The following is a 230,686-nucleotide window of genomic DNA, read 5'->3' on the forward strand; positions in this document are numbered from 1 at the left end:
GGTCATGACCCGCCCCTACGCAACACCCACTGACCTGCGCATTCTCCAGGGGCGAGGCATGCCTCGCCCGCGTCCCGTAATGCAACCCCCACTGACCTGCGCATTCTCCAGGGGTGAGGCATGCCTCGCCCGCGTCCCGTAATGCAACACCCACTGACCTGCGCATTCTCCAGGGGTGAGGCATGCCTCGCCCGCGTCCCGTAATGCAACACCCACTGACCTGCGCATTCTGTAGGGGTGAGGCATGCCTCGCCCGCGTCCCGTAATGCAACACCCACTGAACTGCACATTCTGTAGGGGCGAGGCATGCCTCGCCCAATGTCCCGCGTCAGCAACATTGACGTTCCGGAAAATTCCTGACTTAATTCCCCCTCCAGGGGGAGCCAGGCAACTGGCTGAGAAATCGTAAAAGATTCAGCGCGATGACCCTTAACACCTGATCCGGATAATGCCGGCGAAGGGATGGGGCCTCTTACCTCTCTTTTGCCGGTAGTCTGCTTATAAGGACTACCTGATGACCACTCGTTTTACTGACACACTCCGTACCCTGAGCCAGCCCATCTGGACACAGGCCGTCACGCATCGCTTTGTTCGCGAGCTCTATGATGGCAGCGTGGATCGCCAGGTGATGAGCACTTACCTCACCCAGGATCACCGTTTTCTCGACAGCTTCCTCACCTTAGTCGGATCGGCCATTGCCAGTGCCGACAGCCCCGCAGCCCGCCTGCGCTTTGGTCGCTGCGCCGGGGTTGTCTCCGGTGAAGAGAACACCTATTTTCTGCGCGCATTTGAGGCGCTGGACGTCAGCGCGGCGCAGCGCGACGCCGAACCGGACACTTCTCCCACTGCGGGATTCAAGGCGATCATGCTGGAGGCCGCTGCCACGCGCTCCTATGCGGTGATCCTGACCGTGCTCAATGTCGCCGAGTGGCTGTACCTCGACTGGGCGTCACAGGCCCCACTGCCATTGCCTGCCAGTTTTGTTCACGCCGAGTGGATTATGTTGCACGATAACCCCGATTTCCGCGAATTTGTCGCCTTTTTACGTCAGGAGCTCGACCGTGTTGGCCCGGCACAGCAGGCGCAGTGTGAGGATTTCTTCCTGCGCGCCGTGACGCTGGAAAAGGCTTTCTTTGATGCGGCTTATCAATAAACAGATCTGATTATTCGCAGTGGCCGACCTTTTCGGGTCGGCCTTTTTGCCGGAGTGATAATGCCGTTGTGCAGGTTGATGAGACGACGCTTAATCGCTCTTTAACGCGGCGGTGACGTGGCCGATGGCGCGTAGCACATCGTCGGAACTGTCGCGTATATCAGCGATGACGCCGCCGGCTTCCTGCGCCAGCTCCACGCCGCGATCGGCACGTTGCAGGTTTGAGGTAATGCCTTTCTGCGCTTTGCTCGCCAGCAGGTGATTTTGCTGCACCATCTGTTCGATTTCGGTGGTGGCGCGGTTGATGTTTTGCGCCAGCGTGCGCACTTCGTTGGCCACCACCGCGAAGCTGCGACCCTGCGTGCCTGCGCGGGCGGCTTCCACCGCCGCATTGAGGGCCAGCAGGTTGGTCTGATCGGCAATGCGACGAATACTGGTCACGATCTGGCCGATATTGTCTGAGGAATCCCCGAGCCCGGTGATATCGCCAGAGATCCCGTGCAGTTCACCTGCCAGTTCATTCATGGTCTGCACGCTGTTGGCAATCACACTGGCACCGCGTTTTGTGCTTTCGCTGGTTTGCAGCGCCGTTTGATAAGCCTGTTGGGCTGCATCACGCTCTAGCTGGTTTTTCTCAACCTGGGCGGTGACATCGGTGGCAAACTTCACCACTTTATACAGCTCACCACTGTCGTCGAACACCGGGTTATAGGTCGCGCGCAGCCAGAGGGTAGACCCTTGCTTGTTGACGCGCTGAAACTGGCCGGAAATAAACTCACCACGGTTGAGCTTCTGCCAGAACAGTGTGTATTCCGGGCTGCTGCGCAATGTTGCGGAACAGAACTGGCTGTGATGCGCACCGATAATTTCACTGGCGCGATATCCCATGGTTTTAAGAAAGTTATCGTTAGCTTTCAGCACTTCGCCTTTAAGGTTAAAGGCAATCACCGCCATTGAGCGCTCGATAGCATTGGTCATTGCCCGTTGCTCCTGGGCATCCATAATGCGCGACGTGATGTCGGTAGCGAGCTTAATAATTTTGAACACGCGCCCGTTACGATCCCGCACCGGTACATAGTTGGCTTCGAGCCACACCGGACGGCCGTTTTGCGCCACGCGCAGAAATTTGTCGCTGAAACTTTCCCCGCGATTCAGCCGCATCCAGAAGTCCTGATACTGGCGCGATGCCAACAGGTCCGGCGTGCAGAACAGACTGTGATGTTGACCGACTACCTCATTCAGTTGGTAGCCCATTTTCTCAAGAAACAGGCTATTAGCCGTGATGATGGTGCCATCGGTCATGAATTCGATCATGGCGATAGAGTCTTTCAACGAGTCAAGCGTGGCAGAAGAATGGGTGCGTTTCTGCCACGCAAGGCGTGACGTGATACCTGATGCAATAGTGGAAAACATGGTGGACCTTATTATTAGAGTTAGCTGTCCACAGGGTTATCGGCGGGAGGGGATAAACATTCAATCTTTGTTAATTTGCTCAGTGCCCTTTTCGGTCTGTCATGCTTCCATCACCCCTCTGTCATTAAACTTTCATCGCACAGGTGGTTAATAGGGCGCACAGCGGATAACGCGCAACCTGATAATGGACAACACATGGCACAGGCATTGTTAAAAATTGCCCCCCAGCAGCAGGCGATCCCCCACGCGGAGCATCGTGCAAAAGTGCTGGCAGTGAATGGACTCGGAAAATCATACGGCACACAGACGCGCGTCTTGCAGGACATTAACTTTGACCTGCATGCCGGTGAGCTGGTGGCGGTGATTGGTCGCAGCGGCGCAGGAAAATCAACGCTGCTGCATGTGCTGAATGGCACCCTCCCGGCCAGCGAAGGCGCCATCCTTCACTTCAATGATCATGGCAAGCAACAGAACATTGTTGAGCTGAATACCCGGCAGATGCGCCAGTGGCGCAGCGAGTGCGGCATGATCTTCCAGGATTTCTGCCTGGTGCCACGGCTGGATGTGCTGACCAATGTCCTGCTGGGCCGTCTGAGCCAGACCTCGACGCTGAAATCCTTCTTTAAAATCTTCCCCGATGCCGATCGTGCCCGCGCCATCGGCCTGCTGGAGTGGCTGAACATGCTGCCTCAGGCCTTGCAGCGGGCGGAAAATCTCTCCGGTGGACAGATGCAGCGTGTGGCGATCTGCCGTGCGCTGATGCAGAACCCGAAAATTTTGCTGGCCGATGAGCCGGTTGCTTCGCTCGACCCGAAAAACACCCGTCGCATTATGGATGTGCTGCGTCAGGTGAGTGAAAACGGCATCAGCGTGATGGTGAACCTGCACTCGGTGGAGCTGGTGAAAGAATATTGTACGCGTGCCATTGGCGTTGCTAAGGGCCGCATTGTGTTTGACGGCCATCCGTCAGAACTGACCGATGATCTTTTGCATGTGTTGTATGGCGACGAAAACTCTGAACTTAACGATGCCCATCACGGCTGACGGTCACACCGCAGGCATGACGGGTAATAACACTTTTATGGGACACGGAACTCAGCAATGAAAAAAATGATTCTCGCAGCAGTAATCGGTAGTGTGATGGCAGCTAACGTCTCTGCCGCTGACGCACCGAAAGAACTGAATTTAGGTATCCTCGGCGGCCAGAATGCCACGCAGCAGATTGGTGATAACCAGTGCGTGAAAGATTTCTTCGATAAAGAGCTGAACGTTGATACCAAACTGCGTAATTCGTCTGACTATTCTGGTGTGATCCAGGGCCTGATCGGCGGCAAAGTGGATATGGTGCTGAGCATGTCACCGTCATCGTATGCCTCGGTCTACATCAATGACCCGAAAGCTGTCGATGTGGTTGGCATTGTGGTGGATGACGCCGATAAATCACGCGGCTATCACTCTGTTGTCGTTGTGAAAGCGGACAGTCCGTACAAAACACTGGCCGACCTGAAAGGCAAATCATTTGGTATGGCCGACCCGGATTCCACTTCCGGCTTCCTGATCCCGAACGAAAGCTTCAAGAAAGAGTTTGGCGGTTCGGTGGATGACAAATACAAAGGCCACTTCTCCAGCGTGACCTTCTCCGGTGGCCACGAGCAGGATGTACTGGGCGTGCTGAACGGTCAGTTCGAAGGCGCAGTGACCTGGGCCTCGATGATCGGCGATTACAACACCGGTTACACCAGCGGTGCATTCACCCGAATGATCCGTGCCGGTAACCCGGACCTGATGAAGAAAATTCGTATCATCTGGCAGTCACCGCTGATCCCGAACGGTCCGGTGCTGGTGAGCAACAAGCTGCCTGCTGATTTCAAAGCGAAGCTGGTCACGGCTATCAAAAAGCTGGATACCGAACATCACAGCTGCTTCGTCAAAGCCGTGGGTGGCGCCCAGCATATCGGCCCGGCTACCGTGGCTGATTATCAGGCGATCATCGATATGAAACGTGCGCTGACCAAAGCCCGTTAATCACCCGTTCTCTTCTCCGCTGATAAGGGTCGACTGCCGTCGACCCTTCACTCAGGTATCCGCATGACACATCCCGATTTTGAACGCTATTACCAGCAGATCCGCGGTAAGCAGAAGCGCGACACGCTGCTGTGGTCCCTGACGCTGCTGGTGCTGTACCTCGCCTCCGGCCAGATGGCGGAATTTAATCTGCACACCATATGGGTGTCGTTGCCGCACTTTTTCGATTACCTCGCGGAAACCGTGCCCACGATGAGCGCCTCACGCTTGTTTGCCGACAGCCATACGGAAGGCTCACTGGCTTACTGGGGCTATCGTCTGCCTATTCAGCTGCCGCTGATTTGGGAAACACTGCAACTGGCGCTGGCCGCGACCCTGGCATCGGTGATGGTGGCGGGCGTATTGGCCTTTTTCGCTGCCAGCAACACCCAAACACCGCGCAGCGTGAGTTTCGCCATTCGTACCTGTGTGGCTTTCCTACGTACCATGCCGGAACTGGCGTGGGCAGTGATGTTTGTGATGGCGTTTGGTATTGGCGTGATCCCGGGCTTTCTGGCACTGGCGCTGCACACCATTGGCAGCCTGACCAAACTGTTCTATGAAGCGATTGAAAGTGCGTCAGATAAACCGGTGCGCGGCCTGGCATCCTGCGGGGCATCGTCGTTGCAGCGTATGCGTTTCGCGCTCTGGCCGCAGGTCAAACCGGTGTTTCTCTCGTATGGTTTTATGCGTTTTGAGGTCAATTTCCGTCAGTCCACGATCCTCGGACTGGTGGGGGCGGGGGGCATCGGCCAGGAGCTGATGACCAACATCAAACTGGACCGTTATGACCAGGTCAGTATGACGCTGATACTGATTATCGTGGTGGTCTCACTGCTGGATATGGTGTCCGGACGGGTGCGTCAGCGTGTTGTGGAAGGAAACCGCTCATGATGGGATTAATCGGCAGTGACAAGCTGGAAGGCATGAAGCAGCAGCATCAGGCGCTGTTTGCCATTCAGCGCAGCTACCTGAGGCGCATCGGGCTGATTGCGGCAGCCATCCTGCTTTACTACGTGTTTTTCTTCACCCAGTTTGGCATCAGCTGGCAGCAGCTCACCATCGGCCTGGGCCAGCTGGCGCACTATTTTATGCGTATGTTTGTCTGGCATGATGTTGCGAACTGGCCATTTGCCTACTATTTCAGCCAGATTTTTATCACGCTGGCGATTGTCTTCGCCGGTACGATCACCGCCACACTGCTGGCCTTACCGCTGTCATTTCTTGCAGCACGCAACGTGATGGCCACGCCTGTGCTGCGTCCGGTGGCGCTGGTGGTTCGTCGCCTGCTGGATATCCTGCGCGGAATTGATATGGCAATCTGGGGGCTGATTTTCGTGCGTGCTGTCGGCATGGGGCCGCTGGCAGGGGTGCTGGCGATTATCATGCAGGACGTCGGGCTGCTGGGGAAACTCTATGCCGAAGGGCATGAAGCCGTGGAACGTTCACCAGGACGCGGGTTAAATGCGGTGGGGGCCAACAGCCTGCAAAAACACCGTTACGGTATTTTCACCCAGTCATTCCCGGCGTTTCTGGCGCTGAGTCTGTATCAGATTGAGTCGAATACCCGTTCGGCGGCCGTGCTGGGCTTTGTCGGCGCTGGCGGTATCGGCCTGGTGTATGCCGAAAATATGCGCCTGTGGAACTGGGATGTGGTGATGTTTATTACCCTGATCATGGTCGTGATCGTAATGATCATGGACCATCTCTCGGCGAAACTACGCAAACGCTATATCAGCGGGCAACCCGTGCCGCTGTTTACGCCAGAAAAATAGCAGCAGGGGGCTCTCGATTTGTCGGGGCGGGGGCGTGCCCCGCCCCGGGTCAGACATGTCTGACCCCTACGATACAGCGTTCCACCACAGCTTATTCAGCGTGTAATAGCGGGCATCAGGATCGGGTTGCTTCTCCCATGCATATGCGGCTGCACTTCGGCATGCCAGCGTTTAATGCGGGTAATCACCGCGTCAGCACGTGCCAGCGTGGCATTCTGTGCTCAGTTGCACACCAGGGGATGCTGGGGGGAAAGATGTGGCTGACGGCGGGGATAGCCGGTCGCCGCCGCCCTGGGGACCCGGGCTTTGCGGCAGGCGCTGCGTCCGCTGCGTGGATACCTTCGCAAGCATCGTTCACCGACGGAGCAGTCGTGACGGCACATCCCTGTGCCGGCTCTCCCTCTCACCGCCGTCCTGGCGGTTCGTCCTGGTTCACTGCGCTTACTCAGCGCTGCTGAATGCCGCCTAAACGTTAAAATCCAGATCCAAAATCCTGATTCAAATCAATCCGCAGAGGCTGTCACAAGGTGGGGGGGGGTAATACCCACAGCGAGCAGACGTTCTGCGGGGATGGGGCCAGTTTGAGGTAAGCCGGACGTCACGCGGCAGGGACGCCGCGTGCCGAGGCCCGCATGGATGCGTCTTTTGCCGATCCGGCGTGCTCAAACTGGCCTCAGACCTGAAACCGAATGATCAGCCATTCATTTTTGTGGGAATACCTCAGGGCATAGCGGGGTAATTGTGAGTTGTACCGATTTAAATGGGCTGTAGAGATTAGCGCTCAGGGCGCAGATAACGCAGCGTGGCATCCACCACTAACCGGCGGTTACGCGCCAGGCTCTGCTGTTCGGTTTCATTGCCGCCAAACAGCGTATGGAAGGTGTAATGGTTGCCGACGTTGTGGAAGCTGATGCTGCTGATCAGGCGGTGAACGTCCACGGTGGTGACATGCGGATCAAACTCACCGCTCTGTTTTCCGCGTATCAGTACCGCATCCAGTACATCCAGCGCGCTTTGGTTCAGCGTTTTGATCGTCTCTGACTGGCGAATATAGCGGCCACGCATCAGGTTCTCACTGCAGATCAGGCGCATAAAATCGGGATGCGAAATGTGATAATCGAAGCTGGCTTCCGCCAGGCGGGCAATGGCCATGCCTGGTGACATCTCGGCCAGATTCAGGCCGGTCTCATGCTGGCGGATCTCGCGATACACCAGGTGCAGAACCTCGATATACAGCTGCTCTTTATTGGTGAAGTGATACACCACCATTCGCTTGGTGGTCTGCGCATCCTCGGCAATCTGCTCCATACGTGCACCCTGTAAGCCGAATTCAGCAAAGGTGGTGAGGGCGCTGGCGAGGATGCGTTTCTTTAACCCTTCCGGATCGTTTTTACGTTTGACGGGGGCTGGCATAGTGAATCTATATCCATCATTTTCAGTGGAAACCGCCGCCAGAGTAGCGCCTGAGGCGCTGATTTACAAATAGTGCCTCGCAAAATCGCCGTCAGCAAATAGCCAGATAAACCGGTCTGCGATAAAATAATTGTTCACATATTGTGACCATGAAGGGATGTCTGTATACTTTGCAACCATGATAACGAAGAGGGATCTATGCGTGTTATCTCAAGACGACCGTTTATCGAGGCTGCCCGCTGCTATCCGAACGCAGCACTCTCGCTTGATGATATCTGGAGGGTACTGAACTCAAGGGATTACATTACACCTGAGCAGTTGAAAGCCCAGTTTGCCTCACTGGACAGATTCAAGTATCGGCGTAAATGGTGGGTCATCAATGCCGCGGGGAACCACCTGCGCATCATTACCTATATCAAGTTTGAGACACAAAATGTATTTATTAAGCATATTGTTACGCACGATGAATACGACAGGTTAACGGACTACTATCGGAGGCACCCGGAATGAGGGTTGCAGAAAAAAAATTTCATACCGCACTCAGTGCCAGTGCTGCACTGATTCATGCGATTCCTTTCCTTGGTCGTCAAGCAACCACACATGACTATGAAGAGGCACTGGTGCTGGTGGAGTACCTGATCGATCACGATGATGAAAATCCACTGATCGATATTCTGGCGAAGAAAATTTCCGCCTGGGAAAATGTTGCACCGGCATTCGCGGATTTTAATGCGCGTATTGATGCAACACCGCGCGAACTGGCAGTACTGCGGGTTTTAATGGATCAGCATGGCCTGAACCAGAGCAGCTTCCAACAGGAGATTGGCAGCCGCTCGCTGGTGAGTATGATCATGAGTGGCCAGCGGGCCTTAACGCTGGAACATATGAGAGCGCTGGCGAAACGGTTCAGCATTCCGCTTGCCACTTTTATCGAATAATAGCGGGCTGACTACACTGTTGAAAACCACGGATGCATGCGCTCGGTGACGCTGGTGTGATGCTCTTTAATGCGGGTTTTCAGCTGTGCCTCCGTGGGAAGCGGGCGGCCGCGTAATACCGCCTCAGCAGTGGCACCAAAGGTGATAATCCCCCGGGTGGCGATGTCGGCGGCGGCAACATATCCCGCCAGTGCATCCTGCTCGCCGCTGCTTTCTTCCGCCTTCTGGCGGCAACTCACCAGTAATCCTTCCAGCGCCCGGTACAGTTCACGCGCTTCACCCAGCACCGGGATCTTACCGCTGGAATCATTCAATACCTGCTCAAGCCGGGTAAACACCGCGGCATTATCGCCCGCGCAGAACAGGGTCTCCAGCGTTTGCTGCCAGTGGTGCCAGGTGCGGACAAACAGCGCATTCTGCACCAGCGGCAGGCTGGCATGCTGCCAGCGAAAGTGCTCACTCAGATGGCTGACACGCTGCTGCAGCTCACAAAACTGGGCTTCATTCACCAGCGCGGCAGGAACCACTGGGTTAAGCGCAGCAATAAAAGCGGCCACTTCATCTTCGGTTTCTGGGGTGATCAGCGGCAAAATTTTTCGCTGTTGCAGGAGCTTAAGCTGGCTGAGGTCATAAAACGCTGCACTGACCCGTTCTCCGGCCAGTAATGCACGATTAATGGTATGAATTACCTCTGCTGACTGCACCCGGGAACGTTGTTCCAGCAGGGCGCTGTGCAGTTGGCCGTAGGCAGGGGATGGGCTGAGTTCAGTATTCATCGGGCGCCTCACGGTGATGAGAATCCGGCCCGTAGCCGGGCAGTGCCACAGAGTATGGCAGAATCTCAGCCACCCATCAGGCCGGGCGGGCTTTCTCGCGCCGCCACTGCGTAGGGGAGCAGTGAAAATGTTGCTGAAATACCTTGGCAAACTGCATCTGACTGGTGTAACCCAATGAATAGGCTATTACTTTTATTGGCAGGCTGGGGTCAGAGAGCAGCGAAGTGGCCACCTCCATCCGCAGCAACAACAGATACTGTTTCGGACCATAGCCGAACTGCTGCTGAAACAGGCGGCTGAGATAGCTGCGGTCAATATTGCAGTGGTCTGCCACCTCGCCAATCGCGAGATTACGGTGATAGTGGCGTTCAATAAACTGAATGGCACTGTCCAGGTGTTTATTTCCGCAACGGGTTTCCTCACCGTCCTCGTGGTGCGCGTTGGCGATTAATGCATCAAGAAACAGGCAGGTTAACCCGGCGATACGCAGCGAATGTACCGGGTCCTGCGCCACCAGTTGTTGCAAATAGGGGTAGGCAGGGCAGGGAGAAAGCGTCTCTTTTGGCCGATACAATGGCATGTCACGGCGTAACCCGCATTTTTCCAGGCTTCTCAACGCAATCAATCCATCCAGTTCCACCCACATATATTCCCATGGCCGCTGTTTATCGGCGGTGTAGGTGGTGATCTCATGCGGATGGATAAGAAACGCCTCCCCCTGACGCACGGGCCAGCGCCGATCGCCGCTAAACAGCGTCCCGCCGCCGCGTATCACATAATGTAAAAGATAGTGCTGGCGCACTGCGGGGCCATAGCTGTGCTGGCTGGCGCAGACTTCATGCCCGTACTGATAAATGTTTAGACCGAACTGGGCAATGTCATCGGGGTGAATATCTTTCTGCATGGCATCTTCCTTTTATTTTTCAGCTTATTACAGCAGTTAATCGTCAGCTGGTTGCGTGAAATAAACCCGGATTGTGACATTGCACCGTTATTTTGCTCGTCGGGGACGGTAATTAGCGAGCCAGATCACAGTTCGATTTGGCGGTCGTTTTTCACCATATCAATGTCAAAAAATTACATAGGCAGCCGTGCGCCTGCTGCCTAAAGTGAGTGCAACTTCACCTCATGGATTCAAAAGGGCACAACAATGAAAATTACGTTTCTCGGGGCAGGCAGTACGGTATTTGCGAAGAATGTACTGGGGGATATTCTGGCAACGCCCGCGTTGCAGCAGGTGGATATCGCCCTGTATGACATTGACGCTGAACGGCTTAATGACTCCTGGCTGATGCTGAATAATCTCAATGCCAATCTGTGCCAGGGCAAAGCTCGCATTGAGAAATACGCCGGCGTGGAGCAGCGCCGCCCTGCGTTGCAGGGGGCCAGCTATGTGATTAACGCCATCCAGGTCGGCGGCTACGATCCCTGCACCATTACTGATTTTGAGATCGCAAAAAAGTACGGACTGCGCCAGACCATTGCCGATACTCTCGGTATTGGCGGGATTTTCCGTGCATTACGCACCATTCCGGTGATGCTGGATTTCGCCCGTGATATGGAAGCGGTGTGCCCGGATGCCTGGCTACTGAACTACACCAACCCGATGGCGTCGCTGACCGGTGCCATGCTGCAACACACGGGGATTAAAACCGTTGGCCTGTGCCACAGCGTGCAGGTTTGTGCTGAGACACTGCTGAAGTCCGTTGATATGTCGATGGACGGTGTGAAATGGCAGATTGCCGGTATCAACCATATGGCGTGGTTGCTCAATATTACCCGTGATGGCGAAGACATTTACCCGGAGATCAAACGCCGCGCGTTGGCCCTGACGGATAAACATGACGATATGGTGCGTCACGAAATCATGCGCGTCTTTGGCTATTACGTCACCGAGTCCTCCGAACATAATGCGGAATATATGCCGTACTGGATCAAGCGCAACTATCCCGAGCTGATTGAGCGTTTTAATATTCCGCTGGATGAATATCCGCGTCGCTGTATTGAGCAGATCGACCGCTGGCATCAGCAGCGCGATAAGCTGACGCAAAACGAGAACCTCAGCCATACGCGCAGCCACGAGTACGCGTCGTGGATGATTGAAGCGATGGAAACCGATGTGCCGTATAAGATTGGCGGCAACGTTCTGAATCACGGGCTGATCACCAACCTGCCGTCCCAGGCCTGCGTAGAGGTGCCGTGTCTGGTGGATGGTCAGGGTGTGACGCCATGTTATGTCGGCGACCTGCCGCCACAGCTGGCGGCGCTTAACCGCACCAATATTAATACCCAGCTGCTGACCATTGAGGCCGCGATCAGCCATAAAAAAGAGCATATCTACCATGCTGCGCTGCTTGACCCGCACACTTCTGCTGAACTGTCGATTGATGACACGGTGAAGCTGTGCGACGAACTGATCGCCGCTCACGGTGACTGGTTACCCACTTACCGTTAATCCCTGAAACGGGTACAGCGCTTTGGCTCGTGGCGGCCACTTATGGCCGCCATTTACGATGACACTGGCAGGGATTAATCACGATGACAGTTTCGGTAAAAACAAAAATCAGCTACGGGCTGGGGGCATTCGGTAAGGATTTTGCCATCGGCATTATCTATATGTATCTGATGTACTACTACACCGATGTGGTTGGGGTATCGGTCAGTATGGTGGCCTCACTGTTCCTGGTGGCACGCATTCTTGATGCCTTCTTTGACCCGGTGATGGGCTGGATTGTTGAGCGCACCCGCACCCGCTGGGGCAAGTTTAAACCCTGGATATTGATTGGTACGCTGAGCAATTCGGTGGTGCTGGTCTCCGTTTTCTGTGCGCATAACTTCGAGGGCGGTGCGCTGATTGCGTGGATTTGGGCGACCTACCTGCTGTGGGGTTTTACCTATACCCTGATGGACGTGCCGTTCTGGTCGCTGGTGCCCTGCATTACCCTCGACAAACGGGAACGTGAAGCGCTGATCCCGTGGCCGCGTTTCTTCGCCAGTCTGGCGGGTTACACCACCGGGGTGATCGGTCTGCCGCTGGTGAACTACCTGGGTGACGGCAACAAAGGGCAGGGGTTTATGCTGTTCTCGCTGATCCTGGTGGTGTTCTTTATCCTCTCTGCGATCATCACGCTGCGTAATATCGAAGAGAAATACTCTTCCTCTGCTGTGCCGAATGCGCCAGAGCAGACCACCATTAAAGCCGTACTCAGTATGATTTTCCGCAACCGCCCCTTGTTTGCGCTGCTGCTGATGGCGCTGGCCTGGAATCTGGCACATAACGTGATCACTGCGTTTGCCATCTACTACTTCACCTATGTGGTGGGCCGGGCAGAGCTGTTCCCGTGGTACATGATGTATGCCGGGATCGCCAACCTGATCGCCATCCTCTGCTTCCCGAAACTGGTGGCGCGCTTCTCACGGCGGGCGATCTGGATTAGCGCCTCGGTGCTGCCGGTGATGAGCTGCCTGCTGCTGCTGGTGGTGGGCATGTATGCGCCACAGAGCGCGACGCTGATTTCACTGTCCGGGATTCTGGTCAACATTGGCGGGGCGTTCTTCTGGGTGATGCTGGTGATTATGGTCGCGGATACCGTGGACTACGGCGACTACGCGCTGGGCGTTCGCATTGAAAGTATCGCCTTCTCGGTGCAGACCATGGTGGTGAAAGCCGGTGCCGCGTTTGCCGGGCTGCTGATTGGTGTGATGCTGGGTGTGGTGGGGTATGTGCCAGGCGCGCAGCAGTCAGCCAGCACCATCATGGGGATGCAGGGGATTATGATTGGTCTGCCGCTGGTGTTCTTTGTTCTCACGCTGTGGATCTACCTGCGTCACTACAAGCTGGATGGCGAAATCCTGCATGAAATGCAGCGGGCCTTACAGCATAAATATGGCGAAGGGCAGGGGGTGATGACGGCGCAGGTCAGGCCGCTGGAGAGTGACGCTGAGGGCAGATATGCATCTGAGACGTTGAATCCGGGTCACCTCAAACCGTAGTGGACGTGCACGATGGTCCAGGTCAACGTCAAGGGCGTTTCGCTTTCCCGCTGCGCGGGCTGAGCGACCAAAGGGCGGCAGTCGCCCCGCCCTTTGGAATCCGGGCTTGCGGCAGGCGCATCGCCCGCTTTCAGCGGGTGCCTTCGCAAGCGTCGTTCACCGACGGAGCGGTCGTGACGGCACATCCCTGTGCCGGCTCTCCCTCTTACCGCCGTCCTGGCGGTTCGTCCTGGTTCACTGTGCTTCCTCAGCGCTGCTGAATGCCGCCTCAACGTCAAAACCCAGGTCAACACCCAAACCAATACCCAAACCAATACCCAAACCAATACACAAAGAGCGTCATGCTGTTGCGATTTTAAAATCCACAGCGAGCAACGGTTCTGCGGGGATGGGGCCAGTTTGAGGTAAGCCGGACGTCACGCGACAGGACGTCGCGTGCCGAGGCCCGCAGGGAGGCGGATTTTGCCGATCCGGCGTGCTCAAACTGGCCTCAGACCTGAAGCCAGACTGTCAGCCACGAAAATGACTAATGAGGGGAATTGTAACTACAGATTGCCAATTGTAATGTTATAAAGTAACAGTTATCATCCGCAGCGCGGGCGTCAGCCTGCGTTGTTCCCTTTCTCTGGATAAAGGATTGATAACGGATGCACAAATTTTTACGCTCGCCGCTGCTGGCCCTGATGCTGGTGGCCGTTGCCGCCCCGGCCAGCGCAGCCCCTGAGCGGGTCGCCGCGCTGGTCGCCCCCTTCGAAATCAAAGGCACTGACCCGACGCTGTCTGGCGATATTTTCCTGAAAATGTCGATTGTCGAAACCCTCGTCAACGCGGATAGCGCCGGGCAGCCGCTGCCTGGCCTGGCGACCAGCTGGACGGTGTCTGACGATGGTCTGCAGTGGCGCTTTACCCTGCGTCCTGGCGTGAAATTCCATGATGGCAGTCCGCTGACTGCTGAGAGTGTGGTGAATGCGCTGGAAGTCTCACGCAGTAAACCCGGCCTGCTGGATAAAGCTCCGGTCACCGCCATCCGCGCCGAAGCAGGGCAGGTAGTGATTGCGCTCAGCCAGCCGTTTACGCCGCTGCTCAGTATGCTGGCGGAAAACCGTGCTCAGATCCTGGCGCCTGCTTCTTACGATGCCGCGCACAAAGTCGTGCAGATTATCGGTAGCGGCCCGTACCGGATGACCTCCTTGCAGGCACCGCAGAAGCTGACCGTGACCCGTTTCCACGACTACTGGGGCAAAGCCCCTGCCATTGAGCAGGCCAGCTACATGGCCGTGGGTCGCGCGGAAACCCGTGCCCTGCTGGCTGAAAGTGGCAATGCCGATATGGTGCTGAATCTCGATCCTGCCAGCCGCAGCCGTCTGAAAAACAACCGCAACGTGCAGTTGCTGTCAGTCTCGATCCCGCGCAGCGTCCTGCTGAAAGTGAATGCCGGGCATCCGCTGCTGAATGATGTGCGTGTGCGCCAGGCGCTGAGCATGGCGCTCGATCGTCAGGGCATTGCACGCGCCATTCTGCGTTATCCGGCGGCAGCCGATCAGCTGTTTCCTCCTTCCGTGGCGCAGTGGCATAACGCCAGCCTGACGCCTCTGGCGAATCAGCCGCAACAGGCCCAGGCGCTGCTGGCGGAGCTTGGCTGGAAACCGGGAGCAGACGGCGTGCTGCAACGTAACGGCAAGCCGTTCTCCCTGACGCTGACCACCTATCCTGACCGCCCGGAGCTGCCACTGATCGCGGCGGCCATCCAGCAGCAGCTGCGTGAAGTCGGCGTGCAGGTGGCGATCAACTCGACCAACTCCGGGGAAATTGCCGCGAAGCATCATGACGGCACGCTGGAGCTGGCGCTGGTGGCACGTAACTTTGCGCTGACGCCAGATCCACTGGGTACGCTGTTGCAGGATTATCCACCTCAGGGCGGAGAGTGGGGGGCAATGAACTGGAGCAACGCCACGTTCAATCAGACCCTGGCCGACCTGGTGCAGGGCCGCGACCCGGCGAAAAGCCAGGCAGAACGTCAGCAGTTAACGCGCATTCTGCAAACCGATCTGCCCACCATTCCGGTGGCCTGGTATCAGCAGACCGCTGCCGTGTCTAAACGTTTGAGTGGTGCCACCCTTGACCCGTTTGAGCGCACCTTCGGACTGGAAAAAATGAGGTGGGCTGAATGATACGCATGCTGGGCTACCGCTTGTTGCAGGCCGGGCTGGTGGCGCTGCTGGTCGGCGGCCTGACCTTTGTGCTGATGCGCTCGCTGCCGGGGGATATTGCCTACCGTATTGCGGCGGGGCGTTACGGTTATGACCGCGTTGATGCGGCGGCGGCCAGCGCGGTTCAGCAAGAACTGGGGCTGGATCGCCCGGCCTGGCAGGCGCTGGCTGACTGGTTTGTGCAACTGCTGCACTTCAATCCCGGCAACTCGCTGGTGTCCGGTGCGCCGGTGATGGAAGAGATAGGTCATCAGCTGGGGCAGACCCTGCTGCTGGCGGCCGTGGCGCTGCTACTGTCACTGCTGCTCGGCCCGCCGCTCGGCATTCTGGCCGGGTTGTCCCCCGGAGGGAAGCTGGATCGCGCGCTGCTGGCGATCTCCACCACGCTGCGTGCGCTGCCGCACTTTGTGCTCGGGCTGATTCTGGTGGTGATCTTTGCGCTCAACCTGGGCCTGCTACCTGCGGCCGGCTATGGCGATGTGCAGCATGTGCTGCTGCCTGCCCTGACGCTGGCCCTCGGGTTGGCTGCGGTGTCCAGCCGGGTGGCGCGCAACGCCATGCGCCAGGTGACTGACTCGGCCTGGTATCAGTTTGGCCGCACCAAAGGGCTGAAAGAGGGCACGCTGTTCTGGCGGCACGGTCTGCGCAACGTCAGCGTGCCGCTGGTGACGTACCTCAGCGTTCAGTTTATCTACCTGATTGAAGGCGTGATCGTGGTGGAGACGCTGTTCGCCTGGCCGGGCATTGGTCATGCACTGGTGCATGCGATTTTTGCCCGCGATGTGCCGATGATTCAGGGTACGGCACTGGTTATGGGGCTGATGTTTGTGCTGCTCAACGCACTCAGTGACGGGCTGTGTTACTGGCTCGATCCGCGAAGGAAAAATGCATGATGATGACGATAGTGCGCCGCAGTTCGCTGGCGCAACGGACCGGGGCAGCACTGTTACTGCTGTTGGTGGTGTTTGCTTTTGTGCTGCCGCTGCTGTGGCCGCAGGACCCGGTGCGGCAGAAGTTGATGCTGGCACTGCAATGGCCTGACCTCAGTGCCCCCTTCGGTTATGACCATCTGGGGCGCTCCCTGTTTGCCCGTCTGACAGCGGCGATCCGTCTGTCGCTGGGGCTGGCCTTTGTCAGCGTGCTGAGTGCGATGATCCCCGGCATTCTACTGGGCGTGCTGGCAGCCTGGCGCGGGGGTGTGGTGGATCGTGGCGTCTCACTGCTGGCCGATGCGTTTCTGGCGTTGCCCGGCCTGCTGCTGGTGCTGCTGCTCACCGCGTTGGTGCCTGACTCGGCCGTGATGCTGTATGTCGGGATTTCCCTGCTGCTGTGGGTGGAGTATTTCCGTATCAGTCGTGCCATTGCACGCCCGCTGCTGAGCTCACCCGCCGTGCAGGCATCGCGTCTGCTGGGTCTGAGTCCGTGGCTGATTTTCCGCCGTCATTTGTGGCCGGAGATGGCACCCGTGGTGCTGACCGTAGCGGCCTTTGGGGCAGCCAGCGCGATTATGGCGATTGCTGCATTAGGCTTTGTCAGCGTTGGCGTTCGCCCACCGACCCCGGAGCTGGGGCTGATGATGACCGAGCTGCTGCCGTATTATGAAGAAGCGCCGTATGCGCTGTTGCAGCCCGTGGTGGTGGTGTTTTTACTGGTGTTAAGCCTGCTGTTGCTGGCAGGCAGGGAGAAAGCATGATCCTGATGGATATTGAACAGGCGGCCGTTAGCGGCGGCGATTTACCGGTGCAGCCGCTGTCGTTTACGCTGCGTGCCGGGCAGCCATTTACGCTGTTAGGGGAAACCGGATCGGGTAAAAGCCTGCTGGCGCAGGCGGTGATCGGCACGCTGCCCGCCGGACTGAAGGCCAGCGGCACGCTGCATGTTGATGGTCAGGTGCTGCCGCTGGCTTCTCGTCCGGCGCGTGCCTTCTGGGGGCATCGGCTGGGCATTCTGCCGCAGGAGCCGTGGCTGGCGCTGGACCCGACCATGCGTGCAGGCGAGCAGGTGGCCGAGAGCTACCGCTTTCTGCGTGGCATGAAAGCGCAACCGGCCCGCGAGGCCGCCCTGCGCGATCTGGATGCGCTGGGCGTGGCCGCCGCAGCTGACCGCCTGCCGCAGGCACTGTCCGGCGGGATGGCCCAGCGCGTGGCCTTTGCCGCGGCGCGGGCCGGTGGGGCGAACATTATTGTCGCCGATGAACCGACCAAAGGACTGGATGTGGCGCGGCGCGATGAAGTGATCGCCTTGCTGTTGCAGGAAGTGCGCGCAGGCGGCGGGTTGCTGACCATCACCCATGATATCGAACTGGCCCGCCAGATCGGCGGTGAAGTGGCGGTGATGCTGCGCGGTGAAATCATCGAGCGCGGCAGTGCAGAGCAGGTACTGACGCAGCCGCAGCATCCTTATACCCAGGCGTTGCTGGCTGCCGATCCGGCTCGCTGGGCCGCACGTTTACCTGCTGCACACGCGCGTGACGTGGTGCTGGAAGCCCATAACCTCAGTATCACGCGCGGAGGCCGTCAGTTGTTCAGCGACCAGTCGCTGCGCGTCCATGCCGGGGAGGTGATTGGCATTACTGGCCCCAGCGGCTGCGGTAAGAGCAGCTTCGGCGATATCCTGCTCGGGCTGCTGGCCGCTGACAGTGGAGACGTGGTGCGTGACCGCCAGTTAGCCGCGGTGAAATACCAGAAGATTTTCCAGGATCCGCCGTCTGCTTTTGCGCCGCGTGTCACGCTGCGTCAGGCATTGAGTGATGTGGTGAAACGTCATCGCCTGGACGGCGCACGCATTGCGCCTCTGATGGAACGACTGAAGCTGCGTCCGCTGCTGCTGGACCGTTATCCCGGTGAGATTTCCGGCGGTGAGCTGCAGCGTTTTGCCCTGCTGCGCGTGCTGTTGCTCGACCCGGTGTTTCTGTTTGCCGATGAACCCACCTCGCGGCTGGATCTGCTGACCCAGCAACAGACCATTGAGCTGTTAGTCGAGGTCGCCGCAGAGCAGAACTGCGCGCTGCTGGTGGTCAGCCACGATGAAGCGCTGATTGATCATATCAGCCATCGGCGCATTCGTTTTGGGGAGGAGGGGATCCGTAGTGGAGGGTAACACCGCCACGGCATGGGTCACCTGTAATATTGAACGGCCCCATCGTAAACATTCATGTCAGGTCTTGATTGTGAGGGGCTGATGCTGGCTAATGTAGACTCAAAAATCTGTTTAAAAAGGATTTAGTGATGAGCATGATTGAACAATTAACCGTTAAGTACCCGGGCGCGATCGCATGGGCATTTGGGGACACGCCAGAAATGGCAGATGAACTGGCTGAACTGGTAATTAAAGGGAAAAAAACGGCATCGTGTGGATCGCTTTCGTCGTTTAAAAACGAAGAGGGATCACCCACCATTGGTGGTTACAGCATCATCCTTAACGGCAGAGACGAACCGGTATGCGTCATCAGGACTATTTCGCTGCGTATCGTTCGCTTCTGCGATGTCGCTGAAGATCTTGCAAAGAAGGAGGGCGAAGGGGATCTCAGCCTGAAATACTGGAGGACAGAGCATAAAGCATTTTTCTCAAGAGAGGGCACATACCAGGAGGATATGGAGCTGGTTGCAGAAGAATTCGAGCAGGTTGAGGTCCTGTAGCAGGCGATTGTTGTGCCCGTCGCGTGCGCAACGTCTGTTATTACCGTCTTATTATTTTCCGGTAAACCGCAGGCGTGACGCCAGTCAGCCGGCTGAAAACACGCCGCATCACGTCCGGCCCGGAAAAGCCGCATTCTGCGGCCAGTTTTTTCGCGGGCAGCATTTCTCTCTCGATCAGAAGCCGCGCTTTTGATACCCGTTCATTTTTCTGTGGACGAGTGGTTATTGCGCTTTGACACGATAGATATCAGGCCGGGTTATCGCCCATGCATAATTCGGTTTATTGACAGGCTCATAACCGAACTTTTCATACAGCCAGGGCGCGGTGGTGGTGAATAGCGTGATCCTGCGGAGCCGGACAAAAACCGGGTGACTGTGGATGGATTGCATCAGCCATTTTGCCAGCCCCTGGCCCTGATGTTCTTCCAGCACGTAGACGTCGCACAGGTAGGCAAAGGTGGCGTAATCCGTAATAAGGCGGGCAAACCCCACCTGCACCCCATGGTGATAAAGGCCAAAGTTAAGGCTGTGACGGATCGCGTTCGTCACGGTATCTTTATTGATTCCGGCAGCCCACGTTGATCGGGTCAGATACTGGTGTATTGCCACCGTGTCTAACTTTTCGCTGTCGGTGCTGATCAGGTAAGCGTTGCTGTGCCACTCATGTATCGCGTTTTCACCCATTTTTTGCCTGTTTATCCTGTGACAGTTTGCGTGATTTCAACCTTATCATGGGGCGGAAGGGCCAGGGGGAAAATTCAGGAGGTGAGGGCGGGGGAGTAAAGGGAAGCTGGCTGATCCTGATAATTAGTGTTTGAGTTACTACTGGCAAGATCTGCAATCGGTTAAGGCATTTGCCGGAGAAAGTTATCACGTCGCGGTGACTTACCCAGATGACGAAGAATTTGAACTACTTTCCGATCCCTACGTTTTCCAGCATGTCGTGGAAAACATTGTGCCGCTTTAGCTTCTTTTCCCGGGCAACCTGTCGGTTACCCGGATTTTGTATAATATCCATACTTATTCCACGCGCTAAGGTCTGCTCCTGGCACTGAGCGAGCTGACGCAAGTAGAGGAAGGTCAGCTGTGAGCGAAATATAGTCATTCGCACCCTGAGAATTACACTATTAAGTGATTCAGGGTATGCGCTTGCTGGTTACGAATATTGAGCGAGAATCACGTGATGATCGCCGCTTTTCTTTCGAGCCAGTAGGTGCTCCACGTTCGCTAACGAATACTCAGGGCATGCAGATAAACTGCTGGCTATATTTCTTTCGAAGAGCGTGGAATGCATACCAATCCCCGATAAAAAGGAGTTGGTGATGACTGTGACTAATCAATTTGCTGCGCACGTTGGTCTGGACTGGGCGGATAAAAAACACGATGTCTGTGTTCAGTTTAAAAACGGTGAACGCGTATTCCATGTGATTGAACATACAGCAGAAGCGCTTGATGCCTGGCTTACTGAGTTACACCAGAAAGTAAAAGGCAGAATCGCCATAGCTCTCGAGCTGAAGAAGGGCCCCGTGGTATATGCTCTTCAAAAATATCCCTTTATCACCGTTTTCCCCGTCCACGCTTTGTCCCTGGCTCGTTACCGGCAAGCCTTCTCGCCCAGCGGCGCTAAAGATGACCCGCAGGATGCAGAGCTGGCATTAGAGTTAATGCTGCGTTATCCCCAAAAGATAAAAGCTATTGAACCCGACAATGCGGATATTCGCTTACTTCAGCAACTGGTTGAGCAACGTCGTCAACTGGTTGAAGACAAACGCCGCTTTGTGAATCGGCTCATCAACACGCTTAAACAGTATTATCCTCAGCCACTGGAGTGGTTCTCACATCGGGGTAGCTTACTGTTGTGTGAGTTGATTATCCGGTGGCCCAGTCTGCAACAACTGAAACGAGCCAGGCGCTACACGACCCGAAATTTTCTGAATGCCAGAGGTGGCCGCGCAATGGCCCTTACCGAGCAACGTGTTGCGAGTATTGATAATGCGATCCCATTGACGACAGACCCGAGTGTTATAGAGGCTAATGCTTTGATGGCAACAGCACTGGCGACACAAATTAAAGTCGTGAGTGAAATCATCAAAACCTATGACGAACGAATCGAAACGCTGTTTGACACATTGCCAGATGCGGGGCTGTTCAAATCACTTCCGGGCATGGGGCCGTGTATGGGCCCACGGATGCTTGCTGCACTTGGTGATAACCGTGACCGGTTTAACAGCGCTGAAGAAATTCAAAACTATGCAGGTATTGCACCGGTGACCGAACGAAGTGGCCAGAAATCATGGGTTCACTGGCGATGGCAATGTGCCAGGTTCGTCAGGCAGACCTTTGTCGAATGGGCTGCGAAGACGATTAACTCATCATACTGGGCCAGACTTTATTATCAGGGACTGCGAGAAAAAGGAAAATCTCACCAGTCTGCAATCCGGGCTCTTGCCTTCAAATGGATAAGGATCATTTACCGCTGCTGGAAGACCAGAACCCAGTACGATGAAGCGAAGTATTTGCTGGCTCTCGAAGCGCGACACTCGCCCTTACTGAAGCCATAAAAAGCTTGTCGAATGTCTCAGGGCGTGAAGCGGTCTTTGAATATTTAAAAGTAAAAGCCTGTAATGTCTAACCCTTAGAATCCTCATTGCAGCAAACCTGTAGAGGAAAGTATTTCAGATAGGGTTAATGCAGCTCTAGCCGGTTTGAAGCCGTCATTAAGGTGATTGCTTAGCCAGAGGTTAAAAAAAGGTCGTGTTTTACGAGCAATGACAAGACACAGGTACAACTTTAAAGTGCTCCACGACCAACAAGTTACATTAATTTAAAAATCTATTGTCATTCTTAACGGATATAGCAGTTAATCTAAATGGCTGTTTTATTTGCCTGATACAATGCTAATAAGGTCGAAAAGGGTTCTTTTCTCATTTTGACATGCAACTCATGGCAAAAATTATGGTGTCGACTTCCACCATTTTTTGAAAGTCTGATCTTGATCGCTCAGGTCTACAGCTTCGCCTATTTCTGGAGTCAACAATTTCCAGGTCCGCTGCCTGCTGGTTTGCTGAATCCGGTTGAAAGGCTCATCCCAGTCGTGAGCAGCAATGCTAAAGCGCCCCACATGTGCTGGCATCAGCGCGCGCGCACCTAATTCATCGGCCGCCTGAGCCGCCTCTTCAGGAAACATATGGATGTTAGCCCATCGGTGGTCGTACTGGCCCATATCAAGAGCAACCAAGTCGAATCCATTAAACTTCTTCCCGATTTCACGGAAATGAGGGCCGTAGCCGCTGTCTCCGCTGAAATAAAGACGCCGTTCAGGACTTTCCAAGGCGAATGATACCCATAGCGTCTGGTTCCTCTTAAGCCATCTGCCCGAAAAATGCCGTGCTGGAAGAACAAAAATTTTAAGCCCATCAGCTATGCTTACTTCATCGTTCCAGTCAGCTTCATGTATGCGGCTTTCCTTATATCCCCAACGGACAAGATGCGCACCAACGCCAAGTCCGGTAACCACCTCGCTCACCTTAGTTCTGAGCGAGCGGATAGAGGCGTAGTCGAGATGGTCCCAGTGGTCGTGGGTTATCAGTAATACATCGATATCCGGCATATCCTGAGCGGTGTAAAGCATGCTCCCCTTGAACGCAGAATTGGTGTGCGGCACGGGACTGGCGTTTGTGCTGAAAACAGGATCAATCAGTATTCGCTTTCCATTTAACTGAATGTAAAACGACGAGTGGCCGAGCCAGATAACCAAATCCTGCTGTAGCGACAGCGATTTCAAATCAGTTTGCACAGAGGGTAGTGGTGTGGCGGGCTTTAGCCGGGGATTACGATCGAGAACGAAGGACAGCAAATTAGAGAAGAAACTGCTGTTGCCTGTATCAACCTGTGTTTCAACAAGATTCTGGAATTCACCGTGCTGATAATGAGGGGAGCGTTCAACCTCAAGCAAACGTAAGCCCATCGGTGCCGCTCCAAATTCAGCTCTGGCCAGCCAGGCATAAGCACTGGCGGCCATAATTACAGTGCTCAGAATGGCGATCAGCATGGCTATTTTCTTTTTTTTCATGTGATCTTAATTCCGGTTACTTAGAACCGGAGTTTCCCTGTGCTGGCCGTAAGGAAACCGGCGTCAGTTCTGCGCTTGCGATACTGTTGGAGTTCAGCATATAACCAACGAGCGCACCGCCTGAGTCGCTGCTCACAGGTAGTGAAGCGACTTTCAGCGCCCATACTTTGAAATGGTAGTGATGTACTCCATCTCCTGTCGGTGGGCAAGGGCCACCATAGCCCGGACCGCCAAAATCTGTGCGCCCCTGTATTGCACCATCAGGAAGGTTTTTACCATCGGCATTTCCGGCTCCACGTGAGAGCGCCTGAATATTTTTCGGGATATTTACTAACGTCCAGTGCCACCATCCGCTTCCTGTGGGCGCATCTGAATCAAACATAGTGATGGCAAAACTTTTGGTGCCCGCCGGCGCACCCGACCATGAGAGCTGAGGAGATATGTTTTTCCCCGTGCATCCTGAGCCATTCAGAACGTTAATATCGTTTACTTGTTCTCCCTGCTTTACGTCAGTACTGTGGAGCTGAAATGACTGCGCATGTAGTGAAGGTATGCATGACAGCAGTGACAAACCCAGAATGTATTTTTTCATATTTATTGTCCTGTAAAATAAGTATCACTCAGTTGTAACGTCCAAAGCGGTAAACCCATCTCGGATCGCTGTCTTCGTCATAGGCCAGCGCCGTTGCCAGCATGGCGAAGGGCTCAATGTAACGAGCCATACGCAGAACGCCGGCATCAACGGGCTCAAAACCAGCAAGAGAGAGCAGACCCCGCACTGTGCTTTTACTTTCCAGGTTATCTCCGCAATACAGCATGTCCGGGCGATTTTGTTTATTCCTGCCGTTAAACACGTCCATTAGCACTTCGCTTGGCGTCGCCTGGAAGGCGGCTACAATCTGTGCATCAGGCAGTTTCCGCGCAATGGTTTCCGCACCTGAATCGGTATGGGCAATGACAAGCTCACTGTCTGAAGCATTTAGCGGATTGGTGCAGCTGATAACAGTTTTTCCGCTTAAACTGCCTGCCTGAGTCAGCACATCATCAAGACGCGACCAGTGAACTGCCAGAACGATAATATCTGCGTCCTTTGCCGCCTCATGAGGAGATCCACACGCCCCCCCGGCTGACTCTGCCAGGCTCTCCAATCTTTGAGGGCTGCGGGAATAGCTGAAGGTGACCTGGTGACCCAGTTTCGCAAAAATCGTTCCGATAGTTGCTCCCATACGTCCAGCACCGAGGATGCCTATTTTCATAACATGCCCTTTTATGAAACCGGCGCAACTGCTGAGCCAAAGCCCACGTAGCACTGATGTTCTGAATTTTTTGCTGGTATCTATTGACGTTTTTTAAGCCTGAGTCTGCTCCAGCGTGGACATATCTATAACGAAGCGGTAGCGAACGTCAGAGCGTTCCAGTCGATCATAAGCCTCATTAATTTGGTCCATACGGATCATCTCAACTTCAGGTAAAACATTCTTGCGCGCACAGAAATCAAGCATTTCCTGGGTCTGAGCTATGCCTGCAATCGCAGAACCGGCAACACGACGGCGTCCTAGCAGTAACGGAATGCTGCTCATTTCAGCCAGTGGTCCAATTTGTCCCACTACACAAAGTGTGCCGTCCACATCAAGCAGAGGCAGGTAAGGATCCAGCTCATGTTTTGCTGGAACGGTGTCAATGATCAGGTCAAAAGATGAAGCTGCCTTTTCCATTGCTTTGGCGTCGCTGGAGATAAGAAAAGCATCTGCACCGAGAGATTTTGCATCGGACTCTTTGGCCGCTGAACGGCTCAGCACGGTGACGCGTGCGCCCATTGCTTCAGCAAGTTTTATTGCCATGTGGCCCAGTCCGCCCATACCAATCACCCCAACGCGGCTGCCCGGGCCAACGTTCCAGGTTCGCAGTGGCGAATATGTAGTTGCGCCGGCACACAATAGCGGGCCGGTTTTGGCCAGATCGAGGCCTGCGGGAACGCTTAAAACGAATTCCTCACGCACAACGATATGTTTTGCGTAGCCGCCCATAGTGGGTTCACCAGTGATACGGTCTACACTGGCAAACGTCTGCGTATTTCCTTCACGGCAAAGTTGCTCTTCACCTTTATGGCATTGATCGCATTGCTGACAGCTGTCGACCATCGTACCCACAGCAACGTGGTCGCCCACTTTATGTCGTGTCACGTTACTACCGGTGCTGATAACGCGGCCCACGATTTCATGGCCTACCACGATAGGAAAGCGGGTCCATCCCCAGTCATTGCGTGCGGTATGAAGGTCAGAATGGCAAACTCCGCAGTAGAGAATTTCAATAACAACATCATCGGGACGAGGCTCGCGGCGCTCGAGAGAAAAAGGGACCAGCGGCTTGTCAGCGGACAGCGCGGCAAAAGCAGACGTTTTCATAAAGAGATCTCCGTTGTGTATGCATTGACCCTGACCACGTGATGGCCAGGGTCGGGTCGACTATTTAAGGTTAGTTTTAAAGAATTGGGTCAGCTTAGCGAACGGAATGAGGTCGGTGCGGTCGTAGAGATCCACGTGACCGGCCCCCGGAATGACCAGCAATTCTTTGGGCTGGCCAGCTCGTTTGTAAGCATCTTCGCTGAACTCCCTGGAGTGGGCTTCTGAACCTGTGATGAACAGCATCGGACGCGGTGAAATAGTTTCAATATCTTCAAACGGATAGAAGTTGTTAAATTTAACTTCACTCGAAATCGGACGGTTTTGAGACTGCTCTACGGTCATGCCTTTTGCTACCACCTGACCGCGTGGGGTACGGTAAAAGTAATAAAATTCACGACGAGTCTTATCGGCGTCAGCAGGAAGTTTTACCGGCAGATAATCGACCCATTTGGTTTTTCCGCCAGTGAATTCTACGTAACGCTGTTCAGCCGCTGCGGCAATCATTGATTTGCGCTGGTCGAGAGACAGCCCGTTTTGCAAACCGTGACGGGTAACTGCCCCCATGTCATACATGCTGACGGTGGCAATAGCCTTCATACGAGGATCGATTTTTGCGGCGCTGATTGCAAAGCTGCCACTGCCGCAAATACCGATGACACCAATACGGTTACGATCCACAAATGGTCGGGTACCCAGATAGTCGACCGCTGCATTGAATGACTCGGTAAACATTTCAGGAGCAACGGCATTGCGGGGCTGTCCGTCACTTTCACCGAAGAAGGACAGGTCAATTGCGAGGGTAACAAAACCCTGCTCTGCCATTTTCTGAGCGTAGAGAGTGCCCGTCTGTTCCTTCACCGCTCCCATAGGATGGCCCACAATGATGGCCGGACTTTTTGCTTTCGAATCTACTTCTTTGGGTCTGTAGAGAATACCCGTGATATTCATTTTATACTGGTTTTGAAAGGTGACCTTCTGTGCAGTGACCTTGTCGCTCTTGAAAAAATTATCCGCGCCTTTAGACATATCAGCAGCGAAGGATGCAAAAGAGGACACGAGTAGCCCGCAGGCCAGCAATATGTTTTTCATTGGCTTTACCTTTAATCATTTTAGTTAATTCTGCTGGTTGCAAGTCGTTGCCAGCTCAGCAGACCCGGAGGGAGGTACTTCATTTTTATGTTTATGCAAACCCTGAGGTGCGCTTATGGGAGCTCTATTAACTGAATAAAGATCCCATCAGGATCGGTTATGACGATACAACGTATGCCACCACCGAATGCTTCAGCCTCTTTCGTCAGGAAAACCATTCCTTTTTCCTGCAGAGAAAGTACGGTTGCATCTAGGTCAGAAACCCTCAGTGCAAAGCGGTTAATTCCGATGTGGTTTGCTACGGGATAGGCAGCGCCGGGAGAAGGCGGTTCAACCCATTCGACCAGATCGATAAAGATGCCTGACTTTCCGCCTGGCGGGGCCAGATACACAACCTTAAGATGACTGGAAGGCAGGCAGAATGCCGTAGCAATCCCCTTTTCCATTACGTCACCAACACGCCGGGTAACCTCAAGGCCTAGCGTCTCGTAGAACTTAATGCTGCGCTCAAGATCACGGGTGGTAATACTCAGATGAAAAAAATCCTGAATCATGGGAAGCTCCTGTTAATGCGTCCTGCGCCGTTTCTGGCGGGCGATACATTTGATAATGATTCCGGATTAGTTCGCCGTAAAACCGCCATCGACCGGAAGCCCTACTCCCACAACAAAACTTGCACCGGGGCTGCAGAGCCACAGAACGGCAGCGGCTATCTCTTCCGGTTCCCCCAGGCGATTGATAACCTGTCGGATCATAATGTCGTCCATGGCCTCTTTCTGGGTTTCCATCATTGCCGAAACCATAGGCGTATTGATCGTGCCCGGACATACCGCATTAATGCGAATGCCCCGTGCGGCATACTCCAGTGCCGCACCTTTGGTCATCCCGATTACAGCGTGTTTTGTACCGTTATAAGGGGCCAGATTGGGCTGACCAACTAAGCCGCCAACTGATGCGCAGTTGACGATGGCTCCACGGCCCTGAGCGCGCATTTTCCTGAGCTCATGCTTCATACATGCCCACATGCCCCGCTGATTTACTGAAACAAGCCGATCAAATTCTTCGGACGGCAGATCTGCAAAATCACTGGAAGGCGCCTGTATGCCTGCGTTGTTATAGGCAAAATCGAGAGCACCATAAATTTCCACCGTTTTATCCACGGTTGCAGCAATCTGGGCCTCATCTGCAACGTCACAGCTGAGCCCCGTTGCGATGTATCCTTCTTTCGTAAGCTGATCTGCAACACCGGTTACGGCCGTGAAATCAAGATCTGCGAGTACCACTTTTGCTCCAGACTGGGCAAAAGCACGCGCCGTTGCGGCACCGATTCCGGTACTCGCGCCAACAACGAGCGCAACGCGGCCGCTAAAATCGTAAACAGGGTTCATAGTTTCATCTCTATTAAATGCATGAATGAGGTTCAGGCCTAATGACCCGGAACCTTTTCGTGACTGAATGTCTCCGGGTTAATGAAACTGATCGGTGGTTACTTTTTCTTCAGTGTTCATTCTCCATAGATCTTTCCGGAGGAGGTACAATGATTCGCTGTATTTTTTGCCTATTCCTATGGGGCGGGTGGCATTCTGTGGTTTTAATGCTGGTAAGGGGAGTAAAGTAGCACCACGATAATTTTACGAATGGCCGCAATGACACAGTCTATTAAGAATGAAAATGAAGCTCTGCTTGCCGGTCTCGTGCAGAGGATCGCTGCACGGACGAATGGAACAGGTGATTTTGATACGATGGTTGAAGGACTGACTTTCTTTCGGCGAGAAGCTCCCACTAAACCTACCATGTGCATGATCGAGCCGAGTATCGTGCTGGTAGCCCGTGGCATTAAGCAGATGTGGATTGGAGGAATGAATTATCGTTATGACACGTCAAACTTTCTGTTGACGTCTCTGGATCTGCCTGCTGATTCAGAAGTGTTGGCGGCAAGCAGCGAAGAGCCCTGCCTGGGGTTGACGATGAAGCTGAATATGCGGACGGTGGCCGAGCTTATTTCGCAGGGCGAACTCCCCCCGCATCGTGCTAGGGGCATCAGTTCCGGCGTCGGTATTGGAACGGCATCAGGGTCTGTACTTCGGTCTTTTGAACGATTGCTGGAACTGCTGGATGAGCCGGAAGCTATTCCGGTTCTGGCACCGCTCGTACAACGGGAAATCCATTTTCGGCTGCTGTTGAGTGATCAGGCTACACGGCTGAGACAAATTGCATCGGTTGACAGTCAGGGGCACCGTGTTGCCCGAGCAATTGACTGGCTCAAGAAGAATTATTCTGCGCCTCTGCGCGTTGAAGAACTGGCTGCGCGGGTGCAGATGAGCGCTCCCACCTTTCACCAGCATTTCCGGCAGCTGACTTCAATGAGCCCCCTGCAGTACCAGAAATGGCTGCGACTGAATGAAGCCCGCCGCCTTATGCTTAATGAACATCTCGACGTTTCAAGCGCGTCTTATCAGGTTGGCTATGAGAGCCCATCGCAGTTCAGCAGAGAATACAGCCGCGTGTTCGGCATGCCGCCCAAAAAAGACATTAAAAAGCTTCGAGAGGCGAATATGTCCATAACTTCAGGCTTTCAAATTTAAATCAGGCAGCCGGTTTAAATAAACGCCGGAGCTCTGGTTGGCTGTTTAACTATTAAAAATTTTAGCCTGAAGTTGCGATGCGACCACGTCCTGCAGGTCTGGCGGGTACGGTTTCACCGTGCTCAAGCCACCATGCAGTCAGTGCTTCCATTGTTGGGCCAAGTCCCCTTGCTTTCAGAGTGATTTCATACTCCACCCGGGGTGGCACTTCTGCAAAAACCGTTCTGGATATAAGTCCGTCACTTTCAAGCTCCCGCAGTTGGGCTGTCAGCATATGCTGCGTTATGCCGGGTATTGCTTTTCTCAGTTCGCCAAATCTGTATATACGCTGGTTCAGAAGCCACATAATTTCCAGCTTCCATTTTCCGGATAGCAGGCTGAATGCCCGCCGCATTTCATCATGCATATTAACTTCAGAGTCTCTATTGGTATGCTTTTCCATACTTACCCTCCTTAATTCATCCTACTTGTTTTAAATCATATTAGGCGACATTCTTGCCCCGGTCGATAACTGATACACGTCAGAAGGGGTGATATGACTGGTTTTTACGTTTACTGGATTTGTACGGGCCTGCTTTGCCTGCTTTACATTACTTCTGCCACCCTGTACGTGGTTAAGTGGGAATGGGTTCGCCAAACACTGGTTAACCTGGGCTATCCGGCCTATCTGCAGCCTCTACTCATTGCTGTAAAGATTCTGGCTGTACTGGCCATCCTGTCACGGGAGAGCGTGTTTCTGAGCGATCTGGCGTATGCGGGTATGTTTTATCACCTTCTGCTATCTGGCCTGGCTCATGTTGGCAAACACAAACCAACCGGGGCTGTGCCTGCAGTTGCTGGGCTAATCCTGATGATTATTTCTTTCAGCATGCAGAACGTTGCCAGAGATATACCATCACCTTACGCCCTCACTACCGAGTATCTCACACATGCACAGCTCTATTAGAGGAGAGACTATGAACATACTAAGTGAAAAGGTTGCGATCGTTACCGGGGCAAGTCGGGGAATTGGCCGCGCAACGGCGATGCTTCTTGCCAAAGAAGGTGCAAAGGTTGCGGTCGTTGCGCGTACGCCAGGCGCCATTGATGAAGTTGTGCATCAGATTCAGGCACAGGGCGGGATTGCCATAGGTATCAAATGTGATTTAAGTAATTCGGAACAAATCACTTCGATGGTCAATACAGTCATCAGCGCCTATGGACAAATCGACATTCTCGTTAACAACGCGTTTGATCCGGGTGCGCCTCTGTCATCCATTTTGGATCTCTCGGTGGAACAGCTTCAGCGCAATTTTGACATGGGGCCCGTGGCCTATCTGCGAACCATGCAAGCCTGCTATCCGTGGCTCAAAAAGAGCAGCGGCGGGCGCATCATCAATTTCGGCTCAATGGCGGGTATTGTAGGGCTCGCTGGATATGGGCCATACAACATGGCCAAAGAAGCGGTGCGTGCACTTACCCGCACCGCTGCGCGTGAGTGGGGGGGCGATAAAATTACGGTTAACAACGTTCTTCCTGTTGCCAAAACCTGGGGCGATGACGTGAGTGTCCCTCCGCCAGGAAATGCGCTTGGCCGCTTCGGATCACCGGAGGAAGACATTGCGCCTGTAGTTCTATTTCTTGCGAGTAAAGACGCACAGTTTTTGACGGGCTACAGCCTCACGCCCGACGGCGGAGCAATTATTGACAGCTCGCGTTAACGTCCAGGAAGGGCAGTCTTCCACTCAATTATGAGAGATCTAGAGAAATGATTGACCACATTTTGTTTTATTCATCCGATTATGAAAAAGCCATTTCATTCTATGATGCCGTTCTGCCAGCGCTTGGTCATACCCGCCTGTTTCAGATGTCTGATGCTGATAGTCGGAAGTCAGGTTACGGTAAATCCAGCCCACAGGTCTGGATCGCTGAAGGTGAGACCGGGAGTGCAACGCTGCATATCGCCTTCCGAGCCGACAGTGAGGATGCCGTAAAAAAATTCTATGAAAACGCTCTCGCAGCAGGAGGCTCGGACAACGGTAAACCTGGCTACAGGCCTGAATACTATGCCGGCTACTTTGCAGCATTTGTAACGGACACAGATGGAAATAATATTGAAGCTGTATTTCATGCTCCTTTGTTCCCGCATTGATAATGGAAGCATTATCAAGGGTAAATGAGAGCAACTTTTAATTTTTTATTCAGCATGAATGTACTTTGACTCATAAAATGAACCAGCCATTTCACTCTTGATTAAAAAATTCAATTTACTTCATGTCCGCTTTTGGCACGGAGCGGACAGAAATTAAGGTCACAAGGTCTGCTGCGAGCGAAGAGCGGACATCATACGCGTTGTAATCAGCCTTTATTATTTGTGGTTTCACAATCTATCACGAAGGTATTTCAGCCCAAAAAAATGGCCTTTCTTCTTCTCAAGAATCCCTAGGTTTAAATCGTAAAAAAACCATATTAGCTCCGGCTTTTTTGGCCGTTCAAGAGATGGAGATTGTAATGCACCATCTGCATATAATTGAGATATAAAATCGGCATCATTTAATTTCGGGTCCAAAAAATTGATTGTATCCTCGCAATGTATCGCATAGGCAAATATTTCCAATGTATGACCTGTAGACATTACAGGATTGAGCATATAGGGTTGGCCTGCCGGGATATCTCGTTCAAGATATCGGCGACGGATGTCAAAGAATCGATGTGCATCCTCACTGTCATGCTCGAAAACCCTGTGAGGGGCGATAGCGACTATAGTGAATGTGTCTTTTGACACATCAGCAAAGATAAGATAGTTGCTTCTTCCTTTGGGGTTTTTGTTATCTTTAGGGGCAAAATGAAAGTGGTATAATCCTTCCCTAAGCACAAGAGTGTCTATATCTTTCCCTTTGTTTTTTAAGGATGCGCCTGGTAAAATGACACCATGCGTCCTAACTCGCTCAGATAAGTACGGATTTAGATCATTACCTTTAATGACTTTATCGAGAAACACCTTTATGTCAGGATACATTTTTAATAAAATCTTTAAATCTATACCCATGGGGTAAAAAGCTATAGTTCTTTTCCTTATGGGAATAGTTCTGATCTTCCAAGTGATATACTTTGAAATAATCATTCTGGTCGGCATTCTTTCGAGTTCTTCGATGGCAACAGGAGTATTAGGAACCTTCGGCAGTTCCTTAATCATTGTTTGCCTGAAACGCTTTATACTCAGCGAATATTCTTCACCCATGTTTAATATTCTCTATGTTTTTAATTACTCATGGCTAAATATAACAACTTAAATCTATGTGCGGAAAATTTCAACTCATAAACATCTCACTGGTTACAAGCTGGTTAGTCCATTATTTAGGTGCGTCCTCTTTTGGCACTGGGCTGTTGTTGCAGCCCTGACCACCTTAGACTTCAATCGATTCAGAGATCTCTAGCGTATCATCGACTTCAATGCCCAGATAACGGACTGTGCTTTCCAGTTTCTTATGGCCCAACAGAAGTTGAATCACCCGGAGATTCTTGGTTTTCTTGTAGATCAGGTAAGGTTTTGTTCTTCTCATGGAATGTGTGCTGTAAAGCGCATCTTCGAGACCAAGTTTTTCTACCCACCCATGAAAAATTCGGTTGTATTGCCTGGTTTTTCGTTATCCCACCGATGGACGTTTTCTCCCCTGGCAATTTATCGTCGATGGGCAACCTGTTAACGCGAAACTTAATCCCGAATTTTTCAGCGATGATATTGATGTCATTGCAAAAATAGCAGAAAGCGGCGGAGGGGTTGCCCGTCTGGCAAGCTTTATTGCCCAGCCGTTAATCGACAAGGGGCGACTCACTCCTTTATTCTGCTCAGGCCTCAACGGTGAGAGCGACATCGCGTCTTCACCGACGAATATTTATGCCTGCGTCAACGAACGTTCGGCGCTGAATTCAAAGGTAAGAGCATTTATTGCGTTTTTAGAAGAGGCGATTTAAGACGCTGGACGATCTAAAGTGCGCAGCGTGTTTGACGTGAAGTGAAAAATGTCAGCCCGGCTGCGCTAATCAGTAACAGGCCACTCAGTGCAAAAGCGCTCTGCCAGCCGAGGTGGTCAAACACCATCCCCCCAGTCATTGAACCCAGGGCTATAGAGAGCTGAACGACGGCAACCATGAGCCCGCCTCCCGCTTCTTCATTCCCTGGCAGCGTCCGTGCGATCCATATCCACCACCCCGTTGGCGCTGCAGTGGCAAGCATCCCCCAGCAGCCTAACAGTAGCGTAGCGGCCCAGACGCCGTGTCCGGTCAATATTAACCCCACGGCAATGGAGGCCATAAGGCAAGGGATGGCAATCAACGTCGGATAAAACCGCTTGTTCAGGAATGGGGTGATGACCAGCGTGCCAACCACCCCCATGAAACCGGTGGTGAGCAGAATCAGTGACAAACTGGACGTATTGACCCGGGTTACTGTTTCCAGAAAGGGGCGCACATAGGTAAATAACGCAAACTGCCCCATAAAGAATAATCCGCAGGCCAGTAAACCCGTTGTCACGATAGGGTGCCTGAAAAGACGAAACACCGATCCGCGCGATGCGTCACTTTTATTGTTGTCCATGTTGGGCAGGCTAACCCACTGCCAGATGAAGGTCACAACCGCGATTGGGACCAGGCACAGGAAAGCGCCGCGCCATCCAATGCTTGACCCAAGATAGCTGCCAAGCGGCGCCGCCACGACAGTCGCCAGCGCGTTACCGCCATTAAAAATGGCTAACGCACGGGCGACCTGATGCTTTGGCACAAGGCGAATAGCCGTTGCCGCAGACATTGACCAGAACCCACCAATCGCGATACCAATCAGGGCTCGTCCTGCCATATAAACCAGGTAGCTGGAGGCCAGGCCGATAATGGCTCCCGATATTGCCATCAGAACCGTCATCCCCAGCATCAGATGCTTACGATTAGCGTTTCCGGCAAGGCCAGACAGTGTCAGGCTGGTCAGGACCGCGAACGCACCGGAAATAGCAATTCCCAGCCCCGCCAGCCCCTCCGTTACGCCCAGGTCTGTGGCTAAAGGCGTCAGTAAACTGACCGGCATAAATTCTGATGCAATCAGTACAAATACGCACAAGGTCATGGCAAAAACGCCGTTCCAGTGTGCAGGTTCTTCATGTTGTGGTGTTTTAAGACTCAGTGTGGACATTATCAGCATCTCTGAAGATCGCTCCGGCTCTGTTAAGGCAAACCGGGACGGACGCTATTCACAGAATAACGATCAAAAAAAGTATGGGGAAAGAAGTGTGATGTAAGCATGCAGGGGGAACGTCAGGCCGGGTACAGGGCAGAATCAAGACCACCCGCTCAATGCGGGGGTCTTTTACCTGTTGCGACGCTGGTTTTATTTCAAGCTGGTTTTGAAGAACTGTTCAAAACGGACAAACGGTATCTTACCGGCGACATTGTCGTATAAATCCACATGGTTGGCCCCGGAGACAATCACCAGTTCTTTCTTGTTACTGCCAACGGCTTTATAGGCATCCTCTGCAAAATAGCGCGAGTGTGCATTTTCACCCGTCACGATCAACGTTGGGATCGTGATTTCCTTTGCATAGCTCAGCAGCGGCATATTCATAAAGGATAAGGGTGTTGTCGCCGTCCATGCGCCAGTGGAGTTCACGGAACGCTCATGGAAACCGCGCGGCATCCGGTAATAATCGAAAAATTCTTTGAGTATCGGGTTTGGATTTGCGGGTAACGCTTCCGGCAGAATACGCGCTGAAGTGCTTACGCTACCGTTCTTATCCACATAAATATCATGACCGGCGTGTGCGATAGTTCCGTTTTCCGCATCCTTCCAGCGCTGCTCATTAAGATACTGCAAAACGGCGCGGCGATCGGCAGTTGAATAACGGTCTTTGCCCTCGCCAACGCCATGCCCCATCGCCCGACTCATATCGTACATCACGCTGGTGGCAACCGCTTTAACGCGTGTATCCATGGCTGCCGCGTTCAACGCCATTCCCCCCCAGCCACAGATGCCGAGTAAACCGATGCGGTTGCGATCCACCTCTTTTTGTAACCCAAGGAAATCAACTGCGGCACTAAAGTCCTCGGTGTTGATATCCGGAGAGGCGACATTACGCGGGTAGCCACCGCTTTCGCCGGTATAAGAGGGGTCGAATGCCAGTGTCACAAATCCCTGTTCTGCCAGCGTCTGCGCATACAGGCCGCTGGATTGTTCCTTCACCGCGCCAAAGGGACCACTCACGGCAATCGCAGCCAGTTTGCGTTCCCCTCGATTTTTGGGCAGGTAAAGATCCGCGACTAACGTGAGCCCATACCGGTTCTGGAATGACACTTTGCGATGATCAACTTCACTGCTGAGAGCGAAAGTTTTATCCCATTTTTCTTCCATTGAAACGGGGGCATTCGGATGGGCTGTGTCAGCATAACTCATCGTTGTTGTTCCTGATATTGATGCGCATAGCAGTAGGGCTGGCATTGCGGCGGTCAGTTTACGGGTGAAAACGCGCATTAAAAACTCCCCTGAAAACATGAGACAGGTACAGGTTTCATACGGACAACGCTGCGGTGTTTGGTATCAATGTGCTGATTATAATGGGCATAAATAGTGCTGATTAGCCGGGCGAAAATGCTAAGATTAATATCATTTTGTTATGAATTCAGAGGCGGTCGTGGCGGCACCTTTGGCCAGATACGCTGAGGACACACTGATGGCGAAACGGGAAAACTATAATGATCTCTACTTGTTTATGCTGGTCGTGCGAGAGGGGAGTTTTACCGCCGCAGCGCGTCGGCTTGGGCTGGCACAATCAGGGATCAGTCGCGCTGTGCGCGAACTTGAAGAGAGGTTAGGGATACAGCTTCTGGTTCGAACCACGCGCAAATTATCATTGACGCAGGCAGGGGAACGGCTCTATCAGACCGTAGAATCCGGGTTTGATGCTTTAGATACGGGCCTTGCAACACTGGCATATTATCGGAGTATCCCCTCGGGTACGGTACGCATCAATGCCAGCCAGCATGCTATTGATAAAGTGCTGTTACCGAAGCTGGCCGTCTTTAAACAACGCTATCCGGATATCGAACTTGAGCTGATCAGTGAAAGCCGGTTTGTCGATATTATTGCTGAGAGATTCGATGCCGGTGTCCGTCTCGGGCCGGAGGTGGGCAGTGGCATGGTGGCGGTACGTATTACCCCGGATATGGAGATGATCGTGGTGGGCACGCCCGAGCATTTTCGTCGCTATGGTTTTCCACAAACCCCGGCTGATTTAGTGATGCATCCCTGCATTGCCTACCAGTTTGCCGACGGCAGTCTGTACCAGTGGGAGCTTAATCAGGACGATAAAAAGATCACGCACCGGCCACAGGGACAATGGGCCTTTTCTGACAGCTATATGGAAGCAAAGGCAGCCAGGCTGGGGCTGGGACTGGCGTATGTCCCTGAGGAACTGGTGGCTGAGGATTTGGAGCAAGGGACGCTTATCAGAACCTTACGGCCTTACAGCCAGCGGATGGAAGGTTCGTTCCTTTATTATCCTCATCGCAATGTGTCACCTGCGCTCAGAGTGGTCATTGATACATTGAAAATCTGATGTGTCGCTAACCCGTCCCCTGTATGAGGACGGTAGCGCTGAGTCACCCGGAGATGCGTCGTGTCCGGGCCTTAATCTGGCAGGAGGAGATGGGCACAGGGAAGGGCTCAGTGACCGTGAACCGTTAATCCGACCAGCCGGATAACAATTGGACGCACAACGAGTATGCAGACAAAGGCCGCAGGCATGGCAACCTTGTACGCATTCATCACACTTTCCATGTAATGTGGCCCCATGCCAAATTCCGCGAGAGTGATGACCAGGCTCATCATAAATGCCATGATGGTCGCCATATAAAGCGCAAAGATGTAGGGTGAAGTGTGCTTTGGAAGGCGCACGCGTGGGGTATTCCTGGCGACAGCATTCGTCATTACGTTATCCTGTTTTATCAAGTGGGGTGAAACGGCCACTAACCTAACAAGCTAACCAGGACGGCGGTAGAGCCGTTATGCTTTAATCATTATTAAGTAAAAGTGACGAATGAGGCATTGGGAACACTATGGATCTGTTGGGGCTGATGAGTAATTTTATCCGCGTGGTGGAGAACGGCAGTATCGCCGCGGCGGCGCGTGCCAAAGGAATGAGCCCGGCGGCGGTGAGCCAGAGCCTTTCCCGGCTTGAGGCTCATCTGGGCGTGCGTCTGCTATCACGCACCACCCGCAGCATGACCTTAACCGAAAGTGGTCAACGTTATTTCGAGAAAGTACGTCACATTCCTCATGATATTGACCTCGCCTCGCAGGCTGCGGCCATTGAAACCAAACCGCAGGGCCCACTTTGTATCGCGACGACGGCTGCATTTGGTCGGTACGTCATCGCTCCACTGATGCCTGCGTTCAAAGCGTCTTACCCTGATATTGATATCGAACTGATCAGTACCGATCGTAACGTCGATCATCGTCTGGAAGGCGTCGACGTCAGTATTCGTATTGAGGCGCAGCTCAACGATCAGCTGATTGCCAGAAAAATCGCCTCATTACCCTTTATATTCTGCGCCGCCCCCGCTTATCTGGCGCGTGCGGGCACTCCCCGGACTCCCGAAGAACTTAGCCAGCACGCCTGCCTGGTTTTTCGTTATCCCACCGACGGACGTTTTCTCCCCTGGCAATTTATCGTCGATGGACAACCTGTTAACGCGAAACTTAATCCCGAATTTGTCAGTGATGATATTGATATCATTGCAAAAATAGCAGAAAGCGGCGGAGGGGTTGCCCGTCTGGCAAGCTTTATTGCCCAGCCGTTAATCGACAAGGGGCGACTCACCCCTTTATTCTGCTCAGGCCTCAGCGGTGAGAGCGACATCGCGTCTTCACCGATGAATATTTATGCCTGCGTCAACGAACGTTCGGCGCTGAATTCAAAGGTAAGAGCATTTATTGCGTTTTTAGAAGAGGCGATTTAAGACGAAACGTCGGAGGATCGCACAGCAGAATCGGTCAGTGTGGCCCTCACATGAGGAAGGCTTTGCGGATAATTCTGCTGAATAAACTCAATCATCTTTTCCCGCACGTGGCAGCGTAAATCAAAGGCCGTGGGGGAATTCTGTGCCGTCATTAATAATCGGATCGTCATGGTTTTGTCAGTCGTATCGGTGACCTGGAGCACCTGAGTCTGTTGATCCCAGAGCTTTGTTTCACTGAGGACTTTTTCAAAATATTTACGCAGAGGATCTAATGGCATGGAATAATCAAGGTAAAGAAAAACAGAACCTAATATTTGTGCGTTATTACGCGTCCAGTTCTGGAAGGCGTTTTCGGTAAAGTAGGTAATGGGCAGAACCAGTCGGCGCAGGTCCCAGATACGCACAACAACATAAGTCAGGTTGATCTCCTCAATCCATCCCCATTCATTTTCAACCACCACGGCATCATCAATTTTTATCGGTTGCGTGAAGGCGATCTGAATGCCGGCAAACAGGTTAACCAGCGACTTCTGCAGGGCAAAACCAATGATGATCCCCGCCACCCCAGCACCGGCCAGGATTGTGGTGCCGAATTTTCGAACCCCAGGAATACTCAGTAACACCAGGGAAAGACAGAATAGCACCAGTAATACGATAGCGACCTTTTTGACATACATTATCTGCGTGCGAATTTTACGGGCGCGAAGATTATTTGAAAGGTTAATGTCATAGCGAATAAAAAGCATATCCTGCGCGACATTAGTCAAGCGGATTAAAATAGAGCAAAATGATAATATAATAAATATATTAATGACTGTACTTATAAAAGAAAGTGAGTTCGGATTAACATTAATATAATTAACCCCTACATTGATTAACAGTAAGGGTATTAAAATAAAAATTGATCCACTAAGATGATTTTCATGTTATTTCAAGAGCTTTCTGCCACGACTCTGCCAGTATCGGATGAATCTTAAAAGTATAAATCGGGCCAGGAAACCCACTGCAAATGAGAGCGTGACGAGCAATACAGCAGGCACCCATGATGGAGCACCAGATAACTCACCGAATATCATTGGCATTCTTTTTCCCTTATCTTCCGCCAACAACCCATTGGTTGTCAGGTCAGTAATAAAACTCAGTAACCGCTCTCTTCTCAGTGATCTGCGGATGAAATGGTGAATACATGAGTGTATGAAAAATTGAGTGTCCTGACTGTCTTAACACAAAAAAACGTTGAAAAGAAAACGATTTTTGTGGGGCATCAGCGTGATCCAGCTCACCCCCGCATTCAGCAGTATGTCCGCCCAGGATGGCCTGCTTAACTTGCCTGACCCGCCGCTTTGGCAAACAGACGCACATCTGCTGCGCGGGTGATCGCCGTGAGTGTTTTGATGGTCGGGTTCCCTTTTTCGGAAAGCGTGCGGTAAAGTTGCTCACGGGACAGACCGGACTTAGCCGCAATTTCACCGATGCCGCCACGGGCATTGACCACGTGGCGCAGGGCGGTCAGAAAAGCACCGACGCCACCGTCTTCATAAATATCTTCCAGTGCTGTTTGCAGGTAAACCTGCGCGAATCCGGGATCCTCACGGAGCATGTCGATAACGGCGGTATCATGTTCAATTGCTTTACTGTGCATATCTTTACCTCGTCAATGGTGATATTTCATCCTTGATAATTTTAACTGTAGTTTAAATACAACAGACAGGCAAGTGACTACCTCGCAAGAAAAGCTGTACACGAATAAGTACAAATAATTGTTTTTTTTGAAATAAAAAAATCGCGCTGAATTTCAGCGCGATTGACGAGTTCAATGCAGGCAGTTTACTGCGGATGATATTCGATATTGATCGGCTCATCCGGCAGCTTAGTAAAGGTGCGGATAATGTAGTGATAGTCAGCGGTCGGATTCGTCTGGCTGAACTGCTGCGGGTAGAAGTCCTTCGCCAGCATCTCAATGCCGATAATGTTGTACGGATGGTTATAGAAGTGGTGATACACCGCCGCCACTTTGCCTGCTTTTACCGCCGGAATATCTTTCACCCCGGTACGATTGCGCAGGTTGTCAAAGCTGGCCTTAATCTCGCTCACCTCGGTGTTGTAACCCAGCGGGATCACCGGGCTGGTTTTACCCCCGCGCTTCGAGCCACTCATCACGTAGTAATCCGGGTTCAGGTTGATGACCTTTTCCACCGCGATGGTGCCGCTGGTGCCGGGCAACAGATCGGAACCGATATTTTTCGCGCCGGTAGCTTCTATCAGCGCGCCCCAGCCGTTATGGCCGTGGGTGAAGCAGCACTCACCGCCGCCGCCTATCCCGGCAATCGGCTCAACGAATACGCTCGGTTTAGGTGATACGTTTTTGACTGCGGCCTGAATGGCGTTGAGTTTCTGGGTATAAAAATCGGTGTAGGCGCGGGCATTGTCTTCCTTATTCAATACCTTGCCCAGCAGGGTAATGCTGGCCGCGGTATTCTGTACCGGGTGCAGCTCATCATCAACAAACAGCACCGGGATATTCAGCGCACTCAGTTGAGTCAGTACCCCGGTCTGTTTCAGCGCCGGTTTGGCGCGCAGCTGGGCAATCATCAGGTCTGGTTTTTTGGCGATCACCGTTTCAAGGTTGACCTCACCCTGGTCAGAAAAGCCCATATCGAGGATTTTTTCCGCGTCCGGCCAGCGTTTTTTTAGCAGGTTCCAGCTACCGGTATCCTGCTTTTTCATCAGGTTATTCCAGGAGACGACACGCTGGAAAGGGTTGTCACGGTCAAGTAAGGCGAGGCTGAGGATTTCACGTCCGTCCTGGAGGATCACCCGCTGCGGTTCATGGTTGATGACCACTTTTTGCCCGTCCATATCGGTGACGGTCAGCGGGTAAGTGGTGGCGAATGCCAGTGAAGGCAGCGTCGCCAACAGCAGAGCGGGTAAGGTTTTCAGCGTTGTCATGGTACAAATTTCCCGGCCAGTTAATAAACGATAATTGTTATCATTATTATTGGCCGTAGAGTAAACATAAGTTAAACAGAATGTAAACGGCGCACCCGAAAATCGTGACGGGATTTGTCAGGATGGCGTTTTAAAGCGGCGCGGCTTCTCACGACGAAAACCCAGCCCGATGATCCAGCCGAAAACATAAGGCAGGAAAGGAAAGCGCTTTATGATACGCGGCAGCGGGCTGGATTCGCCCTCTTTGCGTTTTTTTCCGCTCATTTTTATCTGGATAAATTGCGTGGCGCAGGTTGGGAAATGGCGGCGTTTTTGCACTTTTTTCAGCAGGCGCAGGCTGACTTTCCCCTGGCGTAACGCGGGCGTCAAAATGTTGGCGCAGGCAACGGCATCCTGGATCGCGAGGTTGACGCCAACGCCGCCGATAGGCGACATCGCATGGGCGGCATCCCCGATGCACAGCACGCCGGGCTTCATCCACGCATCCAGTCTGTCGATGCGGATATCGAGTAGCCTGACCTGCTGCCAGTCGGTCATCTCTGCCAGCCTGGCGGCCGGAAAGGGCGCCACGGCGGCAACCTGCTGTTTAAACGCCTCGATTCCTGCGGCCTTCATTGGCCCGAACTCACCTTTGGTAATGGAGTAGCCGCACTGCCAGAAACTGCCGCGATCGAGCATGATAAAGTTTTGTTTGGGTCCCTTGTGGCCCATATTCCATTCCGGGTCCTCATCGCGTTTATCCAGAGGGAACCACAGCACATCGCGCGGCGATCCAAACGAGCGCCCGGTCAGCCCGGCCTGCTGCCGGACCAGCGAATGCCGTCCGTCACAGCCGATCACCAGCTGTGCGTGGATGTCGCAGGTGCCGCTGCTGTTGCTGGCGCGCACGCCGCATACGCTGCCATTGTCATACAGTAATTCGCTGAATGCGGTGGACTGGCACAGGGTAAACGCGGGCAGGGCAGACGCTTTCGCCGCCAGAAAATTGAGGAAGTCCCACTGTGGCATAAACGCAATAAAGCGGCATTTCACCGGCAGGCGGGAAAAATCGGCCAGCGTGACCTCTTCACCCCCTACTTCAGCCTGTAAACGCGGGGCACGCTGATGAGGCAGGCTGAGTAACTCCTCCAGCAGGCCCAGGTGATGCATGATTTGCAGCGTGGAGGGGTGGATAGTGTCACCCCGGAAGTCGCGCAGAAAATCGCCGTGTTTTTCGATCACGGTCACCTGCACACCTGCGCGCGCCAGCAGATAACCCAGCATCAGTCCGGCCGGGCCGCCGCCTACGATACAGCAGTCAGTGGTGATGCGTTCAGGGGACGTTGCGTTCATGTTGGCTCCGGGTAGGTAATCGCTGGTTTATGGTAATGGTTATCATTATCTTTGGCGAGCGGTGATTTGCGTAGACTGGCTGGAACTGGCGACCCGGAACTGAAGGTCCATCATGACAGATTAATGCCTGCGAAGGGTTCGACCTTTTTACCGGTCGAACCCTGTTGAGGGGGGGCGTCAGGGGTTTTAGTCGATTAGCGCAACTCAACCGCATACTGCGCAACGGGCGTGATCTTCTTAATCAGCTTGTTCTTCAACAAAAACTGTTCGTAAGCGTCATACCGTTTCACGTCCAGTGCCGCCGGGTCTTTGGCAAACAGCGGCAGGGTTTTCTGCCACGCCACATGGTTCAGCTCGGTATTCAGCTCCGGGTGTGCTTTGGCGAACACCTGCCAGCTCTCTTCCGGGTGGGCCTGTAAATAGTCGTTGCCTTTCTTCAGCGCGGCGAGGAATTTCCTCACCTTCGGTTCATTGACGCTATCGCGATTCGCCACAATCACCAGCTCGTCATAGGCCGGAACGCCGTAATCCTCAACGTTGAACACCACCGGATCTTTGCCCTGTAGCTTCAGCTCCTGCGCTTCAATATTGCGGTAACCCCCAATCACCGCATCCACCTGCCCGGCCAGCAGGGCGCTGGTCAGCTGGAAGTTAACGTTGACCAGCTTAATCTCCTTCAGGCTGGCGCGCTCCTGTTTCAGCATGGTGGTCAGCGTTGCCTGTTCAATACCGCTCACGGAATAACCCACCGTTTTCCCTTTCAGTTTTGCCGGTGAGGTGATGCTTTTATCGAGCGTCATCACCGTGTTCAGCGGGGTATTGATCAGCGTGCCCACGCGCACCAGCGGCAGGCCTTCATCGGCGAAAAAGTGCAGCTGCGGCTGATAAGTAATGGCGAGATCCGCCTGTTTCGCTGCGACCAGGCGCGGTGGCAGGGAAGGATCGGACGGGGGGACAATCTTCACGTCCAGCCCTTCTGCCTTAAAGGCCCCGATCTGATCGGCAACCATAATCGGTGCGTGGTCCGGGTTGATATACCAGTCGAGCACCAGCGTCAGTTTCTCGTTGGCCATGACGCCTGTGGAGCAGGCACCGCTTAACAGCAGGGCAGCGCAGGTTTTCATCATCATTCTGTGTTCCTTTCAGATTTAAGGGGAATCAACATTATTCGGGTGCCCAGTTGATCAGGCGATGGAGCAGGGCATCGACCGCCATCCAGAGTAAGACGGTCATCAGCACCAGGATAAACAACGCGGCAAAGCACTGATCGGTTTGCATGCGCGCATTGGCATTCAGCATTACGTAACCCAGCCCTTCGGCCGAACCCACCCATTCGCCGATAATTGCGCCAATCGGTGCCACGGCAGCCGCCATGCGCAGGCCGGAGCCAAAAGCAGGCAGCGCCGCCATCAGCCGGACATGGCGCAGCTGCGCCCAGCGTGAGGCACCCAGGGTGCGGGCAAGGTCCAGATAGTCCTGATTAACCCGCCTCAGCCCGTCAAAGAAGGCAGAGGTCACCGGGAAGAAAATCACCAGTATCGCCATCGCCACTTTGGCGCTGATGCCAAAGCCAAACCACAACACCAGCAGCGGCGCGAGGGCAAACACCGGAATGGCCTGGCTGGTCAGCACCACGGGCATCAGCCAGCGTTGCAGGCGGGGGGAGAAGATCATGCCGATCGCCAGCAGTGATCCCAGCAGTACGCCCAGCACCAGCCCGATCAGGACTTCTGAGGCCGTAACCAGGCTGTGATACGCGAGGAAAGCGCGGCCATCCCACAGCGCGCGGGCAACAGCGGCGGGCGACGGCAGCAAAAAGGCGGGAATATCGCTCAGTGTGGCCAGCCACCACAGCAGCAGCAGCCCGGTAAAAATCATGACGCCACGTGCGCTGGTGGCGATTTTTCCGCTCATTCTGCGGCCCTCAGCAACTGCTGCAACAGTTCGGCCTGGCTTTTCAGCACGTCGGCATCATCCGGCGCACGGGGCGGCTGGCCACCAATGGTGTGAGTGTCGTCGATCCCGGCAGGATATCCGGACAACACCAGCAGGTGGTGACTCAGACGGCAGGCTTCCATCGGGTCATGGGTAATCAGCAATACGGTGTGGTCGGCCAGCAGTTCAGCGGCCAGCGTCTGAATTTTCGCCCGCGTCAGCGTATCCAGCGCGGAGAACGGCTCATCCATCAGGACAACGGGGCGTCTTTCATACAGCGTACGGGCAATCGCCGCCCGCTGGCGCATGCCGCCGGAGAGCGCCGCAGGACGGTCGTTGCCGTGTCCGTGCAGTCCGACGCGTTCCAGCAGATGGGCAGCCCAGGCGGCATCCACGTTTTCGCCGCGCAGACGCGCACCCAGTGTGATGTTGTCGCTGATCGACAGCCAGGGATAAAGCAGATCTTTCTGCCCCATATAAGCAATACGCCCGGGCAACGGCAGGCCATCGCTACCGCAGACGGTGCCGGAGGTGGGCTTCGCCAGCCCGGCGATAATCTTCAGCAGGCTGGTCTTGCCGCTGCCGCTGGCCCCCAGCAGGGCAACAAATCGCCCCGGCGGGAGGGTAAAACTGAGACGGTCGAAAATCTGACGCGGGCCGAAGCACAGCGTCAGATCGCGCACCTCAATGCCGGGTGGGTTCATGTCCGGTGCACCGCATTCAGTCCCATCTGCCAGAATGCCGACTCGAGGCGCGTGGCGGTGGTGAAAATCTCAGACAGAGCGGCGAAGCGGCTTTCGGCCCCGCGCTGCTCGCCGACCGTTTCCAGTAAACCGAGGGCGGCACGAACGCCGTTCAGATAGTCTGCATCACCATAGTTGCGGATCCAGGAGGCATAAGGGCTGCCTTGTAAAACCGTCTCCGGGGCGTTCAGCAGGCGCAGGCCAATCTCGGCGTAGCCCGCCACACAGGGCAGCAGCGCCACCAGCAGATCCAGCGCATCACCCGAGTGACCGATATCCAGCACGTAGCGGGTGTAGTTCATGGTTTCCGCCGCTTCCGGTTCGCGCATCATCTGCGCTTCGCTCAGTCCCCAACTTTCGCAGTAGCCAACGTGCAGCGGCAGCTCAGCCACAATGGCGTTCAGCGAAGCCGTCGCCGCGCGCATTTCCGGCAGCGTGCGCAGTTTGCTGACCAGCAGCGCCCAGGCACGGGCAAAGTGAATCAGAAAAAGATAGTCCTGCGTCAGATAACGACGAAAGGCGCTCTCGGGCAGCGTGCCGCGTGAGAGTTGGTGAATAAACGGGTGCGCCACATAGTCCTGCCAGTCGTTACCGGCCTGCTGGCGTAAACGTCCGTACAGACCCTGGCTGAAATCAACAGGCTGAATAGTTTTAGACACTGAATCCCCTCATTTAAGTGGAGATCCGGGCACGCGGAGGTGTGAACAGGGCAGAGGTGACTGCCAACCCGTCCCTTCGCTGGCATGACCCAGATCAGGTTCAAAGGGTTCGGCTTATTACGCCATCTCAGCCCATACAGGACACCCCTCGGAGGGCTCTTTTATACGGGATTTCATTTTTCATTACAATCCACCCGTCAGACTTCGAGCCGCAGATGCGTTGGCTGCACCTCGAATTATTTTGGGTATATACTGCTAATCAATCGTCATTTGTTTCACCCCACAGGATACCCCCATGAAAAGTATTGGATTTCTGTCGTTCGGCCACTGGACCCCTTCGCCGCAGTCCGGCACCCGTTCGGCGGCCGATGCGCTGTTGCAGTCGATTGATCTCGCGGTCGCCGCTGAAGAACTCGGTGCGGACGGTGCTTATTTTCGCGTGCATCACTTTGCCCGCCAGTTAAGCTCGCCGTTCCCGCTGCTGGCCGCCATCGGCGCGAAAACACGCCGTATTGAGATCGGCACCGGGGTGATCGATATGCGTTACGAGAATCCGATGTATATGGCAGAAGATGCCGGCTCTGCCGACCTGATCTCCGGTGGGCGTTTGCAGCTGGGCATCAGCCGGGGTTCTCCTGAGCAGGTGATCGACGGTTGGCGCTATTTTGGCTATCAGCCTGCGGAAGGGGAAAACGAGTCGGATATGGCGCGTCATCACACCGAAGTGCTGCTGGATGTGCTGCGTGGCGAAGGCTTTGCCAAACCAAACCCGCAGCCGATGTTCCCGAACCCGCCAGGGATGCTGCGCGTGGAGCCGTTCTCGGAAGGGCTGCGTGACCGTATCTGGTGGGGGGCCGGTTCCAATGCTACCGCCGTCTGGGCGGCGAAACTGGGGATGAACCTGCAAAGCTCAACGCTGAAATATGATGAAACCGGTGAGCCTTTCCATATCCAGCAGGCGCAACAGATCCGCGCCTACCGGGAAGCGTGGAAAGCCGCCGGACATACGCGCACCCCGCGTGTTTCGGTGAGCCGCAGTATCTTTGCGCTGGTGAATGATATGGACCGTGCGTACTTTGGCAACAGCGGCAAAGAAGGGGACAAAGTGGGTTACCTCGATGAGAAAACCCGCGCCATCTTTGGCCGCAGCTACGCCGCAGAACCGGACCAGTTGATTAAACAACTGGCGCAGGATGAAGCCATCGCCGAAGCCGATACCCTGCTGTTAACCGTGCCGAACCAGTTGGGTGTGGACTACTGCGCGCACACTATTGAAGCAATCCTCAAGCATGTGGCGCCCGGCCTTGGCTGGCGCGAGTAGCACGTGCCGTCAGGCTCTCCCGGTATCCGGGGGAACCTGACAACGATGATCTTATTCACACTCGCCGGGGCGTAGTCGGTTTAAAACGAGGTCCACTCTTCCTCAAGGGCTTTAGACGTTTGTGCGCGGAGGGGAAGGGGGTTATGGCTTGAGGATCCGACAACAAACTCGCCTTCATGCACCCGGCTGGTGTTGATCTTAAAGATAGCGACCATCTCACTCAGTTTCTTTGCCTGCTGCTCCAGCGAAATAGCGGCGGCAGACGATTCCTGAACCAGGGTCGCATTTTGCTGCGTGGTCGAGTCCATCTCGGTCACGGCTTTCCCTATCTGTTCAATGCCCTGACGCTGTTCGTGAGAGGCACTAGAGATTTCATCGATAATCTGGCTGACATGGCTCACGGAGTTGACGATATCTCCCATGCTGTCACCGGCTTTATTCACCAGTTCAGTCCCTGTCCCAATACGTGCTACCGACTCGTTGATCAGCGACTCTATCTCTTTCGCCGCATCGGCGCTGCGTTGCGCCAGCGTTCTGACTTCACCGGCAACAACGGCAAAACCGCGCCCCTGTTCACCGGCCCTGGCGGCTTCGACAGCGGCATTCAATGCCAGAATATTGGTCTGGAAAGCAATACCGTTGATCACGCTAATGATTTCAGTGATTTTCTTTGAGCTACCTGCGATGCCATTCATGGTGCTGACCACCTCACTGACGATCTGACCCCCTTTACGGGCATCGGCGCTGGCGCTGGCAGCAAGCTTGCTGGCTTGCAAGGCATTATCGGCGTTAAGGCGTACCGTCGAGGTGAGCTCCTCCATACTGGAGGCGGTTTCCACCACGGCGGCGGACTGTTGCTCCGTTCTGGACGCTAAATCCGTATTCCCTGCGGCAATCTGTGATGAGGCACTGGCTAAGTGACTGACGCTTTCACGTATGCCCGAGATCATGTCGCATAAACGGGTATTCATCGCGCCCATTGTTTGGGTTAGCTCACCCAATTCATCTTTGGAGGAGGCGGTGATCTGAGCCGTCAGATCGCCACTGGAAATGCGCTGTGCCAGGGCAAGATTTTCACTCACAGGTCGTGTGATTTTACGCGTGATCGCCCAAGCGGTGACCAGCCCGGTAAACACCGCCAGTAATGAAAGGAGGGTGATAATGGTGATCGTGCGAGAAATTACCTGGGTGTTATATTCCGTCTGCATTTCAATTAATGTGGCTGCAGTGGTGTTCAGTTCGTTAGCACCCTGGGCCATGTTGTCGGCAGATAGTTGTGTTTTCGCGATGGCAGATAAATACGTTTCTGCACTCGCTTTCAAAGCCTCGTAGCGCATCCATACCGGGGTCAATACGTTTTTTGTCGCCTCTGGCCATTGTGCCAGGCTGTCATTATACAGCGATTCAGTGCGGCGATATAATGCGTCAAAGTCCGATATGGTTTCAGGAGTATGCTTTGCGATCAGTGTGTTGCCAGCCTCACTGAGCAGGGAAAACGCGAAGAGTAAATCAAAAATTTTATCGAGAGAGTCACTATCAGATGCGGTATTTTTTAAGTCATCTTGCAGGTTGGGGAGAAAGCGATTATCACTTTGTTGCAGCAGGTTTTTAGCGAGTTGATTACTGTGGCGGCTTTTATCGTAATAGTCAGTTCGTAACTCACTGTAGCGTTCAATATTGGCGCTGAGCTGTTCAAACTGCTTTTGAGCTTCTCCGCGCCAGGTGAACTGACTGGCATCCTTAATCAGCGTTTGCATCGATTTAATGGCATCGCCGTTCGCTTTCATTTTCTCATCATCACCCGTATGCATGTAAATCAAACGGTTTTGCCGGGCGGCATCCAGCTGGTTGCCAATATCATTGGTCAGCGTTGTTTTTATTGAGTTATGTTCTATCGTTTTTAACGCGTAAATACCGTAACCTGATATACCGATAATAATGCAGATTAAAAGAATAAATCCTGAAAAAAGTTTCTTACCTATTGAAAAGTCGTTAAATTTTAAAATAATCATATTAAGTCCTTTATTAAACATAATTAGTGTTATTGAAATAATTCTGCTTCCGGAGGTAAAACACGTGCCTGCAGGATTTTATCGGCAGTGAGAGCGGTTTCATTAAAAATGACTTTTATTGGGCAGTGATGGGATTTAGTGTGTTGATTTTAAAGTTTTTTTAATGTTAATAAGGGGGGCTGATTATAAGATTGATGCGCGTTATTTCTGATGAAATAACGCGTTTTCTGATGTTTTGCTGGCAGACAGGGTACTTTTGTCAGTGGAATTAACTTTATGTAAATGGAGTTTTACATTTTTTTACATTTATATTGCAAGGTATCAGCGTTCTTTCTCGCAAACAGGCTGTTTATTTCTTAGCGTTTGCGGCTATCAGGAATAATCAAATCCCCGCGTAGCACGCATGCACCCAGCATGTCGCGGGTTTTCTCTGTCAGCCAGCTGACGATACGTGCTGCCATCGCATCCATGGAGTATTCAATCGAAGGAATGGACGGAATGCCCGGCAGATCCAGCGAACCGGCAAGGCTGAAGATCATAATGTCACCCGGTACGGTTTTATTAAACGCCTGCAGCTGGCCGATCACCCGCTGTGCTTCCTGCTCGTCAGCCACCAGCAGGGCGTTGAAATTAACGGTAGTGGCGTTATTCAGCAGCACCTGTACCGCAACGGACGAGGTGGTGGAATCCATAAACACCAGATTGCGGTTAAACGGCAAAAAGTTGTTTTCCAGCGCCAGCTTATAGCCCAGCAGCACCTGATCGGTATGACCGCTGGCCTCCGGATGGATCAGGGCAATCTGACGGCGGCCCTGGCTGATCAGATAATTACAGGCGGTCTCTGCGGCAAACGCATGGTCAAACTGGATGCTGTTTGGCGTGTCGGCAGCGACACAGTCAATCAGGATGACGTTGTCATCCGTAATATTCAGCGGGAAACGTGCGCCGATAATCAATACATCATCACAGAGGCCGCAGGAGAGTTCATCCAGCGCATTCATCACGCCCGTTTTGCTGTTGGCGAAACGCAGCAGCAGATGCTTTTGATGCTGGCTGAGGTGTTTTTCCAGTGCATAGAGATAACCGGTGGTCTGGTTAATATTCTCCTGTGCGCAGATCACGCCAATGCAGCCCGTCGACTGCGACAGTAGTGACTGCGCGATAACATTTGGCCGGTAGCTGAGTTCTTCGGCTGCTTTCAGCACCGCAAGGCGACTGGCTTCTTTCACTCCGCGCGATCCGCTCAACACCCGTGATACTGTGGCTTTAGACACCCCAGCTAAACGCGATACATCGTTGATTGTTGACATTTTTCTCCCCTGACACCCGGTAACAGCCTGCAAAAAATACCGCAAGAATGGCGCAAAATATCGCCACCGCCAGTATAGCGGCTTTGCATTTTCATGGAAACCGATTTTCCATATCACCTCAAAACTGTCCATATCGACCGCATTTATGTGATGGCAATCCAGGAAAAAACCCTTTAACACCTGCGTTTATGATGAGTATCACATTTTTGTTTTCCTTAAATGGAAAACGGTTTCCGTATGGTGTCCAATCGTTTCCACATTTACGTTCTATTACATTTCGAGGATAACGGATTATGGTCAGGATTATGCTGTGCTGCTCTGCCGGGATGTCCACCAGTATGCTGGTGAGAAAAATGGTGGAGGCCGCCAATGAAAGAGGGCTGGAGGTGGACATTGAGGCGTATGGCGTCGCAGAGTTCGATACCCAGTTTCCCCGTTATCAGGTGGTGCTGCTGGGGCCACAGGTTAAATATATGCTGAAAACACTGTCAGAAAAGGCTGCCACGCAGGGTATTCCGGTTCAGCCCATCGATCCGATGGACTACGGCATGCAGCGCGGTGACAAGGTGCTGGACTACGCGCTGTCGTTGATTAACGCAGCAAACTAAAGGGTGTTCATATGAGTTCGCTATATCAGTCAATGATTGCCGTTATCGAGCAATCCATCACCCCGCTGGCGGGGCGTCTGGGTCAGCAAAAATACGTTATCGCCATCCGCGATGGCTTCACTGCCGCGCTGCCGTTTATGATCATCGGCTCGTTTATGCTGGTGTTTATCTTCCCGCCCTTTTCGGCGGATACCACCAACAGCTTTGCGCGTGGCTGGCTGGATTTTTCACTGACCTACCGTGAACAGCTGATGCTGCCGTTTAACCTGAGCATGGGGGTGATGACCTTCTTCATCTCTGTCGGGATTGGTGCCAGCCTTGGGCGGCAGTTTAATCTTGACCCGGTGATGTCCGGTCTGCTGGCGTTTATGGCATTTCTGCTGGTGGCGGCCCCTTATGCGGATGGTCATATCTCCACGCAGTATCTCTCCGGGCAGGGTATTTTCACCGCGTTGATCACCGCGATCTACTCGACGCGCGTCTATGCCTGGCTGAAGCAGAACAACATTACCATTCGCCTGCCAAAAGAAGTACCCACCGGGGTGGCGCGCTCCTTTGAAATCCTGATCCCGGTGGTGGTGGTGATGGGCACGCTGCATCCGCTGAATCTGTTTATTGAAGCGCAAACCGGCATGATTATGCCGCAGGCGATTATGCACCTGCTGGAGCCGCTGGTGTCGGCATCGGATTCACTGCCTGCGATCCTGCTGTCGGTGCTGCTGTGCCAGATTTTCTGGTTCGCCGGTATCCACGGTGCCCTGATTGTGACCGGGATTATGAACCCGTTCTGGATGGCGAACCTGTCGGCCAACCAGGCTGCGCTGGCCGCCGGAGCGGCGTTACCGCATATCTATTTACAGGGCTTCTGGGATCACTACCTGCTGATCGGCGGTGTGGGTTCAACACTGCCTCTGGCTTTCCTGCTGTTGCGCAGCCGCGTGACTCATCTGCGTACCATCGGCAAAATGGGCGTGGTGCCCAGCTTCTTCAATATCAATGAACCCATCCTGTTTGGTGCACCGATCATCATGAACCCGATGCTGTTCATCCCGTTTATCTGCGTGCCGATGATCAACGCCTGCCTGGCGTATGGCGCGACCAAACTGGGCTGGCTGGCACAGGTGGTGTCGCTGACGCCGTGGACCACTCCCGCGCCAATCGGGGCTTCCTGGGCAGCTAACTGGGCGTTCAGTCCGGTAGTGATGTGTCTGATTTGTATGGTGATGTCGGCCCTGATGTACCTGCCATTCCTGCGCGCCTATGAGCGCTCGTTAATGAAAACCGAAGAGCAGAAAGCCCAGGCCAGCGCACCGTTAAGCGGCACCGTCAGCAGCAACTGAACATCATGGAGAACACAACGATGAAATATCAATTTCCCAAAGACTTCTGGTGGGGCAGCGCCAGCTCTGCGCTGCAAACCGAAGGGGAAAGCCAGCCCGCTCGTGGGGAAACCACCTGGGATGCCTGGTACCGCCAACAGCCAACGCGTTTTCACCAGCAGGTGGGGCCGCAGGATACCTCGACCTTTTACCAGCACTGGCGTGACGATATTGCCCTGCTGAAGCAGCTTAACCACAACAGTTTCCGTACCTCATTGAGCTGGTCTCGTCTGATACCGGACGGCACGGGAGAGGTTAACCTGGAGGCGGTGGCGTTCTATAACAACGTGATTGATGAACTGCTGGCGCAGGGGATCCAGCCATTTATCACCCTGTTCCATTTTGATATGCCGATGGCGATGCAGCAGCAGGGTGGCTGGGAAAGCCGGGACGTGGTGGCGGCTTTCAGTCGCTATGCGAACCTCTGCTTTGAGTTGTTCGGTGACCGCGTGCTGCACTGGTTCACCTTCAACGAGCCGATTGTCCCGGTGGAAGGGGGATATCTTTACGACTTCCATTACCCGAACGTAGTGGACTTTAAGCGGGCAGCGACCGCTGCATACCACACGGTGCTGGCCCATGCGCAGGCAGTGCGTGCATTTCGTGCCGGGCAGTACCCGGGGGAAATTGGCATTGTGCTGAATCTGACGCCGTCCTATCCGCGTTCGCAGAACCCGGCGGATGTGAAAGCGGCCCACCATGCCGACCTGCTGTTTAACCGCAGCTTCCTTGACCCGGTGTTGCGCGGCGAGTATCCGGCCGATCTGATGGTCCTGCTGCAAAGCTACGATCAGCTTCCGGCTTGCCAGCCGGGGGACCGGGCGTTAATCGCTGACGGTAAGATCGACCTGCTGGGGATTAACTATTACCAGCCGCGCCGCGTCAAGTGCCGGGACAGCGCCGTGAATCTGCAATCGCCATTTATGCCAGAGTGGTTATTTGATAATTACGAGATGCCCGGTCGTAAAATGAATCCGTATCGCGGCTGGGAAATCTATGAGCCGGGTATTTACGATATTCTGACTAATTTACGTGTGAATTATGGTAACCCGCGCTGCTTTATTTCCGAGAACGGCATGGGCGTGGAAAATGAACAACGATTTGTTGATGACGGCCAGATTAATGACCACTACCGCATTGAATTTGTATCTGAGCATCTGAAGTGGCTGCATAAAGGCATCAGTGAAGGGAGTCATTGCCTCGGTTACCACATGTGGACCTTTATTGATAACTGGTCATGGTGCAACGGTTATAAAAATCGCTACGGCTTCGTACAGCTCGATTTAGCCACGCAGCAGCGCACGGTGAAAAAAAGCGGAGAGTGGTTTGCCCGCACCGCCGCCCGTCATGGATTTAATGAAGAAGGGGATAATGATGATTGATTTAGAAGAGGCAGTGATGGAGATCATCGTCAACGCCGGACAGTCGCGCAGCCTGTGCTTTGAAGCCCTGCATGCCGCGCGTGGTGGGGATATTACCCGGGCGAAAGCCCTGTTGCAGGAAGCGGATGGTTTTTCGCGGCAGGCCCATCAGATGCAAACCAAACTGATCGAGCAGGATGCCGGAGAAGCCCGGCAGCCGATGACCTTGATTATGGTGCATGCGCAGGATCATCTGATGACCTCATTACTGGCCCGTGAATTATCCGAAGAAATTATCCATCTCTATCAGCGATAGAATCAAACATTCAGTGAGGAAATTAATTACCAGAATATATTAATCCGTCTTTACCTCTGTGTATTATCAATAAACTGCTGGTTATGGTAGTGGGGTTGGTATTATTTAAACCATAACAAGACAGTTATTATCCAAAATAACATCGCTCACGCACACGTCTTTGCGCGGCATTGTAACGCGCAAAGACCACGGCTGGGTAATATTGAGATAATTATGAAAATATTTAAAAAATTGCCCTTGACGCTGGCGGTCATGGCAGCCCTTTGTTCTGGATCCGTCGTTGCACAAGAATTTACTCAGGCACAAATCGACGCCATCGTGGCGCGAGCCGTGGATAAAGCGTTAGCCGAACGTCAGGTCAAAATAGATACTGCCGTCGATAAAGCCCTGGCAGAACGTCAGGCCAAAGCCGACAGTGCCATGGCTAAAAAAGCGGATGTGATCACTGAGCCACAAACCACGGCACAGTCGCCTGACAAGGCAATTCCGTTTGGCGTGCAGTTCACGGGCTACGCTCGCTACGGTGCACAGTTCCAGGGGGGTGACCAGAAGTTTGTCGGCGTCGACGGTTCCTATAATGGTTCTTCTGCGATAGGCCGTCTGGGCAATGAAGGCAATGGCGGTGAGTTCCAGCTTTCCAAAGCCTTTAAAGGCGATAACGGCGCAATCTGGGACGTTAACGTGATGATCGATCACTGGGGCGATGAGGTTAACCTCAAAAAAGCCTACGCGGGCGTCACGAATCTGTTCGAGTCGAACCCCAATGCGTATCTGTGGGCCGGACGTGATTTCCACCAGCGTCCACAGCAGGGGATTAACGACTACTTCTGGATGAACCATGATGGGCAGGGTGCGGGGGTGAAAAACTTCGAACTCGGCGGCGTGAAGTTTGATGTGGCGACAGTGGCCGCTGTAGAGTCCTGTAATCCTGAAGTGATGGACGAAGATGGCAACCCGTCACGCATCAGCTGTACCGGCGGCTCGGGCACTGGCGACAAAGGTAACTATGCGGTCACCTCCAAAATCCACGGCATGAAGGTCGGCCCGCTGGATCTGGAGTTGTACGCCAACTACGGCTTTGATTCCAAGGCGGTGGAAAGTGAAGAGCGTCTGAAAGCCTGGCAGGGCGGTGTGGTTCTGAGCCACACAGGCGAAAACGGCGTGAACAAAGTGATCACCCGTTACTCCAACAACGCCGATAACAGCGTGTTTAATAAAACCGACGAGCTGACGGCGATCTATGCCAGCTTTGAAGGGAACTACAAGTTCACGCAGCAGGCGCAGGTGGAGTATCTGCTGGCCTTCCACGACTACGCGAATAAAGCGGATAACACGGATGATCGCCGTAACTACGGGGCAATCGTGCGCCCGATGTACTGGTGGAACGATGTGCACTCCACCTGGCTGGAAGCGGGTTATCAGCGTGTTGATTACGATCAGGGCGGCGATAACCACGGCTGGAAGCTGACGCTGTCGCAGAACGTCTCCATTGATATGGGGCCGGAGTTCCGTCCGATGCTGCGCTTCTACGTCACGGGGGGCGAAGTGGATAACAAGCGTACCGCACGTATCAACGGCAACGATGATAATACGCAGCTCGACTCCTTTAACGTCGGTGCGATGTGGGAAGCCTGGTTCTGATTGTCAGCGGATGAAACGGGAACAGAGGGGCGACCAGTGACGCTGGTCTGCACGATGGTCCAGGTTCAGGTTCAGGTTCAGGTCCAGGTCAACGTCAAGGGCGTTTCGCTTTCCCGCTGCGCGGGCGAAGCGACCAAAGGGCGGCAGTCGCCCCGCCCTTTGGAATCCGGGCTTGCGGCAGGCGCATCGCCCGCTTTCAGCGGGTGCCATCGTCAGCTTCGTTCACCGACGGAGCGGTCGTGACGGCACATCCCTGTGCCGGCTCTCCCTCTCACCGCCGTCCTGGCGGTTCGTCCTGGTTCACTGTGCTTCCTCAGCGCTGCTGAATGCCGCCTCAACGTCAAAAGCCAGGTCAAAACCCAGATCCAAAACCCTGATTCAAATCAATCCGCAGAGACTGTCACGTGGTGGGGGTTGTAATACCCGCAGCGAGCAGACGTTCTGCGGGGATGGGGCCAGTTTGAGGTAAGCCGGACGTCACGCGGCAGGGACGCCGCGTGCCGAGGCCCGCATGGATGCGTCTTTTGCCGATCCGGCGTGCTCAAACTGGCCTCAGACCTGAAGCCGAATGATCAGCCATTCATTTTTGTGGGGATCTCTTAGGGGGCGGCCACTTGTATCTTAATAACGTAACGGGTTAGCTACCGTTACGCGAAGCGGGGTGACCCTCTTTTCCGGTCATCCCGTAATGGCTGCCTGGTCCTGCGGTAAGGGGATATCGGCGCTGATGCGCAGCCCGTCGCCATCAAACACCATGCACTGGTGCGGATAGAACGCGGGGCGCAGCATCTGATAAGGGCGGAAATGCACATCACCCGGCAGCAGCATCTTAAAGCCGTCGTAGCCGTAAATCTGCCCGAACAGATAGGTATTGTTACCCAGCCGTTCGACCACCTCACAGTGAAAATCCAGCTGTAACGGCGCATCGCTGTTGATGCGCAGATGCTCAGGACGGATACCCAGCGTCAGTTCCTCACCCGGCTGCAACAGGCGTGCAGGTGCAGGCAACGTCAGCGTGTTCGCCCCCTCATTCACCGTAACGATCAGCCCCTGAACGCTGCAGTGCTGCACGCGTGCAGGCAGGAAATTCATCTTGGGTGAACCAATAAAACCGGCGACAAAGCGGTTCACCGGGTTGTAATACAGCTCCATGGGGGACCCCACCTGCTCCAGCTTGCCGTAATTCATCACCACGATTTTATCCGCCAGCGTCATCGCCTCAATCTGGTCGTGGGTCACATACACCATGGTGGTTTTCAGCTCCTGGTGCAGTTTGGCGATATGCAGACGCATATCGACGCGCAGCTCGGCGTCCAGGTTTGACAACGGCTCATCAAACATAAAGACCTGCGGATTACGCACGATGGCCCGTCCAATCGCCACGCGCTGGCGCTGGCCGCCGGAAAGCTCTTTGGGTTTGCGTTCAAGCAGGTGGGAGAGTTGCAGGGTTTTCGACACCATCTCCACCTGATGGCGGATCTTCTCTTTCGCCACCCCGTTCACTTTCAGTCCGTAACCCATATTTTCGGCCACCGTCATATGCGGATAAAGCGCATAGGACTGAAACACCATCGCCACGCCGCGATGGGCGGGAGCCACATCGTTCATCAGCTCATCGCCAATCAGGATCTCGCCATCACTGACCTCTTCCAGCCCGGCAATCAACCGCAGAAGGGTGGACTTACCACAGCCAGAGGGACCGACGAAGACGGTGAACTCACCGTCTTCAATATCCAGATGAATATTATTGAGCGTTTCTGTTTTACCAAAACGCTTGGACACGTTTCTCAGTCTGATGCTGGACATGCGGAACCTCATCGAAAGGGGGATTTAAATAATAAATGTATTACGTATTACAATTTATGTTGTGACACGCTAACCCTTGTGGTGTCTGGCCTGACTATAAACCCCTGATGCAGAGCACCCTAGAGTCGATTTTGATTTCTGTAATATTGATCACATATTAGCGAGAACAGGGTGGAGGAGTGACGCTGTTCCGCGTAGCGTATGACATCACGCGCTGTGACACTCTCCCTTCTGCAAGTGACGCTATATGGGGCTTGCGATGTGTAGGTCAGAAATTCAGCGGATTGAAAAACAGTTAAATGTTATACCTTCACATGAGGTCAGCAATGAAAGTCAAAACCGGCATCACTCTGCTTCTGTCTGCTCTGGCTCTGGGGCAGGCTGCACACGCAGCGCAGCAACTTACCGTCTGGGAAGATATTAAAAAATCCGAAGGTATCAAAACGGCGATTGCTGATTTTCAGAAGCAATACAACGTTGAAGTCAAAGTGCAGGAAATGCCCTTTGCCCAGCAGATAGAGAAGCTGCGTCTTGATGGCCCGGCGGGGATTGGCCCGGACGTGCTGGTGATCCCTAATGACCAGTTGGGCAGCGCGGTGGTGCAGGGATTGCTGTCACCGCTGGCTGTCGATGCGGCACAGCAGGCGGCCTATACCCCATCAGCGATGGCCGCGTTTATTCAGAATAAAGTGGTATATGGCGTACCAAAAGCCGTCGAAACTCTGGTGCTGATTTATAACAAAGATCTGCTGCCGCAGCCGTTTAAAACGCTGGATGAGTACCGTGCCTTCTCGCAGAAGCAGCGCGAGGCGAAGCAGTATGGCCTGCTGGCAAAATTTGACCAGATTTATTACAGCTGGGGGGCTATCGCCCCGATGGGCGGTTATATCTTTGGCCAGGACGGCAAGGGCGGGCTCAACACCCTGGACATCGGGCTGAACACACCGGGCAGCGTAGACGCGGTCAGCTATCTCAAGAGTTTCTTCACCCAGGGGCTGCTGCCCAGCGGCATCCTCGGTGACAACGGTCTGAACGCCATCGACTCCCTGTTTACCGAGAAAAAAGCGGCGGCGGTGATCAATGGTCCCTGGGCATTCCAGCCTTACCAGGCGGCAGGCATCAACTATGGCGTGGCGCCGTTGCCTGAGCTGCCTAACGGCAAACCCATGAGCTCCTTCCTCGGTGTGAAAGGCTATGTGGTGTCCACCTGGAGTAAAGATAAAACGCTGGCGCAGCAGTTTATCCAGTTTATTAACCAGCCGCAGTATGTGAAAGAGCGCTTCCAGAAAACGCAGGAAATTCCGCCGGTCGTCGCCCTGATGAATGACCCGCTGATTAAAAACGATGAAAAAGCCAATGCGGTGGCGGTGCAGGCGGCGCGTGCCGTTGCGATGCCGGGTGTGCCGGAGATGCAGGAAGTGTGGGGCCCGGCCAATGCGGCACTGGAGCTGAGCGTGACAGGCAAGCAGGAGCCAAAGGTCGCACTGGATAATGCGGTGAAGCAGATTGCCATGCAGATTGAAGCGATGCAGGCCAGCAACCAGTAAGCCCCTGCCGCTCGCGGTTTGAATAAATAAGGAAAAGGCTGTGATGATTTCCCCCAGTGAAAAACTGACGCTGCACAAGCGCTCACGCCAGCATGCTCTGGCAGGCGTGCTGCTGGCGCTGTTACCCGGTTTTGGCCAGTTTTACCACCGCCAGTGGGCAAAAGGGCTCTGCTATCTGATCCTGCTGACCAGCTTTTACGGTGTGTTTCATAACTTCCTCCAGCACGGGCTGTGGGGGCTGGCAACGCTGGGGGAAGAAGTCCCCCGCGATAACTCCATCTTTTTGCTGGCAGAAGGCATTATCAGCGTCCTGATTATCGCCTTTGGCCTGACGATATGGGGACTGTCGCTGCGCGATGCCTGGCTGAACGGCTGCCGCCGTGACGAAGGCAAACCGCTGCACGGGGTGCGTAAGCAGTATCAGCTGCTGCTGCGAGAGGGGTTCCCGTACCTGATGATCACGCCGGGGTTTTTCCTGCTGGTGTTTGTGGTGGTGTTCCCGATCCTGTTTGGGTTCGCCATCGCCTTTACCAACTATAACCTCTACCACACGCCGCCCGCGAAGCTGGTGGATTGGGTGGGGCTGAAAAACTTCGTCAATATCTTCACCCTGTCGATCTGGCGTTCGACCTTCTTCGACGTGCTGCAATGGACCGTGGTCTGGACGCTGCTGGCCACCACGCTGCAATGTTCAGTGGGTGTGATGCTGGCGATTCTGGTGAACCAGAAAGACCTGCGTTTTAAACCGCTGATCCGCACCATTTTTATCCTGCCGTGGGCGGTGCCGGGCTTCGTCACTATCCTGGTGTTTGCCGGCATGTTTAACGACAGTTTTGGCGTGATTAACAATGCGATCCTCGATTTCTTCGGCATTGCGCCGAAAGCATGGATGACCGATCCGTTCTGGACCAAAACCGCACTGATTATGATGCAGACCTGGCTGGGCTTCCCGTTTGTGTTCGCCATGACGACCGGCGTATTGCAGGCGATCCCTGACGATCTGTATGAAGCGGCGATGATGGACGGTGCCGGGCCCTGGACGCGTCTGAAAACCATCACTCTGCCGCTGGTGATGTACGCCATTGCGCCCATCATCATCACGCAGTACACCTTCAACTTTAACAACTTCAACATTATCTACCTGTTTAACAACGGCGGTCCGGCGGTGGCAGGGTCAAACGCAGGCGGCACCGATATTCTGGTGTCGTGGATCTACAAGCTGACCATGTCGTCATCGCAGTATGCGATTGCCGCAACCATTACGATTTTGCTGTCGATCTTTGTGGTCGGTCTGGCGCTGTGGCAGTTCCGCGCCACCAAATCGTTTAAACAAGATGAGATGGCGTAAGGGAACCGTTATGGCGAAGTCAGTCAGTATTAAACGTGAAAAATGGCTGCGTCTGTCGCTCACCTGGCTGGTGGTTCTGGTGGTCTCGACCATCATTATCTACCCGCTGGTGTGGACGGTCGGGGCGTCGCTGAATGCGGGCAACAGCCTGCTGAGTAGTTCGATTATTCCGGAGAACGCATCGTTACAGCACTACCGCGACCTGTTTAACGGCACGGTGCCGTACCTGACGTGGTACTGGAACTCGATGAAAATCAGTTTCTTTACCATGGTGCTGACCTTAATCAGCGTGAGCTGCACCGCGTATGCATTCTCGCGCTTTCGCTTTAAGGGACGGCAGAACGGTCTGATGCTGTTTCTGCTGTTGCAGATGATCCCGCAGTTCTCGGCACTGATTGCCATCTTTGTGCTGTCGCAGCTGCTGGGATTGATCAACAGCCATCTGGCGCTGGTGCTGATCTACGTTGGTGGCATGATCCCGATGAACACCTATCTGATGAAGGGTTACCTGGACGCGATTCCAAAGGACCTGGATGAGTCAGCGCGCATGGACGGGGCAGGGAACTTCCGTATCTTTATCGAGATCATCATGCCGCTTTCGAAGCCGATTCTGGCGGTGGTGGCGCTGTTCTCCTTCACCGGCCCGCTGGGGGACTTCATTCTTTCCAGCACCATTCTGCGCAGCCCGGATCAGTTCACGCTGCCCATCGGGCTGTACAACCTGGTCTCGCAGAAAATGGGGGCCAGCTACACCACTTACGCCGCCGGGGCGGTGCTGATTGCCGTACCGGTCGCCGTGCTCTATCTGGCGCTGCAAAAATACTTCGTTTCCGGCCTGACCTCAGGAAGTACAAAGGGATAAACCATGACACCTAAAACGCTGTTACTCGCCCTGGCAATGGCCTGGGCGACGCCTCTCTTCGCCGCAAATCCGGACGTTATTCGTTCCATCGGCCCGGTGCCGGCCGATTTTGTCAAAGGGGCTGATATCTCCACGCTGCCGGAACTGGAAAAGCAGGGGGTGAAATTTTACAACGCCCATCACCAGCTACAGGACCCGATTGCCATCCTGAAAGCCAACGGCATCAATACTATTCGCCTGCGCCTGTGGGTTGACCCCTATGACAGCAACGGCAAAGCCTACGGGGGTGGCACCAACGACCTGCCCACTACCCTGGCGCTGGCGAAACGTGCCAAAGCCGCCGGGATGCAGATCCTGCTGGACCTCCACTACAGTGATTTCTGGACCGACCCGGGTAAGCAGTTCAAACCGAAAGCCTGGGAAAAACTGACTTTCCCGCAGTTGGAAACGCGCGTGCATGACTACACCCGCGACACCCTTGCCCGCTTCAAAGCCGAGGGTGTGCTGCCGGATATCGTCCAAATCGGCAATGAGCTGAACGGCGGCATGCTGTGGCCGGAAGGGAAGAGTTGGGGGCAGAACGGCGGGGAGTTTGACCGTCTGGCGGGCCTGCTGAAAGCGGGCATCACGGGCGTGCGGGAAAACCTCAGCGATCCGGGCCAGGTCAAAATCATGCTGCACCTGGCTGAAGGCACCAAAAATGACATGTTCCGCTGGTGGTTCGATGAGATCACCCGCCGTCAGGTGCCGTTCGATGTGATTGGTCTGTCGATGTACACCTACTGGAACGGCCCGATTAGCGCCCTGAAAGCCAATATGGACGATATCAGCCAGCGCTATCAGAAAGACGTGATGGTGGTGGAAGCGGCCTATGCATACACGCTGAAAAACTGCGACAGCGCCGAAAACAGTTTCCAGGCGAAGGAAGAGAAAGATGGCGGCTACCCGGCCACCGTTGAGGGGCAGGCGGCCTATCTGCACGACCTGATGCAGGCGGTGCTGGCGGTGCCGAATCACCGCGGTAAGGGCGTGGTCTACTGGGAACCGACGTGGATTGCCGTGCCGGGTAACACCTGGGCGACGCCGGAAGGCATGAAGTATATCCACGACGAGTGGAAGCAGGGCAACGCCCGTGAAAACCAGGCGCTGTTTGACTGCCAGGGCAACGTGCTGCCGTCAATTCAGGTATTTCATTAATTTACAGGCCTGAGGGCCGGTGTCACTGACACCTCAGAGGAACCGCAATGACTAGATTTCCACCGCTCTTTGCCGGGGTCAACACGCTGCTGCACGGCGCGGATTACAACCCGGAACAGTGGCAACATACCCCGGGCATCATTGATGATGACGTCGCGATGATGCAGCAGGCGAACTGCAATGTGATGTCGGTTGGCATCTTCAGCTGGGCGAAACTGGAGCCGGAAGAGGGGCGCTATGACTTCGGCTGGCTGGATGACGTGATTGAAAAACTGCATCAGCGGTCGATTCGGGTGTTTCTGGCCACGCCCAGCGGCGCGCGCCCGGCGTGGATGTCGCAAAAGTACCCGGAAGTGTTGCGCACCGGGCGCGATCGCGTGCCTGCGCTGCACGGCGGGCGGCATAATCACTGCATGACTTCGCCGCTGTACCGGCAAAAAGTTCGGGCGATCAACAGCCAACTGGCGGCGCGCTATGCGCACCATCCGGCGGTGATCGGCTGGCATATTTCCAACGAATACGGCGGCGAGTGCCACTGCGGGCAGTGCCAGCAGGCCTTTCGCGGCTGGTTGCAGCGCCGCTACGGCACTCTGGAGCAGCTTAACCACGCCTGGTGGAGTGATTTCTGGAGCCATACGTACAGCGACTGGTCGCAGGTGGTTTCCCCTGCACCGCAGGGGGAAATGTCGATTCACGGGCTGAATCTCGACTGGCGGCGCTTTATGACAGATCAGGTCACCGACTTCTGTACCGAAGAGATCAAACCGCTGAAAGCGGCCAACCCGGACCTGCCTGCCACCACCAACTTTATGGAGTATTTCTACGACTACGATTACTGGAAGCTGTCGCAGCCGCTCGATTTTATCTCCTGGGACAGTTATCCCACCTGGCATAACGAGCAGGATGAAACCACGCTGGCCTGTTATACCGCCATGTATCACGACCTGATGCGCACCCTGAAACAGGGGCAACCGTTTGTGCTGATGGAGTCGACGCCGGGGGCGACCAACTGGCAGCCCACCAGCAAGCTGAAAAAACCGGGGATGCACATTCTCTCTTCATTGCAGGCCGTGGCCCACGGGGCGGATGCGGTGCAGTATTTCCAGTGGCGAAAAAGCCGCGGCTCGGTGGAGAAATTCCACGGCGCGGTGATTGACCACGTCGGGCATCTGGACACGCGTATTGGCCGCGAAGTCAGCGAACTGGGTCGGATGCTGGCAGCAATGGCCCCGGTGCAGGGTAGCCGCGTTGACGCGAAAGTGGCGATCGTTTTCGACTGGGAAAGCCGCTGGGCGATGGACAATGCCCAGGGGCCGCGCAATACCGGCCTGCACTATGAGCGCACGGTGGCCGAACACTACCGCACGTTCTGGGAGCAGGGCGTGGCAGTAGACGTGATCAATGCCGATGTTGACCTCAGCGGGTATGCGCTGGTGATCGCCCCGATGCTGTATATGGTGCGCGACGGCTTTGCCGCCCGCGTGGAGCAACATCTGCGCCAGGGCGGGCAGTTTGTCGCCAGCTACTGGACGGGCGTGGTCAATGAAAGCGACCTCTGCCATCTGGGCGGTTTCCCGGGGCCGCTGCGGCCGCTGCTGGGGATCTGGGCAGAAGAGATCGACAGCCTGACGGACGACGAAACCAACGGCGTATGTGCTGTCGAAGGCAACATGCTGGGCCTGCGCGGCAGCTATCAGGCCCGTGAGCTGTGCGAACATATTCATCTGGAAGGGGCAACCGCGCTGGCCGTTTACCAAAGCGATTTTTATGCCGGCCAACCCGCGGTCACCGTTAACGCCGTGGGCGCCGGGCAGGCCTGGTATATCGCCTCACGTAATGACCAGGCTTTCCATCGGGATTTCTACGGTGCACTGATTGCCAGGCTGGCGCTGCCACGTGCGCTGGCGGTGGACCTGCCTCCGGGGGTGACCGCGCATCGCCGCACCGACGGCGAGTCCAGCTTTATCTTCCTGCAAAACTTCACGGCGCAGGCGCAGACGGTCACGCTGCCTGCGGGTATCAGCGATCTGATTGACGGTGTGCCGCTCTCCGGCGAGCAGATCATGCCGCCGTGGGGCTGCCGCGTGCTGCGCGCGCCGCTGTAAACAGCTGTTCACCAGCGGGCGCAAGCCCGCTTTTTTTATGTCTGAAAGGAGAGGTATATGGTCAGTCTGAAATCGTTTAAGCATTACTTCAGCCGGCAGGAAACCCCGGAGGAAGCCGACGCAGCGGAGTGTGCGCTGCTGGATCAGTTAATGGGCTGCTTTGGCGGGCGCGAGAATATCGTGCAGGTGGATGCCTGCCTCACGCGACTGCGCGTCACGGTGAAATCGGTGGCGGCAGTGAATGCCAGCGGGTTACAGCAGGCAGGGGCAACGGGAGTGGTGATTCTGGGCCATGAAGTGCATGCTATTTTTGGCACGCGCTCTGACCGTCTGCGTCAGCTGATGGAAGCACACTATTTCCGTCAGCCATAAAAAAATGGATAACCGGTGACGGTTATCCAAATTAACGATCCAGTGCTTATCCAATGATGATGAAGGCGTTGATCAGGGCATTACCACCAGGCTTCAACCTGCACACCAAAGTTCCAGGTGTTGCTGGCCGTGCCGTCCTGGAAGCTGTTCCCCTGCTCGGAGTCATTCAGGTAAGAAGTGAAGATGCGCAGTTCCGGGCGTGACATAAATTCCGGACCCGCGGCCAGGCCCAGCGCGAGGGTATATTTCTGCCCGGCCTGTTTGTAGTCGCTGCCGTCTTTGTTGTGATCTTTCTGCATAAACGTCCCGGCTTCACCGATACCGCGCACATAGTCTGTAAACTGGTACTGGGCGCGCCCGACCAGGGAGAGCAGGGTACTTTTATCGGTGAACGCGGTGACGTTATCGGCGGAACCCCAGGTCACGACCTGATTCAGCGACAGGCGGTCAGTGATCGGCAGCAGGCCGGTGTTGATCACGCGATAGCCTTTGGCATCACGGGTATCGTTCCACATGTCATACCAGCCGCCGCCCTGCGAGATCATATTCTGCGCCAGCCCTTTGTTGGCGTATTGCAGCACCAGTTTCTGATAGCCGCCCCACATATCCTGGCTGATTTCCCCGGTGACCATCACGCCGTTATCCGCGTCATACAGTTCGCCGTACTCTTTCTGTTTGTTGGTCGGGTTCGGCATGGCGTAGTCCACACCGAACTCTGTCCATGCGCCGTTCCACGGCTTCCAGCCAGCGTAACGGACATCGAGGTAGTTGATATTCACGTCGTTATCGCCGTCGGCACGGTAGTCAACATCGTTGGCATCACCGCGTATCCAGGCGACGGAGACGGCGCCTGGGCCAAAGGTGTAGTTTTCAATACCGGCACCGGAGCCGGAGATATTCCAGTATTTGGTATCAATGATATGCAGGTCATGGCGCTGGTAGTAGCGTTTACCGCCCCAGATGACGGCGTTTTTATCCCCGGGGATCAGGCCTTTGATTTGCAGGTTGAGCTGACGCAGCCCGAACTGGGCGTCGTCGCCGAAGGTGGTTTCATTATCGTTGGAGCCGTCGGAAAACATGCTGACCATTGAGTCGACATAGAAACTGACGTCATCCTTTTTGTACACTTCGCTGCCCAGTTCGATTTCACCGTAGGTATCGGCTTCGTTACCCAGACGACCAATCTTATTTTTTTGCCACTCCTCCATGCCTCCATCGCGCGAAACGCCCACACCGCCGCGCAGATAGCCGTGGAAATCAATGTTGTCGATGGCTGCGAATGCAGGAGAAGTCAGTGCTGCGGCAAGTGCCACAGCGGTCGCTGTCAGTCTTGTGTTCATGTCACCCTCTGTTTATATTTGTCATACGCTCACACGATGGCGACAGTAAACGCCTCACGATGAGCGTGAAGCAATTGGAGTAACGAAATTGTGTGATTTAGTGCAAGTATTTACCCGTTATTTGTAACGATTGGTGAAGTTGATCACCGAATTATGTATGTGAACGTCTGACTTTACTGTGGGTTTTTGACAGTGTGACCGACTTAACCTGAACGTCATTTGCACTGTGATACAATCCGGCCATCTGTAAACAGGGAAGCGAACCATGAAATCAAAGAGTGCCACCTTGGAAGATGTCGCCCGTCGCGCTGGGGTGTCTTATCAAACGGTTTCCAGGGTGCTGAATAAGTCTGCGAACGTTTCGGAAGGTACGCGCAGCAAGGTAACAAAGGCGATAGAGGAGCTGCGCTATGTGCCTAACCGCCTTGCGCAACAGCTGGTGGGAAAACAGAGCACCACGCTCGGTCTGGTGACCACGTCTCTGGCTCTCCATGCCCCTTCTCAGGTGGCGGCGGCGATTAAGCGCTACGCCAATGCGGCGGAGTATCAGGTGCTGATCGCCATGATCGGTGAGAACGTCAATCAAAGTTTGCAGGAGTCGATCAACGAGCTGAAATCGCAGCTGGTCGACAAAGTGATTATTAACGTTCCGCTGGATACCGCCTGTGCCGAGCAAATCGTCGAAGAGAACCAGGACATTATTTGCCTGTTCCTGGACGTCGACCCTTATTGTTCGGTGTTTAACGTTTCGTTTAACCCGGCGGATGGCACCCGTGCCAGCGTGAAATACCTCTACGAACAGGGGCACCGTGAGTTTGCGCTGCTGGCGGGGCCAGAGCACTCCGTTTCGGCGCGGCTGCGGCTCAGGAGCTGGCTCGAGACACTGGAGAGCTACCGGTTGGCCCCGGTGAGCGTTATTCACGGTAACTGGGATGCGCAGAGCGGCTACAGCGGCATCTTGCAGCTGCTGCGTGAAACCCCGCACTTCAGTGCGCTGCTGGTGGGGAACGATCAGATGGCCTTAGGCGTGCTGAGTGCATTGCATCAGCAGGGCGTAACCGTGCCGGGGCAGGTGTCCGTGGTGGGGTATGATGACACGTATGAGAGCGCGTTTTTCCATCCCTCGCTGACCACCGTGTCGCTGGACCTGGACTTACAGGGAAAAGAGGCAGTGCAGCGTATTTTACAGGCCAGCGAGGATGACCATAGCCGCTCATCCTCCATTCTGCCTGCACGTCTGGTGGTGCGCAGCTCAACGTCAGCAGCAGGTCAGCAGCAGCAGGATTTAAAACAGATTGCCGAACAGCTGCGCCTGATTGCCAGCCGTCTGGGATGACGGCTGAACGGTGATAGCTTCCGGTGGATCGACGACCGCCGGAAGCTCACGCGTTATTTCGCCCCAAAGCAGGCGTTCAGCCCGGCCTGGGTATCCTTGCTTGCCAGGCCGGGCATCGGTTTATCCGCGATAAGCGTGACGCCGGTATCCACATACCCGGACACTTTCTTACCGTGCCGGGCGTAAGCCACTGCTGCATCAACGCCCATCGCTGCCATGGTTAAGGGATATTGCTGCGCTGTGGCAGCAATCTTCCCTGAACGCACGTTGTTCACTCCGGCACAGCCCCCATCGACCGAGACGATCATCGCCTGTTTACCGGCTTCCTGTAAGGCCTTGTACGCGCCGGCAGCGGCCGGTTCGTTGATGGTATACACCAGGTTGATATCAGGATGGCTTTTCAGGCAGCTGGCCATCACCTCATAGCCTTCCTTCTCGGCGCCTTGAGAAAAACCGGCACAGACGGTTTCAGCGGTGACTGACAGCTCACTGGAGTCGGCACCTGCTGCCGCTAATCCCAGCCCGCTCATAAAACCATTATGACGTCTTGCCCCGACCAAATGTCCGGGCGATAAATCCAGCATGGCAATCTTCAGTGGCTGTCCGGCAAATTTTAACGGCATGGCGGCTTTGGCATATTCGCCAATCAGCTGCCCGGCTTTATAGTTGTCAGTACCAAACAGCGCATCCACCGCCGTCATCGGATCGGTCGGGGAGTCCAGTGCGATGACCTGTACCCCTTTGGCACGCACTTCATCCAGTGCGGGCACAATGGCTTTGGCATCGCTCGGGGTGATCAGCAGAGTGGTTGCTCCTGCCGCCACCATCTCCTGGATGGCCTGAATTTGCGCCGGATAATCGCCATCTTCTTTGCCTGCCGCCGTCAGGAGTTTTACCCCATGGACGGTGGCGCCCAGCATGGCACCTTCTTTCATTTTCAGGAAAAAGGGGTTGGTATCTGTTTTGGTAATCAGGCCAATGGTGATGTTGTCGTTGCTGGCATACGCCGCTGAACTGACCATCACGGCGAGAGCAAAAGCACAGGTTATTTTCATCTCAGATCCTTAGCGAATCGCTGCTGTTGTATCGTTGAGACGACCGGCACGTGAAATATCAAACGCAGAGATCCCTTCCAGCAATAAATAAGCCTGCTGCTTAAGGCTGGCGGCAGCGGCGGCACTCTCTTCCACCAGGGCGGCATTTTGCTGCGTAGCTTCGTCCATATGGACCACGGCTTTATTCACCTGATCGATACCCGTGTGCTGTTCGCTTGAGGCGAGGGTGATTTCGGCCATCAGGCTGTTAACCCCCTTAACCGCATTGACCACTTCCTGCATGGTACTGCCCGCCTCATCGACAAGCTTAGAACCGGTATTGATCCGCTCGACAGACTCATCGATCAGGTTTTTGATTTCCCTCGCGGCGGTGGCACTGCGCTGGGCGAGGATGCGTACCTCACCGGCCACAACGGCAAATCCACGGCCCTGCTCACCGGCGCGGGCGGCTTCCACGGCCGCGTTAAGCGCCAGGATGTTGGTCTGGAAAGCAATCCCTTCAATGACGGTAATAATCTGGGTGACCTTGCCGGAACTGCTGGCAATGTCGTGCATGGTGCTGACCACGCGTTCGACCACATTGCCGCCACGCTGTGCCACCTGAGAGGCACTGGTCGCCATCAGATTTCCCTGGTGTGCATTATCGGCGTTGTGCTTCACGGTGGCGGTTAACTGCTCCATGCTGGCAGAGGTCTGCTCCAGTGAAGAGGCCTGCGCTTCGGTGCGGCGGCTTAAGTCTTCATTGCCCAGGGTAATTTCACCTGACGCGGAAACTATGCTCTCAGCCGAGTTTGCCACCTGGCTGATCAGGTTATGCAATTTCTCCTGCATCTCACCCAGGGCAGCCAGCACGCTACCGGCCGGGGCAGTGACCGCGCCGTTAACCTGGCTCAGGTCGCCCTGAGCAATGCGCTGAACGACCTGACCTAAAATGGCCGGTTCTTCGCCTAAGGCACGGAACAGGGAGCGGATGATCATTGCACCGAGAATCACTGCCAGACTCAGCGCCAGCAGGCTGATCGCGATGAAAATAATCCGCGTTTGCTGATAGGCGCTCTCTGCGGTACTCAGACTCTCCGCCGCGCGCTCGGTGCTGTATTTAAGGTACTGATTCGCCGTGGTCAATAAGGTGGTGAGCTGAGGGCGTAATTCACGGTTCATACGGTCAATCGCTTCCGCCTTTTTCTCCGCCAGGGCTAACTCAACAATGTGGTGAGCAATGGGGCGATACCCCTCTTCCGCCTGTGCGATGGCGGAAACAAACTGTCGATCCTGGTCGGTTACGTCAGTGTGCTGCTTGATGGCTGCCTGTAACTGAGTCAGCGCTGCGGCGGTTTTCTCTTCTGCTGCGGCCACCTGTTTTTTACCGGCTTCAATGTCGGCGGCCTCACTGACCAGCACCAGACCGTACAGACTCAGTGAACTGTCCTTCACACCGCTGAGAATAAGATTGACGGAGGACTCACGTGCCGCCACCTGCTGCACATGGGTTTTGAATCGGTCATTCGCATTGCTGAGGGCGTTCATCGCGAGAAGAACGACGGCAAGCACAATCACCACTAACACGCCGAACCCGAGGAGGAGCTGAGTTCGTACGGTGGTATTTTTGAATTGCATAAATGGACACCCCTAAAATGGCAACTTGAAGGTCAGCCAGCGGCCGTGAAAACCGGCATGGCGCAGAATATATATTGTAATTGAATCGATTCAGCTACCCGGTTTGATGACACAGCAAAAAAGTTAGAGTGAAATGTCATTCAGACTGCGGATAGAATTTTGAAAATGCTGATCGGATTAACGGCGTGCAGGGGGGAAACTTGACGGTTCGACGCAGGCAAGACGCGGCTTTTTTGAAAAGTGTGATGAGAATCGCCTTATTGGTCAGTCGGCGATGGCCGGGTTTACTCGCGATACAATTCAGAGGATCGTGCCGGGAAAGCTGTTTCCTTCCGGGAAACAATTGTTATACTGTTTCCCGGAAGGAAACAAGGAGTGTTAGCCGTGATCAAAAGCTGGAAGCATAAGGGATTGCAAAAACTGTTCGAAACAGGAAATCCCAGTGGTGTGCAGGCCAAAGATGCCGAACGGATCAGAACGCGTCTGCTGGTTCTTGACGAAGCCCTGTCGGTAGAAGAATTCAGAAACTACCCTGGCTTCAGGTTCCATCCGCTGAAAGGCGACAGGCAGTATCTTTACGCCATTACTGTTCGTGCCAACTGGCGTATCACTTTCGAGTTCAGAGACGGTGATGCTTACATACTTAATCTGGAGGACTACCACTAATGGCTATGATGACCCCCCCGCATCCGGGCAGCCTGATTACCGAGTATCTTGAGGACTATAACGTCAGCCTGCGGACGCTGGCCGGAAACCTCGGGGTATCCCCCTCGGCGTTGAGCAAAGCGGCGGCAGGAAAAACCGCTATTACCCCTGAAATGGCGGTACGACTGGAAGCCGGGCTGGGCATTGCGGCCCGTCTCTGGCTGGCGATGCAGGCAACGTACGATATTAGCCGGGTCCGCGAAACGATTGATATCACGCAGGTCGTGCCCGCCTGCTATGACGAAACCGATGGTCAGCCAGTGAAGACCTGTGGATGATGACCTGGACCTGGCCTCATTACGCTCTTCACCGGCATCAGCACTCCTCATGCTAGTCGCATGATGCCCGGTTACGGATTGGTCACCGGGTCCTGCTCATCAGTCGGGCCTGCCTCCTCCGGCGGTGACATTGTCGCCCGGCGCAAGGTGCCGACCAGGCTTGCCAGCACCAGCGCTACGCCTGCGGCCACCGCGCCAAACGACAGCACGCTGACCACAGGCGTAAACAGCTTGCCTAACACGCCTAATCCCAGAGCACCGACAGAATCCCCGGTTACATCCTGCGCGGTGCCCAGACTGTTCACGCGGCCGAGCAAAGCGTCAGGCGTATGGTGTTGAATCAGCATATATTGCAGCAGCGAAGCGATCGCGTTGCAGTAGCCATACACCACCAGTGCCAGCAGGGCCGGGATAAAGTGGCTGTAAAGCCCCAGTGAGGCAATGGCCAGAAACGCGCAGGTGGCGCTGATCAGGACCAGCACACCTGGACGGGCATAACCCGGTACCCAGCCGCTGGTAAAGGCGCCAATCATGGCCCCCAGCGGCACGGCGGAATACATCAGACCAATCGCCGAAGCGTCAGCGTGATAGCTGATAGCCAGCGCCGGGAACAGAATACGCACCGCGCCGACGATGCTCACCAGCATGCCCAGCAGCACCACGGAACCCACTACCTTCTGCTGGCAGACAAACTGAACGCCGCTGGCCAGGGCGCGCAGCGGATGCTCCGGCTCCTGCGCTTCCGGCTTCATCGACGGCAGACGCACCAGCGGGATTAACGTTGCCAGCGTACCGACAGCCGCCACGGCAAAGGCCCAGCCCACGCCGCCCGCCACAATAATCACCCCGCCAATGGCCGGGGAGAGGATAGCCCCGAGACGTACGGTCACCATACTCAGCGCACCGGCCGCGCCGAGGTTCTCACGCCCGACCAGCAGCGGGATCACCGCCATTAATGCCGTCATCCCCAACGCCCCGAAGAAACCGTCCCAGGCGGCCAGCAAATACAGTGCCCACAAAGAGGGTTCCGGCAGAAACGCATTCAGACTGAGGGCCGCGAAGCCGATGCCGCAGGTACCACGGGCAAACAGAATCAGCTTACGACGATCGAGGCGGTCTGCGAGGATGCCACCCAGCATCAATCCGATAAACATACCGATGCCATCCAGCATCACGGCCACACCCACCTGAAGCGTGGAGCCTGTCATGGCCTGGATCTGAATCGGTACGCCGACTGCCAGCATACCGAGTGAGAACACGGACAGCATGCGGGCACAAAAGATGGCGCGGAAATGGGCGTTATTTTTCAGCAGGCTGAAATCAAGCAGAATGGAGGGCTTTGCCATGAGTATCCATGTAGTTAATAGGGCTCAATGCCTGGCGGCCGGAATGCTGTCCGGTGCGGCGCGTAAGGATGCCGATGTTTTTCTGGCGGGGCGCATGGTAACATATTTGGTTAGTAACGTTAATGATAATAATACTCATATTCATTTGCATATGAAGAGGATCTCTCAGGGATGTCATTGCAGCAAGCTTCCCCCCAATCTGCTCCGTTGTCGCAAGGCCTTTCGCGCAGCGCGGGTGTCATCATCTGTCTGATATTACTGACGGCGGTCAGCCTGGCGAGCCTGATGCTTGGGGCCAAACCCATCGCGCCTGCCCTGGTGTGGCAGAGTCTTTCCGGCCAGATCACTAACGCCGATAGCATCATTATTCTCAATGCCCGTCTGCCGCGTACGCTGGCCGGGATCCTCGTGGGTCTGGCGCTGGGCGGTGCAGGGGCGGTGATCCAGGCACTGACGCGTAATCCGCTGGCAGACCCCGGCATTCTCGGCGTCAATGCCGGGGCCAGCTTCGCGATGGCAATTGGCATTACCCTGTTTGGCGTCAGCGGCATGGCAGGCTGGCTTGGCTTTGCCTGGGGCGGTGCGCTGATTGCCAGCATGGCGGTCTGGGCGATTGGTACACTCAGCGGCGGCCGGGTCAATCCGGTGCGGCTGACGCTGGCCGGGGTGGCACTGAGTGCGGTATTGGGGGGGCTGACTTCGTCGCTGTCGCTGCTCAATCCGCAGACCTTTGACCAGCTGCGCTTCTGGCAGGCGGGAACGCTGGATATCCGTTCCTCAGCGAACCTGATGCTGGTGGCCCCGGCGATAGTCGTTGGCGCGGTGCTGGCACTCGCGGCATCGCGTTCACTGAACAGTCTCAGTATGGGTGAAGACATTGCCGCCGCGCTCGGCACCCGGGTGCTGCTGGTGCGCCTGCTGGCGCTGCTGTCGGTGATGCTGCTGTGTGGATCGGCCACGGCGCTGGTGGGGCCCATTGGTTTTGTTGGCCTGATGGTGCCCCATGTTGCGCGCTGGTGGGTGGGGGCCGACCAGCGCTGGATCCTGATTTATTCGTTTCTCATGGCCCCGGTGCTGTTGCTGACCGCCGATATTGCCGGGCGTTTTATGGCACAGGGTGAGCTGCGGGTGTCGATTGTCACCGCATTAATCGGTGCGCCAGTCTTAATCTGGTTAGTCCGTAGCCGCAAACATTAAGGATGACAGGATGCACAGTAAAACCTTACTGATCGGCCGTGCTGACGGCTGGCTCAATCTGCGCCTGGCGTCCCGGGTGCTGTGGGCGAACCTGACGCTGATCGTTCTCGCTGCACTGCTGGCGCTGTTTGCGCTGTGCTACGGCACGCTGAGCATCAGCCCGGGGCAGGTGTGGCAGGCGTTGCAAGGGGAAGGGCCTCGCGGATTTATGACCGTTATCGCACAGTGGCGTGCACCGCGTGCGGTGATGGCGCTGGTGCTGGGGGCGGGCCTTGGCGTCAGCGGGGCGATCTTCCAGTCGGCGATACGCAACCCGCTCGGCAGCCCGGATGTGGTGGGTTTTAATACCGGGGCGTTTACCGGGGCGCTGGTGATGATTATCGGCTTTGGCGGCAGCTACTATCAGATTGCCGCCGGAGCGCTAGTGGGCGGTATTGGTTCGGCTGCGCTGGTTTATCTGCTGGCGTGGCGCCAGGGGATTGTGGGTTTCCGCCTGATTATTGTCGGGATTGGCGTGGGCGCGGTGTTGTCGGCGCTCAATACCTGGCTGATTGTCAGCGCCTCGCTGGAGAGTGCCATGAGTGCTGCGCTGTGGGGGGCGGGATCGCTTAACGGCATCACCTGGGCGAAAGGGCAGCCTGCGCTGCTGCTGGTGCCACTGACCATTATGGTGTCGCTGGCGCTCAGCCGCCGTTTGCAGCTGATGGAAATGGGCGACGACAGTGCGCGGGCGCTGGGGGTGAATGCTGAGTCCAGCCGTCTGTGGCTGATGCTGTGCGGCATTATTCTCACGGCAATTGCCACCGCCAGTGCCGGGCCGATTGCCTTTATTGCGCTGGCCGCGCCGCAGATTGCCCGCCGCCTGACCGGTGCCAGCGCGGTGCCGCTTTTTTCCGCCGCCACCACCGGGGCGCTGTTGTTGCTGACGGCCGATGTGATCGCTCAGCATGCGTTTAACGGGGTACAACTGCCGGTGGGGGCTGTTACCGTCAGCATCGGTGGTGTTTATCTCATCTGGTTACTTATCAGGGAGTCACGACGTTGATCATGGATACTTCTTTATCCCCCCGTCTTCAGGCCGCTGGCGTGACGCTGGCCTACGATCAAAAAGTGATCGCCAGTGAGCTTAGCGTGCAGATCCCCGACCGCCAGTTTACGGTGATTATTGGCCCTAACGCCTGCGGTAAGTCAACGCTGTTGCGCGCCCTGTGCCGCCTGCTGAAACCGCGTAGCGGGCAGGTGCTGCTTGATGGTCATGATATTCATCAGATGGGCACCAAAGCGCTTGCCCGCCAGCTGGGTCTGTTGCCACAGCATGCGATTGTCCCGGAGGGGATCAGCGTGGCCGATCTGGTGGCACGTGGACGCTATCCACATCAGAGCTTACTGAAGCAGTGGAGCGAAGCCGATCGTGAGGCGGTGGCGGCGGCAATGCAGGCCACCAACATCAGTGAACTGGCCGCGCGCAGCGTGGATGAACTGTCCGGCGGCCAGCGCCAGCGCGTGTGGGTGGCGTTGGTGCTGGCGCAGCAGACGCCGCTGCTGTTGCTGGATGAACCGACCACCTGGCTGGATATCGCCCACCAGATTGAGCTGCTGGATCTGTTCCGTCAGTTAAATCAGGAGCACGGGCATACGCTGGTGGCGGTGCTGCATGATCTGAATCAGGCCTGTCGTTACGCCGACCACTTAATCGTGATGAAGGAAGGGCAGATTATCGCCCAGGGTAAACCCGCTGAGATTGTGGATGCACAGCTGGTGCGGCAGGTGTTTGGCATGAGTAGCGTGGTGATTGACGATCCGGTGTCACATACGCCGATGATCGTGCCGTGCGGGCGTTATCATCAGCCTTTACAGGGATCGTTGTAGGGGCCAGGCACGCCTCGTCCGGTGCGGAATAACAAGGGTCGGGCATGCCCGACCCCTACGGGTATTGTTCCAGGGGTGAGGCACGCCTCGTCCGGTGCGGAATAACAAGGGTCGGGCATGCCCGACCCCTACGGGTATCGCTGCAGGGGTGAGGCACGCCTCGTCCGGTGCGGAATAACAAGGATCGGGCATGCCCGACCCCTACGGGTATTGTTCCAGGGGTGAGGCACGCCTCGTCCGGTGCGGAATAACAAGGGTCGCGCATGCCCGACCCCTACGAGTATTGTTGTTGGGGCGAGGCACGCCTCGTCCGGTGCGGAATAACAAGGATCGGGCATGCCCGACCCCTACGGGTATCGCTGTAGGGGCGAGGCACGCCTCGCCCGCTGCGGGCCGGTCCCCCTTCTTTACGCCAGGTCCTGGCACGCCTCCATCAGCCCAGCCAGCAATGGCCCCAGCGTCACCAGCGTTTCCGGTGACAGGATATCCATATGCTCGCAGGCCAGTTCGTGGATCTGCAGTTGCTGAAGATAAGGCGCCCAGCTGTCTTTCACCTCCATTCCCTCAGGCAGGGTATTTTTCGCCACAAACAGCGTGGCCTGCCCTTCAAAGCGTGGTGTCCTGGCGGTACTCAGGCGCTCAACCGCATCGGCATAGTTTGCGACGATAGTGCTGAACATTTCCGCCTTCTCTGCCAGTAACAGCGCATCGTCATCAGTAGAGGCCATAAACTCGGCCTCCTCGCGCGCCACTTCGGCACGCGCATCCTCTTCCGACGGGCTGGTCCAGTCCTGGCCTTCCGGCGGATAGGTATCCAGCAGCCCGAGGAAGTTCACCTGTTCTCCCTGCTGTTGCAAACGTGCCGCAATACCGTGGGCGAGGGTGCCGCCCAGCGAGTAGCCCAGTAAGTGATACGGACCGTGCGGCTGAATGCTGCGCAGCGTCGCCAGATGGCGTTCGCACATTTCATCCACACTTGCGCAGCGGGCAATCACGCCGTTCGGGCGTGGCGATTGCAGGCCAACAATCGGGAAATTGCCCCCGAGATGACGCATCATGCCGGAGTACTGCCAGGCAAAGCCGGAAGCCGGGTGAATACAGAACAGCACCGGTCCTGTACCGCTGCGGAACGGCAGGCTTTCGCCGTTGGCACGGTTGTCCGCGTTCACGCCACGCGCGCTGTCATCCAGCAGGCGTGCCATGTTTTCGACGCTACGTGCGGCCATGATCTGCCCGATAGAGAGCGGTTGTGGCAGGCGACGGCGCAGCTCGGCGGCCAGGCGCATCGCCAGCAGCGAGTGCCCCCCCAGCGCGAAGAAGTCATCATCGGCATAGACCGTGTCACGCGCCAGCAGGCTGGAGAACAAGGTCACCAGCAGTTGCTCATGCAGGCCCTGTGCGGGACGACCTTCAGACTGCGGCGTCTGCGGCAACGGCAGGGACTTACGGTCCAGCTTGCCGTTAGCGCTGAGCGGGAAGTGGTCCGTCAGCACATAGCTGACGGGCAGCATATGCGCCGGTAAGCGCTGTGCCACTTGCTGATGCACAACGGCGGTATCCAGTGTGACACCGGGCTGTGCGATCAGCCACGCCACCAGCTGACGCGCATCGGCACCCACGGATGCCACACTGCCCAGTTCACGGGCGGCCACAACGGTCTGTGCCACGCCATCAACGGTTAACAATGCCTGTTCAATTTCGCCCAGCTCAATACGCTGCCCACGAATTTTCAGCTGATCGTCACTGCGTCCCAGATACTCAACGGCCCCGTTCTCCAGCCAGCGGGCAATGTCCCCGGTACGGTACATCCGTTCACCGTCGGCAAACGGGTCGGCGACGAAGCGTTGCGACGTCAGGTCGGCGCGATACAGATAGCCGTCTGCCAGCTGCACGCCGCACAGGTAGAGATCGCCCGCCACGCCGAGCGGCACCGGGCGCAGCAGCCCGTCGAGGATGCGCAGTTCCGTGTTCCACACCGGGTAACCAATTGGCACGCCTGCGCCGCTGCATTGTCGCAAGCTTTCGCCGCTGGCCGGATGGTATGTGACATCAACGGCGGCTTCGGTTGGGCCATAGAGGTTGTGCAGCGGTGCCGCGATCAGCGCCTCATAGCTGGCGGCCAGATCGCAGGAGAGGGCTTCACCGCTACAGAACACGCGTTGCAGGCTGTGGCACCCTTTGTCGCTGCCGTCACGGCTTTCCAGCGCGGTGACCCACGCGGCGAGCATCGAAGGCACAAAGTGCATTGTCGTCACGGAATAACCTTCAATCAGCTGTACCAGCGCATCCGGATCGCGATGGGCTTCCGGCGGTGCCATCAGTAACTGAGCACCGACCATCAGCGGCCAGAAGAACTCCCACACGGAGACGTCGAAGCTGCACGGTGTTTTCTGCAACACCACGTCATTCGCCTCCATCGGGTATTCATCCTGCATCCACCACAGGCGGTTAACAATCGCCTGCTGACCGACCACCACGCCTTTCGGGCGCCCGGTCGATCCGGAGGTATACAGCACATACGCCGGACGCTGCGGATCGGCGGCAGGCAACGGATGCGTCGGCTGACGCTGTTCGTCTTCCAGCCGATCAAAGGCCAGAATCGGCCCCATCACTGCAAAGCGTGCGGCTAAGGTGCTTTCACTGATAATCAGGCGTGGACGGGAGTCCTCCACCATCAGCGCAAGACGGTCGTCCGGATAACCGGTATCCAGCGGCAGCCAGGCGGCACCGGCCTGTAGAATGGCGGTCAGTGCCAGGCTCAGGCGTACCGAACGCGGCAGGGCAACGGCAACGATATCACCCGGTTGTACCCCGGCCTCAATCAGACGGTCGGCCAGCAGACGTGCCTGCTGCTGCATCTGGCGATAGGTCAGACGATGCTCGCTGTCCAGCAGGGCCAGCGCGTCTGGCGTGCGGTTAACCTGCTGTTCAATGGCCCCTTGCAGCGTGCCTGCGGCCACCGGGTAAGCGGTGTTATTGATGCTGGCAATCAGCGCCTGTTCGTCAGGGGTTTGCAGCTGCCAGCGTGCCAGCGGCAGGTCGGGCTGCGCCACCAACTGGGCAATCAGCATCAGCAGGCGCTCAGCAAAGCGTTGCGGATGTGGCACCGCATCGCGGTACTCCATCAGCAGATGCAGACGCTCACCCGGCAGCACCAGCAGGGTAAGCGGATAGTGGGTGTAACCCCTGTTGCTGATATGGTCGCAGCGCAGGCCATTGTGGCCCTGCAACAGGTCGGCGTTGTCCGGGTAGTTTTCCACCACCAGCAGGGTGTCAAACAGCGTACCGCTGCCGGCCAGCTGTTGGATCTCACCCAGGCCGAGATCGTCATGTTCGATCAGCTGGATCTGCTGAGCCTGGTGATCGGCCAGCTGATCGAGTAGCGGACGCTGGCTGTCGAAACGCACGCGCACAGGCAGGGTGTTACTGAACAGGCCAACGTGCTGCTCCTGGCCGTCAATCTGGCCGAAGCGACCGGAAACCGGTGAACCAAACACCACGTCCTGGTGGCCGCTTTCAATCGCCAGCTGCATTCCCCAGATGCCCTGCATCACGCTGTTCAGCGTCAGGCCACGGCTGCGGCACAGTGCCAGCAGGCCGCGTTCCAGATCGGGTTCCAGTACCAGATCCAGGTCGTGCACCGGACCGTTATGGGTATCGTCACCAAACAGCAGCGTGGGACGCACATCCTGCAACACCTGCTGCCACAGCTGGCGGGAGGCGTTGGCATCACGCGAGGTTAGCTGACGCACGATATCCGCGTAGCTGAAGCGATGAGGCGTCAGTGCCTGCGGGCCGTGGTACAGCGCGGTAAACAGATCGCCTAAGATCACCGGCGTTGACCAGCCATCCACCACCAGGTGATGGGCATTCAGCATCAGTGTAAAGCGCTCGCTGTCAGCATGCTGCACCAGCAGTGCATGCAGCATGACCGGCTGGCTGAACAGATCCCGTGCCAGCTCGCGTTTCTCCAGCGCCAGTAGCGCCTCGGTTTCTTCAGCCACTGACAGGGCAGGGAGCACGTGGCGATCCAGCGTCCAGAGCGACTGTTCCTGCGGGAGAACCGGGATCAGTTGTAACGGCTGTAGCGCCTGTTCACTGTCAAAGCGGGCCGCCAGCTGCGGATGGTGACGGACCACCGCATCCAGTGCGGCACGCAGGCGATTCTCATCCAGCGCACCGCTAAAGCTCAGGCGCGTCAGTGAGTTATAGCTGCCGCTGCTGTCGGCGGTGGCGGCATGGAACAGCAACCCCTTTTGCAGCGGCAGCAGCGGCAGAACAGCGGCCAGCGGGCCATGACGCTCACCCAGCTGAACGACATCCTGCTGGCTGACGCCGTCAATGGCGACCTCGGCGGCCACTAAGGTATCTGCCGCTTCCTGCGGATGACGACGGGCGAAATCACTCAGCGCATCGCAGGCACCGGCCAGCGCCAGATGCAGGGCATCAATGTCCTGCTCGCTGAATACCCCGTTCAGCCAGCCCCAGTTAACCGCCAGCTGCGGCAGGGCGCCGGTTTCATCCACGAAGATATTGATTTCCAGGCTGTGCAGCTGCGGCATGTCAGGTGACTGATGTACCGCAAAGGCATCGCGGAAATGTTTACGCGTCCGCTGTGGCGTCCACAGGCCATCCCCGGCACTGAAACGCCCGAGGTAGTTAAACAGCACTTCCGGCGCATGCTGCTGTGCCAGTGGCTGTAACTGGGTGGAACGCACCGCATCAAGATAGCGCAGCTGGCCGTAGCCAACGCCACGATCCGGCACGGCACGCAGCACGCTTTTGACCGCGCGCAGGGCATCGCGCAGGCTGCCGGTATCGCCTTCATCCAGCGTGACCAGCAACGGATACTCGGCGGTCAGCCAGCCGACGGTGCGGGCCAAATCATGGTCACCCGCCAGTTCGGCGCGACCATGCGATTCCAGGGTATAGCGCAACTGGCTGACCTTAAAGCGGTCGATCAGCGCCAGTGACAGTGCGCACAGCAGCGTCTCTTCGACGCTGGCACGATACTGCTGCGGCAGCGTGGTCAGCAGCGCCTGGGTTTGCGCACCGTCAAGCAGCGTACGCTTCTCTTTCAGTTCGCTGTGGGTATCCTGCGGATGCAGCGCCCGCTGGCCGAGCAGCGGCACCGGATGCTGCAACATGCTCTGCCAGAAAGGCAGCTCAGCGGCACGACGGGAGACGTTGCTTAACAGCGCAGCGGACCAGTCATGCAGTGATGTCTCTTCCGGCGGCAGGGTCAGCGGGGTGCCGCTGATGGCGGCCTCCGCTGCCTGACGCAGTTCATCCAGCAGTACACGCCAGGACACACCGTCCACCACCAGGTGATGGATCACCAGCACCAGACCAAAGGTCCGCTCGTTCTGCTGGAGCAGCGCGGCCTGCATCATCACGCCGTTCTCCGGATCGAGGCGGGTGACGGCGGCGTCGAAGGCATCTTCTGCGCAGGCTTCCGGGGCATCATGCAGCGGCTGGGCGGTGACCCAGCGGGTAAATCCGGCAGGGCGAGGTTCACCCACCACCAGCTGCCCGTCACGGGTAAAGGCGGCCAGCGCCGGGTGCGCGTGGCTCAGCGTGGTCAGTGCCTGCTCAAGGTGAGCACGCTGCAATGCCTCAGGGACCTGCAGGAACACGCCGTGCGCAAAGCGCTGATTAATGCCGCCATGTTCGTTAAACCAGTGCAGGATGGGTAAGCCGCTGATGGCACCGTGCTGCGCCACGTTATTGACGGCGGTGCGGGTGGTCAGCAGGGGCATATTTTGTGCCATACGTGCCGGGGTACGCTGGGCGAAAATATCGCGCGGACGCAGCAGATAACCCGCACGGCGGGCGGCCGTGCCCAGCCCCATCGCGGAAATACTGTCTCCGCCCAGCGCGAAGAAATCATCGTCAGCGCCAACGCGTTCCATCCCCAGCAGGTCAGCAACGGCCTGGCAGATCAGCGTTTCCTGTTCGCCCTGTGGCTCGCGGCCGGGTTTAAACGCCACCTGCTGCGGCTCAGGCAGGGCCTGGCGGTCAATTTTGCCGTTCACGTTCAGCGGCAGTTCATCCATCACCACCAGGATTGCGGGCACCATGTAGTCGGGCAGGGTAACTGCCAGTTTCGCCAGCAGTTTTGCGGATAACTGATCGTCGGCACGCAGGGCATCGTCATACACCGAGCAGTAGCCGATCAGGCGGTTGGTGGCACCGATAGGCTGAGCAATCACCACGGCGGTGCTGACCTCATCCAGCGCCACCAGCGCATTTTCCACTTCGCCCAGCTCAATACGGAAACCACGCACCTTGATCTGGTGGTCAACGCGGCCGATAAAGGCCAGCTGACCATCGCTGCGCCAGCGCATCAGATCGCCGCTGCGGTACATCACTTCCCCCTCCAGGAACGGGTTAGCGACAAAACGGGCAGCGGTCAGGTCCGGGCGACGCAGGTAGCCACGGGCAATCCCGGTACCGGAAATGTACAGCTCGCCCACGCAGCCCACCGGAACCGGACGCAGTTTGCTGTCCAGCAGCCACACCTGGGTGTTACCGACCGGGCGGCCGATCACCGGCTGGTCAGAGACCATCACGCTGGCACCCAGGGTATCGATGGTGTACTCAGACGGACCGTAATAGTTATGGATCTCCAGCTCCGGGTGCTGCTGCATCAGCTTCCACAGCGTTGGCGTCGCCGCCTCACCGCCGATCATCACAAACGCCGGGCGGTGGCTTTCCGGCTCAAACAGCCCGGCATCAATCATCTGTGAGAAGAAAGAAGGGGTGATATCCAGCAGGTCAACCGGCACCTGTTTCATCTTCTGCAACAGCGCCCAGGCATCGCGGCGCAGCTCTTCGTCGAAGATATTCAGCTCGCAGCCCATCATCATGCAGAACAGCGGTTCCCATGAGGAGTCGAAGGAGAAAGAGGCGGTGTGGCCGGTACGCATACGGCGCGGCTGGCTGCGATGGAAGCGCTCAATCGCCGGGCCGAACAGGTTAGCCTGATGGGAAAGAAACAGGTTGAGCAGTCCGGCGTGAGTACTCATCACGCCTTTCGGGCGCCCGGTGGAACCGGAGGTGTAGATCATATACGCCAGGTGTTCGCCACGCTGGGCAACACGGCGCTCGCTGTCGCTCACCGGGGTGGCAGCATGCGCATCACAGACGGCACGCACGGCAGCATCATCAATGCAGAGATACTCACCGTCCGGCATCTGGGCCACGGTGCTGCTGTGCGTCAGCAGCAGCTGCGGTTGTGCGTCATCGCACATCAGCGCCAGACGCTCACGCGGGTAGTCGAGATCCAGCGGCATATAGGCGGCACCGCTGGCCAGCACACCGAAGATCGCCACCAGCGAATCAACGGAGCGCGGGATACCAATAGCCACCACGTCTTCGGCACCCAGGCCGCGCGCAATCAGCTCGCGAGCCAGCTGCATGGCACGGGCAGAAAGCTGGCCGTAGGTCAGGCTGATATCGCCGCAGGCCACGGCGACCGCATCCGGCTGCGCGTCCACCTGGCGCTGTAACATTGCCAGAATCGACACCACACCTTCCGGCGGCGTGACGCTGATCCCCTGAGACCAGCGGGCAATTTGCTGCTGTTCATCGTCGGCAATCAGCGCCAGGCGGGAGAGCGCTTGCTGTGGCTGCTGCGCCAGCTGGTTTGCCAGGAACGCAATGCGTTCACCGTGCCAGGCCAGCGTTTGCGCATCATATTTCTCGGCGTTGGCGACCAGCGTGACCTGCAACTGGCCGCGCTGGAAGCCGATTTCAAACTCCAGATCGTCGACCGGGCCCATCGCCAGGGTGTGGCTGATGGCATCAATGCCGTCAAAGGTCAGGCTGTCGTGATAGACCTTCAGGTTGATCACCGGGCCATACAGCGACTGGCTGCTGCCGACCAGACCGAGGTCACGGCGCAGTTGTTCTGCCTCGTAACGTTGATGGCGGCGAACCTGTTTAATCTCGCTCTGTAAGGCGCGGCTGATATCGGCCAGCGTCATGCTGTCTTCAATATCCAGCAGCAGCGGCAGAACGTTGACCACCGGGCCGGTGGCGGCCAGCGCGGCGGAACCCATGCGGCGCATAAACGGGAAACCAATGCTCAGACGGGATTCACCGCTGATGCGCGCCAGATAGGCGACCAGCAGGGCGCTGGCAATTTCTGCCGGGGCGTTCTCCTGCAAACCGGGCTGATGAGTCAGCGCCGCCAGCAGCGCCGGGGGCAGGGTCACCTGTTGTTTTAACGGTGCGCCGTGGGCGCTGGCGGGGAAGGTTTCGCTGGAGAGCGAAATCGCCGTCGGGAAGTGCTCTGCGTGCTGTTGCCAGAACAGGGCGGCACGTTCACAGGCGGGTGAATGCTGCCAGGCCTGATACTCAGTGACCACTTCGCCAAAGGAGATAAACGGCGATGCCGCCGGTGTTTCACCCGCACGCAACGCCTGATAGATCGCTGCCACGCGGCGTGTCAGGGCCTCAAAGCTGAAGCCGTCGAGCATCAGATGGTGGTAGCGCTGATACCAGAACCAGCGATCGTCACTCACGCGGATCATCAGCTGGCGGTACAGCGGGCGGGCACCGTCTGCGGGCAGATCGGCGGCCAGATCGGCCTGCATCAGGTCGTGCGCGGCCTGCACGGCATCGCTGCGTGGGCTGAAATCAACCCATTCAACAGGCTGCACCTGTTCTGGGGTACGCGTACGCGGGAGGCGCTGCACGGCGCTGCCGTCATCAGAGAGACCAAAGGTGGCCTGCACGGTATCGGCTTCGGACATCGCCTGGCGGATCGCCTTATCCAGCATCGGGCGGTCAATATCGCCATGCAGTTCACTGTAGTGCGCAACGGCAAAGGTGTTTCTTGCGCTGGCGATCTGATCGGCGATCCAGATCCCCGGCTGCGCCGCAACCAGCGGATATTCGGTAAATTCGGCCTGTATTTCAGGCATGATCTGAGCTTCTGACACGGTGGCAATTCCTGTCGTAAGAGGTAAAAACTGATCCCGTAGGGGCGACCTTTTTTCCGGTCGACCCGGGCTGGCTAACCTGCCGTTTTCAGCACGGCGGGGCGCATGTCGTGCCAGTTTTATTCGATGTAACGAATGCATTCGGCGCGAGTATCCGGGCCGCTCACGGCCTTCCAGCCAGCAGGAACGTCGGAAAACGCTGGCCACAGGCTGTATTGCTGGCGTGCATTGAGCAGCACCAGGAAGTCGAGGGTTTCATCGTCGAAGGGATTTTGTTGTTCGGTCATGTTAATTACCTGTCTTTCCAGAATAGGGAGGTGTAATAAAGTCGGCGAGTAGCCAGCGTAAGCCGTCCAGCAGCCCGCCGCGCCAGCACAGGGCATCATGCCCGCCGGAGAAAATTCGGAAATTAATGTCATGCCCGCCCGGGAGCAGCGCCTGACGCATCTGTTGGTTAACCCAGGCCATATCGGCTTCGCGATCGCCCGCTTCCTGGAAGATCTTTAAGCGGCTGGCCGGCAGTACACCCTTGATCGCCTGCCCGGTCAGCCAGCCCATCTCCTGCTCACCGGCTTCGGAAAAGTGGGTGACCAGGCGGACGTTTGGCCACCAGAAGGAGCCAGACTGGCTGAGGATGCGGCCAAAGCGCCCGGGCCAGTGCAGCCCGGCATACATCGCCGCCAGGCCGCCGTAACTTTGCCCGGCGACCACGGTACGGTCGGCCTCTTCACTGAATTCCACACGGCGGCGCGCCTGCGGCAGTAATTCCTGCTGCACCGCCTGCCAGAATTCAGCATTGCAGGGCAGCTCTTTTTCGCGCCAGTCTCCGTTAATCACATCAATCAACAGCCAGCAGGCGGCGGGCAGATGGCCGCTGTCGGTTTCGGCATGCAGCGCGGAATAGAGCGGTTGTCCGTCTGCCCAGTTCTGTCCATCCAGCAGAATCACCAGCGGGCGCTGCTCTGGGATCGCTGTACTGCCCGTGGTATAGAGCCAGATACGGCGCTGATTCCCCAGCAGGGCGCTGTCCCAGGTAAATTGTTGCAGCTGGTGGTTATCGGGGTGTATCGGCTGTCCGCTGTCCAGCGCGTGCCACGCAGACTGGTCCGGCGCCGCGGGCATATGCGCGGCCGACAGCGCGTGCCCGCGGCTGTTGAGGTGGGCACAGCTGCGATTTAACGGGTCGGCAATCGCCAGCGGGAACAGAGATATCCACCATTCGCGCTGTTGTTTGCGGCGTGTGTCGTCATCGGTGCTAAAAGCGGGGGGGAGTTGCTCAGCGTTTACCGGGATCAGGCTGTAACTGCCACGCCAGTGCTCATCAATCTCCGTTGACCAGTGCCAGACATCGGTTCCCGCCAGGCGTTGCAAACTTTGCGGCTGCGGGCTGTGGTGGTCGGTCACGCAGTTAATATCCACATAAACCTGATGTATTGCAGAGCGGGTTTCGTCACCTGCCGGGTCACGCCAGAAATAGTTCATCCGGACTGTTCCTTCAGCAAAGGCTTCAACCAGTGGCGTGCCATGTTGCGCAATGTGCTGCCACCAGCTCTCTTCACCCACGTTATCGGCGGCCAGCAGCTGTGCTGCATGACCTGCGGGCTGACGCATCGGCCATAATGTGTGCCGTGTTGTCACGATAATTTTCCTTAATTTACATTTAATTACTTAAAAGGAGGGACTTTAATCTCTCTTACAGTAAATGACGCTAATACAAATAGTATTGAGAATAGTTTGCATTTGCAATAAGATGCGTCGCAACTTTCTTAAGGGCCTGTAAGTTGTACGTAAATATCGGTTTTCTTAAGAAGGGCAGAAGAATCGACGAAAGTAGTGGCAAACGTGATTCTCACATTTCACCGCGGCCAATCAGTTCTCCTTATCAATTGGCGGGTTTTAACGGTTTTTTTTTATCAGCAAATCTGTTCAGACGGGATACCAGAACATGTTTAATAAGATTAAAAAACAGGCAACACCAGGCATTGCAGTTCGTTCAGACAAACACACCCTGCGTTTATTACTGGCTTCAGCCCTGCTGATGGCGCCCGCCGTGCAGGCAGCCACCGAAGCCGAAAATACGCTGACGGTCACCGCAGACACCCAGGAAAGCGTCACCGCCCCGACCAAAGGGATCGTAGCGAAAGAGAGCGCTTCAGGCACCAAGACCGCCACACCGCTGCGTAAAACCCCGCAATCCATTTCTGTGGTGACGCGCGATCAGATGGACGATCAGGATGCTCGCTCAGTGGCTGATGCACTGAGTTACTCCAGTGGCGTGGTAGCAACCTACCGTGGAAACTCGAACCGTAATGATGAAGTGATCAGCCGTGGTTTCCGTTATGCACCGAAATTGCTGGATGGATTACATTTCGGTCTTTCTTCTGAGAATGGCGGGGCTGGGCAACTCGACCCATGGTTGCTTGAGCGTGTTGAAATCGTACATGGCCCGGCATCGGTACTTTATGGCCAGGTGAGCCCTGGTGGGCTGGTTCTGATGACCAGTAAGCGCCCGACAGCAGAAAGTATTCATGAAGTGCAACTCAGCACCGGTAATCGCCACTATGGTGAGGCAGCGGTGGACTTCGGCGGCAAGCTGAACGATGACAACACCTTGTTCTACCGCCTGAACGGCATTGCCAGCACCCAGAATGAGTTTGTGAAAAACAGCAAACAACAGCGTATGGCGATTGCGCCAGCGATCACCTGGCTGCCAAATGAAGACACCAGCTTTACGCTGTTAACCAGCTACCAGAATGACCCGAAAGCGGGTTCGCGTAACTTCTTGCCACGCGCAGGGACGCTCTATTCTACCGCTGCTGGCTATGTTCCTTATGACCTGAACGTCAGCGACTCTGACTTTACTAAGTCAAAGCGTGAACAGACCTCTATCGGTTACAGCCTGGAGCACAGCTTTAATGAAGCGGTATCGTTTACCCAGAACCTGCGTTACAGCCACCGCAATGAAGACTACAAATATCTGGTCTACAACGTGGATGACGGCAACCGTACACTGACGCGTCTGGCGCAGCATGAAACGGCGATGACTAACGAATTCAACGTCGACAATCAGTTGAAAGGGCTATTCGATACCGGTGAAGTGAAGCATACCGTCCTGGGCGGTTTCGATTACCGCTACTCGCATATTGATAGCAAACTGTATCGTGACTACGGCAGCAGTTACCCGATGGACTGGAGCAACCCGAGCCGTGTAGAGGTTGATGAAAGTTTGTTGGAGCTGGCCACCCATACCAAGAAATCCCTGAACCAGTACGGTGTTTATGTCCAGGATCAGCTGGAGTGGAATAACTGGAACCTGCTGCTGTCAGGTCGTAATGACTGGTCGCAGGTGAGCAACAAGGACCTCACAGCCGGGGGTTCAGATATCACTTATAATGACAGCGCGTTCACAGGGCGTGCCGGACTGCTGTATGCATTCGATAACGGTATTTCACCGTATGTCAGCTACAGCACCTCGTTTGAACCGGTGCTGGAGCAGGCGGCGGCAGGTGCCGATCCGCTGAAACCGACCACCGGTGAACAGACGGAAATCGGGGTGAAATTCCAGCCAGTGGGCGTGAATGCGATGATGACAGTCTCCTGGTTTGATATTAACCAGAAGAACGTCACCTCTTATAACCGTCTGACCAGTGCTTACGAGCAGATTGGTAAGGTCAACTCTCAGGGTATTGAGACAGAACTTCATGTGCAGCCAACGCCGGAAATTAAGCTGACTACCGCTTATACCTATACCGATGTGGTGACCAAGAGCTCAACAGATCCGGATAAAGTCGGTCACAGCCCAAATGCTATCCCGCGTCATGCTGCTTCAGCCTGGGGTAGTTACAGCTTCCTTGATGGTGTGCTGAATGGTTTGACTGTGGGTACCGGCGTTCGTTATGTGGGTAAAGCTCCGGGTGATGATATCGGCGAATACTATGTGCCGCATTACACCCTGTACGATGCGATGGTGAAATATGAACTGGGCCAGGCTGTCCCGACTCTGAAAGGGACCACCTTACAGTTCAATGCGCAGAACCTGACGGATGAGCACTATGTGTCATCTTGTGCGGGTCAGTGGGCATGTTTCTACGGTGCAGGCCGTACGTTTGTTGCTTCTGTTAATTACCGCTGGTAATGGGTAGAGCAGGGCGTTCGTCGCCACTTTGAACTAAAGCGGGGTTCCACAGAGAACCGCGTTCCTGACAAGCTTCATTATCATCCTTTTAGCCACCCCAGACGGGGTGGCTATTTTTTTTCCTGATCGTTCTCGCCACTGCACATCCTGCTTTTTTCTGACGCCAGTCTGTTTAGCCGAACCGTCGTAAATCACACTGATTTTTTCTTTAGTTTACATGTTGTTACTTTTCATTGTCCGTACCAGTTGTTTGTGTAATAAGAAATGCTAATGCAAATGTTATTGAGAGTGATTCACATTTGCATTAGTATGCGTCGGGACTTCATGCGGATGAAGCGTAACTCTGCATTTAGTAAGGTTTTTTTTCATTAATAGAGGGTGCGTTCGGACGTTAATGATCCGTGCCATTCCTGAAGTTAGCTACGGCCAATCAGTAAATCTAATGGGTTGGCGGGCTTTACTGGTTTCTTTCGTAGACAAGGCTGTTTCAGACGAGATAACACAACTATGTTGAAGAAGATAAAAACCCAGGCGCGCCCTGGTGTGGCAGTACACTCTGGAAATACCACCCTGCGCCTGTTGCTGGCGTCTTCACTGCTGGCGGCGCCGCTGGCGCAGTCCGCCACTGACAACACGCTGACGGTGACGGCGGAGTCCCAGGAGAGCGTGACGGGGCGAAACAGTGGTATTGTGGCGAAAGAGAGCGCTTCAGGCACCAAAACCCCCACCCCGCTGCGCAAAACCCCGCAATCGATTTCGGTGGTGACACGCGAGCAGATGGATGACCAGGCGGCAGCATCGGTTTCCGATGCCCTCAGTTATACCAGCGGTGTGGTGACCAACTATCGCGGTAACTCCAACCGTAACGACGAAATTATCAGCCGTGGCTTCCGCTACGCGCCAAAACTGCTGGATGGTCTGCACTTTGGTCTTTCCAGCTCCAGCGGGGGAGCCGGGCAGGTTGACCCGTGGTTGCTGGAGCGCGTGGAGATGGTCCATGGCCCTGCAGGGGTGTTATACGGCCAGGTCAGCCCGGGTGGCCTGGTGATCATGACCAGCAAGCGCCCGACGGCTGAAGCCGTTCGCGAAGTGCAGCTCAGCACCGGCAATCATCATCTGGGCGAAGCGGCCTTTGATTTTGGCGGTAAGCTGAACGATGACAACACGCTGTTTTATCGTCTGAACGGTATTGCCAGCACCAGACATGAAGAAGTGAAAAACAATAAACAGGAACGCGTGGCCATCGCGCCCGCCATCACCTGGCTGCCGAATGCCGATACCAGCTTTACCCTGTTAACCAGCTACCAGAACGACCCGAAAGCCGGATCGCGTAACTTCCTGCCGATGGTCGGGACGTTGAAAGAAGCCAGCACCGGGTATATCCCGTATGACCTGAATATCAACGACCCGAACTACTATGGTAACAAGCGCGAACAGGCTTCCATTGGCTACGAATTTGACCACAGCTTCAATGAAACGCTGTCGTTTACTCAGAACCTGCGCTATACCCATCGCGATGAAGACTATAAATATATGGTCTACACCACCAGCTCCGACCTCAACGACCACACCATTGAACGTCGCCCGCAACATGAAACGGTGATGACGAACGAATTCGGTGTCGATAACCACCTCAAAGGGCTGTTTGATACCGGTGATATCGGCCATACCGTGCTCGGTGGGCTGGATTATCGCTGGAGCCGCGTTGCCAGCACCCTGTCACGCCATACCTCCACCCAGTACCAGCTCGACTGGGCAAATCCTGGTCGTGTTGATGTGAATGAGGATGATTTTACCCCCAGCATTAACACCGTGAAGCAGCTGCATCAGGTTGGGGTCTACCTGCAGGATCAGATGGAGTGGAATAACTGGAACCTGGTCCTGTCCGGCCGCAACGACTGGTCGCAAATCCGTACGATTAACCGCCTGAACGGCACCGACGTGAAGAATAATGACAGCGCCTTTACCGGCCGTGCCGGGCTGTTGTACGCCTTCGATAACGGTCTGTCGCCGTACATCAGTTACAGCACCTCGTTTGAACCGAACCTGAGCAATGGCGCACCGGGAACCGATCCGTTTAAGCCGACAACAGGGGAGCAGACCGAAGTGGGGGTGAAATACCAGCCGCCGGGTTCCAATACCGTGATGACCGTGTCGGTGTTTGATATCACTCAGAAAAACATCACCTCGGCGAATACGGTGACCGGTTACAACGAGCAGATCGGTAAGGTTGACTCTAACGGCGTGGAAATGGAAGTGCATGCCCAGCCGTTGCCGGAAGTCAAACTGATGGCGGCTTATACCTATACCGATGCGGTGACAAAAGAGACTTACACAACCGCTCAACTTGGACGTACCCCGGCCAGCATTCCGCGTCATGCGGCATCGGCCTGGGGCAGCTACAGCTTCCTGAATGGGGCTCTGAGTGGGCTGACCGTAGGTACGGGTGTGCGTTACACCGGTGATGCCCCGGCGGACAGCACCGGAACCAACGAAGTGCCGCACTTCACGCTGTACGATGCGATGGCAAAATATGAACTGGGTGAGGCGGTTTCCAGCCTGAAAGGCACCATGGTTCAACTGAATGTGCAGAACCTGACCGACAAGCACTACGTGGCATCCTGTAGCAACAGCGAAGCCTGTTTCTATGGTTCAGGCCGCAATGTGGTGGCATCGGTGAACTATCGCTGGTAAGCCGCGAATCGTCTGACGACGAGGTGACGCGTACACGCCTCGTCCAGCGATTTATCATCTTTTACCACCCCAGCTGGGGTGGTTTTTTTTTGGCGCTCTGTCAGACTGAATGCTGCCAGTAACAGGAGAGAAAAATGTCGCAGTTATCGGGCCGCAGCCGTGCAGGCGCGTGCTGTTTCGCCGCCGGGGGATTGCTGTATCTGCTGGCCGAACGTACCAGCGCGCTGGCCTGGCATCATCCGGCCTATCGCTACAGCCACAACTATATTAGTGATCTCGGCATTCCTGAATGCGGGCCGCAGATTTGCTCACCGCTGCATAACGTGATGAATGCCGGATTTGCGGTGGAAGGCGTGCTGTTTCTGCTGGCTTGCTTACTGTTGCGGCCGCAGTTGTCGGGGGGAATGGGGTGGGCGGCGTTGCTGGCAGGCGGCCTGCATGGCATTGGTGGCGTTATGATCGCGCTATTCCACAGCGGTGGGGAAGCCGATGGGGTGACATTGCATCAGGCAGGTGCGGTGATGGCGATTGGCGGGGGTAATCTGTGCCTGATCGTCACCGGCCTGGCTTTGCGCCGTTGCGCACCCGTGTATGCCGCGTTTAGCCTGCTGCTGGGAATGTTCGGCTTGCTCTGTATGGTGCTCATCCCGTACGTGGCGTTGCCGATCGGCATCATTGAGCGTGCGGCGGTCTATCCCATCACCCTCTGGCAGGTGGTGAGCGGATTTTCATTGCTGTTACTGTCTTACCGGTTCAAAAGGAGCGTGTTGTGAATCAGAGTCAGCGTGAACATATTGCCACCGTGCTTGCCTGCACCCGCGAAGATACCCGGAATCTGGCGCAGCTTCGGCATGACCAGTCCATCCATGACTCCTGGCAACGCTGCGTTATCAACCATGGTCTTGATCCCAGCCGTATGCAGGCGGCGCGCATTCTCCCCTGGCAGGAGCTGCGTGAGCATCGCGAGCATCTTGAAGAGTTTCGCCATATTGCCCGGCACGGTTTGAGCCGGTTATACCAGCAGATTGCCCCGGCGGGCTATGTGGTGTTGCTGACGGATGCCCACGGAGTGACGGTGGACTATCTGGGGGATGACAGCGCTGAAATCAGCCTGCGCCGCGCTGGCCTGTTCCTGGGGGCGCAATGGTCGGAAGCCTGGGCGGGCACCTGTGCGGTTGGCACGGCGCTGGCGACCGGGAAAGCGCTGACCGTACATCACAACGACCACTTCGATGCCACGCATATTGCACTCTCCTGTTCGGCCGTGCCGCTGTTCGATCCGCAGGGGCAGCTTAACGCGATCCTGGATATCTCCGCACTGACTTCGCCGCAGCCGAAATCCGGCCAGCAGCTGGCATTACAGATAGCACGGATGCATGCCCACCAGATTGAAAATGCCTGGTTCGAGCATCGTCACCGTGCCGACTGGGTGCTGAAACTCAGCCCGTCCTCGCCGTTTGTCGAGGTCAGCCCGGATTACCTTATTGCCTTTGATGCCGATGGCCGGGTGATCGGGCATAACCACCGTGCGCAGCGGATGCTGGAGAAAGAGCTGGGCATTGATGCGCCGCTGCCGCACTGCCGCAGCACGCTGCTCGGGATGCCGATTGAACAGCTGTTTAATACTTCGATAGACAGTTTGCCGGACTGGCTGGCCAGCGCCAGCGGTCGTCAGGGCACGCTGGATCGGCTGCACAGCGGTGAGCGGCTGTATGTGACGGCGGTGCAGCCCGCACGCCGCCCGGAGCGCCCGGCGATCACCACACCCGCCGCACTGCCTGCGCCGCTGGCAGCGCTGACGGGCGGCGATCCGGTATTGCAGCAGCAGTTACAGCGTGCAGCACGCCTGCTGAGTGCGCCGCTGCATCTGGTGGTGCAGGGGGAAACGGGCAGCGGCAAAGAGTATTTTGCCCGCGCTTTCCATCAGTCCAGCCAGCGCAGTGGGCAGCCGTTTATTGCGGTGAACTGTGCCGCGATCCCCGCGACCTTGATTGAAAGTGTGCTGTTTGGTCATCTGCCGGGCAGTTTCTCCGGGGCGGGCAGCAAAGCGCGGCGCGGCCTGGTCCAGGAAGCCGACGGCGGCACGCTGTTCCTTGATGAGATCGGTGATATGCCGCTGGAGATGCAGACGCGGTTGCTGCGCGTGCTGGCCGAGCAGGAGGTGCTGCCGGTCGGGGCTTCACGCCCGGTTGCGGTGGATATCCGTGTGATTTCGGCCTCACATCATGTGCTTGAGGAACTGGTGGAGCAGGGGCGTTTCCGCGCCGATCTGTTCTGGCGTTTACAGGGGGCGCGTATCACCCTGCCTGCGCTACGCAATCGTCAGGATCTCGACTGGTTAATCGACAACATGCTGGCGGGCAAAGCCCGACTGTCCGCGGCGGCGCGTCAGTGCCTGCATCAACATGGCTGGCCGGGTAACCTGCGTGAACTGAGCAATGCGCTGGATTACGCCGTGGCGATGGCCGATGGCGACACGATTGACGCTGGCGAACTGCCTGACGGCATCGGCATTAGCGCACCGCTGACGTTAATTCAGGCGCGTTCGGCAGAGGGACAGGCACTGCCGGATGAAGGGCAACAGCTGGTGGCCCTGCTGCGTGCTGCACGCTGGAACCACAGCGCCGTGGCGCGTCAGCTGGGCATCAGCCGGATGACGCTGTATCGCCGGATGCAGCGTTACGGCATTCAGTCGCCCAATACGCAGCCTGCATAGCGGAAAGACATGACGATGAAAAAAAACGTTCAGGTTGCAGGTGACGGCCCGTTTATGTTGCCACACGGGCGACTGCTGTTCTGTGCAGACCCGACTGAGGCCGAGAACGGGTTGTTTCCGCTGGCCGCCGCAGGCCATAAAGTGGCCCAGTTGTGGTACGGGCCGCCGTCGCTGGTGGTGCCTTCCAGCTACCGGCGTTTCAGCTCGCTGGAGTCGGTGCGGGAGCAGTTTGCCGCAGCCGGATGCCCGGTGTTCCTGCGTAAATCCGGCGGCGGGCTGGTGCCGCAGGGGCCGGGCATCATCAACCTCAGCCTGGCGTATCCGATCGCGCGTACCCTCGGTGAGGCAGCGGAAGCCGTGTATCGTCATCTGTGCGCGATCTTAAGTGATGCGCTGGCGGAGCTGGGTGTGGTAACGGGCTGGCAGGCGGTGGAAGGATCGTTCTGCGACGGGCGTTTTAACCTCGCCTGTGGCGAAGGGCAGCAGGCGCGTAAAATCGCCGGAACGGCACAATACTGGCGGGCAATCCCTGACAGTGATGCGGATGCACCGCGTCGCCATGTGGTTCTGGCCCATGCGGTTCTGCTGGTGGACTGTGATTTAGCGGCGGCACATCGCCAGGCGAATCAGTTTGAGGCGGCGTTAGGCAGCGGGCGTTTTTATCAGGCATCAAAAACGGTCAGTGTGGCGCAGAGGCTGTCAGCCCGGCATCCGTATTTGCGTGATGAGGTGGTTGACGCGCTGATCGCGAGGATGACGTAAGCATCCCATGACGCGTTGTATCATCGCCCAACCGTAGGGTGTGACCACTGAGGTATGCCCACAAAACAAGACCTGTATTATTTGCCGCCACCTGCTTTCCCGGCCCGCCAGTGATGCAGGCCTGCACGATGGTCCAGGTCAACGTCAAGGGCGTTTCGCTTTCCCGCTGCGCGGGCTGAGCGACCCAGGGCGGCCAGTCGCCGCCACCCTGGGGACCCGGGCTTGCGGCTGGCGCTGCGTCCACTGCGTGGATGCCTTCGCAAGCGTCGTTCACCAACGCACCGGTCGTGACGGCACATCCCTGTGCCGGCTCTCCCTCTCACCGCCGTCCTGGCGGTTCGTCCTGGTTCACTGTGCTTCCTCAGCGCTGCTGAATGCCGCCTCAACGTCAAAATCCAGATCAACACCCAAACCAATACACAGAGAGCGTCATGCTGTTGCGGTTTTAAAATCCACAGCGAGCAACGGTTCTGCGGGGATGGGGCCAGTTTGAGGTAAGCCGGACGTCACGCGACAGGACGTCGCGTGCCGAGGCCCGCAGGGATGCGGATTTTGCCGCTCCGGCGTGCTCAAACTGGCCTCAGACCTGAAGTCAGGCTGTCAGAAATTAATATTGCAGGGGCTCCCTCAGTGGTCGATCTTGCGTTTCGGTCGGCTAGCAACACGGACCTGACCCATGGTACACATCATCATCACGGGCCGATCGAAAAAATGATCGACCCGCCGCCCCGGCAGACCGGGGACGGGCGGGATGGTGTTGATCGCTTTGCTTCTGTTGTCCGGTCACGGCCTGCGTCACCCTCAACGGCAGTAAGCATTCCGACTGGTGTAAAATCTGATTTATTGTGCAGCATGAAAATTTACGGAAAACCAGGCTATATTAGGCGCTTCTCTATTCCCCTACATGATGAAGGGGTAAAGCAAAAGGAGTTGCTCTGTGTCAGAACAATCGTTTGATCCCAACTCGCTGTTAAAGCATCCTGCCATTGCTCTTCCCTGTCGTCTGTTTGAGACGATGAACCGCATGGATGAATACAGTGCCGATGATATGCGCTATGGCGACTTATCAGAATCCCATCTGAAAAATGATTTCAATTTAAGGCTCGTTTCCGCACGGGTCGATCCTTACACGGGTGAGAGGATGACGGCATCGCGTTATGATCTTAATCATTGGACATCACAGCCGCTATCTGTGAAAGCACGAACGGATATTTTATTTGATGAGTTTCGCGAGTTATCGCGGATATTTTCATTTGTTGGTCCTTATCGCGGTCTGATCGAGAAGTTAATTACCCATATGCAGACAGGTAATGGCAAGGTATTTAGTAGCCACTTGTTAGATAGTGCGTATAAGGAGCAGATAGTGAACGATTCATCAAGAGATAGCTCACTTCTGAAAATCAAGAAGACACTATCGAAATTTATAAATTGGGAGGTTGGGTACTACGATAGTAAAAATAAAATTTGGTTTTCCAAAAATATGGCCAACATGATTTTACCAAAATTTAATAAATGGGTGGATAGAGTCAACTCGCTTACTATCAGCGTTCATGATGTGTGGGCAACCACCATTACGTTAAAATCACTTGTCATCAAAGGGATAACTATTCTGCTACCATTCACTATCGGGCCCAGGATCATTTTGGGCTGGATTCCAAAGATATTCTGAATCCGGTTTACAGGCAGTTTAGAATTTTTCGCATCTGGTTTTTACTGCAACATCATGAAAAATATTCATTTAAGCCTTTTATTACAGAGATGAACGCTACCATAACTATTACAGGTAATCGCTATGATTAATTCAAAAATAAAGACGAGTCAGCAACGTTTTGAAAAAGTCGTTCCGGCTACTATCATTTTGGTTGCCGCTCTTATCATACTGTATTTTTTCCTCAGGCCAGTGAAAATTGTCAGTACTGTCCGCGAATGGAATGAGGGTTACTTTTTTGTGGATAACTTTCCCATGACGGCTAAAGCGAGAATTGCATGGTGGCAGGATAATAAAGAGTTATTAAAAGAAAAATATAACATGCCGTTTATTGGCAGTGATAAGCGGTGGATGGTGTTAATTGGTGAGGCAGGTGATGGTTTTCAGTTTCTGCAGCACAGGGCCAGCGACAATGATTTGCGCTGTTTTGACAGTCTTAAGCCTGGCGCCAATTGTGTCGAAAAAAAATGGCTGTTATGGATATCGCACTACAACCAAACCGATACCAGTTACACGACGGATGATAGTGAATATATTCAGCGTGGCGAGAATGCTGAAATTAAGCGTGTTGCTGATTAATCGATAATGCTGAGATTAATCCGCAGGGGCAGACCTTTTTTTCCGGTCTGCCCATGATGTTGAGCAGGGTGCCGAGGCCCGCAGGGATGCGGACATTATCCGTGGTGATGGTCTGCACAATGGTTCAGGTCATCATCAAGAGCGTTTCGCTTTCCTGCTATGTGACTGACAAATTAACCCTCGCAAACGTTAAAAAGCACACACAAATGCTATCCTTGGCTGGCGATAATCATGGAAAAACTAAGGAATAGTAATGATTGATAAGGAAACGAAGGACGGCAGTTTGCGCCTGATGACACCAGGTGAAGTCAAAATGGCCAAAGATATTTTTCGCGAGACAATTAACTACTCGAAAGTGTGGGTACATAAAGGGAGTTATTTCTTTTTTGGACTACAGAATAAGAATACTTCCATGTCTCCCAATGGAGAGATGTATTTCCGAAATTATTACCGCCCGGACTTTTCAAAAGCCAGTATAAGCAATCAGCACATCTTTATTCATGAGTTGTCACACGTATGGCAGTTCCAGCACGGTATGAAGGTTAAATTAAGGGGGCTGCTGAGTTGGGCAGCAAAGTATCAATATGCCTTAAGCAGTTGGCCTCTCAGCGTTTATGGCATGGAACAGCAAGCACAAATTATTGCAGATTATTATCTACTTACGCGTTTCAATGGACGAGTGGATTGGAATTCGAATACTTTATGTACTAACTGTAAAGACTTATCCGATGCGGATTTAATCAGCCAGTATAAGCACACGCTGAGATCCTTCCCGTGGAGTCTGTAATGAAGATGAAAAAAATAGTGTTTCCCGTGCTGCTCACTTCACTTTTGACTGGGTGCGGGTTATTGGGGGATTACACGCCATTGCCTGAAATCGGGCAGGTTTCAAGGTCTCAGGCTGGATTCTGTTTCCAGATTAAAAATCCAGGTGACTATTACGTACATTTTCTTTCGATCAGAGAGAGAAGTGCGCCTGAGAGGTCTGGCTTCAATAGAGAATTCCCTGCCTTGCAGATCGCTGATAATCAGCTGTGTATTCCACCGTCTTACTATCACTTCCCGGATGATGGTGAGATAAATGTTGATATCGCTTTACGCTCACCGACAAAGAAAAGGAAATATCGTCGAGATATTATTTCTGAATTCAGAGTGGTGAATGGTGTGCCGATGCCCTTTGCTCCAAAGGAATATTAAGTGAAAACCGATGACTATATACGGGAAATAGAATAACGGAGCTGAACGATCCCATTAAAATAATTATGGGGTACCTCTGGCCGTTATGGCCGACCTTTTCATTTGGTCGGCCAGCACAGCCTGAGGATTACTGCGGTGGACGTACCAGGATTTTCACCTGATTTTTCTCTTTCACCAGCGCTTCAAACCCTTCGGTCACCAGATCATTCAGCTCTATGCGCTTTGTCACCAGTTTCTCCGCCTGGAAATAACCCTGGGTCATCAACTCCATCACCGCCGGGAAGATATGACGGTAAGCGATGATGCCTTTGACGTTACGCTCGGCCAGCACCACTTTGTTCGGGTGGAATGAGGCTTCACCTTCCCAGATAGACACAATGATGGTTTCGCCTTCGTAACGGGTGCTGTCGATGCACTGCTTCAGCACCACCGGCACGCCGGTCACTTCGAATGCGACATCCACGCCGCCTTTGCTCAGTTCACGAATGGTGGCAACCGCATCCTGTTTGCTCGGATCAATCACCACGTTGGCACCCAGCTCACGCGCTTTCTCGCCACGCTGCGGTGACAGTTCCACCACGTAAATCTCAGAGGCACCCGCAGCACGCAGGGCTTCAATCACCAGCAGACCGATAGGGCCGGCACCAAATACCGCCGCTTTGTCACCGGCTTTCAGCTTACTCATACGCACGGCGTGCAGTGCCACGGCGGCAGGCTCGACCAGCGCACCCTGCTCGTAAGAGAGACCGTCTGGCATACGGTGCACCATGTGCTCATCCACGGTAGTGAAGGAGGAGAAACCGCCACCGCCGCCGGAGAGGCCGTGGAAGCCCAGGTCGCCACACAGGTTGTATTTGCCTTCGCGGCAGGCTTCGCATTCACGACACGCGAGGATCGGCTCGACCACCACACGGTCACCGGCTTTGAATTTGCTGACGCCGGTACCGACTTCGACCACTTCGCCAGAGAACTCGTGGCCCATAACGATAGGGGCAATATCGTGGCTGATTTTATGAGGTTTATCGACCGGGACAAAGATCGGCCCGGCGAGGTATTCGTGCAGGTCGCTGCCGCAGATCCCGGTCCATGCCACTTTGATTTTTACCTTGCCCGCAGAAACCTGGGGTTCTTCGATATCGTCAATACGGATGTCATGCGCTTTATACCAACGTGCTGCTTTCATCTTCTTTTCCCTTGAGATTGGTCAACATCCTGTCCATTGCCATTGATGCGGCCGGATCAGGAACTCAGGGCTGCATAGTGCGAAAAGCGTGCCAGGAATTGGAGCGTTGGTAACATGTTGATTTTTCAGAAGTGGGGTGAGGAGGGCGCAGGGGGCGGAGAGGAAAAGGCGGGGGGAGTGTGACAGGTGTAACGGGGTGCGGGTGTAACAGGGGGGTCGGTGGTAATAGTCAGATTTTGGTGCGTTGTTGAGTGTCTGCTGTGTGCCAGAAGCGGACGTTGCAAAGACTTAGTACGTTAAGTACATAGCGCGCTGACCTTATGTTAAGGCCAGCCATAGCAGTTTTTCGTGAGTTGTAATCAGGGTAAAGGGAGGTCAGAACGATCCCCGCGTGTCGTCGGGTGTGAAATTACAATAAATTCTACGGGAGACTCAGTATCGTTTCTGGCTTGATGTTTCGACCCCGGGGGAATTTCTAGCCCCTGCTGGGCCTTAATATTATGCGTTTCACCTTCCAGTTCCATTGAAAGAATACCGGTGAGAACAAAGAAAAACTGTCTGGAAACGGAGTGAAAATGTCGCTTTTCAGAAGTACCTGGGGGCATTTTTTCATGAATAACTAGCATGTCCTGGCGGTTTACTAGATACCAACCGTCACAATTGTCGGCCCAGACATAATGCTCTGCATTATCCTTTGAAACCATCATACTTCTCCTTTAATACATGTGATTATCTTTCAAGGTATTAGGGGTTTTATACCAAGAGATTCTATCAATTTGCAACAGGTTAATATTTGGTTAATTCCTTAAGTCATGAATGTATTGGCATCGGGCATATAAACAGGACCGTAATGTCCGTTGTTCGCTCAAAACTGCCTGTCAAAGTGGTTAAGCTCTATAACAGCTCAGAGGTACAAAAAATCACCTTAACGTACAATAATTTTCGATATCCAAACTGACCCCTTCCATACCGCTGGGGGCTATCAGTGAAGCAGGTAAACACAGAGTTTTGGCTTGGGTCTATCGTATTCATCCATCCCCTAAAACGGCAACCGAAACCATATGGCCCACAGGATATAAACGCCACCCGCGAGAAATAACAGGCGATAGACCCAGACAATGGCGTTTTCCTGCCGCAGGTAAAATTTCAGCGGGTTACGGTGCAGGTTGGCCGCATTGTGAGTTTTATGAAAATGCGTCATCTGTTGCGCGCCTCTGCTGGCCAGTGCAATCATAAAACTGGTCATCATGATCATCACTAATACCATATAGCTTTTCACCAGAAGCCCCAGGCTCAGGCGCAGCCATGAACTGTCACCCTTGTGCAAAACGACGACACCATGTTTTTTAAGCGCAATCGCAGCAAAGCTAAGCGTAAGGTGCACGACCAGCAGGATGACAAAATGCTTCGCATTGGTGCGGAAAGGATTCTTCAGTGTGATACCAAAGATCCAGGCGAAAAACAGCAGTGTTGATGCCAGCCACATCATTGAGTTTAGAATCATTCCAGGCCTGCTCAGTAAATTACTCAGTGGCATATTTTTGCCGAATGACGGTAAGAGCGCCAGGATGATTTTTGCTGCTAAATCGTAACTGACAATATTTCACGAATACTCGGGTTCTTTTGACTGACGGTTTTTTGCCAAAAGCGGACGTCAGATCCGCTAAATACAATCAGCGCAATGGCTTTGAGAAACAGACAGCTTCTGTCCTGCCTATGTATGGGCCGTAATTCTCAATACGGATATAACCATTTTTCTCGTAGAAATTTACAGCCCGATAGTTCATGTGTCGGGTTTCCAGCCTAAGTTCTGTATATCCCATCTCTTTTGCCGATTTTTCAAGAAAAGTGAGTAAGGCACCGCCAATCCCTGACACACTTCGGTCTGAAAACATTCTTTTAAGCTCGGCGATATTTTGCGTTAATGGCCGTATAGCACCGCATCCTATAGCTTTGCCATGAGAATTCTTTGCTAATGCCCATAAAGCTTTGTCATCACTCATTGCTTCAACGGTGAAATTGCTTTTGCCATTATCACCAGTAATAGCGGCAAGTTCTACTGACAGCATTTCGATTAGTCGATGGGATTCTGAAGAAAATGGATCTGATTTCTCTACTGTTATCATGGTTATACCCTGCAGGATGAGTGTGACCAACATAAAGCATCCTGTTAAGGAAAGCATCAGCCAATACGGGGGATGGGACAACACTGTTTCCAAACTATCCCGAGGGTATCATGCCCGCTCCTCACTCTAAGCCGCCATCAGTCCACTAACTCCCACATCAAAAAAAATGCCATCCCCCAACGGGACAGCATTCCAAAATCATCCAAACCACTCTGATCTCACAGACATAAGCGGTTTTGTTTCCCTACATACTCAACTCACCGGAACGGCGGTTCATTAAACGTGCGCAGCTTACGCGAGTGCAGGCGGTCGCCCTCGGCGCGCAGCAGATCGATGGCGTGAATGCCAATCTGCAAATGCTCGGAAATGGCACCCTCATAGAAGCGGTTCGCCTGGCCCGGCAGCTTAATTTCGCCGTGCAGCGGCTTATCGGAAACGCACAGCAGGGTGCCGTAAGGCACGCGGAAGCGGTAGCCCTGGGCGGCGATAGTGGCGCTTTCCATATCGACGGCAACGGCGCGGCTGAGGTTGAAACGCAGCGCGGAAGCGGAATAACGCAGCTCCCAGTTGCGGTCGTCGGTGGTCACCACGGTGCCGGTACGCAGGCGTTCTTTCACCGCTTCACCCGGCATCCCGCTCACCAGCTTGGTGGCGTCATACAGCGCGCGCTGCACTTCGGCAATGCTCGGGATGGGGATATCCGGCGGCAGCACGGCATCCAGCACATGGTCGTCACGCAGATAGGCGTGCGCCAGCACGTAGTCACCAATAGTCTGGCTCTCGCGCAGTCCGCCGCAGTGGCCGATCATCAGCCAGGCATGAGGGCGCAGCACGGCGAGATGGTCACAGATGGTTTTGGCATTCGACGGGCCCACACCAATGTTCACCAGCGTGATGCCCTGGCCATCTTTGCCAATCAGGTGCCAGGCGGGCATCTGGTGTTTTTTCCAGGCGAGGTCAGACACCGTCTGTTCCGGGTGCGGCGTATCATGTGTGATGGTGGTGCCACCCGCGCAGGAGAGCGCCAGATACGGTGACGTCGGGTCGGCAATCTGTTCGCAGGCCCACAGCACAAACTCATCGACATAACGCGTGTAGTTGGTGAACAGCACGTAGGGCTGGAAATCCTCCACCGGCGTGCCGGTGTAGTGGCGCAGGCGTGCCAGCGAGAAATCGGTGCGCAGGGCATCGAAGTGCGACAGCGGGAAAGTTTCACCCGGCGGTAGCAGTCCGTCGGCATTCTCATCGCCAATTTGTGACAGCTCGGTGGTCGGGAAATGCTGGGCGATCCCGGCGCTCATGCTGCGATCCAGCGCCAGGCCGGAACCGTCAATCACATAGGGGAAGGGGATCTCCTGCTGCGATGGCAGCACGTCAATCTGCACCTGATACTCCTGGGTCAGCAGCGTGAGCTGATCGCTGAGGTAGTGGCGCAGCAGGGCCGGGCGGGTAATGGTGGTGCTGTAGCTGCCTGCGCGGGTAAAGCGACCAAAGGCGCGGGTCAGGCGCTGGGAGGGGGCCACGCCGTCCCAGGTGACGCGCAGTTGCGGATAAACAAACAGGCCAGCTGCGCGCTGTGTGGCATCAGGCAGGCTGCCGTCAGCGATAAACGCCGTGATGGCGTCGCGCAGGGCATCAACTGCCGCGTTGTAATGGTTTTCGAGGCTGTCGAGCGCTTCGGTGACGATCAGGGATCGCGCTACGGGATAAGTCATGGTCTCTCCTTGCATCGTTTAATTTATACCCGTCATACTTCAAGCTGCCTCTTTGTTGGCGACGTTCACTCACCCGAATCACTTACCTGTGTAAGCTCATCGGGATTCGCTCTCTTGCCGCCTCAACGCACCTCGAATTATTCAGGGTATGTTAGCTGCTGGCACCGGGTTCCAGGCTGAATCTCACCTGTTCTTCCTGCGGCTGCGGGGCATTGTCAAGCATCGCCATCAGCTGCTGGCCCACCTGCTGGCCCAGCTTTTCATAATTCAGTCGCATTGAGGTCAGCGCCGGAAAGGTGTGATCGCAGTTAGCCGAGCCATCAAGGCAGGCCACCGCCATATCATAGGGTACCTTCAACAGTCGCCGCTGACACTCAGACAGTACACCAAAAGCAATCTCTTCATGACTACAGATAATCGCATCCAGATCCGGCTGATTTTGCAGTAGCTGCCCCAGCGCATAGCGGCCAAATTCCAGGCTTGGCGCATCCGGCACGGTGATCATCAGGTCCGCATTCTGATAGTGCATCAGCATCGCTTTATGCCAGCCGTTCAACTGCTGTTTGTGCAGGCGGTTATCCGTGTGCGCGCCAATAAAACCGATGCGGCGATAGCCTTTATCCAGCAGATGCGCCGTCAGGCGTTCGGCCGCATCGTTGATGGCGATATCGAGGGTGATATCGGCAGAAAAACGCTCCGCGCCGCAGACGTTAACCGTCACCAGTTCAGCGGATTCAATCAGTTCGCAGGTCTTTTTGGAGAGCTGCGCCCCGAACAGTACCAGGGCGGAAGGGCGGTTTTGCAGCAGTTTTTCCACCAGCGGCGTTTCACCGTACTGATGATATTCATGGCAGGCCATGATCAGCTGGAAAGGCTGTTTACTTAGGGTTTGCTGCAGTGCCTGAACAAAGCGGGTGCTGGCACGATCGTGCTGAAAGGGGTAGAGCACGGCCACGGTATGCAACTGGGACGAGGCGAGCGTGCTGGCGGCCTGATTGGGCACGTAGCCGAGGGTCGCGACCGCCTGTTGGATTTTGATGAGCGAGGCTTCAGAGACCTGGCTCGGATCGCGCAGCGCGCGCGATACCGTCATCGGGCCGATACCGGCATGGCGGGCGACATCCTGCAAGGTGACGCGGTCGCTGCGCCCGGCTGCCAGTTCGCTGGCTTCCGGATTGGCCTGATAGCCCAGTGCGCGGGCGGCCTGTTCTACTTTGTTACGAACACTGTCTGACACCAGCTCCGGTGTGCGCATCACGCGCGACACGGTCATGGCCCCGACGCCGACATAATCGGCGACATCCTGCAGCGTCACCCGACCGCTACTGCGACGCTTGCGCATCCTGGTTCTCCTTCTTTACTGGTTCCGGCAGGGCCGGGCGAGGCGTGCCTCGCCCCTACAAAAATCTATGTAATGGTGAGGCGTATCTCGCCCCCACGAAATTAGCGTAGGGGTCAGGTACGCCTGACCCATTATCAACGCGCATGTGATGGTGAGGCGTGCCTCGCCCCCACGAAATTAGCGTAGGGGTCAGGCATGCCTGACCCATTATCAACGCGCATGTGATGGTGAGGTGTACCTCGCCCCCACGAAATTAACCCAGGGGTCAGGCATGCCTGACCCATTCTCACCGTCAGTGTGCCGTTGCCGACGTCTGGCAACAAATTATTCTCCGGCTGATGATAAGCCGATCACAATTAATGATAGTTATAACAGTTAGCGTTATCTTTTTAGATGTTCGTCACATTAATCAGATGAGTCTCACACTACTCTGCTCGGGCGATTAAGAGAGAGGTGACACACATGCTTAAAGAATTACTGACAGCCGACGTTGTTCAGATTATCCCTGCCTGCACTGACTGGCGTGAGGCTGTCTCACTTTCCTGCCAGCCGCTGCGCGATAATGGCACCATTGAAGCTCGTTATGTCGAGGCTATCTACCGCTCACATGAGGCGATTGGTCCATATTACGTGGTTGGCCCCGGTATCGCTATGCCTCATGCACGTCCTGAAGACGGCGCAAACAAAATGGGCGTCAGCCTGACGGTGGTCCGCGAGGGTGTAAACTTCGATTCAGAAGGGAATGACCCGGTGCATCTGCTGATTGTGCTGGCCGCAACGGACAGTAACAGCCATATCGGCATTATTACCGCGCTCGCCCATCTGTTTGATACCCCTGAAGATACGGCATCGCTGATCGCAGCGACAGAGGTCGAACAAATTTTATCCATTATTTCACGCTATTAATTCTCCCAGAGGAAAAAAAATGAAAATCACCGTGGTATGTGGCAACGGTCTTGGTACCAGCCTGATGATGGAAATGAGCATTAAATCAATCGTTAAAGATCTGGGCGTGAATGCAGAAGTCGACCATGTCGACCTCGGTTCAGCCAAAGGCACCGCCAGCGATATCTTCGTGGGCACCTCTGATATTGCCGAGCAGCTCGTGGCTCAGCAGGTAGGCGGTAAAATTGTCTCCCTGAAAAACATGGTAGACAAAGTGGCGATGAAAGAGCGTATCTCTGAAGCTCTGACCGAACTCGGCGCGTTATAAGGGAGCCAAAAATGGAATTTTTCCGTTTTTTAATGAGTGATGTGTTGTCTGAGCCGTCCATTCTGGTAGGGCTGATTGCGCTGATCGGTCTGGTGGCACAGAAAAAACCGGCCACGGAAGTGATCAAAGGGACAGTGAAAACCGTGATGGGCTTCCTGATCCTCGGTGCCGGTGCCGGGCTGATTGTCTCTTCACTGGGCGACTTCGCCGCGATCTTCCATCATGCCTTTGGTATCCCGGGTGTGGTGCCGAACAACGAAGCGATCGTTGCTGTGGCGCAGAAGAGCTTCGGCACTGAAATGGCGATGATTATGTTCTTCGCGATGGTCATCAACATTGCGATTGCCCGCTTCACACCGTGGAAATACATCTTCCTGACCGGTCACCACACGCTGTTTATGTCGATGATGGTGGCGGTGATCCTCGCGACTGCAGGCATGAAAGGCGCCAGCCTGATTGCGGTCGGTTCGCTGGTGGTTGGCGTGTCGATGGTGTTCTTCCCGGCGATTGTCCACCCGTATATGAAGAAGGTGACGGGTTCAGACGATGTGGCATTTGGTCACTTCTCGGCGATTTCTCAGTTACTGTCTGCCTGGATCGGCAGCAAATTCGGTAACAAAGAGAAATCCACCGAAGATATGGAAGTACCGAAAAGCCTGCTGTTCCTGCGTGATACGCCAGTGGCGATTGCCTTTACCATGTTCTTCATCTTTATCTTCACCTGTCTGGTGGCGGGCCCGTCAACGGTGAAAGAGATGAACGCGGGTGGCAAAAACTGGTTTATGTTCTCACTGATGCAGTCCATCACTTTTGCCGCCGGGGTTTACATCGTGCTGCAGGGTGTGCGCATGGTGATTGCGGAAATCGTTCCGGCGTTTAAAGGCATCTCTGACAAGCTGGTGCCGAACGCTAAACCGGCCCTCGACTGCCCGGTGGTGTTCCCGTATGCCCCTAATGCGGTGCTGGTGGGCTTCCTCAGCAGTTTTGTTGCCGGCGTTCTGGGCATGTTCCTGCTGTACGCGCTGAATATGACGGTTATTATTCCGGGTGTGGTGCCGCACTTCTTCGTCGGTGCTGCTGCCGGGGTGTTCGGTAATGCCACCGGTGGGCGCCGCGGGGCTATCCTCGGGGCCTTCACCAACGGCCTGCTGATTACCTTTATTCCGGTGTTCCTGCTGCCGGTACTGGGCAGCATCGGTCTGGCGAACACCACCTTCAGTGACTCTGACTTCGGTGCTGTCGGCATCCTGTTAGGCCTGATTGTGCGTTAAGGTTCTTTGCCTGAAAGCAGGGGCTGGCGAGATTCTCGTCAGCCCCTGTTTGTTTTTAGCGGTGCCTTGACCCGGATTAATGCGTCTTAGCTGAATTTCACCCAACCACATTCGTTTTTCTTAGTGGCGTAAAAACCTCAGCCCTTTATTTTTTAAGCCTCTGACCTGGCTGAAATAAGGGACTTAACGTGACGACTCAACACCGCAGACGACTGAAAACACTGGTGGGCGCGGGCAGCGTGATTTACGCCGCCAACGACACCGACCGCGCCTTTGGCATTCAGCGCGCCGTGTCACTGGCGCAAACCGCTGAACGCGAAAAAATCACCGGGCTGTTTACCGCCGATCTGCTTCAGAGCGACCCCGCCGGGCTGGCCGGGATCACTGGCAGCCAGGACCCGATTGTCACGTTGGCGGCGTTAAGCCAGGTGACCCGCCACATAGGCTTGATAGCTACCGTCACCACCACCTTCCAGCACCCGTACAATCTGGCGCGTCTGATCGGCACGCTCGACCATATCAGCGCCGGGCGCGCGGGCTGGAATGCGGTGACCTCATCGGTGGGTGAGGAGAATTTTGGTGGCGGCGAGCTGCCTTCTCCGGCGGCGCGTTATGCCCGCGCTACCGAATTTATTGAAGTGATTAATGCACTGTTCGATGCCAATGACCGGGACGCGGTACAGCGCAAGAGCGGCGGAGGTGTCAGCATCGATCCCCGCAAGCTGCATCCGATCAATTACCACGGTGATTTCTTCCGCGTGGCGGGGCCGCTAAATGTGCCACCGTCGCCGCAACATCGTCCGGTACAGTTCCAGGCCGGGCAGTCGGAGGAGGGGATCAGCCTCGGTGCCCGCTATGCCGAAGTGATTTACACCTCGCAGCCTGGGCTGGATGCCGCCAGTGCCTTTGTGGCCGAAGTCCGGCGGCGTGCGCAGCTGGCAGGCCGCGAGCAGCCGCCGCTGATCATGAACTCTTTCCACTCGGTTATCGGTGAAAGCCCGGCCGATGTGGCGCGCCGCCTGGAAGAGAAGCATCAGCGCATTGACTATCAGCGTGGACGTCTGAAGGTGGCGGATATGCTCGGCGGGGAGGTCGATTTGCAGGAGCTGGATCTCGACCGGGCGATCCCGGAATCTCTGCTGCCGGATACGAGCCAGGTGAACCGACGTCGTGGACGTGCGGAGATATTTACCCGCTATGCCCGTCAGGGGCTGACGCTGCGTCAGCTGATTATTGAAGCCGAAGAGACCGGACACTGGTTTGTTGCCGGAACCCCGGAATCGCTGGCCGATGCCATTGAGCAGCGCTATCACGCAGGTGTGCTGGATGTGATTTCGCTGCACGGGCTGGGGCAGCCAGACCAGGAAGATCTGCTGATTAATGGCCTGCTGCCGGAGCTGCGCAAACGTCATCTGTTGGATGAGGATTACCGCGGCGAGGATTTCCGCACCAGTCTTGAACTGCCCGCACGACTGCCGGGCAGGTGATACAGGTGTCACAGAGGCCGCGATTGATCAGGCGATTGCGGCAGCCATATTGCGTAACTCTGGCAGGCCGCTGAGATCCTGCTCCAGCACCAGGTCCTGATGAATTTTCAGGATCACCGCTTTCACCACATCAGAGGTTTTTTTCATCCCCTGCTGCTGCATCAGCTGGTTGAGTTCCGCCTGCTGCTTTTGCGTGATTTTCATCGAGAGGCGTCTTGACGCTTTCGCATCCGCCATGTCGCTGCTCAGCAATGTTTTCAGTTCCTGCTGCGGATAACGGCCGCTGGTCAGCGCATGCAGATACCAGAGGATCAACGCCTTGTTGAAGTTTTCGCTGAGGGTGGTATCAATCTTCTGCGTGGCGACATACAGAATATCCAGGTAGTGTACCGGCACTCTGATTTCCAGCGGGGAGCTGGACTGTTCGAAGGCCTCTTTGATACGCGCGGTGGACTGCGCGGGGATAGCGGCCACCTCATCGCAGCGGTCACAGACAGCGGCGAGAATATTTTTCACCGTGCCACGCTTATCGCTGAATGCGACATCACGTACCCGGTAGGTGGCAGATGTTTTACCGCAGTTATGGCACAGCAGCGTCCGTGTTTCGCCCTCTTTGACAATTCTCATGGTCACCTCTTCCTTGTTACAGATGCACGCTGATAAAAATCATATCAGGTTCCATAAAATAAAATTTAACGTACCACCAGCCGCCGCATTTCCAGCTGCGACAGATATGAACATCCACGTCAGGGGCCCGATGATGAGGGCTGCAATGATACCCCGACCCGCTGGTTTTCCTGATCAGTTCAGCAACCCAGACCTTATCCACCACGCCCGTCGCAAACAGGTTTTTTACGTCCAGATCCCGCCGGACTTCATGGTCATAAGCATCTTGCCTGAGGCAGTTGATTGCCTGCTTCTTCACCTCTGTGAGTGTCATATTACCTCCGTGTATTGTGTACGTTTCATTTCGTACTTTCAAGTGCCAGACACAATAAATCTGCCTGGATTGTAAACGCAGGTGCGACAGAAAGGATGAAGTCATGGCGCTAAAGGGGCAGGAAATGACAACTTTCAGAGCAGGCTCGTAAAACTGACGTTGGGCAAAACTCTGCCCTGACCGAAATAGTTACCGATAACAATTAAAATAATTTTGTTTTTATATCAGATTTTTTTAGTTAAATTAGTGTAAGTACGTTGTAATTATTTGTCAGATAATAATTGCGCACTTTAACACTAAGGGATACCAATGCTTAACAAGATAACCAGTATTGTCATCGCAATCGTCGGGATCGCGATGCTCTACATGGGTACACAACTGCTGTTGATCGGCGGTACGCCGTTCTATGCACTGATGGGCCTCGGCCTGCTGGTCACGGCTATCACGCTGTTTATGAATAAAAAAATCGCTTTGTCTCTCTACGCTTTATTAATGTGGATGGTACTGGCGTGGATGATTTATGAAGTCGGCTTTGACAAATGGCAGTGGATCCCGCGCGGAGACATCATTGGCCTGATCGGCCTGTGGCTGGCGTTGCCCTGGGTGGTTCGCCCACTGTACAAAAAAGAAGGGCGCCGTTTTCATCCCTTCCTCGGCACGACGGTCATTCTGATTGTGGCGCTGGTGGTGGGGATGATGTTTTACGATCCATTGCCACAGGCAGGCAACATTACCAACCAGCGCCAGAGCGGCGACACCGAGGTGGCGGGCAGTGACTGGACGGCCTACGGTGGCACCACCAACGGCCTGCGTTTCTCCAGCCTGAAACAGATCACGCGCGATAACGTCAGCAAGCTGGATGTGGCCTGGACCTACCATACGGGCGACGTGCGCGATGCGGAAAAAGATGCCACGGAATACACCTTTGAAGCGACGCCGCTGAAGGTGAACAACAGCGTCTATTTCTGTACGCCTCACAATGAAGTTCATGCGCTGAACCCGGAAACCGGTGCGCTGAAGTGGAAATATCAGCCAGCGAAAGATGCCTCTTATCTGCAACAGCATCAGACCTGCCGTGGTGTGAGCTACTATGACGGCAGCGCGGTACAGGCTGATAGCACACCCGCCCAGCCCGCCCTTTGCCGCAAGCGTATCTATAACGCCAGCAACGATGCCAAACTGATCGCGCTGGATGCGGATACCGGCAAGCTGTGTGCTGACTTCGGTAACAACGGCGTGGTGGATCTGCATGCCAATATGGGCACAGTGCGCCCGCATGCTCTGATGCAAACGGCAGCACCGCTGGTGGCGGGTAACCTGGTGATTGTTGGCGGTTCCGTCATGGACAACGGCTACAATACTGGAAATCCATCTGGGGTGATCCGCGCTTATGATGCGATGTCTGGCCGTCTGGTGTGGAACTTCGACCCGGCCAACCCGGAAAACACCCAGCCGATTGGCGCCGACCAAAGCTATCCGCAGGATACGCCGGTGGCGTGGGGTACGCTGAGTGCTGACCTGAAAAATGGCCTGGTGTATGTGCCGTTTGGTAATGCCTCGCCGGATGAAGTGGGCATTGCGCGTGATGCCAACAGCAACACCGAGAAGTTCCGCGACACCCTGGTGGCGCTGGATCTGAAAACCGGTAGCTTCAAATGGCGCTTCCAGTCCTCGAAAAACGATCTGTGGGACCGCGATAATCCGTCACAGCCTTCGCTGCTGGATATCGACTATCAGGGCCAGAAACAGCCTGTGGTGATCCTGCCGACCAAAACCGGCAACCTGTTTGTGCTTAACCGCCTGACGGGCCAATCGGTGTACCCGATTAATCAGGTTGATGTTTCCACGCAGGGCATCAGCGGCGAGAAATATTCCCCAACGCAGCCCGTCTCTGCGCTGAACTTTATTCCGGCACCGCTGAATGAAAAAGCGATGTGGGGCCTGACGCCGTTTGACCAGATGGCCTGCCGTATTGACTTCAAGTCACTGCGTTATGACGGCAATCCGTGGACGCCAGCGACCGAAGCCGGTTCGATTATCTTCCCGGGCAATATCGGGGTGTTTAACTGGGGTTCTGTTGCGGTCGATCCTGAGCGTCAGATCCTGATCGCTTCACCGGTGCGTCTGGCTTACAAATACAACCTGATCAAACGTTCGGCGGCAACGGCGGACAAGCGTCTGTTCACCAAAGACGGTACGCCGTACTGGAATGAGAACTTTGAAGGTGATTACGCCATTCATATTCAGCAGCTCTCTTCCAGCCTGGGTATTCCGTGCATCGCGCCGCCGTGGGGCCGCATGGTCGGTGTTGACCTGAAAACCGGGAAAACCGAATGGCTGCGCCGCGTGGGCACCACCAAGAACCTGAACACCAGCTTCCTGCCGGGACGCTTCCCGATTGGCTTCCCAATGGGGATGGTGGCACACGGTGGCCCGTTAACCACCGCAGGTGATGTGGTGTTCCACGGTGCAACGGCCGATAACTTCTTCCGTGCTTACGATGTCAACACGGGTGAGTTACTGTGGCAGACCGAACTGCCCGCCGGGGGCCAGGCCACGCCTGCCACCTATATGGGCAGCGATAACCAGCAGTATGTGGTGATTGCGGCCGGTGGTCACGGTTCGCTCGGCACCAAAGCCGGTGACTCGGTAGTGGCTTACCGCCTGAAGTAATCTGAACCGGGGAGCGGTATCTGCCGTTCCCCGTCAGTCATTATCAAGCTGGTCGGCCACATACAGCAGGAAGCGGTCGTCCAGTTTGCTCAGATTCAGCCCGGTCAGGTCGGCAATGCGTTTCAGCCGATAGTCCAGGGTATTTTTGTGAATATAGAGGGCTTTTGCCGTGGTGCTGGCATGCAGATCATGACGAAACCAGGCACGTAACGTTCTGCGATAAACCCCATTTTCATCCATTGCTTTTAACCGTTTCAGTGGGCTGACCAGCTCAGCCGCCTGCCAGCCATCCGCTAAACTGTCCAGCAGCACTGGCAGCTTACTGTCCTGATAATCATAACAGTGCACCTCTGGCATACGCTGCTTACCCACCTTCATGGCCGCTTTTGCCGTGCGATACGATCGCTCAACGCCGCCCGTTCCCGGGAAAAAGTTCCCCAATGCCAGGCGTACTTTGAGTGAGCTGCCCTGTTGCAGGCGCTGATAAAGCCGCTCCATCCGCTGTTTATGCTCTTTCGGCTCCCAGCGTTCGGCATGCAGGTGAGCGGGGCGAAGGACCACCATTTCCGTCAGTGACACGATAGCCATCAGATCATCCTGCCCGCTTTCCAGCAGTAAAGACTGGAGTTGTTGCAGTTCACTCATGGCACTGGTGACGCCGAGCTGCCCGCTCTCCAGCTCCACCACCATGGCCACGCGCGGCTGTTGCAGATCCACATTGAGGCGCTGTGCCCATTCACTGGCGGTTGCGGTGTTCCCACTGTTGCGGATCAGGCTTAACACCAGCTCTTCACGCAGGCGGCTGTTATGGGCCAGCAGTTGCAGCAGACGCGCCTGCTCGAGCATCATTTCGGCGGTCATACGCACCAGTTCACCAAACTGCATCAGCCCCTGAGGGTCCCCGGTCAGTCCGATGACGCCAACGGTCTGGTTATTCAGTTTGAGCGGCAGATTGATGCCGGGCTTCACGCCGTGGAGCGAGTGCATCGATGCATCATCAATGGTGACGACGCGCTGCTGGGTTAACGCTAACAATGCGCCTTCATGCATTTCACCGATCCGCGCCGGGTCGCCGCTGCCAATAATGCGTCCATTGGCTCCCATCACGTTGACGTTGCAGTTGATGATCTGCATGGTTCTGTCGACGATGGAACAGGCAAGCCTGGCATCGAACAGAGATTCACTCATTGACGGACTCCGGAATAACTGACGAATGCACGCCGCGCAGGCGGGTCCTGCGCGGCGCTGCGGCACAGAGGCCGCAGAGAGAAGTGGACTTAGTCGACGATCGAAATACGGCAGGTGTTGGCGCTGCCAATCTGGCCAACGCTGTCTCCCTGCGTGACGATCACCAGATCGCCCGAGGCCAGGTAACCTTTTTCACGCAGAATAGCGATAGCATCCTGCGCCGACTGCACGCCTTCGGCATGACCGTTAAACAGCATCGGCGTGACACCACGATACAACGTGGTCAGATTGAGCGTGGACTGATGGCGGGAGAGGGCGAAGATCGGCAGGCGCGAGGTGATGCGCGACATCATACGTGCCGTGCGCCCGGATTCGGTCATGGCAATGACGGCTTTCACCCCGGTCAGATGGTTTGCCGCGTACATGGCAGACATCGCTGTCATCTCTTCGATATTGCTGAACTCAACGTCCAGGCGGTGTTTAGAGGTGTTCGTTCCCGGCACCCGTTCCGCACCCAGGCAGATATTATGCATGGAGGTGATGGCTTCTACCGGGAAGCTGCCCGCTGCGGTTTCAGCCGACAGCATGACGGCATCGGTGCCGTCGAGCACGGCGTTGGCGACGTCCATCACCTCTGCGCGGGTTGGCATCGGGTTGGTGATCATCGATTCCATCATCTGGGTGGCGGTGATCACCACGCGGTTAAGCTGGCGTGAACGCGCAATCAGGCGTTTTTGCACCCCGACCAGCGCCGCATCACCAATCTCGACGCCGAGGTCACCACGCGCCACCATAATGACATCGGAGGCGAGGATCATATCGTCCATGCTTTCCTGTGTTGCCACCACTTCGGCACGCTCTACTTTTGCCACAATCAGCGCCTTACAGCCCGCTTCACGCGCCAGACGGCGGGTGAAACGCAGGTCTTCACCGCTGCGCGGGAAAGAGACGGCAAGGTAGTCGACGTTCATTTTGGCGGCGGTGAGAATATCGGCTTTGTCTTTCTCGGTCAGGGCATTGGCGGAGAGACCACCGCCCAGCTTATTCACGCCTTTATTGTTCGACAGCACGCCGCCCACGGTGATCACGGTAGAGATCGTCGCGCCCGCCACGCGCAGTACGCGCAGTTGAATGCGGCCATCGTCCAGCAGCAAAATATCGCCGGGCACCACATCATCGGGCAGGGATTTATAGTCGATACCCACGCGCTGGTTGTCGCCCTGGCCTTTGTCCAGCAGGGCATCGAGGATAAATTCATCGCCGACCGTCAGCAGGGCTTTACCTTCTTTAAAGGTCGAAACACGGATTTTCGGCCCCTGGAGATCGCCTAAAATCGCCACCTGACGACCAAGGCGGCTGGCGACATCACGCACGCGCTGGGCGCGGGCAATATGGTCTTCGGCGGTACCATGAGAAAAGTTCAACCTGACGACGTTAGCGCCCGCTTTGATAATTTTTTCGAGGTTATTATCCCGGTCTGTCGCCGGGCCTAACGTGGCAACAATCTTGGTGCGTCTCAATACTTCAGACATGATCACGTCCTTGGTTAAATGTCACCCGTCGTTATCCTGGCGCGTTGATGCCAGTGATCGGGTATTAATGAGAACCTGCAGCTGTTTTTTTTATCAGTCGGCCAATATTTTCGCAGGTGCGTTCCATATTGGTTGTGCCTTCCTGCAACAGCGATTCTATTGCCGCCGCGTGCGGGATAATGCCAAAAATAGCATCAATGCCAGCGTCATACAGCGCGCCGACATCATCGCCAATACTGCCAGCAACTGCAATGACCGGAACCTGATGTTGTCTGGCGGTCTGTGCTACACCGAAAGGCGTTTTACCAAAACGTGTCTGGAAGTCGATGCGGCCTTCCCCGGTAAAGCAGTAATCAGCCCCGGCCAACTTCGCGCTCAGACCACTGTACTCAACCACGATTTCAATACCTTTACGCAGCGTACAGTGGGTGAAGGCCATCAGCCCGGCGCCCAGCCCTCCCGCGGCTCCGGCTCCTGGCGTTGCTGCCACTTCGTAGCCGAGTTGCTGCGAGATAACGTCAGCATAATGAGCGAGGTGATGGTCGAGGGTGGCGACCATCTCAGGTGTTGCCCCTTTTTGCGGACCAAACACCGCCGATGCACCCTGCGGACCGCATAGCGGGTTGGTGACATCACAGGCCACCTGAATATCTACCTCTGCCAGTCGGCTGTCCAGCCCGGAAATATCAATGCGGTGTAAATCACCCAGTGCGCCGCCACCGGGCGCTAAACGTTCACCCTGTTTATCAAAGAAACGCACGCCCAGCGCTTCTGCCATTCCGGCCCCGCCGTCATTGGTGGCACTGCCGCCGATGCCCAGGATGATCTTCCTGATGCCTTTATCCAGGCAGGCGCGGATCAGTTCCCCGGTGCCCCAGGTGGTGGTCAGCAAAGGATTTTTAGTGTGCTGGTTAACGTAATGGATGCCGCTGGCCGAGGCCATCTCAATCACCGCAATGTCGCCACCGCCCATAATGCCGTAGCAGCCTTCCACCGGGGTACCCAGCGGGCCGGTCACCTCTAGCGTGAATATCTCACCCCCCGTGGCATCAATCAGTGACTGAGTAGTGCCTTCGCCGCCGTCCGCCATCGGAACGTGAATATAGTTGGCATCAGGAAACACGCGCTTCAGCCCGGCCTCCATCGCGAGGCAAACCTGCTTCGCCGTCATGCTCTCTTTGAAGGAGTCGGGTGCTAATACAAACGTCTTGTTCATAATGGGTTGCCTTATATTAACGAGCAAAGCCGTAGAGAAGAGTCGCAACCAGCGTCATGGTTCCGCCCACCATTGCCTCATAAGGCAGTAGCGCCATACGTTGTCTGATGCTCATATTCATGCTCTGGGCCGTCACGTGGAAGTAGTTTCCCTGTGGTAATGAGTCAATCACGGTGGCGCCGGTGTGCACCATCACCGCAGAGGCAATCGGCGCCATGCCAATATTAGTGATCGTATGGCCGAAGGTGCTGGTGGCGAGGATCACCCCGGTGGAGGTCGACGCTGTGGCACCCGCCATCAGGATGCCGGAAATCGGGGCGAGGAAAGTGCCGGAAATCCCCATCATATCGATCAGTTGCACCACCTGGGTGGAGAGGTCTGATGCGGCAATCAGTCCAGCGATCGCCCCGGCACCGATCAGAATCAGCACGGTGGCGGTCATTTTTTCCAACCCGGACGTAGTATAGGCCAGCATTTTCTCTTTTTTGCCCATTGCCAGCAGTCCGACGAAACCGGCCACTGGCAACACGTACATGGCATCCAGTTTGAAGGCGGTCAGCGCGCTGAGATGGAAGATCGAACCTATCGGGTTGACCATCAGCAGGATCACGGCCAGCAGCGGAGCAACCACGGCTTTACCCAGCGTTGGGTACTGCTTATCGCCGGATGCATTGCCTTTGCCATAGGCTGCCGCGGCTTCAGCATCCGATACGTTGATACCTTTATTTCTCAGCAGTGAGGCGACAAGCACCGTCATCAGCAGGCCGCACAGGGCCGGAATAAAACCGGCAATCATCACATCGCTAAGATTAATATGGAAACCATTAGCGGCAGCAATGGCGTTGGGGTTGGGCGAAATAATATTTCCCGCTTTCCCTCCGCCAGATAAGGCCAGCAATAAAGCAATTTTCGATATGCCGATTTTATTACCGACGGAGAGCGCAATTGGTGCAACAATTAACACCGCCACCGGAATAAAGACACCAACGGCGGTAATAATCATGGTAGCCAGTGCCAGCGAAATAATCGCTTTGCTCTCACCCATTCTTTTCACAATCGCCTGGGCGATGGTTTCCGCTGCGCCGGACTCCATCATGACTCCAGCCAGCACCCCGGCCGCAAGGACGCGGATCACTGTGCCCATCACGCTCTGCGTGCCGGATGTCAGCAATGAAATCGTCTGCTCCAGGCTGCCGCCACCGATAAATGAGCCGATAATAGCACCGAAAAACAGTGAGTAAACAGGGTTGGTTTTTTTCAGAATAAGAAAAATGGCAATAAACAGACCTGCCAGCGCCCCATACCAGGCAAGGGGTTCGGAAATAGGCATTTTGTCACCTCTATATTATTATCATTGACGATAGGGTACAGCTATCCCTGAGTTGTTTTTTATAATGTCCGAACAGGTGTTATAAATTTTTTTTATTTTCATTGTGAATGTTAAATAATAAATTTCGCCTCGCGTAATATTCAGTGAGAATATTCTAAGGCTTATTGTAGAGTGACGCTATGTGCGTTTACCCAAATAACAGGGGGAATAAAAGGAAAGAGTTGGGCGATCGCCCAGGAGCAAGAGAGGTTTATCACAGGTTCAGGGTGGAGGAATTACAGGGCCAGCTTGAAATGTCTGTTCAGCATCATCCTGCCTTTCGGGGTGATCATGACCATCCGGTAACCCGGCGTACGGACAAACCATCCCTGCGCTTCGCCGTGCTGGAAAAAAGCGGCACCGATATAGCCACCAAGATGAAATCGTCGCTCACTCCAGTCCAGGCAGGCGCAGCAGTGTTTCCTCCGGGTACCGGCATCGGGTTCAATCCCCAGTTCAGTCAGGTGTCGTCTGCCGGTATCGGTCAGCGCAGCGCCATCTGTCGTTATCCACTGCGCATCGCGCATTGCGTCATAGATCTGTACCGCAACTTCCCCCGCCAGATGGTCGTAGCAGGTGCGGGCATAACGCATATCGGCGGGCGTGCTGGGTTCTGGTGCCGCAACACGCCACCATGACACCCCCATCATGGTTTCGATCAGCTGTGCAATATCGCCACCGGCCAGCCGGTAATAACGGTGCCGCCCCTGGGACAGGCAGGAAATCAGACGGCTTTGCACCAGACGTGCCAGATGGGCACTGGCGGTGGAAGAGGCGACATCCGCCACGGCACTCAGCTCTGTCGCCGTCCAGGCGCGCCCGTCCATTAAGGCGCAGAGTATTTTAACCCGTGAGGTATCCGCCAGGGCCGCCGCGACGGCGACCATGGAAAACGCCAGCACATCCTCATTGTCGGTCGTTATCGTCTGTTTGTGCATGGTTACTCAGGCACTAAGGCCCATTGTTTGGTAGCGCGTTCGGCAGCAGCGGGGTTGTCCGTCACCAGAATTAACTGATTCGCATGATCGCTGTACTGTGTCAGGATCGAAATCCCGGCGTCTGCCAGTGCGGTTGCGATCTCGCCCAGTTCACCCGGGCGCGCCTGCTTCAGCTTGCGGATCAGCGGCTGGCAGACATTCTGAACCTGAAACCCTTCTGCCTCAAGCACAGCCCGCGCCCGCTGGCCTTCCACCACCAGAAAGTGTGCATGACTGTGTTCACCTGCGCTAAAGACACCACCGCCTTCCAGGCCGATACCCTGACGGCCTAACAGGCTCGCCAGCGCGGCCAGCGCACCGGGAACATTGGGTAACAGGATATGGATATCAAACATGGTGTTGTCCTTTATTTTCTGATGAGTAATCCCGCAGTACCCCGGCAATGCGGATGCGGTAGAAGGAAAAAAGGTGGCGGCGTCCTTCAGCCTGGGCCGCCTGGTGGTGGGCATTCTGTTTCCAGGCCAGTACGGCGTCTTCGTCGCGCCACCATGAAAGCGACAGGATCTTGCCGTCGTCGGCCAGGCTACGAAAACGTTCAATGGCAATAAAACCATCAATATCTGCCAGCAGAGGTTTCAGTTCAGCGGCAAGTTGCAGGTAACGCGTTTGCCCGTCAGGGCTTATCTCGGCTTCAAAAAGAACGGCGATCATCAGTGCACTCTCTTGCAGGGGGAGAGGCAACTTTACTGATCTAAAAAAACAACACTTCGCTGGAGAACGAAATATGGAGGGGAACTTGCGCAGTGCTATCCGGCGTCATGAAAGCACTGCGCAGAAGGGGCTACAGTTGGGCAATCCTCAGCAAATCGTCTTTGGCGCCTGGTGCCACGGCCAGCACCGGGGCACCACGCAGCAGGTGCTCACCGGCGGTGTTAAACGTGTGGGTCCAGCCGCCTGCCTCATTGACCAGGCAGTAACCCGCCAGGCAATCCCACGCGTGCATGTGAGGTTCGTAATAACCCACCAGACGCCCGGCGGCAACGTATGCCAGCATCATGGCCCCCGATCCGTTGCGGAAGAAGTTGCCGCCTGCGGCGGTGATCCCGGCGGCAATCTCACCCACGCGTTCCGGGGTAACATAGCTGTTAGCACCGAAGCCGGTGACGTGGTTCTGCATGGTGCGTGCCGGATCAACCTGCAACGGTTTGCCATTCAGCGTTGCGCCCTGGCCGCGTGCAGACACAAAGCACTCCTGCTGGCACGGTGCCATGATCACGCCAATGACCGGCTGCCCTTCGTGGATCACGGCAATCGATACGCACCAGTTCGGCATACCGTTAACAAACGGGCTGGTACCATCAATCGGGTCCACCACCCAGGTGAAACCTGAGCTGCCCGCCTGCAAGCCGAACTCTTCACCGAGAAAACCGTCATCCGGGAATGCCTGAGCAATCTGCCCGTTAATCAGCATTTCCACTTCGCGGTCGGCGATCGAGACCACGTCCTGCGCATCTCGCTTGGTTTCAATCACCAGCGTTTCACGGCGATGAAAATAATCGAGCGCTTTGGCGCCGGCTTCTCGTGCTACCTGTTCCGCCAGTCTCAGCCGGCGGGAAATGTCTTCACTCATGTTCAGTCCTTATTAATGGGGATCACTGGGCAATCAGCGCCAGTCCCTGAGGTTTGAAATCCACGAATACGCGGCTGCCCGGCGCCAGCTGGCTTTCCATCTGCACATCGACAATAAACAGCGCACCCAGCGCCGTCTGCACTTCATATTCGATGTGGTCCCCCAGCCAGGTGCTGTGGGTGACTTCACCGTTTAGTGCGCCTGCCGGTTCAGTGCGCAGCGTAATAAACTGCGGTCGCACCGAGAGCTGCGCGGCACCGGGGCGGGCGTAAGCGCCGGGTACGCGATATTCACGATTGCCCAGTGCGATCACCGCTTCGCTGTCTTCCACCCGGCGGATATCGCAGGGCAGGATATTGGCCTCGCCCATAAAGTCGGCGATAAATACCGACGCCGGTGACTGATACAGCTCCTGCGGTGCACCCTGTTGGGCAATATGCCCTTCTTTCATGACAATAATCTTATCGGAGACGGCAAGCGCCTCTTCCTGATCGTGAGTCACGTATACGGCCGTAAAGCCCAGCCGCTGTTGCAGATCGCGGATTTCAGTGCGCACACGGCGGCGCAGGCGTTCATCGAGGTTGGAGAGCGGTTCATCCAGCAGCAACACCTGCGGCTCCAGCACCAGCGCACGTGCTACGGCAATACGCTGCTGCTGCCCGCCGGACAGCTCCGCCGGAAGGCGCTGGCCCATATTCTCCAGGCCGACCAGCTTCATCCCTTCGCGGGCACGATCCTGCGCTTCTTTTTTCGACATTCCGCCGGAGAGCAGGCCGTACATCACGTTATCCAGTGCGCTCATATGCGGGAACAGGGCATAGGACTGAAACACCATCGCCACATCACGTTCGTTAGCGGGTAGATGTGTCACATCTTTACCGCCAATCAGAATACGCCCGGAGGTCGGGTGTTCCAGTCCTGCCAGCAGGCGCAGGGTGGTGGTTTTGCCACAGCCGCTGGGGCCGAGCAGGGTCACCAGCGTGCCCGGTTCAACCGTCAGCGATAAGTTGGGCAGGGCGTTGAAATCGGCAAACTGTTTGGTGACGTTCTCAAACACCACCGAGCCGGAACGAATGGTCGTCATACGGCACTCTCCTGATGTAATGCCGGTGGTGGAGCCACCGGTGCTGTGGCAATGCGGGTAGCGCGGCGCAGGCGGCGTTCACCGACCAGCAGCTGGAAGGTGAGGATCACCGCCAGCATCACCACAATAAGGACGGAGGAGTAAGCGATAGCGACGCCGTATTCCCCGTTTTCGACCAGTCCGACGATATAAGAGGTGGCCATGTTGTACTGGGCGCTGACAAGGAAAATGACGGCGCTGATGGAGGTGATCGCCCGCACAAAGGCGTAGACCAGTGCGGCGCTGATCGCCGGTTTCAGCAGTGGCAGGATTACTTTGCGCAGCGTGCGGAAACTGCTGGCCCCTAATGTTAATGAGGCTTCATCCAGGCTGCGGTCGAGCTGGCTCATGGCGGCAATTCCCCCGCGAACGCCAACCGGCATATTGCGGAAAACAAAGCAGGCGACAAGGATCAGCGCTGTACCGGTGATCTCCAGCGGCGGCAGGTTGTACGCCATGATATAACTGACACCAATGACGGTGCCGGGAATGGCAAAACTGAGCATCAGCATAAATTCAAAGGTCGAACGCCCGGCAAACTTCTGCCGTACGATCAGCCAGGCGGTCAGCAGGCCGACAATGGCCGTCAGCGGAGCCGCAATCAGCGCAATTTCCATGGTGGTCCAGAACGAGTTCCAGGCCACGCCGGTCCACACCATCTGGCCCTCGTTCCAGTGGAAGCCGAACGCGCGGGCGTAGTGCGCCAGCGTCAGGCTGCTGTCCAGGCCCCACGACTGTACAAATCCACCAATCAGGATCATGCCGTAGATCACCAGCGTGAACAGGCCCCACGGGATCACCAGTGCGTAAACACCATAACGCAGGCCACGCGGCAGACCGCAGTGCTGACCGGAGTCGCCTTTGCCGGTGACGGTGGCGAAGTTTTTACCCGACAGCCACAGTCGCTGGAGAATAAAGGCGCTGAGGGTGAAGCACAGCAGGATAATCGCCAGCACCGCTGCCCGGCTCGGGTCGTTTTGCGCCCCGACCACCGAGAAGAAGATCTCGGTTGAGAGCACGCCGTGGCTGCCACCCAGCACCATCGGGTTGCCGAAGTCCGCCATACTTTCGATAAAGCTGATCAGGAACGCATTCGCCAGGCCCGGTGCCATCAGCGGCAGCGAGACGTAGCGGAAGGTGCGCCAGCGGTTAGCGCGCAGCGTTTGCGAGGCTTCTTCCAGTGACGGACTGACGCCTTCAACCACACCAATCAGCACCAGGAAGGCAATCGGCGTGAAAGAGAGAACCTGGGCTATCCAGATCCCGGTCAGACCATACAGCCAGCGGCCTGGCTCAATACCAAACACCGTTGCGAGCAGTTCTGTCACGACGCCTGCACGGCCAAACAGCAGCATCAGCGCCAGGCCAATAACAAACGGCGGCGTGATGATCGGCAGCACGGTCAGCATGCGCAGCGCTTTCTTAAACGGCAGCGGCGTGCGGGTCGCCGCCAGCGCAAAGGCCAGACCCAGCAGGGTAGAGCCAGAGGCGGTCATCAGTGCCAGCCACAGGGTACGCCAGGCCGTGCCGCAGCCTCCGCTGCCGTTCAGGCAGCCGAGGCTCCAGATAGCCGGGTCCTGAATATTGGCGATCATGCCATCCGGTTTAAAGGAACCGTCCACATCCTGTACGGAGGCGACAAACATACTGAGCACCGGGTACAGCACGAAGGTGGTCACCAGGGCTACCAGCAGCACAATTGCCGCCACCACAAAGGCATCACCGCGCAGCACGCCGCGTTCTGCCAGCGCAAAGGAGAACAGCAGCAGGAAGGTGGTGAGTAGCAGGATCGCCCCTGCGCCAAAAGCAGGCTGGCCGTCGCTGAGTGCGCCGAACAGCTGTTCGCTCCACTGCCAGTTCCAGCCTGTGTAACCAATCGCATGGCCTTCAAACAGCAAAAACAGGACGCCAAAGATACTGGCCCCCATCAGTAACCAGGAGCGGCGATTGCCCACGGGCAGTAAGCGCGCCAGGGCGCAGATCAGGAGCATCAGCACGGCAATAGTCAGCCAGGGACGCTGGAACTGGGCAATCTGCCATAGCGCCGGGGCCGTTTCGCGATCCTGCCAGAGTGTTGTCAGCCAGCCGAAGTCGAAAAATCCGGCTTCCAGGCTGTACCAGGGCAGCAGCAGGATGGCAAGTGCGCCCAGCACGAAAGCCCCGTCCAGGCGGCGGTTTTGAGCATTCATCATAACCTCGATCGTTTATGATCCGGCCTCCCGCCCGGGCGGGAGGGGAAGGGAGGAAGAATTACTGGGCGCTGGCGCCGATCTCTTTATCCCAGCGGCTGAGCAACGCTTTGCGTTTGGCCGAGTCACCGTAGGTTTTGAAGTCGTAATCGATCAGTTTGATATTCTCGAAGCGCGGCGCGTATTCCGATATCGCCGCATTTTTATTTGACGGAAGCTGGAAGGATTTGGCGTCTTTCATATGGGACTGTGCATCTGCACTGAGTGCCCAGTCGTACCATACTTTGGCGGCGGCCAGGTTACGCGCCCCTTTCACAATCGACATGGAGCCGATTTCATAGCCGGTGCCTTCGCAGGGGGCGACGGCTTTCACCGGGAAGCCATCCACCTGCATGGCCACCGCATCATGCATAAAGACAATACCGATGGTGGTTTCACCGCGTGCTGCCGCTTTCACCGGGGCAGAGCCGGATTTTGTGTACTGGGAGATATTGGCGTTGAGCTTTTTCAGGTAATCGAAGGCTTTCTCTTCCCCCATGATTTGCACCAGGGTGGCAAGGGTATTGTAGGCGGTGCCGGAGGAGTTCGGGTTTGCCATCTGGATCTCCCCTTTCCATGACGGGTCCAGCAGATCGGCCCAGCAGGCAGGCGCTTTCAGTTTTTTCTCTTCCACCAGCTTGGTGTTGTAACCCCAGCCCAGTGCACCTGCATAGACGCCGACGGTGCGGAACTGTGCGCTTTCCGCCTGCTTACGTGCCCAGTCCTGCTGCTGGTCGAGCAGTGGTGATTTGTAGGCCTGGGTCAGGCCTTCGTCGGCGGCCTGCATATGCGGATCGCCCGTCCCGGCCCACCAGATATCGGTACGTGGGTTGCGGGCCTCGGTGCGGATGCGTGCATAGGCTTCGCCCGCAGAGAGACGCACCATGCTGACCTTGATATCCGGGTGTTGTTTCTCAAACAGGTTGGTCATTTGCTCACAAACAACCACATCAGCGGAGCAGATCATATTCAGTTTTTCAGCGGCCTGAGCCGGAAGGGCTGAGAGCGCAGAGCCAGCGGCGATGACCGCCATCAGAGTAATACGATGCATGGTGTTCTCCTTCGGTGTGTAGGGTAGGCGATACGTTGTCGCCAGGCTTTTTGTGCATACGTTTTGCACGTGTGTGCAATTAATTAATGCACAAAATTTATGCTGTCAATTGCGCTGGTACGCATTTCAGTTGCCATGTCACAAAAATGAAACAATTACGCTACAAAAATAATTGCACAGCCGTGCAAAGTGCGACAGACTCATTCGCAACACAAAGCGGGCGGGTGTGATGATGGCGATGGAAAAGGCAGTGGTCAGTGCGAAAGATGTGGCAGAGAGGGCGGGCGTGTCGCGTTCAGCGGTGTCGCGCACCTTCACGACGGGGGCCAGCGTCTCCGCGGCCACGCGGAAAAGGGTCATGCAGGCCGCAGAAGAACTGGGCTATCACGTTAATCACCTGGCACGCGGGCTGGTGCGTAACCGCAGCGGCCTCGTCTGCCTGATTGTTTCCGAACTGGCCACACCGTACCGTGCCAGCCTCGTGCGGCTGGTGACGCAGCATCTGCAGGAAGCCGGGAAAATTGCCATGCTGATCAATACCGACCGCTCGGATGACAGCGTGTCGCAGGCATTGCAGCAGGCGATAAACTACCGTGCTGATGCTTCCTTTGTGCTCTCGGGAATGCCGGAAAGCGCCATTGCGCGTCAGTGTCATAAACACGGTCAGCGGCTGGTACTGATTAACCGCAACGATGTGCTGCCGGGATCATTGAGTATTAATCTGGATAACGAAGACGCCGCCAGCCGGGTAGTGATGGCGTTTGCGCGGGCGGGTTGCCAGCACGTGGCATTTGCTAACTCCCTTGCCGGAACGCCGAGCCTGATGGCGCGTGAACGTGGGTTTCTGCAGGCGGCAGAAGCTGCCGGGTTGAAGGTCAGCGTGGAGCACTTCGGCACCACCTCCTACGAGAGCGGGCAGATCCTGGCGCACCGCTTGCTCACTCGTCGCGATCGCCCCGATGCGGTATTCTGTGTGACCGATCTGCTGGCCTGCGGCTTTATGGATGAAGCGCGGCACCGTTTCTCCTTGCGCATCCCGCAGGACCTCTGCGTGGCAGGTTACGATGATATTCCCCAGGCGGCGTGGTCGTCTTATCATCTCACCACCTTCACCCAACCCGTTGATCGCTTTGCCCGTGACGCGGTCGAGTGGCTGGTGAATGAGGAGCAACGTGAAGATAGCCAGCCTGCGGCGCTGGACGAGGAGATGCCTGGCGAAACACGGATGTACCATGCTGATTTTATCTGGCGCGGGACGATCCGCGGGGGATGAGTCACGCGGTAAAGCCCATAGTGCGTATAATCCGTGACGGAATCGGGTGTATACAGGGTTCATGTAATCCATGGCATGTGCCAGAAATGTACAAACCAGGAGAAGATAATGAAAGCAGTCACGGTTACCAGCCCATTTAATCTGGACAGTGTTCAGCTCACCGAGGTGAAGGATCCCGGCCAACCCGCTAAAGGGGAAATCAGGGTCGCCATCAAAGCCAGCTCGCTTAACTTCCATGACCTGATGGTGGCCACCGGCGCTATGCCGGTGGAAGATAGCCGTATTCTGCTGTCGGACGGTGCCGGAATTGTTGAGGCGGTAGGCGAAGGCGTAACGGAGTTCCGCGTGGGTGATGCCGTGGTTTCCACCTTCTTTCCGCAGTGGGCAGCAGGCAAAGCCACCCCGGCGGTGGGCGGTTTTGCGCATACGCCAGGCGATGGCGTTGATGGCCTGGCCAGCGAAGTGGTGGTGCGTCCGGTCAATGCCTTTACTCCCGCTCCTGCGGGCTGGTCGCACACCGAGGCGGCCACCATCACGACCTCCGGCCTGACCGCGTGGCGGGCGCTGGTGGTCAACGGTCGCTTAAAGGCGGGTGAGACCGTGCTGGTACAGGGCACCGGCGGTGTGTCGATTGCTGCGTTACAGCTGGCCAAAGCTATGGGGGCCAGAGTGATTGCCACTTCGTCCTCTGATGAAAAACTGGCGATGGTGCGCAAACTGGGCGCCGATGACACCATTAACTACCGCACCACCCCGGAGTGGGGGGATAAAGTGCTGGAACTCACTCACGGCCTGGGCGTTGACCATATTGTTGAGGTCGGCGGCCCTGCCACGATTAATGAGTCCCTTAAGGCGGTGAAAGTCGGTGGGCATATTGCCGTCATCGGCGTGTTGTCCGGTACGGATGCGGCATTGTCGATTTTCAGCATCCTGGCGAAACAGGTGCGTATTGAGGGGCTGATTGTCGGCAGCCGTCAGGACCAGATTGATTATGTGAAGGCGCTGGAACTGATGTCGCAGAAACCGGTGATCGACAAGGTCTTCAGCTATGAGCGTTTGGGTGAGGCATTTGCCCACCTGCAAAGCGGTCAACACGTTGGCAAGGTGTGTGTGAGCTGGTAGTGATACTGGCCGGAGGCTTAATCACGGCCTCCACTGCCATGGCGGATCTCATCTGCGGAGCCTGTTTCAGAAGACGCTTCGCGGGTGAGACCCGCTTTTATCCGCGCAATAAAATTATCCCTGATGAGATCCTCCGTACTGGCATGCCAGGCGATGCCCACCTGCCAGCTTAACGATTCGCCGCTTAACGGAATAATATTCAACCCCGGTGGCGCAATATTAATAACGCTTTGTGGCAAAAGCGCCACGCCCGTACCGGCAATCACCAGCGCGACGATGGTATGAATATCGTCAGCCAGCTGAGTCGAGGAAGTATAAAGCGCGTTGTCCTGCAAGAAGCGATCAATCTGTGTATTCAGCCCACGGCCGCGTTCAGTATGCAGCCGCAGCAGAGGGCGATTTTTTAGCCACTCTGCCGCACTGATCCACGTTTTATCCGGCGTCACTAACACCAGCCGATCGTTGAACAGCGGCAGGTAATCCAGCGGCTCGCTGGGTGGAACGCGAACAAACCCCACCTGAAGCTCGTCACTTTGCAGCAACTGGTCCTGTTTTGCTGAGGGAAGATCCGTTAATGAGACATCGACACCGGGATAACATTGGCGAAATTCTGCGATGTAGCGCGGGGCTAAGTAGAAACTGGAAAGCCCAAATCCCACGGCCAGACTGCCTTCACTCCCTTTCGCGACCTGCTCTGCATGCTGGAGAAACAGCGCGGCCTGCCTGACCACCTTCTTCGCTTCTGGCAGTAAGCGCCGGCCGCCGGCAGTTAACGTGGTGCCGTGACGGCCACGTGAAAACAGCGACAGAGTGAGCTGTGACTCAAGCAGGTTAATCTGTTTGGTTAACGCGGGCTGCGAGACAAACAGCGCCTGTGCCGCGTCGGCATAATTACCTTTCTCTGCCAGCGTGACAAAGGCTTTAAGCAACCGCAGGTTCATTATTACATTCCAGAAAGTTATCAGAATGGGAAATCATTTGATTATACCGTTATCAGTCAACCGGGTGTAATGGTGTTTTGACCCCCGCTGGAGAATCATTATGTCCGCGTTAACATCATTAAAGGCTGCCACCGTGCAGTTTCAGCATCAGGCCGGTAACAAACACTATAATCTCCTGATGATGGAGAAGTTTATCGAGCAAGCCGCCCTGCAACAGGTGAAGATCCTCACCTTCCCCGAAATGTGTATCACCGGTTACTGGCATGTTCCTAAATTGACCTCTTTTGAGGTTTCAGCTTTGGCAGAGCCGATTGAAACCAGTCCTTCTCTGGCATTGATCCGTTCGCTGGCCGTCAAGCATCAGATGCTGATTGGTGCCGGGCTGATCGAACGTGCCGACGATGGCCGCCTGTATAACGCCTACGTTGCCTGTCTGCCCGACGGTTCACTGCATACACATCGCAAGCTTCATGCCTTTGAACATCCCGCGATCAGCAGTGGCGATCGGTTCACGGTGTTTGACACCCCCTGGGGAGTGAAAGTGGGGATACTGATCTGCTGGGATAACAACCTGGTGGAGAATGTGCGCGCCACGGCGCTGCTGGGTGCCGATATTCTTCTCGCACCGCACCAGACAGGGGGCACGCAATCCCGCAGTCCCTGCGGCATGAAGCCGATCCCGCTGGAACTCTGGGAGCAACGGGCGACGCGCCAGGAGGAATTGACCGCTGCCTTTAGAGGCCCTAATGGTCGCGGCTGGCTGATGCGCTGGCTGCCAGCGCGTGCTCATGACAACGGGGTGTTTATCTTATTCAGTAACGGCGTTGGTGCGGATGAAGACGAAGTCCGTACCGGCAATGCCATGATGATTGACCCTTACGGCAGCATTATTGAGGAAACCTGGGCGGCGGGCGATGCCATGGTCAGCGCCGAACTCGATTTAACCCTGCTGGCGATGAGCACGGGCCGCCGCTGGATCCACGGTCGCCGTCCTGAGCTATACCAGATACTGACGGAACTGCAGGGGTATGAACGTGATGCAAGAACGGCCAGGTTTTCGGTCGATGTGCCGCAGAGAAATAACCGGTGAGGTGAGCGCATCCGGTGCGGTGTTATCCCGTCATCACCAGCGCAATTTTAGGGTAGCGTTCGCAGATAAAATCGACGAATGCCCTGACCTTTGGCGCCGTTAAACGCCGCGAGGTATGCAGCACCCACAGCGCCACCTTGACATCTGACACCGTTCCCCACTGCACCAGGTCGCCGCGGGCAAGGGCGTTGCCGACAATAGACTGAGGAATAATCGCGGCACCGCCACCGGCGATGGCGGCGTCGCGGATCATCAGAAAAGAGGAAAACCTCAGGCGGGGGAGAGGTTCAATCACCAGGCGGCCATCGTCCAGTTTCCACAGCGATGGCTGTACGTTGCCAAATACGATGGCGGGAACCTGAGTGACCAGGCCCGGCTGGGGCAGGGTAACGGAGGGCGCGGCAACCACAATCTGGCGGTCTTCAGCAAAGCATCGCCCCGTCAGGCTGCTGTCGGGGCGCGGGTTAATACGAATGGCCACATCATAATGTTCCTCCACCAGATCCACCATGCGGTCTTCTGCCACCACTTCAAGGGTGATTTCCGGATACGCGGCGCAAAACTCGGCAGCTATTCTCCCCATGGTGAGCTGCGAGAACAACACGGGTGATGCCACGCGCAGGTGCCCGCGTGGAACAGAGATCCCTTCCCGCACCGACGTCATGGCCTCCACCACCTCGTTCATTGACCCCGATGTTCTGGCCATCAGCATATCGCCCGCCTCAGTGAGTCTCAGCCCTCTGGGGCTGCGCTCGATAAGGCGTACGCCAAGCTGTTGTTCAAGATCCGCGATATGACGCGATAACGTGGCTTTAGACCTGCCGCTGGCGCGGCTGGCCTTCCCCAGCCCGCCATGGGTGGCGACAAGCGCAAAATCAACCAGAGCATTGAGATCCATACTGTTCCATTTTTGAAACGACATGTCTCTAATTTAGAGTCTGCTCTCTGTCTGCGCAACGGTTTATCGTTCATTCATCCTAACAGACCAGAGGAACAGATCATGAGTATGACGCAACGAGCCGTTGTCATCGGAGAGTACGGCGGGGCTGATGCCGCCAAAGTGGCTGAGATAGCGCTGCCCGACGTGGGAGAGCGTCAGGTACGGGTGCGGGTACACGCCGCCGGTATTAATGGCCTCGACTGGAAGGTGAGAGAAGGTTACGTCCGCGATGCGTTTCCCTTATCGTTGCCCGCCGTTCTCGGCATTGAGCTGGCAGGTGTTGTTGAGGCCGTGGGCCCGGGCTGTTCGCGTTTTCGTATCGGTGACCGTGTGATGGGATCGCTGGGGCGAATCGGGGCGTATGCGGATTTCGTCGTCGTCAGTGAGGCAAATCTGGCCCATACACCGGCAGGACTGGACGATATCCACGCTGCTGCCATCCCCGTTGCCGCCGTCGCTGCATGGCAAAGCCTTAACTATGCTGGCCCGATCTCCGCCGGGCAACGCATTCTGATCCACGGCGCTGCCGGAGGGCTGGGGGGCTACGCCGTGCAGTTTGCAAAACAGGCCGGGGCAGAGGTGTTTGCCACCGTGGCGGCGGCAGGCATGGAATACGTGCGCAGCCTCGGGGCCGACCACATTATCGACTATCAGTCGCAACCGTTTGAATCGCTTGCCCGCAATATTGACCTTGTCCTCGACTATGTTGGTGGCGGCGTGCTGGATCGCTCATGGCCGGTGCTGTCGGGGCAGGGCGTTATCATCAGCACGGCTTCGCCCGACATTGTTGCCCGCACACCTGCCGGGCGCCGTGGGCTGTGGTTTATGAACACGCCGGACGGCACGCAGCTGGAAACGCTGGCCGCCAGCATTGCCAGCGGAGCATTGAAGTCACACGTCAGCGAGATCGTCGGCTTTAACGACATCCCGCAGGCCATTGAACGTCACCGCACGGCGCCGCGTATCGGCAAAGTGGTGGCCGATTTTCTGCGCTAACCGGCGCTGTCTGACGCATTCTGGAGATAAATATGACCATTCTTGTTATTGGTGCCACGGGCACGCTGGGTTCGTTGATTTGTCAGCGTCTTGCTGATGCCGGCGCAGACACCAAGGCGCTGGTGCGCCAGCCGGGTAAACACGTTTTTCCGGCCGGTGTGACTGAAGTCGCGGGTGACATGACCGATGTCGCGGCAATGCGCGCCGCTTTAGCCTCGGTGCGTACCCTGTTCCTGCTGAATGCGGTGACACCCGATGAAGTCACCCAGGCCCTTATCACCCTGAATCTTGCCCGTGAGGCGGGTATCGAACGCGTGGTGTATCTGTCGGTGATCCATGCGGAAAAGTACACCAACGTACCGCACTTTACCGGTAAATATACGGTTGAACGTATGATCGAAAGCCTGAATATCCCGGCGACTATTCTGCGTCCGGCCTATTTCATGCAGAACGAAGCCTCGGTGCAAAAGGTCATTGAAGAGTATGGGGTGTATCCGATGCCGATCGGTTCGGCGGGTGTTTCCATGATCGATGTGCGGGATATTGCCGATATCGCGGTAGTGGAACTGTTGCGGCGTGACAGGGCACCCGAAGCACTGGAGAGCAACACCCTGGCGCTGGTGGGCCCGGACGTTCTGACCGGTGAGCGTGTCGCCGCCGTCTGGAGCGCAGCGCTGGGGCGTGAAGTTGGCTACGGCGGTGATGACGTGGTCGCTTTTGAGCAGCAGATGACCGCCTGGAGCCCCGGTTGGCTGGCCTATGATATGAGCCTGATGATGGCGGGCATTCAGCAGTACGGGATGCAGGCGGCAGAAGGAACGGTGGAGCGTTTGCAGACGCTGCTGGGACGTCCGCTACGGACCTACGAGCATTTTGTTAATGAGTCTACCGGCACGCGCTGAACGGGATATGCAGGGAGATAACGGGGAGACTCGTTATCTCTGCACAGAGGCAACAGGCTGTTTATCAGTTTCAATCTCTTTTATTTTCAGCAAGTTGTTGAGCCAGTTTCTTGATGCCTTCAACGATCTCTGACGGTGGATGCGCGGCAAAACCGAACAAAATCGCCTGCTTCGCTGGCCTGGTCTGGCAGTAGCGTGAAAGCGGCTGTGCGCCTAAACCCGCTTGACGGCAGTGCTCAATGATGACGGATTCTTCAAGGTTATCCGCTAACCAGCAGACAAGATGAATACCTGAATCCGACGGTTCCACACAGACGATTTCCGGCAGATATAATTTGATGGCCTCAATCATCACCTGCTGGCGTTCATGACAGGCTTTTCTCACCCGCCTGACGTGACGGGCGTAATGGCCTTCAGAAATGAAAGCGGCAAGGATCGTTTGTTCTAAATACGAGGTTCGTGTATCGGCGTAATATTTGGCAATGTTAAAAGACGCCACTAAATGTTCTGGAACCACCAGGAAACCTAAATGAAATCCTGGAAACATCATTTTGGAGAAGGTTCCTGCATAGATCACGCGCTGATGTTTATCTAACCCCTGAAGGGCTTGTATTGGCTGGCCGGTGTACCTGAACTCACTGTTATAATCATCTTCGAATATCCACATGTTATTTTCAGCGGCCCACTCCAGTAGCGCCAGCCTGCGGGATAAACTTAATGTTCCGCCCAGCGGAAACTGATGAGAGGGAGAGGTGAAAATCAATTTGGCCTGGGGCCAGTGCCTGATGCCATACGCAACGTCCATGCCATTGTTATCACTGACGACGACAGGACGGAGGGTGGCCCCCATGGCGGTAAACGCCCCTAACGCACCATCATAGCCCGGCTCATCCAGCCAGACTTCATCCCCTTTTTGCAATAGTACCTGTGCGGCCAGATTCATGGCTTGCTGTGTACCATTAACAATCAGTATCTGCTGCTCGGTGCAATGCAGGCCGCGCGTGGTGCAGACATATTTACTGATAGCCTGCCGTAAGGGTTTAAACCCCTGGAGTTCATTCAGTTTTCCATCCTGGTGGCGGAACTGACGCCAGGTGCGTCCTAACAGGCGACCCCAAAGTTCATAAGGGAATAAATCTCTGCAGCCGACGCCAATATTAAACGTCAGATTTTGCCCCGAGCAGGGCTGCGTTTCATCCCATATGTTTCTCATGACCTGCATATGCGGATTAATGTCGGGGCTCCCCTTATCAAGGCTCGCCGGTAAATAAGAGGCTTGCGGCTGACTGTGCATCACCTCATCAGGAATGATCGATGCCACATAGGTTCCCGATCCTTGTTTAGCGATCAGGTAGCCCTCATCAGTCAGGCGTTCTAAGCCTGCGAGAACAGAGTTTCTTGATATGGACATCATTTCAGAAAATGTCCGGCTGGAGGGGAGTTTTTTCCCTGTTTGAAGCTGACCATTCAGGATCAGTTCTTTGATCACCGAATAGAACTGTTCTTTAATTTTCCCGTTTTTTAACAATATGCTGGGAAAGCTGGCCGCGTTCTTTTTTATTGCCAAAGTGGATCCATAAAAAATCAACAAAGTGTGTCTTATACAATACCACTGTCAGCGTTACTCTTTCATCACCTGATACGTTTCATTTTAAAAAAGTGATTGATATGAATGATGAAAATTTAGAAATTTCCGTGGTGCCCGTTCAAGAGGCCGATTACTCAGCATGGCTACCTTACTGGTTGAGCTATCAGCAATTCTATGGCGTGGAGCTACCAGAAGAGACGACATTAGCAACATGGGGGCGCTTTTTTGATGCTGATGAACCGATGTATTGCGCTGTCGCAAAAGAGGGAGAGACTCTCATCGGATTTGTTCACTATGTTTTTCACCGCTCAACATGGTCGGTCAGTGATTTCTGTTATTTAGAAGATCTGTTTGTGGCCCCCAATAGTCGGGGTAAACAGACAGGAAAACATCTGATTGACTATGTGCAACGGCAGGCCCGCGAGCGCCAGTGTGGGCGCTTATACTGGCATACCCAGGAAAAGAACGTAACGGCACAGAGGCTTTATGACTGGGTGGCCGAGAAACCGGGGGTTATCGAGTACAGAATGCCTCTCTAAACATGAGTGAGTAAGGCGTTAATGGCTGCCAGCTCTCCCTGCCTGGCCGCCGCGTCTTTTCGGGTTGTCACTCCAGACTGGCGGGGCCATGGGAAATCTTCCACTGATGGTCAGGATTTTGGCGGGGCAGCGTTATTATCTGACGCCCTGGCACTCATTGAACATCTCGGGTTGAAGCGCGTTGTCCCGGTTTCCGTCGCCCACGCCAGTTGGATCGCCGTGGACTTAGCGGAAAGTTTAACTGAACGCGTGCCTGCTATGATATTCCTGGACTGGATCATGAATCAGCCGTCGACGGAGTTTTTCAGTGCCATCACAGAGATGCAGCAAGAAAATCGCTGGGAATATGCACGGGATCAGCTGTTTGAATTTTGGTTAGCAGGGAGCGACTCACCCACCATGCTCCATCATCTCAACACCGAGATGGCGGAGTCCAGCTATCAGCTCTGGCACCCGGCAGGCCAGGCGATCGCCGATGCCTATCATCAATACGGCTCGCCGCTCCAACGCCTGGAAACGCTCATCGTTCAATCGACTACGGCTGAGGATGTCGTTTCTTCAGCGTGTGGCCTCATTCACTAATCCGAGATAGCGGGAGCCAGATATGTTTCTACCGCTGACCACGCAGACAGCGTTACGCCCGCTCAGTTCTTTTGCATAACGAAGGACTGCCGCAACTGCGGGGACTCCTGAAGGCTCTACAACATGGCGATGCAGATTAAGCATTAACGCCATCGCTGCTTTAATTTCGGCTTCTGAGACGAGAAGAACACGATCGACACGGTCGCGTATAAGTGGCCAGGTCATCGTTTCGGGCTCTATGTAGCCACTGATGCCTTCGGCGATTGATGACGTTATTTCCACAGGAATCGTCTCGCCAGCGTCTTTCCAGCGCGCAAATGTCGGGCTCGCTTCGCTTTGTATTGCCCACACTTCGGCAGCAGGGTTAATGGCTTTGATGGCCGTCGCAATACCTGAGGCCAGCCCGCCGCCGCCGATGTTCACGAGAATAACGTCAGCATCTGCCCAGTCTTCCATAATTTCCAGACCGACGGTGCCGCCCCCGGCAATCATCTGCTCATTATTGTACGCGGAGACGAACGTCGCGCCGGACTGTTGCGCTGCGGCAATAGCGGCTTGCCTTGCGTCTTCAATACTGTCAAAAAAGGTCACCTGAGCACCATAATTTTTCATCGCCGAGACCTTCATCGGGTCTGCTGAATGCGGTAAGTATATGGATACGGGTATGCCTGTTACATGCCCCGCACAGGCAAGTCCTAAGCCATGGTTCCCCGCCGTCGGGGCGATGACGCCGGTGCTTCGCTGTTCTGCATCAAGACTGGCAAGAACGTTTGCGGCGCCTCTCAGCTTAAAGCTACCGGTATGCTGGAGATTTTCCATTTTGAGTCTGACCTCCGCCCCGACAAGGGCAGACAGTTCCTGCGAAGGCTCCAGCGGTGTCCTGCATACTGTTGCCTTAATTCGCTGGGAAGCGGCATAAATATCTTTCAGCGTGACACTGCCCATTGGCCTTTGTGCGGGGTTTGTCATAGTATTCTCCTGAAGTTATATAAGAAAATGACTATATAGGTAATTGGCTATATGAACAACTCAAAGACGTTAATGGCCGATATTTTTCGCGCCCTGGGTAATGAGCACCGGCTCGTGATTGTTGAATGGCTGTCCGATCCAAGGTCACATTTTCCCGAGCAGCAGGACGGCGACCTGGTTGAGGACGGTGTGTGTGTCGGGTTTATCACCGAAAAAATTGGTCTGAGTCAGCCCACAGTGACAGGCCATCTACAAAATCTGGCTAAAGCCGGAATTGTGACCTCGAAACGTATCAAGAACTGGGTATTCTATAAACTTGATCGTCAACGGATGGATGAAGCAACGGCAATGTTGTCGGAGTATGGAAAACGGGCAACGCGTCCACATGAGTAGCGCGCAGATCAAAACATACGAAGGACGTAAGATGCTTTTGCCTGATTTGAGCTTTACAAAAACCGTCTATCAAGCGTCATTTGAACCATGAGTCGTCCGCTGTTTGTGACGCTGGATGGGCCCAAGGGCGCTGGTAAAACCACACTGTTGGAGGCCATGACCAAAGCCCTCAGGGCTGACAACAAGAAGGTGATCCGCCTTTGCGAGAAAAAAAGCGATCCCTACAGGCGCGAAACCATGGTTCTCGTTAACAGGCTCGCCAGACAACCCACCCTGGCGTTGGAATGGGAGGTGTGTGAGCGCCTGGCCGCCAGCCGTGCCTGGATATCCCGGCACGTGCTGGCTAAACAGCCACCGGACAGCATTATCTTGATGGATCGCTGGTATCCATCGGATGCCGCGTTTCGCCGCATGGTTCCCTTCGCAGAGATTTTACAGCTTAACCTTGAACGAAACGTGCGAACGCCAGACCTGCATGTCGGGGTGGTGACAGCGCCTGATATTTCATGGGCAAGGGCCGCGGCCCGATCGCGTGGGCTAAGCAGTACGGTGATTCATAAGCTGGAAGAACATGTTGCCTGTAGCCAGGCGTTCGAGCGAGAAATTGCCGATAACGGCTGGGTTTTATGCCGTAATGAAGGAACAATCGAAGACGCCACGATGCAGGTGATTTCTGAGATCTACCGCGTGCCTGGGTGCGCCACAGGGATTCAGATCACATCGCCGGGGCAGTCCGTTCCCTGAGCCCGTTTTCACGGCGTGTTTTTCTTACAGGCTGAATTCCTGCTCAGCAGGGTGGAGCATAACAGGCTGGCGAGCAGTGAGAAGGCGATGCCGACGCAGAGGGCGATGTCAATATCCTCTGCGAGCGGTTTGACCGCGTTAAGCAATCCCCCAAAGATTGCGACTCCCAGCGCGGAACCCGTTTGTCGGCTTGCGTTGAGCACGCCGGCGGCAATTCCAGCGTGCTCTTTGCCTGTCGAGCCCATGACAATTGCCGTGGCGACCGGTGTAATGATGCCAGCGGCAAGGCCGAGTGCAGGAAAGCAAAGTGCGATCTGCCAATAGGGTGTATTTTCTCTTACTATCATTAACCCTGCGAATCCGGCGGCGTAGAGCCCGCAGCATCCTGTCATCAGCCAAAATGGGCCAAGCAGGCGGTTAAGTTTTCCGGCGCTAAAGCTGCCCAACGTGACCAGCAAGGTCAAGGGAAGGAAGGCGAGACCCACGTCCAGCGATGACCAGCCGCGCACGGCCCCGAAGTACAGGCTGAGCAGGAAGAACACCCCGTAAAACACTAATCCAGAAATCAGCGAGACGCTAACCGAGGCAGAAAAATCAGCAAGGCGAAAGAGTGTCATCGGCAGCATCGGCTGGTTGATTGTGCGCTCGGTAAAGATGAAAACCCCCCAGGCAATGACCGCCACCAGTATTCCTCCGCAAATCCACGGGTCACGCCATCCACGATGGACACCTTCAATCAGCACGGCAATAGACGATCCCAGTGCGATAATCGCCAGTAACTGCCCTGCAAAATCCATCTGCCTCTCGCGAACAGTGATTTTTATCGCAGGAATGCGCGTTGCCAGTACAGCCCCGAGTACGGCAATGGGGACATTGACCAGGAAGATACTTCGCCAGCCTGATAAATGGATCAGCAAACCGCCCAATAACGGACCGGCCGCCATGGCAATTCCACCGCATCCGGCCCAGATACCGATGGCTCTGGCACGATCCCGAGACTGAGGGAACGCACTGTTGATCAACGCCAGAGAGGAGGGGACCAGCAAGGCCGCACCGACCCCCTGCAATATCCTCGAGAAGATCAGGGTGGGCAATGTGGATGAAAAACCACATCCCGCTGAAGCCAGTGCAAAGAGCAGCAGACTGGTGAGATAAACGTTTTTTGCCCCCAGTTTGTCGCCTAAAGCACCACCGCTGAGCAGCAGACTGGCGAAAGTGACGGTATAGGCACTGACTACCCATTGCAGGCCGGTAATGGTCGAATGCAGAGTGGCGGCCAGCGGTGCAAGTGCAACGTTCACAATCGAGGTATCAAGAATCACGATGATATAACTGATACTGGTCGCCGCTAACAACCATTTTTGAGCCGAAGGGGTGTTGTTCATGAGTCGAGGTCATAGTCCATAAATGAGATTTATTGACTATACCCCGCACGCGCTAAATAATGATTCGAGCTGTATCGAAGTATTATCCCCTCTGAGGAACACTGACTTCACTTTTACGGGCGCAACAATGAACCAATTTCACATCTCTGTCGTGGCCCATCTCATCGCCGAGCCGGTGCGTTCGATAATGCTCATTAACCTCTCTGGAGGCGAAGCACTTTCTGCCAGCGCTCTGGCAGAGGCCGCCAATATCACAGCACAAACCGCCAGTTTTCATCTCGCAAAACTGCGTGATGGCGGGCTTGTCACCGTCGAGTCTGTCGGGCGCTATCGTTATTACCGCCTGGCCGGGCCACATATTTCCCAGCTCTTAGAAAGTCTGGCCTCGGTCGGGCCTGTCACTTCGCAGTGGCAAACAACGCCCAATAGTGCAGCGAAAGCGCTGCGTTTTGCGCGTTGTTGTTACGATCATTTAGCCGGGCAAATCGGCGTGCTGATTACGCAAAGGATGCTCATCCAGGGGCTGATTACCATGCAAGCAGGCCAACACGCGGTGCTCACTGTTCAGGGGCATCGCTGGTTTGAACAGCAAGGCGTGGAAATCAGTGCGGAACGCGCAGGTAATAACCGTTTGTGCCTTGACTGGACCGAGCGGCAATATCACCTCGCAGGCCCTCTTGGCTCCGCTATGCTGGAGGCATTTACTGCGTGGGAATGGCTGAGCCGCTCGAATCAATCAAGAGCGTTGAACGTCACCGCGTCGGGATGGGAAGCCTTAGCGCAACACTTTGGTATTCGCCATCAGCAAGGATCGCTACGGCATGAATAGTGGTCTTTCTTTGAACAGATGCCTTCGGCTGCCCGATATTCTGGGATGAATCGTATACACATCCCCGGCGTCTGGGGACGTAAGTAACTGGATCTCGGCCGGCGCATCGACCTCAAGTGGCCGGAATATCACGTCCTTCCGCGGCTCCTGCGCCAGTGAGGCGGGTAACAGCGCGACGCCGAAGCCGCTGGCAACCAGTGCAACGAGTGTCTGCAATTGCCGGGCCTCCTGTGCAATGTGAGGTGTGAATCCAGCGGCTTCGCAGAGCTGCACAAGCTGGTCATGAAAACCCTGGCCCAGGTGGCGCGGGGCTGAAACGAAGTGGTCACATTGAAGTGCTGCCAGTGGGATGCTCTCGCAGCTTGCAAGGCGGTGTTCAGCAGGCAAAGCGATCACAACAGGTTCGCGCAATATGGCGTTGAAACGCAGGCCAGGTGAGGTTCTGCCTGGCGGCCGCATAAATCCCAGGTCGGCGCGTCCTTGCTCAAGGGCATCAACCTGTTCTTGCGTCGTGGCCTCATTCATCGTGAAAGAGACGGCAGGGAAGGCAGCACGAAAGTTCCTGAGGGCGTGTAGCAGGGGGCCATACTGTGCAATGCTGATAAAGGTGAGGGTGAGATGGCCTTCAATACCCTGTGACACCCGGCGGCTTTTCTCAACGCCTTCGTCAAGAATACGCAATACCTCTCTGGCGGATTCGAGAAAGTCTTCTCCTGCAGGCGTCAGCGACACGCTGCGATTGGTGCGTTCAAACAGCGAAACGCCCATTTCCTGCTCCAGCCTGCGGATCGCCTGGCTCAGGGGGGGCTGCGCCATATGGAGTCGCTGCGCGGCGCGGTTAAAGTGCAATTCTTCTGCAACGGCAATGAACTGGACAAGAAGCCGGGTTTCGATCATGAGACCTCATGAATACGTCTGAAGTTATATTAAATACAGTGTTGGACTGTGCTTCATCATTTGCACCCTGCAGTAATATGTCGGATGGTAGCTCTCAATCGTGTGACGAATATTCTTCTGATTGACGCAGCACAGACGCTTCAATCTTCCTGACACTGATACCGATGTTATTTATGTTCCTTCACTTTACGAATGGGTGGCATGTGAGGAAGTATCGGTGAGCTAAGCCGATTGCGTTGGACGAGCAAGGCAGATTTACGTTGTTTTTTACACCGATTCACGAAGTAGCAACGGGCTTTCAACGGCCACCGTTTTCTGATGAGACTCACCGTTAATAATATGAAGCGCACTAAGACGACCGATCTCGTAATGGGGTAATTGCACCGTTGACAGTGATGGTAAGAATAGATCGCCAATACCGACCATATTATCGTAGCCAAGCACCGCGACATCTTGGGGTATTCTTAACCCCTGTGACAGCAGAGTCTGATAGACCATAAAGGCGATACGATCATTTCCACACACAATTGAATCAAATTGAGGTATGCCTTGATGGATATGCGCTAAAACCCTGTTGGGAATATCGCGATAATGTTCATCCCCATATCCCATGTAATAGTGGTCGAGTGTATCAGGCGCTATACCTGCTTCCCTGCATGCCTGTTCCAGACCTTTGCGACGTCTGATGGTAGCGACTTGATTTTCAGGTAAATGTAAGCAGAGCGGGCGACGATAGCCTGCAGAAAAAAGTGCACGCACCGCAGCATACTGCCCACGTTCATCATCCGGAATATAACTCGCAACCTGTTGATGCAGGCTTTCGCAGTTGGCCAGTACGCAGGGGAGGTTTAACAACTTCCCGGGTAGCGGCACCTGCCGTAATCCCATTGTTGTATAGATAATGCCATCCGGCCGATGTGAGAGAAGCAGATCGACGATATTTTCCGGGCTGTCATCGGAAAACATGTTCACCACAAAGCTGTTCCAGCCATGTGCGCGTGCCGTTTCTTCAATAGAGAGTGTGATTTCCACTGAAAAGGGGGTGGTGACGGTATCCAGTGCTAACACCCCGATGGTTTTTGGAATCGCGTGAGCACCGCGTATTTTTTTTGCCGATAAATCGGGCACGTAATTCATCGCATCGATAGCGGACTGTACGCGAGACAATGTCTCCGGCTTCAGGCGTTCCGGGGAGTTTAATGCCCTGGATACAGTCATCAGCGAGACGTTTGCCAGTTTTGCCACATCTTTCAGGGATGCCATTGTTTTGCTCCAGCCTTATCACTCTGCCACAGGTTATATAACTAACTTACTGATGTAAAAGGATCATACGTGATTATGGACTGCGGGTATCGATTACAGCGAATAAGAAAAGTTGATCATGATCTCATATTCTCAATGTTAACGTTAACTTTTGTGATTAACATCTAGAATTGCCGTAAAAAGGCATGCATTTGATTTTATGTTAACGTTATCATTTATGCTCCAACTCCGCATGAGATTGCCATGATGAAAACCCATCATTCTCAAAGTTATCTGATACTCAGCGCTTTATTATTCTTTTTCTTTGTGACCTGGTCCTCTACTGGCTCACTGCTCTCTATCTGGCTGCATCAGGAAGTCGGTCTGAAAGCAGGGGATACCGGAATCATCTTTTCAGTGATGTCGTTTTCCACCCTGTTTGTGCAAATTTGTTATGGTTTTATTCAGGATAAGCTCGGTTTGCGCAAGAACCTGCTTTGGTTTATCACGGCATTGTTGATCTTTTCCGGCCCGGCTTATCTGCTTTTTGGTCATCTTCTGAAAGTGAATGTCTTTCTTGGCAGTTTTTTTGGTGGTGTCTATATCGGTCTGACATTCAATGGCGGTATTGGTGTTCTGGAATCCTACACCGAGCGTGTCGCACGCCAGAGCCAGTTTGAATTCGGAAAAGCAAGAATGTGGGGGTCGCTGGGCTGGGCGGTGGCAACGTTTTTCGCCGGGCTGCTGTTTAATATAAACCCGAAGTTAAACTTCGTGGTCGCCAGCTGTTCCGGTCTGATCTTCTTTATGCTTTTGATGCGGTTGCGCGTCTCTTCGGCACCACATGCGATGCAGGAGGCCGTATCAGGCGGAAAAGTCACGCTGGAAGATGCGGTTCGTCTGCTGACCCTGCCGCGCTTCTGGGCTCTGGTGTTCTTTGTGGTCGGGACCTGTATCTACGGCGTCTACGATCAGCAGTTCCCGGTCTATTTTTCCTCACAGTTCCCGACGCAACATGAAGGAAATGCCATGTACGGATATCTGAATTCATTTCAGGTGTTCCTTGAGGCTGCTGGCATGTTCTGTGCTCCATGGCTGGTCAATCGTATCGGTGCCAAAAATGGTCTGATTTTCGCCGGAATAGTGATGGCGATGCGCATGATCGCTTCCGGCTTAGTGGAAGGTCCACTGCTTATCTCCATCACTAAGCTGTTACATGCCGTTGAGCTACCGGTACTGTTAATCTCTATCTTCAAGTACAACAGTCTTAACTTCGATAAACGGCTCTCCTCCACGCTCTATCTGGTGGGCTTTGCCTGTACGAGTTCAGTGATCGCCACCGTGCTGTCACCCCTCGCAGGCTACAGCTACGAAAAATATGGATTTGCCCAGTCCTATCTGGTTATGGGGCTGATGGTGTTCTGTATCACCTTTATTTCCATCTTCTTGTTGCGCTCCGGTAAACCCACCCGGGATCCGCAAATACCGCAACTTTCTACTATTTGAATGAAAAGAGTGAAGACTATGACGTACTCAATTGCTAACGCTGAACATGAACTTGAGGCTAAACGCGAGAGGCTAAACCTGCGCTGGTACCCGCATTATCACCTGGCCGCAAGGGCTGGCTGGATTAACGATCCTAATGGCCTGGTGTGGTTTGATGGTTGGTATCACGCTTTTTACCAGCACCATCCGTATTCCACTCAGTGGGGGCCGATGCACTGGGGACATGCGCGGAGCAAAGATTTGCTTCACTGGGAGCATTTACCTGTTGCGCTGTCCCCGGAAGGGCCGGAAGACAAAGACGGGTGTTTTTCTGGTTCGGCGGTGGTTGATGGCGATACCCTGTCGCTGATTTACACCGGACACAAATTTCACGGCGATGTCGGCAATGAAGAGAACCTTTATCAGGTGCAGTGCCTGGCCACCAGCACCGATGGTATTCACTTTAAGCGTGAGGGGATCATTATCGATACCCCGCCGGACTTGCATCATTTCCGCGACCCTAAGGTATGGCGCGAAGGGGATAGCTGGTACATGGTCGTCGGTGCGCGCGTTGGCGATACCGGGCAAGTCCGGTTGTATCGCTCAGCCGATCTGCGTCAGTGGCAGGATGAAGGGATCCTGGATGAGGCAGAAAACGGAATGGGCTTTATGTGGGAGTGCCCTGATTTCTTTACCCTTAATGGCAAACGTGTCCTGATGTTTTCCCCGCAGGGGATCGCCGCGCAGGGTTTTGAGAACCGCAACCTGTTCCAGAGCGGCTATCTGGTGGGTGACTGGCAGCCTGGAGAGCCGTTTGTCCGCGCAGGGGAATTTGCCGAAATGGACAACGGACATGACTTCTATGCCCCACAGAGCTTCCTGACGCCGGATGGCCGCCGCATCATCATTGGCTGGCTGGATATGTGGGAGTCGCCGCTGCCGGAGCAACAGGACGGCTGGGCCGGGATGCTGTCTCTGCCGCGTGAGCTGAGTCTTGATGACAACAATCGCCTGCAAATGCGGCCCGCGAAAGAGGTCGACGCGCTGCGTCAGGCCTGGTTCCCCTGGCCTGTCAGTACCTTGAAAAATCAGCAGATCCTGATGGCGGAAAAAGGGGAAGCCATGGAAGTTGTGCTTCACTGGGATTGCGCAAACAGTGACGCGGAACAGTATGGACTGAGTCTGGGTGAAGGCCTGCGTGTTTATGTTGATACACAGATGCAGCGTCTGGTGCTTGAGCGCCGCTATCCGCAGTACGGATTATGTGGCACGCGTAGTGTACCGTTGGTGCCCGGCGCTCCTCTGGCTTTACGTATGTTTATTGATAGTTCTTCGGTCGAGGTATTCGTTAATGACGGTGAGGCGTGCCTCAGCAGCCGAATATATCCTGATGCCGATCGCCGCGAATTAAGTTTATTTGCCTGGCATGGAACGGCGACATTATCAGATGCCGGAGCCTGGCAGCTGGGATAATCCATAGTGAGTGTCGAAAATAACCTGTCCTGGAGGATGGGCGGGTTATTACTGTATTTATCTCTGGGCTGTATTTACACCAAAATGATGCATTACTATAAATAATAAGAAGGTCTTTCCGATGAATAAAATCTGGCTCGGATGTATTTTGACGTCTGTACTCTCCTCAGCAGCGAATGCACAGGATGCGCTTTCACTCGAACAACGGCTGGAACAAATGGAGCAGCGACTGAAAGTCACGGAACAACGCGCTGCGACTGCGGAGGCAGAAATTCGCGTCCTTAAGCAGGAGAAGCAAGTATCCCCTGTGGTCAATAACGTTCCCGCCACTCCTGCTCTTCAGCTCACTGGCAATAGTGATATAAAATTTTATGGTGATGTTGAATTTAATATGGATGGTGCCAGCCGTACCGGTAGCCTGACGTCGGTAAAAACCAGTAGTAATAAAAACTGGGCCCCCGGAGATAAAGAACGCTGGGATATGAATGGTCGCATTCTCCTTGGGTTTGATGGTCTGCGAAATGGCATTAATGGAAAATATGCTGGATTTAGTGTTCAGCCACTGGCTGATATCAACGGGAAAATGAATCTCGATGATGCGGCATTTTTCTTTGGTCAGCAGAATGACTGGAAAATTAAAATAGGTCGCTTCGAGGCCTGGGATATGTTCCCGCTAAACCAGGATACGTTTATTGAGTATTCCGGGAACACCGCTAACGATCTCTACAGTGACGGCTACGGTTATATCTACATGATGAAAGAGGGGCGTGGGCGTAGCAGCAGCGGTGGCAATTTCCTGCTCAGTAAAACCCTCGACAACTGGTATTTCGAACTCAACACGCTAATAGAAGATGGCAGTTCGCTATTTGTCGACAATAACTATCACGGCAACGCGTTAGATAACCGAAAAAATGTGGTTTATGCCCGCCCGGTCGTGGCCTGGCAATCCGGCGAGTGGTCGGTCGCCGCCGCTGTCGAAAGCAACCTGGTGAACAACGCTTATGGATATCAAAATACGCAGGGTGTTTGGGTCGATCAGTCAAGCCGGACAGGCTACGGCATGACCATGAGCTGGAACACACTCAAAACCAATGCAGAAAACGGCGCAGTCGTTAACCTGAGCACCGCATATCTCGATGCCGCTGACGAAAAAGATTTTAGCGCAGGAATTAATGCCTTATGGCATCGCGTGGAACTTGGTTACATCTATGCGCACAACAATATCGACAAGTTCAATATGGCCGGCCTGGCCAGTGACTGTGACAGCGACTGCGCGATCCTTGCACCGGGAAAATATGACATTCATACCATCCATTCTTCATGGCAGCTGCCTGACATCATGGATATGCCTAACTTCAATATTTATCTCGGGGCCTATGCCTCATGGCTTGAATCACCGGCGGTTAAAACGGGCAATACCGATAACCGTTATGGCGCACGGGTGCGTTTTAAATATCTTTTCTAACTCTATTCATTGCGCTAAGGAGGTCAAATGAAAATCTGGACATTGGGTGACGCGGTAGTCGATTTGATGCCTGAGGGGATGATGCAGTATACGGCGTGTGCGGGCGGCGCACCGGTCAATGTAGCCGTTGGTGCTGCACAGTTGGGATGTGATTGTGGATTTATTGGCAGGGTAGGTGATGACCCTTTCGGTCATTTTCTTCAGGACACGCTTGCTGAGAAGAATGTTGATACACAGCATATGCAATTTGATGCCGAACATCGCACCAGCACAGTGGTGGTTTCCCTCGGTGAAAACAGCGATCGCAGTTTTACTTTTTTGGTCAATCCCTCGGCAGATCAGTTTTTGTCTTCCACGAATCTGCCGGATTTCGGCAACGACATTTTGCATTTTTGTTCGCTGGCGTTGGTGGCTGTGGATTGTCGCGAAACCCTGGTGCGGGCAGTGGATCAGATTAAACAGCGCGGAGGGATGTTAAGTTTTGATCTTAATCTACGTGAACAAATGTGGCCGGACCCCATGATCATGTCTGATACCGTGCGTCATTTTGCACGCGAGGCGGATATTCTCAAGCTTTCAGAAGAGGAGTTGTACTGGCTGGCTGGGACAAACCATCATGAGAACGCGCTGAGTTTATTAATGGAATACCCTTCATGCCTGAAAGTGGTTACCAGGGGGGTAAACGGTGCAGACGTATTGTGGCAGGGCAAGTTTGTTCGCGTAAGTGCATTCGAGGTGGAAAGCCTGGACACAACGGGAGCGGGGGATGGCTTCATGGCAGGGTTGCTGGCAAGCATCGCACAGGGAAATCCACTGGATGATTTAATACAACTCGAGAAAGCTATCACACCGGCCAGCGCCTGCGGAGCGCTGGCGACGACGCAAAAGGGCGCATTGACAGCATTACCCGATAAACAGGGTGTTAAGCAGTTTATTGATGCTGAAAATATGCTCTCATTTCATGTGCATACACCCCAACTCCAGGGATTAAAAACAGCTAACTCTGACGGATTACGTGCTGTGCGGTAAACGAGATTTTCTTTTCACTTATCGCATCATCGCTTTACGGGCACTGATGCGATATTTGAGATACCAGAAACGTTAACTGCCGGGATTAACTAACGGGTACAGGCGGTGTTGATTGCAAACGTTGAAAGGTTTTTCAGAAGGCCTGAGACTGCGGATTTTAGTGTCGTTCTCCTCGTTGAATCTCAATCGTATACAGATTCGTGAAGATGCATGAAACATAAATTTGGCTCTTCTGACTGGGATCGCCTTTGCCAGTAACTGGCTAATAAGTAAGGTAAATCTGAATTTTATTTCTGTCAAGACAACCAGAATGACCACCGTTGGGGGCTCCATAAATCTGGTATGAGTGTTCCGCAGCATGGGTGAACATTACTATTTTACTCTCTGGAAATGAAGCGTAGCCAGAGGTAACGTCGAAGGTGTTTATCCAGTCGCTGAAATACGTTAGCGATTATCTCTTCTGCACCGGTGTAAGTCCCTGCATAGGGGAACCCAGCCGCTTCAGTCCATGTCGCATTGGGGGACAGGACAGCAAGCAGGTTCTTTCCATTTTCTCCAGAGGTACCTTCATAAGTCGCGCGTATAATTTCCACATTACTCTTCATTATTCTATCCCCAACTCATTTCGCCCTTGGCGACTTTTGCACCAATTTGTAAAGCGACACTCATGCCAGCATCAGGATAACGTTTTGTCATGGCTGCAATCAGTTCGCTACTGTCGCCGGCCAGACTAAGCTCGTTCTCAAAAGCCAGAAGATAGTCGCGGGTATAGGTTATTGCTGAAATATCGGTAGTACCCTCAGATAACATATGCCCTGCGATGACCGTCGTGGGATGTCTGGATGCCATGGTGTCCAGATTTTTTATCCAAAGTGCGCGAGCCTCTGGACCTTGAGTGTCGGCGGTCCACACATGGGTACCAGAGAACACCAGTACACCGCCAAAAATGGCGTTAAGCGAAGGTACCCAGAGATAACGACGGTTAGCGAGGCCATCAGCATCGATAATTTCGAGGGCCTGGCCTTCGAGAGATAACGCATCCTCGTCAAAGACCTCGGGCATAACGATGTCTGACAACGTTTGCGGGCCGTTGTCCTGGAGTTGTGGGCCCCACACTGCCAGTTTCTTATCAACACTTTTCTTAATGGCGTCGATTGTCGACGATGCGGCAACGACACGAGCTTCCGGAAAGGCTGCTCTTACCGGACCGAGGCTAAAGTAGTAATCAGGGTCGCTTTGGCTAATATAGATTGTGGTCAGCTTTTTACCTGTTTTCTGGATAGCCTCTGCCAGCAGTCTGCCATCGGCGAGCGTAAAACCACCGTCAATAAGTACGGCTTCCTTATCGCCAGAGATCAGCACTGGCGAGCGATAAAAACCGTGCTCGCCGGCAGGAAAATGTGTCCAACTCAGGGGAATGTTCTTCCCTGCATCAGGGACGTTGGTTTGTAGTGTCATCGTATTTTTCCCCTTCTGTTAAAGTGGTAATTAGGTGAGCATTGCTTTCACCAGACGTTATGAATTCACTAACTGACGTACCCATTCATGAGGGTTTGAAAACAATATGCTTGAGTTTAGCATCCAGCGCTTTGAGCCGGATTCGGCAATAAAAGTGGGAACACCGCGTGCGCCAAATTCCCGTATTAATCGTTTCGCACGCTCAGTACGAGTATGGTTTGCTTCGAGCAAGTCTGCTGTAGGATCCAACACTTTCTTCGCTGCATTTTCCAACCCCTGAGAACTTAACACACCCGCAAGAACCGACAATGACGTGACGTCAAGCCCCTCAACATAACGGGCGCGTTGTATTGCTTTCAGCGCTTCAATTTCCCGCGAAGGGTTTGACAGCGATACTGCAGTAATCGCAAGCGTGGCTGAACCACTGTCAAATTTTTTCTGCTGGTCATGAAGCACTTTTTCGCGATAAATCTCGGAAAAAGGCTGCCCGGTGATATTAGAAATTCGCTGGTCGTTTTCCCACGCAAAAGCAGCAAATTCATTGTTCATGGGACGTGCACCGGCATCTGAAAACAGGCCGGTTGGCATGAACTCAAGTTTAATACCCGGAATGTCATTTAGTTCAGTAAGCACAGGTGACGCGCCGTAGCACCAACCGCAAAGTGGATCGAATAAGTAATTAAGAATCATGTTCACAGGTGCCCCCTATTTTTAAAAGTAGCTCATCATAGAAAACTTTCATTGGATATTAAATACATCCATGGTAAACAGCTTGTCATCTAAAAACATACAATTGGAATGCGATAGTGAGAAAACTGGGAAATATCAGACGCCTTGCCTACTTTGTCTCCGTGGTTGAAGCTGGCTCATTTACTGCAGCTGCCGAGCGTTTGGGTATAACTAAAGCGGTAGTCAGTCATCAGGTCGCGCGTCTTGAAGAGGAGTTGAACACCACTCTTCTTATCCGTACCACTCGTACCATTCGCTTAACGGATGCGGGAAAAGTCTTTTATGAGCACTGTGCGTCTATTCTACGTGAAACAGAGGAAGCCTTTGCAGAGTTAGACGCACTGGTGGCTGAGCCCTCTGGGACATTGAGGCTGACAGCGCCTTTTGACTATGGGATCAGCGTCGTCGTTCCAGCTATCACTGCATTCAGTCAGCGCTATCCAGACTGCAAAGTTGACGCCGTGATAAGTGATAACAAGTTTGATATCGTGGACAAAGATATAGAAATAGCCATCCGTGTGGGCTGGTTAGATGACTCACATTTGCAGGCAAGGAAAATCGGGCACTTCCGGCAGCTGCTGATAGCCCCGCGCAATATGCAGCCGCAGGTAGAAAAAATTAATAAACCACAAGATATCAAACCACTGCCTTTTATAGCCAATACAGCTCTGCGTGAACCTTCTCAGTGGCATTTCACGCTGAATGGATCGGATCAACAAAGTATCAACGTTCAGCCCTCGATATTCATTAATAACACACTGGCGGTCCGTGAAGCGGTGAGAGAAGGTGCAGGCATCTCTGTGTTGCCGGATTACGTTGTCAGTGATGATCTTATTTCTGGCCGCTTAATTCAGGTGCTCCCAGAATGGGAACTACCTTCAGGTGAGATTCATGCAGTTTTTCCCGCATCTCGATTTCGCCCGACAAAGGTACGCTCATTTTTAAATATATTGATGGAGAAAGATAAAGAGCGCTGATTGTGCTTATCTTTTGCATGCCAGTTTTGATTCAGGAATACGCAGCATACCGGTCATCGTGGCAATTTCAGCAACCGTAGACGTGTTATCTTCCACGAAGATGGCAATACCAGGTCATCAAGGCTGAGCGCTCGTAAGGGAGGAGCCTTCCTTAGACGATGTGATCGACTTTCGGGAAATTAGCATTCATAATAACATCTTTATTTTCCTTTAATTTTGACTTTACGTTTGAATTTTTCGCATTCTATTTCCGGCCGTCATGCATAGATGGGCCCGGATGATTGATTTTCCGTCTATGTTATTTAGTATTTTATGCTCCGACCCATGATTTTGGCTGGCTCCTTCCCGCGAAATAAGCCGATAAAGCAATACACGCACTTAAAACACTGCACAAACAAAGATAGGCATTCAGGGCTTTTTCCTGGGAGAAATGATCCATCATTACACTCAGCGAAAACGGCAACCAGTTACCCACGTATCCCACAATGTAAAGAAGGTTTATCAGGTGGTGCCGCTGACTCTGCCTGGCGACCACATTAACGATAGTGGCGGCACCGACCAGTATTGCCCCATAGGCGAATCCTTCGAGCATCACGGCTATGAAAAGAAGGAAGGGATCCGTTGTGTATACACTGCAGAGGACGATCAAAACCGCAGCAAGTTGGGTAACAATTCCGATTTTCAGCGATGAATAATGGTGTTTTTTTCTCATCACTATCTGGGTGATACCTGCAATCAGTAGGAATACCGACAGTGAATAGCTTACCAGCTGCACGCTGGTAACATTGAAGTAGGTGCGGGCGAGGGTGGGCCCCTGGGACATAAACGTGGACGCCATCGCCCATGAAAGAAATATGGCCATGCAGCAGACGATGACGTCCCGGAAAGAGAGCGCCTTATGACCTTGAGCGTTGACATTTTTCCGTTCACCGGTTACGGGCGTACTGTGCCTGTTAATCACCAGACGACTGCCCCTGATCGCAAATACTGAAGCTGTAACCAGAATAAAAAGAATTACGTAGGGAGCCTTAAGTGCATAAAAACCGCGATGCACGATTTCCCCCGTTATTAATGGGCCAATAGCCTGTCCAAGGATCAACGAGGCAGAAGCCGTCAATGCCGCAGTATTACTTACTTCCGTATCAAATAATTTAATCAGCGAGCGGTTAATATAGGCCATTAAAATACCTGAACCCAGACCCGTAACAAATCGGCCGAGGAGAAGTATCATAAGGTTATCTGCAAACATCATTAGTAGTGATGACAGCAAAACGCATGCCAGACCTGCATAGAGAGGTCTTGTATACAGGTCAGTCCTGATATTGAATTTGGCAGTAAATGCCAGCGCGAAAAGTACACCTGCCGCATAGACGCCAAACACCGCCATTATCTGAGAAGCGCTGAAGCCATATAAACTGATGTACACGGGATAGAGTGGAGTGGGAAGGCTGCTGCTCAGCATTCCGGAAAAGAAAGCCAGGGCCAGTGCCATCCCTGCCCGTGATGTTTGTCTGTCTGACATAGTAATTTATTGTGTCCTGGAAAATGGATTCGTTCTGTAAAAATCCATAAAACAGTAACACGATCCGTTAGCGACGGGATTCGAGCAGCAGGAATACCCACTGTGACGTAGTTTCACAGTGGGTATTAAAATATGACCTGAGGGACAAGTAGTAAGGGCTGACTGAAAATTCAAATGTTCCAGGGATGAAGGGCTATCTGTTTTTCCATGAATTCAATAAAACAGCGGATGCGTGGGCTAAGATGCTGCCTTTTTGCGTAAATTATATAGAGCGGCTCTCTGACAGGAGACTGGAATGCCTTCAAAAGCGGGATTAATCTTCCTTCTCTGATATCCCGGTGAACGTGGAAGTCAGCCAGCCGGACGATACCTTCTCCCTGAATGGCAAGATCGCGCAACAAATCGCCCTGCGACACGGAGGCAACCGGTTTCACCGGGAATATGATGCTCTGATTGTTTTCGGCGAATAGCCACTGGTTCCAGTGGCTATCGAAATTAAAGTGAAAACAGCGATGCTCCATCAACTCACGGGGATGGGAGGGTATGCCGTACCTGGTGATGTAGGCCGGCGAAGCGCAGGTAATCCACTGACTCTCACCGATACGACGGGCGATTCGGGAAGAACTCGCAAGTACACCACCATAAATGGCCAAATCCAGCCCTTTATCAAAGTCATCCCGGTAAACCGGCCCCGTTTCAATATCAACGTTGAGGTCAGGGTAGGCGTCAATAAACTCGGACAACCATGGAAGGATATGATAACGGGCAAAGGTAGTCATAGTACGGATTTTCAGCTGCCCGCTGATGCGTGATGGCATATCTTCAGCCAGTGAATCAGCCTCCGTCATTGCGTCAACGACTGCCCGGGCACTGTTAAGATAAACGTGTCCCTCTTCGGTCAGCGTTAACGTTCTCGTTCCGCGATGGAAGAGTCTTACCTGTAATCTCGCCTCAAGCCGGCTGATGAGTTTACTCATTGCTGAAGGCGTCAATCCGTTTGCCCGCGCGGCGGCAGAAAAGTTGCCGTATTCATACGCCCATATGAATGCAAGCAACTGATTATAATTATCCATTATGTCCCCGGTCATTTATGTGAAGATGTTTAGCGCTTCCGAGGCAGGAGCCTGAAAATTTCATTTGTATCTTCTGAACATCAGGAACGGCTCTGATGATTCTTCAACCGAAAGTAAGTTGCCCGTCAAATGCCGGTTTTCTCCATCACCATCTTAATGGGAATATCACGGTGAATAAGTTTCAGAGCCATTCACGACCCTTTATGAGGTTTTAACCCCTGCCGCCATCGCAACCACTCTGCCCTCGTTGCTACGTTCTAATATTCGTTCACGTTCCGCCTCTGCAACGGCTGCAAGGATCTGAATAACCATTTTACCCGTCGTTACTTCAGTACTCAGCCCATTATTCAGAAGCCTGATGGCTATCTCTTTTTATAACATGTGTCGACGATTTTGATCATGTCAGACGTATTACGGCCCAGTTGGTCCATTTTGGTACAGAGGATAATGTCCTCCTGTTCTGCACGGACCAGCAGTCGTTGCAGTCCTTCGCGCTCGTCCATATCTCCCCACATCATGTCCGTAAAAAAGCGATTTTCCTCCCCCTGGGGCTGCGGGATATGTTTTCAGGTACTACGCCAGCGCATCTCCCATGCCCCGATAAAACAGGGCTACAGCTGTTCAGCCAAAAATGAAAAGGGCGCATTTTCCTCTGGATCGACATACGTATAAACACCGCATATGGTGAATAGCGTTATCATTTCCTTAACATCTTCAGGCACGAAAAGCGTGTGCGTTCCACCCTTTTAATCTGAGAGGCGATGACGTCGGGTATAATCCCGAGGCGAGCATCCGATCACGCGTTTAAATGCCGTGCTGAAGGCGCTTTCAGATTCATAGCCAAGGGACGGTGCAATTGCTGAAATTGGAAGCCCTGAATTAAGTAACTTTTCACCGGCCAGCATCATGCGCCATTGTGTTAGATATTCCATCGTAGTTGTGCCGACCACCTTTTTAAAATTTAAGGCAAAAGCCGAACGTGACATTCCGGCGTAATTCGCTAATTCCGCGAGTGTCCAGCGATGCGCCGGGGTGGAGTGCATCGCATTAAGCGCCGCAGCGAGCTTCGGATCGGCTAACGCATAAAGCCATCCCATACCACCGTTTTTACTGCCTTCATTCATATGCATCCGTAGCGCCTGAATCATTATCAAATGTGCCAAATGTTCGGCAGTCAATTCACTGCCTGGCCGTTGCTCAGAAAGCTCCTGAATCATGAGGTTAACCGACCAAAGTAAAACCGCCTGGTCAGCTTTTGCCCGGTAAAAAAACGACAGGTGGCAACATTGAGAGCAAGATACCGGCATGGCGCTGGCCAAAAAAAAAGCGACTGCCTACCATCAGACAATTTCCGCCGCCATTGTGGCTGATAACCCCCTTTATCCTTGGGGACGCAAAGACTTCATTAGAATCTACCGACGGTAGCAAAAGATTGCTGGCCATGACAAATGGCCGTCCTCCGGGTAACAGAAAGCTATCGCCGGCGCTCAGGGTAATAGGGTCATCAACACCCTCTATCGACAGCCAGCAATGCCCCGACACGATTGAATAACATTTTATTCCCGCATTGGAAGGAAAGCGCAGCGCCCATTCTCCGCCAGCATCTAATGCGGTGGAGACATAACCGCGTGGTTTAAGCAGCGCGAGAACATCAGAAAGGGGATCCATAGCTAATTTGGACGATCTCAAAGATAAAGGGGACGTTATAGCATAGTGCGGATTAAATTTTTCTCCTATGGTATCTGCTCGACTTTACAGTAAGAGGTTTTTATGACGGATATCAGTCACGCAGGCACATATTCTCTTGGCGATCGCAGCGTAAACCGGCTTGGCTATGGCGCAATGCAATTAGCAGGGCCGGGCGCATTTGGACAACCGCGGGATTATGATAAAGCGGTAAAAGTGCTGTATGAGGCGGTCAGCGCTGGCGTAAATCACATTGATACCAGTGATTATTACGGTCCACATGTTACCAACAGACTGATACGAGAAGCGCTTGCGCCTTACGCACAAGATCTAACAATCGTCACGAAAATTGGTGCAGTACGCGGCAATAATGGTGAGTGGATCCCTGATTTATCGCCCGGGACGCTTACCCGTTCAGTGCATGACAACCTGAAAAATCTTGGGCTGGAACGGCTTGAAGTCGTTAACTTAAGGATAATGCTTGGTGTGGATGGTCCAACTGAAGGTTCCATCGAAGCGCCACTGACCGTGCTTGCAGAGCTTCAGCAACAGGGATTAGTGGGACATATCGGCCTGAGCAATGTTACCGCGATGCAGATTGAGGAAAGCCGTAAAATCTGTGAGATTGTCTGCGTGCAAAACCATTACAATCTGGCTCACCGCCAGGATGATGCCTTGATAGATACCCTGGCACAGGCGGATATAGCTTATGTCCCATTTTTCCCCCTTAACGGTTTTAGTCCCTTCCAGTCATCCATTCTGACTGAAGTAGCTGAAAACCTGAATGCGACAGGAATGCAGGTCGCTTTAGCGTGGCTTTTGCGCCGTTCGCCGAACATTCTGCTCATTCCGGGCACCTCATCTTTGGAGCATTTACGAGAAAACCTCGCAGCGGCTGCACTTTATTTACCTGATGAATCGATTACGGCACTGGATAGTATTGCAGGCTAAGGATTCAGGATACCAGTGGGACACCAAGCAATGCCGAACGGGCGGTTATGTTCGACAACACGTTAGGCGACATCATGCTGTATTTGTTGCCCAACACTGGCGCGTTGTCGGCGCGGCTGCATTTGGAGAGGGGCCAGGCGTGCTGGTCGCCTCATGCTAGTTGGCCAAACCGAGTACCCTGGGGGGGGGGATGACGTCCGGCGATTTACAAACCACGCTGATGGGTATCGGAAATCTATCTTGATACGATCTAGTTTCAAAATGACTACAGTTAGTTTCTCAACGTGATTTTTCGCACGATTGGCCCTCTAGCCCGTAAGAAGATGGGATGTCCGCCCTGTGCCAGAAGCGGAAGTTGGTAAGCCTTGGTTCTATTGAGCATTAGTGAGTGCTAATGGATACTTGCCGTGGATGAGGAATGTTGGATCGTTACCAATAGACAAACCTCCACGCCAGGAATTATTTTATAAGTTAGAAATATTAATCCAAAAGAACCTGGTCAATAAATGCGCCGTAAAAATATTAACGATTATCAAGCCTTTATCGCAGTAGCCCGAGAAAAAAGCTTCACAAAAGCGGCCGCTCAATTAGGTGTCTCACAGTCGGCGCTGAGCTACACCGTAAGGACTCTTGAAGCAGATCTTGGTCTTCGTCTTCTTACACGTACCACACGTAGCGTTTCTGTGACAGAAGCTGGCGAACGGCTACTTTCCCGTATAGGACCACACTTTGACGAAATTGAAAGTGAGATCGCCGCGCTCAGTGGATTGAGAGAAAAACCCGCTGGTACTGTGCGTATTACTGCCGTTGAACACGCAGCCGATACAATACTCTGGCCTAAGCTCGCCCCGGTGATGCTTGAATATCCCGATATCAACATTGAAATTATCAGCGAGTACGGACTCAAGGATATCGTCGCTGAACGTTATGATGCTGGAGTTCGGTTGGGCGAACAGGTCGATATGGATATGATTTCCCTGCCGCTTGCCAGAGACTTCCGTTTTGCAGTGGTCGGAGCACCCTCTTATTTCATGGGGAAGACATATCCGGTCACGCCTCGTGATTTAAACGATCATAGCTGTATCAGATTACGCCTGCCCACTCATGGCGGATTCTATACCTGGGAGTTTCGCAAGGATGAGACTGAAATTAAGGTCCGTATTGATGGACGAGCGACTTTCAGCACCATAAATATGATGAGGCAGGCCGCCCTTGATGGACTGGGACTTGCTTATCTGCCGCTAGATACCGTGGAGAATCATCTTGAAAACGGGATGTTAGTCCAGGTGCTGACAGACTGGTGTCCACCGCGTCCCCCCTATCATCTTTACTACCCCAGCCGTCTGCAACATTCTCCGGCATTTGCACTTGTGCTCGAAGCACTCCGCGCCCCATAACCTTTGAGCGCTGTTTGTACTGGTCTATATCGAACTCAGTTTCTTATAACCCTATTAATAAAACCTCCTTCTAAGCCCATGCGAAATTAAGCCTCTAATTTCTGAATATTAAAGAGATTAAGATGGCTGCTGAAACAATCTGTGTTCTTTCAGCGGCCAGGGCCGTCATCATGTAAATGAAGGAGTCTTGCAATGAGTAAAAAAGCAGGCGGGTTAAGCCGCCGAAATTTTATCCTGACGAGTTCAGTGGCTTCAGCAGGATTATTGATGGCGGGTCATGTTTCAGCCCTGCTCTCACCAACACCTCGTACATCTGGCACCACGACACACGTAGATAGCGTCACAGTCAGCAGTGTCCTGTTCCGGAACAATGAAATAATGATGTCCGGAAACGTCTATGTTCCCCCGGACTTCAGCGAAAGCCGTCAATACGCTGCAATTGTCGTTGTCCACCCAGGCGGTGGTGTTAAGGAACAGACTGCGGGCCTTTATGCCCTCAAACTGGCTAAAGAAGGATTTATCACCCTGGCGTTTGATGCCTCCCATCAGGGGGCTAGTGGCGGATTACCACGTTTTATTGATGATCCCATGAAGCGAGTCGTCGATTTCTATAGCGCAGTCGATTACCTGACCACTCTTCCTTATGTCGATAATAATCGTATCGGCGCATTAGGCGTTTGTGCAGGCAGTGGTATCACGGTTAAAGCATCGATGACGGAACGCCGAATCAAAGCGCTGGCAACAGTCAGTGCCGTAGATGTTGGGGCGGCGACCCGTAAAGGTTGGGAGGGAACAACATCAGAATCTGAACTCATTCCAACTCTGGATGCGGTTGCTAAACAGCGCACAATCGAAGCAGCAGGCGGCGCACCGGTTTATGTCAACTATGTGCCCCAATTGGGTGATACCAGTGCCCCAAAAGATCTTCAGGAAGCTGCGGACTACTATCTAACCGAACGCGGAAAATATCCGACTTCCACCAATCAAATGCTGATGACAAGTATCAGTACGCTGGCATCTTTCACCGGATTTGAAGGGGCGGATGTCTATTTAACACAGCCACTACTAATTGTAGCTGGTAGCAAAGCTGGCTCGCTCTGGCACAGCCAGGAATTACACAAAACTGCTGCTTCTGTTCAAAAAACGCTGCATATCATCCCAGGTGCGACGCACATGGATCTCTATGATGGTCAGGGGGCAACAGTTGCAGCGAGTCAGCTGACTCCTTTCTTCAAAAATAATCTCGTACAGGTATAACTATCCATGAAACAAACTCCACTTCTTGAAAGATTTCCACTGGGTAAAGGTGTGACGCTGCGCAACCTTATTGTGATGGCCCCGATGACGACCTGGGCGGGTAATGATGACGGCACGGTGTCTCATGAGGAAGAAGCATATTATCGTCGACGCGTTCAGGACATCGGGCTGGTCATTACTGGTTGTACACATGTTCAGGAAAACGGCATTGGGTTTACGGGAGAGTTTGCTGCGTATGACGACAAATTTATTCCCGGTTTAAAGCGCCTTGCTATTGCTGCCAAAAGCGGTGGAGCACCGGCAATCTTACAAATATTCCATGCAGGTGTGAAAACCAGCCCTGAACTGGTTTCGGATATTGTAGCTGCAAGCGCTATTACCGGTGACGCCGGTCCTTTCGCACCGTCCGTTACCCCTCGTGAACTGACATGCGCTGAAGTCGAAACGGTTATTCAGGCTTTCGGTGAAGCAACTCGCCGTGCGATTGAAGCAGGATTTGATGGTGTTGAGTTACATGGTGCTCATGGCTTTTTACTTCAGAACTTTTTCTCACCTCATTCCAACCGAAGAGATGATCAATGGGGCGGTTCACTTGAAAAGCGTATGCGTTTCCCACTCAGCGTCATTGAAAGTGTGCGTAATACGATTGCTGAGCATGCAGCCAATCCCTTCCTGATGGGATACCGCATTTCCCTGGACGAGCATTATGAAGATGGGTTGCGCATTGATGAGTCGCTTCAACTGGTTGACCGACTGGTCGATGAGGGTATTGATTTTCTTCATGTATCACTCGGTAATGCACTTGAAGCCAGACCCGTTGATGCACCGAATGGTCCCAAAGTCATCGAAATCGTGCGCGACCACCTTGCTGGACGTATACCTCTGATTGTTGCCGGGCAGTTACGAACACCAGAGCAAGCCGAGGATGCTGTTAAAGCAGGGGTATCTTTGACGGCAGTAGGTCAGGGTATGGTTATGAACCCAGACTGGGTTAAATTCGTAGATGGCAAAGCTGAAGGAAAAATTGCTCTCAATATTGCTGCATCAGACGTAGAGCAACTTGCTATACCCCAGAAACTGTGGCGTGTCATTGAGGATACAACTGGTTGGTTCAACATTCGTTAAATACGGCCTAACCGTAATATGACAATTAGAATCAACTTGTCATTGATTCATTTCAGAACCTGGAAAGTTCTTACATGGCTGGATTTCGGGATTAACTGGGTTACGGCCATGTAAATTTTATCTTATCCCTTTAAGTCCTCTTCAAACTAAAGGGACATTATATCAGGCATAACGTCCGCTCCTCGCTCAAAGCAGAAAGTCTGATTTGAGTGTGTTCTACCTCAGAACACTGCTATATCAGGTCTGAACTGACACCGTTGGATTCAGGTTCTTAACGCCAGCCTTAACCCATTTCACCGCCGCGAACCAAGGTGCGCTACGCCCGGTTATGCCGGTCAGATGTTTTCTCCTGCGTGTCTTCCGTTCCGAATCAACTTTCGGTTAATCGTTTCCCAACACAATCCGTCCCGCAAGAGTAAATGGCACGCATCCAAAGCACATCGCTATTTGATGGATAAAATCTGAGCCTGTTAGCGATTTATAATCACGCAAAGCAAAAAGCCCGCTCAGGTTTCCCTGAGCGGGCTTTTCTAATTTGGCTCCTCTGACTGGACTCGAACCAGTGACATACGGATTAACAGTCCGCCGTTCTACCGACTGAACTACAGAGGAATCGTGTGAACGGGGCGCATGTTAACGGCGTGTCCGGGAAATGTCAAAGGCCTATTCCACTCTGTCGGTGCGTTTGCTGGCAAAAGCAGCAGTGTGAGGGTTTTTTATCTTGATTGGACAATCTTCAATCTCTGCGCCAGATCTCACTTTGTTGCGATTAGCTGGCCGATGTTAGAGGTGTGTCAAATTTTTGTTATTTGCTGATTTTAAAACATGCGTTTCGATGCTTTCATAGTGAAAGTTTCAATTAGAGTTATTATGAAACAAAAAAACTGCTCTGCGGTAACGTAGACGGGGATGAAAGAAAAAGAAACAGTGGGTTGTACATAACGTGTTGTTGTAAAGAGTAAAAGTAGGTCCCGATACGCAGTAATAAGAAAGATAGTTTTACCCGAGATAGTCACCCCCTACACTTTAATAAAGCCGTCGGTGAGGGTGTGTGAATGTAAAAGAAATTTTTCATTCGCAGAATCCGTAACCTTCGCAAGCTAACGATAATAAGGGCCTGGACATGAACGTGAAAAAAACAATTTTAGCGTCACTGTTAGTCTGTATGTTACCTGTTACCAGCTTTGCCAAAGACCTGCAAGTTGGCGTCTCTATGGCATTGTTTGATGACAACTTTTTAACGATTGTCCGTAACTCAATCACTAATGAAATGAAAACGGAAGGCGTGAAAGGCCAGATCGAAGACGCCAAAGGTGACGTCGCACAGCAGCTGCAACAGGTTCAAAACTTTATCGGTCAGGGCGTTGACGCCATTATCGTTAACCCGGTGGATACCAACGCCGTTAAACCTATCGTTGATCTGACCACCAAAGCCGGCATCCCGCTGGTGTTTGTCAACCGTAAACCGGCTACCACGCTGACAGGCAAAATGGCGTTCGTGGGTTCTGACTCCGAGCTGGCGGGTCGCTTGCAGATGGAAGCACTGGCAAAACGTATGGATTACAAAGGTAACGTCGCCATCCTGCTGGGTGACCTGGCAAACGAAGCAACGCGTGAGCGCACCAAAGGTGTGAAAGCGGTTGTGGCGAAATACCCTGGCCTGAAAGTGGTTCAGGAACAAACCGCGAAATTTACCCGTAACGATGCCGTTGACGTCACCAGTAACTGGCTGACCGCCGGTGATGATATCCAGGCCATCGCCTCTAACAACGATGAAATGGCTATCGGTGCCCTTCAGGCATTAGGTAAAAACGAGCAGAAAATCCTGGTGGCTGGCGTGGATGGTACCCCGGATGCATTGCAGATGATCAAGAACGGCAAAATGGTTGCCACCGTATTCCAGGATGCCAAAGGGCAGGGTTCTGGCGCAGTTCAGACCGCAGTGAAACTGGTGAAAGGTGAGCAGGTTCAGAAAATCGTGGATATCCCGTTCCAGCTGATCACCAAAGATAACTATGAAAGCTTCACCAGCAAGAATCTGAAATAACTTTCGCTGAACTCGTAGTACGGAGGTAGTTAAATGACCGCATATGCGCTTGAAGCCGAAGGCATCAGCAAATTCTTCCCGGGTGTGAAGGCGTTAAGCAACGTCTCATTCCGTATCAAGCCGGGAACGGTGCATGCTCTGATGGGTGAGAATGGCGCAGGTAAATCCACTTTAATGAAGTGCCTCATCGGGATTTATCGTCCCGATGAGGGGCAGATTCGTATTAAAGGGCAACCTGTGCAGTTTACCGACACGCTGGATGCACTGCGTTCGGGAATTTCCATGATTCACCAGGAGCTTAATCTGGTACCGCATATGACGGTCGCCGAAAATATCTGGCTGGGTCGCGAGCCGATGAAATTCGGCTTCGTTGACCACGGTAAGCTCAACCGTTTAACCAAAGATCTGCTGGTTAAGCTGAATATTCGTCTGCGTCCCGATCAGATGGTGGGCGATCTTAGTATCGCCTCCCAGCAGATGGTGGAGATCGCCAAAGCGGTTTCCTGGAACTCAGACATCGTGATTATGGATGAACCGACCTCAGCCCTGACGGAAACCGAAGTGGCGCATCTGTTCACCATCATTCGCGACCTGCGTGAGCAGGGCAAAGCCATCATCTATATCAGCCATAAAATGGATGAGATCTTTGCGATTACCGATGAAGTCAGCGTATTCCGTGACGGCACCTGGGTGGCGAGCAATGAGACGTCGAGCTATACGCGACAGTCGCTGATCACCCAGATGGTGGGGCGTGAACTGACCCAGTTGTTCCCAAAAACAGACAGCAATATTGGCGAAGATGTTCTGACGGTACGCAGCCTGACGCGTAAGGATGTGTTCCACGATGTGAGCTTTAGCGTACGTCGCGGGGAGATCCTTGGGGTGGCGGGTCTGGTGGGTGCCGGACGCAGTGAAGTGATGGAAAGTCTGTTTGGTATGACATCAATAGACAGTGGAGAGATCCTGATTGATGGTGTGCCGACCAAAATTGATTCACCGGCCAGTGCGATTGATAAAGGACTGGCGTTCCTGACCGAAGACCGTAAAAAGTCAGGCCTGTTCCTGGTGCTGTCGGTGATGGAAAACATGAGTATCGTCAAAATGACTGACTACAGCGCCAAAGGCGGCTTCGTCAATCATGCCAACATGGCGAAAGACTGTCTGGAACAGATCAAACGTCTGAATATCAAGACGCCAACCATGGACCAGATCATAAACAACCTCAGTGGCGGTAATCAGCAAAAGGTATTAATTGCCCGCTGGCTGCTGGCACAACCGAAGATCCTGATTCTTGACGAACCTACCCGTGGTATCGACGTCGGCGCAAAAGCGGAAATCTACCGTTTGATCAGCGAACTGGCGAGCCGTGGCGTTGCCATCATCATGGTGTCCTCTGAACTGCCGGAAATTATTGGCATGAGTGACCGCGTGATGGTGATGCACGGAGGACGTATTACCGGCATCCTCAATAAAGAAGAAGCCGACCAGGAAACCATATTGTCGTTGGCGTCCGAGTAAGGGCGTGAGGTAAACAAACATGAGTGATGTGAAAATGACAACGCAACAGTCAGCTGAGACACCGTCGTTCTTTAGTAATCTGAAAGGCAAACTGCCGAAAGATACCGGTATTTTTGTGGTGATGGTCGGCATCGCGCTGATATTTGAGGCCTTCGGCTGGTATGTTCGCGATCAGTCATTCCTGATGAACCCGAACCGCCTGGTGCTGATTGTTCTTCAGGTCGCGATTATCGGTATTATTGCGGTCGGGGTGACTCAGGTCATTATTACCACGGGGATTGACCTGTCGTCCGGTTCGGTGATTGCATTGACGGCGGTGGTTGCCGCCAGTCTGGCGCAAACCTCTGAAAGCCTGTCACCGATGTTCCCTTCGCTGGTGGATATGCCTGCCGCGCTGCCGATTAGCGCCGGGATCGGGGTCGGTTTGCTGTGCGGTATCGTCAACGGCGTGCTGATCACGAAGACCGGTATTCCGCCGTTTATCGCCACGCTGGGGATGATGGTATCGGCGCGTGGTCTGGCACAGTATTACACTCAGGGTAACCCCATCAGCTTCCTGTCCGATGGCTTTACGTCGATTGGTCAGGGTGCAATGCCGGTGATTATCTTCCTGGTGGTGGCGGTGATCTTCCATATCGCGCTGAAACATACCCGCTACGGTAAGTATGTTTACGCCATCGGCGGCAACATGGTGTCGGCGAAGGTTTCCGGCATCAACGTTAATAAATACCTGATCATCGTTTACACCATCGCAGGCGGTCTGTCTGGCCTGGCGGGTGTGGTGCTGGCGGCGCGTGTGAGTAGCGGCCAGTCAAGCATGGGCCTGAGCTACGAGCTGGATGCCATTGCCGCGGCGGTTATCGGCGGTTCCAGCCTGATGGGTGGGGTAGGGCGTATTACCGGCACGCTGATTGGTGCGGTGATCCTCGGCCTGATCAAGAGCGGCTTCACCTTCGTGGGTGTTGATGCCTACATCCAGGACATCATCAAAGGGATGATTATTGTCGCCGCGGTATCGATTGATATGTACCGCAACCGTAGTAAGCGTTAATTCGGGTGGGACCGGGCGGGCCAGAATTCAGGTCCGCCTTTTCCATTAACCTCCTGCACATCCTCAACGCATTTCCTGCACCATCCGCGTGCAACCCCGCAAAGGGACCTGACCTGCCAGACATCCCACCTACGCATCATCCCAGTACCTGTAATCAGATTCTCTTATTTTACCGCCTGTTAGCCCATATCCCGGACGCCTTGTCACTATTAGGAAAATTCTGGCACGCCCCTTGCAATTACCCTCGGGTCAGAATGAAAACTTATTACAGACGCCAGCATTACTGGCACTCGGGGAACCGTGACGGAGGCAAAATGAACTTAAGACGACTGAAGTATTTCGTAAAAATCGTCGACATCGGCAGCCTGACTCAGGCGGCAGAAGTCCTGCATATTGCACAGCCAGCTCTCAGCCAGCAGGTGGCAACACTGGAAAACGAACTTGACCAGCAGTTGCTGATCCGCACCAAACGCGGTGTCACGCCGACCGACGCGGGTAAGATCCTCTATGCCCACGCCCGCACTATCCTGCGTCAGTGTGAACAGGCGCAGACGGCGGTGATCAACGCCGGGCAGGCACTGGCAGGGCAGGTTTCCATCGGCCTGGCACCGGGGACCGCCGCCTCTTCGCTGACCATGCCTTTGCTGCAAACCGTGCGCGAACAATTTCCGGATGTGCTGGTGTATCTGCATGAGAACAGCGGCGCGTCATTAAACGAAAAAGTGATGAGTGGGCAACTGGATATGGCGGTGTTGTATGACCGTTCACCGGCCGCGGGCATCACCAGCATTCCACTGATGAAAGAAGAACTGTATCTGGTGGGTGCCAGCGCCTGTCCTGGGCAGACTATCGACCTGACCGATGTGGCAGAGATGAATCTGTTCCTGCCGCGTGATTACAGCGCCGTACGTAAACGTGTGGACGAAGCATTCTCTCTGCGTCGCCTCAGCGCACGCATCATCGGTGAAATTGAATCTATCGCTACGCTGACCGCCGCCGTCTCCAGCGGCATGGGCGCGACCGTGCTGCCAGAGTCTGCCGCGCGGGCGTTGGTGAGTTCAACCAATGCCTGGATGGCGCGCATCACCAGCCCTGCGCTGAACCTGCCGCTGTCCTTAAACGTCTCTGCCACGCTGCCAATGTCACCGTCCGCGCAGGCGGTCAAAAACATTCTGTTGTCGCTGCTGAATAATCCAGTGACAGAAGATCGCGAACTGATGCTGGTCAGTTAAATGCCTTTGTGCCGGGCGCGCCATCGCGCGCCTCACTTCCTGCCGCTTCGCCTCCCTTATCGCTAAAAAGCATATAAAACCTCTTTTTATTATTTGTTGCTATCAATGTGCGTCCTTAACATGAAGGAAACCAACAGATAACAGAGGGAGGAGCGCGCGTGAATTTTCAGCAACTTAAAATCATTAAGGAAGCAGCACGCTGCGAGTTTAATCTTACCGAAGTGGCGAATGCGCTGTTTACCTCCCAGTCTGGGGTCAGCCGCCATATACGGGATTTGGAAGATGAACTTGGGGTCGAGATTTTTATCCGCCGGGGTAAACGCCTGCTGGGGATGACCGAACCGGGCAAAGCGCTGCTGACCATTGCAGAACGTATTCTTGATGAAGCGGGTAAAGTGCGTCGCCTGGCTGATGTGTTCACCAACGAATCCAGCGGCGTGCTGACGATAGCCACAACCCATACTCAGGCGCGCTACAGCCTGCCGAAAGTGATTAAAGCGTTCCGTTCGCTCTATCCCAATGTGCGTCTGGAACTCAATCAGGGATCACCGCAGGAGATTGTCTCCATGCTGGTGGCGGGGGAGGCCGATATCGGCATCGCCAGTGAGCAGGTCGTTAACAACCCGGCGCTGGCTGCCTTCCCGTGGTTCAGCTGGCACCATGCGCTGCTGGTGCCGAAAGGGCACGAGCTGGAGCAGCAGCAACCGCTGACGCTGGCGGCGCTGAGCCGTTATCCGCTGATCACCTATCGCCAGGGGATCACCGGGCGTTCGAAAGTCGACCGTGCGTTCCACGCCGCCAGTCTGAAGCCCGATATCGTACTGAGTGCGCAGGACTCGGACGTGGTAAAAACCTACGTTGAGCTGGGCCTCGGTGTGGGTGTACTGGCCGATCAGGCCTGCCAGCTGGATGAGCATTCGCCGTTGACCCGGCTCGAAGCGCGCCATTTGTTCGAGTCTAATACCGTCTGGCTGGGGCTGAAACGCGGGCAGTTGCAGCGTAATTTTGTCTGGCAGTTCCTGGAGCTCTGTAATGCGAACCTGTCGCTGGAAGAGATCAAACGCCAGGCATTGTCGCTGAACGAAGAAGAACCGGTGATCGACTTCCAGATCTGATTCTGACATGGCGTTGGGTGCAGCTATATACTGACACCCCTGCGTCTTCCGCCTTATCGGCTGACGGCCTAAGCTCCGGGTACATTCTATCCGGGAGCTTAAGCCATGACCTCATCTCTTCCCCGTTCTTCCTCCGGCCCGCTTTATGCGCTGGCCTTCAGTATGTTGATCTCCTCGATGGGCAGCAGTATTGCGAACGTCGGTCTGCCCACGCTGGCGGCGGCGTTTGATGCCTCTTTTTAACAAATACAGTGGGTGGTGCTGGCGTATCTGCTGGCGGTGACGGCTTCCGTGCTGGCGATGGGGTGGCTGGGCGATCGTTTTGGTCGCCAGCGGCTGCTGGGCTACGGCGTGCTGCTGTTCAGTGTGGCATCGCTGGGCTGTGGGTTGGCAACGCATATCGGCTGGCTGATTGCTGCCCGCATTCTGCAAGGTCTGGGCGGCGCGATGATGATGGCGAATACGCTGGCGCTGGCGATCCAGGTGTTGCCCGCTGAACGCACCGGGCGGGCAATGGGGCTGCTGGGGACCGTCTCTGCCATCGGCACGGCGCTGGGGCCTGCGCTGGGTGGCCTGCTGATTACGGGTTTCGGCTGGCAGGCGCTGTTTGTGATCAACCTGCCGCTTGGGATGATCGCATGGGGAATGGTGCAGCATTTCCTGCCGTCTTCTGGCGCGCCGGATGACGCTATGCCCCGTGGATCGCTGTTTTCACTGCTGCGTCAGGCGGCGCTGGTACGCGGCCTGCTGCTGAGTATGGCGGTTGCCATGGTGATGATGACGACCTTTGTTGTCGGGCCCTTCTATCTGAGCCATGGATTGCAGCTTTCCCCGCGCCAGACCGGGCTGGTGATGGCGGTGGGGCCACTGGTGGCCGCCTTCAGCGGTGTACCTGCCGGGCGTCTGGTGGATCGTCTTGGGGCGCAGTCCACAACGTTAATCGGTTTAGTCGCGGTGGCGGGGGGCTGCCTGTTACTGGCTTTGTTGCCGCCCGGCGCCGGTATTGCGGGTTATGTGGCGGGCCTGATGCTGCTGACGGCGGGTTATGCGCTGTTTCAGGCGGCGAATAATACGGCCTTACTGAAAGGGGCCGACCCGGCGCGGCGCGGTCTGGTTTCCGGGTTGATGAATCTGGGCCGGAACCTGGGGTTTATTGCCGGTGCGGCGCTGATGGCGGCAGTGTATGCCGCAGCCACACGGTACGGTGATTTTGCGCCCGATCTGGCATCATCCCACGGGATGCGACTGACGTTCGGGCTGGCGGGTGGAATGGTGGTGATCGCCCAGCTTGTCTTGTACGGGCACGCCCTGCGCCACTCTCAACGGCAGTAAGAATGCCGACTGGTGTAAAATCTGATTTATTGCGCAGCATGAAAATCCAGGGAAAAACCAGGCTATATTAGGCGCTTCTCTATTCCCCTACATGATGAAGGGGTAAAGCAAAAGGAGTTGCTCTGTGTCAGAACAATCGTTTGATCCCAACTCGCTGTTTAAGCAGCCTGCCATTTCTCTTCCCTGTCGTCTGTTTACATCCGCAAACCGCATGGATGAATACAGTGCCGATGATATGCGCTATGGCGACGTGTCAGAATCTCGTCTGAAAACCGATTTCAAGCTAAGGGACGTTTCCGCAAGGGTAAATCCTTACACGGGTGAGAGGATTACCGCATCGCGTTTCACTCTCTTTAATCAGTGGGCATCACAACCGCTTTCAGTGAAAGAACGATCGGATATTTTATTTGATGAGTTTCGCGAGTTATCGAGGGTGTTTTCATTTATTGGTCCTTATCGCGGCCTGATCGAGAAGTTAATTACTCATATGCAGACAGGTAATGGCAAGGTATTTAGTAGCCACTTGTTAGATAGTGCGTATAAGGAGCAGATAGTAAGCGACTCATCAAGAGAGAGCTCACTTTTGATTATTAAGGACACTTTGTCGAATTATATCAACTGGGAGGTTGGGCGTTATGATAGTAAAAATAAATCCTGGTTTTCCACAAAGATGGCTAAGATGGTTTTACCAAAATTCAATAAGTGGGTGGATAGAATCAACTCACTCACTATCAGTGTTCATGATGTGTGGGCAACCAGTATTACGTTAAAGTCTCTTGTGATCGAAGGTGATAACTACTCTGCTACAATACATTATCGGTCTCAGGACCATTTTGGACTGGATTCCAAAGATGTTTTAAATCCGGTTTACAGGCAGTTTAGAATTTTTCGTATCTGGTTTTTACTGCAACATTATGATAAGTATTCATTTAAGCCCTTTATTACAGAGATGAACGCTACCATCACTATTACAGGTAATCGCTATGATTAATTCAAAAATAACGACGAGTCGGCAACGTTTTGAAAAAATAGTGCCGGCTACTGTCATTTTGGTTGCCGCTCTTATCATACTGTATTTTTTCCTCAGGCCAGTAAAAATTGTCAGTACTGTCCGCGAATGGAATGAGGGTTATTTTTTTGTGGATAACTTTCCCATGACGGCTAAAGCGAGAATTGCATGGTGGGAAGAGAATAAAGAAGTATTAAAGAAAAAATATAACATGCCGTTTATTGGCAGTGATAAGCGGTGGATGGTGTTAATTGGTGAGGCAGGCGAGGGTTTTCAATTTCGGCCGAAAACAGACAAAGCCGATGATTATCTTTGTTTTGACAGTCTGAAGCCTGGCGCCAATTGTGCCGAAAAAAAGTGGCTATTATGGATATCACACTATAACCAAACCGATACCAGCTTCCTTACGGGTGATAGCAAATATATTCAGCGTGGCGATAACGCTAAAATTAAGCGTGTTGCTGATTAAATTTATCGCTGTTAACCGATCGATAGCAAGTATATGTCGATCGGTCGGTTACTGTTATCTATGGTCTGGGATGATGAAAAAATATTATCTATTGCTGGTTTTAATCGCGGGTGTATATGTGTTTTCCTGGTTTCAACGCCCGGTCAATATTGTCAGTTTTGTACGGGAAGGAAGTCGTATTTACCTTTTTGTGGAGCATTTCCCCATGATGGATAAAGGGAGAATTGCATGGTGGCTGGATAATAAAACGTTATTGAAAGAAAAATATAACTTGTCCTTTATTGGCAGTAAATACCCGTGGACCGTGTTAGTTAGCGAAGTAGGTGATGGGTTTCAGTTTCTGCAGCACAGGGCCAGCGACAACGATTTACGTTGTTTTGACAGTCTGAAGCCTGGCACCAATTGTGTCGAAAAAAAATGGCTGCTATGGATATCGCACTTTAATCAAGTCGACACCAGATACACTACGGATGATAGTGAATATATTCAGCGTGGCGAGAATGCTGAAATTAAGCGTGTTGCTGATTAATCGATAATGCTGAGATTAATCCGTAGTGGCGGACTCTCTTTTTCGGTCGTCCTGTAAGGGGCTTAACGGCCAGGTCAACGTCAAGGGCGTTTCGCTTTCCCGCTGCGCGGGCTGAGCGACCCAGGGTGGGCAGTCGCCCCCACCCTGGGGACCCGGGCTTTGCGGCAGGCGCTGCGTCCACTGCGTGGATACATTCGTCTGCTTCGTTCACCGACGGAATGGTCGTGACGTCATGTCGTGGCGGCTTTAAATCTAACAGCGAGCACTCTCTTGCGGGGATGGGGCCAGTTTGAGGTAAGCCGGACGTGACCCCCCCCGGCGGCCGAGCCCGCAGGGATGCGTCTTTTGCCGATCCGGCGTGCTAAAACTGGCCCCGGACCTGAAGCCAGACTGCCAGCTATTAATATTGCAGGGGCTCCCTCAGTGGTCGATCTTCCGTTTTGGTCGGCCAGCAACGCGGACCTGACCCATGGTACACATCATCATTACGGGCCGATCGAAAAAATGATCGACCCGCCACCCCGGCAGGCCGGGGACGGGCGGAATGGTGGTGATCGCCCAGCTTGTCTTGTACGGGCACGGCCTGCGTCACTCTCAACGGCAGTAAGAATTCCGACTGGTGTAAAATCTGATTTATTGTGCAGCATGAAAATTTACGGAAAAACCAGGCTATATTAGGCGCTTCTCTATTCCCCTACATGATGAAGGGGTAAAGCAAAAGGAGTTGCTCTGTGTCAGAACAATCGTTTGATCCCAACTCGCTGTTTAAGCAGCCTGCCATCTCTCTTCCCTGCCGTCTGTTTGAAACGATGAACCGCATGGATGAATACAGTGCGGAGGATATGCGCTATGGCGACGTGTCAGAATCTCGTCTGAAAAGCGATTTCAATCTAAGGCTCGTTTCCGCCCTTGTCGATCCCTACTCAGGCGAGAAGATGACGGCATCGCGTTATGATCTTAATCATTGGGCACCACGGCCGCTGTCTGTGAAAGAACGAACGGATATTTTATTTGATGAGTTTCGCGACTTATCAACGATCTTTTCATTTACGGGTCCTTATCGCGATCTGATTAAAAAATTAATCACCCATATGCAAATAGGGAATGGCAAGTTATTTAGTAGTCACTTGCTGGATTCTGCGTATAAGGAACAGATAGTGAACGACTCATCAGAAAATAGCTCGCTTCTGATTATTAAAAATACATTGACTAAATTTATTAACTGGGAGTTAGGGCAGTACGATAGTGAAAATAAACACCAGTTTACGAGAAATATGGCAAAAATGATTTTGCCAAAATTTAACAGGTGGGTAGATAGAATAAATTCGCTTACTATCAGTGTACATGATGTATGGGCCACCCATATTACACTAAAATCTCTGGTCATTAAGGGGAATCATTACTCTGCAATTTTCCGTCTCTGGTTTGTACTTCAACATTATAATAAATTTTCATTTAAACCCTTTATTACAGAGATGAATGCCACCATAACAATAACAGGTAATCGCTATGAATAAGTCAAAAAAAAACACCAGCCAGCAACGTTTTGAGTATATAGTGCCGGTTACTATCATTTTGGTCACCACTGTTATCATACTGTATTTTTTTCTCAGGCCAGTGAAAATTGTCAGTACTGTCCGCGAATGGAATGAGGGTTATTTTTTTGTGGCTAACTTCCCAAGCACCGCTAAAGCGAGAATTGCATGGTGGGAAGAGAATAAAGACGTGTTAAAGGAAAAGTACAACATGCCCTTTATCGGCGGTAAATATCCGTGGCAGGTGTTAATTGGTGAAGCCGGTGATGGGTTTCAGTTTCTGAGCAACAGGGCCAGCGACAACGACCTTATTTGTTTTGACAGCCTGAAACCTGCTGCTAATTGTATCGAGAAAAAATGGCTGTTATGGATATCACACTATAACGAAACCGATACCAGCTACCATACGGATGACGAAAGATATATCCAGTGTGGCGTTAATGCTGAAATTAGACGTGTTAAGAAATAAAGCGGTCTTGTCTGGATAGCAGAAAGCAGCTATTCGGTTGATATTATAACTGGCCTGATATGACGATTTTCGTCGTTGGGCCATTTTCGTGCATCCTGTCAGAAGGAAACAGATATGGGCATAGTAGAGAAAATGGGGAAAAATCAGCGAGTAATAAAATCGGTTTTAGTGTTCTCGTTGCTTATCATTTTCTTTCTCCTGTTGTTCCTGTTTCTCAGGCCAGTGAAAATTGTCAGTTTCGTACGGGAAGGAAGTCGTATTTACCTTTTTGTGGAGCATTTCCCCATGACGGATAAAGGTCGGATTGCATGGTGGTTGGATAATAAAGCGTTGTTGATAGAAAAGTATAACGTGCCATTTATTGACGGTAAATACTACTGGTCGGTATTGATTGGTGAGGCAGGCGATGGTTTTCAGTTTCTGCAGCACAGGGCCAGCGATAACGACCTTATTTGTTTTGACAGTCTGAAGCCTGGCGCCAATTGTGCCGAAAAAAAATGGCTGTTATGGATATCACACTACAACCAAACCGATACCAGTTACACGACGGATGATAGTGAATATATTCAGCGTGGCGAGAATGCTGAAATTAAGCGTGTTGCTGATTAATCGATAATGCTGAGATTAATCCGTAGTGGCGGACTCTCTTTTTCGGTCGTCCTGGAAGGGGCTTAACGACCAGGTCAACGTCAAGGGCGTTTCGCTTTCCCGCTGCGCGGGCTGAGCGACCCAGGGTGGGCAGTCGCTCCCACCCTGGGGACCCGGGCTTTGCGGCAGGCGCTGCGTCCACTGCGTGGATGCCTTCGCAAGCGTCGTTCACCGACGCACCGGTCGTGACGGCACATCCCTGTGCCGGCTCTCCCTCTCACCGCCGTCCTGGCGGTTCGTCCTGGTTCTCTGCGCTTCCTCAGCGCTGCTGAATGCCGCCTCAACGTCAAAATCCAGGTCAAAACCTAAAAATTCTGATTCGAATCAATCCGCATAGATTGTCACGTGGTGGTGGTTTTAAAACCGACAGCGAGCAGACGTTCTGCGGGGATGGGGCCAGTTTGAGGTAAGCCGGACGTCACGCGACAGGACGTCGCGTGCCGAGGCCCGCAGGGATGCGGTCGTTGCCGATCCGGGGTGCTAAAACGGGCCCCGGACCTGAAGCCAGACTGCCAGCCATTCATTTTTGTGGGGATCCTTCAGTGATCGCCTCCTGGATCAGACCTGGACGCCGTTGAGGTTTTAAAACCGAGCGCATCAGCAGTTACGGAAGATCATAAAATCAGCCCCCAATACCTCAACGGCATAAAATTTCGTTTCCCGCAGCAAAACACGCGCCACCACGCATCGGCCCAAACGATAACGCAGCATTGCCTGCGCCTCCTCCGCTAAAGTGAAATGAACTTATTAAGGAGACGCTATGCTCGCACAACGTTTACAGGATGCCACTCTGCTGCGCCAGCAGGCTTATTTCAACGGACAGTGGCAGGACGCATTTAATGGTGAAACCCTGCCGGTGATCAATCCCTCCACTGGCGATGTGCTCTGTACCATTCCGTCACTGGGTGCTGAGGAAACCGAACAGGCGATTGCCTTTGCCGATGCGGCCCGCAAAAGCTGGGCGAAAACACCGAATGCGCAGCGTGCACTGCTGCTGGAAAAGTGGCATCAGCTGATCCTCGACAACGCCGACGACCTGGCGATTATCATGACCGCCGAGCAGGGTAAACCGCTGGCCGAAGCCAAAGGGGAAGTGCTGTACGGTGCAGGGTTCGTTAAATGGTTTGCTGAAGAAGCCCGCCGCATCTACGGCGATACCATCCCGGCACCGAGCGACGACCGCCGTATCCTCGTGCTGAAGCAGCCTGTTGGCGTGGCGGCGGCGATTACGCCGTGGAATTTCCCGATTGCGATGATCACCCGCAAAGTGGCCCCGGCGCTGGCCGCAGGCTGCCCGATCATTGTTAAACCCTCAGAGCTGACGCCGCTCTCGGCGCTTGCCCTGGTGGAACTGGCCCAGCGAGCAGGTATTCCCGCAGGCGTATTGCAGATTGTCACCGGGCTGCCGAAAGCCATCGGTGAAACCCTGACAGGCAGCCGCACGGTACGTAAGATCTCCTTCACCGGCTCAACCCGTATTGGTCAGCTGCTGATGCAGCAGAGCGCCGACAGCATTAAACGTCTGAGCCTGGAGCTGGGGGGCAATGCCCCGCTGATCGTCTTTGATGATGCGGATCTGGATATCGCCATCAGCGGCGTAATGATGAGTAAATTCCGCAATGCCGGGCAGACCTGCGTCTGCGCCAACCGTATCCTGGTGCAGCGCAATATCTACCCGCGCTTTGCCGAGCGTCTGCTGACCGAGGTGGCGAAACTGAAAGTCGCCGACGGATTCACAGAAGGCAGCACCATCGGGCCGCTGATCAACCAGGCTGCGGTGACTAAGGTGAACAGCCATATTGAAGATGCCCTCAGCCACGGTGCAGAACTGCTGGCGGGTGGCATCAGCAACGGGAACGGCACGTTTGTGATGCCAACGGTACTGGGTGACGTCACCAGCGCCATGCGTATTGCCCATGAAGAGACCTTTGGCCCGGTCGCACCGCTGTTTATCTTCGATACTGAAGAGGAAGCGATTGCGATGGCGAATGACACCCCCTTCGGTCTGGGGGCTTATTTCTTCACCGAAGATATTCGCCGTGCCTGGCGCGTAGGAGAGGCGCTGGAGTTTGGCATGGTTGGATTTAATACCGGATCGGTTTCGCTGGAAGTGGCGCCGTTTGGTGGGATTAAATTATCGGGTGTTGGCCGCGAAGGTTCACGCTACGGCATCGAAGAATATTTGGAATCTAAAGCCTTCCATTTCGGCAGCCTGTAACTTACCCGTCATACTTCAAGCCGCAGATGCGTTGGCTGCATTCATTCACCCCAGTCACTTAGTTATCTAAGCGCCTGGGGATTCATTCACTTGCCGCCTTCCTGTACCAAAAGTAGGCCCCCTGAGGGGACTCGAATTATTTAAGGTAAGGATAAGGATTCATCTTTAAAAAGGCCCGCTACCCATAAAGGTGCGGGCCTTTTTTTATCTGTAATACCTGCACTTAACGGAAAACTGACACATTCACCGCTCTTATTTGGTGCAAGTTTAGTACCGAATTCACCGCAGTGGTGCATCTTTTTTGTGATGAAAATCATCTATTTAATTACTCGGTTTATCTGGAAAAAAACACCCTTCATTACGGCAGAAAATTTTTTTGCACCCGCTTTTACGCATTATTATTTTTTTGCGTGAGTGGCATACTTTCTGCATTGCTTAATACAAATGAAATAACTAAGACCAAAAAGTTCTGGTCTCCATTAAGGGTCTATTCATGCTCAGTTTCGATCCCGACAAAATAGCGTTACCGGCAGGACACTTCATTAATGGTCAGCATCTGACCGGTAAAGGTGAGGCATTAACCGTTAACCGTCCTTCTGATGGTTTACGTGCCGCAGAACTGTTTGAGGCCGATGCCGCGCTGGTCGATGACGCCGTGAGCAACGCTGATCGTGCGGTGCGCGACAGTGGCTGGGCATCCTGCCCGCCACGCCAGCGCGGCGCGGTACTGAAGCGCTGGGCCGATCTGATTGCTGCTGACCCGTTGCTGGCACAGTTAGAGTCTCTCGGCTCCACCCGCCCGATTCATGACGTGGTGAACCACGAAATTCCCTTTACTGCTGAAGCGATCCGCTTTTATGCCGAGTGCGCCGACAAATACAGCGGCGATGTGCTGCCGACCCGTGATGCCAGCCTGGGCATGCTGGTGCCGGAACCTTACGGCGTGATCGGTGCGATTACCCCCTGGAATTTCCCGCTGTCGATGGCCTCCTGGAAATGTGGCCCGGCGCTGGCAGCAGGAAATGCCGTGGTGCTGAAGCCTTCAGAACTGACCCCGTTTTCAACCGTACGTATGGCCGAACTGGCCATCCAGGCGGGTCTGCCTGCGGGCGTGCTGAACATCATCCAGGGCGGCGGGGCGGTGACGGGCAGCTCGCTGGTGGCCCATCCGCTGGTGCGTAAAGTCTCCTTCACCGGGTCAACCGCTACCGGGGCACGCATTATGAGCGATGCCGCGTTTAACGGTATGAAACCGGTCACGCTGGAACTGGGTGGCAAAAGCCCGCAGCTGGTGTTTGACGACTGTGGGGATATTGATGAAGTGGCCGGACGTATCCTGCGCGGCTTCACCGCCAACGGTGGGCAGGCCTGCGTGGCGGGCACCCGTCTGATTGTCCAGCGCGGCATCCACGATGCGCTGATTAGCAAACTGATTGAGCTGTGCCAGGGCTTCCGCGCTGGTGTGACCTGGAACGACACCAGCCGCTATGCGCCGATGATTGACCGCCGTCAGGCGGAAAAAGTGGCCTCTGTGGTGAGCAGCGCTCGTCAGCAGGGGGCTGAAGTGCTGGTCGGCGGCGAGCGCTTTGCGGATACCGGTGAAGGCTACTTCTGGCAGCCCACGCTGCTGGCCGTCAGCGGTAACGATAACCCGGCGGTACAGGAAGAGATCTTTGGCCCGGTACTGACGGTGCAGATCTTCGACGACGAAGCCGAAGGCCTGGCACTTGCCTCCCATCCGACCTACGGCCTGTGCGCCGGGGTGCATACCAAAAATATCGACCGCGCCCTGCGCGCGATGCGCGGTATTGCTGCCGGGACCGTATGGATCAACCGTTACGGCCGCTCCGGCGACTTCATTATTCCTACCGGGGGCTTCCATGGCTCCGGCATCGGCAAGGATCTGGGCCGTCAGGCTTTTGAGGCCTGCCAGCGCTATAAAAGCGTGCTGATCGATTTCTGAAACCTGTTTTCATCCCTAAACCGAACTCTGTAGAGGTAGCGTAATGGCTGTGTTCAAACCGAAATACATCACCTTCGATTGCTACGGCACGCTGATCAACTTCGATATGGCCGGTGCCGCCGCCGCCATCTTCGCCGATCGCGTCAGCCCGGCTCAGATGGTGGCGTTTACCACCGACTTCTCGAACTATCGCATGGATGAAGTACTGGGGGCGTTCAAGCTCTATCCGCTGGTGGTGGCCAATGCGCTGTACCGCACCTGTAACAAGTGGGGCGTGGAGTGTACGGATCAGGACTGCGCTGACGTGATGACCGCCTGTGCTACCTGGGGCCCGCATCCTGATGTGCCTGCCGGCCTGGCCATTGTGGCGAAAGAGTTCCCGCTGGTGCTGCTGACTAACTCCACCGATGCGCTGATCAAGAACCATATTCCGCGCCTGGGCGCACCGATCCATATGACCATCACCGCCGAAGAAGTCGGTGCCTATAAGCCGCAGATGAAAGGCTTTGAGTCATGCTCAACAAGCTGAACTGTGGCCCGGAAGAGATCCTGCACGTTTCCAGCAGCCTGCGTTACGACCTGATGACCGCCTACGACCTCGGCATCAAAAACAAAGTGTTTGTTAATCGCGGTCACGGCCCGGGCAACCCGGCCTATGAGTACAGCGAAATCACAGATATTGGTGGTCTTCCGGGCGTCGTCGGGCTGTAAGCCTCAGAGGAGCAGGGCATGAAACTGGAATCATTCTGGCAGGCAACGGCACCCGCTTTCACCGGTGCGGCAACGGGCGACCTGCCAGCCACTGCCGATGTGGTGGTGATTGGCGGCGGCTTTACCGGCATCTCAGCAGCACTCAACCTCGCCCGCAGTGGCGTGAAAGTGGTGGTACTGGAAGCCGGCGAAGTAATGAGCCAGGCCTCCGGCCGTAACGGCGGCCACTGTAATACCGGCGTCGCGCAGAACTTCTCAGCCCTGGTGGAGAGCCAGGGCGTGGAGCAGGCCACCCGCTATTACCGCGCTTTTGCCGATGCGGTGGACTATGTACAAAGCGTGGTGGCGAGTGAGCAGATCGATTGTGATTTCCGCCGCTGCGGCAAGCTGAAGCTGGCAAGCAAAGCGTCGCATCTGCCGTCACTGGTCGCGGCGTGCGAAATGATGAAACGCCACGTTGACCCGGATGTGGAAATCCTGAGTGCCGATGAGGTGAAGCGCGAAATCGATTCGCCGCAGTTCCATGGTGCGCTGTTACAGCGCCACGGCGGCCAGATGCATATGGGCAAGTTTGGCGTCGGCCTGGCGGAAGCTGCCGCCCGTGCCGGAGCCGCGATTTACCCGCACAGTGCGGTCACCGGCCTGACGCGTCTGAGCGGGTACCGCCACCGTGTGAGCACCGCTAAGGGCGATATTATCGCGGACAAAGTGCTGATGGCGACCGGTTGTTCGAACATGGGCCCGTTTGACTGGTTCCAGCGGCGCATTATCCCCGTGGGCAGCTTTGTCGTGGTCACCGAGCCTCTGGAGGAAAGCCTGCTTAACCGTTTACTGCCGGGTGACCGCACCTACGTCACCTCGCTTAACCTGGGCAATTACATGCGTACCACCGCCGACCGTCGTCTGGTGTTTGGTGGACGCGCCCGCTTTGCCATCAGCAGCCCGACATCGGATGCAAAAAGTGGCGACGTGCTGAAAGCCGGAATGCAGAAGATGTTCCCGGCGCTGGGCAATGTGGCGATTGATTACTGCTGGGGTGGACTGGTGGATATGACCGCCGACCGTCTGCCGCATGCGGGCGAACAGGACGGGGTGTTTTACTCGCTGGGCTACAGCGGGCATGGCACTCAGATGTCAGTGTGGATGGGCCGCGTGATGGCCGATCTGATAGCAGAGAAAAGCAACGAAAATCCGTGGCAGCGCAACAGCTGGCCAGCGGTACCCGGTTACTTCGGGAAGCCCTGGTTCCTGCCGGTAGCAGGACTGTATTACAAAGTTAAAGACAAAATGTCCTAAATAAGAACATATCCGTTCAGGGTAAACGTTACTAACAACGATTTTGAGGGTGTGCAAATGAGTAAATTTCGCAAAGAATTTAGCCGTGTTAACCCGAATTTGACCCAGGCGATTACGGATGTCGCAATTTCCCGACGCGGCATGATGAAGCTGCTGTCAGCAGGCGCGGTGATGAGCACCGGTCTGATTGGTTTTCCGGAATTCAGCTTTGCCGCTGAAGCCCCGGTGAAGGGCGGCAAACTGCGTGCGGCTGTCGCCAACGCCTCCGCCAGCGATACGCTTGACCCGGCGAAAGGCAGCAACAGCGGCGACTACTGCCGTCAGTTTATGTTTTATAGCGGTCTGACCGAACTGGATAAAGAACTGAAAGCGCAGCCTGCGCTGGCGGAATCCATTACCAGCAGTGATGGCCTGAACTGGAACGTGAAGCTGCGTACGGGTGTCACCTTCCATGACGGTAAAACGCTGACTGCCACCGACGTGGTTTACTCCCTCAGCCGCCATAAAGATCCGGCGGTGGCATCAACGGTGATCACCCTCGCCAGCCAGATGAAAGAGATTAAGGCCGTCAGCCCGTCTGAAGTGCAGATCACGCTTGAGCAGCCAAACTTCGACCTGCCGTCGATTCTGGCGACCAGCTCCTTCCTGATTGTGCAGGACGGCACCAAAGACTTCAGCAAAGGAATGGGGACCGGGCCGTTTGTTCTCACCTCGTTCCAGCCGGGTGTACGTACCGTCGGCACAAAAAACAAAAACTACTACAAACCGGGCCTGCCTCACCTCGACGAAGTGGAGCTGATGGGAGTGACCGATCCGGCAGCACGTGTCAACGCACTGATGTCGGGCGACCTGCATATCGTCTCTACGCTGGGCGCAAATGATGTGAAACGCCTGCGTCAGAACGGTAAGTTCAACATTCTGGAAAGTAAGTCCGGTATGTACAGTGACCTGATTATCCGTACTGACCGTACCCCGGGCAGCAATCCTGACTTCGTGCTGGCAATGAAGTATCTGCAACCGCGTGAAATGATTGTGAAAACCGTGCTGCAGGGCTTTGGCGATGTGGGTAACGACACCCCGGTTCCGCCCTGGCATCCGATGTTCAACAAGGATCTGCCGCAGCGTCCGCTGGATCTCGACAAAGCCAAATTCCACCTCAAAAAGGCCAATATGGTCGGTGCGAAAATCGAGATCATCACTACCCCGAATATCGAAGGGGCAGTGGAAGGCGGCCAGCTGTTACAGCAGATCGCGCGTTCAGCCGGACTGAATGTGGCCGTACGCCGTGTGCCGTATGACGGTTACTGGTCAGCCCACTGGATGAAAGATCCTATCGGTTACGGCTCGGTCAACCCGCGCCCCACGCTGGATATGCTGTTCTCCCAGTTCTACTTCTCCTCCGCCCCGTGGAACGAGTCTGGCTGGAAAAATGCACAGTTCGACCAGTTGGTTACCGCCGCCCGTGGCGAAAGCGACCAGGGCAAACGCAAGCAGATGTATGGCGACATGCAGAAACTGGTGTACGACAACTGCGGCACGCTGATCCCGGCCTTCATCAGTTCGATGGACGGCTGTAGCAACAAAGTGAAAGGGGTTGAAGCGATGCCGTCAGGCATGATGATGGGCTATCGCTTCCACGAGTATGCCTGGCTGACGTCGTAAATCTTTCATCTTTCACCAGGAGAATGGCGATGAACAGGTACATTTTCACACTGATATTCCGGCGCATAGGGTCGGGTTTACTTACGCTTCTCATTGTTTCGGCACTGGTGTTCTTTATCACCAGCATGCTGCCGGGCGATGCGGCGCAGATGATCCTTGGCCAGTCCGCGACGCCTGAAACGGTCGCGGCACTGCGCCAGCAGCTTGGACTGGATCAACCGCTGATCATGCGTTACTTCAGCTGGCTGGCCGGCATGTTTCAGGGCGACTTTGGCACCTCCTTCGCCAGTAATCTTCCGGTGACGCAACTGGTGGCGCAACGTATTCCGGCCACCTTCCAGCTCGCCGTCACCACGACCCTGGTGTCGGTGCCGCTGGCGCTGTTTATCGGTATCACCGCCGCCATGAAGCGCGGGTCGTTCCTTGACCGCGCGCTGGTGGTCAGCACCATGGCCGTGGTGGCCGTACCCGAGTTTCTGGTGGCTACCGTGGCGGTGATTATCTTTGCCGTCAAACTGCACTGGGTGCCCGCCATGTCGCTGGGTTCCACCCATCAGGATTTCCTCGGTTTCCTGCGCACCTTTGCTCTGCCTGTGATGACACTGTGCTGCGTGGTGGTGGCGCAGATGGCAAGGATGACGCGTGCCGCTATCGTCAACCAGATGGACAGCCCGTATCTGGAAATGACGCTGCTGAAAGGTGTTTCACCGCTGCGCGCCATGCTACGCCATGCGCTGCCGAATGCGGTGGGGCCGATTGCCAATGCTATCTCACTCAGCCTCTCTTACCTGTTTGGCGGGGTGATTATTATCGAAAGTATCTTCAGCTATCCGGGGCTGGCCAGCCAGATGGTGGATGCGGTCAGCAACCGCGACCTGCCGGTGGTGCAGCTTTGCGTGATGTTCTTCGCCGTCTGCTATCTGGTGCTGTTACTGGCCGCTGACATTCTGACTATCGCGTTCAATCCTAAGTGGAGGGGCTGATGAACACATTGACGCTGCCGTGGCGCTTCTTTCAATCTCTCACTATCAGCGGCCGAATCGGCCTGCTGATCACCCTGTTCTGGATCTTTATGGCGGTGTTTGGCACCGCGCTGGCGCCGCACAATCTGGAAGATATCGGTGGCGGTCCGCTGTTCGGTGACTTCAGCCGTGAGTTCTGGTTCGGCACCGATTATCTGGGCCGTGACATCTTCAGCCGTATTCTGTTTGGTGCCCGCTATTCGATTGGCCTGGCGCTGACCGCCGCACTGCTGGCCAGCCTGGTCGGTACGCTGCTGGCGCTGCTGGCGGCCGTGGCCGGGCGCTGGCTGGAGGAGGTGCTGGGGCGCATCAACGATGCCATGCTGGTGCTGCCGGGGAAAATCCTTGCGCTGATGATTGTCGCTGTATTTGGCTCATCGCTGCCGATGTTGATTATTACCGCGGTGTTTACCTACTGGCCGGGGGCGTATCGCATCGCCTATGCGATGGCATCGAGCCTGCGTTCGATGGACTATGTTCAGGCATCCCGTCTGCGCGGTGAAAGCCGTCTGTATGTGGCTATCCATGACATTCTGCCGAATATGCTGCACCCGATGCTGACCGACTTCGGTCTGCGTTTTGTCTACATCGTTCTGCTGCTCAGCGGCCTGAGTTTCCTCGGCCTGGGCGTGCAGCCGCCGTATGCCGACTGGGGCACGCTGGTACGCGAAAACCTGCAAGGGCTGTTTGATGGTTCGCCTGCGGTCCTGATGCCGGCGGTGGCGATCGCCAGTCTGACCATCGGCGCCAACCTGTTTATCGACAGCCTGCAATCGATGCGCTCATTAACTGTTGTTGCTAAGGGGACCGCATGAATATTACGCCACATGCCTCAACGCCGATGGTGTCTGTCGACAATCTGCGTGTGACCGCCCAGGCCGATGATGGCCACGAGATTTCCCTGGTAGCGGATATCCATTTCACCGTGCAGAAAGGCGAAGTGCTGGCCCTGATTGGTGAATCAGGCTCGGGTAAAACCACGATTGCACTGGCGCTGATGGGCTATGCCCGACACGGCTGTAAGATCGCCGGAGGTACCGTGCACGTGGCGGGCACCGACGTGACCTCGCTAACGCCCGGCCAGCTGTGTCAGTTCCGTGGCAACAAAGTCGCGTACATCGCACAAAGTGCTGCTGCCTCGTTTAACCCGGCGATGAAAATCATGGACCAGGTGGTGGAGCCGGTGGTGATCCACGGGGTGATGAGCCGCGCCGATGCCGAAACCAAAGCCATCGAACTGTTCCGTGAGCTGGCACTGCCGAACCCGGAAACCATCGGTGACCGCTATCCGCATCAGGTCTCCGGCGGCCAGTTACAGCGCCTGATGACGGCGATGGCGCTGATCAGCGACCCGGAAGTGGTGATCCTTGATGAACCCACCACGGCACTGGATGTGACCACGCAGGTGGAAGTGCTGAAAGCCTTCCGCCGCGTGGTGCGCCAGCGTGGTACTACCGCTATCTACGTCAGCCACGATCTGGCGGTGGTAGCGCAGATGGCCGACAAAATTCTGGTGCTGTTGAAAGGGGCGATTGCCGAATACGGCACCACTGAGCAGTTGCTGCGCGCACCTCAGGCGGAATACAGCCATTTGCTGCTGGAAGCCGCGAAGCAGAAGCCGCGTCCCAGCCCGTGGGAAGCGCAGGATGAGAGCGTGCAACCGCTGTTGCAGGTGCGCGATCTCTCTGCCGGTTATGGCCCACTGGACAGCAACGGCCAGCCGAAGATTAAGATCCTCGAAGACATTAATTTCAAACTGTACCGCGGCCAGGCAATCGGCATTATCGGTGAGTCCGGGTCGGGTAAAACCACCCTGGCACACGCTATCGCCGGGATGAACAAACCCAGCGGCGGCCATATTCTGTTTAACGGCCACTACATCGCCGGAGATATGCATAAGCGCCCGGAGAACGAGCTGCGCCGCATTCAGTATGTGTTCCAGATGGCGGACACCGCGCTTAACCCGGCGCACAGCATTGAAACGATTCTCAAGCGCCCGCTGAAGCTGTTCCTCGGGCTGCGCGGTGCGGCGCTGGAAAGACGGATGCTGCAGCTGCTCGACCTGGTGCGCCTGCCGCGCAGCGTGCTGTGGCGTAAGCCCTGGTCGCTTTCCGGCGGGCAGAAGCAGCGTGTGAACCTGGCGCGTGCGCTGGCGGCAGAGCCGGATCTGATCCTCTGTGATGAGGTGACCTCGGCGCTGGATACCGTGGTGGCCGCTGCGGTGCTGGATTTGATCACCGAGTTACGGCGTGAGCTGGGTCTGTCGGTGCTGTTTATCAGCCATGATCTGCACGCGGTACGTTCGGTGTGTGATGAGATTATCGTGGTGAAAAATGGCCGTATGGTCACCCAGGTGGCGCGTGCCGACTACGACAAACCGTCGACCGAGCTGTACTATGAGCGCCTGAAACGCGCGGTGCCAGAGCTGCGTCAGGGCTGGCTTGATGAGCACGAAGAGAGTGATATCGCCTTGTGATGTTATACCGGGTGAGGCATGCCTGACCCCTACGTTCACCGGGGATGCCCGGCGACGATATCAATGCCCGTAGGGGTGAGGCACGCCTCACCCATAAAACATATTTACTCAGGGCTGAGGCACGCCTTGCGCATAAAAACCTATTTTCGTAGGGGTGAGGCACACCTCACCCACAGATGAAGACACTATTTTCAGGTAAGGAATAACATGCCCGCACCGATTCGATACGTACAGGACAGCCCTCATTTTCCGCCCGCAGCGGATGTGGTGGTGATCGGCGCCGGCATTGCCGGAGCGGCCGCCGCCTATGAGCTGGCCAAAAAAGGCGTCAGCGTAGTGCTGATTGAAAAGGGTCTGGTGAGCGGCGAACAGTCGAGCCGTAACTGGGGCTGGTGCCGCCAGCAGAACCGCGACGAGCGCGAACTGCCCTTAATTCAATATGCGCTGCAACGCTGGGAAGAACTGGGTGTGGAAACCGGTGAAGAGCTGGGCTTTCGTCGCAGCGGGCTGGTGTACGCCACCAAAAACCAGGAGGACATTAATGCCTGGGAAGCCTGGAACGCCATGGCGAAAGGGTATGGCTTCCACAGCGAAATTCTGACCGCTGAACGCGCCAGAGCGATGACGCCGGGCAGTTCCAGCGCCTGGCTGGGTGGTGTTTCTTCACCGACTGACGGCCACGCTGAACCTTCACTTGCGGCACCCGGTCTGGCGATTGCGGCTCAGCGCCTGGGCGCAATGGTCTTTCAGCAGTGCGCGGTGCGCGGGCTGGATATCTCGGCGGGACGCGTCAGCGGTGTGCTGACTGAACGCGGCTTAATTAAAACCAGCAGCGTGATCTGCGCCGGTGGGGCCTGGACATCGATGTTCTGCCGCCGCCACGGCATCGATCTGCCGCTGGGTAATGTGATTGGTACGGCATTCCGTACCGCACCTATCGAACAGAAAATTGCTTTGCCGCTGTATACTCCGGGCTTCGCCTGCCGTCCGCAGCTGGATGGCAGCTATACCGTTTCCGTCTCAGGCCGCGGGCGTCTTGAACCCGGTTTTCAGGGGCTGCGCTATGCACGCCAGTTCTACCCGACCTTTAAAGCGCGGCGCAAAAACCTGACCATTAATCTTGGCCTTGGCCCGTTCCTCAACGGCCCGGAATCGCTGGCACGCTGGCAGATGGATGGCATCTCGCCGTTCGAAAAAGTGCGCATTCTTGACCCGGCACCGGATATGGCGATGGTGCAGGAAGGGCTGAGTGCGATGCGCAAAGAGTTCCCGTCTATGGAAAACGTGCGTCTGGAGCAGGCCTGGGGCGGGATGATCGACAGCACCGCCGATGCGGTACCGGTGATCTCCCCGGTGGGTAAACTGCCGGGTCTGATTCTCTCGGCGGGTTACAGCGCCCACGGTTTCGGCATTGGCCCCGGTGCCGGTCGCCTGGCGGCCGATCTCGCCACCAAAGATACCCCGATTGTTGACCCGACGCCGTTCCGCTATGAGCGTCTGATCGACGGTTCCGGCCTTGATGCGCCGGGCATGATGTAAGGAGCTGAAATGACTATTGAATTCGTTGCAATGAATGAAAATCATCTGGATGCGGCATTTGCCCTGACGCAGCAGATGAAGTGGCCACACCGCCGCGCTGACTGGCAGCAGGCTCTTCTGCTGGGGGAAGGCCTGGTGGCGCAGGAAAATGGTGAGGTGATTGGCACCGCGCTGCGCTGGCGCTGGGGGCGTGACTACGCCACCCTCGGACTGGTGATTGTCGATGGCGCACAGCAGGGGCGCGGCATTGGTAAACAGCTGATGCAGCAGACGCTGGCGGCGCTTGAGGGCAGCAATGTGCGTCTGCACGCCACGGAGGCGGGGCAGCCGCTGTATGAAAAACTGGGCTTTGTCGCCACCGGACATGTCGAGCAGCATCAGTGCCGCGAACTGCCTGCCATCAAGGCAATTGCCTGTGGCCCGCAGCAGCGCTTACGTGTTGCCGGGGGACAGGATGCAGCGCTGCTGACGGCGCTGGATCGTCAGGCGCTGGGACAGCATCGCCCCCTGTTGATCGCCAACCTGATCGACAGCGCGGAGCGTTTCCTGGTGCTGGAAGAGAATGGCACGGCGGCGGGTTTTGCCTGCCTGCGTCGTTTTGGTCATGGCTATGCTATCGGCCCGGTGATCGCACGCACGCTGTCGAATGCGAAATTACTGGTCAGCCAGCTGTTAAGCGGTGTCAGTGGGGAGTTTGTGCGTATTGATACCGACCGTTCAGCGGGGCTGGGCCCGTGGCTGAATGACGTGGGGATGGTGGAAGTGGATGCACCGACCACCATGTACAAAGGCGTGCCGTGGCAGCCAGAAGCGGGCGGGATGCAGGCGTATGGGCTGATGAGCCAGGCGCTGGCCTGATGAACATTGTCTATAAGTCAGAACCCGAACGCGGGAATAAATGGGCCGCCCTGGTAGCAAAACTGGCCCCCGCCGCCAGCTTCCGCCTGTGGCCGGATATCGGTAACCCGGAAGACGTTGAATACCTGGTCGCCTGGGTGCCGCCGGACAATATTATGCAGCAGTTTCCGAATCTGAAAGTGCTGTTTTCCGTGGGAGCAGGGGCCGATCAGTTCGACTATGCCAGCCTGCCGCCTGGGCTGCCGGTGGTGCGGATGATTGAACCCGGCCTCACCAGCGGGATGGTGGAATACGTGACTTTTGCCGTGCTGGGCCTGCATCGTGATATGCCGCGCTACCTGCAACAGCAGCGCGATGGCCTCTGGCAGGTGCACAGTGTGCATACCGCAGCCAGCCGGCGTATTGGCGTGATGGGCCTGGGCACGCTGGGCGAGGCGGTACTGAAGCCGCTGGTGGCGATGGGCTTTGACTGTGGTGGCTGGAGCCGTACGCCGCGCGATCTGCCGGGTGTACGCTGCTGGGCCGGTAACGAACAGTTGACTGAATTCCTGGCGCGCACGGACATTCTGATCTGCCTGCTGCCGCTGACGGCCAGCACGGAAGGGATGCTGAATGCCGATCTGTTCAGCCAGCTGCCCGCTGGTGCCGCGCTGGTGCAGGTTGGGCGCGGTGCGCAGCTTAATCACGAGGATTTAGTCAGTGCGCTCGACAGCCAGCAGATGAGTGCCGCCGTGGTGGATGTCACCGCGCCGGAGCCGCTGCCCGCCGGGCATGCCTTCTGGCAGCATCCGGCGATCTGGCTGACGCCCCATATTGCCAGCCAGACGCAGCCAGAAAGTGCAGTGAAGGCACTGCTGGAGAATATTCGCCGCTATGAACGCGGAGAATCCATGATCGGCGTGGTCGATCGCGACAAAGGATATTGATATGGATAGGGCGCATTTAGTCGCACTGCGGCGAGATCTGCATCAGCATCCCGAACTGGGTTATCACGAGCACCGTACCAGCGGCCTGGTGGCTGACTTTCTCACTGCGTTGGGATTGGAAGTCCATCGCGGTATCGGGAAAACCGGCGTGGTGGGGGTGCTGAAACGCGGCACCAGCACGCGGGCAATCGGTCTGCGTGCTGACATGGATGCGCTGCCGATGGAAGATAACGGAAGCCAGCCGTGGAAAAGCCAGCAGCCCGGCAGATGCCATGCCTGTGGCCATGACGGACATACCGTGATGCTGCTGGGGGCCGCCGAACAGCTGGCTGCCGACCCGGATTTTGACGGGACGGTGAATTTTATCTTCCAGCCTGCGGAAGAGGGGCTGGCCGGGGCGCAGGCGATGATCGACGACGGCCTGTTTACCCGCTTCCCCTGTGATGCAGTTTACGCCATTCACAACTGGCCACAGCTCCCGCTGGGCACCGTGCAGACGCGGCCGGGGCCGATTATGGCGGCGGGCGATGCGTTCAGCATCACGGTCGAAGGTGGCGGCGGCCATGCCGCACAGCCACAGCTGACGCCGGATACCCTGCTGGCGACCAGTGAGCTGGTGGTGGCGCTGCACACTATCATCAGCCGCGATCTTGACCCCTGCGATCCGGCGGTGTTGACGGTGACGCGTATTAACGGCGGCTTCTCACACAATATGATCCCGGCACAGGCAACCCTGACCGGTACTGTACGCACCTTCGACAGCGCGGTGCAGGACCGCATTGAACAGCGAATGCGCGAACTGGCGCAGCATGTGACGGCAGCGCACGGGCTGACGGCCAGCGTAACCTATGACCGTTACTATCCGGCCACCCTCAATAGCGAATATGAAGCCGGTGTTGCACTGAATGCCGCACGCCGTGCCGGGCTTGAGCACGGCACCGCACCGAAACCGGCGATGACCTCGGAAGATTTCTCCTTCATGTTGCAGGCAAAACCGGGCGCTTATGTCTGGCTGGGCTCTGCGGAAAGCCGCCCGCTGCATCACTCTGAATACGACTTTAACGATGCGCTGATCCCGTACGGCATCCGCTGGTTTTGTGCGGTGGTGCAGGAAACGCTGGCGGTAAAAATTTAATCCAACGTTTAGGACGAATTACGAAAGTTAATGCTGCCGCCGCCCGTTGAACGGCAGCTTTCCCTTACGGCTTATTGCGATACTTGACCCATGCCCGCTAAGGGCAACTATTCATCTTCACGTCAATGAGGCAAATAAATGCACAATTTACTGGCTGAACAGCAGACATTCTCTGATAACGCCCTGTTTCTGGACGCTCGTGCAGAAAATGTTCCCCGTGGCGTAGTGACCGCACACCCGATCGTTATTGCCAAAGGCAAAGGTTCTGAAGTCTGGGATGTGGAAGGGAATCGTTATTTAGATTTCGTCGGCGGGATTGGCGTATTAAACGTTGGCCACAGTCATCCGGCGGTGATCAATGCCGTTACCGAGCAGCTGCAGCTGGTGACCCACGCCTGTTTCCAGGTGGCGGCCTACCCGGGCTATATCGAGCTGGCAAAACGCCTGAATAAGCTGGTTGGCGCGGGCGAAGAATTTAAAAGTGTCTTTTTCACCAGCGGCGCGGAAGCCGTAGAAAATGCCGTGAAAATTGCGCGTGCACATACTAACCGTCCCGGCATTATTGCTTTCGATGGTGCGTTCCACGGACGTACCTTATTAGGTGTGACCTTAACCGGCATGAGCCAGCCTTATAAGCAGAACTTCGGCCCGTTCCCGGGGGATATTTACCGTGTGCCCTTCCCGAATGCGTTCCACGATATTTCTGAAGAAGATTGCTTAAAAGCGCTGGATACCCTGTTTGCGGTGCAGATCCTGCCTGAGCGTGTGGCGGCGATGATTATCGAGCCGGTGCAGGGCGATGGTGGCTTCCTGACGGCGTCTCCGGCGTTTATGCAGGCACTGCGCGACATCACTGAACGTCACGGCATTCTGCTGATCTGCGATGAAGTGCAGACCGGCTTTGGTCGCACCGGCAAGATGTTTGGCTTCCAGCACACCGGCATTGTGCCGGATCTGGTCACCGTGGCGAAAAGCCTCGGCGGCGGCCTGCCGATATCTGGCGTGGTGGGGAAAGCGGCCATTATGGATGCACCGACCCCGGGCGGGCTGGGCGGTACCTATGGCGGTAACGCGCTGGGCTGCGCGGCTGCGCTGGCGGTGCTCGATCTGTTTGAGCAGGGTAATCTGCTGGAGCGTTCTAACCAGCTCGGTGTGCAGTTGAATGCACGTCTGCAACAGCTGGCCGACAAATACGCCTGTATTGGTGAAGTGCGCGGCATTGGTTTTATGCAGGCGGTGGAGATTATCGACTTCGAAAACAAACAGCCGGATGCGGCATTGACGCAGAAAATCCTCGATTGCGCCTGCCAGGAAGGATTGTTACTGATTAAATGTGGTCTGCATCGCAATACCGTGCGTTTCCTGGCACCGCTGGTCACCAGTGATTCCCAGCTGGAAGAGGCGCTGCATATTTTTGATATCGCACTGGCGCGTGCAACGGGGCGTTTAGGCTAATCATAAAGATGCTTCCTCATTGATATTATTGCAGTTATTGATGATAACGCTCGAAGGGTATAGCGCGGTAAAACACTGGCGTAAGTTGTTGAAAGCGTGTTATACCATTTGAGTGATGTAAAACAATGAAGGGGTTCTATGAACGGCTTAATGAAACTGGACCGTATCGATATTAATATTCTGGTGCAGCTACAGAAAGATGGCCGTATCAGCAATGTGAACCTTGCCGATGCCGTTGGGCTTTCGCCCAGCCCCTGCCTGCAACGCGTAAAGCGCCTTGAAACCGCGGGTTTTATTACCGGTTATGAGGCCCACATCAATCTGACGAAAATCACCGACTCGGTCACTGTTTTCACTGAAGTGACGCTTTCCGGCCATCGCCGCGAAGATTTTATGAAGTTTGAGAACGCCATCCGCGAGGTGGATGAACTGATGGAATGCCACCTGATTACCGGTGGTTATGACTATCTGCTGCGCTTTATTACCCGCAGTATTGAGCATTATCAGGAAGTGATTGAGGGACTGCTGGATGCCAAAGTGGGCATCGACAAATACTTCAGTTATATCGTGATTAAATCGCCGATTATGAAAAGCAGTGTGCCTCTGCGCTCGCTGATTACGCGCCATACCCAGGTTGAGTTTTAACCGCGGGGCGGGCATGCCCCCCCCCCTACAGCGACTTACTCCCGTAGGGGCGTGGCATGCCGCGCCCGGGATGGCTGAACTCCCCCGGCAGAATATTTCCCCACTTCCCACCAATTCCCCACAAAACGCCGTCTTACCCGCTATGAACCAAAAAACTCCTGCCGCTAAAGGCCTTACACTCTTTTTATCCGCTAAAAAAAGAGTCAGGAATCCTTATGCTGAAGCCGCTTGTGCCCGCCATTGCCGAATGGCAGCGCGATGACTATCTGTTAAGCAGTGACCCGCAAAAACTCGATATTGACTGGGTTCATCGTCAGATCGCCGAAAAGAGTTACTGGGCGCAGGGGCAGACGCGGGAGATGACCGAACGCTCTCTCGCGGCTTCCCTGGCATTCGGTATTTATCATCAGCAGCAGCAGGTGGGCTTTGGGAGGTTGATCACCGACTACAGCCGCTTTGCCTACCTCAGCGATGTGATGATTGATGATGCGCATCGCGGCAAAGGCCTTGGCGGCTGGTTTGCCGCGACCATCCTGACCCACCCGGAATTACACACGATAAAACGCTGGATGCTGGCCACCGACGATGCCCACGAGGTCTATCGCCGTGCAGGATGGCAGTCAGTAGAAAAGCCACAACGATTGATGGAATTTGTTCCCACCCCACCAGAGGAAAACACCCCATGAGTTACCGCGTTGGCGTCGATATTGGCGGATCGTTTACGGATTTTGCGCTGCTGGACGAGCGTGATAATAGCATCCGTACCCTGAAAGTGCTGCCCCGCCCTGACAGTCCGGGCAGCTAAATCACGACCGGGCTGGCGGCGTTTACGCAGCGCGACGGCATTGATCCGACAGAGATTACCTATTTTACTCACGGCACCACCGTTGGCGTGAACGCGGTGATCCAGCGTAAAGGGGTCAGGCTGGCGCTGTTCGCCACGGAGGGGTTCTGCGATGTCCTGGAACTGGCCCGGCTTAAAATTCCCCATATTCACGATCTGTTCTCGCGCCGGCCGACGCCGTTAATCTCCCGTGACCGGGTCTTTGCGATTACCGAACGTACTGACCGTGATGGCAAAGTGCTACAGCCTGTTGACCGCCAGAGCGTGGTCAATGCGGTTGACGCTGCCCGTGCGGCAGGCTGTGAAGGCATCGTGGTTTCGCTGCTGCACAGCTATCGCAACGGCAGCAATGAAGCATTGGTGCGTGAGATGGTTGCCGAACTGGCTCCCGAACTGCTGACCTCCTGTTCGGCAGAGATCTGGCCGATTATCCGTGAATACGAGCGTACCATTACCGCCGTGATTAACGCCTATGTGCAGCCGAAAGTGATCCACTATCTGGACTCTTTCGAGCGGGCGTTAAAGGAGATGGGGGTGCCGGTGCCGCCGCGTATTACCAAATCCAACGGTGGGGTGATGGGGCTGGCGCAGGCCAAAGCCGAATGCGTACAGATGGTGCTGTCCGGCACTGCCTCCGGGGTGATGGGGGCCAGCTATATTGCGGAAAGCTGCGGCTTCGACCGACTGTTGAGCCTGGATATCGGCGGTACCAGCGCCGATGTGGCGGTGATTATCAATGGCCGCCCGGAATACGGCAGCGGTGAAATTATCGGGGACTTCCCCATTTATATTCCCTCTGTTTCTGTCACCTCGGTCGGTCAGGGCGGGGGGTCTATCGCCTGGATTGACAGCCTCGGCGTGTTGCAGGTTGGCCCGGACAGCGCCGGTTCCCTGCCTGGCCCGGTGTGCTTCCGTCGTGGCGGCACTGAAGCCACCGCCACGGATGCCTTTGCTGCCTGTGGCCTGATTGGTCACGGCGATCTGGGTTATAACGCGGTGCAGGTGGATGTGGCCGGGGCGCGTGCAGCGGTCGGTAAACTGGCAGAACCGCTGGGGATCAGCATTGAAGAGACGGCAGAAAATATTATCGCACTGGCCATCTCCAGTATGTACAGCGACACCAGCGGACTGATCTCACGCTTTGGCCTCGACCCGCGCGAGTTCTATTTCCTCGCCTTCGGCGGTGCCGGGCCGATGATGGGCTGCTTCCTGGCGCGTGAGCTGAAACTGAAAGGCGTGGGGGTGCCGCCGACACCGGGCGTACTGTCTGCGCTCGGTGGGCTGGTCGCCGACATCAAAAACGACTTTATCCGCACGCTGTACTGCGATCTGACGGCGGCGGTCAGCGACCGCCTGCAACAGAATGCCCAACAGCTTCGCACCGAAGCCGAAGGCTGGCTGGCGCGTGAATATGGTGCAGATTTGCCATACGAACTCAGCTTCTCGGCCGATATGCGTTATCGCGGCCAGTCTTTTGAGATCGATGTGGTGCTGCAACCGTCATGGTTGCTGGAGGGCGATCTGGCGGCGATCCGCAGTGCCTTCGATGGGCATCATACCCGGTTGTTTGGTCATCATGATGCAGAGGCCGCTGTGCAGTTGATCAACCTGCGGCTGGTGCTGTCATCGCCCACCCCAAAACCGCGCCTGACAACGCTGGCGGCGGCTGAGGGGCCGGTGCCGGTCGTGCGCCAGGTTGAAGCCTGGATTGACGGACGCTGGTGGCAGGTGGATGTGGTGTCACGCGGTGCGCTGTTCGCCGGGCACCAGCTCACCGGCCCGGTGATCATTGCACAGGATGACTGCACCACCTGTGTTCCCCCGCAAATGCAGGTCGATGTTGACCACTATGGCAACCTGATTATTACCCCGCAAACCGGAGCGCATCATGGCAATTGATGGTCGTAACCTGCAAATTCTCGCCAACTACTGCGCGGCGGCGGCCGATGCGATGGCGTTTACCCTGATGCGCACCGCGCATTCGACGTTTGTTAAAGAGACGGAAGATTTCTCCTGTCAGATTGTCAGCCGTGACGGTCTGGCATTTGCATCGCCGCGCAGCTTTGGCGCCCCCTGGTACAGCGGTATTGATTATGGCCCGGTGCTGGAGCTGATTGATGGCTACCAGGAAGGGGATATCTGCATCACCAATGATTCCTACGCGGGCAATGTCGCCACGCATTCACCGGATATTCATATCTGGAAGCCGGTATTTCATGAAGGAGAAATTACCTGTTTTGTGGTGGGGCATATTCACAACACTGACGTGGGCGGTGCGGTACCGGCTTCCCTGTCGCGTTCGCTGACGGAAATCGTGCAGGAAGGCATCCGCATCCCGCCGCTGAAAATCATCAACGGTGGCGTGCTGAACCATGAAGTGGCACGCATTATGCGGCTTAACGTGCGTGCGCCGGATCAGAACTGGGGCGACTTTAATGCCCAGATCGCGTCCGTGAATATTGGTGAACGTAAGGTACAGGAGATTATCGCCCGCTTTGGTATTGATGATTTCCTCACCGGGATTGACGGTATTCTTGATTATGCCGAACAACAGGCACGCGGCATTATCAGCACCATTCCGGACGGTGACTACTTCTATGCCGATTACGCGGATGAAGATGGCGAAGGCGGCTATCCGTGCCGCATTGCCGTGACACTGCGTGTTAAAGGCGACAGCCTGGAGCTGGATTATACCGGCAGCGATCCGCAATTGATGTCATCGCTGAATATGCCAACCGGCGGGCGCGAACGTCACCCGCTGGCTCTGGTTGGCGTGACCTATGTCCTCTCGACGCTGGATCGTTCGCTACTGCTCAATGCCGGTACGCTGCGGCCAACGCGGGCAATCCTGCCGCCGGGCACTATCATGAACTGTGAAGCCCCGGCCGCTGTCGGCATGCGCTCTCTGACCTGCGCCATGTCTCAGATTGCCACCGTCGGTGCTTTCTCGCTGGCGATGCCGGAGCGCCTGCCGGCGAACTCACCGGGCGGTAACTCGATTATCAATATTCGTACCGTGGATGGGCTGAATCGCAGTGTGGTTGCCTCGCTCGGCCCGGTCGGCGGCGGTGCGGGCGGTACACCGAAACATGATGGCCCGGACGGTTCCGGTGGTCTGTCAGCCTTCCTGAAAAACACACCGATTGAGATCAATGAAGCCGAGGTCCCGGTGCGTTTTCTGCGTTATGGTCTGGCGACGGACAGCGCAGGGGCCGGAGAGTATCGCGGTGGGCTGGCGACGGAAATGGCCTTTGAGGTATTTGCACCGAACACCACCATTACGGCGCGTAACCGTAACCGCTCCGTCTTCTCTTCTGCGGGGGCGGCCGGTGGGCGGGCCGGAAGTACCTCATGGTTCCGTACTGAACATGCGGATGGCCGGGTGACGGAACACGGAAATACCGATGTGATCCACTGTGGTCCTGGCGATGTGGTGGCCATCAAAGGCCCGGGCGCGGGAGGCTACGGACTGGCGAAACACCGCCGGGTGCAGGCGGTTCTGCAGGATGTACAGTGTGGTTTCCTGACGCAGCAGGCGGCGCGTGAGCAGTACGGTGTGGCGTTGCAGCGCGGTGAGATCGACGAAGTCGGTACAGCCCGTCTGCGTGCCGCTATGCCGGAGGGGAACGGCGAACACTTTGATGTGGGCGAAGCCCGGCGCACCTTTGAAGCGGTCTGGACCCCAGAACGTTATCAACTGCTGACCGCATTTCTGGCGCAGCAACCGGTCGTGTGGCGTCACTTCCTTAAGCACCAGGTTTTTGCGGCGGTGAAAGCGGGTGAGGGCAATGAGCTGACGCTGGATGAACAGATGTCGCAGTTGTTTGCGGAGCTTAAGCTGCGGTTCCCGGCGCTGGGCGCGGTGTAATGATTTCCCCCCACAAATTCTGCGAGACGTCCCGAATAACGGGATTTGTGTGGGGATTGTTTTGTATTTTAAATATGTTTAATTTTTTCCTGCAGTCATAGTATCCGGGATGATGATTTCGCTGGCCAATATCGTCCCGGAACCTTCTGGTCCGGGATAATATTACTTCACCAGCGCCAGCGAGAACCCATCCCAGCCTTTGGCACCCACGGTCTGAATGGCGGTGGCATCCAGACGCGGGTCGCTGCCCATTTGCGAAAGAAAATCACGCACCCCCTGGATGTTCCAGTCGCTGGTATCCCCATCGGCAACCCGTCCGTTACGCACGACGTTATCACCAATAATCAGGGTGCCTGAACGTGAGTACTGTATTGCCCACTCCAGATAGGCCGGATTATTGCGTTTGTCGGCATCAATAAAGATCATATCAAAAGGCGCTGCGTCAGCCAGTGTGGGCAGGGTATCCAGTGCGGCACCCACGCGGATCGTGACCTTGCTCTCCAGCCCGGCACGTCGAATATTCTGCGCGGCAATCTCTGCGTGATGCGCTTCATACTCCAGGGTAATCACTTTTCCGTCATCCGGCAGCGCCCGCGCCAGCCACAGTGTGCTGTAGCCGCCCAGCGTTCCGATTTCCAGAATGCGTTTTGCGCCGACCATTTTCGCCAACAGATTAAGCAGTTTTCCCTGATTCGGGGCCACATCAATGGCAGGTAACCCGGCGGCCTGGTTGTTTTCCAGCGCGGCCAGCAGTGCCGCATCCTGTGGCACCAGTTGTTCCACCAGATATTGGTCGACCTGTGTCCAGCGTGGCTGATTCATGGGGTTTCCTTTCACATAATTGACGGGGTAATTGTCGCTGAGGGCAGCGTGGAAGGTATCGGGCCTGAAGGGGACGGGGCGACTTTTTCTGGCCGCCCCGTGCAGGGATTACTCTGCGTCAGCAAAATACCAGTAGCCGCTGTTGACCAGCGCGGCCAGCTGGGCGAGGAAGGACGGGTCGTCCAGCGCATCGCCGAACTGATCCTGGCCCAGCGTTAAATCGTTCGCCAGTGCGGTCAGGGCTGCACGGTGCGGCGATTCCACCTGCTCACCGTTAATAAATACGGCCTGACCAATCGAGACCACGCGCAGGCCGCCAAGGCGTGACAGCCTGTCACCCTGTTGCAGCGCATCGTAGATCTCATCCGGTTGATAAGGCGGTTCCGGCGGGGCGACATCCAGTTCGTGGCGCGACTGCGAAACAAACTCACCGAACCACTGGTTAAAGTGCTCAGGCTGGTTGATGACGTCCATCATCATGGCGCGAATACCATCGAGTTCGTCAGGCAGGATCTCTGCATTATGTTCGCGTGGCTGCACATCCGGATCGCTGAAACGACGGCTGCCCAGCTCACGTGCCAGCACGTAATCAGCAAAGCCGCTGATCAGTTCACGTCCGCTTGGCGCACGGAAACCGACTGAATAGTTAATCGCGTTTTCCAGTGAGTAGCCTTCGTGCGGGAATCCTGGCGGGATGTAAAGAATATCGCCCGGCTCCATCTCTTCATCGATAATCGCGTCAAAGGGTTCAACCTGGAGCAGGTCCGGGTGCGGACAGTGCTGTTTCAGCTCTGTTTTTTCACCCACACGCCAGCGACGACGGCCGGTTCCCTGAATGATAAACACATCATACTGGTCGAAGTGAGGGCCAACGCCACCGCCCGGCACCGAGAAGGAGATCATCAGATCGTCAACGCGCCAGTCGGGAATCATCCGGAAGGGATGCATCAGGGCGGCAGAAGGTTCATGCCAGTGGTCAACGGCCTGTACCAGCAGTGACCAGTTATTTTCGCCAAGATGATCAAAGCTCTCAAACGGGCCATGGCTGACTTCCCATTTACCCTCCTGGTGACTCACCAGACGGCTGTCGACTTCATTCTCCATCGCCAGACCCGCCAGTTCGTCGGGTGAAATAGGGTCTACGAAGTTTTTGAAACCGCGCTTGAGGACTACCGGGCGTTTCTGCCAGTAGCGCTGAATAAAATCGGGCCAGTTGAGATCGAGCTGATAATCCATGATGGTTTCCTGAAACGCGTAAGTGGAAAGATTATAACAGCGCACGGCCACTGTGTAATGTCATGGCCGGGGGGAAAATTACTCGTGCTTGTGCAGCATTTCCTGGCGCTGGAATTCGACTTCCATACGTGCGCCGCCAAGCTCGCTGGTGCTGGCACGAATATCCCCCGCGTACTGTTCGAGGATATCGCGTGCCAGTGACAGGCCCAGCCCCTGGCCGGGGCGCAGTGTATCGGCACGCTGACCGCGAATAAACACCAGGTCACGCTTGTTCTCCGGAATGCCAGGACCATCATCCTCAACGATAAGCAGCAGTGTTTTTTCCGTCTGTTGCACGCTGACCTCAACGAACTCCAGGCAGTATTTGCAGGCGTTATCCAGTACGTTGCCCATCACTTCCATAAAATCGTTCTGCTCACCGACGAAAATCACCTCCGGTGAAATATCCAGCGTCAGAACAACGCCTTTTCGCTGATAGACTTTATTCAGTGCCGAGCACAGCCCGTCGAGCAGGGCCGGCACCGAATGCACATCGCGCTTCAGTGCATGGTGATCGGCCTGCATGCTGGCGCGATGCAGGTAATAGCCAATCTGCTGGGAGATACGGCTGATCTGCTCCAGCATGATCGGTTCGGCCTGTTCGATGGAGAGATTGCGTTCACCGCGCAGCGAACGCAGCGTAGTTTGCAGCACCGCCAGCGGGGTTTTCAGGCTGTGCGTCAGATCGCTCAGCGTTGTGCGGTAACGGGTGTAGCGCTGGCGTTCGTTATCCAGCAGCAGGTTCAGATTTCGCACCAGCCCTTTTAGCTCCTGGGGCGGGGCGGGATCAAGCGTGTCGCGATTGCCACCTTCCAGCTCACGGACCTGGGCCGCCAGTGCGCCAATCGGACGCAGACTCCAGTGGGCTGCCAGCCACAGCAACGGGATAATCAGCAGCAGATTGGCCAGCAAGACATAGCTGAACCACGACCACACCACGTCAGAGTGTTGTAGCTCTTGCGGAATGGAGTCGACCACTACAATGGTCAGCGCCGGCAGGTTGGGCGTGGCATCATAACGGTTCACCGCCACCGAGTGGGTGAAGGTATCGTTGCCATCATCGTCATAGGCGCTGAGTTTACTTTGTGCATCCCGATCGTTGCCCAGCACTTCGCGGCTGGTGTGATTATTGGTGTCGATCTCATAAAAATCCGACTTATTCAGCCATTCGCGGCGGATCTTGCTGCGAATATCGGGGACGTCGCGCTGTTGCCACAGCAGTTTGCCGTTATTGTCGTAAATAAACACCAGCGCAGGAAAATTGAGCGTCATGCGCTCAGGCTGCACGATAGTCAGCTTATTGTCCTGCCACTGGGAGAGAGTGAAAAACAGATTACTTTCGCTGCGCAGCACGCGGTAGGTGTTTTTATCGAAGCTCACCACATAACCGATGACCGCCACCATGCCGTAGGAGAGCGACATGGTTAACACGACCGCTGCGGTAGCGAGTAAGAAACGGACCCGCAGCGAAAGCGGTTTTTTGCGGCGCCAGTTAAACATGCTCAGAGATCGAAGCGGTAGCCCTGACCGCGCACCGTAGTGATGACGTCCTGAGCGTGCTCTGCCAGGATTTTTTTGCGTAAGCGGCCCATCAGCACATCAATCGTGTGACTCTCGCGCAGTTCGGCATCGGGGTAGAGTTGCAGCATCAGCGAGTCTTTGCTGACTACTTTGCCTGCATTGCGTATCAGCGTTTCAATAATGGTGTACTCGAAGGCGGTCAGTTTGATCTGCTGCTCATTGATCGTCAGCTCACGGCGTGAGAGATCCACCTGAAAAGGGTGCAGGGTGATAATTTGCGAGGCTAACCCGCTGTTGCGGCGCATCAACGCCTGCATCCGGGCCACGACCTCTTCAATATGAAAGGGCTTGGTCACGTAATCATCGGCACCGGCTTCCAGTGCTTCAACTTTAGCCTGCCAGCCGTCACGCGCGGTGAGGACCAGAATCGGCTGACGGACTTCCTGGCTGCGCCAGCGGCGGATCAGCGCCATGCCGTCTTCATCCGGCAGCCCGAGATCGACCAGGGTAATATCCGGTGTGTGTTCATTGAGGAAATAGTCGGCTTCTTTCGCGTCTTCGGCGGCATCAACCTGGTGGCCCATCTCACGCAACTGCACCGCCAGATGATGACGCAGCAGCGGATTATCTTCCACAACTAACACTCGCATAACCGAATCCTTAATAAGATCAAATAACCAGAATTAACAACATAGCCCCAGGAGACCTGAAGGTGCAATAGCCCGAACGGTGGCTCGCTTTTTTTGGGGGCACAACAGGCGTTAAGTATAGGGGAGATCAGATAAACAAGAGGTTAACACGGGCCGACTGAGCCGGCCCGGTGGGGCGAGATTATTTCAGGTCGTCAACCATCTGGATGGCGCGGCCGATATAGTTGGCCGGGGTCATCTGTTTCAGGCGAGTTTTCTCGTCTTCCGGCAGATCCAGTCCGTCGATGAAGGTTTTCATGCCTTCAGCGTCAACACGTTTACCGCGCGTCAGTTCTTTCAACTTCTCGTAAGGTTTTTCGATGCCGTAACGGCGCATGACTGTCTGGATCGGTTCAGCCAGCACTTCCCAGTTGTGATCCAGCTCGTCCAGCAGACGCGCGCGGTTCACTTCCAGTTTGGAGATGCCTTTCAGCGTTGCCTGATAAGCGATCAGCGCATAACCCACGCCCACGCCGAGGTTACGCAGTACCGTGGAGTCGGTCAGGTCGCGCTGCCAGCGTGATACCGGCAGTTTGCTGGCCAGGTGCTGCATCATGGCGTTAGCCAGGCCCAGGTTGCCTTCGGAGTTTTCGAAGTCAATCGGGTTCACCTTGTGCGGCATGGTGGAAGAACCGATTTCACCCGCAATGGTTTTCTGCTTGAAGTGGTTCAGTGCGATGTAACCCCAGACATCACGATCGAAGTCGATCAGAATGGTGTTAAAGCGCGCCATGCAGTCAAACAGCTCGGCAATGTAGTCGTGCGGCTCGATCTGCGTGGTGTACGGATTCCATGTCACGCCCAATGACGTCACGAAGGTTTCACTGAATTCATGCCAGTCCACTTCCGGGTACGCCGCGATGTGGGCGTTGTAGTTGCCCACGGCACCGTTGATTTTACCCAGGATTTCAATGCGTTCTAACTGGCGCAACTGACGCTCAAAGCGATAGGCAACGTTCGCCATCTCTTTACCCAGCGTTGACGGCGTTGCAGGCTGGCCGTGGGTGCGCGACAGCAATGGGATATCACGGTACTGCACCGCCAGGTCCTTCACGGCGACGATGATTTTGTTCCAGTAAGGCACAATCACCTCACGGCGTGCGGTTTCCAGCATCAGCGCGTGTGACAGGTTATTGATATCTTCTGAAGTACAGGCGAAGTGAATAAATTCAGATACCGCGTGCAGGGCAGGGACGGATTCCACTTTCTCTTTCAGAAAGTATTCCACTGCTTTCACATCGTGATTGGTGGTGCGCTCAATGGTTTTGATGCGCGCAGCGTCTTCTTCGCTGAAACTGCTGACAATAGCATCAAGGTAAGCGTTTGCGTCGGCATCAAATGCAGGAACTTCCTTGATCGCAGCGCAGGTTGCCAGTTTCTGTAACCAGCGAACTTCAACCTCAACGCGGAATTTCAGCAGGCCATATTCGCTGAAAATACCACGCAGTGGGCTGACTTTGTCGCCATAACGGCCATCTACAGGTGAGACGGCGGTCAGAGAGGATAATTCCATTGTTGCTGCTCCAGGATCGGTTAAAAAATCAGGTTGGGGTCCCGTTAAGGCGGGCCAGAATCGCTTTTGCCTCATTGACTAAGCGGTTACGGGAAAACATCAGCTGCAGACGGCCACCGCCGACCTGCTGCCACAACACCGCTGCACGGATACCCGCCAGCAATGTTGCACGAACTTTGCTCTGTACCTGACTATTCTGCAGGACAGCCGGTGAACCGGTGACCTGGATACGCGGGCCGAGCGGGCTGATTACATCGACATAAATCCCTGCCATCGCGCTTAACAGGGTATCGGATTCCAGATCGTAGTGCGCCAGTTGGCGATCGAGCTGGGCAATACGGCTGGACAACTCATTCAGTGCCGTTTTGCTGGCGTTCAGTTTACGCTCCAGCACCATCATACTCAGCGTGTAACGCGTCAGTTCGGCGCCCAGACCCTGGCGGCTGTTGCTGTTCAGCACGGCCAGCAGGGTTTCCAGACCAAACTGCAGGTTTGCTTCGTCGTTACCGAACACCGCCAGTGTGGATGACGGGTTCAGGTCCAGCAGGCTCTTCAGCGATGTTTTTAACGCATCGGGCGGGCACTGTCCCTGGTGTGCCAGTTGCTGCACCAGGTGAGCGGACTGGCAGATGCCAGCCAGTGCCAGAGTAATATCATAGTAATTCTTCGCCACGGTAACTCCTGTATACGCCAGACTTCAGGCTGCTGGTACGTTGGCTGCTATTCTGCGGCCCGACTGTTGATGTGTTAACCCGCTTATGCGTTAACCAGCGGCTGACGCTGTTCGATGATGCCGCCACCCAGGCAGACTTCATCGATATAGAAAACCGCAGACTGCCCAGGCGTTACGGCCGCCACCGGCTGGTCAAAACGTACTTCAATACGTTCAGCATCCAGCGGGGTGACAGTGCAGGGGATATCTTCCTGGCGATAGCGGGTTTTCACCATGCAGCGCAGTGGCGCGGTCAGCGTTTCGCGATCCACCCAGTGCAACTGCTGAGCAATCAGGCCCGTGGACATCAGACGCGGATGGTCGTGGCCCTGAGCAACCACCAGCACATTGTTCGCCACGTCTTTATCGACCACGTACCAGGGCTCTTCGTTACCGTCTTTGGTACCGCCGATGCCCAGCCCTTTGCGCTGGCCCAGCGTGTGGTACATCAGACCCTGATGCTGCCCCACGGTGTCGCCGTCAACGGAGACAATCGGCCGTGATCAAATCAAGCTGTTCAGCAAGGATTGGGCGTACGGCCCGCTTTGTATTCCGCCAGGAAGTGTTCAAACACATTGTCCCAGTATTCGGCGGCAAAATTGACCGTATGCAGATAGATACCGAGCTTGTCACAGACTGCCTGCGCATCGGCTAAATCTTCCGCTGCGGTGCAATACTCCTCACCATCATCCTCCTCCCAGTTTTTCATAAACAGGCCTTCAGAAACGGAGGAGTCAACGCCGCCGGACATCCCGACGATCACTTTTTTCTGGCTGTTAGAACTGTTCAACATTGCTTGTCCGACTTTAAGGAGCCGTAAAAGGCGACTCTGATAAAATTGCGCGGCATTCTATCACGCGTCGGCGACCTGCGCACTCTCGCTAAACGGCCACTGGAAGGCGCTAGCGCGGCCCGGTTTGATAAATGTGCAGGCTTTCTGCGACCAGCGGTGAGCGCAGTTTTTTTGACGTCATGATCTCCTGCGGCGGCAGCCACCAGCAACGATCAATATCGCGGTCCTGGGGATAGGTGTCGATTGCTTCAGGCAGATCCAGGGCGAACAGGAAACGCAGGAACGGGGTGTTATCCTGGGCAATCCACTGGTGCAGACGTAAAAAGGCCTGGGGGATCGCATCAATGCCTGTCTCTTCCGACAGTTCACGCACCGCCGCCTGAAGCAGCGTTTCATCCGCTTCCAGATGACCCGCAGGCTGGTTCCATGTTGTGCGTCCACGCACACGTTCTTCTACTACCAGAAACTGTCCTTCAGCCTGTACCACCGTGGCTACGGTGACGTGCGGTTTAAACATAATGTTCTCCATTCGGTTAAGACGCGCAGCGTGCCGCGCGTTAAAAAGTCAGATTTCGTTGCTGATATCACGCCATTCGCCTGGCGCCAGACCCTGTAACTGTAACGCACCCATGGAGAAACGGATCAGCCGCAGGGTGGGAAAGCCAATATGCGCCGTCATTCGACGTACCTGACGGTTACGCCCTTCAAACAGGGTGATTTTCAGCCAGCAGGTTGGAATCGCTTTGCGCTCACGAATCGGAGGTTGACGATCCCATAACCAGTCGGGGGCGGCCACTTTTTCTACCCCGGCGGGCAGGGTGGGGCCATCTTTCAGATTTACGCCAGTGCGTAACGGTTGCAGGTCACTCTCCTGCGGATCGCCCTCGACCTGTACAAAATAGATTTTTCCGGTGCGTTTACCGGGCTGGGTCAGCGTGGCCTGGAGTGCGCCGTCATTGGTCAGCACCATCAGCCCTTCGCTGTCACGGTCAAGGCGCCCGGCAGCATAAATACCCGGCTGGGGAACATAATCTTTTAGCGTGCGGCGCCCGGCTTCATCGCTGAACTGGGGCAACACATCAAAGGGCTTATTAAACAGCACCACGCAACGTGGGCCTTTAACGGCTGGTTTGGCGGCGCGGCGCGGGCCGGAACGCCCAGGGTGATGATTCGTCAAGGAAGATTTTCGCATGGTCTTTGCACTGAGTAACAATGAGTGCATTATACCGCAATCCCGAGATGATTGGCGCGGAGTCAATATTCAAGTAGTATTGACGCGCATCTTACAAGTCATTAACAAAAAAAAGCGCTCGAAGGAGAGGTTAATGGAAAGCAAAGTAGTTGTTCCGGCGGAAGGTCAGAAAATCACCCTGGATCAGGGAAAACTCAACGTACCTAACAATCCAATCATCCCGTTTATCGAAGGTGATGGCATTGGCGTTGACGTGTCTCCAGTGATGATCAAAGTTGTTGATGCCGCTGTGCAGAAAGCTTACAACGGTGAGCGTAAAATTTCCTGGATGGAAATTTACACCGGTGAGAAATCGGTAGAGCTTTACGGCCAGGATGTCTGGTTACCAGAAGAAACCCTCGACCTGATTAAAGAATATCGCGTTGCCATCAAAGGCCCACTGACCACCCCGGTCGGCGGCGGTATTCGTTCCCTGAACGTTGCCCTGCGTCAGCAGCTTGATCTGTACATCTGCCTGCGTCCTGTCCGTTACTACACCGGCACACCAAGCCCGGTGAAACGCCCGGAAGACACCGATATGGTGATTTTCCGTGAGAACTCCGAAGATATCTATGCGGGTATCGAGTGGAAAGCGGGTACGCCGGAAGCAGATAAAGTCATCAAGTTCCTGCGTGATGAAATGGGCGTGAAGAAAATTCGCTTCCCTGAGCAGTGCGGTATCGGCGTTAAGCCATGTTCAGAAGCGGGCACCCAGCGTCTGGTGCGTGCAGCCATCGAATACGCAATCACTAATGACCGTGATTCTGTAACGCTGGTTCACAAAGGCAACATCATGAAATTCACCGAAGGCGCTTTCAAAGACTGGGGTTACCAGTTGGCGAAAGAAGAATTCGGCGGTGAGCTGATCGATGGTGGTCCGTGGATGACGGTGAAGAACCCGAACACCGGCAAAGAGATCGTCATTAAAGACGTGATCGCCGATGCCTTCCTGCAGCAGATCCTGCTGCGTCCGGCTGAGTATGACGTAATTGCCTGTATGAACCTGAACGGTGACTACATCTCTGACGCCCTGGCGGCGCAGGTGGGCGGTATCGGTATTGCTCCGGGTGCTAACATCGGTGACGAATGTGCACTGTTTGAAGCCACCCACGGTACTGCACCTAAGTATGCTGGCCAGGATAAAGTGAACCCAGGTTCTATCATCCTGTCTGCAGAAATGATGCTGCGTCATATGGAATGGTTCGAAGCCGCTGACCTGATTGTTAAAGGCATGGAAGGCGCAATTGCTGCCAAAACCGTGACCTATGACTTCGAGCGTCAGATGGAAGGCGCTAAACTGCTGAAAGCTTCAGAGTTTGGCGACGCGATGATCAAACATATGTAATCAGCCCTGCTGATGCTGTGCTGACGGGAACCTTAGGGTTCCCGTTTTTATTTTCAGTTTCGAATTATTTAGCGTGATATTCTTCACGTTTTTGCTTCAGAGAGGCAGATAGCCACGCCAGGAAATCAAGTAGCGTTGGGGTGTAATAATGGGTGTCACCAGCCAATCCGTGCGTCAACGTGTTTAAAGCCGATGCCGCAGACTCATTATCGGTATAAGTTTCCCGAAACAGATCGATGCCATTAATCAAATCATCAATATGTTGCATGCCATGCCTGGAGATGGTTTTAAAGGCAGTATCAACAATTTCCGGATAAGTATCTCCGTATTCGTCAGAGTCCTGCCCGAAGAAAACCACGAAAAAATCGCTAATCCATTTATGAGCACTCATCAGTTACCCCGGCACAGGATAAGCAGTAAGGACAGAGTAGGGTTTACCATGGTAAGTCTCCTTGAATAACACGACGACAAGTTTATTTTTCATGTTATTTAGCGTGATATTCTTCACGTTTTTGCTTCAGAGAGGCAGATAACCACGCAAGAAAATCAAGCAGTGTCGGGGTGTAATAATGGGTGTCACCAGCCAAATATCGCGTCAGCTTGTTCAGAGCGACAGCGGCAGATTCATTGTCTGGGTAAGTTTGGCGAAAATCATCAATGTTGTGAATCAGGTAATCCAGATAATTTTCACCGCCTTCAACATAGATTTTGAAAGCAGAATCGACAATGTCGGGATAATTTTCGCCATATTCATCACTGTCTTGCCCGAAGAAAACGATGAAAAAGTTACTAATGTTGGTGAAGTTTTTCATATTTAAATTACCGGGAAAGCCGTAGTGATGTAATAAGGCTTGTTGTTGAATTGTTTTTTCTTCATAACAACCTCAATTCTGGTGGCTTTAACTGCCTCAGTTGAATCATATTTAACAATGATCCCTACATTTTTCTTAACGTCATACATGAACGTAAGGTAAAACCCAGTATCAGCGCTATTACCTTTTGCCCATTGCCGGATTTTAGCCCGATTGGCTTTAACGGCTTTGCTTATGGCTTTTTCGGCAACTTCCAGCGAAGTGAAAGAGCTGGCAGCGTGTTCCGGCCTGAATGAGCCTGACTGTATACCCCTCTTAACCTTTTCCAGTAATTCACGCTCAGATTTGCCCACATGCTTTCTCAATGTATGCCCACCGCCCGAAAAACCTTTCGCGGCCTCATGCCTCATCAAATTAACCTGTCCCATTCTGACCGATGCCACACGAGCCGTACCCGCTACTGAGAACGGGAGTATCACATCCACGGCGATGCCGATCTGGTCAGCCGTAGACTTATCTGCGCCCAGCTCACTTGCGATACCCGCCGTAGCGCGAGCGGTCATTGAGGCCGTTGGTTTGCCGGAATACACCTGCCAGGCCGAAGCACTCATCCCATCCAGACTGTGCGCCCCCACAATAATGCATCCCGCTTTCGTCACTCCGGTAGGTTCCGGGACCAGGCAAAGGGCAGTGGCACCGGCCAGCTCCAGCACACTACCGAGAAACCCGATACTGCCCCAGATACGCTCAGTGAGCACTGACTCATCAGCCATGACGGCTGCCAACTGGACCGGGGTCATGGCAATACTAAAACCGTTTTCCATAACGTTTCCTTGTTATCACATCATCCAGAACTGAGGATAAAGGAGTAGGATTAACGGGTAAATATTATCCAGGGCACCTGCGTCTTTTTCGTAAAAACACTCAATTTTGCATAGCATCGGCAAGTGATGGCTTAATAGTGGATATCTTATGTGTGTGATCGCTTTAGGAGAATGGATCAATGATTGTCAGGACATGGCACGGCTGCGTGCCTCTCAAACACGCTGAAGGGTTTAGCGCTCATTTGCAGAAGACTGGGGTGGAGCATGCAACAGGGACGCCGGGTAACAAAGGCGCAGCTGTCCGACGCGAAACGCAGGGGGACTGGGAGCATTTCTTCCTGGCGACGTGGTGGGAGGATCTGAATGCCGTGAAGGCATTTGCCGGAGAGCATTATCAGATTGCCGTCACTTACCCGGATGATGAGGTGTTTGAACTGTTGTCTGACCCTTACGTTTTTCAGCATGAGGTTCAGTCGATCTCCACCTTGTGATGCCAGGCGAAGCGCTCAGAGCAAAACGGCATCCTGAGTGATTTGCCCCTGAACACCCCATACAGCGATCAATCAGGACGAATACTGTCACCGCGGCCCACGGATTTTTCACAGTCAGCTTTTAGTCTGCCGTATGCATCGGGTGCCAGCGGGGCGGTCATCATGGTGCGCCAGGTACGGCATTCAGGCGTTTCACTGCGCTGTTGCTTCGGCTGATGTGGTGAACAGGCGGTTGTAAGAGCCGCGATGGCTATCAGTAAGATGGTTTTGTTGATCATGCTCTCTCCTTTTGTACGGCAGAATCTATCGCGGGGCGAAAAGGCAATGGCATCACTTCCCGCTCCGGTTCTGTAAGAATAGGTAAAAAATTAACATAAGCTCTGGTTAACCATTAGCGCGCTATGTTAGTTTTATCTTTCACGCGGATACAAGAGGAAAATGGTCATGACCTACTTCCAGTATGCAATGGAGCGGATTAAGCTGATTACCACCGAAGTGGAATGCCCTGATTGTCACCGACCTGGCCGACAGTCGATCACCATGCAATCAAAAGCCTCACCGATGAAATGCCCGCATTGCGAAACGAGATTCACCCTGCAGCAGTAACCGTTACCGATTTTGTCACAAACCGCCGGATGGGCGGTTTTTGCTTTTTCGCCTTCAGGCTGACCTCATCTTTGGATCCATGACCAGACTGTTGCCTCCCTGCGATACATCACAATGTTTTATAGCAAAGTGCATGATGGCCTTCACTGCCCCAGCCGTTGCTTAATGAGCCGTCCTGGTAAACATAGAACCAGGATGTCCAGCCATCGTTCTGTTGGCCGTCAACCCAGTAGTACCAGGGTTTCCATCCTTTACCATAGAGCCCCATCGTTCCCCATTCACTGGTGAGCCGCCCAACTTTGCCACGTACATTGTTGTCGGACAAGGCGTCAGAGCCGCTTACCCGGGTAAAATAGGGTAACTGGTATCCCTCTCCTTTACTGGCGCAATAGTCGACGGCTTCATCGCGACTCATTATCATTTCCCCTGAATTGATAAACCAGCTCTCCAGCGTAAAGCTGTAGCTCAGCGTTTTACCGACGGCAGGCGTCGCGGTGATTGTCACCGTTTTCGATCCGGAGGAGGCCTCACCCGCAAAAAGGACGTGTCCCAGGGGATCCACGGTGACCCAACTCTGATCCGATGCCCAGCTAAACTGGCGCGGATCGGCCCCGGGTGTGAGTTTGACGGTGAAGGTCGCACCGCGGAAACCCGTTTTCGGGAAAGATCCCGCGGGAGGAAAATCGGTTCCGGCACTATCCAGATGGGTGTTTATCCCCACAATCTTTGTCTGCGTCAGGGGGGCGGTTAGCATGATCTTCGCCGCGAGTTGATTAAAATCACCCTCGGTATCGCCTGCATATTCGGGTATCAGAGTAAATTGTCCAGCTGTGGTTCCTGATAGCGCTGCGCTGTAAACACCGGGTGCGGTCTCCTGAAGATCGCTGAGGGTGGGCAAGGCAGAAGCGTTCCTCATCACATCCTGCCTGATCGACAGATTGATCCGCTCCGCATGGCGACTGAGGGGCTGGCCGTCGCGATCTTTCAATTCGATGGTCAGCGTACTGGTTTCAAGCCCATCGGCTTCGATAGTGGAGGGCGATAAGGTGAGCGTCGAAGAGACTGCAGAGGGGATTCTGCTGACAATTTCCACCTGAGCGGGTGAGGATATCAGCCCTCTGGCGGAGGCGGTTAACGTCAGACGCTCTTCCTGCATGCCGGCGGTGACGGTCAGCGTATAGACGCCCGCTGACCGTCTTTTTAGCGCCGAAACGAGAGCTGTGGAGGACGCAATATCCGACTCCACGTGAAGGATTATATCGTCCACTGCTTCATCAATGGGTTTTAACTGCTCGTCTATCAGGGTTAACACCAACTCCCGCATGCTGATGCCATCGGCGGGGAGCTGGCTTCTGGCTGGCATTATGCTGCTCTGACTGACGCCGGCGCCAGGATTGTTGACCGTAATCACCAGGTTCTGAGAGAGGGAACGGTTCCCGCGTTTATCCACGGCAATGGCCGAGACCTTATAGATGTTGGCCACCGGGTCGCCGTTGCGCCACGGCGGCAGTATCACATCCTGCTGATGGGGTGTCATGCCACTGATGATTTTTCCGCCCGCTTCCTGCAGTGAGGCTGAAGACCATTCAAGATGGGAAAACCCATGCCGGGCATTTACGCTGATCCCCAGCGGCTTACGTTCACCTGCAGCGCCGTTAAGCGCACCTGCCATCATGAAAGTGATAACCTGCTGTTTACGATACTCCAGAACGATAGTGTTGTTTCTTTCGACCATGTCATTGCGACTACCTGCAAGGCTGCGTCGTGATGATACGGCTGCGGGCGAAAGCTGTTGCTGCAATGAGGAATCCAGCCCCACGGTAAACTGAAGAGACAAATGACGGTCTTTGGTATTCGATTTTCCCTGGCGATGTTCTGCACTGAAGGTCAAAAGGGGAAAAGGCGTATAATTTAGTCCGACCGTTATCGCATAAGGATCTTTCAGCCGGTTCTCAATGTTAAACAGCGCGACTTCATCCCCGTAATATTGTTCAAACATCAGCATCGCCCCCAACTGCGGCCAGGCAGGAAGCCAGGCGTTAGCGCGCGTATCCCAGCCGTTAGCGGGGCGTGCATCATAGTCTTCACGGGTTTTCGCCGATCGCCAGTCAGAGAGGGGAGTGTAATAGTTGGCGCTGAGTTTCAGATCATCACGCCAGTGCTCAATGCCCGCCCCCAGACGGCGGTGATACCCTGACAGGTCATAATCAAAAAAGATGTTGCCGCCATACATCACGCTATCGCTGAAGTAACGTAGCCCAAGCCCGACATTAAGCTGTGCGCGATCGTCGCTACGGTGCAGGCTGGTTTGATTAAAGGTCATCGCATGTTCAGTTTGCCAGAGGGGAATAAGCAGATCGAAGGCGGAGTTTTTTAGCGAAATATTTTCATCGCTTTCTATCTGTACACGGGCGGTGCCAAAGGGGTTGAGGAAGGACTTGAGCTGCTGGCTGACTTCACTGTCGATCTCACGCTGGAGATAGCGAAGTCCCGCTGCGCTGTCTGTTTTAGCCGTAAGAAAATGAATACCCGTATTCACTGCCTTTGAAAGGGCGGTCGCGTTGCTGTCGTGGGTTGGCGTATTTTGCGGGGTGTCATTGAGGGTGAGAAAATCCTCCTCTTGCGGAAAACCGGGGAAATCAGCGGAGGATGCAGGGAAAACAAAAACAGCGGAAGTGATGATAAATACGACGGTTGACGAAAAAATGTTTTTTATAAGTTTCATTTTTATTTAAGTCTGGCTGTGTTTTTTCAAATAATCAAAATCTGATGTTATGCGATGAAATTTGATGCAATAATTCATAGGTGGTTCGGACAGAGAGTTTCTCTCTGGCGCTGCTTATTCTGCTGTAAATGGTTTTTACGGGAGTTTTTTGTATTTCTGCTATCGCATTGACGGAATGTCCGCTGGACAACATTTTTAACATCATGTTTTCAACGGGCGTCAGATCGGCATGTAAAGTGGCTGGCGTAGGGGTGTTTTCATTTTTATCGTTTACCATCAGGTTTTCCATTATTCTTATCATTTCACTTTTTACCGACTGGATATCATGATGAAGGTCGATGGTGAAATCTGCGATCCTGGGTGATAGTTTATCTCTGGCGATGCTGCTTAAGTAAATTCGTGGGGCAGGATTTTCCTGTATACTCAGAGACAGAATGTCGACACAACGCAAATCAACAATCAGAAAATAACCCGTAGCAATATGACCTTCGTTGTTAATCTCCGCCATTATCTGCATTAATGATTTTTTAAGATAGATGCAGTCAGTGAGAATATTATATTTAATTCTGCTTCCAGGTGCTGATGTCACGTTTTATCCTTCTCGAATCCTTAAGGGAAATGCATCTTAGCGGGTACATAAAGTGACAGCAATCAGGCGGGTTAAAAGTAACAAGAAGGGCATTTTATTTTTTATTTTTTGTTTTAAATCATAATCTTATTAGTTCTGTTACACGTGTTACCTGTGTCAGGATTGCCTGTTACATCAATAAAGACAGGCGTCATGGAAAAAATATTTTCTGAAGTGGGAAAAATAAATATTCCACAAGGTAATGTAACTTACTATAATTGAAAGAATTTCGCTTTCAGAAGGGTGGTCGAAATGGGGGCGTATTTTGACCCAGTGAACAGTACTTTAAATAATGGTGAAAAGTATATTAAGCTCACCATTCAGGAAGCAAGATGTCTCGATTTTTTCCTGAGAAATGAAGATATCTTTATCAACAGAAAGACGCTTTTAGAAGAGTGCTGGCTGAATCGCGGTGTTATTGTTTCTGATACCGCTGTAAGGCAAACGCTGTATCGCCTGCGACGGGTATTTGATGAGGCAGGGATTGCAGACGATGTCTTGATTACCCAGCCAAGGAAAGGACATCTTCTGCAGAAAGGTATTATTCTGTTCCAGAATACACCTGTTAATGGCATAAATTCCCAGCCAGAAGATCGCCAGGAAGATGCAGTAGAGGCAGAAAATAATCGGGAAGCCCTCACTGTTAGCCGCAAACCTATCCTTCGAATAGCGATGCTTATCACACTAGCTGTTATTTTATTTCTGAGTGCTGCTTATGTCAGAAAGCTAAGCATGGTAACGGAGATAAATTACTCTCCTCCCGTTGAGATTGACGGCACATTTTATTTCTATCTTAACAATAAGCCATACAGCAGAGAAGCGCTGTCCAGAGTGAATTACTGGGTTAAGAACCACTACGTCGCATTAACCAGTATGAAATATGTCTATCTGAATAACGCAGGGCCAGACAATTTATCCTTCTATCTTTGTCACAAGGAAATGGGTAGTGCAGACAGCGACTGCCTCTCTTTCACCGTTATTGGACACCACCGTTCATGAAGATCCTGCTGATGCTCGCCGGAGCATTGATGCTGTGTGCCGCCGGATGGTTTTTTGCCCCCTACCTGATATTTCTGGCTTCAGGGGACTGCGCTTCCAAATCCGTTTTGATTTACGATGAACCCGACAGATACATCGTTAGCCAGGGAAACTGGTTTACCTACCGTGGTGGGAAAGAACACACCTATTCCGCCCGTATCAGTATTGCTGGCCCGGGTAACCCGTTTGAAGATTTCGCTTCAGTCAGAACCATTGAAACAGAAAATCATTTTAAATATGACTCTGTGAATGTCCGCACCGTGAAGTCGTTCCGGATCGCCGGGCCGTTAACGTCAGACCCACGAATAGGTCGCTATATCGATCCCCTCGCCGAAGAGGGATTTACCGGGCGTATCTATTTTTTCCGCTATAAAAATAGCGGCCTGTTAACCGGATTTAAAGGACGCCCGCTGGGCCTGTGCCAGTGATGATTGTCTGCGTTCACTGCTCTTCGTCTGTTCCGGCTCAGGGCGAGTTTCACGCAAGCCGGACCAGGCATAAAGCGTATTAACTCACTCTGAGTGGAACCACTAAATTTCCCGCCACTTCAGGTGCTTTCCAGAATCTCATCGCAAGGCGCTTGATCGCAGCACAGATTCAGCGATACTGTATATAAATACAGTATTATTGAGATTCCCCTTATGCAGTTCATCCGCCCGACCGACAGTTATCACGCCCTGCACCTGCCTTTATTCCTTGAGCGCGTTCCGTGTGGCTTTCCCAGCCCGGCACAGGACTATGTTGAAGATCGCCTCGATCTCAACAAGTTTGCCATTAAGCACCCCAGCGCCACCTACTTTATCAAAGTCAGCGGGGACTCGATGCGTGGGGCAGGGATCGGTGACGGTGATCTGTTGATCGTCGATCGTTCACTGACCGCCGTGCATGGCGATATTGTGGTGGCGGCTGTGGCCGGAGAATTTACGGTCAAAGAGCTGCGTACCCGGCCCACACTGCAACTGGTTCCCCATAACAGCGAGTATTCCGCGATCACACAAATAACCATGTATGCGCTGGTGGATGTGAACAGTTTCTACACTTCCTGCGAAACGGTTTTCCGCCCGGACCTGCGCGGGCAACCCGTGGTCGTGGTATCCAATAACGACGGGTGCGTGATCTCCCGCTCGGCGGAAGCCAAAGCGCTGGGGATCAAAATGGGTGCGCCTTATTTTAAGCTGAAACAAGAGCTGCAGCGCCAGCATGTGCATGTGTTCAGCTCTAACTACGCGCTCTATGCTGACCTCAGTGAGCGGGTGATGATGTTACTGACGGAGATGTCTCCGGGCATTGAAATTTACTCGATTGATGAAGCCTTTATTGATGTTACCGGGGTGGAAAATTGTATGCCGCTGGAAACCTTTGGGCACCAGATGCGCAGCCGCGTATTGAAAGAAACGGGGCTGACGGTGGGCGTGGGAATTGGGCCGACGAAAACGCTGGCAAAACTCGCCAATTATGCGGCGAAAAAGTGGCGCAGGGCTGGCGGCGTGGTTGACCTGTCGAATGTTGACCGCCAGCGTAAGTTACTGGCGCTGGTGCCGGTAGAAGAAGTGTGGGGCGTTGGTCGGCGGATCAGTAAAAAACTCAATGTGATGGGCATCGAGAATGCGCTGCAACTGGCGGAATCGTCCCTGTGGGTGATCCGCAAACATTTCAATGTGGTGCTGGAAAGAACCGCGCGTGAACTGCGCGGCGAGCCATGTCTCGGGGTGGAAGAGTTTGCCCCCACCAAGCAACAGATTATGTGCAGCCGCTCGTTCGGGCACCGCATCACTGATTATGAAGAGATGCACCAGGCCATCTGTGCCTATGCCGAACGCGCCGCCGAAAAGTTGCGGCAGGAAAAACAGTTCTGCCGTTTTATCAGCGTTTTTCTGCGCACCAGCCCGCATGCGGAAGGGGAAGTTTTCTATGGCAACCAGGCTTCCGGCACGTTATTGATCCCTTCTAACGATACGCGTGACATTCTCCGTGTGGCAACGGAGGCCCTCGATCGTATCTGGATTGAAGGGCATCGCTATATGAAAGCCGGGGTGATGTTGGGGGATTTCTTCAGCCGGGGCGAGGCCCAGCTCAACTTGTTTGATGAGTATCAGCCGAAGCCCAACAGTGAAGCACTGATGCAGGTGCTGGATGAGTTGAACCAGTCGGGCAAGGGGAAGGTATGGTTTGCCGGGCAGGGCATCGAAAAATCCTGGGCGATGAAGCGGGAAATGTTATCTCCCGCGTATACCACCCGCTATGCCGATTTCCCGGTGGCGAAATAGCCTGATCGTATCTATCTCATTTATATCAACCATAACAAACTACATCTATCACGACATCACAGCCCTCGCTCTGCCAGGTCGCCGCTGTTTCCACGCGCTGTCGAAAGGTGATGCCTTTTGACTGTTGCACGAGGTGGAACACCTGCTATGATGTTCCACATCACGGAACAAGGACTGCGCCATGATTAAAAGCTTTAAGCATAAGGGACTAAAAAAATTCTTTCTAAAAGATGATAGTAGCGGTATCGAACAAAAGCTGGTGGGTCGAATAAGGAACCGCCTGACCGTGATTGATGCGGCAGAAAAAATCGGAGCGATCGATATGCCTGGTTACGACCTGCATCCGCTCAAAGGTGATCGGCAGGAAATGTGGTCAGTTAGCGTATCGGGTAACTGGCGTATCACGTTTACGTTTATTGATGGCGATGCTGAGATTCTTAACCTGGAGGATTACCACTGATGAAAATGGCTAACCCTGCTCACCCTGGCGAGATCATTGCAGAAGCACTGGATGATATGCGCGTTAGCGTCCGCCAGTTCGCCCGGGCAATGGAAATTGCACCCTCAACGGCCAGCCGGTTGTTGTCAGGATATACGGCGGTAACACCTGAGATGGCGTTGCGTCTCGCTATCGTTGTCGGGAGTACGGCGGAAACCTGGATGAAAATACAGACAAATTACAGCCTGCATCAGGCACGGCAAACGCTGGACACCCGTCATCTGCATCGACTATCGGCAGCCTGAAAAACACAGAACAGCCCGCCTGCAAAGGGCCGGGCTAATGTCTGCTTCTGAGATGCATTCGCTCTTCAAACTGATGCCATAACGCCAGCAGAACGCCCGGCAGGCAAATACCGATAATCACTAAAAAACCAATTAATGGCCCACCGATGAGCAGCAGAGAAAAGAGTAGTGCAGCGTTCATGTTGTTCCTTCGTTATCAGGCTATCGCTGAGATTTTATGCTGTCCCAGCCATGCACAGCATGTTTTGATTACGATCATGATTGATGATTTTGGTTATCGGCGGCACTAAAAAAAACATAAAAAATAACATCCCCGACTCACGCGTACGCAAAAACCGATGTAACTTTATAAAAACACAGTTACCGACATGACAGCGCTAACTGTTTATCAACCCGGCATTTGCCGGGTTTTTTTTATCCCTTAATCGGTAAGAGGGCACAGCAAAGGGGGCAACATGGCAGCAATGATATTCGCAGTGAGCCTGGGGGCTGCAGTCACCAAAGGTGCTGGTGTGGCCGGATTTATCGGCGCCACCGACTACGGTGTTCTGTTTGGCGCTTTTGCCGGTGCCGTTTTCTATGTTGTGACGGCAGCAGAACTCCAGGTTATCCGTCGGGCAGCCTATTTTATGGTGTCCTGGATCGTGGGTATTTATGGCGCAGGACTGGTCGGGGCGAAGATGGCGCTACTACTGGGGTACAGCGATAAACCGCTGGATGGCCTGGGGGCGGTGTTGCTGTCGGCGCTGGCGATTAAAACGTTAACGTTTTTCAGCCAGCAGGACCCGTCAAAGTGGCTGGCGCGCTGGAGAGGAGGACCTCATGGTAACAAATGATCCTATGGTCATCACCAACGTGGTGGTGTGCTCAGCAATCGTGCTGCGCCTGATGTTCTTCTATAAAGCCGGGGCCCGGCATCAGCGGTGGGCATCGTGGCTGGCCTATATGATCATTCTGGCTTACGCCTCTGTGCCTTTTCGTTTTCTCTTCGACGTCTATGCCCATACGCACTGGGCGGCGATTGTCATCAATGTCATTTTTTGCGCGGCGGTTTGGCGTGCAAAAGGCAACGTTGCACTGATTTTTCAGGTGCTGCGCCCACGGCAATAAAAGTCACGCCAACGGACTGAAGATCACCAACATCAACCCGACAATCTACTGAGGAGGTATCCCCAACATCCCGACGTCAGTCACCTTTCCGTGCCGCTTCCCGGCATCGATGACCACTCCTTTCTTCTTGCCCACAGGGCATTCCTGGCAGGTTTTCCTGTCTTTATTACCACCGCACCCGCGAAGGCTGGCGATATTGCCATGCTGAAACGTTATTACGATAAAGACTCGACCTTTCACGGTGGCGGCGATTTTGTCGGCTTCCTCGGCACATCGCCATTGAGTGATGACGGGGGCAGTGTGGCCAAAGGTAACGGCTTTTTCTGGAAGCGTATTATTAATGATACCGAACAGGTGAACCTGTACCACTTTGGTGCCCGCGGGGATGGAGTTACCGACGACAGCGATGCTTTCCTGCGTATGTTCAAGTGGTCGCAGGGATACGATACCAATGCGAAAAACATTGGTGTTCGCTTTCCGGCCGGTAAGTTTTTGATCAACCCGATTGATCTGACGGCCAGTGAGATTGCCTGCTTCGCCCTGTACGGTGATGACAGTCCATACGGTGTGACACCGCGTACGGTGATCGTGTCGGATAAGTCGATTAACCCGGTGCTCAAAGTGAATGCTCGTCGCACGGTGATCCGTGGCATTAGCTGGAATGGTCAGGCCAGCGCTGATACCACCGTCAATACCGGGGCGATCACGCCTGATATGTTGTCGAATGTACAGCCCTTCTTTGAAAACATCACCATTGAAGGGCAGTTCGTTAACATCCGCTGTTTCCGCGTGCAGAATAACGGCGGCACGGCGGTGAAACTGCTGGATACGCTTGACAGTCGTTTTGACCAGGTCTATTCGCAGACGACCTATGCCCGCGTCTTCGATATCGGCTGGTCGAACTCACCCCGGGGCGTCTGGGACCATTCCACGGCGGTCGAGTTGACCAACGCCAACTTCCAGAGTGGTTATGGTGATGCCACGCTGATGATGCCGAGAATGACCCAGGGGATTATTCGCAACGTATGGATAGAACATACCCGTTTCCCTGGTGATCTGACCAACGGACAGTGGATTGTTGATGCCCTCAGCGTCGAGAACTGCGACAACCCGCTGTATATGAGTAATAGCCGGGCGCTGGTCCGCCAGCTTAACCTTCAGGCGGGGGCGAAAGTGAACCTCGATAACGCCCCGGGCCGCTGGCTTTCCGGCTATGAGAACGGCTGGCGTCGGGATGAAAACTACGGCACGGTGATGACCGGTTCGATGAAGGCGGGCTGGTACAGCGGCTATAAACTGACGAACACCACCACCAGTGATAAATGGTTCAAGGTGGGCAAATTTATCTTTCCGAAGGTCAATCAGCAGTGGACGATCGAACTGCTGGGCAAAATGTCGACGGCCAATCCTTCCGGCGTCGCGGGTAATCCCACGCAGGCGGTGTCCAGCGGGATGACCTGGTTGAACTTTCAGCGCTGCGCCACTGCCGTATGGGGCGATATGTTCCATCGCGGGCAGCCGGCAGTGTTGGATGTGAAGTACAAACGTAGTTATGAAAATATCGTTGAAGTGTGGGTCAAACTGAAGGCGGGGAGTGGTGACACGATGTTTAATTTACGCTCAACCGGCCCGACGCGTTTTGAGGCGGGCGAGTGTTCCTTGTTTACGCCGGACCTGACGGAAGCGCTGGATGAAACGGAGATCGGTACGGTCACGCCGAATGCCCGTCTCAGTTTACATAACGGGCTGGCGGGCTTTGGTGCAAATGAAAACGGGGTCGCCACGATGGCCACCAGCGTCGCCTCCGCCCCTGCCAGCAGCGTGCCGACAGGGTATGTGACACTCAATATCAATGGTGTTGACCGCAAACTGCCGTACTACAGCTGATAAAAAAGTAAATACATTAACCGCCCTTAGTTGGGCGGTTTTTTATTTATCATGATCAATTGTCCGAATCAGACTCTTTTCCTGATAAACCTTAGTGAAACAAGTGATAAATTTCCCTCTGCGAGTCAGTTTTTCCGCGCTTTCAGGCTGGCATTAATCTGAATTAAGGCAAGGAAACACCTTTTTTAAGCGATAAACGCTTGAAAAGCAGGCAATGGCTGATTTAAATCCAGCGGCGGGGTTGTGATGACGTCACCAGGCTACGTAAAATAGGTCCAAAAGGTAAATCAGGAGAAGATCGTGTCTGAAACTGCATCTGGCGAACATCAATTTGAACGGCTTGAAGAAGCTAAAAATATCGCCCTCGGCTGGCGTATTGTGGGGCAGATGCCACCACAGACCCTTGAAGAAGCCATTCAGATGCTGCGCGACAGCTCAGATTTTGCCGCGAAAGTGTGCGATTTGCTGACAGAAGAGCTGGCTGCGAATAAGCGACGCTAAGGCGCATCGTTTTAATCAGATGACAGCCGCGCTGTTTCACCGCGATGTCGAAAGCGGGACCACTCGTCCCAGCAGTTTTCCGGGTTTATATCACTGAAGTTCTGTGACGGATCGAGCGCAAAGGCGATACGATCGGGAATAGACACACACATGGCGGTATCGCGCAGTGCTTCTACCTCTTCGCGCGTCAGGCTCGCCCCTTTCTGTCGTTCCGCATCGCTCAGTAATCCCATCAGTGAGGGAATATAAATTGTGGCCATAGCATGCCCCATTGGTCTCTTATTGTGATGGTTAATTTTTCGGCATCGCAGAGGGGAACTTTAGTGGCAGGGCTTGCATAGGAGGCTAACTGGTTACAAAAGCTGATATTTTAGACAAAAAAAAGCCCGCTAAGAGCTTTAATGCGGGCCAACACACGAATCTGAATAAATGCAAATGAAAAGCACCTTTTTTACGCATTAAATTCAAAAAATTTGGCATGTCACCGCACATATACATCAAAATTCTTCTGATACCATCCACTGATCGGCTTCATCGAACATCTCTTCAACGATGCGTAACAGCGTGGATTTATCGCTTTTACTGGCGTCGCTCTTCACACCGTTAGCCTGCATGGGTTTTACCTTGACCTGTGCGTCAGGAAACACTCTCTTGACCCGCTTTTCCAGCTCATTAAGAATAAGTTGTTCGGCATTGGCCAGACCGGCTACGTTGCGCTTGTCATAAATCAATTCAACAAACATTTTTGCTCCTTGTGCATTTTTGCTGGATAAAAATACAGGTATCTTATGCCGGGTTCAAACACTATTTCCGCTCTGGCAGGAAGAAAGGCAGTAAACCGCAAAACAGGGCTCCCAGCGGGACTAGAATAGGGCACCGGTTAAAAAGGAGAGCAGCATGAACAAGATGATGGCAAGTGCGATGGTGTTAATGATGATGGGAGTGTTGGCAGGGTGTACCAGCGACCACATCTTGCATATGCGGGATGGCAGTACGGTCGTGGTGGAGGGTAAACCTCACCTGGATAACGCCACTAAAATGCTGGTCTATACCGACGCAACCGGGCGCACCCAGGCCGTGAACCTGGACGAAGTGCAGGGGATGTCCCGGCTGAAAAACTGATCGTCATCCTTATCTGCCGGCCGATGCTGAGCGGAAAGAAGAGCAGAATACCCCGCTAATGTCCGCCAATCGGCAGTACTGAGTGGCGCAGGTCCAGCACATTATTTTCCGCTTCATCCAGCAGCGCCAGCCACTGGCGCACATCGACTTCCTTCCATGCCAGATGCCCGGCAGTGGTGCCCATCAGGACCACATCCGGGCGTAACGCGCGATAAAACTCCAGCGTCTGCCGCAGTTCACTCTCATTACTTTCATCGACCAGCACGGTGACCCAACGATCATGGGATAGCGTGACAGTGTCACCGACGAATAAATACGTTTTACCATGAGGAGAAGCATACAGATAGCTGGTGCTGCCCGGCGTATGCCCCGGGGTGGGCACCACATGAAAACTACCGCAGTGGACCTCCGCTGCATTGAACGTGGCATCGGCTTCGGCAAAGTGGCTGACCTGGCCTAATGCACGCGCATGACAGTAGAGTGCGGAGTTGAAACGTTGCTGTAAGCGCCGCGTACCCGGACTGGCTTCGTGCCAGTGCGTCAGATAGTGGCGAATAATGCCCCCCTGATCCGCAATCACCTGGTGGTCCTCCGGGTGTTCAACCCGTGATATCAGCAGGTTGCCACGCACATGTTGCAGTAAGAAACCATGCATCATCAATACGGGTTCATCGTCACTGGCAGGAAATTCCGGGGTGGATACCCAGAGATCTTCATATAACTGTTTCATCTTTTTGCGCTCCCAACGATCAGCGCAGCACAGGATGTCCTGATACCTGTAACGAAGCGGCGGTATTCTCCACCGTCAGCATTCCCTGGGCGCCAAGGGGCAAGGTGACGGTGTCCGCGCTGTGGCCGAACGCTAACCCGGTAATTACCGGAATACCCGTCAGATCGCGTATCAGGTTCCAGACACTGGTGAAATCGTAGCCATTGTCGTAATCCGTAGAAGTGGTTCCGCTAAAACTGCCGATAATAATGGCATTCTGGCGGGAAAGAATACCGCTCTGATGCAGTTGCAACAGCATGCGTTCGATACGGAAAGGATGTTCATTCACATCCTCGATCACCAGAATGCCGTCCTGAATATCCGGCATCCACGGTGTGCCGATCAGTGAAGCGATCATCGCCAGGTTGCCGCCCCAAACTGTACCGGTTGCCTGAACGCGTTGTGAGACTGTCGTCCACTCCAGAGTTAATTTAGGCGAAGTTAGCGCGCGCCAGAAGTGTTCAATGGTAAAATCAGACAAAACCTCAGCGCCGAAATTGCCCGCGAGCATCGGCGCGCTGAAGCTTTGCATCCCACTTTGCGCCAATAACGCCAGCTGAATGGCAGTAAAATCGCTGTGGCCGCAGAGGGCGAGCGGGGCACCGGCCAGCCGCTCACGCAGTGCCGCGTAGTGAATATGCGGTAACAGTCGGCTGGCACCATAACCTCCGCGTACTGCCAGAACGATATCCGGCAAGGGATTAAGCTGCGCCAGGCCGTTGATATCGGCCAGACGCTGGCTGTCATTACCGGCAAAACGTTGCTCGCGGCGGGCAATAATACCGCTGTTATCAACCCGGTGGCCATCAGCCTGCAAACGTGTCACACCGCGCGCTGCGGCCGCAGGATTGTGGCAGTAGCCGGAAGGGCTCAGAGGATAATAAAAACGTGAGAAAAAGCGTGAAAATGGCGGCGATGATCGCTGCATTATTGCTGGCAGGTTGTGCCAGTGAACCCCAGAGAAAAATTGTTCGTCAGCCGGATACTCCCTTAACTCAGGCCCCTCCTTCGCAGGTGGCCAGTGCCTGGTCGATGATGACCGAGCAGGCAGCACAGCGGAATGGTGTGGATCAAAAGCTGGTGGAAGCGATTATTAGCGTAGAATCGGGCGGCAACCCCACGGTCGTCAGCAAGTCGAATGCCGTTGGATTGATGCAGATAAAAGCCTCTACGGCAGGGCGGGAAGTATATCGTTCACAGGGCCGACGTGGGCAACCAACGAAGTCGGAACTGCGTGACCCGGTGAAAAATATCGATATTGGTACTGCGTACCTGCGTATTCTGCAAGAGCAGCAGCTGGCGGGGATTCGTGATCCGAAAACCCTGCGCTATGCCACTATCGTCTCCTACGCTAACGGTGCAGGTGCTTTACTGCGGACCTTCTCTCGTGACCGCGATCGCGCTATTGCGATGATTAACGCCATGACCCCGGAAGCGTTTTACCAGCATGTGCAGGATAAACATCCTGCGGCCCAGGCGCCACGTTATCTGTGGAAAGTCACCACCGCCTATCGCACAATTTGAATCACTCCTGGAAGCGGTTGGCTTTATCACGCGCCAGCCGTTCCAGCGAGAAAATCACCTGTTGCAGCTCACGTTCCTGCCCGGCATTCAGCGACAGGAAGCGGAAGCTGAGGCGTGGTGTTACGATTGTCTCGCTTTTACTGCCCACCACGCTGCGTTTACCAATGGTAATCAGCTGTGCATCCACTTCAAAACGGCCATATTCCCCCATCTCCACGCGCAGCTTTTTAATGCTGTCGCCGATTTGTAGCGTCTCCGGCAGGGCATTATCGGACAACACGCCAACGCCGCCCAGTGAGAGGTCTTGCAAACGCAGGCGACCTTCACCTGATCCATCAGGCCAGGGGATATAGCAGTAAAACACCGGATTGAGCGGTGCCGTTACGCGGAAAAATTCGCGGCGCTGGATCATCCAGAGCAATTCAGGCAGCTCTGCAGAAAATGCCGGTAATCCTTCGTGCTCGTCCTCGCCAAGGGCCACCAGGGCAAACTCAACTTTGGCACCGCGTGTTTCTGCGGTGATATGCAGATTCCGGGCCTCTTTCGCCAGCTGATTGTCGTAATCATTACTGCCGAAATCGAGCAACATGTTCTCTTTATCCGCGTACAGTAGTCGTGTGATGAACTGACCGCGAGCGTGCGACACCATCACGGGTGTTTGACTGTCCAGCAGATCGCGCAGGACGGCCAGAACTGCCAGCGGCCCACGTTTCAGGTATTGTTCTTTGTCGTCCTCTTTCACATCCGGCTCCAGTCGAATAGCAAATCATGCGCGTTAGCGACCCTGTAACGGTTATCGGCAACCCCTTCAAGGGCTTTACAATTATTTTACGCGATAGACAAAGAAAGTTTAGATTTAAATCACAGGCTTAGAAACCTCGCCTATACTTAGTGCGTTTTATTAGGCGAAGCGTTAAATCATAAGATTATAAGGAGTGACTAATGGGTATTATTTCATGGATCATCTTTGGTCTGATCGCCGGTATTATCGCCAAATGGATTATGCCGGGTAAAGATGGCGGTGGTTTCATCATTACCGTGGTTCTTGGGGTGGTGGGTGCCGTTGTGGGTGGCTGGATCAGCACCTTCTTTGGTTTCGGCAGGGTAGATGGTTTTAACTTCGGCAGCTTTATTGTCGCGGTGATTGGTGCGATCGTGGTGCTGTGGATTTACCGTAAGGTACGCAGTTAACACAACGGTTTAGAAACAAGGGAGGCTGAGGCCTCCCTTTTTACTGTCTGGCGTTTAGAAATCGTAACCCACGGTGGCGATCACGCTGCGTTCAGCCCCCACGTAACAGTTGGTGGTGCTGTAACAGGCGGCGATATAGTCACGACCGAACAGGTTATTGGCATTGACCTGCACATAAGCCCCTTTCATGCTGCTGTTCCAGTCGCCCAGATTGGCACGTACAGAGGCGTCGACCAGCGTGACGGAGGGGACCCGTGCGGTATTGTCGTCATTGGCCCACTGTTTACCGATGTAACGTACCCCGGCACCGGCACTGATGCCGTAGTCAAACTGATAGTGTGCCCAGGCAGAGGCCATCTGATTGGGTGTCAGCAGTGGCGTGTGGCCATCATTGCCGTCCTGCAACTCTTTATAACGTACGTGGTTCAGCGTATATCCGGCGATGGTGCTCAGGCGCGGGGTCAGCTGATTACGTGCTTCCAGCTCAAGTCCCTGAGAGTGCACTTTCCCGGCGGGAATGTAGGTGGCGCTGGCAATATCGTTAGAATCACGTGCCGCGACATCTTTCTGCGTCAGGTCATACACGGCAGCGGTGTACAGATCGCTGGTGCCCGGTGGCTGGTATTTCAAACCGGCCTCATACTGCTCAGACGTAGACGGTTTCAGCAGGTTGCCATCTTTGCCAGGAAGAATGGATGGCGTGACCGCCTGGCTGTAGCTGACGTAAGGCGACAGGCCGTTTTCAAAGGCATACAACAGCGATGCGCGTCCGCTGATGTGATCATCCTGCAGACGATGTTTAACATCGGTGGTGTGATTATCCTGCTCTGACACCATGCGATCATAGCGGCCGGACAGCGTGGCATGCCAGCGATTCCATTCCAGCTCATCCTGCAAATAGACGCCGGACTGATAGTAGCGGCGAGTGGTGTTGTCCTGAGACGTGACCGTTACGCCGTGAGAGGCGGTGGCGCCGGTGAACGGATTAAGTGGGCTGGCACTCCCGTATCCGCTCCAGACATCGTTTTTATACTGATGGTATTCCGCACCCACCACCAGCTTATGCGTCACGTCGCCAGTGGCGAAATCCGCTTCCAGCTGATTATCCGTTGACCAGGCATCCAGTGAACCGCGTGAGCCACTGTAGCCACGTGCTAACTGGTCACTATCATCGATCCAGCCGTTCTGATACACCTGATCCAGGGCAACGCTGCTGTGCGTGTAGCTGGCATCAGAGCGCACTGCCCATGTCTCATTGAAGCGGTGCGAGAAGGCGTAGCTGTAAACCTGTTCACGTCGTTTGTACTGGTCAACGCTGCTTTCGCCTTCGTTGAAGCCATCCTTTAACCATTTGCCATTATGCTGAGTTAGGTTACCGGAGAGAGGTGTGGAGCCGTGATAACCACCAGAGGGATCTTTTTGCAGGTAGGCACGCAGCAACAGGGAGGTGTCTTCTGACGGCTGCCACAGCAATGACGGCGAGATCGTGTAACGTTCTTCACGTGTATTGTCATACTGCGTATCGCTGGTGCGCGTCATGCCGATCAGGCGGAAGGCCCACTGGTCATTAATCGCATTGGTATAATCAAAGGCGGCCCCTTTGGTATTTTGTGTTCCACCGGTCAGACGGAAATGCCCTTCAGAGACAAACTGCGGACGTTTCGAGGTCATATTCACCAGCCCGCCGGGAACGGTCTGACCATACAGCGCAGAGGAGGGACCTTTGATGATATCAAGGCGCTCAAGGAACCAGGGATCGACCTGCATAATATTATGGCTGCCGCCGTCGCTCATCAGGCGCATACCATCGAGGAACAGATTATCGACATCGCCGCCGTGGAAGCCACGCAGGGCAACGGTGTCAAAACGGGTGGCACCCCCACTGAAGTTAGAAAACACCCCTGGCGTATAATTCAGCGCCTGGCCAACGGTATTGGCGGCCTGATCGTCAATCTGCTGGCGGGTGACGACAGACACCGACTGACCGGTGGTGATCAGCGGCTGATCGGTTTTGCTGGCGCCGGTAGACGTGGTTGCGGTATAGCCACGCGTTGGTGAATCGGCGGTCTCCGCGGGCGCTGCCGTCACCACCATCTGGCTGTCAGCAGCGAAAGTCATGCCAGGGGCGGTCATCGCAATGGCGCAGCACAGCACCGATCGCTTCAGGTTAAAAACCAGAGTCATCTTCTTTCCTTGTAGGGTGGATCGAGGGAACTGAAAGCCGATCAGATCCCTCGGGAAAAGGCATTCTTACATAAAAGTAACAAAATATGAGAATAACAATGAGAATTGTTATTGTTATCGTTGATTTTTTCAAGCGTAAATTTTATTTCAGTATCGGAAGGTGTCTGGTGGGCTGCGGAGTCTGGCAGCGTGAGGTGAGGGGGGCCGGGAACGATAAAAAAAGGCGGCACAAAGGCCGCCCGGTCAGGGTTAATGCAGGTTAAGGTGCTGGTTTAGCCGTGCTGATATCCCCCACATTATTACAGGTCACGCCTTTAGGGCAGTAAAGATCCATTAATTTCAGCGTTACGCCATTGGTCCAGCCAAAGCCATCCTGCAGCGGATATTCGCCACCGCCGCCGCCGCCCAGCCCTTTACCTTCTACAACGTATTTCTCGACCAGCTTGTGTTCTTTATCGTAGGTGGCCTGCACGTTTTGCAGGAAGCGCATACCGATCTCTTTCGCCAGTTCCTGCTTACCGTAATGATTCAGCCCCTCAACGGCGGCCCACTGCAACGGTGCCCAGCCGTTAGGTGCATCCCACTGCTGGCCGTTGTTGACGGTGGTGGTCACCAGGCCACCTTCTTTCAGCAACTGCGCTTTCACGGCGCTGGCCGTACGGTTAGCGTGATCGTCCGTCGCGGCCTGCACATAGAGCGGGAACAGCGTGGCGGCGGTTAACTGCGGACGGACCTGCGCTTTCTGCCAGTCATAGTCGGCATACCAGCCCTGTTTCTCATCCCACAGATAGCGGTTGATCGCGTCACGACGCTGGGTGGCACGCTCGGCCAGACGCTTGCTTGCACCTTCATTTTTCGCCACCTGGTAAGCGTGGGCGAGGGTATTCTCCAGGTGGAACATCAGGGCATTCAGGTCCACCGGGACAATGCGGGTGGTATGAATGGTAGCCAGATCACCCGGTTTATCGAACCAGCGAGAACTGAAGTCCCAGCCCGATGCGGCCCCGGCTCGCAGGTCGCGATACAGCCCGGCTTTATCGCGCGACGGGTCTTTCCCGGCGGTGGCGATATCGTCCATCCAGGATTCGGTACGCGGCACATCGCGGGCATCCCAGTAGCGGTTGAGCACGGTGCCGTCTTTAAGCTTCACAACCCGTTTGCTGGCCGAACCGGCGGCTAAGGTGCTGCTGTCAGCATCGGCCATCCAGTAGTTGTACTCTTTTTCCAACTGCGGCAGATATTTGCTGTAGACCGCTTCACCCTCATGTTTTGCCAGCAGATCAACCATCATACTGAAGAACGGGGGCTGCGAGCGGCTGAGATAGTAGCTGCGGTTACCGTTGGGGATATGGCCGTATTTATCCAGCTCAGAGGCAAAGTTATCGACCATATCCTGCACCCGATCCCAGTGACCGCTTTCCGCCAGCCCCAGCATGGTGAAGTAGCTGTCCCAGTAATACACTTCGCGGAAGCGCCCACCCGGGACGACATAAGGCTTCGGCAGCGGCAGTAGCGAATCCCACTGATTGGCCTGGCTGGCGGAGCGCGTCAGCACCGGCCACAGGCCGTTGATATGTTCACGCAGGCTCTGGCCAGCGGGCGGGACATATTTGTCCCCCTCTGCGGGTAGGATAAAATTCGTGGCAACAAACCGCTTCAAATCGAAATTGCGCTGCATTTTTTGCATTTGCCAGTCGGTAAGAATGGCCGTCGGGTCCTGTTTCGGCACTGCATCAGCAAAGGTTTTCTGGTCGGGAAAAATTTTTGCCGCCTGTACCGCGTGGAACAGCGGCCCGAGCCGGATGTCCGGTGGCTGCGGGTTACTGCTCAGCATACGTTGATTATCTTCCGCCTGCAGCGTGAAGCTGGCGGTCAGCGCGGCGGTGAGCAGCAGGGGGGTAAACAGGCGTGTATTCCATTGACGTTGTTCGACTCTTCTCATTAGCCATTCTCCATGTCCAGACCATGCATGATCTGTAAGTAGTTGAGCAGATTAAAACTTTAGTCGAATTTAACGAAAGGGTAAGGGATCGAAGGGGCAAAGTGTGAGTCAGGTAGGGGTTTTAACACCACAACGAGCTGAATGTGGTCGAAAAAAATACAGTGGGAATGGCAGGAAAACACGGGGACTGGCAGGCCCCCGTGAGGCGATATTACAGATTCACGCAGGTCTCTTCCGGCAGGCCAAGCATCAGATTCAGGTTCTGTACCGCGGCACCCGAGGCGCCTTTGCCGAGGTTATCCAGGCGAGCAACCAGAATGCTCTGGCGCTGCTGTGCATGGCTGAAGACAAACAGTTCCATATTATTGGTATTATTCAGCGCTTCCGGCAGCAGGTAAGGGGCGGTATCAGCATCCAGGCTGTTCAGTGCGTTCACGTGAATAAACCGCTGGCCGTGATAGAAATCAGCCAGTGCCTGCTGTAACGCTTCGCCATCCACATCATTCAGCGGAATAAACACCAGCATACCCTGCGCATAATCACCGACGGATGGCTGGAAGATCGGCTTGCTGCTCAGCCCACTCCACGCCTGAATCTCTTTCAGGTGTTTATGATCAAAGCCCAGGCCGTAGGCGGCAAACCCGGTGCCTGCCTGCTGGTATTTTTCGATCATCGCTTTGCCGCCGCCGCTATAGCCGGATACGGCGTTAATCGCCAGCGGTTGATCGGCTTTCAGCAGGCCGCTTTGGGTCAGCGGTGCGAGCAGGGCGATAGCGCCGGTAGCGTAACAGCCCGGATTGGATACATGGCTGGCAGCACGAATTTTCTCGCGCTGATCGGCCGCCAGTTCTGGCAGACCATACACCCAGCCCGCTTCTACGCGGTGCGCAGAACTGGCATCGAGTACGCGTGCACCCACCTCATCGGCCAGTGCCACGGCTTCACGTGCAGCAGCATCGGGCAGGCAAAGGATGCTGACATCCGCCTGTTTCATCAGCGCCTGGCGGGCAGCGGCATCTTTACGCTGCGCTTCATCAATGCTGAGCATTTCAATCTGAGGGTGACGGGCCAACCGCTGCTGGATCTGTAACCCGGTGGTGCCTGCCTGACCGTCGATAAACACGCGATATTTCTGACTCATTACCGTCTCTGCCCTGACTTCGTAAAAAAAAGAGTGGTGAGAGTATGCGAGATTTAGGGCGAGGGAACAATAAAAAATGACTGAATATCTGTTTTATTTGCATAATAAGTCATTATTGTTCGAGTGGACAGGTCAACGTCTTAAGGTCAAGGGCGTTTCGCTTTCCCGCTGCGCGGGCGAAGCGACAAGGGGCGGCCAGTCGCCGCCGCCCCTTGACCCCCGGCTTGCGGCAGGCGCTGCGCCCGTTCACGGGTGCCTTCGTCAGTTCCGTTCACCGACGGACCACTCGTGACGGCACTTCCCTGTGCCGGCCCGAGCTTTCACCGCCGTCCTGGCGGTTCATCCTGGTTCACATCACTTCCTCAGCGCCGCTTAATTGCCGCCTCAACATCAAAACCAAAAACCTACAAGATTAAATAAAACCAACAAATACCAAAAATGGCTCTTTGGTATTTGGTTTATTTTTAGTCCGTCTTTGATTGTTCTTTTGACCTGGCCGTTGACCTTTTGAGCGGCAATTAAGCCTCGCCGAAGGAGGGCGGATTTCCAGGACGAGCCGACAGGACGTCGGCGAGAGGGTGAGCCGGGACAGGGATGTCCCGTCACGCCCGTTCCGGCAGGAAAACCGACCGACTGAGGGAACCCGCGTCAAGCGGGCGATGCGCCTGCCGCAGCCCGGATTCCTAAGGGCGGGGCGACTGCCGCCCTTAGGTCGCTCAGCCCACGAAGTGGGAAAGCGAAACGCCCTTGACCTTAAGACTTTGACCTTAAGACCTTGACCAGACCTTTAAGCCGATCAGCGATTCAACATAAACACCACGCTGCCGCGATACCACGGCGAAGCCAGCAGGCGCTGCTCATCCTGCTTATCCCAGCGGCCGTTCTGCACCAGCCCCAGCCGGAAGGGAATGCGCAGCTCCGTCAGCGCCGGGAAGTAGTCGGCGTAGCGGTTCACCGTCTGGCGTCCCTGATAGCTCTGGATTACCAGCTCATCCACCGGTAGCGCATTCAGCGTCGCCACGTTACCGGTTTTGGCCCAGTCCAGCAGCCCGGTGACGCCAAGGGCATACTCCGCAGGCAGCACCGTTCTCAAGCGTTGCAAAAACGCGCTGTACTGATCCAGGCGGTGGGTCGCGGCATCAAAATCAATCTGTATGCCGATCACCTGATTACCCGCCTGCGACCAGCGCTGTGCCAGCCGCACCATCCGTTCCAGCATCTCATCCGGCACCGCCAGCGTCTCCATACGCACCGTGACCCAGATATGCGGAAACGTTAAGCGGCTCACCGGCAGGCCCATACGAATAAACACCGCCTGACCCTGCTGCGTCACCACTTCCCCCTGATGCAGATACACGGTGTGAGCGGCTTTCAGCTCGGGTCCGGGGCGTACCCCCGACCAGAGCCAGAACGCCTGGTAATCGCTGGCATTAACCTGCTGTGCAGCACGAACCGGAAGGCCGCACAGGGCGGCCAGCAGGAGGCTTACCAGTAATACTTGAGCTTGTTTGCCCACGTGCTTCCCGGATACTGTTTTTTCAACTGAGTGAACCAGCGCTGGCGCTGTGTTTTATCGACCTCTTTGCCGCCGCAGTCGTTATAGCCTGACGGTGCGTAACACATGACGGCGCGGTACAACGCGTAGCTTTTATCTTCCGGTTCGGTTTTGCTGTTGCCGATCACCTGCTGATAATAGTGCTGGCGATCCGGCTGACCCGTGCGTTTCTCGGTCGTCACCGCGTTATCCAGCGTACCGTTACCGCCGCTGTCGGGCCAGGTGGTGACCGAAACGTTCGTGGTGCGGAAGAACTCGCTGAGACAGTTCAGCGCATGGCTGTTGTCGGCGTGCTGGTTCAGTTGGGTGACCACCGTTTCCAGCGTCGGGCAGGCGTAGCCTTTTTCAGTCTTTTCGCCCGTCCAGTCAAAGGCACTGAGCTGCACATCGGCAAATGCGTCAGTCACCACGGGCTGCGTAATATGCTGGCTCAGTTTGCGGTCCTGCAACCATTCGCCGTAGCGCGCCTCGGTCAAATCGCTGACCAGCAGGGTGTGCAAAGCAATGGTGCGTTCTTCATCGTTTGGCCCTTTGCTGGCCTGCTGACGTAGCAACTCTGGCGTCGCGCGAGTCTTCAGCACCAGCGAACGGTAGCGCAGGTTCGTCACCCGGCTGTCTGCGGCAAAAATCTGTGCCACTTCATTGCCGGAAACCAGCGCGGCAGCCAGTCGGGCCTGAACAAACTGCTGCTGTTCCGGGTCCTTACTCAGCGTTAACAGATGCTTCCAGTGGTCGCGAGCGGCGGGCCATTGTTGCTGCGCCATCAGCGCATCGCCATACAGCACCTGCTCGCTGAATGCGACAATGTTGCGGGCGGGCAGTTCGGTGATGGGTTTGATGTTAGCGATCACCGCAGGATAATCCCCGGTGCGGAACGACTGCATGACCGTCAGATAGTGCCAAAGCGGTAGCTTGCGTGCCTGGTCAAATGACGGCATCAGCGCATCAAGATACGCCTGGTCCACACAGGGCAGGCGCGGATTACACTCTTTGCTGCGCATCAGACGTAATGTCTGGGTAAAGGTCAGCAGCGGGGCGTTAGTGGCGCTGATAAACATCGCATCGCCGCTTTGATATTTG

The 230,686-nt window shown here is 54.6% G+C and carries 206 protein-coding genes, 1 tRNA gene, 11 pseudogenes and 2 riboswitches (1 of these 220 running past the window's edge); of the genes and pseudogenes, 120 read left to right on the forward strand and 98 right to left on the reverse strand.

From position 1 onward, the window contains the following. The first annotated feature begins 366 nt into the window (after nucleotides 1–366). Nucleotides 367–480: riboswitch (TPP riboswitch) on the forward strand. A 34-nt stretch (nucleotides 481–514) separates the two neighbouring features. Further along, complete coding sequence (locus WH277_RS14655; protein ID WP_167864406.1) at nucleotides 515–1,153, forward strand: TenA family protein; 639 nt, start codon at nucleotides 515–517, stop codon at nucleotides 1,151–1,153. 90 nt (nucleotides 1,154–1,243) lie between these two features. Here WH277_RS14655 and WH277_RS14660 read toward each other — a convergent pair whose 3' ends face one another. Next, on the reverse strand, nucleotides 1,244–2,566 hold the full coding sequence (locus WH277_RS14660; RefSeq protein ID WP_339505831.1) for a methyl-accepting chemotaxis protein: 1,323 nt from the start codon (nucleotides 2,564–2,566) through the stop codon (nucleotides 1,244–1,246). 195 nt (nucleotides 2,567–2,761) lie between these two features. Here WH277_RS14660 and phnC point away from each other — a divergent pair, with 195 nt between their 5' ends. From phnC to phnE (WH277_RS14680), 4 genes are all read left to right on the forward strand, one after another. Beyond that, nucleotides 2,762–3,610: a phosphonate ABC transporter ATP-binding protein gene (gene phnC, locus WH277_RS14665; RefSeq protein ID WP_133842965.1), complete on the forward strand. Its 849-nt coding sequence runs from the start codon at nucleotides 2,762–2,764 to the stop codon at nucleotides 3,608–3,610. Nucleotides 3,611–3,667: 57 nt separating this feature from the next. After that, on the forward strand, nucleotides 3,668–4,591 hold the full coding sequence (gene phnD, locus WH277_RS14670; protein WP_133842968.1) for a phosphonate ABC transporter substrate-binding protein: 924 nt from the start codon (nucleotides 3,668–3,670) through the stop codon (nucleotides 4,589–4,591). Nucleotides 4,592–4,654: 63 nt separating this feature from the next. Further along, nucleotides 4,655–5,524 carry a phosphonate ABC transporter, permease protein PhnE gene (gene phnE, locus WH277_RS14675; RefSeq protein WP_339505832.1) on the forward strand — a complete coding sequence of 290 codons (870 nt, stop codon included), beginning with the start codon at nucleotides 4,655–4,657 and terminating at the stop codon, nucleotides 5,522–5,524. After that, nucleotides 5,521–6,405 carry a phosphonate ABC transporter, permease protein PhnE gene (phnE, locus tag WH277_RS14680; RefSeq protein ID WP_167864409.1) on the forward strand — a complete coding sequence of 295 codons (885 nt, stop codon included), beginning with the start codon at nucleotides 5,521–5,523 and terminating at the stop codon, nucleotides 6,403–6,405. The genes phnE (WH277_RS14675) and phnE (WH277_RS14680) overlap by 4 nt, the downstream gene beginning before the upstream one ends. A 774-nt stretch (nucleotides 6,406–7,179) precedes the next feature. On the opposite strand, the gene WH277_RS14685 is transcribed toward phnE (WH277_RS14680), so the two are convergent. Then, nucleotides 7,180–7,818, reverse strand: a complete 639-nt coding sequence (locus tag WH277_RS14685) for a TetR/AcrR family transcriptional regulator (RefSeq protein ID WP_167864410.1) — start codon at nucleotides 7,816–7,818, stop codon at nucleotides 7,180–7,182. Between the two features lie 198 nt (nucleotides 7,819–8,016). Between WH277_RS14685 and WH277_RS14690 the strand changes: the two genes are divergently transcribed. Both WH277_RS14690 and WH277_RS14695 read left to right on the forward strand, forming a co-directional pair. Then, the gene (locus tag WH277_RS14690) at nucleotides 8,017–8,328 is read left to right on the forward strand and encodes a type II toxin-antitoxin system HigB family toxin (RefSeq protein ID WP_159337049.1); all 312 of its coding nucleotides are present in this window, start codon (nucleotides 8,017–8,019) and stop codon (nucleotides 8,326–8,328) included. Beyond that, the gene (locus WH277_RS14695; protein ID WP_167864411.1) at nucleotides 8,325–8,756 is read left to right on the forward strand and encodes a helix-turn-helix domain-containing protein; all 432 of its coding nucleotides are present in this window, start codon (nucleotides 8,325–8,327) and stop codon (nucleotides 8,754–8,756) included. Before WH277_RS14690 ends, WH277_RS14695 begins: the two co-directional genes overlap by 4 nt. Nucleotides 8,757–8,767: 11 nt before the next feature. On the opposite strand, the gene WH277_RS14700 is transcribed toward WH277_RS14695, so the two are convergent. Both WH277_RS14700 and WH277_RS14705 read right to left on the reverse strand, forming a co-directional pair. Beyond that, nucleotides 8,768–9,532, reverse strand: a complete 765-nt coding sequence (locus WH277_RS14700) for a hypothetical protein (RefSeq protein WP_339505833.1) — start codon at nucleotides 9,530–9,532, stop codon at nucleotides 8,768–8,770. A gap of 76 nt (nucleotides 9,533–9,608) precedes the next feature. Further along, nucleotides 9,609–10,436, reverse strand: a complete 828-nt coding sequence (locus WH277_RS14705) for an AraC family transcriptional regulator (protein WP_133842982.1) — start codon at nucleotides 10,434–10,436, stop codon at nucleotides 9,609–9,611. Nucleotides 10,437–10,682: 246 nt separating this feature from the next. On the opposite strand from WH277_RS14705, the gene WH277_RS14710 reads away from it, so the two are divergent. The 7 genes from WH277_RS14710 (at nucleotide 10,683) to WH277_RS14740 (ending at nucleotide 19,373) form a co-directional block, all read left to right on the forward strand. Beyond that, complete coding sequence (locus tag WH277_RS14710; protein WP_159337046.1) at nucleotides 10,683–11,987, forward strand: alpha-glucosidase/alpha-galactosidase; 1,305 nt, start codon at nucleotides 10,683–10,685, stop codon at nucleotides 11,985–11,987. Between the two features lie 83 nt (nucleotides 11,988–12,070). After that, a complete protein-coding gene (melB, locus tag WH277_RS14715; protein ID WP_133842986.1) occupies nucleotides 12,071–13,525 on the forward strand; it encodes a melibiose:sodium transporter MelB in 1,455 nt (484 codons plus the stop codon). A 647-nt stretch (nucleotides 13,526–14,172) separates the two neighbouring features. After that, on the forward strand, nucleotides 14,173–15,696 hold the full coding sequence (locus tag WH277_RS14720) for an ABC transporter substrate-binding protein (RefSeq protein WP_339505834.1): 1,524 nt from the start codon (nucleotides 14,173–14,175) through the stop codon (nucleotides 15,694–15,696). Further along, nucleotides 15,693–16,628 carry an ABC transporter permease gene (locus tag WH277_RS14725; protein ID WP_133842990.1) on the forward strand — a complete coding sequence of 312 codons (936 nt, stop codon included), beginning with the start codon at nucleotides 15,693–15,695 and terminating at the stop codon, nucleotides 16,626–16,628. Before WH277_RS14720 ends, WH277_RS14725 begins: the two co-directional genes overlap by 4 nt. After that, nucleotides 16,628–17,428, forward strand: a complete 801-nt coding sequence (locus tag WH277_RS14730; protein ID WP_133843467.1) for an ABC transporter permease — start codon at nucleotides 16,628–16,630, stop codon at nucleotides 17,426–17,428. The genes WH277_RS14725 and WH277_RS14730 overlap by 1 nt, the downstream gene beginning before the upstream one ends. Further along, entirely contained in the window at nucleotides 17,425–18,834 is a 1,410-nt protein-coding gene (locus tag WH277_RS14735) for an ABC transporter ATP-binding protein (RefSeq protein WP_339505835.1), read from the forward strand. The genes WH277_RS14730 and WH277_RS14735 overlap by 4 nt, the downstream gene beginning before the upstream one ends. A gap of 128 nt (nucleotides 18,835–18,962) precedes the next feature. Next, nucleotides 18,963–19,373 carry an ASCH domain-containing protein gene (locus WH277_RS14740; RefSeq protein ID WP_339505836.1) on the forward strand — a complete coding sequence of 137 codons (411 nt, stop codon included), beginning with the start codon at nucleotides 18,963–18,965 and terminating at the stop codon, nucleotides 19,371–19,373. 40 nt (nucleotides 19,374–19,413) lie between these two features. Here the strand turns inward: WH277_RS14740 and WH277_RS14745 are convergent, their stop codons facing one another. After that, nucleotides 19,414–19,599: a helix-turn-helix domain-containing protein gene (locus tag WH277_RS14745; RefSeq protein WP_339506357.1), complete on the reverse strand. Its 186-nt coding sequence runs from the start codon at nucleotides 19,597–19,599 to the stop codon at nucleotides 19,414–19,416. Next, nucleotides 19,596–20,057 (reverse strand): GNAT family N-acetyltransferase, encoded by a 462-nt coding sequence (locus WH277_RS14750; RefSeq protein WP_339505837.1) that lies wholly within the window; start codon nucleotides 20,055–20,057, stop codon nucleotides 19,596–19,598. Before WH277_RS14750 ends, WH277_RS14745 begins: the two co-directional genes overlap by 4 nt. 130 nt (nucleotides 20,058–20,187) lie before the next feature. Here WH277_RS14750 and WH277_RS14755 point away from each other — a divergent pair. Together WH277_RS14755 and WH277_RS14760 are read left to right on the forward strand one after the other, a co-directional pair. Continuing rightward, nucleotides 20,188–20,340, forward strand: a pseudogene (locus WH277_RS14755) (hypothetical protein); the annotation flags it as partial. A gap of 355 nt (nucleotides 20,341–20,695) precedes the next feature. Beyond that, entirely contained in the window at nucleotides 20,696–21,934 is a 1,239-nt protein-coding gene (locus WH277_RS14760) for an IS110 family transposase (protein WP_339505838.1), read from the forward strand. A 392-nt stretch (nucleotides 21,935–22,326) separates the two neighbouring features. Here the strand turns inward: WH277_RS14760 and WH277_RS14765 are convergent, their stop codons facing one another. From WH277_RS14765 to WH277_RS14795, 7 genes are all read right to left on the reverse strand, one after another. Next, a complete protein-coding gene (locus WH277_RS14765; protein ID WP_339505839.1) occupies nucleotides 22,327–23,445 on the reverse strand; it encodes an MBL fold metallo-hydrolase in 1,119 nt (372 codons plus the stop codon). A gap of 16 nt (nucleotides 23,446–23,461) precedes the next feature. Next, on the reverse strand, nucleotides 23,462–24,037 hold the full coding sequence (locus WH277_RS14770; RefSeq protein ID WP_339505840.1) for a YbhB/YbcL family Raf kinase inhibitor-like protein: 576 nt from the start codon (nucleotides 24,035–24,037) through the stop codon (nucleotides 23,462–23,464). A gap of 28 nt (nucleotides 24,038–24,065) precedes the next feature. Next, the gene (locus WH277_RS14775; protein WP_445235318.1) at nucleotides 24,066–24,755 is read right to left on the reverse strand and encodes an NADPH-dependent F420 reductase; all 690 of its coding nucleotides are present in this window, start codon (nucleotides 24,753–24,755) and stop codon (nucleotides 24,066–24,068) included. Between the two features lie 39 nt (nucleotides 24,756–24,794). Continuing rightward, nucleotides 24,795–25,850, reverse strand: coding sequence for an NAD(P)-dependent alcohol dehydrogenase (locus WH277_RS14780; RefSeq protein WP_339505842.1), 1,056 nt, complete (start codon nucleotides 25,848–25,850; stop codon nucleotides 24,795–24,797). 60 nt (nucleotides 25,851–25,910) lie between these two features. Then, nucleotides 25,911–26,939, reverse strand: a complete 1,029-nt coding sequence (locus WH277_RS14785; RefSeq protein ID WP_339505843.1) for an alpha/beta hydrolase — start codon at nucleotides 26,937–26,939, stop codon at nucleotides 25,911–25,913. A 113-nt stretch (nucleotides 26,940–27,052) separates the two neighbouring features. After that, nucleotides 27,053–27,493, reverse strand: coding sequence for a VOC family protein (locus WH277_RS14790; protein WP_339505844.1), 441 nt, complete (start codon nucleotides 27,491–27,493; stop codon nucleotides 27,053–27,055). Nucleotides 27,494–27,559: 66 nt separating this feature from the next. Then, a complete protein-coding gene (locus WH277_RS14795; protein ID WP_339505845.1) occupies nucleotides 27,560–28,327 on the reverse strand; it encodes a glucose 1-dehydrogenase in 768 nt (255 codons plus the stop codon). 258 nt (nucleotides 28,328–28,585) lie between these two features. On the opposite strand from WH277_RS14795, the gene WH277_RS14800 reads away from it, so the two are divergent. Then, on the forward strand, nucleotides 28,586–29,524 hold the full coding sequence (locus tag WH277_RS14800) for an AraC family transcriptional regulator (RefSeq protein ID WP_339505846.1): 939 nt from the start codon (nucleotides 28,586–28,588) through the stop codon (nucleotides 29,522–29,524). A gap of 61 nt (nucleotides 29,525–29,585) precedes the next feature. Here WH277_RS14800 and WH277_RS14805 read toward each other — a convergent pair whose 3' ends face one another. After that, entirely contained in the window at nucleotides 29,586–29,966 is a 381-nt protein-coding gene (locus tag WH277_RS14805; RefSeq protein ID WP_339505847.1) for a winged helix-turn-helix transcriptional regulator, read from the reverse strand. A gap of 93 nt (nucleotides 29,967–30,059) precedes the next feature. On the opposite strand from WH277_RS14805, the gene WH277_RS14810 reads away from it, so the two are divergent. The 3 genes from WH277_RS14810 to WH277_RS14820 are packed head-to-tail and all read left to right on the forward strand — an operon-like array spanning nucleotide 30,060 to nucleotide 31,655. Continuing rightward, nucleotides 30,060–30,470 (forward strand): DoxX family protein, encoded by a 411-nt coding sequence (locus WH277_RS14810; RefSeq protein ID WP_339505848.1) that lies wholly within the window; start codon nucleotides 30,060–30,062, stop codon nucleotides 30,468–30,470. Between the two features lie 10 nt (nucleotides 30,471–30,480). Next, nucleotides 30,481–31,224, forward strand: coding sequence for an SDR family NAD(P)-dependent oxidoreductase (locus tag WH277_RS14815; protein ID WP_339505849.1), 744 nt, complete (start codon nucleotides 30,481–30,483; stop codon nucleotides 31,222–31,224). 47 nt (nucleotides 31,225–31,271) lie between these two features. Then, nucleotides 31,272–31,655: a VOC family protein gene (locus WH277_RS14820; RefSeq protein ID WP_339505850.1), complete on the forward strand. Its 384-nt coding sequence runs from the start codon at nucleotides 31,272–31,274 to the stop codon at nucleotides 31,653–31,655. A gap of 228 nt (nucleotides 31,656–31,883) precedes the next feature. Here WH277_RS14820 and WH277_RS14825 read toward each other — a convergent pair whose 3' ends face one another. Beyond that, nucleotides 31,884–32,744, reverse strand: coding sequence for a hypothetical protein (locus tag WH277_RS14825; protein WP_339505851.1), 861 nt, complete (start codon nucleotides 32,742–32,744; stop codon nucleotides 31,884–31,886). A gap of 166 nt (nucleotides 32,745–32,910) precedes the next feature. Further along, a pseudogene (locus tag WH277_RS14830) lies at nucleotides 32,911–33,144 on the reverse strand (tyrosine-type recombinase/integrase); the annotation flags it as partial. Between WH277_RS14830 and WH277_RS14835 the strand changes: the two are divergent. Further along, nucleotides 33,137–33,478: pseudogene (locus WH277_RS14835) on the forward strand (LysR substrate-binding domain-containing protein); the annotation flags it as partial. The pseudogenes WH277_RS14830 and WH277_RS14835 sit on opposite strands and share 8 nt — an antisense overlap. 13 nt (nucleotides 33,479–33,491) lie before the next feature. Here WH277_RS14835 and WH277_RS14840 read toward each other — a convergent pair. Both WH277_RS14840 and WH277_RS14845 read right to left on the reverse strand, forming a co-directional pair. Further along, a complete protein-coding gene (locus WH277_RS14840; protein WP_339505852.1) occupies nucleotides 33,492–34,685 on the reverse strand; it encodes an MFS transporter in 1,194 nt (397 codons plus the stop codon). 195 nt (nucleotides 34,686–34,880) lie between these two features. Further along, nucleotides 34,881–36,017: an alpha/beta hydrolase gene (locus WH277_RS14845; RefSeq protein WP_339505853.1), complete on the reverse strand. Its 1,137-nt coding sequence runs from the start codon at nucleotides 36,015–36,017 to the stop codon at nucleotides 34,881–34,883. Between the two features lie 199 nt (nucleotides 36,018–36,216). On the opposite strand from WH277_RS14845, the gene WH277_RS14850 reads away from it, so the two are divergent. Continuing rightward, entirely contained in the window at nucleotides 36,217–37,101 is an 885-nt protein-coding gene (locus tag WH277_RS14850; protein ID WP_339505854.1) for a LysR family transcriptional regulator, read from the forward strand. A gap of 107 nt (nucleotides 37,102–37,208) precedes the next feature. On the opposite strand, the gene WH277_RS14855 is transcribed toward WH277_RS14850, so the two are convergent. Then, complete coding sequence (locus WH277_RS14855; RefSeq protein ID WP_133843014.1) at nucleotides 37,209–37,472, reverse strand: DUF2798 domain-containing protein; 264 nt, start codon at nucleotides 37,470–37,472, stop codon at nucleotides 37,209–37,211. 128 nt (nucleotides 37,473–37,600) lie between these two features. Here WH277_RS14855 and WH277_RS14860 point away from each other — a divergent pair, with 128 nt between their 5' ends. Beyond that, nucleotides 37,601–38,503, forward strand: coding sequence for a LysR family transcriptional regulator (locus tag WH277_RS14860; protein WP_171149905.1), 903 nt, complete (start codon nucleotides 37,601–37,603; stop codon nucleotides 38,501–38,503). Here the strand turns inward: WH277_RS14860 and WH277_RS14865 are convergent. From WH277_RS14865 to WH277_RS14900, 8 genes and pseudogenes are all read right to left on the reverse strand, one after another. Further along, nucleotides 38,500–39,585: pseudogene (locus WH277_RS14865) on the reverse strand (mechanosensitive ion channel family protein). The gene WH277_RS14860 and the pseudogene WH277_RS14865 sit on opposite strands and share 4 nt — an antisense overlap. Before the next feature lie 239 nt (nucleotides 39,586–39,824). Beyond that, on the reverse strand, nucleotides 39,825–40,145 hold the full coding sequence (locus WH277_RS14870; protein ID WP_238337045.1) for an addiction module antidote protein: 321 nt from the start codon (nucleotides 40,143–40,145) through the stop codon (nucleotides 39,825–39,827). 185 nt (nucleotides 40,146–40,330) lie between these two features. Further along, complete coding sequence (locus WH277_RS14875) at nucleotides 40,331–41,452, reverse strand: ABC transporter substrate-binding protein (protein ID WP_205945779.1); 1,122 nt, start codon at nucleotides 41,450–41,452, stop codon at nucleotides 40,331–40,333. Between the two features lie 117 nt (nucleotides 41,453–41,569). After that, nucleotides 41,570–42,784, reverse strand: coding sequence for an FAD-dependent oxidoreductase (locus tag WH277_RS14880; RefSeq protein ID WP_339505855.1), 1,215 nt, complete (start codon nucleotides 42,782–42,784; stop codon nucleotides 41,570–41,572). Nucleotides 42,785–42,978: 194 nt separating this feature from the next. Further along, entirely contained in the window at nucleotides 42,979–43,914 is a 936-nt protein-coding gene (locus tag WH277_RS14885) for an ABC transporter substrate-binding protein (RefSeq protein ID WP_339505856.1), read from the reverse strand. Nucleotides 43,915–43,948: 34 nt separating this feature from the next. Beyond that, complete coding sequence (locus WH277_RS14890) at nucleotides 43,949–44,698, reverse strand: ABC transporter permease (RefSeq protein ID WP_339505857.1); 750 nt, start codon at nucleotides 44,696–44,698, stop codon at nucleotides 43,949–43,951. Then, complete coding sequence (locus tag WH277_RS14895; protein ID WP_167864433.1) at nucleotides 44,695–45,423, reverse strand: ABC transporter ATP-binding protein; 729 nt, start codon at nucleotides 45,421–45,423, stop codon at nucleotides 44,695–44,697. Before WH277_RS14895 ends, WH277_RS14890 begins: the two co-directional genes overlap by 4 nt. Further along, nucleotides 45,420–46,109, reverse strand: a complete 690-nt coding sequence (locus tag WH277_RS14900; protein WP_133843472.1) for a TenA family protein — start codon at nucleotides 46,107–46,109, stop codon at nucleotides 45,420–45,422. Before WH277_RS14900 ends, WH277_RS14895 begins: the two co-directional genes overlap by 4 nt. Nucleotides 46,110–46,175: 66 nt before the next feature. Continuing rightward, nucleotides 46,176–46,280, reverse strand: a riboswitch (TPP riboswitch). Nucleotides 46,281–46,416: 136 nt separating this feature from the next. Between WH277_RS14900 and WH277_RS14905 the strand changes: the two genes are divergently transcribed. After that, nucleotides 46,417–47,442 carry an LLM class flavin-dependent oxidoreductase gene (locus WH277_RS14905; protein ID WP_339505858.1) on the forward strand — a complete coding sequence of 342 codons (1,026 nt, stop codon included), beginning with the start codon at nucleotides 46,417–46,419 and terminating at the stop codon, nucleotides 47,440–47,442. Nucleotides 47,443–47,522: 80 nt separating this feature from the next. Here WH277_RS14905 and WH277_RS14910 read toward each other — a convergent pair whose 3' ends face one another. Together WH277_RS14910 and WH277_RS14915 are read right to left on the reverse strand one after the other, a co-directional pair. Further along, nucleotides 47,523–49,454, reverse strand: a complete 1,932-nt coding sequence (locus WH277_RS14910) for a methyl-accepting chemotaxis protein (RefSeq protein WP_227536054.1) — start codon at nucleotides 49,452–49,454, stop codon at nucleotides 47,523–47,525. A gap of 356 nt (nucleotides 49,455–49,810) precedes the next feature. Then, nucleotides 49,811–50,764 carry a LacI family DNA-binding transcriptional regulator gene (locus WH277_RS14915; RefSeq protein WP_133843041.1) on the reverse strand — a complete coding sequence of 318 codons (954 nt, stop codon included), beginning with the start codon at nucleotides 50,762–50,764 and terminating at the stop codon, nucleotides 49,811–49,813. Nucleotides 50,765–51,057: 293 nt separating this feature from the next. Here WH277_RS14915 and WH277_RS14920 point away from each other — a divergent pair, with 293 nt between their 5' ends. From WH277_RS14920 to WH277_RS14940, 5 genes are all read left to right on the forward strand, one after another. Continuing rightward, nucleotides 51,058–51,372: a PTS sugar transporter subunit IIB gene (locus WH277_RS14920; RefSeq protein WP_212814075.1), complete on the forward strand. Its 315-nt coding sequence runs from the start codon at nucleotides 51,058–51,060 to the stop codon at nucleotides 51,370–51,372. A gap of 11 nt (nucleotides 51,373–51,383) precedes the next feature. Next, nucleotides 51,384–52,712 carry a PTS sugar transporter subunit IIC gene (locus tag WH277_RS14925; RefSeq protein WP_133843045.1) on the forward strand — a complete coding sequence of 443 codons (1,329 nt, stop codon included), beginning with the start codon at nucleotides 51,384–51,386 and terminating at the stop codon, nucleotides 52,710–52,712. Nucleotides 52,713–52,732: 20 nt separating this feature from the next. Continuing rightward, nucleotides 52,733–54,133 carry a glycoside hydrolase family 1 protein gene (locus tag WH277_RS14930; RefSeq protein ID WP_167864437.1) on the forward strand — a complete coding sequence of 467 codons (1,401 nt, stop codon included), beginning with the start codon at nucleotides 52,733–52,735 and terminating at the stop codon, nucleotides 54,131–54,133. After that, nucleotides 54,126–54,428, forward strand: coding sequence for a PTS lactose/cellobiose transporter subunit IIA (locus WH277_RS14935; RefSeq protein ID WP_133843474.1), 303 nt, complete (start codon nucleotides 54,126–54,128; stop codon nucleotides 54,426–54,428). Before WH277_RS14930 ends, WH277_RS14935 begins: the two co-directional genes overlap by 8 nt. 213 nt (nucleotides 54,429–54,641) lie before the next feature. Next, a complete protein-coding gene (locus WH277_RS14940) occupies nucleotides 54,642–56,069 on the forward strand; it encodes a carbohydrate porin (RefSeq protein ID WP_133843049.1) in 1,428 nt (475 codons plus the stop codon). A gap of 678 nt (nucleotides 56,070–56,747) precedes the next feature. Here the strand turns inward: WH277_RS14940 and WH277_RS14945 are convergent. Next, nucleotides 56,748–57,875 carry an ABC transporter ATP-binding protein gene (locus WH277_RS14945; protein WP_339505859.1) on the reverse strand — a complete coding sequence of 376 codons (1,128 nt, stop codon included), beginning with the start codon at nucleotides 57,873–57,875 and terminating at the stop codon, nucleotides 56,748–56,750. Between the two features lie 326 nt (nucleotides 57,876–58,201). On the opposite strand from WH277_RS14945, the gene WH277_RS14950 reads away from it, so the two are divergent. Genes WH277_RS14950 through WH277_RS14975 form a run of 6 tightly spaced genes read left to right on the forward strand, consistent with a single transcriptional unit; the run spans nucleotide 58,202 to nucleotide 65,306 of the window. Continuing rightward, nucleotides 58,202–59,422 (forward strand): extracellular solute-binding protein, encoded by a 1,221-nt coding sequence (locus WH277_RS14950; RefSeq protein WP_133843053.1) that lies wholly within the window; start codon nucleotides 58,202–58,204, stop codon nucleotides 59,420–59,422. Nucleotides 59,423–59,465: 43 nt separating this feature from the next. Continuing rightward, the gene (locus WH277_RS14955) at nucleotides 59,466–60,770 is read left to right on the forward strand and encodes a carbohydrate ABC transporter permease (RefSeq protein ID WP_167864749.1); all 1,305 of its coding nucleotides are present in this window, start codon (nucleotides 59,466–59,468) and stop codon (nucleotides 60,768–60,770) included. A 10-nt stretch (nucleotides 60,771–60,780) separates the two neighbouring features. Continuing rightward, complete coding sequence (locus WH277_RS14960; RefSeq protein WP_133843057.1) at nucleotides 60,781–61,632, forward strand: sugar ABC transporter permease; 852 nt, start codon at nucleotides 60,781–60,783, stop codon at nucleotides 61,630–61,632. A 36-nt stretch (nucleotides 61,633–61,668) separates the two neighbouring features. Then, entirely contained in the window at nucleotides 61,669–62,829 is a 1,161-nt protein-coding gene (locus WH277_RS14965; protein ID WP_374760125.1) for a glycoside hydrolase family 53 protein, read from the forward strand. A 47-nt stretch (nucleotides 62,830–62,876) separates the two neighbouring features. Beyond that, entirely contained in the window at nucleotides 62,877–64,934 is a 2,058-nt protein-coding gene (locus tag WH277_RS14970) for a beta-galactosidase (protein ID WP_227536061.1), read from the forward strand. Nucleotides 64,935–64,991: 57 nt separating this feature from the next. Further along, nucleotides 64,992–65,306: a glucose PTS transporter subunit EIIB gene (locus WH277_RS14975; RefSeq protein ID WP_133843063.1), complete on the forward strand. Its 315-nt coding sequence runs from the start codon at nucleotides 64,992–64,994 to the stop codon at nucleotides 65,304–65,306. A gap of 80 nt (nucleotides 65,307–65,386) precedes the next feature. On the opposite strand, the gene WH277_RS14980 is transcribed toward WH277_RS14975, so the two are convergent. Further along, the gene (locus WH277_RS14980; RefSeq protein ID WP_339457188.1) at nucleotides 65,387–66,646 is read right to left on the reverse strand and encodes a maltoporin; all 1,260 of its coding nucleotides are present in this window, start codon (nucleotides 66,644–66,646) and stop codon (nucleotides 65,387–65,389) included. Nucleotides 66,647–66,911: 265 nt separating this feature from the next. Between WH277_RS14980 and WH277_RS14985 the strand changes: the two genes are divergently transcribed. Further along, entirely contained in the window at nucleotides 66,912–67,982 is a 1,071-nt protein-coding gene (locus WH277_RS14985; protein ID WP_133843067.1) for a LacI family DNA-binding transcriptional regulator, read from the forward strand. A 53-nt stretch (nucleotides 67,983–68,035) separates the two neighbouring features. On the opposite strand, the gene WH277_RS14990 is transcribed toward WH277_RS14985, so the two are convergent. Both WH277_RS14990 and WH277_RS14995 read right to left on the reverse strand, forming a co-directional pair. Continuing rightward, nucleotides 68,036–69,037 (reverse strand): substrate-binding domain-containing protein, encoded by a 1,002-nt coding sequence (locus WH277_RS14990; RefSeq protein WP_159337014.1) that lies wholly within the window; start codon nucleotides 69,035–69,037, stop codon nucleotides 68,036–68,038. 9 nt (nucleotides 69,038–69,046) lie between these two features. Next, a complete protein-coding gene (locus tag WH277_RS14995) occupies nucleotides 69,047–70,654 on the reverse strand; it encodes a methyl-accepting chemotaxis protein (RefSeq protein ID WP_200640267.1) in 1,608 nt (535 codons plus the stop codon). Between the two features lie 384 nt (nucleotides 70,655–71,038). Here WH277_RS14995 and WH277_RS15000 point away from each other — a divergent pair, with 384 nt between their 5' ends. Then, nucleotides 71,039–71,320, forward strand: a complete 282-nt coding sequence (locus WH277_RS15000; protein ID WP_133843476.1) for a type II toxin-antitoxin system RelE/ParE family toxin — start codon at nucleotides 71,039–71,041, stop codon at nucleotides 71,318–71,320. Continuing rightward, complete coding sequence (locus tag WH277_RS15005; RefSeq protein ID WP_133843073.1) at nucleotides 71,320–71,637, forward strand: HigA family addiction module antitoxin; 318 nt, start codon at nucleotides 71,320–71,322, stop codon at nucleotides 71,635–71,637. Before WH277_RS15000 ends, WH277_RS15005 begins: the two co-directional genes overlap by 1 nt. 71 nt (nucleotides 71,638–71,708) lie before the next feature. Here the strand turns inward: WH277_RS15005 and entS are convergent, their stop codons facing one another. Continuing rightward, complete coding sequence (gene entS, locus WH277_RS15010) at nucleotides 71,709–72,983, reverse strand: enterobactin transporter EntS (RefSeq protein WP_159337011.1); 1,275 nt, start codon at nucleotides 72,981–72,983, stop codon at nucleotides 71,709–71,711. Nucleotides 72,984–73,154: 171 nt separating this feature from the next. Between entS and fepD the strand changes: the two genes are divergently transcribed. Genes fepD through WH277_RS15025 form a run of 3 tightly spaced genes read left to right on the forward strand, consistent with a single transcriptional unit; the run spans nucleotide 73,155 to nucleotide 76,049 of the window. Then, complete coding sequence (gene fepD, locus WH277_RS15015) at nucleotides 73,155–74,180, forward strand: Fe(3+)-siderophore ABC transporter permease (protein WP_339505860.1); 1,026 nt, start codon at nucleotides 73,155–73,157, stop codon at nucleotides 74,178–74,180. Between the two features lie 10 nt (nucleotides 74,181–74,190). Continuing rightward, complete coding sequence (gene fepG / locus WH277_RS15020; protein WP_133843079.1) at nucleotides 74,191–75,225, forward strand: iron-enterobactin ABC transporter permease; 1,035 nt, start codon at nucleotides 74,191–74,193, stop codon at nucleotides 75,223–75,225. Between the two features lie 2 nt (nucleotides 75,226–75,227). Next, nucleotides 75,228–76,049: an ABC transporter ATP-binding protein gene (locus WH277_RS15025; RefSeq protein ID WP_339505861.1), complete on the forward strand. Its 822-nt coding sequence runs from the start codon at nucleotides 75,228–75,230 to the stop codon at nucleotides 76,047–76,049. A 407-nt stretch (nucleotides 76,050–76,456) separates the two neighbouring features. Here the strand turns inward: WH277_RS15025 and WH277_RS15030 are convergent, their stop codons facing one another. The 3 genes from WH277_RS15030 to fes all read right to left on the reverse strand — a co-directional run bounded on the left by WH277_RS15030 (nucleotide 76,457) and on the right by fes (nucleotide 86,608). Then, the gene (locus WH277_RS15030) at nucleotides 76,457–84,979 is read right to left on the reverse strand and encodes an amino acid adenylation domain-containing protein (protein ID WP_339505862.1); all 8,523 of its coding nucleotides are present in this window, start codon (nucleotides 84,977–84,979) and stop codon (nucleotides 76,457–76,459) included. A 137-nt stretch (nucleotides 84,980–85,116) separates the two neighbouring features. After that, on the reverse strand, nucleotides 85,117–85,284 hold the full coding sequence (locus WH277_RS15035; protein ID WP_339505863.1) for an MbtH family protein: 168 nt from the start codon (nucleotides 85,282–85,284) through the stop codon (nucleotides 85,117–85,119). Between the two features lies 1 nt (nucleotide 85,285). Continuing rightward, nucleotides 85,286–86,608 (reverse strand): enterochelin esterase, encoded by a 1,323-nt coding sequence (fes, locus tag WH277_RS15040; RefSeq protein ID WP_159337145.1) that lies wholly within the window; start codon nucleotides 86,606–86,608, stop codon nucleotides 85,286–85,288. Nucleotides 86,609–86,942: 334 nt separating this feature from the next. Here fes and WH277_RS15045 point away from each other — a divergent pair, with 334 nt between their 5' ends. The 9 genes and pseudogenes from WH277_RS15045 to WH277_RS15085 all read left to right on the forward strand — a co-directional run bounded on the left by WH277_RS15045 (nucleotide 86,943) and on the right by WH277_RS15085 (nucleotide 98,788). Beyond that, nucleotides 86,943–89,132 (forward strand): TonB-dependent siderophore receptor, encoded by a 2,190-nt coding sequence (locus WH277_RS15045; protein WP_339505864.1) that lies wholly within the window; start codon nucleotides 86,943–86,945, stop codon nucleotides 89,130–89,132. Between the two features lie 507 nt (nucleotides 89,133–89,639). Next, nucleotides 89,640–91,826: a TonB-dependent siderophore receptor gene (locus WH277_RS15050; protein ID WP_445235319.1), complete on the forward strand. Its 2,187-nt coding sequence runs from the start codon at nucleotides 89,640–89,642 to the stop codon at nucleotides 91,824–91,826. A gap of 134 nt (nucleotides 91,827–91,960) precedes the next feature. Beyond that, nucleotides 91,961–92,599: a DUF998 domain-containing protein gene (locus WH277_RS15055; protein ID WP_339505866.1), complete on the forward strand. Its 639-nt coding sequence runs from the start codon at nucleotides 91,961–91,963 to the stop codon at nucleotides 92,597–92,599. Then, nucleotides 92,596–94,542: a sigma-54-dependent Fis family transcriptional regulator gene (locus WH277_RS15060; protein ID WP_339505867.1), complete on the forward strand. Its 1,947-nt coding sequence runs from the start codon at nucleotides 92,596–92,598 to the stop codon at nucleotides 94,540–94,542. The genes WH277_RS15055 and WH277_RS15060 overlap by 4 nt, the downstream gene beginning before the upstream one ends. Before the next feature lie 15 nt (nucleotides 94,543–94,557). Further along, complete coding sequence (locus WH277_RS15065) at nucleotides 94,558–95,304, forward strand: lipoyl protein ligase domain-containing protein (RefSeq protein ID WP_445235337.1); 747 nt, start codon at nucleotides 94,558–94,560, stop codon at nucleotides 95,302–95,304. A gap of 1,024 nt (nucleotides 95,305–96,328) precedes the next feature. After that, nucleotides 96,329–97,104 (forward strand): annotated as a pseudogene (locus WH277_RS15070) (DUF3289 family protein). Further along, nucleotides 97,097–97,591, forward strand: coding sequence for a DUF943 family protein (locus WH277_RS15075; protein WP_133843097.1), 495 nt, complete (start codon nucleotides 97,097–97,099; stop codon nucleotides 97,589–97,591). The pseudogene WH277_RS15070 and the gene WH277_RS15075 overlap by 8 nt, the downstream one beginning before the upstream one ends. A 253-nt stretch (nucleotides 97,592–97,844) precedes the next feature. Continuing rightward, on the forward strand, nucleotides 97,845–98,378 hold the full coding sequence (locus tag WH277_RS15080; RefSeq protein WP_339505868.1) for a type IV secretion protein Rhs: 534 nt from the start codon (nucleotides 97,845–97,847) through the stop codon (nucleotides 98,376–98,378). Beyond that, a complete protein-coding gene (locus WH277_RS15085) occupies nucleotides 98,378–98,788 on the forward strand; it encodes a putative T6SS immunity periplasmic lipoprotein (protein ID WP_339505869.1) in 411 nt (136 codons plus the stop codon). Before WH277_RS15080 ends, WH277_RS15085 begins: the two co-directional genes overlap by 1 nt. A 127-nt stretch (nucleotides 98,789–98,915) precedes the next feature. Here the strand turns inward: WH277_RS15085 and WH277_RS15090 are convergent, their stop codons facing one another. The 6 genes from WH277_RS15090 to WH277_RS15115 form a co-directional block, all read right to left on the reverse strand. Beyond that, nucleotides 98,916–99,971: a 2,3-butanediol dehydrogenase gene (locus WH277_RS15090; RefSeq protein WP_339505870.1), complete on the reverse strand. Its 1,056-nt coding sequence runs from the start codon at nucleotides 99,969–99,971 to the stop codon at nucleotides 98,916–98,918. 359 nt (nucleotides 99,972–100,330) lie between these two features. Then, the gene (locus tag WH277_RS15095; RefSeq protein ID WP_101079626.1) at nucleotides 100,331–100,675 is read right to left on the reverse strand and encodes a cupin domain-containing protein; all 345 of its coding nucleotides are present in this window, start codon (nucleotides 100,673–100,675) and stop codon (nucleotides 100,331–100,333) included. Between the two features lie 335 nt (nucleotides 100,676–101,010). After that, the gene (locus WH277_RS15100; protein WP_159337002.1) at nucleotides 101,011–101,475 is read right to left on the reverse strand and encodes a hypothetical protein; all 465 of its coding nucleotides are present in this window, start codon (nucleotides 101,473–101,475) and stop codon (nucleotides 101,011–101,013) included. A 169-nt stretch (nucleotides 101,476–101,644) separates the two neighbouring features. Further along, complete coding sequence (locus tag WH277_RS15105; protein WP_159337001.1) at nucleotides 101,645–102,130, reverse strand: GNAT family N-acetyltransferase; 486 nt, start codon at nucleotides 102,128–102,130, stop codon at nucleotides 101,645–101,647. Nucleotides 102,131–102,354: 224 nt separating this feature from the next. After that, nucleotides 102,355–103,812 carry an AMP nucleosidase gene (locus tag WH277_RS15110; RefSeq protein WP_339505871.1) on the reverse strand — a complete coding sequence of 486 codons (1,458 nt, stop codon included), beginning with the start codon at nucleotides 103,810–103,812 and terminating at the stop codon, nucleotides 102,355–102,357. 151 nt (nucleotides 103,813–103,963) lie between these two features. After that, nucleotides 103,964–105,154, reverse strand: coding sequence for a LacI family DNA-binding transcriptional regulator (locus WH277_RS15115; RefSeq protein WP_133843117.1), 1,191 nt, complete (start codon nucleotides 105,152–105,154; stop codon nucleotides 103,964–103,966). A 462-nt stretch (nucleotides 105,155–105,616) separates the two neighbouring features. Here WH277_RS15115 and WH277_RS15120 point away from each other — a divergent pair, with 462 nt between their 5' ends. The 4 genes from WH277_RS15120 (at nucleotide 105,617) to WH277_RS15135 (ending at nucleotide 109,125) form a co-directional block, all read left to right on the forward strand. Next, a complete protein-coding gene (locus tag WH277_RS15120) occupies nucleotides 105,617–106,060 on the forward strand; it encodes a PTS sugar transporter subunit IIA (RefSeq protein ID WP_133843119.1) in 444 nt (147 codons plus the stop codon). A gap of 19 nt (nucleotides 106,061–106,079) precedes the next feature. Continuing rightward, entirely contained in the window at nucleotides 106,080–106,367 is a 288-nt protein-coding gene (locus WH277_RS15125; protein ID WP_133843120.1) for a PTS sugar transporter subunit IIB, read from the forward strand. Between the two features lie 11 nt (nucleotides 106,368–106,378). Continuing rightward, entirely contained in the window at nucleotides 106,379–107,638 is a 1,260-nt protein-coding gene (locus tag WH277_RS15130; protein ID WP_133843122.1) for a PTS ascorbate transporter subunit IIC, read from the forward strand. 188 nt (nucleotides 107,639–107,826) lie between these two features. Beyond that, nucleotides 107,827–109,125: an NtaA/DmoA family FMN-dependent monooxygenase gene (locus WH277_RS15135; protein WP_339505872.1), complete on the forward strand. Its 1,299-nt coding sequence runs from the start codon at nucleotides 107,827–107,829 to the stop codon at nucleotides 109,123–109,125. Nucleotides 109,126–109,152: 27 nt separating this feature from the next. On the opposite strand, the gene WH277_RS15140 is transcribed toward WH277_RS15135, so the two are convergent. Together WH277_RS15140 and WH277_RS15145 are read right to left on the reverse strand one after the other, a co-directional pair. Next, the gene (locus WH277_RS15140) at nucleotides 109,153–109,752 is read right to left on the reverse strand and encodes a hypothetical protein (RefSeq protein ID WP_159336998.1); all 600 of its coding nucleotides are present in this window, start codon (nucleotides 109,750–109,752) and stop codon (nucleotides 109,153–109,155) included. 16 nt (nucleotides 109,753–109,768) lie between these two features. Beyond that, the gene (locus tag WH277_RS15145; protein ID WP_133843129.1) at nucleotides 109,769–110,065 is read right to left on the reverse strand and encodes a hypothetical protein; all 297 of its coding nucleotides are present in this window, start codon (nucleotides 110,063–110,065) and stop codon (nucleotides 109,769–109,771) included. A gap of 309 nt (nucleotides 110,066–110,374) precedes the next feature. Between WH277_RS15145 and WH277_RS15150 the strand changes: the two genes are divergently transcribed. Beyond that, a complete protein-coding gene (locus WH277_RS15150) occupies nucleotides 110,375–112,738 on the forward strand; it encodes a membrane-bound PQQ-dependent dehydrogenase, glucose/quinate/shikimate family (RefSeq protein ID WP_159336996.1) in 2,364 nt (787 codons plus the stop codon). A gap of 33 nt (nucleotides 112,739–112,771) precedes the next feature. On the opposite strand, the gene WH277_RS15155 is transcribed toward WH277_RS15150, so the two are convergent. From WH277_RS15155 to WH277_RS15205, 11 genes are all read right to left on the reverse strand, one after another. Then, the gene (locus tag WH277_RS15155; protein ID WP_133843133.1) at nucleotides 112,772–113,926 is read right to left on the reverse strand and encodes a CdaR family transcriptional regulator; all 1,155 of its coding nucleotides are present in this window, start codon (nucleotides 113,924–113,926) and stop codon (nucleotides 112,772–112,774) included. Between the two features lie 89 nt (nucleotides 113,927–114,015). Continuing rightward, a complete protein-coding gene (gene pyk, locus WH277_RS15160) occupies nucleotides 114,016–115,458 on the reverse strand; it encodes a pyruvate kinase (protein ID WP_339505873.1) in 1,443 nt (480 codons plus the stop codon). A 64-nt stretch (nucleotides 115,459–115,522) separates the two neighbouring features. Further along, entirely contained in the window at nucleotides 115,523–116,674 is a 1,152-nt protein-coding gene (locus tag WH277_RS15165; protein ID WP_202879938.1) for a glycerate kinase family protein, read from the reverse strand. Between the two features lie 16 nt (nucleotides 116,675–116,690). After that, entirely contained in the window at nucleotides 116,691–118,004 is a 1,314-nt protein-coding gene (locus tag WH277_RS15170) for a GntP family permease (protein ID WP_159336994.1), read from the reverse strand. A gap of 275 nt (nucleotides 118,005–118,279) precedes the next feature. Continuing rightward, nucleotides 118,280–118,981 (reverse strand): ArsR/SmtB family transcription factor, encoded by a 702-nt coding sequence (locus tag WH277_RS15175; protein WP_339505874.1) that lies wholly within the window; start codon nucleotides 118,979–118,981, stop codon nucleotides 118,280–118,282. Between the two features lie 2 nt (nucleotides 118,982–118,983). Next, nucleotides 118,984–119,376 carry an amino acid-binding protein gene (locus WH277_RS15180; protein WP_171149652.1) on the reverse strand — a complete coding sequence of 131 codons (393 nt, stop codon included), beginning with the start codon at nucleotides 119,374–119,376 and terminating at the stop codon, nucleotides 118,984–118,986. After that, a complete protein-coding gene (locus tag WH277_RS15185; RefSeq protein WP_167864461.1) occupies nucleotides 119,369–119,692 on the reverse strand; it encodes an antibiotic biosynthesis monooxygenase family protein in 324 nt (107 codons plus the stop codon). The genes WH277_RS15180 and WH277_RS15185 overlap by 8 nt, the downstream gene beginning before the upstream one ends. A 130-nt stretch (nucleotides 119,693–119,822) precedes the next feature. Then, nucleotides 119,823–120,611, reverse strand: coding sequence for an inositol monophosphatase family protein (locus tag WH277_RS15190; RefSeq protein WP_159336990.1), 789 nt, complete (start codon nucleotides 120,609–120,611; stop codon nucleotides 119,823–119,825). 22 nt (nucleotides 120,612–120,633) lie between these two features. Further along, complete coding sequence (locus tag WH277_RS15195; RefSeq protein ID WP_133843147.1) at nucleotides 120,634–121,695, reverse strand: ABC transporter ATP-binding protein; 1,062 nt, start codon at nucleotides 121,693–121,695, stop codon at nucleotides 120,634–120,636. Further along, on the reverse strand, nucleotides 121,692–123,923 hold the full coding sequence (locus WH277_RS15200) for an ABC transporter permease (RefSeq protein WP_133843485.1): 2,232 nt from the start codon (nucleotides 123,921–123,923) through the stop codon (nucleotides 121,692–121,694). The genes WH277_RS15195 and WH277_RS15200 overlap by 4 nt, the downstream gene beginning before the upstream one ends. A 61-nt stretch (nucleotides 123,924–123,984) precedes the next feature. Next, the gene (locus WH277_RS15205) at nucleotides 123,985–125,013 is read right to left on the reverse strand and encodes an ABC transporter substrate-binding protein (RefSeq protein WP_159336988.1); all 1,029 of its coding nucleotides are present in this window, start codon (nucleotides 125,011–125,013) and stop codon (nucleotides 123,985–123,987) included. 232 nt (nucleotides 125,014–125,245) lie between these two features. On the opposite strand from WH277_RS15205, the gene WH277_RS15210 reads away from it, so the two are divergent. Next, nucleotides 125,246–126,286, forward strand: a complete 1,041-nt coding sequence (locus tag WH277_RS15210; protein ID WP_133843487.1) for a LacI family DNA-binding transcriptional regulator — start codon at nucleotides 125,246–125,248, stop codon at nucleotides 126,284–126,286. Between the two features lie 108 nt (nucleotides 126,287–126,394). Continuing rightward, nucleotides 126,395–127,408 (forward strand): zinc-dependent alcohol dehydrogenase family protein, encoded by a 1,014-nt coding sequence (locus tag WH277_RS15215; protein ID WP_133843173.1) that lies wholly within the window; start codon nucleotides 126,395–126,397, stop codon nucleotides 127,406–127,408. Nucleotides 127,409–127,425: 17 nt separating this feature from the next. Here WH277_RS15215 and WH277_RS15220 read toward each other — a convergent pair whose 3' ends face one another. Beyond that, the gene (locus tag WH277_RS15220; RefSeq protein ID WP_339505875.1) at nucleotides 127,426–128,349 is read right to left on the reverse strand and encodes a LysR family transcriptional regulator; all 924 of its coding nucleotides are present in this window, start codon (nucleotides 128,347–128,349) and stop codon (nucleotides 127,426–127,428) included. Between the two features lie 100 nt (nucleotides 128,350–128,449). Here WH277_RS15220 and WH277_RS15225 point away from each other — a divergent pair, with 100 nt between their 5' ends. Beyond that, complete coding sequence (locus tag WH277_RS15225) at nucleotides 128,450–129,439, forward strand: nitrilase family protein (RefSeq protein WP_159336978.1); 990 nt, start codon at nucleotides 128,450–128,452, stop codon at nucleotides 129,437–129,439. Nucleotides 129,440–129,461: 22 nt separating this feature from the next. Here WH277_RS15225 and WH277_RS15230 read toward each other — a convergent pair whose 3' ends face one another. Next, entirely contained in the window at nucleotides 129,462–130,337 is an 876-nt protein-coding gene (locus WH277_RS15230; protein ID WP_339505876.1) for a LysR family transcriptional regulator, read from the reverse strand. Between the two features lie 102 nt (nucleotides 130,338–130,439). Between WH277_RS15230 and WH277_RS15235 the strand changes: the two genes are divergently transcribed. Beyond that, nucleotides 130,440–131,375 carry an NADP-dependent oxidoreductase gene (locus WH277_RS15235; RefSeq protein ID WP_167864471.1) on the forward strand — a complete coding sequence of 312 codons (936 nt, stop codon included), beginning with the start codon at nucleotides 130,440–130,442 and terminating at the stop codon, nucleotides 131,373–131,375. 32 nt (nucleotides 131,376–131,407) lie between these two features. Further along, nucleotides 131,408–132,277 (forward strand): SDR family oxidoreductase, encoded by an 870-nt coding sequence (locus WH277_RS15240; RefSeq protein WP_167864472.1) that lies wholly within the window; start codon nucleotides 131,408–131,410, stop codon nucleotides 132,275–132,277. A gap of 70 nt (nucleotides 132,278–132,347) precedes the next feature. On the opposite strand, the gene pdxR is transcribed toward WH277_RS15240, so the two are convergent. Next, nucleotides 132,348–133,838, reverse strand: a complete 1,491-nt coding sequence (pdxR, locus tag WH277_RS15245) for a MocR-like pyridoxine biosynthesis transcription factor PdxR (RefSeq protein WP_339506366.1) — start codon at nucleotides 133,836–133,838, stop codon at nucleotides 132,348–132,350. A gap of 107 nt (nucleotides 133,839–133,945) precedes the next feature. On the opposite strand from pdxR, the gene WH277_RS15250 reads away from it, so the two are divergent. Next, nucleotides 133,946–134,404: a GNAT family N-acetyltransferase gene (locus tag WH277_RS15250; RefSeq protein WP_339505877.1), complete on the forward strand. Its 459-nt coding sequence runs from the start codon at nucleotides 133,946–133,948 to the stop codon at nucleotides 134,402–134,404. Nucleotides 134,405–134,425: 21 nt separating this feature from the next. Next, the gene (locus WH277_RS15255) at nucleotides 134,426–134,986 is read left to right on the forward strand and encodes an alpha/beta hydrolase (RefSeq protein WP_339505878.1); all 561 of its coding nucleotides are present in this window, start codon (nucleotides 134,426–134,428) and stop codon (nucleotides 134,984–134,986) included. Here the strand turns inward: WH277_RS15255 and WH277_RS15260 are convergent. Continuing rightward, nucleotides 134,963–135,955 (reverse strand): threonine ammonia-lyase, encoded by a 993-nt coding sequence (locus WH277_RS15260; RefSeq protein ID WP_192933179.1) that lies wholly within the window; start codon nucleotides 135,953–135,955, stop codon nucleotides 134,963–134,965. The two genes, WH277_RS15255 and WH277_RS15260, sit on opposite strands and share 24 nt — an antisense overlap. 51 nt (nucleotides 135,956–136,006) lie before the next feature. Between WH277_RS15260 and WH277_RS15265 the strand changes: the two genes are divergently transcribed. Then, entirely contained in the window at nucleotides 136,007–136,348 is a 342-nt protein-coding gene (locus WH277_RS15265) for an ArsR/SmtB family transcription factor (protein ID WP_133843191.1), read from the forward strand. A gap of 87 nt (nucleotides 136,349–136,435) precedes the next feature. After that, entirely contained in the window at nucleotides 136,436–137,092 is a 657-nt protein-coding gene (locus WH277_RS15270) for a dTMP kinase (RefSeq protein WP_339505879.1), read from the forward strand. Between the two features lie 8 nt (nucleotides 137,093–137,100). Here the strand turns inward: WH277_RS15270 and WH277_RS15275 are convergent, their stop codons facing one another. Continuing rightward, complete coding sequence (locus WH277_RS15275; RefSeq protein ID WP_339505880.1) at nucleotides 137,101–138,477, reverse strand: MFS transporter; 1,377 nt, start codon at nucleotides 138,475–138,477, stop codon at nucleotides 137,101–137,103. 127 nt (nucleotides 138,478–138,604) lie between these two features. Here WH277_RS15275 and WH277_RS15280 point away from each other — a divergent pair, with 127 nt between their 5' ends. Continuing rightward, entirely contained in the window at nucleotides 138,605–139,306 is a 702-nt protein-coding gene (locus WH277_RS15280) for a helix-turn-helix transcriptional regulator (RefSeq protein ID WP_339505881.1), read from the forward strand. On the opposite strand, the gene WH277_RS15285 is transcribed toward WH277_RS15280, so the two are convergent. Both WH277_RS15285 and WH277_RS15290 read right to left on the reverse strand, forming a co-directional pair. Further along, nucleotides 139,292–140,203 (reverse strand): LysR substrate-binding domain-containing protein, encoded by a 912-nt coding sequence (locus WH277_RS15285; RefSeq protein WP_339505882.1) that lies wholly within the window; start codon nucleotides 140,201–140,203, stop codon nucleotides 139,292–139,294. The genes WH277_RS15280 and WH277_RS15285 overlap by 15 nt on opposite strands. A 267-nt stretch (nucleotides 140,204–140,470) precedes the next feature. Continuing rightward, nucleotides 140,471–141,466 carry a LacI family DNA-binding transcriptional regulator gene (locus WH277_RS15290; protein WP_133843201.1) on the reverse strand — a complete coding sequence of 332 codons (996 nt, stop codon included), beginning with the start codon at nucleotides 141,464–141,466 and terminating at the stop codon, nucleotides 140,471–140,473. Nucleotides 141,467–141,709: 243 nt separating this feature from the next. Between WH277_RS15290 and WH277_RS15295 the strand changes: the two genes are divergently transcribed. The 4 genes from WH277_RS15295 (at nucleotide 141,710) to WH277_RS15310 (ending at nucleotide 146,897) form a co-directional block, all read left to right on the forward strand. Continuing rightward, entirely contained in the window at nucleotides 141,710–142,951 is a 1,242-nt protein-coding gene (locus WH277_RS15295) for an MFS transporter (RefSeq protein WP_133843203.1), read from the forward strand. Nucleotides 142,952–142,969: 18 nt separating this feature from the next. Then, the gene (locus WH277_RS15300) at nucleotides 142,970–144,403 is read left to right on the forward strand and encodes a glycoside hydrolase family 32 protein (protein ID WP_339505883.1); all 1,434 of its coding nucleotides are present in this window, start codon (nucleotides 142,970–142,972) and stop codon (nucleotides 144,401–144,403) included. A gap of 121 nt (nucleotides 144,404–144,524) precedes the next feature. Then, nucleotides 144,525–145,868 (forward strand): carbohydrate porin, encoded by a 1,344-nt coding sequence (locus WH277_RS15305; protein WP_259149728.1) that lies wholly within the window; start codon nucleotides 144,525–144,527, stop codon nucleotides 145,866–145,868. Between the two features lie 27 nt (nucleotides 145,869–145,895). Then, nucleotides 145,896–146,897: an aminoimidazole riboside kinase gene (locus WH277_RS15310; RefSeq protein ID WP_339505884.1), complete on the forward strand. Its 1,002-nt coding sequence runs from the start codon at nucleotides 145,896–145,898 to the stop codon at nucleotides 146,895–146,897. 377 nt (nucleotides 146,898–147,274) lie between these two features. Here the strand turns inward: WH277_RS15310 and WH277_RS15315 are convergent, their stop codons facing one another. Genes WH277_RS15315 through WH277_RS15325 form a run of 3 tightly spaced genes read right to left on the reverse strand, consistent with a single transcriptional unit; the run spans nucleotide 147,275 to nucleotide 149,045 of the window. Next, nucleotides 147,275–147,502, reverse strand: a complete 228-nt coding sequence (locus WH277_RS15315) for a nuclear transport factor 2 family protein (RefSeq protein WP_339505885.1) — start codon at nucleotides 147,500–147,502, stop codon at nucleotides 147,275–147,277. A gap of 4 nt (nucleotides 147,503–147,506) precedes the next feature. Then, a complete protein-coding gene (locus WH277_RS15320) occupies nucleotides 147,507–148,355 on the reverse strand; it encodes an MBL fold metallo-hydrolase (RefSeq protein WP_171149672.1) in 849 nt (282 codons plus the stop codon). Between the two features lie 57 nt (nucleotides 148,356–148,412). Next, on the reverse strand, nucleotides 148,413–149,045 hold the full coding sequence (locus WH277_RS15325; RefSeq protein WP_339506368.1) for a DsbA family protein: 633 nt from the start codon (nucleotides 149,043–149,045) through the stop codon (nucleotides 148,413–148,415). 116 nt (nucleotides 149,046–149,161) lie between these two features. On the opposite strand from WH277_RS15325, the gene WH277_RS15330 reads away from it, so the two are divergent. Continuing rightward, a complete protein-coding gene (locus WH277_RS15330; RefSeq protein ID WP_197931305.1) occupies nucleotides 149,162–150,061 on the forward strand; it encodes a LysR family transcriptional regulator in 900 nt (299 codons plus the stop codon). A 310-nt stretch (nucleotides 150,062–150,371) separates the two neighbouring features. On the opposite strand, the gene WH277_RS15335 is transcribed toward WH277_RS15330, so the two are convergent. The 5 genes and pseudogenes from WH277_RS15335 to WH277_RS15360 all read right to left on the reverse strand — a co-directional run bounded on the left by WH277_RS15335 (nucleotide 150,372) and on the right by WH277_RS15360 (nucleotide 154,324). Next, nucleotides 150,372–151,553 carry an MFS transporter gene (locus WH277_RS15335; RefSeq protein WP_159336956.1) on the reverse strand — a complete coding sequence of 394 codons (1,182 nt, stop codon included), beginning with the start codon at nucleotides 151,551–151,553 and terminating at the stop codon, nucleotides 150,372–150,374. 200 nt (nucleotides 151,554–151,753) lie between these two features. Beyond that, nucleotides 151,754–152,656 carry a LysR family transcriptional regulator gene (locus tag WH277_RS15340; RefSeq protein WP_339505886.1) on the reverse strand — a complete coding sequence of 301 codons (903 nt, stop codon included), beginning with the start codon at nucleotides 152,654–152,656 and terminating at the stop codon, nucleotides 151,754–151,756. Nucleotides 152,657–152,857: 201 nt separating this feature from the next. Continuing rightward, nucleotides 152,858–153,174 (reverse strand): annotated as a pseudogene (locus tag WH277_RS28715) (recombinase family protein). A 228-nt stretch (nucleotides 153,175–153,402) separates the two neighbouring features. After that, nucleotides 153,403–153,873, reverse strand: coding sequence for a helix-turn-helix transcriptional regulator (locus WH277_RS15355; RefSeq protein ID WP_339505887.1), 471 nt, complete (start codon nucleotides 153,871–153,873; stop codon nucleotides 153,403–153,405). Between the two features lie 31 nt (nucleotides 153,874–153,904). Beyond that, complete coding sequence (locus WH277_RS15360; RefSeq protein ID WP_339505888.1) at nucleotides 153,905–154,324, reverse strand: cupin domain-containing protein; 420 nt, start codon at nucleotides 154,322–154,324, stop codon at nucleotides 153,905–153,907. 102 nt (nucleotides 154,325–154,426) lie between these two features. On the opposite strand from WH277_RS15360, the gene WH277_RS15365 reads away from it, so the two are divergent. The 4 genes from WH277_RS15365 to WH277_RS15380 all read left to right on the forward strand — a co-directional run bounded on the left by WH277_RS15365 (nucleotide 154,427) and on the right by WH277_RS15380 (nucleotide 159,072). Continuing rightward, nucleotides 154,427–155,293, forward strand: coding sequence for an aldo/keto reductase family oxidoreductase (locus WH277_RS15365; RefSeq protein ID WP_133843224.1), 867 nt, complete (start codon nucleotides 154,427–154,429; stop codon nucleotides 155,291–155,293). Nucleotides 155,294–155,799: 506 nt separating this feature from the next. Continuing rightward, on the forward strand, nucleotides 155,800–156,690 hold the full coding sequence (locus WH277_RS15370; protein ID WP_339505889.1) for a LysR family transcriptional regulator: 891 nt from the start codon (nucleotides 155,800–155,802) through the stop codon (nucleotides 156,688–156,690). A 192-nt stretch (nucleotides 156,691–156,882) separates the two neighbouring features. Beyond that, nucleotides 156,883–157,947 carry an alpha/beta hydrolase gene (locus tag WH277_RS15375; RefSeq protein WP_339505890.1) on the forward strand — a complete coding sequence of 355 codons (1,065 nt, stop codon included), beginning with the start codon at nucleotides 156,883–156,885 and terminating at the stop codon, nucleotides 157,945–157,947. 6 nt (nucleotides 157,948–157,953) lie between these two features. After that, nucleotides 157,954–159,072: an NADH-dependent flavin oxidoreductase gene (locus WH277_RS15380; RefSeq protein ID WP_339505891.1), complete on the forward strand. Its 1,119-nt coding sequence runs from the start codon at nucleotides 157,954–157,956 to the stop codon at nucleotides 159,070–159,072. 536 nt (nucleotides 159,073–159,608) lie between these two features. Here WH277_RS15380 and WH277_RS15385 read toward each other — a convergent pair. Then, a tRNA-Asn gene (locus tag WH277_RS15385) sits at nucleotides 159,609–159,684 on the reverse strand. A 511-nt stretch (nucleotides 159,685–160,195) separates the two neighbouring features. On the opposite strand from WH277_RS15385, the gene WH277_RS15390 reads away from it, so the two are divergent. From WH277_RS15390 to WH277_RS15535, 30 genes and pseudogenes are all read left to right on the forward strand, one after another. Continuing rightward, nucleotides 160,196–161,119: a sugar ABC transporter substrate-binding protein gene (locus WH277_RS15390; protein WP_159336954.1), complete on the forward strand. Its 924-nt coding sequence runs from the start codon at nucleotides 160,196–160,198 to the stop codon at nucleotides 161,117–161,119. Between the two features lie 33 nt (nucleotides 161,120–161,152). Continuing rightward, the gene (locus WH277_RS15395; RefSeq protein WP_133843232.1) at nucleotides 161,153–162,637 is read left to right on the forward strand and encodes a sugar ABC transporter ATP-binding protein; all 1,485 of its coding nucleotides are present in this window, start codon (nucleotides 161,153–161,155) and stop codon (nucleotides 162,635–162,637) included. A 19-nt stretch (nucleotides 162,638–162,656) separates the two neighbouring features. After that, nucleotides 162,657–163,688 (forward strand): ABC transporter permease, encoded by a 1,032-nt coding sequence (locus WH277_RS15400; RefSeq protein WP_133843234.1) that lies wholly within the window; start codon nucleotides 162,657–162,659, stop codon nucleotides 163,686–163,688. A 314-nt stretch (nucleotides 163,689–164,002) separates the two neighbouring features. Then, nucleotides 164,003–164,920, forward strand: coding sequence for a nitrogen assimilation transcriptional regulator NAC (gene nac, locus WH277_RS15405; protein WP_133843236.1), 918 nt, complete (start codon nucleotides 164,003–164,005; stop codon nucleotides 164,918–164,920). 158 nt (nucleotides 164,921–165,078) lie between these two features. Then, a complete protein-coding gene (gene cbl, locus WH277_RS15410; protein WP_133843238.1) occupies nucleotides 165,079–166,035 on the forward strand; it encodes an HTH-type transcriptional regulator Cbl in 957 nt (318 codons plus the stop codon). A gap of 105 nt (nucleotides 166,036–166,140) precedes the next feature. Further along, complete coding sequence (locus tag WH277_RS15415; RefSeq protein ID WP_339505892.1) at nucleotides 166,141–166,278, forward strand: hypothetical protein; 138 nt, start codon at nucleotides 166,141–166,143, stop codon at nucleotides 166,276–166,278. Between the two features lie 12 nt (nucleotides 166,279–166,290). Next, nucleotides 166,291–167,367 (forward strand): MFS transporter, encoded by a 1,077-nt coding sequence (locus WH277_RS15420; protein WP_339505893.1) that lies wholly within the window; start codon nucleotides 166,291–166,293, stop codon nucleotides 167,365–167,367. A 124-nt stretch (nucleotides 167,368–167,491) separates the two neighbouring features. Then, nucleotides 167,492–168,358: a YPO3983 family protein gene (locus tag WH277_RS15425; protein ID WP_339505894.1), complete on the forward strand. Its 867-nt coding sequence runs from the start codon at nucleotides 167,492–167,494 to the stop codon at nucleotides 168,356–168,358. Next, nucleotides 168,351–168,845 carry a DUF943 family protein gene (locus WH277_RS15430; protein WP_339505895.1) on the forward strand — a complete coding sequence of 165 codons (495 nt, stop codon included), beginning with the start codon at nucleotides 168,351–168,353 and terminating at the stop codon, nucleotides 168,843–168,845. The genes WH277_RS15425 and WH277_RS15430 overlap by 8 nt, the downstream gene beginning before the upstream one ends. A gap of 70 nt (nucleotides 168,846–168,915) precedes the next feature. Continuing rightward, nucleotides 168,916–169,374: a DUF943 family protein gene (locus tag WH277_RS15435; protein WP_339505896.1), complete on the forward strand. Its 459-nt coding sequence runs from the start codon at nucleotides 168,916–168,918 to the stop codon at nucleotides 169,372–169,374. 731 nt (nucleotides 169,375–170,105) lie between these two features. Continuing rightward, nucleotides 170,106–170,891 (forward strand): DUF3289 family protein, encoded by a 786-nt coding sequence (locus WH277_RS15440; protein WP_339505897.1) that lies wholly within the window; start codon nucleotides 170,106–170,108, stop codon nucleotides 170,889–170,891. Then, nucleotides 170,884–171,378, forward strand: coding sequence for a DUF943 family protein (locus WH277_RS15445; RefSeq protein ID WP_133843250.1), 495 nt, complete (start codon nucleotides 170,884–170,886; stop codon nucleotides 171,376–171,378). The genes WH277_RS15440 and WH277_RS15445 overlap by 8 nt, the downstream gene beginning before the upstream one ends. Nucleotides 171,379–171,492: 114 nt before the next feature. After that, the gene (locus tag WH277_RS15450) at nucleotides 171,493–171,987 is read left to right on the forward strand and encodes a DUF943 family protein (RefSeq protein ID WP_339505898.1); all 495 of its coding nucleotides are present in this window, start codon (nucleotides 171,493–171,495) and stop codon (nucleotides 171,985–171,987) included. Nucleotides 171,988–172,786: 799 nt separating this feature from the next. Continuing rightward, nucleotides 172,787–174,244, forward strand: a complete 1,458-nt coding sequence (locus WH277_RS15455) for an NAD-dependent succinate-semialdehyde dehydrogenase (protein ID WP_339505899.1) — start codon at nucleotides 172,787–172,789, stop codon at nucleotides 174,242–174,244. Between the two features lie 493 nt (nucleotides 174,245–174,737). Continuing rightward, nucleotides 174,738–176,207, forward strand: coding sequence for an aldehyde dehydrogenase family protein (locus WH277_RS15460; protein ID WP_339484783.1), 1,470 nt, complete (start codon nucleotides 174,738–174,740; stop codon nucleotides 176,205–176,207). A 43-nt stretch (nucleotides 176,208–176,250) separates the two neighbouring features. Beyond that, nucleotides 176,251–176,918 (forward strand): annotated as a pseudogene (locus WH277_RS15465) (haloacid dehalogenase type II). 18 nt (nucleotides 176,919–176,936) lie between these two features. Then, nucleotides 176,937–178,214, forward strand: coding sequence for an NAD(P)/FAD-dependent oxidoreductase (locus WH277_RS15470; RefSeq protein WP_159337292.1), 1,278 nt, complete (start codon nucleotides 176,937–176,939; stop codon nucleotides 178,212–178,214). Nucleotides 178,215–178,271: 57 nt separating this feature from the next. Continuing rightward, nucleotides 178,272–179,876 carry an ABC transporter substrate-binding protein gene (locus WH277_RS15475; RefSeq protein WP_159337291.1) on the forward strand — a complete coding sequence of 535 codons (1,605 nt, stop codon included), beginning with the start codon at nucleotides 178,272–178,274 and terminating at the stop codon, nucleotides 179,874–179,876. A gap of 29 nt (nucleotides 179,877–179,905) precedes the next feature. Beyond that, complete coding sequence (locus WH277_RS15480) at nucleotides 179,906–180,859, forward strand: ABC transporter permease (protein ID WP_133843264.1); 954 nt, start codon at nucleotides 179,906–179,908, stop codon at nucleotides 180,857–180,859. Then, nucleotides 180,859–181,713, forward strand: coding sequence for an ABC transporter permease (locus WH277_RS15485; protein ID WP_133843266.1), 855 nt, complete (start codon nucleotides 180,859–180,861; stop codon nucleotides 181,711–181,713). The genes WH277_RS15480 and WH277_RS15485 overlap by 1 nt, the downstream gene beginning before the upstream one ends. After that, the gene (locus WH277_RS15490; protein WP_339505900.1) at nucleotides 181,710–183,374 is read left to right on the forward strand and encodes an ABC transporter ATP-binding protein; all 1,665 of its coding nucleotides are present in this window, start codon (nucleotides 181,710–181,712) and stop codon (nucleotides 183,372–183,374) included. The genes WH277_RS15485 and WH277_RS15490 overlap by 4 nt, the downstream gene beginning before the upstream one ends. A 207-nt stretch (nucleotides 183,375–183,581) precedes the next feature. Beyond that, nucleotides 183,582–184,913, forward strand: a complete 1,332-nt coding sequence (locus tag WH277_RS15495) for an NAD(P)/FAD-dependent oxidoreductase (RefSeq protein ID WP_339505901.1) — start codon at nucleotides 183,582–183,584, stop codon at nucleotides 184,911–184,913. A 9-nt stretch (nucleotides 184,914–184,922) separates the two neighbouring features. Then, entirely contained in the window at nucleotides 184,923–185,771 is an 849-nt protein-coding gene (locus WH277_RS15500) for a GNAT family N-acetyltransferase (protein ID WP_159337289.1), read from the forward strand. Continuing rightward, on the forward strand, nucleotides 185,771–186,697 hold the full coding sequence (locus WH277_RS15505; protein ID WP_159337288.1) for a 2-hydroxyacid dehydrogenase: 927 nt from the start codon (nucleotides 185,771–185,773) through the stop codon (nucleotides 186,695–186,697). The genes WH277_RS15500 and WH277_RS15505 overlap by 1 nt, the downstream gene beginning before the upstream one ends. Nucleotide 186,698: 1 nt before the next feature. Then, entirely contained in the window at nucleotides 186,699–187,832 is a 1,134-nt protein-coding gene (locus WH277_RS15510; protein ID WP_133843275.1) for a M20 aminoacylase family protein, read from the forward strand. Nucleotides 187,833–187,970: 138 nt separating this feature from the next. Next, nucleotides 187,971–189,287 (forward strand): 4-aminobutyrate--2-oxoglutarate transaminase, encoded by a 1,317-nt coding sequence (gene gabT / locus WH277_RS15515; protein WP_133843277.1) that lies wholly within the window; start codon nucleotides 187,971–187,973, stop codon nucleotides 189,285–189,287. A gap of 138 nt (nucleotides 189,288–189,425) precedes the next feature. Beyond that, the gene (locus WH277_RS15520; protein ID WP_105594848.1) at nucleotides 189,426–189,932 is read left to right on the forward strand and encodes an Lrp/AsnC family transcriptional regulator; all 507 of its coding nucleotides are present in this window, start codon (nucleotides 189,426–189,428) and stop codon (nucleotides 189,930–189,932) included. Nucleotides 189,933–190,147: 215 nt separating this feature from the next. After that, nucleotides 190,148–190,618, forward strand: a complete 471-nt coding sequence (locus WH277_RS15525) for a GNAT family N-acetyltransferase (RefSeq protein ID WP_171149686.1) — start codon at nucleotides 190,148–190,150, stop codon at nucleotides 190,616–190,618. Further along, a pseudogene (locus WH277_RS15530) lies at nucleotides 190,615–192,675 on the forward strand (hydantoinase/oxoprolinase family protein). Before WH277_RS15525 ends, WH277_RS15530 begins: the two are co-directional and overlap by 4 nt. Beyond that, on the forward strand, nucleotides 192,665–194,644 hold the full coding sequence (locus WH277_RS15535; protein WP_339505902.1) for a hydantoinase B/oxoprolinase family protein: 1,980 nt from the start codon (nucleotides 192,665–192,667) through the stop codon (nucleotides 194,642–194,644). Before WH277_RS15530 ends, WH277_RS15535 begins: the two are co-directional and overlap by 11 nt. A 162-nt stretch (nucleotides 194,645–194,806) precedes the next feature. Here WH277_RS15535 and WH277_RS15540 read toward each other — a convergent pair whose 3' ends face one another. The 9 genes and pseudogenes from WH277_RS15540 to rluE all read right to left on the reverse strand — a co-directional run bounded on the left by WH277_RS15540 (nucleotide 194,807) and on the right by rluE (nucleotide 203,191). Beyond that, nucleotides 194,807–195,466 (reverse strand): O-methyltransferase, encoded by a 660-nt coding sequence (locus tag WH277_RS15540; protein ID WP_133843285.1) that lies wholly within the window; start codon nucleotides 195,464–195,466, stop codon nucleotides 194,807–194,809. A gap of 108 nt (nucleotides 195,467–195,574) precedes the next feature. Continuing rightward, complete coding sequence (locus WH277_RS15545; protein ID WP_339457385.1) at nucleotides 195,575–196,702, reverse strand: ribosomal protein uL16 3-hydroxylase; 1,128 nt, start codon at nucleotides 196,700–196,702, stop codon at nucleotides 195,575–195,577. A gap of 78 nt (nucleotides 196,703–196,780) precedes the next feature. Beyond that, on the reverse strand, nucleotides 196,781–198,241 hold the full coding sequence (gene phoQ / locus WH277_RS15550) for a two-component system sensor histidine kinase PhoQ (RefSeq protein WP_133843289.1): 1,461 nt from the start codon (nucleotides 198,239–198,241) through the stop codon (nucleotides 196,781–196,783). A gap of 2 nt (nucleotides 198,242–198,243) precedes the next feature. Next, nucleotides 198,244–198,912 carry a two-component system response regulator PhoP gene (phoP, locus tag WH277_RS15555; protein WP_133843291.1) on the reverse strand — a complete coding sequence of 223 codons (669 nt, stop codon included), beginning with the start codon at nucleotides 198,910–198,912 and terminating at the stop codon, nucleotides 198,244–198,246. A 181-nt stretch (nucleotides 198,913–199,093) separates the two neighbouring features. Further along, entirely contained in the window at nucleotides 199,094–200,464 is a 1,371-nt protein-coding gene (gene purB / locus WH277_RS15560; RefSeq protein WP_133843292.1) for an adenylosuccinate lyase, read from the reverse strand. Nucleotides 200,465–200,492: 28 nt separating this feature from the next. After that, complete coding sequence (gene hflD, locus WH277_RS15565; protein WP_339457392.1) at nucleotides 200,493–201,137, reverse strand: high frequency lysogenization protein HflD; 645 nt, start codon at nucleotides 201,135–201,137, stop codon at nucleotides 200,493–200,495. Between the two features lie 83 nt (nucleotides 201,138–201,220). Further along, nucleotides 201,221–201,969, reverse strand: a pseudogene (locus tag WH277_RS15570) (MnmA/TRMU family protein). Nucleotides 201,970–202,029: 60 nt separating this feature from the next. Beyond that, a pseudogene (locus WH277_RS15575) lies at nucleotides 202,030–202,486 on the reverse strand (NUDIX domain-containing protein). 48 nt (nucleotides 202,487–202,534) lie between these two features. Continuing rightward, on the reverse strand, nucleotides 202,535–203,191 hold the full coding sequence (gene rluE, locus WH277_RS15580; RefSeq protein ID WP_159337283.1) for a 23S rRNA pseudouridine(2457) synthase RluE: 657 nt from the start codon (nucleotides 203,189–203,191) through the stop codon (nucleotides 202,535–202,537). A gap of 103 nt (nucleotides 203,192–203,294) precedes the next feature. On the opposite strand from rluE, the gene icd reads away from it, so the two are divergent. Further along, entirely contained in the window at nucleotides 203,295–204,545 is a 1,251-nt protein-coding gene (icd, locus tag WH277_RS15585; RefSeq protein ID WP_339505903.1) for an NADP-dependent isocitrate dehydrogenase, read from the forward strand. A 64-nt stretch (nucleotides 204,546–204,609) separates the two neighbouring features. On the opposite strand, the gene WH277_RS15590 is transcribed toward icd, so the two are convergent. From WH277_RS15590 to WH277_RS15600, 3 genes are all read right to left on the reverse strand, one after another. Next, nucleotides 204,610–204,936, reverse strand: coding sequence for a hypothetical protein (locus WH277_RS15590; RefSeq protein WP_339505904.1), 327 nt, complete (start codon nucleotides 204,934–204,936; stop codon nucleotides 204,610–204,612). A gap of 94 nt (nucleotides 204,937–205,030) precedes the next feature. Beyond that, a complete protein-coding gene (locus WH277_RS15595) occupies nucleotides 205,031–205,357 on the reverse strand; it encodes a hypothetical protein (protein WP_200644006.1) in 327 nt (108 codons plus the stop codon). 2 nt (nucleotides 205,358–205,359) lie between these two features. Beyond that, complete coding sequence (locus tag WH277_RS15600; RefSeq protein WP_339505905.1) at nucleotides 205,360–206,181, reverse strand: RNase A-like domain-containing protein; 822 nt, start codon at nucleotides 206,179–206,181, stop codon at nucleotides 205,360–205,362. A 179-nt stretch (nucleotides 206,182–206,360) separates the two neighbouring features. Here WH277_RS15600 and WH277_RS15605 point away from each other — a divergent pair, with 179 nt between their 5' ends. Continuing rightward, entirely contained in the window at nucleotides 206,361–206,672 is a 312-nt protein-coding gene (locus tag WH277_RS15605; RefSeq protein ID WP_133843308.1) for a hypothetical protein, read from the forward strand. Nucleotides 206,673–206,740: 68 nt separating this feature from the next. Here WH277_RS15605 and WH277_RS15610 read toward each other — a convergent pair whose 3' ends face one another. Next, on the reverse strand, nucleotides 206,741–206,950 hold the full coding sequence (locus tag WH277_RS15610) for a hypothetical protein (protein WP_339505906.1): 210 nt from the start codon (nucleotides 206,948–206,950) through the stop codon (nucleotides 206,741–206,743). A gap of 166 nt (nucleotides 206,951–207,116) precedes the next feature. Here WH277_RS15610 and WH277_RS28720 point away from each other — a divergent pair, with 166 nt between their 5' ends. Next, nucleotides 207,117–207,278, forward strand: a complete 162-nt coding sequence (locus WH277_RS28720; RefSeq protein ID WP_213202313.1) for a YnfU family zinc-binding protein — start codon at nucleotides 207,117–207,119, stop codon at nucleotides 207,276–207,278. Nucleotides 207,279–207,387: 109 nt separating this feature from the next. Here the strand turns inward: WH277_RS28720 and WH277_RS15615 are convergent, their stop codons facing one another. Together WH277_RS15615 and WH277_RS15620 are read right to left on the reverse strand one after the other, a co-directional pair. Next, nucleotides 207,388–210,003, reverse strand: coding sequence for an inverse autotransporter beta domain-containing protein (locus WH277_RS15615; protein WP_171148677.1), 2,616 nt, complete (start codon nucleotides 210,001–210,003; stop codon nucleotides 207,388–207,390). Nucleotides 210,004–210,037: 34 nt separating this feature from the next. Beyond that, on the reverse strand, nucleotides 210,038–210,592 hold the full coding sequence (locus tag WH277_RS15620; RefSeq protein WP_133843312.1) for a helix-turn-helix transcriptional regulator: 555 nt from the start codon (nucleotides 210,590–210,592) through the stop codon (nucleotides 210,038–210,040). Between the two features lie 291 nt (nucleotides 210,593–210,883). Between WH277_RS15620 and WH277_RS15625 the strand changes: the two genes are divergently transcribed. The 6 genes and pseudogenes from WH277_RS15625 to WH277_RS15650 all read left to right on the forward strand — a co-directional run bounded on the left by WH277_RS15625 (nucleotide 210,884) and on the right by WH277_RS15650 (nucleotide 214,680). Continuing rightward, complete coding sequence (locus WH277_RS15625; protein ID WP_133843314.1) at nucleotides 210,884–211,630, forward strand: winged helix-turn-helix domain-containing protein; 747 nt, start codon at nucleotides 210,884–210,886, stop codon at nucleotides 211,628–211,630. Further along, nucleotides 211,627–212,097, forward strand: coding sequence for a hypothetical protein (locus WH277_RS15630; RefSeq protein WP_339505907.1), 471 nt, complete (start codon nucleotides 211,627–211,629; stop codon nucleotides 212,095–212,097). The genes WH277_RS15625 and WH277_RS15630 overlap by 4 nt, the downstream gene beginning before the upstream one ends. A gap of 213 nt (nucleotides 212,098–212,310) precedes the next feature. Continuing rightward, nucleotides 212,311–212,652 (forward strand): annotated as a pseudogene (gene umuD / locus WH277_RS15635) (translesion error-prone DNA polymerase V autoproteolytic subunit); the annotation flags it as partial. Nucleotides 212,653–212,673: 21 nt separating this feature from the next. Continuing rightward, on the forward strand, nucleotides 212,674–213,936 hold the full coding sequence (umuC, locus tag WH277_RS15640) for a translesion error-prone DNA polymerase V subunit UmuC (protein WP_339506370.1): 1,263 nt from the start codon (nucleotides 212,674–212,676) through the stop codon (nucleotides 213,934–213,936). A 181-nt stretch (nucleotides 213,937–214,117) separates the two neighbouring features. Next, nucleotides 214,118–214,396 (forward strand): type II toxin-antitoxin system RelE/ParE family toxin, encoded by a 279-nt coding sequence (locus WH277_RS15645; RefSeq protein ID WP_133843348.1) that lies wholly within the window; start codon nucleotides 214,118–214,120, stop codon nucleotides 214,394–214,396. Further along, a complete protein-coding gene (locus WH277_RS15650; RefSeq protein ID WP_159337278.1) occupies nucleotides 214,396–214,680 on the forward strand; it encodes a HigA family addiction module antitoxin in 285 nt (94 codons plus the stop codon). Before WH277_RS15645 ends, WH277_RS15650 begins: the two co-directional genes overlap by 1 nt. A 34-nt stretch (nucleotides 214,681–214,714) precedes the next feature. Here the strand turns inward: WH277_RS15650 and WH277_RS15655 are convergent, their stop codons facing one another. After that, complete coding sequence (locus WH277_RS15655; protein ID WP_159337277.1) at nucleotides 214,715–214,861, reverse strand: hypothetical protein; 147 nt, start codon at nucleotides 214,859–214,861, stop codon at nucleotides 214,715–214,717. A gap of 274 nt (nucleotides 214,862–215,135) precedes the next feature. On the opposite strand from WH277_RS15655, the gene WH277_RS15660 reads away from it, so the two are divergent. The 4 genes from WH277_RS15660 to WH277_RS15675 all read left to right on the forward strand — a co-directional run bounded on the left by WH277_RS15660 (nucleotide 215,136) and on the right by WH277_RS15675 (nucleotide 218,178). Next, nucleotides 215,136–215,516: a putative holin gene (locus tag WH277_RS15660; RefSeq protein ID WP_133843352.1), complete on the forward strand. Its 381-nt coding sequence runs from the start codon at nucleotides 215,136–215,138 to the stop codon at nucleotides 215,514–215,516. Then, complete coding sequence (locus WH277_RS15665) at nucleotides 215,503–215,790, forward strand: phage holin family protein (protein ID WP_133843354.1); 288 nt, start codon at nucleotides 215,503–215,505, stop codon at nucleotides 215,788–215,790. The genes WH277_RS15660 and WH277_RS15665 overlap by 14 nt, the downstream gene beginning before the upstream one ends. Before the next feature lie 201 nt (nucleotides 215,791–215,991). Then, nucleotides 215,992–217,677: a glycosyl hydrolase family 28-related protein gene (locus tag WH277_RS15670; RefSeq protein WP_339505908.1), complete on the forward strand. Its 1,686-nt coding sequence runs from the start codon at nucleotides 215,992–215,994 to the stop codon at nucleotides 217,675–217,677. A gap of 300 nt (nucleotides 217,678–217,977) precedes the next feature. Further along, a complete protein-coding gene (locus tag WH277_RS15675) occupies nucleotides 217,978–218,178 on the forward strand; it encodes a hypothetical protein (RefSeq protein ID WP_133843358.1) in 201 nt (66 codons plus the stop codon). An 11-nt stretch (nucleotides 218,179–218,189) separates the two neighbouring features. On the opposite strand, the gene WH277_RS15680 is transcribed toward WH277_RS15675, so the two are convergent. Continuing rightward, nucleotides 218,190–218,438, reverse strand: coding sequence for a hypothetical protein (locus WH277_RS15680; protein WP_133843360.1), 249 nt, complete (start codon nucleotides 218,436–218,438; stop codon nucleotides 218,190–218,192). A 237-nt stretch (nucleotides 218,439–218,675) separates the two neighbouring features. Then, complete coding sequence (locus WH277_RS15685) at nucleotides 218,676–218,921, reverse strand: DinI-like family protein (protein ID WP_133843362.1); 246 nt, start codon at nucleotides 218,919–218,921, stop codon at nucleotides 218,676–218,678. A 154-nt stretch (nucleotides 218,922–219,075) separates the two neighbouring features. Here WH277_RS15685 and WH277_RS15690 point away from each other — a divergent pair, with 154 nt between their 5' ends. Next, entirely contained in the window at nucleotides 219,076–219,300 is a 225-nt protein-coding gene (locus tag WH277_RS15690; protein WP_133843364.1) for a YgdI/YgdR family lipoprotein, read from the forward strand. A 55-nt stretch (nucleotides 219,301–219,355) separates the two neighbouring features. Here the strand turns inward: WH277_RS15690 and WH277_RS15695 are convergent, their stop codons facing one another. Beyond that, entirely contained in the window at nucleotides 219,356–220,030 is a 675-nt protein-coding gene (locus WH277_RS15695; RefSeq protein ID WP_133843366.1) for an MBL fold metallo-hydrolase, read from the reverse strand. Between the two features lie 19 nt (nucleotides 220,031–220,049). Next, entirely contained in the window at nucleotides 220,050–220,997 is a 948-nt protein-coding gene (gene ldcA, locus WH277_RS15700) for a muramoyltetrapeptide carboxypeptidase (RefSeq protein WP_339505909.1), read from the reverse strand. On the opposite strand from ldcA, the gene emtA reads away from it, so the two are divergent. Then, nucleotides 220,958–221,593: a membrane-bound lytic murein transglycosylase EmtA gene (gene emtA, locus WH277_RS15705; protein ID WP_159337275.1), complete on the forward strand. Its 636-nt coding sequence runs from the start codon at nucleotides 220,958–220,960 to the stop codon at nucleotides 221,591–221,593. The two genes, ldcA and emtA, sit on opposite strands and share 40 nt — an antisense overlap. Nucleotide 221,594: 1 nt before the next feature. On the opposite strand, the gene WH277_RS15710 is transcribed toward emtA, so the two are convergent. After that, nucleotides 221,595–222,335: a flagellar brake protein gene (locus tag WH277_RS15710; RefSeq protein ID WP_133843371.1), complete on the reverse strand. Its 741-nt coding sequence runs from the start codon at nucleotides 222,333–222,335 to the stop codon at nucleotides 221,595–221,597. Nucleotides 222,336–222,535: 200 nt separating this feature from the next. Between WH277_RS15710 and WH277_RS15715 the strand changes: the two genes are divergently transcribed. Beyond that, complete coding sequence (locus WH277_RS15715; RefSeq protein ID WP_133843372.1) at nucleotides 222,536–222,784, forward strand: GlsB/YeaQ/YmgE family stress response membrane protein; 249 nt, start codon at nucleotides 222,536–222,538, stop codon at nucleotides 222,782–222,784. A 54-nt stretch (nucleotides 222,785–222,838) separates the two neighbouring features. On the opposite strand, the gene WH277_RS15720 is transcribed toward WH277_RS15715, so the two are convergent. The 5 genes from WH277_RS15720 to WH277_RS15740 all read right to left on the reverse strand — a co-directional run. After that, nucleotides 222,839–224,968, reverse strand: coding sequence for a TonB-dependent siderophore receptor (locus WH277_RS15720; RefSeq protein ID WP_200644022.1), 2,130 nt, complete (start codon nucleotides 224,966–224,968; stop codon nucleotides 222,839–222,841). 259 nt (nucleotides 224,969–225,227) lie between these two features. Beyond that, nucleotides 225,228–226,910 carry an alpha,alpha-trehalase TreA gene (gene treA / locus WH277_RS15725; RefSeq protein WP_339505910.1) on the reverse strand — a complete coding sequence of 561 codons (1,683 nt, stop codon included), beginning with the start codon at nucleotides 226,908–226,910 and terminating at the stop codon, nucleotides 225,228–225,230. Nucleotides 226,911–227,121: 211 nt separating this feature from the next. Next, nucleotides 227,122–228,051, reverse strand: a complete 930-nt coding sequence (gene argC, locus WH277_RS15730) for an N-acetyl-gamma-glutamyl-phosphate reductase (protein WP_133843378.1) — start codon at nucleotides 228,049–228,051, stop codon at nucleotides 227,122–227,124. Between the two features lie 796 nt (nucleotides 228,052–228,847). Next, nucleotides 228,848–229,567: a DUF3142 domain-containing protein gene (locus tag WH277_RS15735; protein WP_200642973.1), complete on the reverse strand. Its 720-nt coding sequence runs from the start codon at nucleotides 229,565–229,567 to the stop codon at nucleotides 228,848–228,850. Beyond that, nucleotides 229,537–230,686 carry the 3' portion of a hypothetical protein gene (locus WH277_RS15740; RefSeq protein ID WP_445235320.1) on the reverse strand. The gene runs 1,004 nt beyond the window's last position, so only the last 1,150 of its 2,154 coding nucleotides appear in the window; the start codon falls outside the window, past its right edge; its stop codon occupies nucleotides 229,537–229,539. The genes WH277_RS15735 and WH277_RS15740 overlap by 31 nt, the downstream gene beginning before the upstream one ends.

This window comes from Erwinia sp. MYb416, from assembly GCF_037479575.1.
Lineage (GTDB): Bacteria > Pseudomonadota > Gammaproteobacteria > Enterobacterales > Enterobacteriaceae > Erwinia > Erwinia rhapontici.

Bases quoted from the DNA above. Each gene is read 5' to 3' on its own strand.
- WH277_RS14655 (WP_167864406.1), top strand. From the start codon at position 515: ATGACCACTCGTTTTACTGACACACTCCGTACCCTGAGCCAGCCCATC.
- WH277_RS14660 (WP_339505831.1), bottom strand. From the start codon at position 2,566: ATGTTTTCCACTATTGCATCAGGTATCACGTCACGCCTTGCGTGGCAG.
- phnC (WP_133842965.1), top strand. From the start codon at position 2,762: ATGGCACAGGCATTGTTAAAAATTGCCCCCCAGCAGCAGGCGATCCCC.
- phnD (WP_133842968.1), top strand. From the start codon at position 3,668: ATGAAAAAAATGATTCTCGCAGCAGTAATCGGTAGTGTGATGGCAGCT.
- phnE (WP_339505832.1), top strand. From the start codon at position 4,655: ATGACACATCCCGATTTTGAACGCTATTACCAGCAGATCCGCGGTAAG.
- phnE (WP_167864409.1), top strand. From the start codon at position 5,521: ATGATGGGATTAATCGGCAGTGACAAGCTGGAAGGCATGAAGCAGCAG.
- WH277_RS14685 (WP_167864410.1), bottom strand. From the start codon at position 7,818: ATGCCAGCCCCCGTCAAACGTAAAAACGATCCGGAAGGGTTAAAGAAA.
- WH277_RS14690 (WP_159337049.1), top strand. From the start codon at position 8,017: ATGCGTGTTATCTCAAGACGACCGTTTATCGAGGCTGCCCGCTGCTAT.
- WH277_RS14695 (WP_167864411.1), top strand. From the start codon at position 8,325: ATGAGGGTTGCAGAAAAAAAATTTCATACCGCACTCAGTGCCAGTGCT.
- WH277_RS14700 (WP_339505833.1), bottom strand. From the start codon at position 9,532: ATGAATACTGAACTCAGCCCATCCCCTGCCTACGGCCAACTGCACAGC.
- WH277_RS14705 (WP_133842982.1), bottom strand. From the start codon at position 10,436: ATGCAGAAAGATATTCACCCCGATGACATTGCCCAGTTCGGTCTAAAC.
- WH277_RS14710 (WP_159337046.1), top strand. From the start codon at position 10,683: ATGAAAATTACGTTTCTCGGGGCAGGCAGTACGGTATTTGCGAAGAAT.
- melB (WP_133842986.1), top strand. From the start codon at position 12,071: ATGACAGTTTCGGTAAAAACAAAAATCAGCTACGGGCTGGGGGCATTC.
- WH277_RS14720 (WP_339505834.1), top strand. From the start codon at position 14,173: ATGCACAAATTTTTACGCTCGCCGCTGCTGGCCCTGATGCTGGTGGCC.
- WH277_RS14725 (WP_133842990.1), top strand. From the start codon at position 15,693: ATGATACGCATGCTGGGCTACCGCTTGTTGCAGGCCGGGCTGGTGGCG.
- WH277_RS14730 (WP_133843467.1), top strand. From the start codon at position 16,628: ATGATGACGATAGTGCGCCGCAGTTCGCTGGCGCAACGGACCGGGGCA.
- WH277_RS14735 (WP_339505835.1), top strand. From the start codon at position 17,425: ATGATCCTGATGGATATTGAACAGGCGGCCGTTAGCGGCGGCGATTTA.
- WH277_RS14740 (WP_339505836.1), top strand. From the start codon at position 18,963: ATGAGCATGATTGAACAATTAACCGTTAAGTACCCGGGCGCGATCGCA.
- WH277_RS14750 (WP_339505837.1), bottom strand. From the start codon at position 20,057: ATGGGTGAAAACGCGATACATGAGTGGCACAGCAACGCTTACCTGATC.
- WH277_RS14760 (WP_339505838.1), top strand. From the start codon at position 20,696: ATGACTGTGACTAATCAATTTGCTGCGCACGTTGGTCTGGACTGGGCG.
- WH277_RS14765 (WP_339505839.1), bottom strand. From the start codon at position 23,445: ATGAAAAAAAAGAAAATAGCCATGCTGATCGCCATTCTGAGCACTGTA.
- WH277_RS14770 (WP_339505840.1), bottom strand. From the start codon at position 24,037: ATGAAAAAATACATTCTGGGTTTGTCACTGCTGTCATGCATACCTTCA.
- WH277_RS14780 (WP_339505842.1), bottom strand. From the start codon at position 25,850: ATGAAAACGTCTGCTTTTGCCGCGCTGTCCGCTGACAAGCCGCTGGTC.
- WH277_RS14785 (WP_339505843.1), bottom strand. From the start codon at position 26,939: ATGAAAAACATATTGCTGGCCTGCGGGCTACTCGTGTCCTCTTTTGCA.
- WH277_RS14790 (WP_339505844.1), bottom strand. From the start codon at position 27,493: ATGATTCAGGATTTTTTTCATCTGAGTATTACCACCCGTGATCTTGAG.
- WH277_RS14795 (WP_339505845.1), bottom strand. From the start codon at position 28,327: ATGAACCCTGTTTACGATTTTAGCGGCCGCGTTGCGCTCGTTGTTGGC.
- WH277_RS14800 (WP_339505846.1), top strand. From the start codon at position 28,586: ATGACACAGTCTATTAAGAATGAAAATGAAGCTCTGCTTGCCGGTCTC.
- WH277_RS14805 (WP_339505847.1), bottom strand. From the start codon at position 29,966: ATGGAAAAGCATACCAATAGAGACTCTGAAGTTAATATGCATGATGAA.
- WH277_RS14810 (WP_339505848.1), top strand. From the start codon at position 30,060: ATGACTGGTTTTTACGTTTACTGGATTTGTACGGGCCTGCTTTGCCTG.
- WH277_RS14815 (WP_339505849.1), top strand. From the start codon at position 30,481: ATGAACATACTAAGTGAAAAGGTTGCGATCGTTACCGGGGCAAGTCGG.
- WH277_RS14820 (WP_339505850.1), top strand. From the start codon at position 31,272: ATGATTGACCACATTTTGTTTTATTCATCCGATTATGAAAAAGCCATT.
- WH277_RS14825 (WP_339505851.1), bottom strand. From the start codon at position 32,744: ATGGGTGAAGAATATTCGCTGAGTATAAAGCGTTTCAGGCAAACAATG.
- WH277_RS14840 (WP_339505852.1), bottom strand. From the start codon at position 34,685: ATGTCCACACTGAGTCTTAAAACACCACAACATGAAGAACCTGCACAC.
- WH277_RS14845 (WP_339505853.1), bottom strand. From the start codon at position 36,017: ATGCGCGTTTTCACCCGTAAACTGACCGCCGCAATGCCAGCCCTACTG.
- WH277_RS14850 (WP_339505854.1), top strand. From the start codon at position 36,217: ATGGCGAAACGGGAAAACTATAATGATCTCTACTTGTTTATGCTGGTC.
- WH277_RS14855 (WP_133843014.1), bottom strand. From the start codon at position 37,472: ATGACGAATGCTGTCGCCAGGAATACCCCACGCGTGCGCCTTCCAAAG.
- WH277_RS14860 (WP_171149905.1), top strand. From the start codon at position 37,601: ATGGATCTGTTGGGGCTGATGAGTAATTTTATCCGCGTGGTGGAGAAC.
- WH277_RS14870 (WP_238337045.1), bottom strand. From the start codon at position 40,145: ATGCACAGTAAAGCAATTGAACATGATACCGCCGTTATCGACATGCTC.
- WH277_RS14875 (WP_205945779.1), bottom strand. From the start codon at position 41,452: ATGACAACGCTGAAAACCTTACCCGCTCTGCTGTTGGCGACGCTGCCT.
- WH277_RS14880 (WP_339505855.1), bottom strand. From the start codon at position 42,784: ATGAACGCAACGTCCCCTGAACGCATCACCACTGACTGCTGTATCGTA.
- WH277_RS14885 (WP_339505856.1), bottom strand. From the start codon at position 43,914: ATGATGATGAAAACCTGCGCTGCCCTGCTGTTAAGCGGTGCCTGCTCC.
- WH277_RS14890 (WP_339505857.1), bottom strand. From the start codon at position 44,698: ATGAGCGGAAAAATCGCCACCAGCGCACGTGGCGTCATGATTTTTACC.
- WH277_RS14895 (WP_167864433.1), bottom strand. From the start codon at position 45,423: ATGAACCCACCCGGCATTGAGGTGCGCGATCTGACGCTGTGCTTCGGC.
- WH277_RS14905 (WP_339505858.1), top strand. From the start codon at position 46,417: ATGAAAAGTATTGGATTTCTGTCGTTCGGCCACTGGACCCCTTCGCCG.
- WH277_RS14910 (WP_227536054.1), bottom strand. From the start codon at position 49,454: ATGATTATTTTAAAATTTAACGACTTTTCAATAGGTAAGAAACTTTTT.
- WH277_RS14915 (WP_133843041.1), bottom strand. From the start codon at position 50,764: ATGTCAACAATCAACGATGTATCGCGTTTAGCTGGGGTGTCTAAAGCC.
- WH277_RS14920 (WP_212814075.1), top strand. From the start codon at position 51,058: ATGGTCAGGATTATGCTGTGCTGCTCTGCCGGGATGTCCACCAGTATG.
- WH277_RS14925 (WP_133843045.1), top strand. From the start codon at position 51,384: ATGAGTTCGCTATATCAGTCAATGATTGCCGTTATCGAGCAATCCATC.
- WH277_RS14930 (WP_167864437.1), top strand. From the start codon at position 52,733: ATGAAATATCAATTTCCCAAAGACTTCTGGTGGGGCAGCGCCAGCTCT.
- WH277_RS14935 (WP_133843474.1), top strand. From the start codon at position 54,126: ATGATTGATTTAGAAGAGGCAGTGATGGAGATCATCGTCAACGCCGGA.
- WH277_RS14940 (WP_133843049.1), top strand. From the start codon at position 54,642: ATGAAAATATTTAAAAAATTGCCCTTGACGCTGGCGGTCATGGCAGCC.
- WH277_RS14945 (WP_339505859.1), bottom strand. From the start codon at position 57,875: ATGTCCAGCATCAGACTGAGAAACGTGTCCAAGCGTTTTGGTAAAACA.
- WH277_RS14950 (WP_133843053.1), top strand. From the start codon at position 58,202: ATGAAAGTCAAAACCGGCATCACTCTGCTTCTGTCTGCTCTGGCTCTG.
- WH277_RS14955 (WP_167864749.1), top strand. From the start codon at position 59,466: ATGATTTCCCCCAGTGAAAAACTGACGCTGCACAAGCGCTCACGCCAG.
- WH277_RS14960 (WP_133843057.1), top strand. From the start codon at position 60,781: ATGGCGAAGTCAGTCAGTATTAAACGTGAAAAATGGCTGCGTCTGTCG.
- WH277_RS14965 (WP_374760125.1), top strand. From the start codon at position 61,669: ATGGCCTGGGCGACGCCTCTCTTCGCCGCAAATCCGGACGTTATTCGT.
- WH277_RS14970 (WP_227536061.1), top strand. From the start codon at position 62,877: ATGACTAGATTTCCACCGCTCTTTGCCGGGGTCAACACGCTGCTGCAC.
- WH277_RS14975 (WP_133843063.1), top strand. From the start codon at position 64,992: ATGGTCAGTCTGAAATCGTTTAAGCATTACTTCAGCCGGCAGGAAACC.
- WH277_RS14980 (WP_339457188.1), bottom strand. From the start codon at position 66,646: ATGAACACAAGACTGACAGCGACCGCTGTGGCACTTGCCGCAGCACTG.
- WH277_RS14985 (WP_133843067.1), top strand. From the start codon at position 66,912: ATGAAATCAAAGAGTGCCACCTTGGAAGATGTCGCCCGTCGCGCTGGG.
- WH277_RS14990 (WP_159337014.1), bottom strand. From the start codon at position 69,037: ATGAAAATAACCTGTGCTTTTGCTCTCGCCGTGATGGTCAGTTCAGCG.
- WH277_RS14995 (WP_200640267.1), bottom strand. From the start codon at position 70,654: ATGCAATTCAAAAATACCACCGTACGAACTCAGCTCCTCCTCGGGTTC.
- WH277_RS15005 (WP_133843073.1), top strand. From the start codon at position 71,320: ATGGCTATGATGACCCCCCCGCATCCGGGCAGCCTGATTACCGAGTAT.
- entS (WP_159337011.1), bottom strand. From the start codon at position 72,983: ATGGCAAAGCCCTCCATTCTGCTTGATTTCAGCCTGCTGAAAAATAAC.
- fepD (WP_339505860.1), top strand. From the start codon at position 73,155: ATGTCATTGCAGCAAGCTTCCCCCCAATCTGCTCCGTTGTCGCAAGGC.
- fepG (WP_133843079.1), top strand. From the start codon at position 74,191: ATGCACAGTAAAACCTTACTGATCGGCCGTGCTGACGGCTGGCTCAAT.
- WH277_RS15025 (WP_339505861.1), top strand. From the start codon at position 75,228: ATGGATACTTCTTTATCCCCCCGTCTTCAGGCCGCTGGCGTGACGCTG.
- WH277_RS15030 (WP_339505862.1), bottom strand. From the start codon at position 84,979: ATGCCTGAAATACAGGCCGAATTTACCGAATATCCGCTGGTTGCGGCG.
- WH277_RS15035 (WP_339505863.1), bottom strand. From the start codon at position 85,284: ATGACCGAACAACAAAATCCCTTCGACGATGAAACCCTCGACTTCCTG.
- fes (WP_159337145.1), bottom strand. From the start codon at position 86,608: ATGCGTCAGCCCGCAGGTCATGCAGCACAGCTGCTGGCCGCCGATAAC.
- WH277_RS15045 (WP_339505864.1), top strand. From the start codon at position 86,943: ATGTTTAATAAGATTAAAAAACAGGCAACACCAGGCATTGCAGTTCGT.
- WH277_RS15050 (WP_445235319.1), top strand. From the start codon at position 89,640: ATGTTGAAGAAGATAAAAACCCAGGCGCGCCCTGGTGTGGCAGTACAC.
- WH277_RS15055 (WP_339505866.1), top strand. From the start codon at position 91,961: ATGTCGCAGTTATCGGGCCGCAGCCGTGCAGGCGCGTGCTGTTTCGCC.
- WH277_RS15065 (WP_445235337.1), top strand. From the start codon at position 94,558: ATGAAAAAAAACGTTCAGGTTGCAGGTGACGGCCCGTTTATGTTGCCA.
- WH277_RS15075 (WP_133843097.1), top strand. From the start codon at position 97,097: ATGATTAATTCAAAAATAAAGACGAGTCAGCAACGTTTTGAAAAAGTC.
- WH277_RS15080 (WP_339505868.1), top strand. From the start codon at position 97,845: ATGATTGATAAGGAAACGAAGGACGGCAGTTTGCGCCTGATGACACCA.
- WH277_RS15085 (WP_339505869.1), top strand. From the start codon at position 98,378: ATGAAGATGAAAAAAATAGTGTTTCCCGTGCTGCTCACTTCACTTTTG.
- WH277_RS15090 (WP_339505870.1), bottom strand. From the start codon at position 99,971: ATGAAAGCAGCACGTTGGTATAAAGCGCATGACATCCGTATTGACGAT.
- WH277_RS15095 (WP_101079626.1), bottom strand. From the start codon at position 100,675: ATGGTTTCAAAGGATAATGCAGAGCATTATGTCTGGGCCGACAATTGT.
- WH277_RS15100 (WP_159337002.1), bottom strand. From the start codon at position 101,475: ATGATTCTAAACTCAATGATGTGGCTGGCATCAACACTGCTGTTTTTC.
- WH277_RS15105 (WP_159337001.1), bottom strand. From the start codon at position 102,130: ATGTTGGTCACACTCATCCTGCAGGGTATAACCATGATAACAGTAGAG.
- WH277_RS15110 (WP_339505871.1), bottom strand. From the start codon at position 103,812: ATGACTTATCCCGTAGCGCGATCCCTGATCGTCACCGAAGCGCTCGAC.
- WH277_RS15115 (WP_133843117.1), bottom strand. From the start codon at position 105,154: ATGCGCAAGCGTCGCAGTAGCGGTCGGGTGACGCTGCAGGATGTCGCC.
- WH277_RS15120 (WP_133843119.1), top strand. From the start codon at position 105,617: ATGCTTAAAGAATTACTGACAGCCGACGTTGTTCAGATTATCCCTGCC.
- WH277_RS15125 (WP_133843120.1), top strand. From the start codon at position 106,080: ATGAAAATCACCGTGGTATGTGGCAACGGTCTTGGTACCAGCCTGATG.
- WH277_RS15130 (WP_133843122.1), top strand. From the start codon at position 106,379: ATGGAATTTTTCCGTTTTTTAATGAGTGATGTGTTGTCTGAGCCGTCC.
- WH277_RS15140 (WP_159336998.1), bottom strand. From the start codon at position 109,752: ATGAGAATTGTCAAAGAGGGCGAAACACGGACGCTGCTGTGCCATAAC.
- WH277_RS15145 (WP_133843129.1), bottom strand. From the start codon at position 110,065: ATGACACTCACAGAGGTGAAGAAGCAGGCAATCAACTGCCTCAGGCAA.
- WH277_RS15150 (WP_159336996.1), top strand. From the start codon at position 110,375: ATGCTTAACAAGATAACCAGTATTGTCATCGCAATCGTCGGGATCGCG.
- WH277_RS15155 (WP_133843133.1), bottom strand. From the start codon at position 113,926: ATGAGTGAATCTCTGTTCGATGCCAGGCTTGCCTGTTCCATCGTCGAC.
- pyk (WP_339505873.1), bottom strand. From the start codon at position 115,458: ATGTCTGAAGTATTGAGACGCACCAAGATTGTTGCCACGTTAGGCCCG.
- WH277_RS15165 (WP_202879938.1), bottom strand. From the start codon at position 116,674: ATGAACAAGACGTTTGTATTAGCACCCGACTCCTTCAAAGAGAGCATG.
- WH277_RS15170 (WP_159336994.1), bottom strand. From the start codon at position 118,004: ATGCCTATTTCCGAACCCCTTGCCTGGTATGGGGCGCTGGCAGGTCTG.
- WH277_RS15175 (WP_339505874.1), bottom strand. From the start codon at position 118,981: ATGCACAAACAGACGATAACGACCGACAATGAGGATGTGCTGGCGTTT.
- WH277_RS15180 (WP_171149652.1), bottom strand. From the start codon at position 119,376: ATGTTTGATATCCATATCCTGTTACCCAATGTTCCCGGTGCGCTGGCC.
- WH277_RS15185 (WP_167864461.1), bottom strand. From the start codon at position 119,692: ATGATCGCCGTTCTTTTTGAAGCCGAGATAAGCCCTGACGGGCAAACG.
- WH277_RS15190 (WP_159336990.1), bottom strand. From the start codon at position 120,611: ATGAGTGAAGACATTTCCCGCCGGCTGAGACTGGCGGAACAGGTAGCA.
- WH277_RS15195 (WP_133843147.1), bottom strand. From the start codon at position 121,695: ATGACGACCATTCGTTCCGGCTCGGTGGTGTTTGAGAACGTCACCAAA.
- WH277_RS15200 (WP_133843485.1), bottom strand. From the start codon at position 123,923: ATGAATGCTCAAAACCGCCGCCTGGACGGGGCTTTCGTGCTGGGCGCA.
- WH277_RS15205 (WP_159336988.1), bottom strand. From the start codon at position 125,013: ATGCATCGTATTACTCTGATGGCGGTCATCGCCGCTGGCTCTGCGCTC.
- WH277_RS15210 (WP_133843487.1), top strand. From the start codon at position 125,246: ATGGCGATGGAAAAGGCAGTGGTCAGTGCGAAAGATGTGGCAGAGAGG.
- WH277_RS15215 (WP_133843173.1), top strand. From the start codon at position 126,395: ATGAAAGCAGTCACGGTTACCAGCCCATTTAATCTGGACAGTGTTCAG.
- WH277_RS15220 (WP_339505875.1), bottom strand. From the start codon at position 128,349: ATGAACCTGCGGTTGCTTAAAGCCTTTGTCACGCTGGCAGAGAAAGGT.
- WH277_RS15225 (WP_159336978.1), top strand. From the start codon at position 128,450: ATGTCCGCGTTAACATCATTAAAGGCTGCCACCGTGCAGTTTCAGCAT.
- WH277_RS15230 (WP_339505876.1), bottom strand. From the start codon at position 130,337: ATGGATCTCAATGCTCTGGTTGATTTTGCGCTTGTCGCCACCCATGGC.
- WH277_RS15235 (WP_167864471.1), top strand. From the start codon at position 130,440: ATGAGTATGACGCAACGAGCCGTTGTCATCGGAGAGTACGGCGGGGCT.
- WH277_RS15240 (WP_167864472.1), top strand. From the start codon at position 131,408: ATGACCATTCTTGTTATTGGTGCCACGGGCACGCTGGGTTCGTTGATT.
- WH277_RS15250 (WP_339505877.1), top strand. From the start codon at position 133,946: ATGAATGATGAAAATTTAGAAATTTCCGTGGTGCCCGTTCAAGAGGCC.
- WH277_RS15255 (WP_339505878.1), top strand. From the start codon at position 134,426: ATGGCTGCCAGCTCTCCCTGCCTGGCCGCCGCGTCTTTTCGGGTTGTC.
- WH277_RS15260 (WP_192933179.1), bottom strand. From the start codon at position 135,955: ATGACAAACCCCGCACAAAGGCCAATGGGCAGTGTCACGCTGAAAGAT.
- WH277_RS15265 (WP_133843191.1), top strand. From the start codon at position 136,007: ATGAACAACTCAAAGACGTTAATGGCCGATATTTTTCGCGCCCTGGGT.
- WH277_RS15270 (WP_339505879.1), top strand. From the start codon at position 136,436: ATGAGTCGTCCGCTGTTTGTGACGCTGGATGGGCCCAAGGGCGCTGGT.
- WH277_RS15275 (WP_339505880.1), bottom strand. From the start codon at position 138,477: ATGAACAACACCCCTTCGGCTCAAAAATGGTTGTTAGCGGCGACCAGT.
- WH277_RS15280 (WP_339505881.1), top strand. From the start codon at position 138,605: ATGAACCAATTTCACATCTCTGTCGTGGCCCATCTCATCGCCGAGCCG.
- WH277_RS15285 (WP_339505882.1), bottom strand. From the start codon at position 140,203: ATGATCGAAACCCGGCTTCTTGTCCAGTTCATTGCCGTTGCAGAAGAA.
- WH277_RS15290 (WP_133843201.1), bottom strand. From the start codon at position 141,466: ATGGCATCCCTGAAAGATGTGGCAAAACTGGCAAACGTCTCGCTGATG.
- WH277_RS15295 (WP_133843203.1), top strand. From the start codon at position 141,710: ATGATGAAAACCCATCATTCTCAAAGTTATCTGATACTCAGCGCTTTA.
- WH277_RS15300 (WP_339505883.1), top strand. From the start codon at position 142,970: ATGACGTACTCAATTGCTAACGCTGAACATGAACTTGAGGCTAAACGC.
- WH277_RS15305 (WP_259149728.1), top strand. From the start codon at position 144,525: ATGAATAAAATCTGGCTCGGATGTATTTTGACGTCTGTACTCTCCTCA.
- WH277_RS15310 (WP_339505884.1), top strand. From the start codon at position 145,896: ATGAAAATCTGGACATTGGGTGACGCGGTAGTCGATTTGATGCCTGAG.
- WH277_RS15315 (WP_339505885.1), bottom strand. From the start codon at position 147,502: ATGAAGAGTAATGTGGAAATTATACGCGCGACTTATGAAGGTACCTCT.
- WH277_RS15320 (WP_171149672.1), bottom strand. From the start codon at position 148,355: ATGACACTACAAACCAACGTCCCTGATGCAGGGAAGAACATTCCCCTG.
- WH277_RS15325 (WP_339506368.1), bottom strand. From the start codon at position 149,045: ATGATTCTTAATTACTTATTCGATCCACTTTGCGGTTGGTGCTACGGC.
- WH277_RS15335 (WP_159336956.1), bottom strand. From the start codon at position 151,553: ATGGCACTGGCCCTGGCTTTCTTTTCCGGAATGCTGAGCAGCAGCCTT.
- WH277_RS15340 (WP_339505886.1), bottom strand. From the start codon at position 152,656: ATGGATAATTATAATCAGTTGCTTGCATTCATATGGGCGTATGAATAC.
- WH277_RS15355 (WP_339505887.1), bottom strand. From the start codon at position 153,873: ATGATTCAGGAGCTTTCTGAGCAACGGCCAGGCAGTGAATTGACTGCC.
- WH277_RS15360 (WP_339505888.1), bottom strand. From the start codon at position 154,324: ATGGATCCCCTTTCTGATGTTCTCGCGCTGCTTAAACCACGCGGTTAT.
- WH277_RS15365 (WP_133843224.1), top strand. From the start codon at position 154,427: ATGACGGATATCAGTCACGCAGGCACATATTCTCTTGGCGATCGCAGC.
- WH277_RS15370 (WP_339505889.1), top strand. From the start codon at position 155,800: ATGCGCCGTAAAAATATTAACGATTATCAAGCCTTTATCGCAGTAGCC.
- WH277_RS15375 (WP_339505890.1), top strand. From the start codon at position 156,883: ATGAGTAAAAAAGCAGGCGGGTTAAGCCGCCGAAATTTTATCCTGACG.
- WH277_RS15380 (WP_339505891.1), top strand. From the start codon at position 157,954: ATGAAACAAACTCCACTTCTTGAAAGATTTCCACTGGGTAAAGGTGTG.
- WH277_RS15390 (WP_159336954.1), top strand. From the start codon at position 160,196: ATGAACGTGAAAAAAACAATTTTAGCGTCACTGTTAGTCTGTATGTTA.
- WH277_RS15395 (WP_133843232.1), top strand. From the start codon at position 161,153: ATGACCGCATATGCGCTTGAAGCCGAAGGCATCAGCAAATTCTTCCCG.
- WH277_RS15400 (WP_133843234.1), top strand. From the start codon at position 162,657: ATGAGTGATGTGAAAATGACAACGCAACAGTCAGCTGAGACACCGTCG.
- nac (WP_133843236.1), top strand. From the start codon at position 164,003: ATGAACTTAAGACGACTGAAGTATTTCGTAAAAATCGTCGACATCGGC.
- WH277_RS15415 (WP_339505892.1), top strand. From the start codon at position 166,141: ATGACCTCATCTCTTCCCCGTTCTTCCTCCGGCCCGCTTTATGCGCTG.
- WH277_RS15430 (WP_339505895.1), top strand. From the start codon at position 168,351: ATGATTAATTCAAAAATAACGACGAGTCGGCAACGTTTTGAAAAAATA.
- WH277_RS15435 (WP_339505896.1), top strand. From the start codon at position 168,916: ATGATGAAAAAATATTATCTATTGCTGGTTTTAATCGCGGGTGTATAT.
- WH277_RS15445 (WP_133843250.1), top strand. From the start codon at position 170,884: ATGAATAAGTCAAAAAAAAACACCAGCCAGCAACGTTTTGAGTATATA.
- WH277_RS15450 (WP_339505898.1), top strand. From the start codon at position 171,493: ATGGGCATAGTAGAGAAAATGGGGAAAAATCAGCGAGTAATAAAATCG.
- WH277_RS15455 (WP_339505899.1), top strand. From the start codon at position 172,787: ATGCTCGCACAACGTTTACAGGATGCCACTCTGCTGCGCCAGCAGGCT.
- WH277_RS15460 (WP_339484783.1), top strand. From the start codon at position 174,738: ATGCTCAGTTTCGATCCCGACAAAATAGCGTTACCGGCAGGACACTTC.
- WH277_RS15470 (WP_159337292.1), top strand. From the start codon at position 176,937: ATGAAACTGGAATCATTCTGGCAGGCAACGGCACCCGCTTTCACCGGT.
- WH277_RS15475 (WP_159337291.1), top strand. From the start codon at position 178,272: ATGAGTAAATTTCGCAAAGAATTTAGCCGTGTTAACCCGAATTTGACC.
- WH277_RS15480 (WP_133843264.1), top strand. From the start codon at position 179,906: ATGAACAGGTACATTTTCACACTGATATTCCGGCGCATAGGGTCGGGT.
- WH277_RS15485 (WP_133843266.1), top strand. From the start codon at position 180,859: ATGAACACATTGACGCTGCCGTGGCGCTTCTTTCAATCTCTCACTATC.
- WH277_RS15490 (WP_339505900.1), top strand. From the start codon at position 181,710: ATGAATATTACGCCACATGCCTCAACGCCGATGGTGTCTGTCGACAAT.
- WH277_RS15495 (WP_339505901.1), top strand. From the start codon at position 183,582: ATGCCCGCACCGATTCGATACGTACAGGACAGCCCTCATTTTCCGCCC.
- WH277_RS15500 (WP_159337289.1), top strand. From the start codon at position 184,923: ATGACTATTGAATTCGTTGCAATGAATGAAAATCATCTGGATGCGGCA.
- WH277_RS15505 (WP_159337288.1), top strand. From the start codon at position 185,771: ATGAACATTGTCTATAAGTCAGAACCCGAACGCGGGAATAAATGGGCC.
- WH277_RS15510 (WP_133843275.1), top strand. From the start codon at position 186,699: ATGGATAGGGCGCATTTAGTCGCACTGCGGCGAGATCTGCATCAGCAT.
- gabT (WP_133843277.1), top strand. From the start codon at position 187,971: ATGCACAATTTACTGGCTGAACAGCAGACATTCTCTGATAACGCCCTG.
- WH277_RS15520 (WP_105594848.1), top strand. From the start codon at position 189,426: ATGAACGGCTTAATGAAACTGGACCGTATCGATATTAATATTCTGGTG.
- WH277_RS15525 (WP_171149686.1), top strand. From the start codon at position 190,148: ATGCTGAAGCCGCTTGTGCCCGCCATTGCCGAATGGCAGCGCGATGAC.
- WH277_RS15535 (WP_339505902.1), top strand. From the start codon at position 192,665: ATGGCAATTGATGGTCGTAACCTGCAAATTCTCGCCAACTACTGCGCG.
- WH277_RS15540 (WP_133843285.1), bottom strand. From the start codon at position 195,466: ATGAATCAGCCACGCTGGACACAGGTCGACCAATATCTGGTGGAACAA.
- WH277_RS15545 (WP_339457385.1), bottom strand. From the start codon at position 196,702: ATGGATTATCAGCTCGATCTCAACTGGCCCGATTTTATTCAGCGCTAC.
- phoQ (WP_133843289.1), bottom strand. From the start codon at position 198,241: ATGTTTAACTGGCGCCGCAAAAAACCGCTTTCGCTGCGGGTCCGTTTC.
- phoP (WP_133843291.1), bottom strand. From the start codon at position 198,912: ATGCGAGTGTTAGTTGTGGAAGATAATCCGCTGCTGCGTCATCATCTG.
- purB (WP_133843292.1), bottom strand. From the start codon at position 200,464: ATGGAATTATCCTCTCTGACCGCCGTCTCACCTGTAGATGGCCGTTAT.
- rluE (WP_159337283.1), bottom strand. From the start codon at position 203,191: ATGCACTCATTGTTACTCAGTGCAAAGACCATGCGAAAATCTTCCTTG.
- icd (WP_339505903.1), top strand. From the start codon at position 203,295: ATGGAAAGCAAAGTAGTTGTTCCGGCGGAAGGTCAGAAAATCACCCTG.
- WH277_RS15590 (WP_339505904.1), bottom strand. From the start codon at position 204,936: ATGAGTGCTCATAAATGGATTAGCGATTTTTTCGTGGTTTTCTTCGGG.
- WH277_RS15595 (WP_200644006.1), bottom strand. From the start codon at position 205,357: ATGAAAAACTTCACCAACATTAGTAACTTTTTCATCGTTTTCTTCGGG.
- WH277_RS15600 (WP_339505905.1), bottom strand. From the start codon at position 206,181: ATGGAAAACGGTTTTAGTATTGCCATGACCCCGGTCCAGTTGGCAGCC.
- WH277_RS15605 (WP_133843308.1), top strand. From the start codon at position 206,361: ATGATTGTCAGGACATGGCACGGCTGCGTGCCTCTCAAACACGCTGAA.
- WH277_RS15610 (WP_339505906.1), bottom strand. From the start codon at position 206,950: ATGATCAACAAAACCATCTTACTGATAGCCATCGCGGCTCTTACAACC.
- WH277_RS28720 (WP_213202313.1), top strand. From the start codon at position 207,117: ATGACCTACTTCCAGTATGCAATGGAGCGGATTAAGCTGATTACCACC.
- WH277_RS15615 (WP_171148677.1), bottom strand. From the start codon at position 210,003: ATGAAACTTATAAAAAACATTTTTTCGTCAACCGTCGTATTTATCATC.
- WH277_RS15625 (WP_133843314.1), top strand. From the start codon at position 210,884: ATGGGGGCGTATTTTGACCCAGTGAACAGTACTTTAAATAATGGTGAA.
- WH277_RS15630 (WP_339505907.1), top strand. From the start codon at position 211,627: ATGAAGATCCTGCTGATGCTCGCCGGAGCATTGATGCTGTGTGCCGCC.
- umuC (WP_339506370.1), top strand. From the start codon at position 212,674: ATGTATGCGCTGGTGGATGTGAACAGTTTCTACACTTCCTGCGAAACG.
- WH277_RS15645 (WP_133843348.1), top strand. From the start codon at position 214,118: ATGATTAAAAGCTTTAAGCATAAGGGACTAAAAAAATTCTTTCTAAAA.
- WH277_RS15650 (WP_159337278.1), top strand. From the start codon at position 214,396: ATGAAAATGGCTAACCCTGCTCACCCTGGCGAGATCATTGCAGAAGCA.
- WH277_RS15655 (WP_159337277.1), bottom strand. From the start codon at position 214,861: ATGAACGCTGCACTACTCTTTTCTCTGCTGCTCATCGGTGGGCCATTA.
- WH277_RS15660 (WP_133843352.1), top strand. From the start codon at position 215,136: ATGGCAGCAATGATATTCGCAGTGAGCCTGGGGGCTGCAGTCACCAAA.
- WH277_RS15665 (WP_133843354.1), top strand. From the start codon at position 215,503: ATGGTAACAAATGATCCTATGGTCATCACCAACGTGGTGGTGTGCTCA.
- WH277_RS15670 (WP_339505908.1), top strand. From the start codon at position 215,992: ATGCTGAAACGTTATTACGATAAAGACTCGACCTTTCACGGTGGCGGC.
- WH277_RS15680 (WP_133843360.1), bottom strand. From the start codon at position 218,438: ATGGCCACAATTTATATTCCCTCACTGATGGGATTACTGAGCGATGCG.
- WH277_RS15685 (WP_133843362.1), bottom strand. From the start codon at position 218,921: ATGTTTGTTGAATTGATTTATGACAAGCGCAACGTAGCCGGTCTGGCC.
- WH277_RS15690 (WP_133843364.1), top strand. From the start codon at position 219,076: ATGAACAAGATGATGGCAAGTGCGATGGTGTTAATGATGATGGGAGTG.
- WH277_RS15695 (WP_133843366.1), bottom strand. From the start codon at position 220,030: ATGAAACAGTTATATGAAGATCTCTGGGTATCCACCCCGGAATTTCCT.
- ldcA (WP_339505909.1), bottom strand. From the start codon at position 220,997: ATGCAGCGATCATCGCCGCCATTTTCACGCTTTTTCTCACGTTTTTAT.
- WH277_RS15715 (WP_133843372.1), top strand. From the start codon at position 222,536: ATGGGTATTATTTCATGGATCATCTTTGGTCTGATCGCCGGTATTATC.
- WH277_RS15720 (WP_200644022.1), bottom strand. From the start codon at position 224,968: ATGACTCTGGTTTTTAACCTGAAGCGATCGGTGCTGTGCTGCGCCATT.
- treA (WP_339505910.1), bottom strand. From the start codon at position 226,910: ATGAGAAGAGTCGAACAACGTCAATGGAATACACGCCTGTTTACCCCC.
- argC (WP_133843378.1), bottom strand. From the start codon at position 228,051: ATGAGTCAGAAATATCGCGTGTTTATCGACGGTCAGGCAGGCACCACC.